The sequence below is a fragment of the Polynucleobacter sp. JS-Polo-80-F4 genome, assembly GCF_018881965.1.
Classification (GTDB): domain Bacteria; phylum Pseudomonadota; class Gammaproteobacteria; order Burkholderiales; family Burkholderiaceae; genus Polynucleobacter.
On record NZ_JACVPI010000001.1, the window covers coordinates 192,018 to 421,531 of the forward strand.

The 229,514-nt window shown below is 45.5% G+C and carries 229 protein-coding genes, 2 tRNA genes, 2 other RNA genes, 4 pseudogenes and 1 riboswitch (1 of these 238 only partly in view); of the genes and pseudogenes, 86 read left to right on the top strand and 151 right to left on the bottom strand.

Annotated elements, in window-relative coordinates:
• Positions 1-2,194 (top strand): annotated as a pseudogene (locus ICN20_RS00920) (hypothetical protein); the annotation flags it as partial.
• An 89-nt stretch (positions 2,195-2,283) separates the two neighbouring features.
• Here ICN20_RS00920 and ICN20_RS00925 read toward each other — a convergent pair.
• From ICN20_RS00925 to ICN20_RS00940, 4 genes are read right to left on the bottom strand one after another with little or no spacing between them, the layout of a single operon-like run.
• The gene (locus ICN20_RS00925; RefSeq protein WP_216237571.1) at positions 2,284-4,551 is read right to left on the bottom strand and encodes an arginine/lysine/ornithine decarboxylase; all 2,268 of its coding nucleotides are present in this window, start codon (positions 4,549-4,551) and stop codon (positions 2,284-2,286) included.
• On the bottom strand, positions 4,548-5,462 hold the full coding sequence (locus ICN20_RS00930) for an ion channel (RefSeq protein WP_216237573.1): 915 nt from the start codon (positions 5,460-5,462) through the stop codon (positions 4,548-4,550). Before ICN20_RS00930 ends, ICN20_RS00925 begins: the two co-directional genes overlap by 4 nt.
• A 12-nt stretch (positions 5,463-5,474) precedes the next feature.
• Complete coding sequence (gene dcd / locus ICN20_RS00935; protein ID WP_071464932.1) at positions 5,475-6,041, bottom strand: dCTP deaminase; 567 nt, start codon at positions 6,039-6,041, stop codon at positions 5,475-5,477.
• 40 nt (positions 6,042-6,081) lie between these two features.
• Positions 6,082-6,924: a formate dehydrogenase accessory sulfurtransferase FdhD gene (locus ICN20_RS00940; protein WP_216237576.1), complete on the bottom strand. Its 843-nt coding sequence runs from the start codon at positions 6,922-6,924 to the stop codon at positions 6,082-6,084.
• A 161-nt stretch (positions 6,925-7,085) separates the two neighbouring features.
• On the opposite strand from ICN20_RS00940, the gene metG reads away from it, so the two are divergent.
• The 4 genes from metG to panC all read left to right on the top strand — a co-directional run bounded on the left by metG (position 7,086) and on the right by panC (position 10,752).
• Positions 7,086-8,756 carry a methionine--tRNA ligase gene (gene metG / locus ICN20_RS00945; protein ID WP_216237580.1) on the top strand — a complete coding sequence of 557 codons (1,671 nt, stop codon included), beginning with the start codon at positions 7,086-7,088 and terminating at the stop codon, positions 8,754-8,756.
• Between the two features lie 103 nt (positions 8,757-8,859).
• Positions 8,860-9,048, top strand: a complete 189-nt coding sequence (locus ICN20_RS00950) for a DUF3460 family protein (RefSeq protein ID WP_216237582.1) — start codon at positions 8,860-8,862, stop codon at positions 9,046-9,048.
• The gene (locus ICN20_RS00955) at positions 9,041-9,904 is read left to right on the top strand and encodes a ScpA family protein (RefSeq protein ID WP_216233293.1); all 864 of its coding nucleotides are present in this window, start codon (positions 9,041-9,043) and stop codon (positions 9,902-9,904) included. Before ICN20_RS00950 ends, ICN20_RS00955 begins: the two co-directional genes overlap by 8 nt.
• The gene (panC, locus tag ICN20_RS00960) at positions 9,901-10,752 is read left to right on the top strand and encodes a pantoate--beta-alanine ligase (protein WP_216237585.1); all 852 of its coding nucleotides are present in this window, start codon (positions 9,901-9,903) and stop codon (positions 10,750-10,752) included. Before ICN20_RS00955 ends, panC begins: the two co-directional genes overlap by 4 nt.
• 19 nt (positions 10,753-10,771) lie before the next feature.
• Here panC and ICN20_RS00965 read toward each other — a convergent pair whose 3' ends face one another.
• From ICN20_RS00965 to ICN20_RS00995, 7 genes are all read right to left on the bottom strand, one after another.
• The gene (locus tag ICN20_RS00965; RefSeq protein ID WP_216237587.1) at positions 10,772-10,954 is read right to left on the bottom strand and encodes a hypothetical protein; all 183 of its coding nucleotides are present in this window, start codon (positions 10,952-10,954) and stop codon (positions 10,772-10,774) included.
• Positions 10,955-10,986: 32 nt separating this feature from the next.
• Positions 10,987-11,919: a methionyl-tRNA formyltransferase gene (locus tag ICN20_RS00970; RefSeq protein WP_216237589.1), complete on the bottom strand. Its 933-nt coding sequence runs from the start codon at positions 11,917-11,919 to the stop codon at positions 10,987-10,989.
• A 1-nt stretch (position 11,920) separates the two neighbouring features.
• On the bottom strand, positions 11,921-13,168 hold the full coding sequence (gene frc / locus ICN20_RS00975) for a formyl-CoA transferase (protein WP_216237591.1): 1,248 nt from the start codon (positions 13,166-13,168) through the stop codon (positions 11,921-11,923).
• Between the two features lie 139 nt (positions 13,169-13,307).
• Positions 13,308-13,736: a PAS domain S-box protein gene (locus ICN20_RS00980; RefSeq protein ID WP_216237602.1), complete on the bottom strand. Its 429-nt coding sequence runs from the start codon at positions 13,734-13,736 to the stop codon at positions 13,308-13,310.
• A gap of 82 nt (positions 13,737-13,818) precedes the next feature.
• Positions 13,819-15,069, bottom strand: coding sequence for a formyl-CoA transferase (gene frc, locus ICN20_RS00985; protein ID WP_215391251.1), 1,251 nt, complete (start codon positions 15,067-15,069; stop codon positions 13,819-13,821).
• 49 nt (positions 15,070-15,118) lie between these two features.
• Positions 15,119-16,828, bottom strand: coding sequence for an oxalyl-CoA decarboxylase (gene oxc, locus ICN20_RS00990; RefSeq protein ID WP_216237605.1), 1,710 nt, complete (start codon positions 16,826-16,828; stop codon positions 15,119-15,121).
• Positions 16,829-17,032: 204 nt separating this feature from the next.
• Positions 17,033-17,650, bottom strand: a complete 618-nt coding sequence (locus tag ICN20_RS00995; RefSeq protein ID WP_216237609.1) for a Crp/Fnr family transcriptional regulator — start codon at positions 17,648-17,650, stop codon at positions 17,033-17,035.
• A gap of 82 nt (positions 17,651-17,732) precedes the next feature.
• Positions 17,733-17,949: riboswitch (cobalamin riboswitch) on the top strand.
• A 143-nt stretch (positions 17,950-18,092) separates the two neighbouring features.
• Here ICN20_RS00995 and ICN20_RS01000 point away from each other — a divergent pair.
• From ICN20_RS01000 to ICN20_RS01020, 5 genes and pseudogenes are all read left to right on the top strand, one after another.
• On the top strand, positions 18,093-20,060 hold the full coding sequence (locus ICN20_RS01000; RefSeq protein ID WP_216237610.1) for a TonB-dependent receptor domain-containing protein: 1,968 nt from the start codon (positions 18,093-18,095) through the stop codon (positions 20,058-20,060).
• A 27-nt stretch (positions 20,061-20,087) separates the two neighbouring features.
• Positions 20,088-20,375, top strand: coding sequence for a hypothetical protein (locus tag ICN20_RS01005; RefSeq protein ID WP_216237613.1), 288 nt, complete (start codon positions 20,088-20,090; stop codon positions 20,373-20,375).
• Positions 20,356-20,571 (top strand): annotated as a pseudogene (locus tag ICN20_RS10330) (cell division protein ZapA); the annotation flags it as partial. The gene ICN20_RS01005 and the pseudogene ICN20_RS10330, both read left to right, overlap by 20 nt.
• Positions 20,572-20,670: 99 nt before the next feature.
• A non-coding RNA gene (gene ssrS / locus ICN20_RS01015) (6S RNA) lies at positions 20,671-20,889 on the top strand.
• Positions 20,890-21,708 (top strand): sulfite exporter TauE/SafE family protein, encoded by an 819-nt coding sequence (locus ICN20_RS01020; RefSeq protein ID WP_216237622.1) that lies wholly within the window; start codon positions 20,890-20,892, stop codon positions 21,706-21,708. It begins immediately after the preceding RNA gene.
• Here ICN20_RS01020 and ICN20_RS01025 read toward each other — a convergent pair whose 3' ends face one another.
• The 7 genes from ICN20_RS01025 to ICN20_RS01055 all read right to left on the bottom strand — a co-directional run bounded on the left by ICN20_RS01025 (position 21,709) and on the right by ICN20_RS01055 (position 29,669).
• Complete coding sequence (locus ICN20_RS01025; RefSeq protein ID WP_216237623.1) at positions 21,709-23,232, bottom strand: malonyl-CoA synthase; 1,524 nt, start codon at positions 23,230-23,232, stop codon at positions 21,709-21,711. It lies immediately after the preceding gene.
• Positions 23,233-23,273: 41 nt separating this feature from the next.
• On the bottom strand, positions 23,274-24,257 hold the full coding sequence (locus ICN20_RS01030; protein WP_216237626.1) for a tripartite tricarboxylate transporter substrate binding protein: 984 nt from the start codon (positions 24,255-24,257) through the stop codon (positions 23,274-23,276).
• A 159-nt stretch (positions 24,258-24,416) separates the two neighbouring features.
• Positions 24,417-25,721 (bottom strand): malonyl-CoA decarboxylase, encoded by a 1,305-nt coding sequence (locus ICN20_RS01035; RefSeq protein WP_216237628.1) that lies wholly within the window; start codon positions 25,719-25,721, stop codon positions 24,417-24,419.
• Between the two features lie 135 nt (positions 25,722-25,856).
• Positions 25,857-26,765 carry a LysR substrate-binding domain-containing protein gene (locus ICN20_RS01040; RefSeq protein WP_216237631.1) on the bottom strand — a complete coding sequence of 303 codons (909 nt, stop codon included), beginning with the start codon at positions 26,763-26,765 and terminating at the stop codon, positions 25,857-25,859.
• A gap of 7 nt (positions 26,766-26,772) precedes the next feature.
• On the bottom strand, positions 26,773-27,561 hold the full coding sequence (lgt, locus tag ICN20_RS01045) for a prolipoprotein diacylglyceryl transferase (RefSeq protein WP_216237633.1): 789 nt from the start codon (positions 27,559-27,561) through the stop codon (positions 26,773-26,775).
• Positions 27,562-27,566: 5 nt separating this feature from the next.
• Positions 27,567-28,031 (bottom strand): DNA polymerase III subunit chi, encoded by a 465-nt coding sequence (locus ICN20_RS01050; protein ID WP_216237635.1) that lies wholly within the window; start codon positions 28,029-28,031, stop codon positions 27,567-27,569.
• A 27-nt stretch (positions 28,032-28,058) separates the two neighbouring features.
• On the bottom strand, positions 28,059-29,669 hold the full coding sequence (locus ICN20_RS01055) for a leucyl aminopeptidase (protein ID WP_216237636.1): 1,611 nt from the start codon (positions 29,667-29,669) through the stop codon (positions 28,059-28,061).
• Positions 29,670-29,824: 155 nt separating this feature from the next.
• On the opposite strand from ICN20_RS01055, the gene lptF reads away from it, so the two are divergent.
• From lptF to ICN20_RS01070, 3 genes are all read left to right on the top strand, one after another.
• The gene (gene lptF / locus ICN20_RS01060) at positions 29,825-30,940 is read left to right on the top strand and encodes an LPS export ABC transporter permease LptF (protein ID WP_216237638.1); all 1,116 of its coding nucleotides are present in this window, start codon (positions 29,825-29,827) and stop codon (positions 30,938-30,940) included.
• Complete coding sequence (gene lptG / locus ICN20_RS01065; RefSeq protein WP_216237639.1) at positions 30,937-32,091, top strand: LPS export ABC transporter permease LptG; 1,155 nt, start codon at positions 30,937-30,939, stop codon at positions 32,089-32,091. The genes lptF and lptG overlap by 4 nt, the downstream gene beginning before the upstream one ends.
• A gap of 62 nt (positions 32,092-32,153) precedes the next feature.
• Positions 32,154-33,095, top strand: coding sequence for a CysB family HTH-type transcriptional regulator (locus ICN20_RS01070; protein ID WP_216237641.1), 942 nt, complete (start codon positions 32,154-32,156; stop codon positions 33,093-33,095).
• 50 nt (positions 33,096-33,145) lie between these two features.
• Here ICN20_RS01070 and ICN20_RS01075 read toward each other — a convergent pair.
• A tRNA-Leu gene (locus ICN20_RS01075) sits at positions 33,146-33,230 on the bottom strand.
• Between the two features lie 152 nt (positions 33,231-33,382).
• Between ICN20_RS01075 and ICN20_RS01080 the strand changes: the two genes are divergently transcribed.
• From ICN20_RS01080 to rng, 8 genes and pseudogenes are all read left to right on the top strand, one after another.
• Positions 33,383-34,102: a YebC/PmpR family DNA-binding transcriptional regulator gene (locus ICN20_RS01080; RefSeq protein ID WP_216237644.1), complete on the top strand. Its 720-nt coding sequence runs from the start codon at positions 33,383-33,385 to the stop codon at positions 34,100-34,102.
• A 31-nt stretch (positions 34,103-34,133) separates the two neighbouring features.
• Positions 34,134-35,411: a phosphoribosylamine--glycine ligase gene (purD, locus tag ICN20_RS01085; RefSeq protein WP_216237649.1), complete on the top strand. Its 1,278-nt coding sequence runs from the start codon at positions 34,134-34,136 to the stop codon at positions 35,409-35,411.
• A 41-nt stretch (positions 35,412-35,452) separates the two neighbouring features.
• Entirely contained in the window at positions 35,453-36,364 is a 912-nt protein-coding gene (gene hemF, locus ICN20_RS01090; protein ID WP_216240109.1) for an oxygen-dependent coproporphyrinogen oxidase, read from the top strand.
• 11 nt (positions 36,365-36,375) lie between these two features.
• Complete coding sequence (locus ICN20_RS01095) at positions 36,376-37,077, top strand: nicotinate-nucleotide adenylyltransferase (RefSeq protein WP_255534591.1); 702 nt, start codon at positions 36,376-36,378, stop codon at positions 37,075-37,077.
• 44 nt (positions 37,078-37,121) lie between these two features.
• Positions 37,122-37,508 (top strand): annotated as a pseudogene (gene rsfS, locus ICN20_RS01100) (ribosome silencing factor); the annotation flags it as partial.
• A 23-nt stretch (positions 37,509-37,531) separates the two neighbouring features.
• On the top strand, positions 37,532-37,975 hold the full coding sequence (rlmH, locus tag ICN20_RS01105; RefSeq protein ID WP_216237656.1) for a 23S rRNA (pseudouridine(1915)-N(3))-methyltransferase RlmH: 444 nt from the start codon (positions 37,532-37,534) through the stop codon (positions 37,973-37,975).
• 13 nt (positions 37,976-37,988) lie between these two features.
• Entirely contained in the window at positions 37,989-38,612 is a 624-nt protein-coding gene (locus ICN20_RS01110; RefSeq protein WP_216237658.1) for a Maf family nucleotide pyrophosphatase, read from the top strand.
• Entirely contained in the window at positions 38,609-40,072 is a 1,464-nt protein-coding gene (rng, locus tag ICN20_RS01115) for a ribonuclease G (protein WP_216237661.1), read from the top strand. The genes ICN20_RS01110 and rng overlap by 4 nt, the downstream gene beginning before the upstream one ends.
• A 25-nt stretch (positions 40,073-40,097) precedes the next feature.
• Here the strand turns inward: rng and msbA are convergent, their stop codons facing one another.
• Positions 40,098-41,861 (bottom strand): lipid A export permease/ATP-binding protein MsbA, encoded by a 1,764-nt coding sequence (msbA, locus tag ICN20_RS01120; RefSeq protein ID WP_216237663.1) that lies wholly within the window; start codon positions 41,859-41,861, stop codon positions 40,098-40,100.
• A 10-nt stretch (positions 41,862-41,871) separates the two neighbouring features.
• Here msbA and ICN20_RS01125 point away from each other — a divergent pair, with 10 nt between their 5' ends.
• Genes ICN20_RS01125 through ICN20_RS01135 form a run of 3 tightly spaced genes read left to right on the top strand, consistent with a single transcriptional unit; the run spans position 41,872 to position 44,581 of the window.
• The gene (locus ICN20_RS01125; RefSeq protein WP_216237666.1) at positions 41,872-42,633 is read left to right on the top strand and encodes a glycosyltransferase family 2 protein; all 762 of its coding nucleotides are present in this window, start codon (positions 41,872-41,874) and stop codon (positions 42,631-42,633) included.
• On the top strand, positions 42,630-43,409 hold the full coding sequence (locus tag ICN20_RS01130; RefSeq protein WP_216237668.1) for a glycosyltransferase family 2 protein: 780 nt from the start codon (positions 42,630-42,632) through the stop codon (positions 43,407-43,409). The genes ICN20_RS01125 and ICN20_RS01130 overlap by 4 nt, the downstream gene beginning before the upstream one ends.
• Before the next feature lie 14 nt (positions 43,410-43,423).
• Positions 43,424-44,581, top strand: coding sequence for a glycosyltransferase family 9 protein (locus ICN20_RS01135; protein ID WP_216237674.1), 1,158 nt, complete (start codon positions 43,424-43,426; stop codon positions 44,579-44,581).
• Between the two features lie 27 nt (positions 44,582-44,608).
• Here the strand turns inward: ICN20_RS01135 and dnaE are convergent, their stop codons facing one another.
• The gene (gene dnaE / locus ICN20_RS01140; RefSeq protein ID WP_216237675.1) at positions 44,609-48,226 is read right to left on the bottom strand and encodes a DNA polymerase III subunit alpha; all 3,618 of its coding nucleotides are present in this window, start codon (positions 48,224-48,226) and stop codon (positions 44,609-44,611) included.
• A gap of 3 nt (positions 48,227-48,229) precedes the next feature.
• On the opposite strand from dnaE, the gene gluQRS reads away from it, so the two are divergent.
• Positions 48,230-49,180 (top strand): tRNA glutamyl-Q(34) synthetase GluQRS, encoded by a 951-nt coding sequence (gene gluQRS, locus ICN20_RS01145; protein ID WP_216237678.1) that lies wholly within the window; start codon positions 48,230-48,232, stop codon positions 49,178-49,180.
• A 28-nt stretch (positions 49,181-49,208) separates the two neighbouring features.
• On the opposite strand, the gene ICN20_RS01150 is transcribed toward gluQRS, so the two are convergent.
• The 3 genes from ICN20_RS01150 to ICN20_RS01160 form a co-directional block, all read right to left on the bottom strand.
• A complete protein-coding gene (locus tag ICN20_RS01150; protein ID WP_216237680.1) occupies positions 49,209-50,711 on the bottom strand; it encodes a DEAD/DEAH box helicase in 1,503 nt (500 codons plus the stop codon).
• A 6-nt stretch (positions 50,712-50,717) separates the two neighbouring features.
• Positions 50,718-51,125: a heme-binding protein gene (locus tag ICN20_RS01155; protein ID WP_216237682.1), complete on the bottom strand. Its 408-nt coding sequence runs from the start codon at positions 51,123-51,125 to the stop codon at positions 50,718-50,720.
• 145 nt (positions 51,126-51,270) lie between these two features.
• The gene (locus ICN20_RS01160) at positions 51,271-52,455 is read right to left on the bottom strand and encodes an alanine--glyoxylate aminotransferase family protein (RefSeq protein WP_216237683.1); all 1,185 of its coding nucleotides are present in this window, start codon (positions 52,453-52,455) and stop codon (positions 51,271-51,273) included.
• A gap of 205 nt (positions 52,456-52,660) precedes the next feature.
• On the opposite strand from ICN20_RS01160, the gene ICN20_RS01165 reads away from it, so the two are divergent.
• Both ICN20_RS01165 and ICN20_RS01170 read left to right on the top strand, forming a co-directional pair.
• On the top strand, positions 52,661-53,347 hold the full coding sequence (locus ICN20_RS01165) for a GntR family transcriptional regulator (protein ID WP_216237684.1): 687 nt from the start codon (positions 52,661-52,663) through the stop codon (positions 53,345-53,347).
• Complete coding sequence (locus ICN20_RS01170) at positions 53,344-56,430, top strand: FAD-binding and (Fe-S)-binding domain-containing protein (protein ID WP_216237685.1); 3,087 nt, start codon at positions 53,344-53,346, stop codon at positions 56,428-56,430. Before ICN20_RS01165 ends, ICN20_RS01170 begins: the two co-directional genes overlap by 4 nt.
• A 4-nt stretch (positions 56,431-56,434) precedes the next feature.
• Here ICN20_RS01170 and ICN20_RS01175 read toward each other — a convergent pair whose 3' ends face one another.
• The 3 genes from ICN20_RS01175 to queG are packed head-to-tail and all read right to left on the bottom strand — an operon-like array spanning position 56,435 to position 58,705.
• Positions 56,435-56,794, bottom strand: coding sequence for an AzlD domain-containing protein (locus tag ICN20_RS01175; protein WP_216237686.1), 360 nt, complete (start codon positions 56,792-56,794; stop codon positions 56,435-56,437).
• Complete coding sequence (locus ICN20_RS01180) at positions 56,791-57,576, bottom strand: AzlC family ABC transporter permease (RefSeq protein WP_216237688.1); 786 nt, start codon at positions 57,574-57,576, stop codon at positions 56,791-56,793. Before ICN20_RS01180 ends, ICN20_RS01175 begins: the two co-directional genes overlap by 4 nt.
• A gap of 25 nt (positions 57,577-57,601) precedes the next feature.
• On the bottom strand, positions 57,602-58,705 hold the full coding sequence (gene queG / locus ICN20_RS01185) for a tRNA epoxyqueuosine(34) reductase QueG (protein ID WP_216237690.1): 1,104 nt from the start codon (positions 58,703-58,705) through the stop codon (positions 57,602-57,604).
• A 43-nt stretch (positions 58,706-58,748) separates the two neighbouring features.
• On the opposite strand from queG, the gene tsaE reads away from it, so the two are divergent.
• From tsaE to ICN20_RS01205, 4 genes are all read left to right on the top strand, one after another.
• On the top strand, positions 58,749-59,291 hold the full coding sequence (gene tsaE / locus ICN20_RS01190) for a tRNA (adenosine(37)-N6)-threonylcarbamoyltransferase complex ATPase subunit type 1 TsaE (protein WP_216237692.1): 543 nt from the start codon (positions 58,749-58,751) through the stop codon (positions 59,289-59,291).
• 6 nt (positions 59,292-59,297) lie between these two features.
• Positions 59,298-60,656 carry an N-acetylmuramoyl-L-alanine amidase gene (locus ICN20_RS01195; protein ID WP_216237693.1) on the top strand — a complete coding sequence of 453 codons (1,359 nt, stop codon included), beginning with the start codon at positions 59,298-59,300 and terminating at the stop codon, positions 60,654-60,656.
• An 86-nt stretch (positions 60,657-60,742) separates the two neighbouring features.
• Positions 60,743-60,818, top strand: a tRNA-Lys gene (locus ICN20_RS01200).
• Positions 60,819-61,032: 214 nt separating this feature from the next.
• Positions 61,033-62,001, top strand: a complete 969-nt coding sequence (locus tag ICN20_RS01205; protein ID WP_216237694.1) for a tripartite tricarboxylate transporter substrate binding protein — start codon at positions 61,033-61,035, stop codon at positions 61,999-62,001.
• Positions 62,002-62,137: 136 nt separating this feature from the next.
• Here ICN20_RS01205 and ICN20_RS01210 read toward each other — a convergent pair whose 3' ends face one another.
• Positions 62,138-63,109, bottom strand: a complete 972-nt coding sequence (locus ICN20_RS01210; protein WP_216237695.1) for a tripartite tricarboxylate transporter substrate binding protein — start codon at positions 63,107-63,109, stop codon at positions 62,138-62,140.
• 254 nt (positions 63,110-63,363) lie between these two features.
• Between ICN20_RS01210 and ICN20_RS01215 the strand changes: the two genes are divergently transcribed.
• Both ICN20_RS01215 and ICN20_RS01220 read left to right on the top strand, forming a co-directional pair.
• Positions 63,364-64,317, top strand: coding sequence for a dihydrodipicolinate synthase family protein (locus tag ICN20_RS01215; RefSeq protein WP_216237696.1), 954 nt, complete (start codon positions 63,364-63,366; stop codon positions 64,315-64,317).
• Between the two features lie 396 nt (positions 64,318-64,713).
• Positions 64,714-65,181, top strand: a complete 468-nt coding sequence (locus ICN20_RS01220; protein WP_216237703.1) for a hypothetical protein — start codon at positions 64,714-64,716, stop codon at positions 65,179-65,181.
• A 160-nt stretch (positions 65,182-65,341) separates the two neighbouring features.
• Here ICN20_RS01220 and infA read toward each other — a convergent pair whose 3' ends face one another.
• From infA to ICN20_RS01235, 3 genes are all read right to left on the bottom strand, one after another.
• Complete coding sequence (gene infA, locus ICN20_RS01225; protein ID WP_216237705.1) at positions 65,342-65,602, bottom strand: translation initiation factor IF-1; 261 nt, start codon at positions 65,600-65,602, stop codon at positions 65,342-65,344.
• A gap of 85 nt (positions 65,603-65,687) precedes the next feature.
• A complete protein-coding gene (locus ICN20_RS01230) occupies positions 65,688-65,891 on the bottom strand; it encodes a cold-shock protein (protein ID WP_215391300.1) in 204 nt (67 codons plus the stop codon).
• 433 nt (positions 65,892-66,324) lie between these two features.
• Positions 66,325-71,478 (bottom strand): AAA family ATPase, encoded by a 5,154-nt coding sequence (locus tag ICN20_RS01235; RefSeq protein ID WP_216237706.1) that lies wholly within the window; start codon positions 71,476-71,478, stop codon positions 66,325-66,327.
• A gap of 877 nt (positions 71,479-72,355) precedes the next feature.
• On the opposite strand from ICN20_RS01235, the gene ICN20_RS01240 reads away from it, so the two are divergent.
• The 3 genes from ICN20_RS01240 to ICN20_RS01250 are packed head-to-tail and all read left to right on the top strand — an operon-like array spanning position 72,356 to position 74,300.
• Positions 72,356-73,093, top strand: a complete 738-nt coding sequence (locus tag ICN20_RS01240; protein WP_216237708.1) for an SDR family oxidoreductase — start codon at positions 72,356-72,358, stop codon at positions 73,091-73,093.
• A gap of 16 nt (positions 73,094-73,109) precedes the next feature.
• Complete coding sequence (locus tag ICN20_RS01245; RefSeq protein WP_216237710.1) at positions 73,110-73,484, top strand: dihydroneopterin aldolase; 375 nt, start codon at positions 73,110-73,112, stop codon at positions 73,482-73,484.
• 9 nt (positions 73,485-73,493) lie between these two features.
• A complete protein-coding gene (locus tag ICN20_RS01250; RefSeq protein ID WP_216237714.1) occupies positions 73,494-74,300 on the top strand; it encodes a glycosyltransferase family 2 protein in 807 nt (268 codons plus the stop codon).
• Between the two features lie 21 nt (positions 74,301-74,321).
• On the opposite strand, the gene ICN20_RS01255 is transcribed toward ICN20_RS01250, so the two are convergent.
• The 9 genes from ICN20_RS01255 to ICN20_RS01295 form a co-directional block, all read right to left on the bottom strand.
• A complete protein-coding gene (locus ICN20_RS01255; RefSeq protein ID WP_216237718.1) occupies positions 74,322-77,219 on the bottom strand; it encodes a tetratricopeptide repeat protein in 2,898 nt (965 codons plus the stop codon).
• A 14-nt stretch (positions 77,220-77,233) separates the two neighbouring features.
• A complete protein-coding gene (locus tag ICN20_RS01260) occupies positions 77,234-79,150 on the bottom strand; it encodes a hypothetical protein (protein ID WP_216237720.1) in 1,917 nt (638 codons plus the stop codon).
• 16 nt (positions 79,151-79,166) lie between these two features.
• Complete coding sequence (locus ICN20_RS01265; protein WP_216237725.1) at positions 79,167-80,189, bottom strand: toll/interleukin-1 receptor domain-containing protein; 1,023 nt, start codon at positions 80,187-80,189, stop codon at positions 79,167-79,169.
• 90 nt (positions 80,190-80,279) lie between these two features.
• Positions 80,280-81,086, bottom strand: coding sequence for an alpha/beta fold hydrolase (locus ICN20_RS01270; RefSeq protein WP_216237726.1), 807 nt, complete (start codon positions 81,084-81,086; stop codon positions 80,280-80,282).
• Positions 81,087-81,091: 5 nt separating this feature from the next.
• Complete coding sequence (locus tag ICN20_RS01275; RefSeq protein ID WP_255534599.1) at positions 81,092-81,811, bottom strand: ABC transporter ATP-binding protein; 720 nt, start codon at positions 81,809-81,811, stop codon at positions 81,092-81,094.
• Positions 81,801-82,541, bottom strand: a complete 741-nt coding sequence (locus ICN20_RS01280; protein WP_216237727.1) for an ABC transporter ATP-binding protein — start codon at positions 82,539-82,541, stop codon at positions 81,801-81,803. The genes ICN20_RS01275 and ICN20_RS01280 overlap by 11 nt, the downstream gene beginning before the upstream one ends.
• A gap of 3 nt (positions 82,542-82,544) precedes the next feature.
• Complete coding sequence (locus ICN20_RS01285; protein ID WP_255534600.1) at positions 82,545-83,480, bottom strand: branched-chain amino acid ABC transporter permease; 936 nt, start codon at positions 83,478-83,480, stop codon at positions 82,545-82,547.
• A complete protein-coding gene (locus tag ICN20_RS01290) occupies positions 83,477-84,337 on the bottom strand; it encodes a branched-chain amino acid ABC transporter permease (RefSeq protein WP_216237728.1) in 861 nt (286 codons plus the stop codon). The genes ICN20_RS01285 and ICN20_RS01290 overlap by 4 nt, the downstream gene beginning before the upstream one ends.
• A gap of 10 nt (positions 84,338-84,347) precedes the next feature.
• A complete protein-coding gene (locus ICN20_RS01295) occupies positions 84,348-85,595 on the bottom strand; it encodes an ABC transporter substrate-binding protein (RefSeq protein ID WP_216237731.1) in 1,248 nt (415 codons plus the stop codon).
• 173 nt (positions 85,596-85,768) lie between these two features.
• On the opposite strand from ICN20_RS01295, the gene ICN20_RS01300 reads away from it, so the two are divergent.
• The 5 genes from ICN20_RS01300 (at position 85,769) to ICN20_RS01320 (ending at position 90,372) form a co-directional block, all read left to right on the top strand.
• Positions 85,769-86,485: a GntR family transcriptional regulator gene (locus ICN20_RS01300; RefSeq protein ID WP_255534601.1), complete on the top strand. Its 717-nt coding sequence runs from the start codon at positions 85,769-85,771 to the stop codon at positions 86,483-86,485.
• Between the two features lie 28 nt (positions 86,486-86,513).
• Positions 86,514-88,034 carry an aldehyde dehydrogenase gene (locus ICN20_RS01305; RefSeq protein WP_216237734.1) on the top strand — a complete coding sequence of 507 codons (1,521 nt, stop codon included), beginning with the start codon at positions 86,514-86,516 and terminating at the stop codon, positions 88,032-88,034.
• Positions 88,035-88,074: 40 nt separating this feature from the next.
• Entirely contained in the window at positions 88,075-88,860 is a 786-nt protein-coding gene (locus tag ICN20_RS01310) for an alpha/beta fold hydrolase (protein WP_216237742.1), read from the top strand.
• A gap of 14 nt (positions 88,861-88,874) precedes the next feature.
• Entirely contained in the window at positions 88,875-89,528 is a 654-nt protein-coding gene (gene maiA, locus ICN20_RS01315) for a maleylacetoacetate isomerase (protein WP_216237744.1), read from the top strand.
• A gap of 130 nt (positions 89,529-89,658) precedes the next feature.
• A complete protein-coding gene (locus tag ICN20_RS01320; RefSeq protein ID WP_216237746.1) occupies positions 89,659-90,372 on the top strand; it encodes a S1/P1 nuclease in 714 nt (237 codons plus the stop codon).
• Positions 90,373-90,396: 24 nt separating this feature from the next.
• Here the strand turns inward: ICN20_RS01320 and ICN20_RS01325 are convergent, their stop codons facing one another.
• The 5 genes from ICN20_RS01325 to ICN20_RS01345 all read right to left on the bottom strand — a co-directional run bounded on the left by ICN20_RS01325 (position 90,397) and on the right by ICN20_RS01345 (position 93,501).
• On the bottom strand, positions 90,397-91,710 hold the full coding sequence (locus tag ICN20_RS01325; protein WP_216237748.1) for a ClC family H(+)/Cl(-) exchange transporter: 1,314 nt from the start codon (positions 91,708-91,710) through the stop codon (positions 90,397-90,399).
• A 13-nt stretch (positions 91,711-91,723) separates the two neighbouring features.
• The gene (locus ICN20_RS01330; RefSeq protein ID WP_216237749.1) at positions 91,724-92,125 is read right to left on the bottom strand and encodes a hypothetical protein; all 402 of its coding nucleotides are present in this window, start codon (positions 92,123-92,125) and stop codon (positions 91,724-91,726) included.
• 147 nt (positions 92,126-92,272) lie between these two features.
• Entirely contained in the window at positions 92,273-92,614 is a 342-nt protein-coding gene (locus ICN20_RS01335; protein WP_216237751.1) for a hypothetical protein, read from the bottom strand.
• A gap of 186 nt (positions 92,615-92,800) precedes the next feature.
• On the bottom strand, positions 92,801-93,133 hold the full coding sequence (locus ICN20_RS01340) for a winged helix-turn-helix domain-containing protein (protein WP_216237752.1): 333 nt from the start codon (positions 93,131-93,133) through the stop codon (positions 92,801-92,803).
• Between the two features lie 41 nt (positions 93,134-93,174).
• Entirely contained in the window at positions 93,175-93,501 is a 327-nt protein-coding gene (locus tag ICN20_RS01345; protein WP_216237753.1) for a hypothetical protein, read from the bottom strand.
• Between the two features lie 285 nt (positions 93,502-93,786).
• Between ICN20_RS01345 and ICN20_RS01350 the strand changes: the two genes are divergently transcribed.
• The 3 genes from ICN20_RS01350 to ICN20_RS01360 all read left to right on the top strand — a co-directional run bounded on the left by ICN20_RS01350 (position 93,787) and on the right by ICN20_RS01360 (position 96,864).
• Positions 93,787-94,380 (top strand): response regulator transcription factor, encoded by a 594-nt coding sequence (locus tag ICN20_RS01350; RefSeq protein WP_216237754.1) that lies wholly within the window; start codon positions 93,787-93,789, stop codon positions 94,378-94,380.
• Positions 94,381-94,743: 363 nt separating this feature from the next.
• Positions 94,744-96,141 (top strand): hybrid sensor histidine kinase/response regulator, encoded by a 1,398-nt coding sequence (locus ICN20_RS01355; protein ID WP_216237755.1) that lies wholly within the window; start codon positions 94,744-94,746, stop codon positions 96,139-96,141.
• A 21-nt stretch (positions 96,142-96,162) separates the two neighbouring features.
• Positions 96,163-96,864, top strand: a complete 702-nt coding sequence (locus ICN20_RS01360; RefSeq protein WP_216237756.1) for an outer membrane protein — start codon at positions 96,163-96,165, stop codon at positions 96,862-96,864.
• 168 nt (positions 96,865-97,032) lie between these two features.
• On the opposite strand, the gene ICN20_RS01365 is transcribed toward ICN20_RS01360, so the two are convergent.
• Complete coding sequence (locus tag ICN20_RS01365) at positions 97,033-97,194, bottom strand: hypothetical protein (RefSeq protein ID WP_216237757.1); 162 nt, start codon at positions 97,192-97,194, stop codon at positions 97,033-97,035.
• A gap of 212 nt (positions 97,195-97,406) precedes the next feature.
• Here ICN20_RS01365 and ICN20_RS01370 point away from each other — a divergent pair, with 212 nt between their 5' ends.
• Positions 97,407-97,751, top strand: a complete 345-nt coding sequence (locus tag ICN20_RS01370) for a hypothetical protein (RefSeq protein ID WP_216237758.1) — start codon at positions 97,407-97,409, stop codon at positions 97,749-97,751.
• 93 nt (positions 97,752-97,844) lie between these two features.
• On the opposite strand, the gene ICN20_RS01375 is transcribed toward ICN20_RS01370, so the two are convergent.
• Positions 97,845-98,780, bottom strand: a complete 936-nt coding sequence (locus ICN20_RS01375; protein WP_216237759.1) for a hydroxymethylglutaryl-CoA lyase — start codon at positions 98,778-98,780, stop codon at positions 97,845-97,847.
• Between the two features lie 15 nt (positions 98,781-98,795).
• Positions 98,796-99,989, bottom strand: a complete 1,194-nt coding sequence (locus ICN20_RS01380; protein ID WP_216237760.1) for a CaiB/BaiF CoA-transferase family protein — start codon at positions 99,987-99,989, stop codon at positions 98,796-98,798.
• A gap of 179 nt (positions 99,990-100,168) precedes the next feature.
• On the opposite strand from ICN20_RS01380, the gene ICN20_RS01385 reads away from it, so the two are divergent.
• Together ICN20_RS01385 and ICN20_RS01390 are read left to right on the top strand one after the other, a co-directional pair.
• Positions 100,169-101,137 (top strand): sodium-dependent bicarbonate transport family permease, encoded by a 969-nt coding sequence (locus tag ICN20_RS01385; RefSeq protein WP_216237761.1) that lies wholly within the window; start codon positions 100,169-100,171, stop codon positions 101,135-101,137.
• A gap of 53 nt (positions 101,138-101,190) precedes the next feature.
• The gene (locus tag ICN20_RS01390) at positions 101,191-102,009 is read left to right on the top strand and encodes a DUF6671 family protein (RefSeq protein ID WP_216237762.1); all 819 of its coding nucleotides are present in this window, start codon (positions 101,191-101,193) and stop codon (positions 102,007-102,009) included.
• A gap of 6 nt (positions 102,010-102,015) precedes the next feature.
• Here ICN20_RS01390 and ICN20_RS01395 read toward each other — a convergent pair whose 3' ends face one another.
• From ICN20_RS01395 to ICN20_RS01415, 5 genes are all read right to left on the bottom strand, one after another.
• Positions 102,016-102,648: a glutathione S-transferase gene (locus ICN20_RS01395; protein WP_370624515.1), complete on the bottom strand. Its 633-nt coding sequence runs from the start codon at positions 102,646-102,648 to the stop codon at positions 102,016-102,018.
• Positions 102,649-102,972 carry a hypothetical protein gene (locus ICN20_RS01400; protein ID WP_216237763.1) on the bottom strand — a complete coding sequence of 108 codons (324 nt, stop codon included), beginning with the start codon at positions 102,970-102,972 and terminating at the stop codon, positions 102,649-102,651.
• 93 nt (positions 102,973-103,065) lie between these two features.
• Positions 103,066-103,224: a DUF2256 domain-containing protein gene (locus tag ICN20_RS01405; protein WP_216237764.1), complete on the bottom strand. Its 159-nt coding sequence runs from the start codon at positions 103,222-103,224 to the stop codon at positions 103,066-103,068.
• A 5-nt stretch (positions 103,225-103,229) separates the two neighbouring features.
• A complete protein-coding gene (locus ICN20_RS01410; RefSeq protein ID WP_216237765.1) occupies positions 103,230-104,777 on the bottom strand; it encodes a cryptochrome/photolyase family protein in 1,548 nt (515 codons plus the stop codon).
• Positions 104,774-105,043, bottom strand: a complete 270-nt coding sequence (locus ICN20_RS01415) for a TIGR03643 family protein (protein WP_216237766.1) — start codon at positions 105,041-105,043, stop codon at positions 104,774-104,776. Before ICN20_RS01415 ends, ICN20_RS01410 begins: the two co-directional genes overlap by 4 nt.
• A 41-nt stretch (positions 105,044-105,084) precedes the next feature.
• On the opposite strand from ICN20_RS01415, the gene ICN20_RS01420 reads away from it, so the two are divergent.
• Positions 105,085-105,435 (top strand): HNH endonuclease, encoded by a 351-nt coding sequence (locus tag ICN20_RS01420; protein WP_216237767.1) that lies wholly within the window; start codon positions 105,085-105,087, stop codon positions 105,433-105,435.
• A gap of 192 nt (positions 105,436-105,627) precedes the next feature.
• Positions 105,628-105,846, top strand: a complete 219-nt coding sequence (locus tag ICN20_RS01425) for a hypothetical protein (RefSeq protein WP_216237768.1) — start codon at positions 105,628-105,630, stop codon at positions 105,844-105,846.
• Between the two features lie 8 nt (positions 105,847-105,854).
• Here ICN20_RS01425 and ICN20_RS01430 read toward each other — a convergent pair whose 3' ends face one another.
• Entirely contained in the window at positions 105,855-106,232 is a 378-nt protein-coding gene (locus ICN20_RS01430; protein WP_216237769.1) for a hypothetical protein, read from the bottom strand.
• A gap of 142 nt (positions 106,233-106,374) precedes the next feature.
• Complete coding sequence (locus tag ICN20_RS01435) at positions 106,375-107,604, bottom strand: dicarboxylate/amino acid:cation symporter (RefSeq protein WP_216237770.1); 1,230 nt, start codon at positions 107,602-107,604, stop codon at positions 106,375-106,377.
• Positions 107,605-107,735: 131 nt separating this feature from the next.
• Between ICN20_RS01435 and ICN20_RS01440 the strand changes: the two genes are divergently transcribed.
• Complete coding sequence (locus ICN20_RS01440) at positions 107,736-108,401, top strand: alpha/beta hydrolase (RefSeq protein WP_216240117.1); 666 nt, start codon at positions 107,736-107,738, stop codon at positions 108,399-108,401.
• Here the strand turns inward: ICN20_RS01440 and ICN20_RS01445 are convergent.
• From ICN20_RS01445 to pmbA, 4 genes are all read right to left on the bottom strand, one after another.
• The gene (locus tag ICN20_RS01445) at positions 108,394-109,179 is read right to left on the bottom strand and encodes a sulfite exporter TauE/SafE family protein (protein WP_216237771.1); all 786 of its coding nucleotides are present in this window, start codon (positions 109,177-109,179) and stop codon (positions 108,394-108,396) included. The two genes, ICN20_RS01440 and ICN20_RS01445, sit on opposite strands and share 8 nt — an antisense overlap.
• 9 nt (positions 109,180-109,188) lie before the next feature.
• Complete coding sequence (locus ICN20_RS01450) at positions 109,189-110,466, bottom strand: NRAMP family divalent metal transporter (RefSeq protein ID WP_216237772.1); 1,278 nt, start codon at positions 110,464-110,466, stop codon at positions 109,189-109,191.
• A gap of 116 nt (positions 110,467-110,582) precedes the next feature.
• A complete protein-coding gene (locus tag ICN20_RS01455; RefSeq protein ID WP_216237773.1) occupies positions 110,583-111,665 on the bottom strand; it encodes a TRAP transporter substrate-binding protein in 1,083 nt (360 codons plus the stop codon).
• Positions 111,666-111,709: 44 nt separating this feature from the next.
• Positions 111,710-113,056, bottom strand: a complete 1,347-nt coding sequence (gene pmbA, locus ICN20_RS01460) for a metalloprotease PmbA (RefSeq protein ID WP_216237774.1) — start codon at positions 113,054-113,056, stop codon at positions 111,710-111,712.
• A 26-nt stretch (positions 113,057-113,082) separates the two neighbouring features.
• On the opposite strand from pmbA, the gene mog reads away from it, so the two are divergent.
• Positions 113,083-113,715, top strand: a complete 633-nt coding sequence (gene mog, locus ICN20_RS01465) for a molybdopterin adenylyltransferase (RefSeq protein ID WP_216237775.1) — start codon at positions 113,083-113,085, stop codon at positions 113,713-113,715.
• A gap of 77 nt (positions 113,716-113,792) precedes the next feature.
• Here the strand turns inward: mog and orn are convergent, their stop codons facing one another.
• Complete coding sequence (orn, locus tag ICN20_RS01470) at positions 113,793-114,398, bottom strand: oligoribonuclease (RefSeq protein ID WP_216237776.1); 606 nt, start codon at positions 114,396-114,398, stop codon at positions 113,793-113,795.
• 15 nt (positions 114,399-114,413) lie between these two features.
• On the opposite strand from orn, the gene ICN20_RS01475 reads away from it, so the two are divergent.
• A complete protein-coding gene (locus ICN20_RS01475) occupies positions 114,414-115,667 on the top strand; it encodes a M48 family metallopeptidase (RefSeq protein WP_216237777.1) in 1,254 nt (417 codons plus the stop codon).
• 2 nt (positions 115,668-115,669) lie between these two features.
• A complete protein-coding gene (rsgA, locus tag ICN20_RS01480; RefSeq protein WP_216237778.1) occupies positions 115,670-116,683 on the top strand; it encodes a ribosome small subunit-dependent GTPase A in 1,014 nt (337 codons plus the stop codon).
• Here the strand turns inward: rsgA and ICN20_RS01485 are convergent.
• From ICN20_RS01485 to rpsP, 6 genes are all read right to left on the bottom strand, one after another.
• Complete coding sequence (locus ICN20_RS01485) at positions 116,628-117,587, bottom strand: CobD/CbiB family protein (RefSeq protein ID WP_216237779.1); 960 nt, start codon at positions 117,585-117,587, stop codon at positions 116,628-116,630. The two genes, rsgA and ICN20_RS01485, sit on opposite strands and share 56 nt — an antisense overlap.
• Positions 117,584-118,321 (bottom strand): CoA pyrophosphatase, encoded by a 738-nt coding sequence (locus ICN20_RS01490; RefSeq protein WP_216237780.1) that lies wholly within the window; start codon positions 118,319-118,321, stop codon positions 117,584-117,586. Before ICN20_RS01490 ends, ICN20_RS01485 begins: the two co-directional genes overlap by 4 nt.
• Positions 118,322-118,383: 62 nt before the next feature.
• Entirely contained in the window at positions 118,384-118,779 is a 396-nt protein-coding gene (gene rplS / locus ICN20_RS01495) for a 50S ribosomal protein L19 (protein ID WP_216153913.1), read from the bottom strand.
• 135 nt (positions 118,780-118,914) lie between these two features.
• Positions 118,915-119,661 (bottom strand): tRNA (guanosine(37)-N1)-methyltransferase TrmD, encoded by a 747-nt coding sequence (gene trmD / locus ICN20_RS01500; protein ID WP_216237781.1) that lies wholly within the window; start codon positions 119,659-119,661, stop codon positions 118,915-118,917.
• A gap of 46 nt (positions 119,662-119,707) precedes the next feature.
• Positions 119,708-120,274: a ribosome maturation factor RimM gene (gene rimM, locus ICN20_RS01505; protein ID WP_216237782.1), complete on the bottom strand. Its 567-nt coding sequence runs from the start codon at positions 120,272-120,274 to the stop codon at positions 119,708-119,710.
• Positions 120,275-120,366: 92 nt separating this feature from the next.
• Positions 120,367-120,612, bottom strand: coding sequence for a 30S ribosomal protein S16 (rpsP, locus tag ICN20_RS01510; protein ID WP_216237783.1), 246 nt, complete (start codon positions 120,610-120,612; stop codon positions 120,367-120,369).
• A 260-nt stretch (positions 120,613-120,872) separates the two neighbouring features.
• Here rpsP and ICN20_RS01515 point away from each other — a divergent pair, with 260 nt between their 5' ends.
• The gene (locus tag ICN20_RS01515; RefSeq protein ID WP_216237784.1) at positions 120,873-121,361 is read left to right on the top strand and encodes an META domain-containing protein; all 489 of its coding nucleotides are present in this window, start codon (positions 120,873-120,875) and stop codon (positions 121,359-121,361) included.
• Between the two features lie 26 nt (positions 121,362-121,387).
• Positions 121,388-121,834, top strand: coding sequence for a hypothetical protein (locus ICN20_RS01520; protein ID WP_216237785.1), 447 nt, complete (start codon positions 121,388-121,390; stop codon positions 121,832-121,834).
• A 66-nt stretch (positions 121,835-121,900) separates the two neighbouring features.
• Here the strand turns inward: ICN20_RS01520 and ICN20_RS01525 are convergent, their stop codons facing one another.
• From ICN20_RS01525 to ICN20_RS01545, 5 genes are all read right to left on the bottom strand, one after another.
• Entirely contained in the window at positions 121,901-123,688 is a 1,788-nt protein-coding gene (locus ICN20_RS01525) for an acyl-CoA dehydrogenase (RefSeq protein ID WP_216237786.1), read from the bottom strand.
• 61 nt (positions 123,689-123,749) lie between these two features.
• A complete protein-coding gene (locus ICN20_RS01530; protein ID WP_216237787.1) occupies positions 123,750-124,685 on the bottom strand; it encodes an electron transfer flavoprotein subunit alpha/FixB family protein in 936 nt (311 codons plus the stop codon).
• Positions 124,686-125,435: an electron transfer flavoprotein subunit beta/FixA family protein gene (locus ICN20_RS01535; protein ID WP_216237788.1), complete on the bottom strand. Its 750-nt coding sequence runs from the start codon at positions 125,433-125,435 to the stop codon at positions 124,686-124,688. It lies immediately after the preceding gene.
• Between the two features lie 55 nt (positions 125,436-125,490).
• The gene (locus tag ICN20_RS01540; protein ID WP_216237789.1) at positions 125,491-127,143 is read right to left on the bottom strand and encodes an acyl-CoA synthetase; all 1,653 of its coding nucleotides are present in this window, start codon (positions 127,141-127,143) and stop codon (positions 125,491-125,493) included.
• 46 nt (positions 127,144-127,189) lie between these two features.
• Entirely contained in the window at positions 127,190-128,110 is a 921-nt protein-coding gene (locus tag ICN20_RS01545) for a histone deacetylase family protein (RefSeq protein ID WP_216237790.1), read from the bottom strand.
• A 50-nt stretch (positions 128,111-128,160) separates the two neighbouring features.
• Between ICN20_RS01545 and ICN20_RS01550 the strand changes: the two genes are divergently transcribed.
• Entirely contained in the window at positions 128,161-129,459 is a 1,299-nt protein-coding gene (locus tag ICN20_RS01550; RefSeq protein WP_370624516.1) for a lytic transglycosylase domain-containing protein, read from the top strand.
• Here ICN20_RS01550 and cysM read toward each other — a convergent pair.
• From cysM to gyrA, 15 genes and pseudogenes are all read right to left on the bottom strand, one after another.
• Positions 129,456-130,367: a cysteine synthase CysM gene (gene cysM, locus ICN20_RS01555; RefSeq protein WP_216237791.1), complete on the bottom strand. Its 912-nt coding sequence runs from the start codon at positions 130,365-130,367 to the stop codon at positions 129,456-129,458. The genes ICN20_RS01550 and cysM overlap by 4 nt on opposite strands.
• Before the next feature lie 41 nt (positions 130,368-130,408).
• Positions 130,409-130,843, bottom strand: a complete 435-nt coding sequence (locus tag ICN20_RS01560; RefSeq protein WP_216237792.1) for a helix-hairpin-helix domain-containing protein — start codon at positions 130,841-130,843, stop codon at positions 130,409-130,411.
• An 88-nt stretch (positions 130,844-130,931) separates the two neighbouring features.
• Positions 130,932-131,951, bottom strand: coding sequence for an ADP-glyceromanno-heptose 6-epimerase (rfaD, locus tag ICN20_RS01565; RefSeq protein WP_216237793.1), 1,020 nt, complete (start codon positions 131,949-131,951; stop codon positions 130,932-130,934).
• Entirely contained in the window at positions 131,948-132,877 is a 930-nt protein-coding gene (gene rfaE1 / locus ICN20_RS01570; RefSeq protein WP_216237794.1) for a D-glycero-beta-D-manno-heptose-7-phosphate kinase, read from the bottom strand. The genes rfaD and rfaE1 overlap by 4 nt, the downstream gene beginning before the upstream one ends.
• Before the next feature lie 41 nt (positions 132,878-132,918).
• Positions 132,919-134,283: a UDP-glucose/GDP-mannose dehydrogenase family protein gene (locus ICN20_RS01575; RefSeq protein WP_216237795.1), complete on the bottom strand. Its 1,365-nt coding sequence runs from the start codon at positions 134,281-134,283 to the stop codon at positions 132,919-132,921.
• 17 nt (positions 134,284-134,300) lie between these two features.
• The gene (lapB, locus tag ICN20_RS01580) at positions 134,301-135,512 is read right to left on the bottom strand and encodes a lipopolysaccharide assembly protein LapB (protein ID WP_216237796.1); all 1,212 of its coding nucleotides are present in this window, start codon (positions 135,510-135,512) and stop codon (positions 134,301-134,303) included.
• A gap of 66 nt (positions 135,513-135,578) precedes the next feature.
• Positions 135,579-135,917 (bottom strand): annotated as a pseudogene (locus tag ICN20_RS01585) (integration host factor subunit beta); the annotation flags it as partial.
• 52 nt (positions 135,918-135,969) lie between these two features.
• Positions 135,970-137,643, bottom strand: coding sequence for a 30S ribosomal protein S1 (gene rpsA, locus ICN20_RS01590; RefSeq protein ID WP_216237797.1), 1,674 nt, complete (start codon positions 137,641-137,643; stop codon positions 135,970-135,972).
• Between the two features lie 145 nt (positions 137,644-137,788).
• On the bottom strand, positions 137,789-138,451 hold the full coding sequence (gene cmk / locus ICN20_RS01595; RefSeq protein ID WP_216237798.1) for a (d)CMP kinase: 663 nt from the start codon (positions 138,449-138,451) through the stop codon (positions 137,789-137,791).
• A 4-nt stretch (positions 138,452-138,455) separates the two neighbouring features.
• Positions 138,456-139,784 carry a 3-phosphoshikimate 1-carboxyvinyltransferase gene (gene aroA / locus ICN20_RS01600; RefSeq protein ID WP_216237799.1) on the bottom strand — a complete coding sequence of 443 codons (1,329 nt, stop codon included), beginning with the start codon at positions 139,782-139,784 and terminating at the stop codon, positions 138,456-138,458.
• Complete coding sequence (locus ICN20_RS01605; RefSeq protein ID WP_216237800.1) at positions 139,784-140,665, bottom strand: prephenate dehydrogenase/arogenate dehydrogenase family protein; 882 nt, start codon at positions 140,663-140,665, stop codon at positions 139,784-139,786. Before ICN20_RS01605 ends, aroA begins: the two co-directional genes overlap by 1 nt.
• The gene (hisC, locus tag ICN20_RS01610) at positions 140,665-141,795 is read right to left on the bottom strand and encodes a histidinol-phosphate transaminase (protein WP_216237801.1); all 1,131 of its coding nucleotides are present in this window, start codon (positions 141,793-141,795) and stop codon (positions 140,665-140,667) included. Before hisC ends, ICN20_RS01605 begins: the two co-directional genes overlap by 1 nt.
• Before the next feature lie 48 nt (positions 141,796-141,843).
• Positions 141,844-142,923 (bottom strand): prephenate dehydratase, encoded by a 1,080-nt coding sequence (gene pheA, locus ICN20_RS01615; RefSeq protein WP_216237802.1) that lies wholly within the window; start codon positions 142,921-142,923, stop codon positions 141,844-141,846.
• Positions 142,923-144,020, bottom strand: a complete 1,098-nt coding sequence (gene serC, locus ICN20_RS01620) for a 3-phosphoserine/phosphohydroxythreonine transaminase (protein ID WP_216237803.1) — start codon at positions 144,018-144,020, stop codon at positions 142,923-142,925. Before serC ends, pheA begins: the two co-directional genes overlap by 1 nt.
• Before the next feature lie 27 nt (positions 144,021-144,047).
• Positions 144,048-146,762, bottom strand: a complete 2,715-nt coding sequence (gyrA, locus tag ICN20_RS01625) for a DNA gyrase subunit A (protein WP_216237804.1) — start codon at positions 146,760-146,762, stop codon at positions 144,048-144,050.
• 159 nt (positions 146,763-146,921) lie between these two features.
• Here gyrA and ompA point away from each other — a divergent pair, with 159 nt between their 5' ends.
• The 4 genes from ompA (at position 146,922) to ssrA (ending at position 149,388) form a co-directional block, all read left to right on the top strand.
• Positions 146,922-147,491, top strand: a complete 570-nt coding sequence (gene ompA / locus ICN20_RS01630; protein ID WP_216237805.1) for an outer membrane protein OmpA — start codon at positions 146,922-146,924, stop codon at positions 147,489-147,491.
• 96 nt (positions 147,492-147,587) lie between these two features.
• Positions 147,588-148,277, top strand: a complete 690-nt coding sequence (gene ubiG / locus ICN20_RS01635) for a bifunctional 2-polyprenyl-6-hydroxyphenol methylase/3-demethylubiquinol 3-O-methyltransferase UbiG (RefSeq protein WP_216237806.1) — start codon at positions 147,588-147,590, stop codon at positions 148,275-148,277.
• 7 nt (positions 148,278-148,284) lie between these two features.
• On the top strand, positions 148,285-148,965 hold the full coding sequence (locus tag ICN20_RS01640; protein ID WP_216237807.1) for an HAD-IA family hydrolase: 681 nt from the start codon (positions 148,285-148,287) through the stop codon (positions 148,963-148,965).
• Positions 148,966-149,029: 64 nt separating this feature from the next.
• Positions 149,030-149,388: a transfer-messenger RNA gene (gene ssrA, locus ICN20_RS01645) on the top strand.
• Positions 149,389-149,442: 54 nt separating this feature from the next.
• Here ssrA and ICN20_RS01650 read toward each other — a convergent pair.
• The 7 genes from ICN20_RS01650 to ICN20_RS01680 form a co-directional block, all read right to left on the bottom strand.
• Positions 149,443-151,521, bottom strand: a complete 2,079-nt coding sequence (locus tag ICN20_RS01650; protein ID WP_216237808.1) for a TonB-dependent receptor domain-containing protein — start codon at positions 151,519-151,521, stop codon at positions 149,443-149,445.
• An 84-nt stretch (positions 151,522-151,605) separates the two neighbouring features.
• Positions 151,606-151,785, bottom strand: coding sequence for a hemin uptake protein HemP (gene hemP / locus ICN20_RS10255; RefSeq protein WP_255534607.1), 180 nt, complete (start codon positions 151,783-151,785; stop codon positions 151,606-151,608).
• Positions 151,786-151,788: 3 nt separating this feature from the next.
• Positions 151,789-152,355: an energy transducer TonB gene (locus tag ICN20_RS01660; protein WP_216237809.1), complete on the bottom strand. Its 567-nt coding sequence runs from the start codon at positions 152,353-152,355 to the stop codon at positions 151,789-151,791.
• 159 nt (positions 152,356-152,514) lie between these two features.
• Positions 152,515-153,687, bottom strand: a complete 1,173-nt coding sequence (locus ICN20_RS01665) for a methyltransferase (protein WP_216237810.1) — start codon at positions 153,685-153,687, stop codon at positions 152,515-152,517.
• Positions 153,688-154,542, bottom strand: a complete 855-nt coding sequence (locus ICN20_RS01670) for a pirin family protein (protein WP_216237811.1) — start codon at positions 154,540-154,542, stop codon at positions 153,688-153,690.
• 46 nt (positions 154,543-154,588) lie between these two features.
• The gene (locus ICN20_RS01675; protein ID WP_216237812.1) at positions 154,589-155,140 is read right to left on the bottom strand and encodes a carboxymuconolactone decarboxylase family protein; all 552 of its coding nucleotides are present in this window, start codon (positions 155,138-155,140) and stop codon (positions 154,589-154,591) included.
• A gap of 9 nt (positions 155,141-155,149) precedes the next feature.
• Positions 155,150-156,163: a tripartite tricarboxylate transporter substrate binding protein gene (locus ICN20_RS01680; RefSeq protein WP_216237813.1), complete on the bottom strand. Its 1,014-nt coding sequence runs from the start codon at positions 156,161-156,163 to the stop codon at positions 155,150-155,152.
• An 88-nt stretch (positions 156,164-156,251) separates the two neighbouring features.
• Here ICN20_RS01680 and ICN20_RS01685 point away from each other — a divergent pair, with 88 nt between their 5' ends.
• The 7 genes from ICN20_RS01685 to ICN20_RS01715 all read left to right on the top strand — a co-directional run bounded on the left by ICN20_RS01685 (position 156,252) and on the right by ICN20_RS01715 (position 162,639).
• Positions 156,252-157,028 carry a sulfurtransferase gene (locus tag ICN20_RS01685; protein WP_216237814.1) on the top strand — a complete coding sequence of 259 codons (777 nt, stop codon included), beginning with the start codon at positions 156,252-156,254 and terminating at the stop codon, positions 157,026-157,028.
• A 74-nt stretch (positions 157,029-157,102) separates the two neighbouring features.
• Complete coding sequence (locus tag ICN20_RS01690; protein WP_255534610.1) at positions 157,103-158,107, top strand: tripartite tricarboxylate transporter substrate binding protein; 1,005 nt, start codon at positions 157,103-157,105, stop codon at positions 158,105-158,107.
• A gap of 54 nt (positions 158,108-158,161) precedes the next feature.
• The gene (locus ICN20_RS01695; protein ID WP_216237815.1) at positions 158,162-159,535 is read left to right on the top strand and encodes an MmgE/PrpD family protein; all 1,374 of its coding nucleotides are present in this window, start codon (positions 158,162-158,164) and stop codon (positions 159,533-159,535) included.
• 24 nt (positions 159,536-159,559) lie between these two features.
• Positions 159,560-160,537, top strand: a complete 978-nt coding sequence (locus tag ICN20_RS01700) for a D-2-hydroxyacid dehydrogenase family protein (protein ID WP_216237816.1) — start codon at positions 159,560-159,562, stop codon at positions 160,535-160,537.
• A 28-nt stretch (positions 160,538-160,565) separates the two neighbouring features.
• Positions 160,566-161,111: a chromate transporter gene (locus ICN20_RS01705; RefSeq protein ID WP_216237817.1), complete on the top strand. Its 546-nt coding sequence runs from the start codon at positions 160,566-160,568 to the stop codon at positions 161,109-161,111.
• Positions 161,108-161,629: a chromate transporter gene (locus tag ICN20_RS01710; protein ID WP_216237818.1), complete on the top strand. Its 522-nt coding sequence runs from the start codon at positions 161,108-161,110 to the stop codon at positions 161,627-161,629. The genes ICN20_RS01705 and ICN20_RS01710 overlap by 4 nt, the downstream gene beginning before the upstream one ends.
• A 32-nt stretch (positions 161,630-161,661) precedes the next feature.
• Positions 161,662-162,639, top strand: a complete 978-nt coding sequence (locus ICN20_RS01715) for a tripartite tricarboxylate transporter substrate binding protein (RefSeq protein WP_216237819.1) — start codon at positions 161,662-161,664, stop codon at positions 162,637-162,639.
• A 54-nt stretch (positions 162,640-162,693) separates the two neighbouring features.
• Here the strand turns inward: ICN20_RS01715 and crcB are convergent, their stop codons facing one another.
• Genes crcB through ICN20_RS01735 form a run of 4 tightly spaced genes read right to left on the bottom strand, consistent with a single transcriptional unit; the run spans position 162,694 to position 164,221 of the window.
• Positions 162,694-163,071 (bottom strand): fluoride efflux transporter CrcB, encoded by a 378-nt coding sequence (gene crcB / locus ICN20_RS01720; protein WP_216237820.1) that lies wholly within the window; start codon positions 163,069-163,071, stop codon positions 162,694-162,696.
• Between the two features lie 10 nt (positions 163,072-163,081).
• On the bottom strand, positions 163,082-163,861 hold the full coding sequence (gene ygiD / locus ICN20_RS01725; RefSeq protein ID WP_216237821.1) for a 4,5-DOPA dioxygenase extradiol: 780 nt from the start codon (positions 163,859-163,861) through the stop codon (positions 163,082-163,084).
• 9 nt (positions 163,862-163,870) lie between these two features.
• Positions 163,871-164,008, bottom strand: coding sequence for a hypothetical protein (locus ICN20_RS01730; protein WP_169709848.1), 138 nt, complete (start codon positions 164,006-164,008; stop codon positions 163,871-163,873).
• Positions 164,009-164,053: 45 nt separating this feature from the next.
• Complete coding sequence (locus tag ICN20_RS01735; RefSeq protein WP_216237822.1) at positions 164,054-164,221, bottom strand: hypothetical protein; 168 nt, start codon at positions 164,219-164,221, stop codon at positions 164,054-164,056.
• Between the two features lie 28 nt (positions 164,222-164,249).
• Between ICN20_RS01735 and ICN20_RS01740 the strand changes: the two genes are divergently transcribed.
• Positions 164,250-164,912 carry a site-2 protease family protein gene (locus ICN20_RS01740; RefSeq protein WP_216237823.1) on the top strand — a complete coding sequence of 221 codons (663 nt, stop codon included), beginning with the start codon at positions 164,250-164,252 and terminating at the stop codon, positions 164,910-164,912.
• Positions 164,913-164,976: 64 nt separating this feature from the next.
• Positions 164,977-165,429 carry a cytochrome c gene (locus tag ICN20_RS01745; protein ID WP_216237824.1) on the top strand — a complete coding sequence of 151 codons (453 nt, stop codon included), beginning with the start codon at positions 164,977-164,979 and terminating at the stop codon, positions 165,427-165,429.
• A gap of 17 nt (positions 165,430-165,446) precedes the next feature.
• Here the strand turns inward: ICN20_RS01745 and ICN20_RS01750 are convergent, their stop codons facing one another.
• Positions 165,447-166,127 (bottom strand): cytochrome b/b6 domain-containing protein, encoded by a 681-nt coding sequence (locus ICN20_RS01750; protein WP_216237825.1) that lies wholly within the window; start codon positions 166,125-166,127, stop codon positions 165,447-165,449.
• Positions 166,128-166,170: 43 nt separating this feature from the next.
• Here ICN20_RS01750 and ICN20_RS01755 point away from each other — a divergent pair, with 43 nt between their 5' ends.
• The gene (locus ICN20_RS01755; RefSeq protein ID WP_216237826.1) at positions 166,171-167,376 is read left to right on the top strand and encodes an MFS transporter; all 1,206 of its coding nucleotides are present in this window, start codon (positions 166,171-166,173) and stop codon (positions 167,374-167,376) included.
• A 49-nt stretch (positions 167,377-167,425) separates the two neighbouring features.
• Here the strand turns inward: ICN20_RS01755 and ICN20_RS01760 are convergent, their stop codons facing one another.
• Positions 167,426-168,367: a 3-hydroxyacyl-CoA dehydrogenase family protein gene (locus ICN20_RS01760; RefSeq protein ID WP_216237827.1), complete on the bottom strand. Its 942-nt coding sequence runs from the start codon at positions 168,365-168,367 to the stop codon at positions 167,426-167,428.
• A gap of 85 nt (positions 168,368-168,452) precedes the next feature.
• On the opposite strand from ICN20_RS01760, the gene ICN20_RS01765 reads away from it, so the two are divergent.
• The 4 genes from ICN20_RS01765 to ICN20_RS01780 all read left to right on the top strand — a co-directional run bounded on the left by ICN20_RS01765 (position 168,453) and on the right by ICN20_RS01780 (position 173,422).
• Positions 168,453-169,382: a 2-hydroxyacid dehydrogenase gene (locus ICN20_RS01765; protein ID WP_216237828.1), complete on the top strand. Its 930-nt coding sequence runs from the start codon at positions 168,453-168,455 to the stop codon at positions 169,380-169,382.
• Positions 169,383-169,397: 15 nt separating this feature from the next.
• Positions 169,398-170,324 carry a dihydrodipicolinate synthase family protein gene (locus ICN20_RS01770; RefSeq protein WP_216237829.1) on the top strand — a complete coding sequence of 309 codons (927 nt, stop codon included), beginning with the start codon at positions 169,398-169,400 and terminating at the stop codon, positions 170,322-170,324.
• 35 nt (positions 170,325-170,359) lie between these two features.
• Positions 170,360-171,310: a TAXI family TRAP transporter solute-binding subunit gene (locus tag ICN20_RS01775; RefSeq protein WP_216237830.1), complete on the top strand. Its 951-nt coding sequence runs from the start codon at positions 170,360-170,362 to the stop codon at positions 171,308-171,310.
• Between the two features lie 99 nt (positions 171,311-171,409).
• Positions 171,410-173,422 carry a TRAP transporter fused permease subunit gene (locus tag ICN20_RS01780; protein WP_216237831.1) on the top strand — a complete coding sequence of 671 codons (2,013 nt, stop codon included), beginning with the start codon at positions 171,410-171,412 and terminating at the stop codon, positions 173,420-173,422.
• Positions 173,423-173,499: 77 nt separating this feature from the next.
• Here the strand turns inward: ICN20_RS01780 and ICN20_RS01785 are convergent, their stop codons facing one another.
• The gene (locus ICN20_RS01785; protein WP_216237832.1) at positions 173,500-174,633 is read right to left on the bottom strand and encodes a mandelate racemase/muconate lactonizing enzyme family protein; all 1,134 of its coding nucleotides are present in this window, start codon (positions 174,631-174,633) and stop codon (positions 173,500-173,502) included.
• A 298-nt stretch (positions 174,634-174,931) separates the two neighbouring features.
• Here ICN20_RS01785 and ICN20_RS01790 point away from each other — a divergent pair, with 298 nt between their 5' ends.
• Positions 174,932-176,380 (top strand): M23 family metallopeptidase, encoded by a 1,449-nt coding sequence (locus ICN20_RS01790; RefSeq protein WP_370624517.1) that lies wholly within the window; start codon positions 174,932-174,934, stop codon positions 176,378-176,380.
• A gap of 83 nt (positions 176,381-176,463) precedes the next feature.
• On the opposite strand, the gene ICN20_RS01795 is transcribed toward ICN20_RS01790, so the two are convergent.
• Positions 176,464-176,904 carry a universal stress protein gene (locus ICN20_RS01795; RefSeq protein ID WP_216237833.1) on the bottom strand — a complete coding sequence of 147 codons (441 nt, stop codon included), beginning with the start codon at positions 176,902-176,904 and terminating at the stop codon, positions 176,464-176,466.
• An 86-nt stretch (positions 176,905-176,990) separates the two neighbouring features.
• Here ICN20_RS01795 and ICN20_RS01800 point away from each other — a divergent pair, with 86 nt between their 5' ends.
• A complete protein-coding gene (locus ICN20_RS01800; RefSeq protein WP_216237834.1) occupies positions 176,991-177,392 on the top strand; it encodes a DUF2177 family protein in 402 nt (133 codons plus the stop codon).
• 53 nt (positions 177,393-177,445) lie between these two features.
• A complete protein-coding gene (locus ICN20_RS01805; RefSeq protein WP_216237835.1) occupies positions 177,446-179,071 on the top strand; it encodes a SulP family inorganic anion transporter in 1,626 nt (541 codons plus the stop codon).
• A gap of 16 nt (positions 179,072-179,087) precedes the next feature.
• On the opposite strand, the gene ICN20_RS01810 is transcribed toward ICN20_RS01805, so the two are convergent.
• Positions 179,088-179,807: a sulfite exporter TauE/SafE family protein gene (locus ICN20_RS01810; RefSeq protein WP_216237836.1), complete on the bottom strand. Its 720-nt coding sequence runs from the start codon at positions 179,805-179,807 to the stop codon at positions 179,088-179,090.
• 76 nt (positions 179,808-179,883) lie between these two features.
• On the opposite strand from ICN20_RS01810, the gene fnr reads away from it, so the two are divergent.
• Positions 179,884-180,654: a fumarate/nitrate reduction transcriptional regulator Fnr gene (gene fnr / locus ICN20_RS01815; protein ID WP_216237837.1), complete on the top strand. Its 771-nt coding sequence runs from the start codon at positions 179,884-179,886 to the stop codon at positions 180,652-180,654.
• Here fnr and ICN20_RS01820 read toward each other — a convergent pair.
• The 10 genes from ICN20_RS01820 to ICN20_RS01865 all read right to left on the bottom strand — a co-directional run bounded on the left by ICN20_RS01820 (position 180,651) and on the right by ICN20_RS01865 (position 189,885).
• A complete protein-coding gene (locus ICN20_RS01820; RefSeq protein ID WP_216237838.1) occupies positions 180,651-180,911 on the bottom strand; it encodes a hypothetical protein in 261 nt (86 codons plus the stop codon). The two genes, fnr and ICN20_RS01820, sit on opposite strands and share 4 nt — an antisense overlap.
• Positions 180,908-181,123 (bottom strand): FixH family protein, encoded by a 216-nt coding sequence (locus tag ICN20_RS01825; RefSeq protein WP_216237839.1) that lies wholly within the window; start codon positions 181,121-181,123, stop codon positions 180,908-180,910. Before ICN20_RS01825 ends, ICN20_RS01820 begins: the two co-directional genes overlap by 4 nt.
• A gap of 24 nt (positions 181,124-181,147) precedes the next feature.
• On the bottom strand, positions 181,148-182,605 hold the full coding sequence (ccoG, locus tag ICN20_RS01830) for a cytochrome c oxidase accessory protein CcoG (protein WP_216237840.1): 1,458 nt from the start codon (positions 182,603-182,605) through the stop codon (positions 181,148-181,150).
• Between the two features lie 12 nt (positions 182,606-182,617).
• Positions 182,618-183,544, bottom strand: a complete 927-nt coding sequence (ccoP, locus tag ICN20_RS01835) for a cytochrome-c oxidase, cbb3-type subunit III (RefSeq protein ID WP_216237841.1) — start codon at positions 183,542-183,544, stop codon at positions 182,618-182,620.
• Complete coding sequence (locus ICN20_RS01840; RefSeq protein ID WP_216237842.1) at positions 183,541-183,708, bottom strand: cbb3-type cytochrome c oxidase subunit 3; 168 nt, start codon at positions 183,706-183,708, stop codon at positions 183,541-183,543. Before ICN20_RS01840 ends, ccoP begins: the two co-directional genes overlap by 4 nt.
• 34 nt (positions 183,709-183,742) lie before the next feature.
• On the bottom strand, positions 183,743-184,393 hold the full coding sequence (gene ccoO, locus ICN20_RS01845; RefSeq protein ID WP_216237843.1) for a cytochrome-c oxidase, cbb3-type subunit II: 651 nt from the start codon (positions 184,391-184,393) through the stop codon (positions 183,743-183,745).
• 12 nt (positions 184,394-184,405) lie between these two features.
• Positions 184,406-185,845 (bottom strand): cytochrome-c oxidase, cbb3-type subunit I, encoded by a 1,440-nt coding sequence (gene ccoN / locus ICN20_RS01850; protein WP_216237844.1) that lies wholly within the window; start codon positions 185,843-185,845, stop codon positions 184,406-184,408.
• A gap of 189 nt (positions 185,846-186,034) precedes the next feature.
• Positions 186,035-186,190 (bottom strand): cbb3-type cytochrome oxidase assembly protein CcoS, encoded by a 156-nt coding sequence (gene ccoS / locus ICN20_RS01855; protein WP_216237845.1) that lies wholly within the window; start codon positions 186,188-186,190, stop codon positions 186,035-186,037.
• 9 nt (positions 186,191-186,199) lie between these two features.
• Positions 186,200-188,641, bottom strand: coding sequence for a heavy metal translocating P-type ATPase (locus ICN20_RS01860; RefSeq protein WP_255534612.1), 2,442 nt, complete (start codon positions 188,639-188,641; stop codon positions 186,200-186,202).
• Between the two features lie 8 nt (positions 188,642-188,649).
• Complete coding sequence (locus ICN20_RS01865; RefSeq protein WP_216237846.1) at positions 188,650-189,885, bottom strand: MFS transporter; 1,236 nt, start codon at positions 189,883-189,885, stop codon at positions 188,650-188,652.
• A gap of 86 nt (positions 189,886-189,971) precedes the next feature.
• On the opposite strand from ICN20_RS01865, the gene ICN20_RS01870 reads away from it, so the two are divergent.
• On the top strand, positions 189,972-190,955 hold the full coding sequence (locus ICN20_RS01870; RefSeq protein ID WP_216237847.1) for a tripartite tricarboxylate transporter substrate binding protein: 984 nt from the start codon (positions 189,972-189,974) through the stop codon (positions 190,953-190,955).
• Between the two features lie 11 nt (positions 190,956-190,966).
• Here the strand turns inward: ICN20_RS01870 and ICN20_RS01875 are convergent, their stop codons facing one another.
• The 3 genes from ICN20_RS01875 to ICN20_RS01885 are packed head-to-tail and all read right to left on the bottom strand — an operon-like array spanning position 190,967 to position 194,045.
• Positions 190,967-191,722, bottom strand: a complete 756-nt coding sequence (locus ICN20_RS01875; protein ID WP_216237848.1) for a 2OG-Fe dioxygenase family protein — start codon at positions 191,720-191,722, stop codon at positions 190,967-190,969.
• Between the two features lie 46 nt (positions 191,723-191,768).
• Positions 191,769-192,734, bottom strand: a complete 966-nt coding sequence (locus ICN20_RS01880) for a tripartite tricarboxylate transporter substrate binding protein (RefSeq protein ID WP_216237849.1) — start codon at positions 192,732-192,734, stop codon at positions 191,769-191,771.
• A gap of 9 nt (positions 192,735-192,743) precedes the next feature.
• Entirely contained in the window at positions 192,744-194,045 is a 1,302-nt protein-coding gene (locus tag ICN20_RS01885) for a TAXI family TRAP transporter solute-binding subunit (protein ID WP_216237850.1), read from the bottom strand.
• Between the two features lie 115 nt (positions 194,046-194,160).
• Between ICN20_RS01885 and ICN20_RS01890 the strand changes: the two genes are divergently transcribed.
• Positions 194,161-194,922, top strand: coding sequence for an SDR family oxidoreductase (locus tag ICN20_RS01890; protein ID WP_370624549.1), 762 nt, complete (start codon positions 194,161-194,163; stop codon positions 194,920-194,922).
• 3 nt (positions 194,923-194,925) lie between these two features.
• On the opposite strand, the gene ccmI is transcribed toward ICN20_RS01890, so the two are convergent.
• From ccmI to ICN20_RS01990, 20 genes are all read right to left on the bottom strand, one after another.
• Positions 194,926-196,137, bottom strand: a complete 1,212-nt coding sequence (gene ccmI, locus ICN20_RS01895; protein WP_216237852.1) for a c-type cytochrome biogenesis protein CcmI — start codon at positions 196,135-196,137, stop codon at positions 194,926-194,928.
• Positions 196,134-196,604: a cytochrome c-type biogenesis protein gene (locus ICN20_RS01900; protein ID WP_216237853.1), complete on the bottom strand. Its 471-nt coding sequence runs from the start codon at positions 196,602-196,604 to the stop codon at positions 196,134-196,136. Before ICN20_RS01900 ends, ccmI begins: the two co-directional genes overlap by 4 nt.
• A complete protein-coding gene (locus ICN20_RS01905; protein ID WP_216237854.1) occupies positions 196,601-197,131 on the bottom strand; it encodes a DsbE family thiol:disulfide interchange protein in 531 nt (176 codons plus the stop codon). Before ICN20_RS01905 ends, ICN20_RS01900 begins: the two co-directional genes overlap by 4 nt.
• Positions 197,128-199,047 (bottom strand): heme lyase CcmF/NrfE family subunit, encoded by a 1,920-nt coding sequence (locus ICN20_RS01910; RefSeq protein ID WP_216237855.1) that lies wholly within the window; start codon positions 199,045-199,047, stop codon positions 197,128-197,130. The genes ICN20_RS01905 and ICN20_RS01910 overlap by 4 nt, the downstream gene beginning before the upstream one ends.
• Positions 199,044-199,490, bottom strand: a complete 447-nt coding sequence (gene ccmE / locus ICN20_RS01915; protein ID WP_216237856.1) for a cytochrome c maturation protein CcmE — start codon at positions 199,488-199,490, stop codon at positions 199,044-199,046. Before ccmE ends, ICN20_RS01910 begins: the two co-directional genes overlap by 4 nt.
• Positions 199,487-199,675 (bottom strand): heme exporter protein CcmD, encoded by a 189-nt coding sequence (gene ccmD / locus ICN20_RS01920; protein WP_216237857.1) that lies wholly within the window; start codon positions 199,673-199,675, stop codon positions 199,487-199,489. Before ccmD ends, ccmE begins: the two co-directional genes overlap by 4 nt.
• On the bottom strand, positions 199,675-200,445 hold the full coding sequence (locus ICN20_RS01925; protein WP_216237858.1) for a heme ABC transporter permease: 771 nt from the start codon (positions 200,443-200,445) through the stop codon (positions 199,675-199,677). Before ICN20_RS01925 ends, ccmD begins: the two co-directional genes overlap by 1 nt.
• On the bottom strand, positions 200,442-201,107 hold the full coding sequence (gene ccmB / locus ICN20_RS01930) for a heme exporter protein CcmB (RefSeq protein ID WP_216237859.1): 666 nt from the start codon (positions 201,105-201,107) through the stop codon (positions 200,442-200,444). Before ccmB ends, ICN20_RS01925 begins: the two co-directional genes overlap by 4 nt.
• The gene (gene ccmA, locus ICN20_RS01935; RefSeq protein ID WP_255534613.1) at positions 201,104-201,751 is read right to left on the bottom strand and encodes a cytochrome c biogenesis heme-transporting ATPase CcmA; all 648 of its coding nucleotides are present in this window, start codon (positions 201,749-201,751) and stop codon (positions 201,104-201,106) included. The genes ccmB and ccmA overlap by 4 nt, the downstream gene beginning before the upstream one ends.
• Before the next feature lie 210 nt (positions 201,752-201,961).
• Positions 201,962-202,513 (bottom strand): flavodoxin family protein, encoded by a 552-nt coding sequence (locus ICN20_RS01940; RefSeq protein WP_216237860.1) that lies wholly within the window; start codon positions 202,511-202,513, stop codon positions 201,962-201,964.
• Between the two features lie 22 nt (positions 202,514-202,535).
• A complete protein-coding gene (locus ICN20_RS01945) occupies positions 202,536-203,507 on the bottom strand; it encodes a tripartite tricarboxylate transporter substrate binding protein (RefSeq protein WP_216237861.1) in 972 nt (323 codons plus the stop codon).
• A gap of 1 nt (position 203,508) precedes the next feature.
• Positions 203,509-204,261 carry a transporter substrate-binding domain-containing protein gene (locus tag ICN20_RS01950; protein ID WP_216237862.1) on the bottom strand — a complete coding sequence of 251 codons (753 nt, stop codon included), beginning with the start codon at positions 204,259-204,261 and terminating at the stop codon, positions 203,509-203,511.
• 34 nt (positions 204,262-204,295) lie between these two features.
• Positions 204,296-205,150: a metal-dependent hydrolase gene (locus ICN20_RS01955; protein WP_216237863.1), complete on the bottom strand. Its 855-nt coding sequence runs from the start codon at positions 205,148-205,150 to the stop codon at positions 204,296-204,298.
• A gap of 92 nt (positions 205,151-205,242) precedes the next feature.
• Positions 205,243-205,653 carry a carboxypeptidase regulatory-like domain-containing protein gene (locus ICN20_RS01960; protein ID WP_216237864.1) on the bottom strand — a complete coding sequence of 137 codons (411 nt, stop codon included), beginning with the start codon at positions 205,651-205,653 and terminating at the stop codon, positions 205,243-205,245.
• 83 nt (positions 205,654-205,736) lie between these two features.
• Complete coding sequence (locus tag ICN20_RS01965; protein WP_216237865.1) at positions 205,737-206,717, bottom strand: zinc-binding dehydrogenase; 981 nt, start codon at positions 206,715-206,717, stop codon at positions 205,737-205,739.
• 28 nt (positions 206,718-206,745) lie between these two features.
• Positions 206,746-207,186, bottom strand: a complete 441-nt coding sequence (locus tag ICN20_RS01970) for a DUF2452 domain-containing protein (RefSeq protein ID WP_216237866.1) — start codon at positions 207,184-207,186, stop codon at positions 206,746-206,748.
• A gap of 43 nt (positions 207,187-207,229) precedes the next feature.
• On the bottom strand, positions 207,230-207,763 hold the full coding sequence (locus ICN20_RS01975; protein WP_255534615.1) for a superoxide dismutase family protein: 534 nt from the start codon (positions 207,761-207,763) through the stop codon (positions 207,230-207,232).
• 70 nt (positions 207,764-207,833) lie between these two features.
• A complete protein-coding gene (locus ICN20_RS01980) occupies positions 207,834-208,382 on the bottom strand; it encodes a DUF3833 domain-containing protein (protein WP_216237867.1) in 549 nt (182 codons plus the stop codon).
• A 3-nt stretch (positions 208,383-208,385) separates the two neighbouring features.
• Positions 208,386-208,934, bottom strand: a complete 549-nt coding sequence (locus ICN20_RS01985) for a chalcone isomerase family protein (protein ID WP_216237868.1) — start codon at positions 208,932-208,934, stop codon at positions 208,386-208,388.
• Positions 208,931-209,335, bottom strand: a complete 405-nt coding sequence (locus tag ICN20_RS01990) for a thiol-disulfide oxidoreductase DCC family protein (protein ID WP_216237869.1) — start codon at positions 209,333-209,335, stop codon at positions 208,931-208,933. The genes ICN20_RS01985 and ICN20_RS01990 overlap by 4 nt, the downstream gene beginning before the upstream one ends.
• 60 nt (positions 209,336-209,395) lie before the next feature.
• Here ICN20_RS01990 and ICN20_RS01995 point away from each other — a divergent pair, with 60 nt between their 5' ends.
• Together ICN20_RS01995 and ICN20_RS02000 are read left to right on the top strand one after the other, a co-directional pair.
• Positions 209,396-209,770 carry a DUF2237 family protein gene (locus tag ICN20_RS01995; RefSeq protein ID WP_216237870.1) on the top strand — a complete coding sequence of 125 codons (375 nt, stop codon included), beginning with the start codon at positions 209,396-209,398 and terminating at the stop codon, positions 209,768-209,770.
• Positions 209,771-209,788: 18 nt separating this feature from the next.
• Positions 209,789-210,688: a histone deacetylase gene (locus ICN20_RS02000; RefSeq protein ID WP_216237871.1), complete on the top strand. Its 900-nt coding sequence runs from the start codon at positions 209,789-209,791 to the stop codon at positions 210,686-210,688.
• A 12-nt stretch (positions 210,689-210,700) separates the two neighbouring features.
• On the opposite strand, the gene ICN20_RS02005 is transcribed toward ICN20_RS02000, so the two are convergent.
• The 3 genes from ICN20_RS02005 to ICN20_RS02015 all read right to left on the bottom strand — a co-directional run bounded on the left by ICN20_RS02005 (position 210,701) and on the right by ICN20_RS02015 (position 212,164).
• Positions 210,701-211,252 (bottom strand): phasin family protein, encoded by a 552-nt coding sequence (locus tag ICN20_RS02005; protein ID WP_216237872.1) that lies wholly within the window; start codon positions 211,250-211,252, stop codon positions 210,701-210,703.
• 84 nt (positions 211,253-211,336) lie between these two features.
• Complete coding sequence (locus tag ICN20_RS02010) at positions 211,337-211,978, bottom strand: hypothetical protein (protein ID WP_216237873.1); 642 nt, start codon at positions 211,976-211,978, stop codon at positions 211,337-211,339.
• Between the two features lie 33 nt (positions 211,979-212,011).
• Positions 212,012-212,164 (bottom strand): hypothetical protein, encoded by a 153-nt coding sequence (locus ICN20_RS02015; protein WP_216237874.1) that lies wholly within the window; start codon positions 212,162-212,164, stop codon positions 212,012-212,014.
• Positions 212,165-212,275: 111 nt separating this feature from the next.
• Here ICN20_RS02015 and ICN20_RS02020 point away from each other — a divergent pair, with 111 nt between their 5' ends.
• A complete protein-coding gene (locus tag ICN20_RS02020; protein WP_216237875.1) occupies positions 212,276-212,959 on the top strand; it encodes a DUF1345 domain-containing protein in 684 nt (227 codons plus the stop codon).
• Positions 212,960-213,053: 94 nt separating this feature from the next.
• On the opposite strand, the gene ICN20_RS02025 is transcribed toward ICN20_RS02020, so the two are convergent.
• The 7 genes from ICN20_RS02025 to ICN20_RS02055 form a co-directional block, all read right to left on the bottom strand.
• Positions 213,054-214,847: an amidohydrolase family protein gene (locus tag ICN20_RS02025; protein WP_216237876.1), complete on the bottom strand. Its 1,794-nt coding sequence runs from the start codon at positions 214,845-214,847 to the stop codon at positions 213,054-213,056.
• Between the two features lie 126 nt (positions 214,848-214,973).
• Complete coding sequence (locus tag ICN20_RS02030) at positions 214,974-216,083, bottom strand: linear amide C-N hydrolase (protein WP_216237877.1); 1,110 nt, start codon at positions 216,081-216,083, stop codon at positions 214,974-214,976.
• A gap of 43 nt (positions 216,084-216,126) precedes the next feature.
• Positions 216,127-217,011, bottom strand: coding sequence for a hypothetical protein (locus tag ICN20_RS02035; protein ID WP_216237878.1), 885 nt, complete (start codon positions 217,009-217,011; stop codon positions 216,127-216,129).
• A 21-nt stretch (positions 217,012-217,032) separates the two neighbouring features.
• A complete protein-coding gene (locus ICN20_RS02040) occupies positions 217,033-217,818 on the bottom strand; it encodes a hypothetical protein (protein ID WP_370624518.1) in 786 nt (261 codons plus the stop codon).
• A 126-nt stretch (positions 217,819-217,944) separates the two neighbouring features.
• Positions 217,945-218,748 (bottom strand): hypothetical protein, encoded by an 804-nt coding sequence (locus ICN20_RS02045; RefSeq protein WP_216237880.1) that lies wholly within the window; start codon positions 218,746-218,748, stop codon positions 217,945-217,947.
• Positions 218,749-218,810: 62 nt separating this feature from the next.
• Positions 218,811-219,206 (bottom strand): hypothetical protein, encoded by a 396-nt coding sequence (locus ICN20_RS02050; RefSeq protein WP_216237881.1) that lies wholly within the window; start codon positions 219,204-219,206, stop codon positions 218,811-218,813.
• 26 nt (positions 219,207-219,232) lie between these two features.
• A complete protein-coding gene (locus ICN20_RS02055; protein ID WP_304608946.1) occupies positions 219,233-219,772 on the bottom strand; it encodes an OmpA family protein in 540 nt (179 codons plus the stop codon).
• 287 nt (positions 219,773-220,059) lie between these two features.
• Here ICN20_RS02055 and ahpC point away from each other — a divergent pair, with 287 nt between their 5' ends.
• Complete coding sequence (gene ahpC / locus ICN20_RS02060; RefSeq protein ID WP_215391466.1) at positions 220,060-220,623, top strand: alkyl hydroperoxide reductase subunit C; 564 nt, start codon at positions 220,060-220,062, stop codon at positions 220,621-220,623.
• Positions 220,624-220,730: 107 nt separating this feature from the next.
• Positions 220,731-222,308: an alkyl hydroperoxide reductase subunit F gene (ahpF, locus tag ICN20_RS02065; RefSeq protein WP_216237882.1), complete on the top strand. Its 1,578-nt coding sequence runs from the start codon at positions 220,731-220,733 to the stop codon at positions 222,306-222,308.
• 70 nt (positions 222,309-222,378) lie between these two features.
• On the opposite strand, the gene ICN20_RS02070 is transcribed toward ahpF, so the two are convergent.
• A complete protein-coding gene (locus tag ICN20_RS02070; protein WP_215361887.1) occupies positions 222,379-222,735 on the bottom strand; it encodes a DUF1622 domain-containing protein in 357 nt (118 codons plus the stop codon).
• A gap of 109 nt (positions 222,736-222,844) precedes the next feature.
• Between ICN20_RS02070 and ICN20_RS02075 the strand changes: the two genes are divergently transcribed.
• The gene (locus tag ICN20_RS02075; protein ID WP_216237883.1) at positions 222,845-223,480 is read left to right on the top strand and encodes an NAD(P)H-dependent oxidoreductase; all 636 of its coding nucleotides are present in this window, start codon (positions 222,845-222,847) and stop codon (positions 223,478-223,480) included.
• Between the two features lie 87 nt (positions 223,481-223,567).
• On the opposite strand, the gene ICN20_RS02080 is transcribed toward ICN20_RS02075, so the two are convergent.
• The 5 genes from ICN20_RS02080 to ICN20_RS02100 all read right to left on the bottom strand — a co-directional run.
• Complete coding sequence (locus ICN20_RS02080) at positions 223,568-224,140, bottom strand: phasin family protein (protein ID WP_216237884.1); 573 nt, start codon at positions 224,138-224,140, stop codon at positions 223,568-223,570.
• A gap of 233 nt (positions 224,141-224,373) precedes the next feature.
• Positions 224,374-225,069 (bottom strand): nitroreductase, encoded by a 696-nt coding sequence (locus ICN20_RS02085; protein WP_216237885.1) that lies wholly within the window; start codon positions 225,067-225,069, stop codon positions 224,374-224,376.
• Positions 225,070-225,086: 17 nt separating this feature from the next.
• A complete protein-coding gene (locus tag ICN20_RS02090; protein WP_216240143.1) occupies positions 225,087-227,297 on the bottom strand; it encodes an OsmC domain/YcaO domain-containing protein in 2,211 nt (736 codons plus the stop codon).
• A gap of 81 nt (positions 227,298-227,378) precedes the next feature.
• Entirely contained in the window at positions 227,379-228,632 is a 1,254-nt protein-coding gene (locus ICN20_RS02095; protein WP_216237886.1) for a DASH family cryptochrome, read from the bottom strand.
• Positions 228,633-229,514, bottom strand: partial view of an exonuclease domain-containing protein gene (locus tag ICN20_RS02100; RefSeq protein ID WP_216237887.1) — the 3' portion only. The gene runs 519 nt beyond the window's last position; 882 of the gene's 1,401 nt are visible here — the last part of the coding sequence; the start codon falls outside the window, past its right edge — the gene reads right to left on this strand; its stop codon occupies positions 228,633-228,635. It abuts the gene before it with no gap.

Here is a 229,514-nt window from a genome sequence, read left to right on the forward strand (position 1 = left end):
GGCTGCCTCTAGCTCAGCAGCATTACCTGCGCCACCCGGAACTTATGCCCCAAATACCGGGATGACCAACACACTTCAAGCCCCGGCAGGAACATATATTCCAGTAGCAGGCGCATCGTCTTCTAGTGCCGAGTTATTGGCTCCAGCTGGAACTTATATTCCAGTTGCAGGCGCTTCTTCTTCTACGGCTGCCATACTGACTCCTGCAGGAACTTATATTCCAGCTGCAGGCGCTGCATCTTCAACGGCTGCTGTACCAACGATAGCTGGAACTTACATCCCAGTTGCAGGCGCTTCATCCTCTACAGCTGCTATTCCGGCTCCAGCTGGAACATACATTCCAACCCCTGGGGCTGCCTCTAGCTCAGCAGCATTACCTGCGCCACCCGGAACTTATGCCCCAAATACCGGGATGACCAACACACTTCAAGCCCCGGCAGGAACATATATTCCAGTAGCAGGCGCATCGTCTTCTAGTGCTGGAATACTGGCTCCTGCAGGAACTTATATTCCTGTATCGGGCGCATCATCTTCTAGTGTTGAGGTATTAGCTCCTGCAGGAACATATATACCAGTTGCAGGCGCTTCTTCTTCTACAGCTGCCATACTGGCTCCAGTTGGAACATACATTCCAACCCCTGGAGCTGCCTCTAGCTCAGCAGCATTACCTGCGCCACCCGGAACTTATGCCCCAAATACCGGGATGACCAGCGCCTTTCTGGCCCCAGCAGGAACATATATACCAGTTGCCGGCGCTTCTTCTTCTACAGCTGCCATACTGGCTCCTGCAGGAACTTATATTCCTGTATCGGGCGCATCATCTTCTAGTGTTGAGGTATTAGCTCCTGCAGGAACTTATATTCCTGTATCGGGCGCATCATCTTCTAGCGCCGGAATACTTGCACCAGCGGGAACGTATATTCCAGTAACAGGTGCTTCATCAAGTACGGCAGCGCTACCTGCGCCAGTAGGCTCGTATGTGCCAGCGCCTGGAGCGTCTGCGGCTACCCTAGCTCCTCTTGGTTATTACGTTGCTACATCGGGAGCGACTGCGGCGACTGCTGCTAGTCCAGGAACGTTTGTTCCAACTATAGGGGCTAGTCTTGCGACGCTTGCAACTCCGGGTAGTTACGTTCCGGGAACTGGTGCGGCCGCTGCTATTGCAGCATCTTCAGGCTATTACGCGCCAATAGCAGGGGCGATTAACCAGATTCCGGCGGGTGGTATTGCTGCGCCAATGACCACAGCCCTCCAATCCAATAACTTACTAACCAATCTTGCTTACGAACTCATAGACTCGGATCAAGCAAGCCAAGTAAAGCTAGCAGTAAGTTATCAAAATGCAAACGTCAATCAAATTGGAATTAATACTGGATCATTACATTCAACGATCTCTGGCCTAAGCGCAGCAACAGACGCCGATACAGATTATTTTGGCAAGATAGGTATAGTTGCAGGTCTAACCCGAAATTCCATGAACGGAGGTAGTGAAGTCAGCAATAGCGGCACAAGCTACCAGGTTGGAATCTTTAAATCAGGTAATTGGGATCAAGCAAAATACTCCGTCATGGCCGTTAGTGGAGGCTCCCAAAATAAATTACAAAGAAATGTAACCGCCGGCTATAACCTCAATGGCGCAATTCTTAGCAATTCAGAATCGCTAACAAGTAACCCGAATGTTTTATGGAATGGTCTACAGGGTAAAGTAAGTTATCCATTTTTAGTAGTAAATACACCAATAAGTGTATTTACTCAACTTGGCGTGCTTGCATTTAAGTCCTCGGCATTTAATGAAACTGGTACAGCCACTAATTCTGGGGCGGCGAGTCAATCGATCGCTGGCCTCAATGTTGGAAGCGTTAACTACACCTCCCTACCCCTAGCCATGGGTATTGCATACGACATCCTCCCAAAAGCTCCAGAGAAAAAATCAGCCCCATTAACACTTTCAGTTGGGGTGGTTGGAAACCTTACATCTAAGCAGAACTTAACAGCAACATCTCAAAATATAGCAAGCTATAGTTTTGATATGCCAATTACTCAAACTGGGGTTACAGCTGGATTAGTCAGACTTAAATTGAATGAGGTAGAAATTGGCGGAGGATTTAAAGCTGTAGGAGTGCTTGAAGGGTTCTCTGGTAATAGCGGATACAACGCTTTTCAAGCGAATCTCATCTTAATAAAGCCCTTATAAGTAGTTTGATTACAACTACACAAGCTCTCAACTAATATTGGTCCTCTGTGTACCCCGCCTTTCGGCAGGATGCATTATTACTAACGGCATTACAAAGTAATATCCGGCTCTTGCCTCACGCAATCTACGTAATACTCACTGCGCCCATCAACATCGGTTTTCACCAGGCCATGAATATCGGTCTCAAAACCAGGGAACTTCTCGTTGAAGTCTCTCGCAAAATAGAGATAGTCGACAATCCGTTTGTTGAAGCGCTCACCAGGAATTAATAGCGGGATACCTGGAGGGTAAGGTGTTACCAACATGGCTGTTACACGGCCATCCAACCGGTCAAGGGGAACACGATCCACTTCCTTGTGCGCCATCTTTGCCCAAGCCTCAGAAGGCATCATGGCTGGCTCCATATCGGAGGTATACATCTCAGTAGTCATACGTGCCACATCACGACTCTTATAAAACTCATGAATCTGCTGGCAGATATCCTTAAGGCCAACGCGCTCGTAACGTGGATGCTTGGCGACAAACTCTGGCAAGACTTTCCATAGCGGTGCGTTCTTGTCAAAATGATCTTTGAACTGTTGCAATTCAGTTACAAGCGTATTCCAACGGCCTTTAGTAATGCCAATGGTGAACATGATGAAGAAGGAGTACAGACCGCATTTCTCAACGATCACCCCATGCTCAGCAAGGTACTTGGTCACGATGCTGGCCGGGATACCCATAGAACCGAAATTACCTTCGATATCCAAACCAGGTGTAACTACTGTCGCCTTAATTGGGTCGAGCATATTGAAGTCTTGAGCCAACTTACCAAAGTCGTGCCAAGCAGCAGATGGCTCCAAGATCCAATCCGAACGCTCGCCAATACCCTCTTCAGCCAAATGATCTGGGCCCCAAACCTTAAACCACCAGTCAGCCCCAAACTTATCATCTACTTCACGCATCGCACGACGGAAGTCCATTGCCTCAGCAATAGACTCTTCAACTAGGGTTGTACCGCCAGGTGACTCCATCATGGCTGCTGAAACGTCACATGAAGCGATGATGGCGTACTGAGGACTAGTAGAGGTATGCATCAAATAGGCTTCATTGAAGCAATCCCGGTCGAGCTTAGTATCTTCTGCATCCTGCACCAATACTTGTGAAGCCTGGGATAGGCCAGCCAACAACTTATGGGTTGACTGGGTAGCAAACATCAAACTCTTCTTGGTACGCTTACGATCCGAACCAATCGCATGCATGTCTTTATAGAAAGGATGGAAGGCAGCATGTGGCAACCAAGCTTCATCAAAATGCAATGAATCTACTTTGCCATCCAACATCTCTTTAATCATTTCGACGTTGTACACGATACCGTCATAAGTGCTTTGAGTCAGCGTCATGACGCGTGGCACTACGTTCTTATCCTTAATGAACGGATTGGCATCAATTTTCTTTTTGATGTTTTTCCACTCAAACTCTTCTTTTGGGATTGGTCCAATAATGCCCAAGTGATTTCGGGTCGGCATTAAGAAAATCGGGATCGCGCCCATCATAGTAATGGAATGAATCACGGACTTATGACAGTTACGGTCAACCAAGACAACGTCGCCAGGAGCAACTGTGGAGTGCCAAACAATCTTATTGGAAGTAGAGGTGCCGTTAGTGACGAAGAACAAATGGTCGGCATTAAAGATGCGTGCAGCATTGCGCTCGCTCTGCAACACTGGCCCAGTATGGTCCAGGAGTTGACCTAACTCTTCAACAGCATTGCAAACGTCGGCACGAAGCATATTCTCACCAAAGAACTGATGGAACATACGCCCTACTGGGCTCTTTAAGAAAGCAACGCCACCAGAGTGACCTGGGCAATGCCAAGAGTAAGAGCCCTCAGAGGCGTAATTAGTTAAGGCGCGGAAGAATGGAGGAGCCAAAGAATCCAAATACACCTTAGCTTCACGAATAATGTGACGGGCTACAAATTCTGGAGTGTCTTCATTCATATGAATGAAGCCATGCAACTCGCGCAAGATGTCATTTGGCATATGACGCGATGTACGAGTCTCGCCATATAAGAAGATCGGAATATCTTCGTTACGCTTACGCACTTCAGTAATAAAGGCACGCAAGTTATTTAATGCTGGAAGATCATTATCTTCAGAATCAGAGTCAAACTCTTCATCATCAATTGAGACGATGAACGAGGATGCGCGAGAAGCTTGCTGAGCAAACGAAGTCAGGTCACCATAGCTTGTTAAGCCAATAACCTCCATACCTTCATTCTCGATCGCCTCGGCGAGGTCACGAATTCCCGAACCCGAAATATTTTCGGAGCGGAAGTCTTCATCAATAATGATGATTGGAAAACGAAATTTCATAAAAACTCCCCTACTAATTTATCCGAGACATTCGGAACCCACTTCTCAAAGTTGGCTAAATCAATGATCCGGCTGCCGTCTGGCGAAACCGTGACTATATCGACAAAAGTCGCATTTTGCTGCACATCTCTTGGTAAGTAAACATGGCGAGCGTAGACTTGGTTGGCCAAGCTCTCGTGATAACCCGTAAAGGTAATTAAAAGATGCCAATTTCCATTCAATTCCGCTTTACCCAAGAAATCTTTTAGAGGGCTTACCTCATCCACGCTATGCATCGCCGTCCAGGTCATAGAAAAGACCGGGCTCTCAGAACGGTGCAGCTGTAGCTCGACTGATCGACGATAGCGCTCGCCTTCACTAGTCATGCTTTCTGCGATTAGCCATAGTCGTAGCTGGGCCTCCACAATATGAGAGCTACGATCATTGGCTACTCGAAACTTTAACGTTTTGATGCCGTCATGATTACCAACCACAGCTACTTTAGAGAAACGTATGCCTGCGGTGGGTCTAGTAAAACGCGCAAAAGCCAAACCAGTAGTCAAGGCCGAATAGACGATTCCGAAGAATGCTTCAAAAGTTACAATTGCATTTGGCCAACTTCCAACAGGCGTCATACGACCATACCCAATAGTTGCCATCGTTTGAACGCTGAAGAAAAAGACATCTAGCAAAGAGCCTGGTCGTGCATTGGTAATGGCGCCATCTCCACATGCCATATAAGCAAAAGCAAATAAAAGGTTGGTGCCAAGATATACAAAAACAACTAGCAACATAAAGCTAGTCCAGGTGGTACCTAGCAGCCAATGGTAGAAGTTATTCTCTGGGCGCGCCATTTCTGAGCGCGAGAGTGTGGCGCGATATTCCTCTAAATTAATCCGCGTTGGACGGCGATTAAAAAGAAATTTTCGCACTGCCGTAATGGCTTAGGTCTTAGGCAGGGTAACGCCCCGCTGACCTTGATACTTACCACCACGATCTTTATAAGATGTGCCGCAAACTTCATCACTCTCAAAGAAGAGTACTTGAGCGCAACCCTCACCCGCATAAATCTTGGCAGGTAATGGCGTAGTGTTTGAAAACTCTAAAGTGACATAACCTTCCCACTCAGGCTCAAATGGGGTGACGTTCACAATAATGCCGCAACGCGCATAAGTACTCTTACCAACGCAAACCGTTAATACGCTGCGCGGAATTTTGAAGTACTCGACCGTTCTTGCTAACGCAAATGAATTTGGAGGAATGATGCAAACATCACCTTTGAAATCAACGAAGGATTGCTCGTCAAAATTCTTCGGGTCTACGATAGTGCTATTGATATTAGTAAAGATCTTGAATTCGTCTGCACAACGAATGTCATAGCCATAGCTTGAAGTGCCGTAACTTACGATTTTATTGCCGGCGGCGTCTTGGCGAACTTGCCCAGGTTCGAATGGGCTGATCATGCCTTGCTCGCCCATGCGGCGGATCCAGTGGTCTGATTTAATAGTCATGGCCGAATTGTAAAACCTTCGCCCTCACCTGCCCACGAAATTATTGGGGTTTTTGGGTAAAAACGACCCTCTCCGGGGCGTTATAGATCTCAAAGTGTTTACCTGAGCAGCGGGAGAGGATGGTTAGGTTGGTTTTGCGGGCCAGCTCAAGACCCATCAAGGTGACTCCTGAGCGGGTCAGCAGAAAGGGGATCCCCATCTGAGCGCCCTTAATAACCATCTCCGAGGTCAAGCGACCAGTGGTAAAGAAAATCAGATCCTTACCCGGCTTATCTACCAGCCACATCAAACCCGAAATCGAGTCGACTGCATTATGGCGGCCGACATCCTCGATGAAGTGCAGTAGACGCACCCCATCCTTGCCGTCCCGCTCGTAAACCGCACAGGCATGGACTGAACCAGATTTCTTGTAAATCGAATCATGTACCCGAATGGAGTCAATCAAGGCAACTATTGCCTCTTGGGATAGTGCCGGACCTTCGGGAAGCCGAATCGCATCCATCTCTTCAATCAAGCCACCAAACATCGTGCCTTGACCACAACCAGTCGTCACTACCCGCTTGCTTGTCAGGGCGTCAATATCGACCGTACTGCGACGGGTTTTAACGGCAGCTGAATCCGTCTCCCAATCCACCTGAATACTCTCGATATCGTCAGGCGACTCTACTAGACGCTGATTGCGCAAATAACCCAACACCAAGGCCTCTGGGGCACTCCCTAAGGTCATGAGGGTGACGACTTCACGCTTGTCCAAATAAATGGTTAAGGGGCGTTCTCCTGGGATGTGGGTGGTTTTGAGGCGCCCCAGCTCATCCATGACTTCAACCTCATGCACTAGGGGCACGGAGGCACAAGACATCTGAATGGTCGGTTTTGCTGCCATAAAATACTCTCTAAGGTGGGGCTGTACTAAATTTTATCGGGGTTTAGGAAGACTCCGCGGAGCTTTACTTTAACCGCAGACTAAAATCACTGCATTAGCCAGCATAATTGAGTGCTACACCCTATTTGACCGTCTAACCTTCTTATTTAAGTCCGCATTACATGAGTAGTTCTGATCGCCGCCTTCTTGTTACCTCCGCCTTACCGTACGCTAATGGTCAGATCCATATCGGCCATTTGGTGGAGTATGTACAAACTGATATTTGGGTTCGTTTCCAAAGAATGCGCGGCCATGAAGTGCATTACGTTGGGGCCGACGATACACATGGCACCCCCATCATGTTGCGCGCTGAAAAAGAAGGCATCACGCCGAAAGAACTCATCGCCAATGTCTGGAAAGAACATAAGCGTGACTTTGATAACTTTCTCATTTCGTTTGATAACTACTACACGACAGATAGTCCTGAGAATGAGAAGCTGGCCCAAAGTATTTATCTCAAGCTGCGTGATGCAGGGCTGATTGAAAAGCGTGCGATTGAGCAAGCTTACGATCCCGTTAAAGAAATGTTCTTACCGGATCGTTTTATCAAAGGCGAGTGTCCGAAGTGCGGCGCTAAAGATCAATATGGAGATAACTGTGAAAAATGTGGTGCAACGTATGCGCCAACGGATCTGAAGAATCCTTTTTCAGTTGTCAGCGGTGCAACACCGATTAAAAAGATTTCGGATCACTATTTCTTTAAGTTATCAGATCCTCGTTGTGAAGAGTTTTTACGCGACTGGACTCAAGTCAAAACACCTTTGCAGCCTGAGGCTCGCAATAAGATGAAAGAATGGGTTGGTCAGCCAGGAGAAAGCAAGCTGGGCGACTGGGATATCTCCCGCGACGCCCCGTATTTCGGGTTCGAGATCCCTGATGCTCCAGGCAAATACTTCTATGTATGGCTTGACGCTCCGATTGGTTATTACGCCAGCTTCCTCAACTATTGCCAATCTAAAGGCCTTAATTTTGATGAATGGGTTCAGCCAGACACCACGACCGAGCAATACCACTTCATTGGTAAAGATATTTTGTATTTCCATACATTGTTCTGGCCCGCGACCTTAAAGTTTGCCGGGTATCGCACACCAACCAATGTATTTGCGCATGGCTTCTTAACCGTTGATGGCGAGAAGATGAGTAAATCACGGGGGACACTCATCTCCGCAAACAGTGTGATCGAGTGTGGATTTAATCCAGAGTGGTTCCGTTATTACTTTGCCACTAAGCTCAACGACAGCATGGAAGATTTAGATTTAAATCTTCAAGACTTTGTTGCGCGTGTTAATAGCGACTTACTCGGTAAGTACATCAATATTGCAAGCCGCAGTGCTGGCTTCTTGGTAAAGCGATTTGGTGGCGTGGTTTCAGATGAAGCGATGAGCAATCCCCTCCTCAAAGAAATTGCATCATCAAGCGACAAAATCGCAGAACTCTATGAGGGGCGTGAATTCGCAAAAGCATTGCGTACTGTTATGGAGCTCGCCGATAAGGTAAATGGTTTTGTAGATGAGAACAAGCCATGGGAAATTGCCAAAGATCCAGAACGCGAAGCTGATTTACAAAGAGTCTGCAGCATTACCCTGGAAGCATTCCGGATGCTCAGCCTCTACCTCAAGCCCGTCATTCCTCAGGTGGCAACTGGAGTAGAAGAGTTTTTATCTCTCCCATCCCTTTCCTGGTCAGACATCAATACGCCTCTTTCCAGCAAAAACCCAGTTAAGCCTTACAAGCACCTCATGACCCGCGTGGAAGCCCCTCAAATTGAGGCTTTGCTAGCTGCAAACTTGTAAAAAGCCCCCTAAAAAGCACCTATAATGGCGTTTGTAGTCCCTAGATAACTTTTCGAATTAATTTCATAAGTTATTGTATTTATTGAGTATTTTAGGAAATACCATGGCAAGATATCAATCTGAAATCACCCAGTTCTTAACTGAACTCAAATCCGAGCATCCAAACCTCGAGGCAGAGCAGCAAGCTGGTCGCGCCCTCCTTTGGGATAAAGAGCCATTGAGCGTTGAAGACCAACGCCGCGCAAAAGCTGCAAAACTTAAGCAACGCGCCTACGTGTACTCGAATGACTGAGCCTAGCGCACAGCCGATGTCCGATTTGCTAGACAGCACTCCATCGGTAACCGATGGCATGTCGGCTGCTTTCGCCAAGCTTTATGGCGAACCACTATTTAAGCTTCCTACTGATCTTTATATTCCACCAGATGCACTCGAAGTTTTTCTAGAGGCATTTGAAGGCCCGTTAGATCTATTGCTTTACCTCATTCGCAAACAGAACTTCAATGTTCTCGATATTCCAATGGCGCAGGTTACTCAACAGTACTTGAGCTATGTCGATCAAATCCGCCATCACAATTTAGAACTTGCTGCTGAATACCTACTCATGGCCGCAATGTTGATTGAAATTAAATCACGCATGCTCCTGCCAATGAAGAAGGCAGACAGCGAAGAAGAAGTAGAAGATCCACGCGCAGAATTAGTGCGTCGTCTCTTGGAATACGAACGCATGAAGCTTGCTGCCCAAGAGCTCGATCAAATTCCACAGCAAGGTCGCGACTTTCAGGTGGCGCATGGCTATGTGGACACTACAGTTGCCATTGCTTGGCCAGACGTCAATGTAGAAGATTTACAAATGGCATGGCGTGATGTTTTGCACCGCGCCAAACTCACTCAGCACCACACTATTACTCGCGAAGAATTATCAGTGCGTGACTTTATGACGCGCATCTTGCGTCGCCTACAAAGCACTAAATTTGTAGAGTTCAGTGAGTTATTTGAAGAGGCAATTAACTCTGGTAAAGGCATACCCGTAGTCATCGTGAACTTCATTGCTATGCTTGAGCTCTCACGCGAAGCCTTAGTTGAAATTACTCAAGCGGAGCCCTATGCGCCGATTTATGTGCGTCTGGCGTATACCCCTGTTGCATGAAAATCATTAGCGACATACAAGAGTTACGTGACCACTTAAGAGGTCAAAACCGCGCTTCATTTGTACCAACGATGGGTAACCTCCATGAGGGTCATCTCTCATTGATGCGCCTGGCAAGACAACATGGTGATCCAGTGGTAGCCAGTATCTTTGTTAACCGCCTCCAGTTTGGACCTAACGAGGACTTTGATAGCTACCCTCGCACCATGCAGGCAGACATCGACAAGCTGGAAAAAGAAGGTGTGTATATCCTATTTGCACCTACCGAACGAGATCTCTATCCACAGCCTCAAGAATATCGAGTTGATCCGCCACAACAGTTAGGCGACATCCTCGAAGGTGAATTCCGCCCTGGCTTCTTTAAAGGGGTTTGCACAGTTGTTCTTAAACTTTTTTCTTGTGTGCAGCCCAAGGTTGCTGTGTTTGGTAAAAAAGACTACCAACAACTGATGATCATCCGTCAGATGGCTAAGCAATTTGCTTTGCCAGTAGAAATCATTCCTGGTGAAACTATTCGCTCAGAAGATGGCCTAGCCCTCTCCTCACGCAATGGCTATCTCTCAGTTGAAGAACGTGCTGAAGCACCCGAGTTAATGAAGGCACTCAAAGAAGCACGTGAGCGCGTCCTCCAGCTGAAAGATCGAAATAGCCAATCTATCTCTGAGATCGAAAAGACTGCGGTTGCCTCCTTAGCGAAACGTGGTTGGCATCCTGATTACATCGCTATTCGTCAACAGAGTGATTTAGCGCCAGCATCGAATGAACAATTACAGGCTGGTGAGCCTCTCGTCATCCTGACGGCGGCTAAGCTTGGCAAAACACGCTTGATTGATAATCTAGAGATCTAGCACCAGAATCTCCCGAGACCTACTCGTCCCAAGGAAACCTTTGACGAGATAACTCTTCCATCATTTCACGCTTACTGGGCCCACCCCTTCTTGGATTGTGGGCCTTAGGATCAGCAGCAGATTCATGATTAATGACTTCTTCTTGCTCTTTTTTTACATCTTCCGCCGGGGAAGATGGCGCTTGAGGATTTACTTCGGTCATAGCTTGATTTAGTGGGCACTCAAGAATCAGATCTATAGAACAAAGAACTGGCCTACCTCTAGACTTAACTCTTTTGCCAATTCAGCACCAGTAACCTTACCCGCCGCTCCTTTAGCCTTGAGGACTTCGATCTGTCCGCCATGGCAGGCAACAAAGAATGAATCAAGCGTTATCTGAGTGACTTCGCCAGGCTTGCCTTTGACAGCGCCAAATGTTGCGACAACATGCTTATGGCAATCATAAATCTGCACTTTTTGTTCGCCAAACTTTGTCCAGGCACCCGGCGCTGGATTGCATGCACGAATCAAGTTATAAATTTGGCTGATGTGAGTTGCCCAATGAATCTGTGCCACATTGGTATCAAACCAACCTTCATAATTAGCCTGGGATTCATCTTGAACAACTTCTTGATGCTTACCGGCAACTACTAAGTCAGCTGCTTCAAGGAGAGCTTTAACGCCAACCGGGAATAAGTGATCGAAGTAGATCTTGCCTAAGGTGTCATTAGGTCCTATGGCTACTTCTTTTTGCAAAATCACTTCGCCTTCATCTAAACCATCAGATGGACGGAAGATGGTTAAACCAGTCTTCTCCTCACCTAATGCGATCGCCCAATTAATAGCGCTCGGGCCACGATACTTTGGAAGGAGCGATGGGTGATATTGAATGGTTCCGTGTTTAGGAATCTTACAGAGCTCTTGTGGCACGAACTGAAGCACATAAGCCATTACGCAAATATCTGCATTGGCATCAATCATTGCTTGAGCAGCTTCAGGGCCCTTCAAAGAAGAAAACTGCAAGGGAGTTAAGCCCCTTGCCAGTGCAGCCTCTTTTAAGACTTCGGGTTTGCTTGATTTAGGATTGTCAGGTGGGCAGAAAACAGCGACCACTTCATCGCCGCGATCTAAAAAAGCATCTAAAGCTGCTTTACCAAAATCCGCACTCCCAATTAAAGCAACCCGCATCTTAGATCACCTTATCGTGACGTAATGCAATTAGCTCATCAGTTGAGTAGCCCAACTCGCTAAGGATCTCGTCAGTATGTTCACCTAACAATGGTGATCGAGTCACATCTGTTGGGCTATCAGACATCTTGATTGGGTTACCAACAGTGAGGTACTTTCCACGAATTGGGTGATCCACTTCAACCACGGTACCTGTAGCGCGCAGTGCGGGCTCTTCAGCAATTTCTTTCATGGACAAAATTGGGCCGCATGGAACGTCGTATTTATTCAATATATCCATCACCTCAAACTTTGTCTTGGTCATGGTCCATTTTTCGATCTCACCGAAAATTTCCATCAAGTGCGGTAAGCGTGCCATTGGTGATGCAAAACGCACATCGGTAATCCAATCTTCATGGCCAATGACTTTGCAAATCGCCTCCCAAACTGGAGCCTGTACCACCACATATATATATGAGTTAGGGTCTGTCTCCCAACCTTTACATTTCACAATCCAACCAGGCTGACCACCACCAGAGGCATTACCGGCACGAGGTACGGAGTCCCCAAACTCGCCGTTCGGGAACTGTGGGTACTCTTGCATCAAGCCATTACGCTCCAAGCGTTGTTGATCGCGTAACTTCACGCGGCACAAGTTCAAAACAGCGTCTTGCATTGCTGCCAATACCTTCTGACCACGGCCAGAGTGAGTACGTTGGTAGAGCGCTGTGACGATACCTAAAGCCAAATGCAAACCTGTTCCACTGTCGCCGATTTGAGCGCCAGTCACCATTGGAGGACCATTATCAAAACCAGTTGTAGAAGCGGATCCGCCAGCACATTGCGCTACGTTCTCATACACTTTGCAATCTTCGTATGGACCAGGACCGAAGCCTTTTACAGAAGCCATGATCATCATTGGATTGAGTTCTTGAATACGTTCCCAGGAAAATCCCATGCGATCGAGCGCGCCTGGTGCAAAGTTTTCCACCAATACGTCACACTCTTTAATGAGACGCTCCAGAATTTCTTTACCCTTCTGGGTTTTGGTGTTCACCGTAATAGAACGCTTGTTATGGTTCAACATTGTGAAATACAAGCTATCTGCATCAGGAATATCACGCAATTGACCGCGGGTGGCATCGCCCTCACCTGATTTTTCTACCTTGATGACGTCTGCGCCAAACCAAGCTAACAACTGCGTACAAGTCGGCCCAGATTGAACGTGCGTAAAGTCGAGGATTTTGACCCCTTCTAGTGCTTTTGCCATGATTTAAGTCCTAATAAGAATGAAATTTTGAATTAAGGCAATTTTACCAGTGGGAAATAGGGAAAATTCAGGCCTGCCCGTTTTTTGGGCATGAATTCCATCTAAACCTGTAATTACTCTTGTTAAGGCCTATATGAGTCTATATCTGGGGGTTTTCAAGATCAGAGAGGCGTTTTTTAAGAGCTCTTTCCTCGGCAAAACGCTCGCTTTCATCTCGAATGATGGCAACTACCCCGTTGGCCTTCCCGGCAGCATCAAAAAGCATTCCAACACTAAAGGCAATCGATAAAGTGCTGCCATCCTTATGCTTAGCTGGCACTTTCAATAAGGAGGCACCGTAACGGGTTGTGCCAGTCTCCATTGAATGGCTATAGCCTTCGTTGTGTCTCTGGCGTTGACGTTCAGGAACAATAAGGTCCAAAGTATTTCCTAAGGCCTCTTCTTCGGAATATCCAAAGATGCGAGTAGCAGCTGGATTCCAGAGCACAATCTTTTCATGAGCATCAGCAACAATAATCGCATCGCCTACGCACTCTACTAGCTGGTGTAAATCAACATTGGTATTCATATCATCAGTCTATAGAGTTTTGAAGAAATAAAAAAGGCGCTCACTAAGAGCGCCTTCAAATTAATGCCAGTGTTACTTGTTATTAAACTGCTTTAGCTGTGTGCAACTTAGCGATGTCATCAGCGCTATAGCCAAGGTCAGCCAATACTTCGTCAGTGTGCTCACCCAATACTGGTGATGGACCAACTTCGATTTCCAAATCAGAGAACTTGATTGGGCTACCGATAGTCAAATACTTACCACGTACTTTGTGGTCGACTTCAACGATAGAACCGCTCTTACGCAAGTCTGGTGAAGCAGCCAATTCTTTCATGGAGAGAACTGGAGCACATGGAATATCGAACTTGCGGAGGATGTCCACAGCTTCGTACTTAGTCTTGTCTTTGAGCCAGTCTTCGATAGTTGCGAAGATGTCAAAAATCTTGTCTTGACGAGCTTCAGCAGTCATGTACGCTGGATCAGTTGCCCACTCTGGTTTGCCCAAAGCTTTAGTAATTGGCTCCCAAGCGTGACCTTGAATAGTGAAGTAGATGTATGCGTTTGGATCTGTTTCCCAACCCTTACACTTCAATACCCAACCTGGCTGACCGCCACCACCAGCGTTACCGCCACGTGGAACTACATCAGTGAATGAACCGTGTGGGTACTGTGGGTACTCTTCCAAGTAACCAATTTTGTCCAAACGTTGTTGATCGCGCAATTTCACACGGCACAAGTTCAATACAGCGTCTTGCATTGAGCAAGATACTTTTTGACCTTTGCCAGTTTTTTGACGCTGCATCAAAGCAGTCAAAATACCAATTGCCAAATGCATACCAGTATTGGAGTCGCCCAAAGCAGCAGCAGAAACTGTAGGAGGACCATCCCAGAAACCAGTTGTGGAAGCAGCACCACCAGCACACTGAGCAACGTTCTCATACACTTTTAAGTCTTCGTATGAGTGGCCATCGCTAAAACCTTTAACAGAAGCCATGATCATTTTTGGGTTCAATTCTTGAATACGCTTCCAAGAGAATCCCATGCGATCTAAAGCGCCTGGACCAAAGTTCTCAACCATAACGTCAGAAGTTTTGATCATCTTCTCTAAAACTTCTTTACCTTCTTGAGTCTTAGTATCCAAAGTCAAAGAACGCTTGTTACCGTTCAACATAGTGAAGTACAGAGCATCTGCACCTGGAATATCGCGCAATTGGCTACGAGTTACGTCACCAGAACCTGGACGCTCAACTTTGATTACGTCAGCGCCATACCAAGCCAACAACTGAGTACATGCAGGACCTGCTTGTACGTGTGTGAAGTCAATAATGCGAATACCGTCTAATGGTTTAGTCATGTGTGTTTCTCCTTAAGTCTTTCTTGTTTGCTTCTAAATTTGTCTTGAATTACTTCTTAGCAGCTGCTGTAGATGGGTTTAAGTTCGTTAAACGTCCACTCTCAGTACCTGCTGTTTCATCAATAACAGCATTGATGAGGGCTGGTTTACCGGCAGCAATCGCTTCTGTTAACGCTGCTTCTAATTCTGCTGGAGTAGTTACGTAGTAACCAACACCACCAAACGCTTCAATCATTTTGTCGTAACGAGCATCTTTAACGAATACTGTTGGAGCAACATCAGCACCGCCAGTTGGATTTACGTCAGTACCGCGATACACACCGTTGTTATTGAAAATAACAGTTGTGATTGGCAAGTTATAACGGCAAACTGTTTCCAATTCCATACCGCTAAAACCAAATGCGCTATCGCCTTCTACGGCAACTGTTGGCAAGCCACTAGTTACGGAAGCACCAATCGCATAACCCATGCCGATACCCATAATGCCCCAAGTACCAGAGTCAAAACGCTTACGTGGCTTATACATATCCACAATTGCGCGGCAATAGTCGAGTGTGTTTGCGCCTTCGTTAACCAAGTTCACATCTGGGTTCTTCTTGATCACATCACGAATCACACGCAACGCGCCATGGAAGTTCATTGGGTTTGCTTCTTTAGCCAATGTCTCTGCCATCTTGGCTAAGTTCTTATCCTTCTTCTCGGTGATCGCAGCAATCCACTCAGCACTTGGCTTAGGAACAGCAGAGATACCCTTCAAGAGTTCACCAACGCATGAACCAATATCACCAATCAATGGAGCAGCGATTTGTACGTTGCTATCCACTTCGTTTGCTTGAATATCGATTTGGATAAATTTCTTAGGCTCTTTGCCCCAAGTTTTACCTTTACCGTGCGCCAACAACCAGTTCAAACGCGCACCAACCAATAACACTGCATCAGCTTCAGCCAATACAAATGAGCGCGCTGCAGAAGCAGACTGCGGGTGATTGTCTGGCAACAAACCTTTAGCCATAGACATGGGCAAGTAAGGGATGCCTGATTTTTCAACCAAATCACGAATCTCTTTATCAGCTTGAGCATAAGCAGCGCCTTTGCCCAAGAGAATCAATGGACGCTTAGCACCCTTCAACACATCTAAAGCACGAGCAACTGCATCCGCTGCTGGGATTTGACGTGGAACTGGATCGATTACTTTGAAGATGGATTTCTTAGCTTCGTCAGCAGGCATAGTTTGCGCAAGCAACTGAGCTGGCAAGTCCAAATACACGCCGCCTGGACGACCAGAAACTGCTGCACGGATTGCGCGAGCAAAACCAATGCCGATATCTTCAATGTGATTAATACGATAAGCTGCTTTGCAATATGGCTTAGCAGCGTTGAGCTGGTCCATCTCTTCGTAGTCACCCTGTTGCAAGTCAACGATTTCACGCTCACTTGAACCGGAGATCAAAATCATTGGGAAGCAGTTCACAGTAGCGTTTGCTAATGCTGTTAAACCGTTCAAGAAGCCCGGAGCAGAAACTGTCATGCAGATACCTGGCTTTTGCGTCATGTAACCAGCAATAGCGGCAGCATTACCTGCGTGTTGTTCGTGACGGAAGCCGATAAAACGCAAACCTTCTGCTTGCGCTAAACGACATAAGTCAGTAATTGGAATACCAACGAGACCGAAAATCGTATCGAGATCGTTTGCTTTCAAAGCGTCAATGACGAGATGAAAGCCATCGGTTAATTGTGTGTTTTGATTATCTGTTGTCATAGAAATTTATATAAAAATTGCGGGTCGGCTCTGGTAGAGCTAATGCAATTTAGCTTTCGCTAACGTCTCCAATGTAGTTATAAATCGCATAACGGGTTTTGTATCCCGCTTAGGCTGATCTGAATATTAGGCTTGGGGAGGGGGTTCATCATTGACTTCGGTCAATTTCCCCCTAAATCCTGTAATTACGGGCGGTTTTGGCCCCTAAACAAAGAGCTCTTTATGCTTCGTTTTGAGGCGACTTAAAGTCTCTGGGGAGAGGTTCAAGTAGGCTGCCAACTCTTTTTTAGGAAGCAGCTCAAACAAATCCTCATATTTACGCAAGAAACGCTCTACCCGGCCCGGGGCATCCAACATATGCAGAGTAATAGTGTGCGCCATGATTTCGCTCATCAGGCGCATCACCTCAAATTCAAAGCTCTCTTTAAGGGGCTTGTGCTCCTCAAGGAATTCAGCCCACTTCTTCAGAGGCATGCGAGCCACGCGAGCCTTAGTGACGCAGGCAATACTGTATGGGGCTGCCGTTTTCAGGCGCCAAGCGGCATAGCTAGTTTCAATATCTTTTTCAATGGCAAACCGCAAAATCATCTCTTTTGCATCTGCACTGGAAACAATCCGCTTGAGGATGCCATCTAGAACAAAGTACTGCTCCATCTGATGGTCCCCCTGGTGAAGCAATATTTCAGATTTCTTTAGATCGGAAATCTCTAAATGGCGCTCTAAATCAGCCATTGCAGCTGGATCCAAGCTTTTTAAGACCGAGTTTTGACTCAACTGCAGGCGAATCAGGTTTTTTTCGGGGTGCTTATCTAATGCGGTCATAAATCCTTGTTCCTAGACCGTCTATTGTAGGCTTTTTTACCCTTCAAAGCCCTTATCCCCTGCTTAGAGTGGTGCGAATCCGCTAGAATGGAGGGGTCGTGGTGCTTTATTGCAGTGCAATAAAGTTAAACGGGAAACACTAAACGTGTGCTGCCCCCGCAACGGTAGGTAAATGCGTCCTTTTTAGCTTTTCTGGGACGTCAGGAATCTGACAAAGCCACTGTGCGCGTCAATCGCATGGGAAGGCCAGATTCTGATATTTACTAGCCCGGATACCGGCCAAGACAGGTGGAATTTTGCGGACGGGGACCTTCGCGCGCCGATGAATGCGTTCGATCCTACGATCTGATGCCACATTGACGCCTGAACTCCTGCACGGGAAATTCTGTTCGACCCAGCTAACGGGGAAGTTAGCTAGGCAATCGATAGCAGAAAGTGAATCATGAAGCAGCAGTCCAGCAAGACAAAGGTCGCCTTTATATTGGGCACCCTCATCAGCATGAATGTCGTTGCACAAAACAACGCACCATTTGTTTTGGCAAGCACAAACAATTCCGTTAATCCCATCATCGTCACCGCAACGCGAACACCAACCAAAGCCAGTGATGTATTGGCTGACAATGTTTATATCGGACCAGAAGAAATTGAACAGGCCGGACAGACTAGCTTAGTTGAATTACTTCAACGCCAAAAAGGTGTCACGATTTCTAGTTATGGGACGGGGGGCTCCAATGCTAGTGTTTTCTTAAGAGGCACTACTAACAATCAGACGCTCGTATTAGTCGATGGAGTTCGCATTGATGATGCTATTAATGGTGGCACTAACTGGTCGGTGATTCCCCTCACTATCATCGACCATATTGAAATCGTATTCGGACCCCAAAGCAGTCTCTATGGATCGGATGCCATCGGCGGTGTAGTACAAATCTTTACTAAAAAAGGAGATGGTCCTGCCAAGGTAGGCGCCTCTTTTGGATATGGCAGCTACGGCACCAGCATTAGTGAAGTCAGCATTAACGGATCTACGCAAGGCGATCAAAAAATTCGTTACTCGCTCGCAGCCAGTCAAACTCTTTCTATGGGCTTTAATACCGTTGCCCCAAACAATAAGGACGGTCTGACTGCTTCAGGCAGAACGGGTTACGTGCAAGACAGTATTACAGGCAAGCTTTCACAAGAATGGAGCAAAGGACAAGAGCTTGGATTGCAATTTCTTAATAGCCGCCTCAATAATCAGCTGCCGCAGTACGACCCACAAGAGTTTTTATATCAACAAATCCAAAATCAAGTTTCTCAATTAGGAACTTATTCTCTGTACTCTAAAAATCAGGTGATGGAAAACTGGCGCAGCCTTTTGCAAGTCTCGGCGCAAACAGGAACGGCATTAACACATGCTCCGAACACTCCAGATAACCCTGCATATGACAGCACTCTGAATCAAAGACAAAATACCTACACTTGGCAAAATGATTTCGCCATTGGTTCCGATATTTTGCAAGTATTGGCAGAACGTAAAACCCAAAAGGTATCGAGCTATCAGCTTGACTACAACAACGGTGACTTCAATAACCCGACGGCGCCCTATCCATTTCTAGGCTTTAGTCAAACCCGTAACACCAATTCAGGTGCGATTGCCTATCAACTCAAAAGAGAGGCGCACATAGCCAACTTCTCATTGCGCAATGACAGCATCACTGGATACGGACCACAAACTACAGGCGCAGCGGCTTATGGTTATTTCTTTACCAAAGAGTGGCGCGCAAATATTAACTACGGTACCGGCTTTAGAGCGCCCACATTTAATGACCTCTACTACCCTGGATATGGGAATACAGCGATTCTTCCTGAGAAAAGCAAGAACACAGAGGCGGGACTGCATTTTGAAAAACCAGGTCTCGATGGACATGTCGTGGTCTTTAGTAACTCTATCTCAAACTTGATTCAAGTAAGCAATTCAGATACTTGCCCAGTAGGGACTGGTATTTTTGGCTGCGCATCCAATGTTGCCAGCGCCAAAATTACCGGGGGTACTTTAAGCGGGTCTACTCAAATTGCTTCGCTCAACCTAAAGGGCTCTTTCACACAGCAAAACCCAGTAAATGAAAGCAGCAATAGCACCCTGATTAAACAAGCCAAGCAGTATGGCAATTTAGCCGCTGAATACCTTTACCTTAAGTTAACTGGCGGTGTTGGTGCGACTTTTTCCGGGCGAAGAGATGATTTTCAGGGTGCGAACACCGGTATGGGCGGCTACACCATCTTTAATCTCTATGCTAATTACGATTTAGAAAAAGACCTTAGCGTATTTGCACGCTGGAATAATGCCTTAAATAAGACCTACCAATTAAGCTATGGCTATAACACCCCGGGCTCAAACCTATTTGTAGGCCTACGTTACGCCATGAAATAAGCTCTTTTTTCGGACTACAATGCCAGTATGAATGAGTACCAACCTCTTTCCTCTGGCAACCTCGCCTCAAATATGGATACGCTATGCGCATCCATTAATCGCGTGGCCGAGAAAATTCAGGCAATCTCTCAAGCGGTACAAAAACTGAATCAAAATAATGTGCAACTTGAGGGCAAAATTGATGATGCTCACAAACGTGTTCAACGCATTTTGAGTCGCCTGCCGGAACAAAGTGATGGTCGCCAGCTCAATCTACTTGGCGAAGTAGTTCCACCCAATAATTCAGAGGATGATAATGAGCCAACAACGCATTGAAGTCAGTCTCGCTGGCCAAAAAATCACCTTAGCAACCAGTGCTGAGCACGAACCATTATTACGTGCAGCATGTGTCTTGGTGGATGAACAGATTCAACTTGCTATCAGCGGCGGTAATCGCAGCATTGAACGTGCCAGCATGATGGCGGCACTCAAAATTGCTGGCGACCTTATTACCCTGCAAAAAAATCAATCGCAGCAAGGCAATTCTTCCAATGTGAGCTCCGATGAAGTCACTCGCCTTCAGGGTGAAATTCGCGCACTTGAAGATCAAGTAGATGCTTTGATGCAAACCCTTTCCCTGCCTGGTTCGCCAAGGCCAATAGTTCCTTGAACCGATGCGCAAGCATCCGGAACGATCTTTACCTTGTGGGCGTGAGCGTTTTGCAAGTTCACAGTGCCAACTTAGACTTGGTTACTCCCTGAGCCTCTTAATGCACCCGAAGCAGAGTAGCCGTTCCACCTTGAACCTTAGGGTTCAGGATGACGGCCTAGCGGCTAAGGCGGGGAATTCATGTTACTAAGTGATATCTTGATGCTGATGCTGTGTGGCGGCATCTCCGGCTACTTGGCTGGCCTCTTAGGAATCGGTGGCGGGATGATTCTGGTTCCCTTCATGATTCTGGTATTTAACCATCTCGGCTTTAGTCAGGAAGTTATCGTCCATATGGCGATTGCTACCGGCATGGCCACTATTTTATTTACTACAACCTCCGCAATTTGGGCGCATCACAAACACGGCTCAATTGATTGGAGGCTGGTTGCATCCTTAAGTCCTGGAATGGTTTTTGGCGGACTGATTGGTGGAAGTGAATTATTCGAAGCATTAAAAACCTCTTGGCTTTCATTCTTCTTTGCTCTTTTTGTTGTCTACACCTCTATCCAGATGTTACTCAATAAGAAACCTAAGGCAGGCAGAGAGTTGCCAAGCGCAGTAGGATTATTTTCTTTTGGGACATTTGCAGGAGGACTTGCAAGTCTAGTGGGGGCCGGTGGTGCCTTCATCACAGTGCCATTTATGCTCTGGTGCAATGTGAAGCCGCATACAGCAATGGCGACCTCATCAGGCTTAGGCTTCCCAATTGCAGCTGCCGCAACGATTGGCTATATGTATGGCAGTTGGGGCAACCCCAACCTACCGGCGGGATCTCTAGGTTTTGTTTATTTACCAGCAGTGGCGTGCATTGTGGTGGTGAGCATCTTTACAGCACCCCTGGGCGCCAAGATGGCCAGAAAACTCGATATTGCTCAACTCAAACGCGTCTTTGGCATCCTGCTTTTTTTCCTTGCAGCCTTCATGTTTAATGAAAGCCGCAAGGCATTTGGCTTTTAATTAAGCAGTGTATTGCTGACGCAAAATATTCTTTTGCACCTTACCCATAGCGTTACGAGGTAAATCAGCAACAATCTCAATACGCTTAGGAATCTTGAAGTTCGCAATTTGCGTTTTCAAGGTAGCGATCATCGCTTCAGCATTTAACTTTGCCCCAGCCTTTGGCACAACAACCGCCATCACTGCCTCACCAAAATCTGGATGCGGAATACCGATCACAGCGCTCTCATCAACACCAGGCATGTCATCAATAAAACTCTCAATTTCTTTTGGATAGACGTTATAGCCACCAGAGATAATTAAATCCTTGCTACGACCGACGATACATAAGTAGTCCTTAGGCGCCTTGCCACCATTGGCATCACCACCCCAACGACCAACGTCACCAGTTTTAAACCAGCCGTCTTTTGTAAATTCTTCAGCCGTCTTCTCAGGCATGCGCCAGTAGCCCTTAAATATATTTGGACCCTTTACCTGAATGCCACCAATTTCATCAACCTTGCAAGGCTTGCTGTCTTCGTTGACAACGCGCACCTTTACGCCAGGCAGAGGCAGGCCAACTGAACCGCCGACTCGCTTACCTTTGTAAGGATTAGAAACCAACATCACCGTCTCACTCATGCCATAACGCTCAAGGATAGGCTGGCCAATGACTTCTTTAAAGGTGTTAAATGTTTCTGTTAGCAAAGGTGCCGAGCCAGAGATGAACAAACGCATATTGCGCGCTACATTCTTATTGAAGCCTTTGTCAGCCAATAAGCGCACATAGAATGTTGGCACACCCATCATTACTGTAGATTGCGGCATATGCTTAATGAGTTGTGCGGTATCTAAACGCGGCAACCAAATCATTTTGCTACCATTAATCAAGGCGCCATGCGCTGCGACAAACAAGCCATGAACGTGGAAGATAGGCAAAGCGTGTAGCAATACATCACCTTTTTTCCAGCCCCAGAACTTTTGCAACACTTGCGCATTACTTCCTAGGTTTTTATGCGTCAACATTGCACCTTTGCTGCGACCCGTTGTACCAGAGGTATACAGAATGGCAGCAAGATCATCATCTTTTGCTGGAACAGTCTTGAATTTATCACTCAGGTTTGCAGCGCGCTCTAATAAAGTACCTGTCCGGTTCTCATCCAAAGTAAGAACATGCTTAGTGCCGGCCTTAGAAGCTACTTTGGATACCCATGAAAGATTCTTGCTGCTGCAAACAACTACAGCGGGCTCTGCATTCTCTAGGAAGTACTGGATTTCTGCAGATTGATAGGCGGTATTCAGCGGCAAGTACACATAGCCGGCACGAATGGTCGCCAGGTATAGGAAAAGGGCTTCAGGCGATTTTTCAACCTGTACTGCAACCCTCGCCCCTTTTGGCAACTTAAGACTGGTGAGTAAATTGGCAAGCTTTGCTGTTGCCGACTCTAGGTCACCCCATGAGTAATAGAGACCATCATGCGTCTCGAGAGCGCATGCTTTTTTATCTTTTGGAAAACCTTTTTCCAATTGTGAATACAAATTCATTCGAACCTCAAACCCCAGGGGTAATGTTTAATAAAAAATTCTTAATCTAATTTAGCGCCAGAAGCCTTAGCAACAGCAGCCCAACGCTTGATATCGGCATTCACGAACTTACCGAAAGCAGGACCCGTTAAATTAGGCGTATCAGAACCATTGTTAGTCCAAATGGTTTTCAACTCTGGAGTATTAATCGCTTTTTGAACTTCCACGATCATCCTGTCGATAATGGGCTGAGGAGTGCCTTTAGGAGCAAACAATCCATACCAGGTGGAAACTTCGTAACCTACTAAGCCAGATTCAGCAGCGGTAGGCACATCTGGAAATCCAGGAGCGCGCTTTTGAGAAGCTACTGCGATTGCCACGATAGAACCGTTTTTGATTTGCGCAGCAGAGGAACCCAAACCGTCAAACTCGATATCTACTTGGCCAGCGATGAGGTCTTGCATAGCCGGACCAGCGCCACGATACGGAATGTGGGTAATAAATGTTTTTGTCAGCATCTTGAACTGCTCTGCAGCCAAATGATGTGAGGAACCGTTGCCAGCACTTGCGTAATTAAACTTACCTGGATTCTTTTTGAGAAGCTCGATAAATTCTTTTAAATTCTTCACCTGAACATTCTTAGGATTGACAACAATCACCTGGGGTGGATTTGCCACCATTGCTACAGGGATAAAACTTTTCTCAATGTCGTAATCCAGGTTTGGATACATAGCCGGAGCGATTGCATGATGTGCAGCACCCATAAAGAAGGTGTAGCCATCAGGCGCAGCCTTAGCTGCAATAGAGGCGCCCAAGGTACCGCCAGCACCGCCACGGTTATCAATAATGATTTGCTTGCCAAGTTGTTTGGTCAGTTGCGCAGCCAAAGGTCTAGCGAAGGCGTCTGTTCCACCTCCAGCTGGAAATGGCACAACTACCGTGATCGGTTTATTTGGCCATTCTTGCGCCATGACCACCAAAGGTGCAGCAAAAACCAGGAACACGGCTTTCTTGATGATTGCCGATAGGCTTAATTGATTAAACATCGTTGTCTCCTCCACTCGCCACTGTTCATGGCTTAAATTCATTATTAATGCTGCTTATCCATCTAACGACTGTCTGGATCTAAGCGTCCAGCCATACATTAGACCCTAAAGTGAACCTCTTTGGACTCTGCCTTAGGGTACCCCCTACAAAACTATTCGCTAGGGAGCCATTAACTTACCTACTGCCCTTGAATACACGATCTCCCCGTTAGCAAATTTTTCATGGTTTTCTTCTACATTACCCAAGTCGTATAGATAATTCACCATTAAACCGGCCGACTGACGCAAGCCTTTACGAGATAAATCGCCCGCCCAATTCACTAAATGCAGTTTTGCCCCATTACCCAAATGGAATTTGGCTACAGGGTTGCCATTGCGGCCTGTTGAACCAAGGCCTAAATAAATAGAAGCCAGACAAAGCAGAGCTTCTTGCTCTTTTGGAGGGGCTAAATCAGGATGCCATCCAGCACTTAATTTTTCTGTCCAAGACTGTGAATCTAATTTGAGAGTTGCAAGAGCATGATCTCGTGCAGCCCTGAAGTTTGGCTTTAATTTCTCTGCCGGAACATCCTCACCCAAGTTTGCACCAGCAGATACCCAGTCCATAAATCCTGGAATTGGGGACAAGGTGACAAAAGTTTTTAGGCTAGGAAATTCTGCATGCAACTGTTCAGCAACGCGCTTAATTAAAAAGTTGCCCATTGAGACGCCGCGCAGACCTGGCTCACAGTTACTAATGGAATAGAAAACAGCAACTTTGTATTGTGATGGTTGATCAACTGTCTCCGCCTTTTTATCTACCAAAGGAGTAATGACTGTTGGAATTTCCGGCAATAAGGCTACTTCCACAAAGATTAAAGGCTCGCTAGGAAGCTGTGGATGAAAGAAAGCAAAGCAACGGCGATCAGGCTGCAGGCGACGGCGCAAGTCATCCCAGCCATCGATGGCATGCACTGCCTCGTGCTGGATCAATTTCTCCAAAACCTCTGCAGGTGATTTCCAATCGACACGATGCATCTTTAAAAATCCTGGATTAAACCAAGATGTAAGCAGATGACGCATATCAAAATCAACTGCAGCAAGCTCTGGCTTCTTATCTAAAAGCTGCAAAAGGTCGCGACGCATTTGCACTACCGCTGCAGTTCCGTGACCAGCACGATTCAAGCGACGAAATAATTCTTGCCTTGGTGATTCAGAAACCTTTTGCAAGAGAATGTAGTTACGAGCTGTAGCTTCTGCTGCAAAACTTTGCGCAGCTTTTAGTACTGCATCCACTTGAGGATTTAATTTCTCAAACAGGTAGGTAAAAAATGGAATGTGTTGGTCTTTGGCTAACTTGCGATAGTTATTAACGACATCATCTGCCATGCTGACGGCATTCGATTCGCCGCGCTCAGAAATCAAACGCTTAACGGCGTTATTGGCTTTTGACAGGTTGCGAGCTTTTGCTAACTTTTCGAGCATGTAATCTTTTCAAAAAAGAAAAACGACAAAAATCTGGACCAATTCAATTTATTACTCAGAACCCGTGAAATCAATTAAGTTAAATGAATAATTATTAACCTGAAGTTAAATGAAATTGTAGACGCTAAGCAAATTTTAGGGGTTGTTGCGATGCATCATGCGGGCTTCAGCTGCTAGAGCCAAGATATTCGGGTTTGATTCATTAGCCTGAAGATACATTAAGGCTATTCGTTGGGTGACCTGGTATTTGGGTAATAAGGGGGTAAATTCGATGGCATTGCCCATTAAGGCCTTTACCCTGCCGGGCAATAAAGATCTACCAAGGTCGCCAGAGACCATATTCATGAGGGAGAAGATATCTCCGACTTTCATCACCACGTTTGGCTTGAAGCCCGCGAGCTGAAAAGCTTCGTAAAACCCTGAGGTCGTGGCAAAGCCGTCTTGAAGGGTTAGAAATTTCTCATGCTGATATTCGGACAAATCAATATTGGCTGCGGCAGGCTTGCTAGCTTTTGAAGAAGCCAAGAATAGTTGGTCCTCAAAAAGAGAGACTACTTGCACGCCATCTGGCAGGTCTTTTGAGGGAACTGCAATGACCACCGCATCCACACTCCCCTCGGATAGTTTCTTCATTAAATCTTCATTCGAGCCCAGATATAAATCGATATCCAAATCAGGCCTGCGAATTTTGGTGCCCATAATCATTCGGGGAATGATGTTGGCAGTTAATGAGTACATAGAGCCCAAGCGGATTTGCCCAATCTCGACCCCTGCTTTAGCCCTGGTCTTTTTAAGGACGCGGTCTATGTCAACCAATAGGTCCGTACTGGCCTCCGCCAAATAAATAGCAGCAGGTAAAGACTTTAATTGCCGCCCTTCTTTAACAAATAAAGGGCAACCAACCCCTGACTCTAATGAATGCAATGCTTTGTGAATGCTCACTGAACTTAAATGCAATTCTTCTGCTGTTTTAGAAAGACTGCCAGTTCGCACGAATGAACAAAGAATTTCTAACTTCCGTAGCGTAATCTCTTCGTTCAGCATAAGTGAGCTACTTACTCTTAGATTGGAATACCGTCATCAGATAGACACCTAGCACCATCATCGGCACACACAACCATTGGCCCATCGACAAGCCTAGCCCTAGAAGACCCAAGAAAGAGTCTGGCTCACGAGCATATTCAGCCAAGAAACGACAAATGCCATAACCCAGCAAGAAGAATCCAGATACTTGACCTACACGTCTTGGCTTGCCCGCATAAATCCACAAAGCGATACCGAGCAATACACCTTCACCAAGCAGTTGGTAAATCTGTGAAGGATGACGTGGCACAGAGTCTACCAATGGAAATACCATCGCCCAAGGCAGATCAGTAGGCCTTCCCCATAACTCGCCATTAATAAAGTTTCCTAATCGACCAAATGCTAATCCAAAGGGAACTAGTGGAGCAACCAAATCACTCACTACAAAAAAACTAGTCTTGCGTTTTTTTGCAAACCAAAAAAGTGCGACTAGAACACCCAGCAAGCCGCCATGAAAAGACATGCCGCCTTCCCATATTTTGAAAATACTCAACGGGTGAGACCAGTAAAAGCCTGGCATATAAAAGAGGATATAGCCCAAGCGTCCACCAAGTACCACTCCTAGAACACCGGCAAAAAGTAGATCCTCAAGATCTTTATAAGTCCAACCCAAGGCCTGATAGCGAGAGGCTCGAATACGTAAACGGCCCAGCAGTAAAAACTGCACAAAAGCCATTAGATACATCAAGCCATACCAGTGAATTGCAAATGAACCAATCCGAATTGCTGCAGGATCAAACTGAGGATGAATCAACATTTGTCTTAGCTTTTGGATTGGTCAAAGTTATGTAGCTCATGGCCTAACTCGCGATAAGCTTTAAAGCGCTCGCGCCCTGCCAAGCGCTCTGCCTCATTAACCGTGACAACCTCAACAATTCTGGGGAAACGCGCCACGAGAGCAGACACATCTGCAGGCATACGCATGCCCAGATGAATCATGACATCAGCATGGGGAATATTGTTTAGGGCAGAAGAAGCAAAATCATCTGTCAAGACAATGGGTGTTTCTGCCGCAGCTTCATCATCTATAAAACAGTGTGGCAAAAAATCCGTGCTACTAAATGACCAAAGCAACTCGTTTAACTTTTGTAGATCAGCTTTCTCACCCACCATTACAATATTGCGTACAGGCTCCCCCTCGGGTGTAGCACTCCAAATTTTGCGTGTGAGGCGACAAGCATATTCCAGCTTGTCACTTACATTGCTATGAAAATCAATGCGTGCCATTCAGTATTTATCCAAAGTCCGGATTGCTTACTTGCGTTCAAGCAAGAAGTTCACCAAAAGCGGTACAGGGCGACCGGTAGAACCCTTAGCTGCCCCACTCTTCCAGGCTGTTCCAGCAATATCTAGGTGAGCCCATTTGTATTTCTCAGTAAAGCGCGATAAGAAGCAAGCCGCTGTCACGCTGCCAGCTGGACGCCCACCAATATTGGCAACATCCGCAAAGTTAGATTTAAGTTGCTCGTGATAAGCAGCATCTAAAGGCAAACGCCACACCGTATCTAATGATGCGTGGCCTGCTTTAGTAAGCTCACTCACCAGACTCTCATCCTCAGAAAACAAACCGCTATGCACATGACCCAAAGCAATGATGCAGGCACCAGTCAAAGTGGCAATATCGATCACCGCCGCTGGTTTAAAGCGTTCTACATAAGTCAGCGCATCACACAGAATGAGTCGACCTTCTGCATCCGTATTGAGAACCTCGATCGTTTGTCCTGACATGCTTTTCACAATATCGCCAGGACGAGTGGCTTGACCTGATGGCATATTTTCACAAGTTGGAATAACACCAATCACATTCTTTTTCAACTTCATCAAAGCAACTGAATACATGGTGCCAATAACTGAAGCGGCGCCACACATGTCGTACTTCATCTCATCCATCGCTTCGCCTGGCTTCAATGAGATGCCGCCGGTGTCAAAGGTAATACCCTTACCAACCAGCACAATCGGTGCTTCGCCTGCTTTACCACCTTGATGCCTCATCACAATAAACTGAGGCGGCGTGTCAGATCCTTTGGCAACCGATAAGAATGAGCCCATACCTAGAGCCTCGATTTGCTTGCGCCCAAGCACTTCAACTTTGAGGCTGGTTTTTTTGCTTAAGCCTTGGGCAGCCTTACCAAGATAGGTTGGTGTGCAGATGTTTGGAGGAAGATTGCCAAGATCCTTTGCCAAGTTCATGCCCTCAACCATGGATATACCCTGGTCAACTGCAGCCTTCAATTCTTTAGAGCAAGCATCGTTGCCGGCAAAGACTAAACTTTTGAAAGCATCGGCCTTGTCTTTAGCCTTAAATTTCATAGCCGGTTGACGCACACCGAAACGGTATGCCTGATCACCAGCATATTGAATAGTCAGGCGCACCTCTTCTGCAATAAAGTCCGCTTTGTGAGCGAGCGCAAAACTGGGAGTGAACCACAAGGCACTTTCAATGGATCCACCGCTGAGCTCTTTCAGAGCCGCCCGGGCAACTTTGGAATACGTAGTTAAGTTACGTTCACTAGCAAGATGCACATCTCCTAAACTCACTAGCAATACTCGTTTAGCTTTAACGCCATTGGTAGACCATGATTTTTCTGCGCGCAGCATGCATACCGATGCCTGCTTGGAATCCAAATCTCCCACAACGTTAGCGTGAGTAACTGAACCTCCAAGCATCAGATCAAGCTCTGGCAAAAATCCCGTTTTGACTTTGGCGCCCTTGCTGCCTGAGAAACTATCCAAGTCCCCCTTGGAATAAGCCAACACCAAACAGTCAGCGCTTAGGCTGAGCAAGGTTTTGAGGCTAGTTTTCTGGAGTTTTGGGCTCTGAAGGTCTGCTTGAGGGAAAATCTTGGTACTAAATTGAATTGTCATAATCTATTACGGTATTTTGGTCGATTCAAAAGGGAGGTAATTGCTAATTTGGGACGTTTATCCATTATCCTCCGACATGAGATTAACTTCCCTTATCAACAATATAAGCCATTTGTAATCCCCAATAACCTCACCAATCCAGACCCTTATCTCACATGATTTTTAAACAGGCCCTTCGCCGCGAACTCAGTTTTACGACTGGCGGGGTCTTTTTGGTCTTAGTCACCATTATGGTGACTACCTTGGTAATTCGAATTTTGGGTTTTGCGGCCAATGGCGCAGTCAATCCTGAAGACGCACTAGTTTTGATTGCCTTGGCTACCTTAGGTTATCTTGCCGTTCTTTTGACGGTTTCTCTATTTGTTGCCACCCTAATCGTTTTAGTTCGCTGGTATAAAGATTCAGAAATGATTGTTTGGTTTGCTAGCGGCTTAAGCGTTACAAATCTTATTCGCCCCATCCTGCAATTTGCTACGCCTCTCATCATCATCATTGCCTTACTTGCTCTTTTTGTCTGGCCCTGGGCAAATCGTGAGTCCACTTTAATTAGTCAGCGCTTTCAGCAACGTGATGATGTATCTATGGTGAGCGCGGGTCAATTTAAAGAATCTGCAAAAGCAGAACGCGTCTTTTTTATTGAAGAGCTTGATATTGACAAGAGTGAGGTAAAGAATATCTTCGTAGCTGACTCTAAGAATGGTCGCCTGAGTATTGCAGTCTCCTCAACTGGCTTTATCCAAAATTCCGCAGGTGGCGAGAAATCCATCGTGCTACATAACGGCAGACGCTATGAGGGACAGCCCACCCAGCCCGATTTTAGGATTCTTGAATTTAATGAATACAGCACCAAGATCCGCAGTAAGGAATCATTAGCACCAGCGCCGCGAGACCGAGAAAAGACGATTACCGAACTCTTAAATGATCCGAATCCTGCATCCACCAATCCTAATCGCGCCGAGTTGCTCTGGCGTATCGGCCTACCGTTGATGGCATTAGGCCTGGTACTAATTGCGATACCGCTTGCTTATGTGAATCCTCGTCTTGGTAATTACACTGCGATGTTCTATGCGGTCTTAATTTACTTAATCTATAGCAACCTTCTTAACCTGACGCAAAATTTTGTCTCACAAGGCAAGGTCGGCGTTTTTGTTGCAATCTGGCCTATTCATTTGCTTGCGCTCTTGATTGCAACGGCTTTAATTCGTAATCGTATTAATCCTTCTTTGAAGTGGTGGCGTCGTCAGCTACCTGCTTCTATGGCAACCAAATGAAGCTGCTCTTTCCTTATATTTATGAGCGCTATCTAGCCAAGCAGATCTATGCTGCTTTTGGTTTTATCTTATTTGCCTTGGTGACTTTATTTTTGTTCTTTGATATCTTGAGCGAGCTCGGCTCCGTCCAGGGCGCCTACACCCTTCCCTTGGCGCTACTGCATGTGCTGTTAAAGGCTCCGAGTCGCATCTCAGAAATCATTCCGATTGCAGGTTTGATTGGCAGTATCTACGTATTTGCCATGCTAGCTAGTCAGTCTGAGTTCACAATTTTGCGCATCGCTGGTCTAGACGTTAAGCGCGGCCTCATCACCCTGACTAAGATTTCCTTGCCATTGATTGCCCTTACTCTCATCATGAGTGAATGGGTCGGCCCTTACACCGAAGCGAAATCTGATCAGATTCGCATGAAAGCTATGGGCTCTGCCTACTCATCCCAATTTAGAACCGGCGTTTGGGTAAAAGATCGCTTGCGTGATGAAGATGGTAGCGGCCCGGTTCGCCCCGGGGTGCGCTATGTCAACGTAGGCAAGGTCGACAAAGATAATGAAATCAGAAATATCCGCATGTATGAGTTTGATGACAGCTATCACCTCCTATCGATTCGGAGCGCGGTGTCAGGGCAATTCGATGAAACTGGTATCTGGGTTTTAAATGACGTCACTGAAACGCGTTTTAAAGAAACAAAGCAATCAGATCCACTAAATCCTGTTTTTTCTGCGCAAACGTTTACGCACCCCATAGTGACGTTGGAATCAGAAGTCACCCCACAAATTTTGAGCGTGCTATTAATTAGCCCCGAAAAAATGTCGATTGTGAGCTTAGGTCGTTTTATTTCTCATCTGCGTGATAACAAGCAGGATGCGCAGCGACATTCAATCGCGTTCTGGAAAAAGGTGATTTATCCATTTACTATTTTTGTGATGCTGACACTAGCGCTACCCTTCGCCTATTTGAAGGTGCGTGCCGGCAGTGTTGGCATTAAGGTATTCGGTGGAATCATGCTTGGCATGAGCTTTCAGCTATTTAACTCGCTGTTCTCTAATGTGGGACTCCTGGGCTCATGGCCAGCGCTGCTCACAGCCCTAATCCCGCCAATGCTGTACTTCCTCTTAGCACTCATTGGACTGCGCTGGGTTTCCAAGGCTTAATACCCAAAAATCATTTAGAATTTGATTCCTATATCGTTGTAGATATATAGATAGGAATCCACATGAACCTGCACCAATTTCGTTTTGTTCGGGAAGCCGTTCGGCAAAACTTCAATTTAACGACCGCTGCAAAGGCGCTCTTTACTTCTCAGCCCGGGGTATCTAAGGCGATTATCGAATTAGAAGATGAATTAGGCGTGGAGATCTTTCGCCGGCATGGCAAACGCATTCGCTCCCTGACTGAACCTGGCAAACGCATTTTGAGTTCAATTGAGCGCATCCTCGATGAGGTTGAAACTCTGAAAAGAGTCGGCAAGGATTTCGCTAGTCAAGATCAAGGAAGCTTTGTGATTGCAACAACGCATACACAAGCGCGCTACGCACTACCAAAGGTGCTTACTGAATTTACTAAACGCTTTCCAAAAGTGAAGGTCAGTATTCAACAGGGTAGTCCCGGTCAAATTGCTGAATTACTCACACACGATCGCGCTGACATTGCCATTGCAACTGAGGGAATTGCCAATACCCCAGGCGTCCTAGCCCTGCCAGGCTATCAATGGCAGCACGTACTCATGGTGCCATTAAGCCATCCACTCCTGAATCAAGCCACTCTGACGCTTGAAGAGATTGCCAAGTACCCCATCATTACCTATGACAAAGCATTTGCAGGCCGTAGCAAGATTGATGCAGCCTTTGCACAAAGAAATATCAAGCCAGATATTATTTTGGAAGCGATCGATGCTGACGTGATTAAGACCTATGTAGAAACAGGCATGGGTATCGGCATTGTTGCGGGTCATGCTTATGATCCAGATCGAGATCGCAATCTCAAAGTCATTCCTGCAGGACACTTGTTTGGAAACAATGTGACGCATCTAGGCGTAAAACAAGGCGCCTATCTCAGGTCTTTTGTGTACACCTTCATTGAGCTCTTCTCACCAACGCTCACCAAGAAGATTGTTGAGCAGGCAATGAATAACGAGTCAGAGACTTACGAAATTTAGTCTGATTAAGAATTAACTTGAGAAATCTCAAAGACAGAACAGTCTTTGAGTGGTGCCTCGGGGCGGACTCGAACCGCCACGCCTTGCGGCACCGGATTTTGAGTCCGGCACGTCTACCAATTCCATCACCGAGGCAGGTGTTTGCAGTGGAAATTCTGCTTACTTTGCTACTTTGTTACTGCTAAGACAAGAGAGTGTAACAAAAAATGGTCAGATACCCCCTACTCTGGGTCTAGAACCCCTTAAAATGAGGTCTTCTAGCCAAATTATTAAAAGGACTTACCCGTATGGCCGGCCATTCGAAATGGGCCAATATTCAGCACCGCAAAGGTCGTCAGGACGAGAAACGCGGCAAGATTTGGACCAAACTCATTAAAGAAATTACTGTAGCCGCTAAATTAGGCGGCGGCGACATTGCTACAAACCCACGTTTACGTCTGGCTATTGATAAAGCTAAAGACTCCAATATGCCGAACGATAACGTACAAAGAGCGATTCAGCGTGGTACCGGCTCACTCGAGGGCGTGAACTACGAAGAGATTCGTTACGAAGGCTACGGCATTAATGGTGCAGCGATCATTGTTGATTGCTTAACCGATAACCGCACTCGTACTGTTGCAGAAGTTCGCCACGCTTTTAATAAGAATGGCGGCAATATGGGTGCAGAAGGTTCAGTTGCATTCTTATTCAAACATTGCGGACAGATGTTGTTTGCACCGGGCACTAGCGAAGATCAACTAATGGAAGTGGCATTAGATGCTGGCGCTGAAGATGTCATCACTCATGATGATGGATCTTTAGAAGTGCTCTCCCCTGTACCTGATTTTTCTAAAGTGCAAGATGCCATTAGCAAAGCAGGCCTCAAGCCTGAGTTAGCAACTGTTGCCATGCGTCCCGAGACCGAGATTGCCTTGGAAGGTGATCAAGCAGAAAGTATGCAGAAGTTATTGGATGCACTTGAGAACTTAGATGACGTTCAAGAAGTATTTACGAACGCCGCACTTTAATTTTTTGGTTACTTACTACAGATAGCTTGTTATGAAAATTCTACTTATTGGATCTGGCGGACGTGAACACGCCCTAGCTTGGAAGTTAGCCCAATCCCCCCAAGTGCAAACGGTTTATGTTGCCCCAGGCAATGGTGGCACAGCCACTGCTAAGCAAACTGCTGCAGGTATTGAGAACTTACCTATCACTGGATTGCAAGAGCTAGCTGACTTTGCTAAGCGTGAGAAGATTCATTTAACAGTTGTCGGCCCAGAGGCTCCACTTGCTGCTGGCATCGTTGATGTATTCCGCAACAATGGCTTGCGTATTTTTGGTCCAACGCAATTAGCAGCGCAACTAGAGTCTTCCAAAGACTTTTCTAAAGCGTTTATGAAGCGTCATGGCATTCCAACGGCGGATTACCAAACCTTTTCTAACGCACTCGAGGCTCATGCCTACATTGATGCCAAAGGTGCGCCGATTGTGATTAAAGCCGATGGTCTGGCAGCTGGCAAGGGTGTTGTAGTAGCAATGAGCCTGGAAGAAGCGCACGCTGCCGTTGACATGATGTTGGCAGATAACAAATTAGGCAATGCCGGTGCCCGCGTAGTGATAGAAGAATTCCTGACTGGTGAAGAGGCGAGTTTTATTGTTCTCGTAGATGGAAAGAATGTTTTAGCTTTGGCAACCAGCCAAGATCACAAGCGTTTGTTAGATGCCGATCAAGGGCCTAATACTGGCGGTATGGGTGCTTACTCTCCTGCTCCAGTAGTGACGCCGGAAATTCATGCGCGTGCATTACGTGAAGTGATCATGCCAACGGTTAAAGGCATGAAGGCGGACGGGATTCCCTATACCGGTTTCCTGTATGCGGGCTTAATGATCACGCCTGACGGTAAGATCAAGACCCTTGAATTTAATTGCCGCATGGGTGACCCAGAAACACAGCCTATCATGACCCGCTTACGGAGTGATCTCGTCAATGCGCTTGATCATGCAGTCGATGGCACGCTCGATGAAGTTGAGCTGGAATGGGATCGTCGCACTGCCTTAGGTGTTGTGCTGGCTGCCCATAACTACCCTGACACTCCGCGCGCTGGCGATGTCATTACCGGTATCCCAGCTGATACCGAAGATCAAATTACTTTCCATGCTGGTACGAAACTACAAGATGGCAAAGTGGTGACATCGGGTGGACGAGTGATGTGTGTGGTTGGTCTTGCTGACACTGTGCGTGGCGCTCAACAAAAAGCATACGAAGCGATCGATCACATCAAGTTCGACGGCATGCAATATCGTAAAGATATTGGCTACCGCGCAATTAAGTAAATCCATAAAGTTAAAACGCCTTGTCAGATCAACATACCCAAATTGATATCAACGCCTTAAAAGAATATTTTTTAGGCTTGCAAGATCGCATCACCATTGCAATGAGCGCTTTGGATGGCAAGGTCTTTGTTGCTGATGAATGGCACAAGCCTGAAGACAGCAAACTCAAGGGATATGGCCGCACCTGTATTTTGGATGGCGGCAATATCCTAGAAAAAGGTGGTGTAGGTTTCTCGCACGTACGCGGCGATCAAATGCCGCCTTCAGCATCGCATCACCGCCCAGAGGTAGCAGGCCGTAGCTTTGAAGCAATGGGTGTCTCATTAGTGTTCCATCCGAATAATCCCAAAGTACCCACCACCCATATGAATGTGCGCTGCTTTATTGCGCAAGCACCTGACAAAGAGCCGGTATGGTGGTTTGGCGGCGGCTTTGACCTTACCCCTTATTACGGCGTTGATGAAGACTGCAAGCACTTTCATCAAACTGCTAAAGATGCTTTAGATCCCTTTGGCGAAGAACTCTATCCTCGCTTTAAAAAATGGTGTGACGAATACTTCTACTTAAAGCATCGTGAAGAGCCTCGCGGTATTGGTGGTGTTTTCTTTGATGACTTTAATGAGCTCGGTTTTGAGAAAAGCTTTGCGATGACTCGTGCGGTCGGTGATGCATTTATCGATGCATACCTCCCAATCGTGCAGCGCCGCTATCAAGATGGCTTTACCCCTGAAGAAAAGTCTTTCCAAGAATATCGTCGCGGCCGTTATGTTGAGTACAACCTCATTTTTGATAGAGGGACCATCTTTGGCCTCCACTCGGGTGGTCGCACTGAGTCCATTCTGATGTCAATGCCACCAGTGGTGCAATGGTGGTACAACTGGCAGCCAACACCTGGTACACAAGAGGCTAAGTTATACGACTATTACCTCAAGCCACGCGATTGGCTAGCTTGAGCGCCCTACCTTTGAATACTGCAAAAAAAATTGGCATTCTTGGGGGCACCTTTGATCCCCCTCATGTTGGTCACCTGAAACTAGCAACGCATTTTGCCAAGCTGTTGCACTTGGACGCGCTGCTACTGATTCCGAGTGGTGAGCCATGGCAAAAGGGAACTGGCATCACTCCTGCAGAAATGCGTTTTAAGTTAACTGAAGCTGCCGGCATAGATTTGGCAAGAGCATTCTTGTATCTCAAGATCGCTACTCAAGTAGGTATCGACCGCATGGAGATCGATCGTGCTGGACCAAGCTATGCAATCGATACAGTTAAAGCCTTACGAGAGCGATTTGGAGCAAATGCTAGCCTAACTTGGTTGATGGGGACAGATTCCTTAGTGGCATTACCCAGCTGGAACTCCTGGGAAAAGCTGAGTCAATATGTCAATTTTGCCGTTGCAACTAGACCGCATCATGATTTGAGGGCACAAATTAACCCCGAACTCAGTACCGAGGTGAGTGGCTTCTTAAAAGAACATCAAACATCGGACGCTACCGCTCTTGAAAATAGCCCCTCAGGCCTCATATACATCGATGAAAGCCTGAATGTTGATCTATCCTCTACCGAGTTACGAGATCGCCTCAAATCCAGCTTCAGAAGCGCTGTAGCGTCTGAGCAAATCCCAACCCACACCCTAGAAATCATTACAAATCTGGGCTTGTATCAGTAATCAAGCTAAGATCACCCTAATTAGAAAATTATTGTCGAGAAAATATGGACTTACGTAAATTACAACGCGTCGTGATTGATGCCCTAGAAGATGTCAAAGCACAGGATATCCGTGTGTATGACACCACTAAATTAAGCGAATTATTCGATCGTGTGATCATCGCCACCGGTTCAAGCAATCGTCAAACCCGTTCTTTGGCAATGTCTGTCAAAGAAGAGGTGAACGCCAAAGGCGGCGAAGTGATCTCTATTGAAGGTTTAGAAACTGGCGAATGGGTATTAGTAGACTGCGGCGATATCGTTGTGCATATTCTGCAACCGATGCTGCGCTCTTACTACCAGCTTGAAGGCATGTGGGGCGCCAAACCCGTACGCGTCAAATTAGCTGGTGAAAAAGGTCTAGTTAAGGCCAGCGAATCTGAAGACGACGAGTAATTTCGTCATCACTTGCAGCAATGCGACTCACCATAGTTTCAGTTGGTCATAAGATGCCCGAGTGGGTTGCAACCGCAACCCATGACTACATCAAAAGAATGCCTGCAGATTGCAGCATTGAAATAAAAGAAATCAAGCCTGACCTTACGCCTGCTAAAGAGGCTATCAAAATTGCTGCAGCTATTCCCAAAGGCTCCAGGGTAATTGCTTTGGATGAACGCGGCAAAGATCAAACTACACAGAACTTAGCTACCCAACTTGCCAGCTGGCGCCAAGAGGGCTTTGATATTACCTTCCTAATCGGTGGTGCAGATGGCTTGGACGCAAGCTTAAAGACTGCTTCCCAAGCGATGTGGCGCCTGTCTAGCCTTACCCTTCCCCATGCGATGGCCAGAGTATTGTTGGTGGAACAACTCTATCGAGCCTGGACCATTCTCCAAGGCCACCCATACCATCGTGAATAAGTAAATAAATCCTGTGCATTCTTTTATATATCTCGCCTCGCAGAGTCCTCGTCGCCAAGAGCTCTTAAAGCAAATCGGTATTTGCTTTGAAATGCTTCTACCCAATCCCGATGAAGATAGTGAAAGTATTGAAACTCCCTTGCCGAATGAAAAAGCGCGCGCCTATGTAGAGCGCGTTACCTTGGCAAAAAGTGCTGCGGCACTTTCTAGATGGCAAAACAGTGGTTTACCTTGGGCCCCCATACTCTGCGCCGATACTACCGTTAGCTTACCGAATAGTGCGGATGGAGAAATTCTGGGCAAGCCAGTTGATGCAGCCGATGCTGCGCGTATTTTGAACATGCTGAGCGGCAAAGCACATGAAGTGCTCAGCTCAGTAGCTATTACCGTTAACCCAAATGAAAAACCCATACAACTTGTACAGGTATCTGAAGTTCAGTTTGCTCACTTATCTTCTGAACAAATTAACACTTATATCGCTAGCGGCGAACCCTATGGTAAGGCCGGGGCCTATGGCATTCAGGGTCTAGGAGGCGCTTTTATTCCCTCAATTCGGGGGAGTTATAGCGGTATCATGGGTCTACCTATTTATGAAACCCAGCTTTTACTAGACCGCGCCCAAGTCCGCAGCATATGAACGAAGAAATACTGATCAATATCACCCCGCAAGAAACGCGAGTTGCTTTAATTCAGCAGGGCGCAGTTCAAGAGTTGCAGATTGAGCGCACTCGTCAACGAGGCATTGTCGGCAACATCTATTTAGCTAAAGTAGCGCGTGTATTGCCAGGTATGCAATCTGCATTTATCGAAATTGGCCTTGAACGCACCGCATTTATGCACGTTGCAGATATCACCCAAAATAATCCTCAGGCACAAATTGAAAAATTATTGTTTGAGGGGCAAACACTGCTGGTACAAGTATTAAAAGATCCTTTGGGCACCAAAGGCGCTCGCCTGACAACCCAGCTAAGTATTGCTGGTCGTAATTTAGTTTATTTGCCACCCGCAGGCAGCGACACTGCAACTGAAAAATATATCGGCGTCTCTCAGCGCATTGATCAACCTGAAGAGCGTGAGGCGATTAAAGCTCGCCTTGCTAGCCTCATGGCTGCTGATGAAAAAGGCGGGATTATTGTCCGCACCAGTGCTCAAGACGCATCTGACACTGAACTTCAGCATGACATGCTTTACCTACGCACCACCTGGGAAAACATTCATGCAGCAATGAAAAACAACCCAGCCCCCACCCTACTCTATCAAGACCTCAGTCTTGCTGAGCGAGTATTGCGTGATGTTGCCGGGGAAGAGACCACCCAAATTCGGGTGGATTCTGCTGAAAATTTCGAGAAGCTCAAAGCCTTCACTAATGCCTACATGCCCAATCTCTTAGGCAAGCTCACACTCCATCGTGGCGAGCGTGCGTTGTTTGACTTATTTGACGTGGATGCTGAGATCAATAAGGCTCTCGGTCGCCGAGTAGATTTAAAGTCCGGCGGATATCTCATGATTGATCAAACGGAGTCTATGACAACGATTGATGTCAATACTGGCAGTTATGTTGGCGCACGCAATCTTGATGACACCGTCTTTAAAACCAATCTAGAAGCTGCCCAAGCGATTGCTCGCCAACTCCGCTTACGCAATCTAGGTGGGATCATCATCATCGATTTCATTGATATGGTTGGCAAAGACCATCAAGAATCAGTTTTGCATGAACTCAAGCGTAACCTAGAGCGTGATCATGCACGTACCTCAGTCAGCGATTTTTCTGCTTTGGGTTTAGTAGAAATGACTCGCAAACGCACTCGTGAGTCGTTAGCCCATATCACCTGTGAGCCATGCGCTACCTGCCTTGGCAAGGGTGAGATTAAAACTGCACAGACAATTTGTTACGAGATTTTGCGAGAAATCGTGCGAGAGCACCGCCAATTTAATCCACGAGAATTTAGAATTGTGGCCGCACCCGATGTGATTGATTTATTTCTGGAAGAAGAAAATCAATTCTTGGCACAGCTCGGTGACTTCATTGGTAAGCCGATTACCCTCCAAGCTGAGGGTAGCTTCCGTCAAGAACAATACGATATTGTTCTCAGTTAAATTTTCTGAATTTTCCTGAACTTTATTAAGCGTTAGAGAACTGAATGCGATGCAAATTCGCATACAAGCCGTCTTGCTTAATTAATTCTGCGTGGGAACCATTTTCAACAATCTTGCCATGCTCAAGCACCACAATTCGGTCGGCATGTTCAATTGTTGATAAACGGTGAGCAATCACCAAAGTGGTTCTGTTGGCCATTAATCTATCCAAAGCTTCCTGCACCTGACGCTCAGACTCAGAATCCAATGCTGAAGTTGCTTCATCCAAAATCAAAATAGGGGCATCTTTATAGATTGCCCTTGCAATAGCCATACGCTGACGCTGTCCACCAGACAAGCGATTGCCGTTATCGCCCACTACCGAATCAATACCTTCAGGCAACTCTTTAATCAGTGAGCTCAGATTGGCTGCTTCCAAAGCCTCCATGACGCGCCCACGATCAACACCATTTTGATCGTTGGCACCATAGGCGACGTTAGCAGCAATCGTATCGTTAAAGAGAATAACATCCTGGCTCACAAAAGAAATCTGGCGTCGTACATCTGCCAACACAATATTTTCTAAAGGCATGTCATCTAAATAAATGTGGCCGCTAGTTGGTCTATAGAAACGCGGCAGTAAATTGACGAGCGTAGATTTACCACCACCCGAGGGGCCGACGAAAGCTACAACTTCACCTGGCTTGATGTTGAGATTGATATTGCGCAAAGCATCTTTTCGCCCTGCCTCTTGTTGATAGGAGAAGCCAACATCATCAAAACGAATGGCGCCTTTTGCCTTATTGAGCGACTTCATATTTTGCTTGCGCTCATCATCCTCTTCAAAAGGCTGATCCATCAATCCAAAAATCATTTCGGCAGCAGTCAATCCACGCTGCAAGGGTTGGTTGATATCAGCCAAATGCTTTAAGGGAGAGATCACCAACATCATTGCAGTAATAAATGCCGCAAAACCCCCGACAGTAGTGCCTTCAGTGGCAGATTGCATCAATGCGATGACTAGCACTACAGATAAAGCCATAGAGGCAATCAACTGAGTAATTGGCTGGTTTAAACCACCCGCCACTGCTGACTTCAAAGCAAACTGACGCGCACGCTCAGCCTTTTGCTTAAAGCGATTCATTTCGTACTCTTCTGCGCCGTGGACCTTAACTATCTTATATCCCGCAGCTGCCTCTTCCACAATATAAGCAAGCTCACTGGTGAGCGTTTGCTGCTCTCTATTCAGCGATCTTAGGCGGCGATTAATTTTGCTCATGATGAATGCAATCACGGGGAAAATAAACAAGACAACCAATGTCAATTGCCAGTTTAAATAGATGAGGTAACCCATTAAACCGATTACAGTGAGCGAATCACGCACCAAACTAATTAACATTCCACCCATGATGGAAAGAACATTATTTACTTCAAAGACAACTGCATTTATGAGATTGGATGCAGAGTTCTGCTGAAAAAAAGTGGTCTTTGCATGCAATAGTGTTTGAAACATTTGCTCACGTAATTTCAATAAAACCGCATTAATTACGCGAGTTAATAGATAGTTGGATAAAAATTGGGCCAAACTGCGAACCAAGGCCAGGCCAACTAAAAAAACGGGGACTTGCCAGAGCTTGCTATTGAGCTGTCCAGTAAAGCCACGGTCTAGCAAAGGCTTCATCAGGGCCGGAATGGAGGTTTCGGCGCCAGCCACTAATGCCATGGCCAAAAGCGACCCAATAATCAAGCCGTAATGGGGCTTGAGATAGGTAATTAAGCGATTTAGGGCAGTACGGTCTTGAGCATTCATATAATGAATTATGCCCACCTTATCAGTCATACTCATCACCCGCAATGAAGAGGCCAATTTGGACGATTGTCTAGCCTCCTTAGAGGGAATCGCCCAACAGATCGTGGTGGTCGATACCAATAGCTCTGATCGCACCCTAGAAATAGCCAAAAATCATGGGGCAACCATATCCCAGCCTGCGGATTGGCCTGGTTTTGGCCCCCAAAAGAATCGCGCCCTAGACCTCGCTACCGGTGAGTGGGTTCTATCTTTGGATGCTGATGAACGACTGACCCCTGCCCTCAAGTCAGAGATTCTGACGGCGATTCATCATAGTGCCCATGTGGATTGTTTTGCGATTCCCAGGTTATCTTGGTATTGCGGTCGCTTTATCCGCCACTCTGGGTGGAGCCCCGATTATGTAGATCGCCTCTTTAAGCGTGGCACCGCTCGCTTCTCGGATGATCTCGTTCATGAGCGCCTCGTCCCTAACGGTCGGGTTGCAAAACTAGAGAACCCCATGTTGCATTACAGCTTCATGAACTATTCACAAGTTCTGCAAAAGCTAGATCGATATTCCACAGCATCAGCAGAGCAAGCCTTTGCCAAAGGTAAAACCAGCAGCCCTCTTAAGGCGGTTTTGCATGGTGTCTGGGCGTTTATCCGCACTTACATTATTCGTGCAGGCTTTTTGGATGGTGCACAAGGATTTGCTTTAGCAGTATCGAATGGCCAAGGCACATATTACCGATACATTAAGCTGTGGCATCTGAATCAGGAAGCCTGTAAATGATTTCTGTTTTATTGGCCACATACAACTGGCCACAAGCACTCAAGCTTTGTCTGGAATCGCTGTCCACTCAAACCGATCAAGACTTTGAAATCATTATTGCCGATGATGGTTCCGCTGAGAGTACACAGCGCCTCATTGAAACAATCAAAGCCACACATCCGATCTCAATCACACATCTCTGGCAAGAAGATCAGGGCTTTCGAAAAACCAAGATTTTGAACCAAGCAATAGCTGCTGCCCATGGAGACTATTTGGTTTTCCTGGATGGTGACTGCATCGTACAACCAGACTTTATAGCTCGTCATCGTCAATTGGCTCAAAAGGGGTGTCTTGTTACCGGCAGTAGAGTCTTGCTTAATGAAAGCCTCACCCAAGAATTACTCACTTTGCCCCATTGGAGTTTTCAGTCGTTTTGCGCAGGTCTATTCAGTAAGCGCCTTGCTGGTGGCATCAACAAATACTGGCCCCTAAAGATAAAGTTGGGCAATGGCTCTTGGCGAGATTACCAAAAATTTGTCTGGCGTCGTATTAAGGGATGCAATATGGCCTGCTGGAAGGCTGATGCCGAAGCAATTGCAGGTTTTGATGAAACCATGACAGGCTGGGGTCACGAAGACGCAGACTTTATCTTCCGCTTGCAACACCATGGTATTCGCCGTAAATCTGGCTCATGGTCGACAGAAGTACTACACCTCTTTCATAAGATTCATGATCAAAGCAATGCTGCCGAGAATGCTCGTCGTGTGCGTGAGAAGATTTTAGCTAAGGTGCTTTAAGCATCCCAATAACGATGACTACTTACTCCAAGCTCAAGCCTAAAAAAGTACTCTTTATTGCCACCAGGCAAATTGGAGACGTGCTAGTAACAACACCTCTGATTAGCAAAGCTAGAGAGTTGTGGCCTGATGCGGAGTTTCATTTCTTGGGATACCGCGGCAAGCTGGAGATGCTGCATGGCAATCCCGATATTGCTGAGGTGATTGAAACCTCTGATCGACCTGGTTTTGGTGAATATCTCTCTCTTTTTAATCGCCTGTTTCAGCGTTATGACTTGGCTGTTGTGACGCAACCCAGTGATCGTGCCTACCTTTATGGTTTAGTGGCAGGCTTTAGAAGAGTGGGCGTGCTTGGTGGCCACCCTCAAGGTAAAGATGCGCAAGATCAACAAAAAAGAAGTAAGAGCGAGAAGCAAAATGCTTGGAAGAAATTCATCTGCATGCATACGGTAGATGTTGACTACTTTAATCAGCATGTCATTACAGAAAAACTGCGCCTACTAGAGCCCTTCTTTCAAAATCACTCTGAACTTTTTGCTAAGCCGATTTCAGTTACTCCACCTGCTGGAGAACCCTTAACACCTGTCATTGCCAACGAACTCAAGCAACCTTATGTTGTTGTACACCCAGGGCCGCTCACTGCCTACAAACGTTGGCCGCTCGCTTATTGGCAGGTACTCATTACTTGGCTGGTAAAGCAAGGCTTCCAGGTGGTGTTAAGTGCGTCCCCAGCAAAGCAAGATGTGCAACTCAATCACGACATCATTTCTTTACTGGATGATGAAAGTAAAAAACAGGTCGTCAACGCGGCAGGTAAATTATCGATTCCGCAGGCAGGCACCCTTATTCGCAGCGCTGCTTTGTATATTGGAGTGGATACCTCGATTACCCATTTGGCCGCGGCGTGCAATATCCCAACGATTACCCTATTCGGCGCTACTCCACCTACGAACTTTGGCCCTTGGCCAAATGGGTTTATTGGTGAGCAGCCCTATCAGTTGCGCGCCCGCTCCCAAACTGTTGGTAATGTCACTATCTTGCAGGGCCCCGGTGAATGCGTTCCCTGCCGTAAGGCGGGATGCTTAGATAAGGCAGATAGTTACAGTGAGTGTTTAGATTTACTAGAGCCTGGGCAAGTCATCGAGGCTATTGGGAAAGTATTGGCGAACTAAATCAAACATCAATACTGAAATACACGACTAAAGGTACTGAATCTGTACAGGATCTTTTTGCTTCGAGGCTAAGATTTGATTAAGCCCATGCAAGCAGGCATCGTCTGGGTAAATCCGCAGCTCTTCAGGGAACTGCATCAAGCAAGCACCACCACTGGTAGTAACAGCAGCTGTGAGCATTAAGCCCTTCATGCCATCATTTGATCCCGGCCCAGCGGGTGCAGATGCACCCAACTTAGGATCACGCACACGATTGGCCATGAGGTAGGGGTTGATTTGGCTGCGGAGCATCTTGATATCGATCGCATTATCGATGCAAACATGAACGTTACGAGCAAAGCGCATGCGTGCGCCAGTAATATCCATTACTGCCTCAGAGACAATACGAACACCGCCCGAGAACTTATCTGGCGTTACGTTTACTTTTGCAACCAAGAGCTCATCTTCTTTTAACCAAGAACGATTAGGCTCGTAGACTTCGCTATACAAAGTTACTTCTAGCGCAGCACTACCATCATCAATAGTAGCAATCATCATGCGGCCACGTTGACCAGTCAGCATGCGTGCAGAAGTAATAATGCCGGCAATGAGCTGATCCTTACCCTCAGTGACCTTAGATAAGGGCTGACGAATAAAGTGGGAGGTCTCGTCACGATAAGCATCAAACATATGACCCGTTAAGCAAAGGCCTAAAGCATTCTTCTCTTCTTGTAGTCGCTTCTTCTCAGACCAGATAGGCTCACGCACCAACTCTGGGAGATGACGATCCTCTTCACCAGCAACTTCAAACAGACTGACTTGATGTATCGATGCCTCAGCTTGTTCTGCAGCCTCAATTGCTCTGGCTAGAGAGGCCAGTAAGGTTGAACGGATGTCATAGAGATTGCCGCCCGCAGGGACAGAGTCACGATACAAACTATCGAAAGCACCAGCACGCATTAAAGCTTCGATGGCACGACGGTTCACCTGGCGACGATCAACACGTGCGCAGAAATCAAAGAGATCTTTAAATGGGCCACCAGTCTCACGTGCCTTAACAATCGATTCGATTGCCGCTTCGCCAGTACCACGCACGGCACCTAAGCCATAACGAATATGACTAATTGGCGAGTCAGGAGTGGCATCGGGCGCACGCAATGGCGTGAACTCATAAACACCGGTGTTGATGTCCGGTGAAAACACCCGAATGTTATTCACCAAACAATCGTCATATAGAATCTTCACCTTATCGGTGTCATCCATCGCGAGCGATAAGTTGGCCGCCATAAATTCAGCAGGGTAATACGCTTTGAGCCAAGCAGTTTGGTAAGCTAAGAGTGCATATGCAGCAGCATGGGACTTATTAAAACCGTAGCCTGCAAAACGCTCCATCAAGTCATAGATCTCGTTTGCTTTTGCCTCTGTAATACCGCCTGCTTTTGCGCCATCACTAAAAATCTTGCGATGCTGAGCCATTTCTTCTGGCTTTTTCTTACCCATCGCACGACGCAACATGTCAGCGCCACCCAATGAGTAGCCGCCAATCATCTGCGCCATTTGCATCACCTGCTCTTGATAGACCATGATGCCGTAGGTCTCACGAAGAACTGGCTCAATACGAGGATCCGGATACTCGACTTTTTGGCGACCATGCTTACGCTCAATAAAGTCTGGGATCAAATCCATTGGGCCCGGGCGGTACAAAGCCACCAAGGCAATAATGTCCTCAAAGCGGTCTGGCTTTGCTTCACGAAGCATGCCTTGCATGCCGCGGCTTTCCAGCTGGAACACTGCAACGGTGTTAGCGCGCTTAAGAACATCAAAGGCTTTTTCATCATCCAGTGCAATCTCGCCGATATTCCAATCTCTGCGATCTGCATGGAGCGCTTTAATCCAACGCTCTGCTGCTGCCAAAATGGTTAAGGTGGTCAAGCCCAAGAAGTCGAACTTCACCAAGCCAATTGCTTCTACGTCATCTTTATCGAATTGACTAATGACGGAGCTACTGTCTTGATCTTTACTTTCTTGGGTGTAAAGCGGACAAAAATCCGTGAGGCGCCCTGGAGCAATTAATACACCACCGGCATGCATACCAACGTTACGGGTCATACCCTCTAACTGCTGCGCCAAGGAAAGCAATTGACGCACTTCATCTTCATTCTTCTCGCGCTCGGCTAATTGCTTCTCTTCTTTCTTGGCCATTTCAATCGTCATGTATTGACCTGGCTTATTCGGTACCAACTTAGCAATACCGTCTACGAAGTTATAGCCCTGCTCCAAAACGCGCCCAACGTCACGAATCGCCGCCCTAGCGGCCATCGTTCCAAAGGTAGCAATCTGACTCACCGCATCTTTACCGTACTTATCCTTCACGTACTGAATCACACGGTCGCGACCGTGCTGACAGAAATCGATATCAAAGTCAGGCATCGATACCCGCTCTGGATTGAGGAAGCGCTCAAAGAGTAAGTTGTAACGCAGTGGATCCAAATCGGTAATACCCAATGAGTAAGCTACTAAAGAGCCCGCACCAGATCCGCGACCAGGGCCAACTGGAACACCATTGTTCTTAGCCCAGTTAATAAAGTCCGCCACGATCAAGAAGTAACCCGGGAAACCCATTTGAGAAATCGTCTTCACTTCAAAAACGAGACGCTCTTGGTAGCGCGTCATTTCTTTTGCGCGCTCTTCTGCATCCGGGAAGTTGCGCTCCATGTGGCGCTTCAAACCGACCTCGGACTGCTGCAACAAATAGTCTTCTAAAGTGATACCAGGCGGTATTGGAAAATCTGGCAAACGTGGTTGACCTAAAACCAAAGAGAGGTTGCAACGCTTCGCAATTTCAACTGAGTTCGTTAATGCCGCTGGCAAATCAGCGAACCTTTTTTCCATCTCCTCTTGGGTCAGGAAATACTGTTCATCATTAAACTTTTTAGTACGCCGCGGGTTGCCGAGTAACTCGCCTTCAGCAATACAGACGCGGGCCTCATGCGCAGTGAAGTCGCTTTTCTGCATGAACTGCACAGGATGGGTTGCCACCACCGGTAAATCCAGCTCACTGGCTAAATGACAAGCAAGCTGCAGTTGTTTTTCATCTTGAGGATTGCCGCCGCGCTGAACTTCAATGTAGAAAGACTTTGGAAAGAGTTTTTCGTAGCGTCTGGCAACAATCTTGGCATGATCTTCTTGCCCGCCTAATAGTGCTGTACCTATTTCGCCCATACGTGCGCCAGAGAGTGCAATCAAGCCATAAGACAGCGTCCGCTTTGCTGCCTTGTCTTCTGCTTTAGCGGCAGGCTCACTAAACCAAGCAGAATCCACTTCAGCGCGACCACGCGATTGATTATCTAAAGATGCCCTGCTGAGCAGCTCGCATAAATTCAGATAACCCGAATGGTTTTGTACCAGTAGCAATAAACGATGGGGTTGATCTGGATCCTGAGGATTGCTAATCCAAACATCCGCTCCGGCAATCGGCTTAATGCCGCCGGAACGGGCAGCGGTATAGAACCGCACTAAACCAAATAAATTACTTAAATCCGTGATGGCCAACGCGCCCATCTCATCTTTAACGGCAGCCGCCACCGCATCATCAATGCGCACGACTCCATCCGTAATCGAAAACTCGGAATGGACGCGAAGATGTACAAAACGGGGTGAAGCCATGAGATGATTTTAGCTGTGTCCAAACTCAAAAACCCTTCATCCCCAGCCGGCGGCTATCGCGGGCGATTTGCCCCCTCGCCCACTGGTCCGCTCCACGCTGGATCCCTGGTTGCTGCCCTTGGAAGCTGGTTGGATGCCCGTAAAAATGGGGGTAAATGGCTACTCAGAATCGAGGATTTGGATACCCCCCGCTGTATACCCGAGGCAAGTCAGCAAATTCAGTCTCAATTGCTCGCCTGCGGCCTTTCCTGGGACGAGGAAGTAATCCATCAATCACAGCGCAATGAGGCCTATCTGAGGGCCTTAGAGCGCTTAAATGGGCTTGAATGCCTGTATTCCTGCACCTGTTCCCGACAAATGATTGCCAATACCCTAGCAAGCCTCGGAATTGAGACGCCCCGTAATCAAGAAATGGTCTATCCGGGCACTTGCCGTCCTACCAATCTAAGCAGGAAATCCCCTGAATCTTTTGGGGAATTACAACAAGCTTGGCGTATTGCTCTTCCCTCAAATTGCCATATTGAATTCGAGGATTTAGCGCTGGGACCACAAAGCCAAAACCTCAGCGAGGAGGTGGGTGATTTTGTCCTACGTAGAAGTGATGGTTTGTTTACCTACCAGCTTGCTGTGGTGGTTGATGATGCCGAGCAGAAAATTACACACGTTGTGCGTGGTCAAGACCTATTGAGCAACACCGCAAGACAAATCTATCTTCAAGAAGTTTTGGGATATAAACGACCAGAATATCTCCATCTACCACTGGTGCTCGATGAGCATGGTGAAAAACTCAGTAAGCAAACTTTAGCAACTCAAATTAATACGCAAGATGAGAAGTGCTCACTGATGGAGTTGCGCAAGGCGGCAAAACACTTAGGATTGAAGAATTTGCCTGATGGCGAGAATGTCACGATTGCAGAGTGGCTATTGGCAGCCACCCATGCATGGCGAAGTTAATTACTCGAAGTGAATTACTCGAGGTGAATTATTTTTTCTTAAAGCCACCAAGCAAAGCGCCAACAGCTGGCTTAGCAGGAGTAATGCCAGCCTTCTTCTCTTCTGGCTTGCTAGCGTCTGTAGTAGATGCTACGGATGCAGATGGCTCATAGGGCTTATAGAAAAAGGGGTCTGACATTTTGGCTGGTGCGCTGTAAGAGCTTCTGGATCCACTTGAGCTGCTAGAGCTACCATAGCTACTGGATGATGGACGGCTTTGTGAAGGCGCTCCTTCAGGTAGAGGCTGTACATCCAATTTGCGCTTCATGAGCTTTTCGATATCGTCAAGCAAACGCTTTTCACTGGCATCTACCAAAGCGATCGCGTCACCTTTGCTACCAGCACGGCCTGTACGACCAATGCGGTGAATAAAGTCTTCTGCGTTGTAAGGTAGTTCGTGATTGATCACGCAAGGCATATCTGGAATATCTAGACCACGAGCAGCAACATCGGTTGCCACCAATGCTTCAATTGCGCCAGATTTAAATGCATCTAAAGTTAAAGTGCGCTCACCCTGACTCTTATCACCATGAATCGCGCCCGCTTTAATACCGTCGCGCTCTAAAGCACGAGATAGCTTTGCACAACCCAAACGGCTATTGGTAAAGATGATGCATTGACGTGATAAGCCAGCACGGGTACGTGCCTCTAAAACTTTGACAATCGCTCGTTGCTTATCAGCTGATGACACCATATGAACTACTTGCTTCACCGTATCTGCGGCGGCGTTTTGACGAGCCACCTCAACCGTTACGGGAGTGCGCAAATAACTTTGCGCCAGCTTCTTGATCTCTGGTGAGAAAGTCGCAGAGAACAATAAGGTTTGTCTTTGTGCAGGAATCAAATCAATGATGCGCTGTAAGTCAGGCAAGAAACCCATATCGAGCATGCGATCGGCTTCGTCTAATACCAAAATCTCTACTTGGGAGAGGTTGGCAACTTTAGAGCCGATATGATCAAGCAAACGTCCGGGAGTGGCGATCAAAATTTCCACGCCATTGCGCAAAGTAGCTACTTGCTCTTTCATATCCACACCACCGTAAACAACGGCAGCACGTAAATCAGTATGCTTGGAGTAACTGGCGGCATTCTCAGATACTTGTACGGCCAACTCGCGAGTAGGAGTCAGAACCAACGCACGAATTGGGTGACGTGCAGGTGACGCACTGTTGCTAGCGTGACGCAAAATCTTTTGAATGATCGGCAATACAAATGCGGCTGTTTTACCAGTACCGGTTTGTGCTGCACCCATCAAGTCACTTCCCGCTAATACGTGCGGTATTGATTGCGCTTGAATCGGGGTGGGAATGGTGTAACCCTGTTCCAGAACCGCTTTTTGAATTTTCGGGTCTAAACCAAAGTCAGCAAAAGTGATTGTTGCCGGGGTTGGTGCAGTAGCAGCAGCGGCAGCAGTGTCAGTATTAGTAACACTAGGGGTAGCGGCTTCGCTAACCCCTGTAGATGAATTTATTTCAGTAGCAGTATTTGTCAAGGTAACTTACATGATGGCGGCAATGCCGGCCTTAGCGGTATCAGCATCTTCCGCAGATTTAACGCCGGAAACGCCGACTGCGCCGATGGTAAACCCATTTACCTCGATATTGACGCCACCTTCCAACATACCCGATACGTGTGGGGCAGATAAGAAAGCATGGCGACCGTTATTAATAATTTCTTCGTAAACACGAGTCTCGCGTTTACCCATTGCAGCAGTGCGCGCTTTTTCTTGAGCAATATAAGAAGACAAAGGAGCACAACCATCGCGACGGATTAAACCCAGCATATGACCACCATCATCACAAACGGCAATCGTTACTGCGAAATTATTTTTAGCAGCATGCTTGTCTGCTGCGTCCAAAATCTTTTGAACATCAGCCTGAGTTAAGTAAGGTTTAGTAGCTAACATGTTTAATCTTTCTGTCTCGAATATGGTGTATTTACTGCATGCACTTCTATATAAGTACTTGAATTATAAGGGGTGTAGCACGATTCTTCATACGGAACCAGGCTCCACCCCACTGAATGCGCTTCTGTGTTGCTCTAAGTCCTTCTTATTTAAGGAACTCTTGGGCTGCAACGACTCCGCTGGCCTTAGGTTTGTAACCCATAGAACCCAGACTCATTTCCACTCCGCTTAAGGCAGCCATCAAGCTCAGCTCATTGCAATCGCCCAAATGACCGATGCGGAATGCCTTGCCTTTGATCTTGCCCAAACCTGTTCCTAGGGAGAGGTTGAATTTCTCCAGCGCATGTTTACGCAATACATCCGCATCCATACCTTCTGGTGTCGCGATGCAAGTGAGCACTGGGGAATAGCAATCTTGATCTTGACACTGAATCTCCAGACCCCACGCATTGACTGCTGCACGGCAAGCGGCAGCTAAACGTTGGTGACGTGCAAAGATCGTATCCAATCCTTCGGCCATCATCATATCCATTGCTTCATGTAAACCGTACATCAAATTGGTACTTGGAGTTGTTGGCCAGTAACCATTTTTATTCGACTCAAGAATCTCATCCCAAGCCCAATATGATTTATGTATTTTGTTGCTATTACTAACTTCAATGGCGCGCGGAGACAAAGCATTAAAGCCAATGCCTGGTGGCAACATCAAGCCTTTTTGTGAACCAGAGATGGTGACATCCGCACCCCACTTGTCATGCTCATAGTCCGCTGAACCCAAGCCAGATACGCTGTCTACGAGCAATAAGGATGGATGCTTTAAAGAATCAATCGCCTTACGAACAGCAGCAATATTGGAAGTAACGCCGGTGGAAGTTTCGTTATGTACCACGCACACTGCTTTGATCTCATGACCAGTATCTTTGCGTAAACGCTCTTCGATCACAGATGCGTCAACACCCCAACGCCAAGAATCTTGTCCTGCCTTACCAACCACTTCAACATCTAAACCAAGACGCTTACCAAGCGCACGCCACAAGTTTGCAAATTGACCTGTTTCATAAAACAACACTTTATCGCCAGGATTAAGAACGTTCACTAACGCGCCTTCCCAAGCACCAGTTCCAGATGCGGAATAAATAATGACCGGTTGCTCCGTTTTGAAAATCTTTTTGATGCCATCCAATACTTTCAAACCAAAAGCACCAAACTCAGGACCACGATGGTCAATCGTTTGATAGCTAATAGCACGTAGTACGCGCGGGGGAACGGGACTTGGGCCAGGAATATGTAAAAAATGGCGTCCTGATGCGTGGTTATCAAGTTTCAACATGCTGTGTCTCACTTTTAAAGTGTTTATAGGTAGTTATTTCTGCTGCTAGTGTATGACAATTTTTGGAGAATTTCCATTTTGTATACAATTTATTTTCAATAGATCCCAAAATAAAGCCTTATTTAAGCATTTAAAGGCTGTATTTATGCCTTAAGATCGTTTATTCTTATTTTGTATACAAATTATTTAGGCCAGAGGTTGATCCATGACAGTACTAGAACAGCCAAATTCACAAAATTTGCATGAAGCGACTTTCGAGAAGCTCAGATCCCTTTTGGTTGAAGGCAAGATTGCTCCTGGCAGCAAACTCAATGAACGCGAATTGGCTGAGAGTCTCAATGTCTCGCGTACCCCCATTCGTGAAGCCATTCGCCGGCTAGCTGCTGAAGGTCTGGTGGAGTTAATCGCCAATCGAGGCGCCATCGCCGTGCAACTCAGCCTTGAAGATGTATTAAATACGTTTGATGTGATTGCAGATCTCGAGGGGTTCTCTGGAGAATTAGCAGCCAACAATATTAGTGATGCCACTCTCTCTGAATTAGAAGCCCTCCAATATGAAATGATGGCTTCCTATGCGCGTCGTGATTTATCGAGTTACTACAAACTCAATTTACGCATTCATCATCTGATTAATCAGGCGGCAAACAATCCTGTTTTATCTAAGCTGTTTACTCAAGTCAATGCACGCATTGAAGCCTTGCGCTTTCGCTCCAATCAGGATGGTGTGAAATGGGAGAAGGCGGTAGAAGAACACCAGGAGATGCTTGATGCTCTTAAAGCGCGCGACAGTGTTCGTATGCGAAAAATCATGATCCAGCACGTCAGAAATAAACGCGATGTGGTTGCGCAATTACTCCAATCAGAATCCAAGATAGAAACTACAAAAGCATGAATAAGCCCGTAGAAATGAATGTGCTTAAAGACCTAATGGTTGACCAAGCACTGCTAGCTAAGCGCCTGCGCCAAGAGACTTCTGGCGAAGTGATGACTGATAGCGCGAGTCGTGGGCGCTATGCGACTGATGCTTCTATTTATCAAGCGATGCCGGTTGCGGTTTTTGTACCAAAAACTGCACAAGATATTGCGAGCGCTATACAGATTGCAGCAGAGATGGGCGTGCCGGTTCTACCGCGTGGAGGAGGCACTAGTCAGTGCGGCCAAACTACTGGTACAGCACTTGTTATTGATAACACTAAATATTTCAGAAACGTTTTAGATCTCAATCTGGACAAAGGTTATGTAGAAGTTGAACCTGGTATCGTTTTAGATCACCTCAATGGCTCACTCAAGCAACATGGTCTTTGGTATCCAGTGGATGTGTCTACTGCTGGACAAGCAACCATTGGTGGTATGGCAGGCAATAACTCCTGTGGCAGCCGCTCGATTGCTTACGGCAATATGGTGCACAACGTTTTAGGCATAGATGCCTGGCTAGCGGATGGCAGAATTGCCAACTTCAGTGATTACGCAAGCAGCACTGGAGCCGCAAAGCAACTAGGTGATTTTGTTAAAAACCTAGCTACTACCCTCCAACCAGAAATCGAAGCACGCTTTCCGAAAGTACTTAGACGGGTAGCTGGCTATAACCTGGATATCTTTCATCCGCAGAGTGAGTTGCCTTATACGCAAGATGGCAGCGTTAACCTCTCCCATCTCTTAGTTGGTAGTGAAGGTACTCTTGGGTACTTTAAATCGCTCAAGCTCAAGCTAGCTCCTTTGCCACAACACAAAGTGTTAGGCATTGTGAACTTCGCCAGCTTCTACAAAGCAATGGACAGCGCACAACATATTGTGAAGTTAGGTCCTACCGCTGTTGAGTTAGTCGATCGCACCATGATTGATCTGGCTCGCAGCAACCCTAGCTTTAAGAAAACCATTGAAACCGCCTTAATAGATCACACAGCTCAGACTCCAGAAGCGATCTTGTTAGTGGAGTTTTCAGGCGAAGCCCATGCGCCACTATTAGATAAGCTCAAAGCATTACAAGAACTCATGAGTGATCTCGGTTTACCAGGATCTGTTGTACCGATGCCTGATGCATCCCTGCAAAAGAATTTATGGGAAGTGCGTAAGGCTGGTCTAAACATCATGATGAGCCTTAAAGGTGATGGCAAACCAGTGAGTTTTATTGAAGACTGTGCAGTTCCTCTGGAAAGCTTGGCTGAATATACCCAGGCTTTAACGGATGTATTTTCTAAATATGGGTCACGTGGCACTTGGTATGCCCACGCTTCTGTAGGTACATTGCATGTGCGCCCTATTTTAGATATGCGCAGAGATGGTGCTCAGAAGATGCGTGCGGTTGCTGAAGAAGCTTCTGCCCTGGTGCGCAAGTACAAAGGCGCTTATAGCGGTGAGCATGGCGACGGCCTTTGCCGAGGCGAGTGGATCTCTTGGCAGTTTGGTCCAAAGATCACAGAAGCCCTCGCAGAAATCAAGCACGCATTCGATCCTAAAGGATTGTTTAATCCCGGCAAGATTATTGATCCACCAAAGATGGATGACGCAAGTAACTTTAGATTTCCACCAAGCTACAAAGTGATCCCTTTACAACCGGCATTGGATTGGTCTGCTTGGAACGTGCAAAACGATGCTGTCACAGAAGCAACTACTGCACCAGGCACAGGCGGTGATCCTGCTATGGGATTAGCTAAAGCAGTGGAGATGTGCAACAACAACGGCCACTGCCGTAAGTTTGATGCGGAAGTGATGTGTCCAAGCTATCGCGTCACGCGTGATGAGAAGCACCTGACTCGCGGTAGAGCAAACACTCTGCGTCTGGCGCTCTCCAATCAACTCGACATCAAAGATGAATCCTCTCCATTAGGAAGCGATGCCATTAAAGAAGTGATGGAACTTTGTGTGAGCTGTAAGGCTTGCCGCCGTGAGTGCCCTACTGGCGTGGATATGGCCAAGATGAAGATTGAGTTCTTGTCTGCCTATAAGAAGCGTGTTGGTCATTCTTTGCGGGATTTAGCAGTTGCTTACCTTCCTAAATACGCAAATACGATTAGCGCTATCCCATTCTTGCCAGCCATATTGAACTTACGCAATCACATCAAACCCATTGCAACACTCCAAGAGTGGATCATGGGCATTTCTGCGCAAAGAAGTTTACCGACCTGGAAGACCAAGACTTTCTGGAACCAGAAAACAGCTAACTCTTATCAGTACACACCAGAGCAACTGGCTAGCAATGCTAATGGCAAAGGCGTTGTTTTATTGGCCGATACCTTTAATGCCTTCTTCGAAGATGAAAACCTGCAAGCTGCATTAAAGGTGCTCAATGCTGCAGGCTATCGCGTGCATATACCCAATAAGAGAGAAAGCAAAAGCCAAAGTAAAGCAGCAAGCCAAGCCAATACTTGCTCCAAAGAGTTTTGCTGTGGCAGAACCTATCTTGCAGCTGGTATGGTTGATAAAGCCAAGGCTACTTTGGGTGAACTGGTTGATCATCTTGCACCCTATGCCGACAAGAACATTCCGATTATTGGCTTAGAGCCTTCTTGCCTCTTCACTTTAAAAGATGAAGCCTTAGTGATGGGTTTTGGTGAACGCGCCGTGACTGTTTCTAAGCAAGCGCAATTACTGGAAGAGTTCTTGGCTGGCGAAGTAAGGGCAGGTAAGCTTAAATTGAATTTCAAGGCAGCCGATAAGTCAGTGTTATTTCATGGTCACTGTCATCAGAAAGCATTTGCTGCAGTAACTCCAGCAATGGAATTACTCAAGCTTATTCCCAATGCAGAACCCAAGCTGATTGAATCTTCTTGCTGCGGTATGGCTGGTAGCTTTGGTTATGAGGCCGAGCATATTGAAGTGTCTAAGCAAATGGCTGAAGCCAGTCTATTGCCAAGTATTCGCAAATCACCCGATAGCTGGGTGGTAGCAGATGGTACGAGTTGTCGCCATCAAATTGCCGATGGCACTCAACGAGAAGCTGTTCATATCGCCAGAATTTTGGCGGCACATCTATAGCGTATTAACGTATTACGCCATAACCCACCATCAACAAGGTTCCAGTCAACAAGGCTGGAACCAAACGGCGAGTTGGCTTAGAGATCATCACGCCAATTGCCAAGGCGCAGATCAAAATGCGGATCCACAAAGGCACTGTTGCCATCAAGCCCAAGGGCATCACAATCAAGCGAATGGTTAAAGCAGCAACCATTGCGTAGGTCACAGCAGCCAACCAACGGAAGATCTCACTATCTTGATTAATGCTTTGCGATAGCAATACGCCGATTGCGCGACAAAAGTAAGTGCCAAGGCAAGCACCTATCAAGGCTATCCAAAGGCCCCAGCCTGAAAGCGCGTTAGCCATAGTATCTATAGCGCTCATCCAACTACCCCAGATTTATTTCGCAAGAGCTTACGATCAATAAAGTAAGCCAGGGTACCTGCGACTAAGCCAGCCGTTAATAAACTGGTGTCGCGATCAACTACAAAGAAGATAGGGCCAAAGATGCAGCCCAAGAAAATCGCAATGCGATTAATCCAGGGCTTTACTTCAGTAAAGGTCAGCAAGAAGAACAGTGGATTAATAAAGACCAGACCTAGAGTGACAGCGGGCGGCACCATACCAGCCAAGTAGTAACCTAAAATAGTTCCCGGAATCGAGATTAGCCAACACAGCAACCCCAAGCCAACGAAATAGCTCAAGCGATGTTTCACCTCAATCGCATGAAACTCGCGCATGGAGATGGCCCATGCTGTCATTGCTAGCAAATGTACCGAAGCATAAAGACTGCGATTGCGATCTTTTTGATGAAACTGAGGGAAGAGTGTCACCGTCATGGTGATAAAGCGTGTTGATGTGAGCGTGACTGCCAACGCGATTGCAACAACAGATGATCCAGTAATCGCCATCTCGAGCAAGACAACCTGTCCTGGTAACGCAAACATGAAGAATGAAGTGAAGGTGGTGAACCAAACATCAAAGCCATTGGTTTTACCCATGGCCCCAAAGCCCACCATGCCGGCAAAGAGCACCATTGCAGGAGCGCCTGCTGCATCCCGAATGCCAGACCAAAAGGCATCGCCTGGATTTTTAAACCGTTGTGCCGCAGGCTCTTCTAGCGCGATTTCGCTAGGATCAATATAGGACTGGTCTGCGGATGACATAGATTAATTGTAAGCCTAGTAACTTTTAAGCCTTGCAATCCCCTAGGGCCCATTCAATATGCTCAGCCACTAAACCATCAGCATCTGAAAGCGCCTTAGTTAAAGCCAAACGTATTGCTGCCTTATCACCATCCACTACAGCAGAGCTTGCCAGCGCATTGCCCATTGCTACCGCTAGATTACGACGCCAGCGGCTATAACCAATTCTGCGAATGGCGCTACCTTCATGACGATGCTCAAACTCCGCTTCAGTCCAGGACCATAGATGCAAGAGGCTTGCCTGCCCTAAGCCATGACGCCTTGCAAAGTCAGGGAGTTCTGTACGTTTAGCAAATTTATTCCAAGGGCAAATGAGTTGGCAGTCATCACAGCCATACACCCGATTGCCCATAGCTTTTCTGAACTCTACTGGGATGGCGTCAGGATTCTCAATCGTGAGGTAAGAAATACATCTTCTGGCATCTAATTGATAAGGCGCAGTAATAGCTTGCGTTGGACACACATCAATACAAGAGGTGCAAGTACCGCAATGCTCTTCAGTCTCTGCATCAATCGGTAATGGCACATCTACTAAGATCTCGCCTAAGAAAAACGTGGAGCCAGATTCTCGATTCAGTAAGAGCGTGTGTTTTCCACGCCAACCTAAGCCCGCCTTGCGAGCCAACTCAACCTCCATTAACGGAGCTGAATCTGTGAAGACGCGATAGCCCAATTTACCAATACGTTCTTCTATGAGTTGGGCAAATTCTTGCAAGCGATTACGAAGTACTTTGTGATAGTCGCGCCCTCTCGCATACATTGAAACTACTGCTTGAGTAGGATCCTCTAGTCTCTGCCACTCATTATCGAAATCGGTTTCAGGTGGGAGGTAGCTCATGGATACGCAGATCACACGTACGGTGCCGGGTACTAAGAGCTCAGGATTAGAGCGTAAATCAGCGTGGCGCTGCATGTATTCCATTTGGCCGTGACGACCCTGCTCAAGCCATTCTTTTAGCCGATCAGTCGCAGACCCTAAATGGGTGTCAGTAATCCGCAATCCATCAAACCCAAGCTTTGTCGCTTGGGCATTAAGCCAATCACGCAGATTGGGCTCATCTAAGGATTGAGGGCTAGTAGATAAAGGCATATGGAATACAGAATGTAGCGCAAATATTGAATAAACTAGGGGAATGGCTCAAACACCGGCAACAACAACAAAGGCAACCCCGCTTACAGCAATAGAACTCTATTGTAGGCAGGAAGCCGACACCGCTTCTCTTGCCAAGCATCTGGCAGCCAGTTTTGAGCACTTTCTGACTAAGCAGCCAGATTCACACTTAAATATCTCCTTAGAGGGTGATCTTGGCGCCGGCAAGACTACTTTTGCGAGGTATCTGATTCAGGCTTTGGGTCATGATGGCAAGGTAAAGAGTCCTACCTATACTTTGTGCGAACCCTACCCGCTGCAATTAAAAGAGCAAGCAATCACTGTTCACCATTTTGATTTGTATCGCATGCGTGATCCTTTGGAATGGCAAGAAGCAGGATTTGCAGAGCATTTTGATGTTCCGGGTATTTGCTTAATCGAGTGGCCAGAAAAAGCAGAAGGCACTCTACCCGCTTTTGATATTCAGATTCAGCTGTCTGCCGGTACGGATGAGAATGATCGCACCATTAAGATCAACAGCGTGAGTTCATCTGGAGCAAGTGCATTGCAAGAGATTAAGCCCTAGTAATACATGAGTACTATAAAGATCAAACCTAAGATCAACCTCTCGAAAAGACAAACACTCAAGACTTCAGCGAAGTTCTTAAGCTTTGCACTCTTGCTGACAGAGCTAGATATTGCCTGGGGCGCCAAAATATTGGGTGTACGTGTCTGGCCATCCGAGGACTACACCCGCGTCACACTGGAATCCGATACACCGCTACCGATTACGCAACAGATACTGACTAATCCAGATCGTTTGGTGGTTGATGTGCAGGGGTTGGAATTGAATCCGACTCTCAAAGATTTAGTGGCCAAGGTAAAGCCAAACGATCCCTATATCTCACAGGTTCGGGTTGGGCAATTTCAGCCAGGTATTGTGCGTTTGGTGTTTGACTTAAAAGAACCAATCAAGCCACAACTGTTTACCCTAGAGCCGATTGGTGAGTACAACTACCGCATGGTCTTTGACCTCTACCCTACTACTCCACCAGACCCATTGATGGCCTTGGTTAGAAGCAGCGCCAAGAAAGAGAGCGCTCTTGAAAAATCTAATGAGGAAGTCGATCTCATTGCACAGTTCGCCACGAAGAAAGAAAAAGAACTCGCTAAAGTTCCAGCGGCACCAGTTGCGCAAGCTATTCCAGGTCCCAAGGAGTTGCCAGCCTCAGCCAAATATAAGCGCTTGATCACTATTGCAATTGATCCAGGCCATGGCGGTGAAGATCCAGGCGCTATTGGCGCTGCGGGCTCTAGAGAAAAGAATGTCGTACTCGCCATTGCAAAGAGATTGAAAGACAAGATTGAAGGCGAAGCGTATATGCGCCCTTTCTTAACCAGAGATGGTGATTACTTTGTGCCTCTGCATGTCAGGGTACAAAAAGCACGCCGAGTGGAAGCGGATTTATTTGTCTCGATTCATGCGGATGCCTTCATTGAAAGAAATGCTAAGGGCGCTTCGGTATTTGCACTCTCTCAGATGGGAGCAAGTAGTACGACAGCAAGATGGATGGCCAATAAAGAAAATGCATCCGATCTGATTGGCGGCATCAATATCAAAACGCAAGATAGGCAAGTTGCTAACTTGCTATTAGATATGTCAACTACTGCCCAAATCAAAGACTCCTTGCAGGTTGGCAACTCCATCTTGAAGCAAATCGGTGGATTTGCACCTCTACATAAACCCAAGGTAGAACAGGCTAGCTTTGCAGTATTAAAGGCCCCGGATATCCCATCAATCCTGGTTGAGACCGCTTTTATTAGCAATCCCCAGGAAGAAGCCAGATTGAATGATGATGGCTACCAAGATCGGATTGCGGAGGCGATTTTGAGAGGAATTAAGGACTATTTTTCCAAAAATCCACCGGTCGCCAGGCGGGTCAACTCCTAGGAACTTGTAACTACAAGGGCTGAGGGGCAGACCCCATAGACCTGAGGAGCACCTACAAACTTCTTGCTATAATTTATGGCTTAACTGGGTCGGTAGCTCAGTCGGTAGAGCAGCGGACTTTTAATCCGTTGGTCGCGAGTTCGAATCTCGCCCGACCCACCAGTTATACAAAAGCCACCTTCGGGTGGCTTTTTCTTTTTGGAAATTTATCTCTGGTTTTTATTGGGGAAATACCACTTTCCATTTCTGATGGGCAAGAAACTGCCGTCATCAATACCCACTTCCTGCGCAGTGAGTCTATTTTTAATATCTAGTTATTTAGCTAACACATTGCTTATTAAACTTGATACCATATTAAAAAATTTTGGAGATATGAATGATGATTAGGCAACTTCTTTACGCTCTCATAACCTTACTGGCATTTCATTATTCATCAGTAGCAGCACAAGAATATCCAAATAAGCCAATTAAAGTTGTCATTCCATATGCACCAGGTGGTCCATCAGATATTTTTGGACGTTTACTATTCCAAAAAATTAATGAAAATACTGGTTACACATTTGTTATCGAGAACAAGCCTGGGGCGAGCGCTAACATTGGAATCCAATATGTAGCTAAATCCAATCCAGATGGATATACTTTACTTCTGAGTAGTAGCGCATTTGTAATTAATCCATCTTTAATTACAAATTCTGGTTACGATGCAATTCGTGACTTTGCGGCAATTTCATTACCAGCAAGCTCTCCAAATATCATTGTAGTTAACCCCACATTTCAAGCTAAAAATTTCAAAGAATTTTTAAGCTTAATCAAAAAAAATCCTGGGAGATATGATTATTCGTCGCCTGGATCCGGAACAAGTCCGCAACTGACTGCAGAATTACTAAAGCTAAAAGCCAATTTAGACATTAAACATATTTCCTACAACGGTGGTGGGCCTGCCCTGCAAGCGGTATTGAGTAATGATGTACCTATTGGCTTCGCAGTATTGCCACCAACCGTTCAACAAATCGTAGGCGGAAAAGTTCTTGGTTTAGCAGTAACTAGTGGGGTCAGATATCCTTCGCTCCCCGATATCCCGACAGTAGCAGAATCTGGATTTCCTGAATTTGAAGGTGAGACAATCCAGTTTTTAATGGCACCCGCAGGTACGCCAAAGCCCATAATTCAAAAACTTAATCAAGAAGTCATTAAGGTATTTGGAAATCAAGAGATACGCAGTAAGTTATCCAGCATGGGCTTTATTGTCAGCCTCAGAACTCCAGAGCAATCAGAGCAAAAGATTAAACTCGAAGTTGAAAAATGGGCGCAGGTCATTAAAGCAAATAAAATTCAGGCTGATTAAATTGATCTACCCTAGTAATCGCCAGCAAGAAAACCTGCGATTCTTCCTAATGTAAACATCCTAATCAAGAAGTGCAGCTCTCTAACTAAAAGCTGAATAAACATGTCTTCCAAGAATAAAATTATAGAAAAGATTATTAATTAGATGTAATAGCCGCCGTCTTAACGATCACTTCATTCTTTTTAAGCTCAACAGTCATAAAGTTTTTAAACTGCCCAGGCGTCCCCCCCAAGATTACCGAACCCTCCGTAGAAAAAACCTCAATAATCTCTTTATTCGTTAATCCATTATTCACGACCTGATTCAGTTTTTGAACAATCTTTTGATTTGTACCGGCAGGAGCAAGAAGGCCATACCAAGTACCCGCCTCTACCCCACTCAAACCAGCTTGCGCAAGAGTTGGAACATCTGGCAGTAGTGCCGATCTATTTTTTGAGCTTACTGCTAAGGCTCTTAATTTTCCCGATTTAATAAGCGGGGTAGAAGTACTAACAGTATCAAATAAAACATCTATTTCTCCGCCAAGCAAAGCAGTTAATGCCGGATTAGTCCCCTTAAATGGGATATGCGTCATATCCATTTTGGTTGCCATTTTGAATGACTCTCCAGCAAGATGGGCGGCACTCCCATTACCAAAGGATCCATAATTGATTCTTCCTTTTGCATCCACCCCAGCCCGTAGCAAATCAGCAACGGAATATATTTTTGAATCTGCATTAACTACTAGCACTAAGGGTTGTGACGAAATTAATATCACTGGCTCAAAACCCTTTACCGGGTCATAAGGCAGATTGGGATAGGTAAATGGGGATATCGTCAAAGGTCCAGCAGCGCTGAAAAGTAAAGTGTAGCCATCGGGTAATGCTTTAGAAACAAAATCCTGACCAATCGTACCGCCAGCCCCCGCCTTATTCTCGACAAGAACGGACTGATTTAGGCCAGTGGAGATTAGTTTCGCAATTAATCTCGCAGTAATATCGGTCCCTCCGCCGGGAGCATAGGGTACGATTAATTTAATTGGCCTGTTAGGATAGGGCTGAGCATATGTTGCGCCTATACCAAGAGCAATGAAAGCTACCAGAGCAATATATGTCTTAAATTTATTCATCTTCGCAACTCTCATCCTCATTGGGAGGTTTATAAAGTTATGCCGACCAGAGGCGAACTTAAATATATTTAAGCATCGCTTTTCAGCAGTATTTTTAAAGCAAACTGTATCCGCTAATCGCTCACACATCGGTCAAGATCAAATTTTATTAAATCTTAGTGAATGTAAATTAACTTTACTATAGAATTTGTGCAGAACACACCTAAACCAAGCAATATTAATCCGCCCTAACCTATAAATCTTAAAGGTCAATCATGCCTGAAAATCAAAAATCCCTAGTGCTTCGAGGTTTATATCCTGCAACGATTACACCTTTTAAGGATGATCTCAGCATTGACTATGATGCCCTGGCCCGACACCTTAAAGAAACTGCTCACACAGAGGGCGTTAAAGGACTTGCCGTAAATGCTGGCCTTGCTGAAATTCTGCAACTTTCTGATGATGAAAAAAGAAAAGTGTTGCAATTAGCTCGTGAGATTTTGCTACCCGGACAAATTTTAATTAGCGGAATAGAAGGAAGAGGTCCTTCTGCTGTCAAAGACGGTCTTCTTGCGAAAGAAGCTGGAGCTGATGCTCTCTTAGTACTCAATCCCTTTGATGCTCGTCCATATCGTAGGCTGGCTCAAAACCCAGCATCAGCATATCAATTCTATAAAATGCTCGATGAGCAAGTTGACTTGCCTATGATTGTGTTTCAATACCCAGATTCTTCTGGATGCGCTTACTCAATAGAGTCATTAGTCAAGATTTCCTCAATCAAAAATGTTGTAGCAGTGAAAGCAGCTTGCGGAACTGTAACTCGCTATGTACAGATTTGGGAGGCCTTGCACGATAAAGTTACTGTTTTAGCTGCTCTGGATTCGCCTCCGCTTTTAGGAATGTTACTTCATGGTGTGCATGGAGCTCTAATTGGTATCAGCGTTATTCATACGCCAAAATGGGTTGAATTAATTGATGCCGCAATTAATGGCGATGCTGTGAAAGCGCAAAGTATTCACCGTGATTTTTGCATCCCAATTATGGATGGGGTCTTTGAAAACCAAGAGCCGAGTTCACCCACCAGTGAGGTTGCTTGCGTGAAGGAAGCTTTAGTTCAGCTCGGGCAAATCCCAAACTCCCTTGTTAGACCCCCGGCTGTGAACGTAACAGCAGATCACCAAGTACATGTAAAGCATGCATTAATTACATCTGGGCTAATAAAGGGCTAATCAGACTTCACTTATAGACTGGTTGATTTGGAAGAAATCCAGGCAAGTAACATTTAAGCTTATCGACGAGTGGATTATTGCTTTAATCGCGAAAGAGCTTTGTTTAGTCATGCGACCCAATAAATAGGTGTGGTCCCGTTGAGATCTACATTAACGGGAACCAAGTCAATCAATCAGCAGTTTAAGCCACACCCGTTTCCGGGTAGGTTTTAACTACTGTCGACCACACTTCTTAAGTCTTTTAATCCGTTAGTCGCGAGTTCAAATCTCGCCCGACCCACCAGTTATACAAAAGCCACCTTCGGGTGGCTTTTTCTTTGGAATCTAGATGCTTAGATTACGGAAGCTAATTTAGGGTAACGTATACCTAATATTGCTTAATTTGGAGATGCAATAGTGCCATTCAATAAATTACTGAGCATTGCCTTGCTCACGCTCTTAGTTGGCTGTCAGGGAATGGGGTATGAAGGTGCCGCCCCCGTCAACCCCGGTGGAGATGTGACGCTTATCTTTAATCGCACAAGCACGGTTTGGTTTGGGCTTGTGAAAAGTGCTCAAGTTTATGTGGATGGCCTTAAAGTCTGCGTCATCCCCAATGCAGGTAATTGCACCGTGAATATACCTTCCGGAAAACATATTCTTAAGGTAGATAGCACAATGTCTGGCTCTTTTGGTTCGTTTTCTCAAAACTATGACTTTTCAAGTCGCAGCACATATCGATTTGTTATTACGCCCAATAGATCTGAAATGGTTGCTGACGCCGATAATCCTATTGCCTTCATCACCTCGCCCGCATACTATGAGCTCAATAAAACCGCGACTAGTAGCGATAACGGTGATTTCACCATGAGACCCACCAACTAGCGGATTTTGGCTTGGCGAATCTATCAAGCCTAAACCAGCGCAAATGAAAAAACCACCCGAAGGTGGCTCTAATGTTTCTTGCTTGCCTGAGTCGGCATCGCCCAGGACCTGTGATTCTTTGCAATTATTAATTTAACTTGCGGTTTTAAGCTTCAAGATATCAATATCGTCTATGCGGCGCACTACCAAAAGATTGCTTCTTCTCAATATGTCTAAATGTGATTCGGCCTTTGCTTAAGTCATAGGGAGAGACCTCTAAAGAAACCTTATCTCCAGCCAATATACGGATGTGATTTTTTTTGACTCTTCCTGCTGTATAGGCAATAAGCTTATGGCCATTGTCTAAAGTTACCCGATAACGAGAATCCGGCAGAATTTCATCAACAAGACCGTCCATTTCAAGCAAGGCTTCTTTTGCCATTTAACATCCTTAATAAAAATAAAAAGCCCAGTCATGCTGGGCTTTGGACCAGGAAAATAATTTCCGCCTGGCATTTGCTGCTGATTTAAACAGGTTGAATATTGGATGCCAACTTGCCTTTAGGGCCAGTAGTAATATCAAAAGTAACCTTTTGACCTTCAGCTAATGACTTAAATCCGCTGCTATTAATTGCTGAAAAATGGGCAAATAAATCTTCGCCGCCGAGTTCAGGGGTAATAAAGCCGAAGCCTTTAGCGTCGTTAAACCATTTAACAGTTCCGTTTGCCATATCTGACTATTCCTTAAAAAAATATAAAAGGGGCAATGCCCCGAATGAGGCGAAAGTCAAGAATGGCGAGGGAGATGCTAAGAAGAACTATCGCAGAACTGCGGTATTAATTACTAGTACAACAACACTATAAGCTTGAAAATCGCTAAATGTATTTTACTCTACTTTAGTCATAAAAGGTGACTTACTAACAAATCACCTCTATAACAGCCATAGTCACAGATAAAAGTGCTTTGGCAATAACGCCCCACTCTAGCCCAGAACTGTCGTTTTACACGAAATGGGAGCCTGCAGCCCTCCACCAGTTATACAAAAGTCACCCTCAGGCGACTCTTTTTCAATACTGAGGTTTGCCTGAGCTGGCATCAGCCCATTGGTCACACCCGAAGCTACGAAAAGATTGAAGATGGAGGGATGCGTATGGAGCGATTCATTAAATCTCTTCTATTGGGACCGCTCCATCCATAAATTTTAAGAATACGAGGTTCCTTCCCGTCTGAAGAAAATGGGAGGAACCGCTGTAATCTGGAGACTTAACATCAATTCCGTTCCACATCGAATACCCATTCTGTTTTGGGTTAACAAAAAGAATAGATTCTCGCGAAGGAAACGTCCACACGCCTCCTTTTCGACTGGCTTTATCGAACTTTAAGCGAGGCAATACCGATTCCCATTCTGCTGGAATGACAGTGTCTTTTAACCATGGAGCTCTGCATGACATCATGCATTTGCCGCTATCAAGATCCCATGAGTTCAGTGTCCCATTTTTTGAAGAGCTTAAAACCTTGCCATCAAGCAATAAAGTTACATCGTGAATAGGTGACTTCTCATCCAAAAGAGTTGTCAGTAGTTCGCCGGTAAGACCATCCCAAATGCAAGCCGCACCATCACTTGAAAGAGATAAAACTTTGCCATCAGGGAGCATGCTGGCGCTAAGAACCATTTTTTTATGCCCAGCCATTTCAACTAGCGCGGCTCCAGTCATGCCATCCCAAAGTCGAATCGTGGAATCCTCTGACCATGACAAAATTCTGCTGTCAGGAAGCACTGCAAATCCTTTAATCGAATCCTGATGACCTTCCAATGTTGCAACGAGCATTCCAGTGTGAGTATCCCAAAGCTTTAAAGCAAAGTCTTTGGACTTCGTAAATAAACCCGAAGCCGTAGAAACAACTCGATCTTTATTGATGATTCGGACTTCATCCATCGACCCTGCTTTATGATCTCCGTTCATCATTGCGAGCTGTTGTCCATCATGGCAGCTCCAAATACGAATGGTGTTATCTCCCGACCAAGATAAAAAATTACCATCCGGAAGAATATCAACCTGTGCCACATAGGATGTATGACCTTGCAGAAGAAGCAACTGCTCTGCAGTGCTTTCATCCCAAATGCGGATGGTGCCATCAATAGACCATGACATCAATCGGCCATTGGGTAAAAGTCTGGCACCTCTTACATCTTTGGTGTGACCCGTAAAAGTTTGTATTAACTTGCCAGTTAAGCTATCCCACATTCGTAGATTGCCATCTCCGGACCATGACAACAAATGGCCAGAAGGTAAATATTTGGCGCCCCAAATGTAATCGTGATGCCCTTCTATGAACACTAAAGGGGTACCATTTTGTCCGTCCCAAAGCATTAAGGTGCCATCACGAGCCCATGACAACACACGGCCGTCTTCAAGCACTTTATGTCCCCCTATATTGGCTGAGTGGCCCATGACTGTGGTTGATGATTGACTCAATTCAATGTCCCAAAGACGCAAAGTCCGATCGTAAGACCACGACACAATACGACTTCGATCCAAAGAAGCAGCACCAAGAACGGATTCAGTATGGCCATCAAGCAAGCCTATTAATTGACCGGTGGTCGAATCCCAGAGTCGAAGAGGTCCATCGGTTGTCCAGGACAGCACTAAACCATCGGAAAGCAAGCGAGCATTTAAGGCAGCTCCTTTATGCCCCTTCATGATCTGAATCTGGTCGCCGTTTTCACCATTCCACAGACGCAAAGTATTGTCGTCAGACCAAGTTAACAAGCGATTTCCTGCTAGCTCAAAGATACCATTTACCCAATCCGCATGCCCCTCTAATACAAACAAACAATTCCCTGTTTGTACATTCCAAAGTCTAGCTGTCCCATCCCTAGACCACGAAATCATTCGGCCATCAGAAAGGAGTTGCACACCACTGACCGCTTTAGTATGACCAAGCATGACCACAATCTCAATGCCTGTATTTAAATCCCAAACTCGAAGAGAACCATCCTCCGACCAAGACAACAAATGTCCATCCGCAAGAACTAATACACCTACAATGGATTTTGTATGCCCTGAGAAAACCATACTTTCAATCCCAGTCTTAGCATCCCATAGCCTCAATGTGCAATCTTTAGACCAAGACAAAAGCCGACCATCTGGAAGCACCTCAACACCAGTCACTGATTTTTGATGGCCAATCAGAATATTTTCCAACTCACCAGAGATACCATTCCAAATACGAAGTGTGGCATCTTCTGACCATGACAAAATTCGACCATCAGAAAGCTGTTGAGCGCCACTAATAGATTGCGTATGACCCGACAATACCTTCACCTCAACGTCGTGGAAATAACTCCATAGTCTCAACGTTTTATCATCAGACCAAGAGAGCACGCGATGATTGGGCATTGCAATTGCACCATTCAGCCGATCAGAATGTCCCTCTAAGATCGCTACCGGGCTGCCAGTCTTCAGATCCCAAATGCGAAGAGCATCATCGCGCTCATCACTAGAGCCAAAATCAGATAAGAATTCCTGCGATAGCGAGGAGCACCAAGATAAAAGCATGTCATCAGGCAATAACTCAATCCCATCAATGCCATCTAGATGTCCTTCCATGATGTAAAGCTGCTTACCAGTCTGAGAATCCCAGATTCGCAAGGTACGATCAGCAGACCAGGAGAGAATGCGCCCATCAGATAGAGGCAAGACACCTCTAATTTGACCTGAATGCCCCGCCATTACACCCAACATCGGGCTGGGATAAAAAGTGTTGGGTCGATTTCGATTACGTGCCCATGCCCAGTTACATGCTCCAGACTCTAGCCAGTCCTGAGCGGCAAGCGTGATAGCACTATTGTCAGCATGCTCATTCGCAAGCTGTAAAAGTATTTTATGAGCTGGCCAGATTGAATCTCCTCGAGCCAACAGATGATTTTGCGACAGAATAATTTCACGCCAAGCCACAGTTGATAGAGATAGATCTTTCTGAGCGGCTGAAATATTTAAATAATCAGCCGCTAGATCACCAGACCTATTTGCAGCGCACTTAGCCATACAAAAACCAAAACTTGTAAGAAGTTCAATAAGCTGATTCTGTTGCTTTGCTTTAGCTAGCTGCCACGGTTCTTCCATCAACCTTCTCAAGGCCGCACTCTGCTGTAGTCCGCTTGCATCAGCTTGCTTAAATAGCAGGTCAATATTTTGTCCGCCCATTTGGGAGAATCTATTGGCCAACTTAGAATGAATTAACTCACCTGCCTGACCATTTAATAACTCGCCTTCAATGACCTTCTTAAATTCTCGATGGAAAAATCTAAAGAGTACAGAACCGTCAATTTGAACGCTGCTCAGGTAGGGAGCTAGATCAAAATAGAGTCTTGACCACAATATAGGAGGCAATACATTTCTATCTAAGGGCCATTTTTTATCGGTTTTTTCGGCTGCCTGAAATTCCCTCTTAACATCTTCATCAACCCCTAAGGTGTTTGCAAGCTCATCTTCGGATAATCCAAATCGACCTGCAGCAATATATGCCAAAGCACGTCGCGTGAAGATCGGCAGATGCTTATCATCTTTGAATAATCGATCATTGATGAGCTCGCTGACAATACCTTTAATTTCATTTGGAAATATTATTGGCTGATCCCAAGAACGCCAATTACGCACCTGTTCGTAAACGAGCTTTAACCACAACGGTTTCGGACAGGCCCTAAATTGCTCAAGCACGCTTTGTCTTTGGGAGACGGTAAGTGCCCTACCCATAGCCGGTGCAATGCCGGCATTAAAACGAGCCTCCCTGTATGACGACAACCAAGCATCCAGCATTTTTTCCCCATCCGAATGGCTCATGGGAGGAATAGGATTTAATGATGAAGGAATTCTGCGCTTAATGTTATCAAAAGTGATGCCATCTCTAGTCGTTAAAATCAATCGCGTATTGGTATTAAGCTGCTTTGGCAACCACTCCATTAACCAAGCGCTGTCAGCATTGCTGAGCTGATCAATCGCATCTAAGAAAATAATTAACGGATTTTCTTGGGAGCTGAGCTGTAAAACACTATTAAAAGCTTCATAGAGTTCATTATTCTCAATCATTGCTTGTGGCACGGGTGATTGATAGTAGCGACAGATATCTTCTATTAAATCACGCAATATAGGGCCAATATCTTCGGTACCCGGTACGCCCCCAATAAATCGTGCAAGCACTAGCGCATTCGGGAATTCATTTTTAATGCCCTGATAAGCGAAAGCTATGATGGCCGACTTACCAGTACCTCCTTCCCCATGCAGGCTCAATGGAGCAAATGCACCACTAGATTTTGAGTAAATCGATTCAACATAGGCCTTGATTAATGCAAGTACTGATTCGCGTCCAACGAAATTCTGGCAGCGATCTCTTGCAAAATCGTCATGAAGCTTTTCTCTAATCTCATAGCTTTCAATATTGCTAATTTTTGTAAGTTCTAGATTAATGAGCTTTATTTGATCCTGATAAAACTGCTCACAAAAATTATCGAGGTAATCGTCAGAAATTAAATTGAGATCATTGTGACCAAGCCACTGGGATTTATAGTCCCTGACCATTCCCGGCAGCCTATTTCTTAGCTCAATTTCAAGTCCTGCAAGACGCTCTTTAGCGCCCGCAACAAGTTGACCTGCTTTAGCATCCCAGTCAATAAAAGCCTTGGCATCCTCAGAAAAAGGCAGCTCATCAATCGCTCTAATATACACATGAACATGCTCTTTCGCATCTGCAGTTTGCAAAGCGCCTAGAACAATTTCCTGGTGAGTTGCTGAAGAAAAATAAGGGAGGCGGTCCTCCCCGCTAAAAGCACTTGCACCACTATGCAATACATTACGAACTGCAAGCTCATTTGCCTCATTAGCAGCCCAATCACCTTCTCGAGGTTTGAGTAAATAAGTTGGAGGAATTGCATTGGTATCAGGCTCAGCGTAATAAGCTGATCGAATAATTTTTTGGTCTACCGCACTCAAATTTTCCAGTAATCGACTCCAATGGGACTCAGGAATTCGGGCGGGAATAGGCTCCCAACCGTAGCGATTACCAAGCAGGACCGCAAAGTTAGGTCGCGGAGATAATTCTTGACTTCTCCGGATCTCATCCAGGCAAATTCTCAGAGTATCGTGCTCAACCTGAGCCGCCTCTGTTATCCCCCAACGAAGATCTATCGCTAAAAATTTAGCACCCCTACTATTGCAGTATTCCTCAAGCCTAGGAAAGACTCTTGCCTGAAGCGCCTCGCGCTCGAGCATAAAGTCTGAAAAAGTAGAGCTAATAAAAAGGCGGAAGGTGCGGTTCATGTTGGCTTAAGGGGGCCCGATCAGATTATTCTGAATCTTCTCATCAATTATCGATATTTGCAATTTCGCATTACATTGAATCTGTCGTGCAACTCTTTATTTGCTTAAAGAGAATCAGCAATAAGACATTAAATAGTGGTCACTTTTACGATCTATATTACCCACCCCCCATTGCCTCTGATGTATTTCTTTACTGTGATGTAAGTAAGTTTTGGTTATTTGACTATTTATTATAATTTTGATAATGTTTTAACGTTCTTAACTACTGCATCTACAGCCCCCATGACTACATACAAGTGCCCCGCCTGCGATCAGCAAGGAGATTTATCCAATTACGTTTGCCTTAACTGCAATAAATATGGGGCAATGTCAGTTGATGAAGACAATTCCTACCCCTTTCTATGCGGCAACTGCGACTTAAGGTGGGACACTCTTACATGCCCCAATTGCAGTGCCAGAATTACCAAAAAATTTGTTACAGAAGACGTAGGCATTGTCGGCATTGTTATTGGCGTCTTAGTTTTGATATTCGTGTTTTACCTCTTCATCAAATAGCCTCAAATCTACTGATACATAAGCCACCTTCGGGTGGCTTTTTCTTTTCTGGAGTCCTGGGCTTGGGTGAGCCTAATATATCTCCCCGCACCTGCCCCCCGTAAAGTAGATCGGCGATGTATGTTCGAAAACGAACAGATAGCCGTTGGCGAACGGAAGATGAGCACCCTAAATTAAAGAATTACCTCCTAGAGTGAGCTCGAGCTCGTATTGCCAGTTTTTTGTCTATTGATTGAATTCAGCCATCAAGGCCAGCCGCCATTAGGGCAATCAAGCCTATATTGCCTTATTCCTTTAATATAAGTAATACATAGGAATTTCAATGAAGATAGATCAAGCAAAAAGAGCCAATGTAGTCGTGACTGGAGGCGCTAAACGAGGTGGCGCAGCTATCTGCCATGCAATACATGATCGTGGCTATAGTGTGATTATTCAGTGCAGAGAATCATCGTTAGAGGCGGCCAAAGAGCTTGCAGCCAAATTAAATAGCATGCGTCTTGATAGTGCAAGCGTTTGGTGCGTCGATCTTTCTCAAATTGGAATCTCCCCTCCCCCGAACTCAGAAAATACCATTGGCATAGTTGCCAATGCCTCTGAATACAGAAAGTCTCATCTCGGTGACTTCTCCAACTCCCTTGATCAAGATCTACAGACCCATTTAACCAATCACTTAAGTCTTATCCAATTGCTTAAGACTCCACTGATGGCAAACAGAGGTTCTGTTGTTGCCATTACGGATATCCGAACGAATCGCCCTAAGAAAGGCTACCTAAGCTACCAAGTATCCAAAGGTGCTTTAGATGCTGCCGTTAGGTCTCTTGCGGTAGATCTAGCGCCTGAAATACGCGTCAATGCAGTTGCTCCAGGCCCTCTGCAATGGCCTACTAATCCAGAGTATTCGGAAGAACGAAAGCGTCAAATTATCGATGCTACGCCAATGGGTCGAGTTGGAGAGTTTAGTGAATTAGCCTCTGCTGTTTGCTTTCTGCTATTTGATGCTACATACACCACTGGCGCCACCATACCCGTTGATGGCGGCCGCACAATTTACCTTGTCTAAAGACTTGGCAGACCTTATGAGTAAAGATACACCACAATTAGCCCACATCACACTAGAGCAAATTGCCATAGATATGGAGTTTGGAATCGCGCCACATGAACTCGGAAAACTTCAAAGGGTTTTAGTTGATGTCACGGTGGGTATTGATGATCAGAACGTATATATAGATGATTCCGCCGAAGGACTGAAAAACGGCTTTGACTATTCAGTGGTTTATGAAGAAGTCATGAATGTTGCAAGACAAAACCCCAAGCTGATGGAGACCTTCGCCAATTTAATTGGGAATGCACTTATAAAGTTACCGAAGGTTTTAGAGTGCGAAGTGAAGATTAGCAAAACGAGGATTTGGGAAAATGTTCCAACCACATCGCTCAGGATTTATCGAAAATAATTGAGTGAGATGTTATCAATCATTATCCCTACATACAATGAACCAACATTGTTGTACAGAGCAATCAGCTCTGTACTAAAACAAAGCTCCGGCAATTGGGAATTGATTGTTTGCCCAGACGACGGCAAAGACTACAGCTACGTCACTGAAATTGATAAGCGAATCACGCTCGCAACTTCTGACCAAAAGAAAACGGGTCCTGGACCCTCCAGAAATAGAGGTATCGAATACGTTAAAGGCTCGGCTATTGCATATTTAGACGATGACGATCAAATCACCGAAAGGTACGTAGAGCTTGCTCTTGAAGGACTCAAGAATGAGCCCGCAATGATTTTCTCTACGAGCTATATCAATGGCGACGACTCCATCATTAGAACCATTGGTAGCAAAAGCGGCGAAATGACCATTGATGGTTTTGCTTATGAGCTAGGGTCTCTTCACACGGTATGTAGAAAAGAGATTTTTACAAAGTGGCGCAATTGCTTTGCTGAGGATGTGGTTCATACCTGCGAGATCCTTGACAAAATTGGTGGTGCCGTAAAGGTCTCTACCGATGCTCAATATTTAGCAACAGTCAGGTCTGGAAGTCTTTGCACATCTTCTGATGATATCAATGCATCCTATCAAAAGATCATCGCCTCAAAGCTAGAGTCGATGTCCACAACCGGGCAGGTCAAGATGTCAAACCTATTTACATTCAGAAAGCTCATTAACTCCCTGTATATCAGCTCCAATAACGGACAGGGATATCATGATTTTGTTAAATCAATAGATGAAACCCTGAAGCAAAAAATCTTTAAAGAAGCCTTCGCTTAATTCGGTATCCAAGCGCCCGCTTTAATGTAAGTCGTAGCTATACACAGGGTCATTTGGACCCATTCTAAATATTTTTCGACTTTGAATGGCTTCATATAAGGCGACAGCCTCTTCAGAGCGATTCATGTTTTCCAGTAAATTTGCAAGGCGATACATTGTGTTGTTGGTGGAATAGCTCTCATCACCCAAAAGACTGAGACGAATCTCTAGTGCCTTTCTATATAGGGCCTCTGCGGTACCGTATTCATCAAATAGGCAATGGATATTTGCCATATTGTGATAACTTTCAGCCGTATCTGGATGATCTCTGCCCAACACTTTTATCCTAATATCCATTGCCTCTTTAAATAAAGCATGAGCCTCTTCATGACGACCCTCTTCGCTTACGAGGGAAGCGTAATTGTTTAAAGCCCTTGCAAAGTTCGGATGCTGTCTTCCGTAGTGTTTTTCAAAGATCTCAAGAGCTGGAAGGTAATATTTTTCCGCCTCCTCAAGCCGCTCTAGATCACTTAGCAAAATCGCATAACGGTTATAGCTAATTGCCGTATCCGGGTGGTCTTTTCCTAGCAAAGTTTCCCGAATCAATAGTGACTTTTTAATCAGGTCCTCTGACTCCACATTTTCAGCTTTTGCATTTAAAAGGCCTGCGAGTCTGTCCAGTAAGTTGGCCTTCTCAATACTATCGGCAGCATGAGAAGCCTCATAAATCGCTAAACCCTCGCGATATAGCCCCTCACCCTTTTCATACTCACTCTTTTTGTAATGAATATCCGCCAAATACATCAGCGACATTGCAATCTCCACTCCAGACAGTCCAGAGATAGATTTTTTTAAATCCAACGCAGAGCCTAATAATTCCTCGCATTCCTTGTATTTACCCATTGCAAATAGCAACAATGCAGATTTATCTAGAACCCGAACAAATTCTTCGTTTTTTCCAGCGCTAGCTTCTAATATGTGTAACTGCTGATTTCTGATCTCGTAAGCAGTGGAGTACTTAAGGTTTTTTTCATAGTAGATAGCCAAATCTTCTAGCTTCTTGTGGTCTTGCCATACTGGCGTTTCAATCACGAGTGTATTTAACCAATGGAGTATTTGATCACCCCACTTGGATGATGACTGATTTTGAAATTCGCCCCAAAGAAACTCACCAATTCTCTTTTTACCTAGATCATTTACGCAATAAATCAAACTTCTCTTTTGGTCGATAAGCCAGTCGGATATCGATTTATGGAAAAAGGCAGTTCCACCATCTTTTTCTTGTATCAAACTTCCAAGAGGCGCCATCACCTTGGTGGATAAAAATCTTTTCTCACAGCCTAATATCTCCTGGGCCATTTGAACCGGCAAAGGACCAGGCGAGGCAACGAGCAACCTTAAATACGGCTCAATATTTTCTTCGTAACTCTGTTCGCTTGGAAAATACCTTTTGAAGTCCCTCATAAACATATCATCTATACCAGAAGGGAGCTCATCTGGCTTAGTCAAATCGTAACTATCCTGCACTCGCTTGATGTACAAGAAGGTTCCACCACTTTTTTCAGCTATTGCCTCAACTAAATGAGCCCTTCTTTCCGGCGTGATGTCGGTAGAATATTTTTGCTCCAGAAATTCAGATAAATAGTTTTTGATATCTTCTATGTTTTCTCTAGCTTGCCCTTCAATCGTCGTCTTCTCAAAGGCGCTAAGTTGAATATCTAAGTATGGCTCTGGTCTAGAGGTCACCACCAATCCTAGCCAACTAGGTAATTTATCGACATTTTTTTGGATCAGATCAGCTAAAGCATTTGAGCCATCACTTCTTCCAGCTTCATCTAATGCATCAATAATCAGAACCAGCCTTGATGCTTCCGGAATCTTTCCCGAGGTATTTAAGGGCTCTGAAATAAGGTAGGCGAATAGATCATCGGCAGTCTTCTTGCCGACCTTTTCCTTATCAATCAACTGCTGGTACATCAATTTTTGCCTATAGTCTGGCAATCTCGTAGCCAGTTGATAGGCAAGGGTTCGAATACATTCACTTGCAGAGTCCTCAAGGCTCTTAGCGCCTTGAAATTCGCACTTAAAAAAACCCACCACTGCTGAGTTTGCGTTATGGACTAGCTTTGCCGCAAAGGAGCTCTTACCAATGCCAGGTCCACCCTTAATCCAAAATAGTCGATTGGATGACTTCTCCAACCATTGGTCAAAAGAATCAAATAACCACTTACGACCATAGAAACCATCCACATTTTTAATAATGTCAGCCTCAAAGGTCTTGGGCTCCAAAATGTCCTTCAGCCTTTGAAGATCTCCTGAGGTCTTCACTCTCTGAATATTGGAGAGGTTGGCTTTAATTTCAGACATCCGCTCAGCGAACCAGATATCCCAACCCTCCCCATTTGGTCCAGCGCTTTTACCATCCTTAATTTGACGCCAATCCTGAAATTTATGCCATTGAATATGGCTTATGGTTAAAGGCTGACGAATGCTTTCTTCACTTTCAGTCAATATTGTCTGTATGACCTTATTGTTTTGAATAGCTAGAGCAATTTCATTAAGACAAACACCGGGATCTCTTACTGACCTTCTGGAAAGAAAAGATAAGAAGTGCTGATGCCCAAGGATGGCCGTTGTAATTCTTTCCCGCCACTGGGTTCCTGATTTGATGCCCTCATGATCAATCCAAACTTGATGGCCATCGCGCTCCAATTCAGCCTTAATCAGCCATACCAAATCTTCAGAAAGATCAAAATCCTCCTCTCGCTCACTCTTATGGGCGTAACTTAAGAAGATCGTTTGAGGCTCAAAACCAGAATCTAAAGATGTCTGAGTATCAGGGAAACGCTCTTCGCAGTCATTGCACTCCCATACCTGAGCCTTTGACTTAAAGGAAGTATTGGTGGATGAGCAATGTGGGCAGGTAAGGTTTACGGTCATAGGAGAATAGGCGCTTAAAAACTATTCTTGAGTGGCTTCCAGCCCTTTTTAGCGACCTTGCTAGACTGATTTTGATAACCGCACTTCTGGATCTGGTTAGATAGCTCATCGTTTCCAGATCGGCCTTTTGGCCAACGATAGGTACCAATAAAATCTTTTGCCTGAAAATTGACCTTACGACCATTTCCGTCTGTGTAGGAAACACGACTCAGACACCCCGTCTTTAGCCACTCTTGTGGAGAGAATGTGATGTCTCCATTTGGCATTTGATAAAAAGTCGTATTCATGACATTGCTAACAGCAGAAAAGCACTTGTAACGCTCAGAGTTCATATGCATGCCACTAAATTTATTGCAGCTTTTGCTGGCATCTAATAGATTAATACAAGTCTCACTGCCACCATTCTTAGAGCATACCTGTACTGGAGCCTTCATATCTATGGATGGATCCCATATCGATAATCTGACAAGTCCGTTTTCACGCTTTGGAGCATCTCTATCCCTCATCCACAGAAAGTATTGGTCGTCATGGGAGTACGAAAAGGCTGGCTGCTCATTGAAATACGTGTAGTCAATCACAATGGGGCTCTTTTCCATATCGACAAGTCGATACTCGCCAATTAACTTATCTCCATTTGCCGATTTTTTGATCTGATCAAAATCCTGTTGATATAAAGGCATCCCACTGTTGGGAAGGGCAAAGACAAACAAATCATCAAAAAATGGGCCCATACCCATTTGGCTATAAGCATCAATCTGGTTACCACCGCGCAATTGATCCACGAAGTAAGCTAAAAATTCTCCGTTTGAAACGGATTTGTCCAATATGCGATATAGGTTGAAATAGTATTTCCATTCAGACCAAGTGAGCTGGCGATAATCCAACTTCTGCGGTTGTTCCATTTTTAGGATTTGAAATGCCAGTGGTGGAAATTGACCGGCTGCAGATAGCCACTCTGCCTCAGTTGCAATCGCATCGTAATCAAAATCATTCTCGCGACCAGGATCAATCATGAGTAGTTGCGCATAAAGGTAGGAACCCTTTGGCATTTTTGACTTCATCTTTTGATCAATAAAATTACGTGCCCCCTTAACTCCATAGAGTCTTCTAGAGAGGGTTACTAGATCAATGATTGGATCAGCCATTTGCAAATTAGTGTCAAATAGCTTTTGGTATAGCTGGATCGCTTGATCGAATTCGCCACGTTGAGCCAAAATGCGCGCATTGTGATAGATCTCGGCATATGTTTTAGGTTGAGCCACCATGCCGCCTTGATTGCCAAGTGCGCGTATTTCAGTAGCGATATTACGAAGGGCCTCAATTGATTGGGTTTGCATGCGCGCCATATCTTGACGAATAGCCGTAGTGTCTTGACGCACATCAGATATCCCCTGCTCAATCGCTTTTAAGCGTGATTGAATATCGTCCAACTGAGATTCAGCGCTACTGAACTCCAGTTTTGAAATGGAAGCGCCAAGTTCAGCATTCATTGCATTACTGATTTCTTTTGCGCCCTTCGGTGTAGCGGAAAGCTTGGCAATCATGCCATTGAGCTCATCAACCCGATAAACCGTAGTCTCAAAATCCCGCTTATTAATAGACTCACCACGCTTAGATGAGCGTTCCAGCTCTTTCGCAAGATTTGTTAAAAGCTGTGATTGGCGCTCTTCGCTCAAATCACGACTAACACCATTCAGGCCCTTAACCAAACGGGTTAATTCTGCTATTTGCTGCTGTTGATTTCCTAAAAGCTTCGAGACATCCGTTATTTGTTTAGATAACTGAGGAACCTTGGCTGCTAACGAAGAACAAATCACAATGGTGCCATTGCGATCAGGCATTCGAATGACGCCTTCATCGCATCCAGCGTTTTGTGCAAACGCACTACCAGTCCAGAGCATTGCAGAAAATATCAAGACTATAGTTTTCATGCCTTTGGCCATTCTTTTAATCACACTCATGTCCTTGCTTTGATTGAGAGTCGACCAATACCGGGGCACCCTCCTTAAAAAGAGTGAATTGCTTCCCCTCAACCACAATTTGATAAGACCAAATGGCACTTACTCGCTCTTTAGATTCTGGATGGGGGGCAGTAAGGCAAAAAAGGACTTGCCTACTATTTTTAGGAACCTTGAATTCTATGATTTGCGCATCTCGAATGGTTGCATTGGGCAGCAAGCTTTTTAGATTCACTACACCACGCTCTCCAGAATCAGTCTTAACCACAGCCACAGCATTGATCTCTGAATTGGCAGTGTTCTTTAGGTTGTTATATAAGGATACATCTATAGTAATGTCGCCTGGGATACTGGTATTTAAAGGGCCTTCTCCCTTCGCACTCATCAATCCAATAATGCTTGGGTCTTGATTAATTAAACGCCGCTCTTCGTCTATTGCATGATTCACTTTGTAGATGCCGAAATAACTCATCAAACTGATTGCCACTAAAAAGATGGCCAAACTTACAGCAGTCAGCATCTTGTAGCGAAGGCACTGCTCTAGACTCTTCTCCAGCTGACCAATGAAAGTCTTTTTTTCTGGGGTGGGGTTTGGTATTGCAGTGTGTCGCTCTACCGCCAAAACCACTGCAACTATATCCCGGACCCTCTGCTTCAAGGGGGTATAAAAGGCATCAACCCATTGGGCATTTGAAACAAAGAATTCAATTTGCTTTGATGGCTTGATATTTTTTAGCCTGAGAGGAATGATGACCTTCTCTTTTGCAAATGAAAGCTCAAGCTCATTGGCTACCGCCCGAGAAATATTGGCGTCATCCGTCAAAACCAATACCGTGACAGAACATGCCTCAATAGCGGAAGCGATCTCTTGGCCATAAGAACTACTGGGAGGGATGTCTCGAGGGGCAATCCAACAACTAATGCCCTGCTTTTCTAATAAAACCCTTAATTCATCGGCAATAGCAAAGTTCTTACTAGCGTGACTAATAAAAACAGATTTTTTAGGGCTCATAAGCTAATTAACTTCGGATCGGGATCTTTATAATATCTAATATTAACGAATCACAATTTCCCTTGGGTTATTAGCCGTTTTGGCCCTTCTTTAATGGGTATTGAGCCACCCTTGAAGGTGCTGGTTGAATTTATCAGGTTGCTCCATCAAGAAAAAATGGCTCGCATTGTCAAACAGGATCGTTTCTGAGCCGGCAATGCCTTTACTCATAATCTCGGTAGCAGTCAAAGAGCAGATTGGATCATTCTTTCCGGCCATGATCAGGGTTGGTTGCTTTATTAGGGCTAGCTGATCACTAGTGTCATGATTTTGGCATGCTTCATTCTGACGACTGTAGCAGGCAGGCAATCTAGTCTCACCACCAATGAGAGCCTCAATCTTTTTGACTTGCTCTTGTTTATTGTTAAAAAATTCTGCTGAGACAAAGTTTTGTACAGAATGTCTTGCATGGTCAGCCCAACTCATGCGCCACTCAAGTGCTTCTCTCATATTCAATAGCACCCGACGACCCAGAGGATCTAGCACTGCAAAGGATGCACATAGCACCAAGGACTTTACTCGCTCTGGTGACATTAAAGCCATGTGCTGAGCAACCGCTCCACCCATAGATCTACCAACTACATGTGCGGATTGAATGTTCAAAAAGTCCATTAATCCTAGGGTATCTTTTGCAAGATCTTGGGTGCTAATCGGCTCGTCAACCTGAGTACTCTTACCTGCCCCACGGTTATCGAATGCAATGACTCTGAAATGATCTTTGAGAAGCTGTATCTGGGCTGCCCAAGCGCTATAGTCACCAGCCAGGCCATGTATTAAAACCACTGGAACACCTTGACCAACATCGATGTATTGAATGTCGTAATGACCGATCTTCGCCGTCTTTAATAAATCCTGCATCTTGATTACTCCACGCTCAGGTGAGCTTGTAGCTCTTGCTGCTTCTCAGTGAACAGGGTTTTGCTACCAGCAAAAACGACTTTGCCACCATTTAGAAGCACTACGTCATCCGCAACACTGAGTGCAAGGTTGAGGTTTTGCTCGACCAGCACGATAGAGATGAATGGCTTGAGAGTAGCAATAATATTGCCGACCTCCTTAACAATTTGCGGAGCCAAACCTTCAGAGGGCTCATCCAAAAGCAGCACCTTAGGGTTGGTCATCAAAGCCCTACCGATGGCCAGCATCTGCTGCTCACCACCCGATAAGCTCCCTGCAATCTGATTCTTGCGCTCATTCAAACGAGGGAAAAACTGAAACACATCTTCAAGATTCCACTGGCGAGAACTGCCTGATCGTGGCGCTTGATACGCTACATCTAAATTTTCTTTTACGGTCAGGCTTGGAAAAATGCGACGTCCTTGCGGAACAATGCCGATACCAGCCTGACAAATTTTCTCGGGCGACAGGTTTTGTAGCTCTACGCCATCCAACTCGATCAAACCGCTTCTGCCAGACAGAAATCCAATGATGGAGCTAATGCAAGTAGTCTTGCCTGCGCCGTTTCTACCCAATAGAGCTAAAACAGTATCTTTCTTTAACTCGAATGAGACGTCATACAGAATATGGCTATCACCATAAAAGGCATTTAAGCCTTCAATTTTTAATATGGAATTAGTGGCCAAGATAAATCTCCTTGGTACGCGGATCATTTACGACCTCTTGACGTGTGCCACTGGTAATCACTTCACCGTAATGCAAGAGCGTGACTCGGTCAGCAAATGCTAAAGCAACTGCCATGTCATGCTCAATCATCAAGATAGTAATGTTGCGATCGATTTGCTGAAGCAATGCGGTTATGGTTTCACGCTCTTCTGTAGACAGGCCAGCCAACGGCTCGTCGAGCAATAAGATTTTAGGGTTTTGAGCTAAGGCCATGGCGATTTCTAGGCGACGCTTCTCTCCATAAGAGGTCTGCTCTAAAGGCAGATAAGCTTTAGCACCAAGCCCTACCTTTTCTAGAACAGCTAATGCTTTTTGATCAAGGTCCGCCTCGGATAAAAAAGATCCCCAGCATTTCCAGCGCAATGACATTTTTCCTAATAACGCTAACTTCACGTTAGAAATTAAATTGTCCTTACCAAAGAGCGTCAGAATTTGATAGGTTCTAGCCAAATCAAGCTGTGCACGTTTCGCAGTTGGTAACTTAGTGACATTTTTTCCAGCAAGAACAATGGAGCCAGAGTCCGAAGGAAGGTCACCGGAGATGAGATTAAACAGTGTTGTCTTGCCGGCACCATTTGGACCAATCAATAGATGTCTCTCTCCTGCATTCACAGTCAAATTAACACCTTTGGTTACTTTTAGGCCACCAAAGGATTTGCTTAAATCGGAAACTTGAAGAAGGGGACTCATCTTTTACTTGTTTGAGTTGAGTGCATTTTTAATACGATCAAAACCAGCAACAATGCCACCTGGAATGAACATCACAATGAAAATAAATACCAAGCCCAATAAGGTCACCCAGTGATCAACATATTGGCTTGCTACGTTCTTGAGCAACATCACTAATGCAGCACCAATAACTGGACCCATCAAGGTACCGGCACCACCAGCAATCACCATCAAGAGCATCTCGGCAGAGTTTGCTAATGAAAGGCTATGTGGGCTAATAAATTGATGGTAGTAGACATACATAATTCCACCGATAGAGCCAAAGAAGCCACAAGCAGTGAAGGTTACCCAGCGAATCAACCAGACATTAAATCCAAGCGCGCTCATGCGACGAGGTTGATCTTTGGTTCCACGAATAGTGGCACCAAAAGGAGAGCGCACTAAGACTGCAATCGCAATCCAAACCAGCAAAAATACAAAAAGGGTGAAGTAGTAAAAGTAACTTGCCTCCCCTAAATCTAATCCGAAAATATGTGGTCTGGTAATGCCAGAGATGCCGTTATCACCACCAGTAACGCTAGCCCAGCGATACGCTAGACCCCAAAGAATTTGTCCGAAGGCCAGCATGATCATCAAGAAGCTAATTCCTGTAGCGCGCAAGGCGATAAGGCCAAAGATACCGGCGATGGCAGTAGTGCTCACAATCGCAATCGCTGCAGTACTTGCATGACTCCAGCCTAGCTTTACCGTTAACCAACTACTAATGTATGCCGCTAAGCCCAAGTAACCTGCATGACCCAATGAAGTGAGGCCGGCATAACCGACAAGTAAGTTGAGACTCATGGCAAAAATGCCCGCAATCAGAACTTGGCTTGCAAGATTGGTGTAGTACGTGCCCCCAAGAATGATTGGGAGCGCAAGCAATACAGCCAGCATGACGATGTAAAAAATGCGGTTCAAGCGCTAATCTTTCCAAACAAACCACGTGGGCGAACAGCCAAAATAATCAGCATCGGCAAAAACAAAATGATGTAAGCCAAATCTGGAAACAGGGCTTGGCCAAAGCTATAGATAAAGCCAATCAAGAAGCTGCCAATAAAGGCACCCAACAAACTCCCAAGGCCGCCCAGAATCACGACGACTAAAGCGATAGGCAACATGTCTGCGTCTAAGCCTGGATAAACCGACAAAATCGGAGCAGCAGCAATACCCCCCACTCCAGCCAAGGCCGCGCCCAAGCAGAAAACAATGGAGAATAATTTGGTAGCGGGCACACCAATACCCTGCGCCATTTGGCGATCGTCCACACTTGCGCGAATCATGACACCCAGTTTGGTTTTATCAAGCAAGAGCCATAAGCCAAGGGCAACAAAAATACTGAAAACAACTAAAGCGATTCGGTAAAGGGGGAAGGTTTGACCCAGGATCTGAACACCACCAGCAAGAAAGCTTGGTGCCGCTACAGGACGGGGATCCCCACCCCAAAACCAAAGACTGCAATCAGCGATGACAAAGGCAACACCCAAGGTAGCCAATACTTGAGACAAGCTATTACCCGCTAGGCGGCGCAAGATCACTCTTTCTACTGCGATACCTAATAAGCCAATAGCAATTGCGGCTGCTAATACGGCCAAGAAGAATGAATGCCCTGCCTCAATCACACTTAAGCCAACATAAGCGCCCAGCATGAAGTAAGCGCCGTGAGAGAGGTTGGCAATGCGCATTAATCCGAAAATTAATGAAAAGCCTGCCGCTAGGGTGAAAAGAACTCCCCCTAGGGCAAGGCTATTAAGACTCTGAATTAACCAAAAAGACATGTGCAGCGAATCAGTTTTCTAAATTGTTCGCAGGTGGATAATCTCTAGAATAAACAGGGTTAGCCAAGAAGTCTTTTGCCTTATAAGTCCAGAACTGACTAACCGCTGGGTAAGTTTTAATCACAACGTTAGAAAGCTTGCCGTCTTTTTTCTCAACCTTACGGATATAGATATCCATAATTGGGTTGCCCAATGCATCTAATGTCACCTTACCTCTTGGGTCATTTGGCAATTGCACTGCACGCAATGCAGCCATGAATGCATTCTTATCTTCAATATTGCCTTTGACATCTTTTAATGCCTGCTCAAGCATCAATGCAGCGCCATAAGCACCCATGGAATAGTAGCCAGGATCCTTTTTATATGTTGCGTTGAAATCTTTTACAAACTTTGCATTAGCAGCGTTATTGAGGTTTGCTGAATACCAACCAGTAGAAATCACGCCCAGTGCATCATCACCCATGAAAGGCAAGATACCTTCGTCGACTGTAGTCATTGCGCCGAGCAAGGGAATTTTTCCTTTTAAACCGTACTCACTGTATTGCTTCACAAACTTCACACCGTTACCACCAGCAAAGGCTGCAAATACAGCGTCAACGTTTGGCTTGATCTGACCGATATAGGTTCCGTAGTCTGCAACGTTCAAAGGAGTCCACAGCTTTTGTACTACCTTGCCGCCGTTTTCTTCAAATGTTCTCTGGAAGCCGGCTGCAATCTCGTGACCAAAAGCAAAGTCATCGGCAATGATGGCAATACGCTTGTACTTGAGGTCTTTAGCAGCGTATTCACCAAGTGCATGACTTGGTTGAGCTGAGCTTCCAACGCCACGAACAAACCATGGGTTTGGCTTACGCTGTGTCAAATCTTCAGCACCAGCGGATGGTGAGATCACAGGCACGCCTACTTTTTTGATGTAGTCGTCAACCGCAATCGCTTCAAAAGCAGCTAAAGGTCCAATAATGACTTGAACCTTATCTTTTTCTACTAGCTCTTGTGTTTTAGTTTTAGTAACGGCTGGCTGACCAGAAGTATCGGCCACAAAAAGCTCCACCTTTCTGCCGGCAATCGTGTTGTTACGCTCTTTCATAAAGAGGTTGATTGCCTCTTCCATCTGCTTGCCGCCGGCAGCAAGAGCGCCAGATTTGATAGTCAGAAAGCCAACCCGAATTGGCGCTTTATCGGCCGCAAAGGCTGCGGGAGTCAATAGCGCACCTGTTACTGCTAGTGCTACTGCCCTTAGGTGGATCTTCTTCAACATAACTGTCTCCTCACGGTGTTTTGTACTTTTTAATAATTGTTTTAATGTCTTAGTTGATATACTACAATAAATTTAAATTTAAGCAATATTTTTCTGTAATTATTATTTATCCATATAAATCAATTACTTATAAAATTACCTGGTACTCTATTAAAGCCTTGTGATATATTACGATGAATATTTATAGAGAGCCTAATATCTCTGAAACCATGGCATCCACGATTACAGAACCCGTAGAAATTGACGGTCGACTACTCCGCGAAAGAGTGTACGAAGAGCTTCGTCACGACATTTTGTCGTGTCAATTGATGCCTGGCGCCGAGATTCGAGAGGCTGAATTAGCTGCACGCTTTGAAGTCAGTAAATCTCCTGTACGTGATGCACTTATTAGTTTGGAGCGTGAGGGTTTAGTCATCACTATCCCTCGCCAAGGCTATCGCGTAGCTCCGGTCTCTATCTCCGACATGCTCGATATGTTTCATTTGCGTGCTGCCCTCGAGCGAGCCAATATTGAGCGTGTGATTCGTCATGCGAGTGATGAGCAGTTACAAGCCTTAGATCAATACAAACACTTTGATGAAAGCCAATGGGAAGATGGATTTGTGGGATACAACAAATCCTTTCACAGAAAAATGGCTGAGCTAGGCGGCAACCCCCGCATGCGCGATCAACTCATTGACCTCATCGATTTAATGGAAAGAGCTGTGCAGATTAGCGTGAGCAATATGAATCATGGCAAGCCAGAAGCACTTGTAGAAGAGCATCGCGAAATCATCGATATCGTCCAGGCCAGATCTATTAAAGCTGCCCAGCGTTTAGCTGAGCAGCATGTGCTTGCCGCCGGTAAGCGCGTCAGTAATGCAGTATCACGCGGAATGATTGTTAATTAATTCAAATTATTTTTATACAAGGATCATCATGTCAACATCTAATAAGCAAGTCCCCATTCGTGGATTATTCATTGATGGCAAAGAAGTACCTGCATCCCAACCTGAATTGCTGGATGTATTAAATCCAGCAACCGGTGAAATGCTTGCACAAATCTCCCATGCGACAGACGCAGACGTTGATAAGGCTGTGAAGAGCTCTGCTAAAGCCTTTGCTAGCTCCGAATGGAGTGCCATGTCCAATCGCACAAGAGCAAAACTCATTAATAAGCTTGCTGATGTTTTTGAAGCAAACTTAGAAGAAATCTACACACTAGAAACTGCTAATAACGGACGCTCACTAAACGAGACTCGCGCCCAAGTGTCTCGCTTGCCAGATTTCTTCCGCTACAACGCTGGTCTTGCAATTGCGCGTCGCGATTCAGTAATTCCAGTAGACGGTAACTACCTGAACTACACACTGCGCACTCCAATTGGTGTAGTCGGCAACTCCACTCCATTCAATCACCCATTGATGATTATGGTGAAGAGCTTGGCTCCTACCCTCGCATCTGGTTGCACTACCGTTGTTAAGCCTTCCGAATACACTCCTTTAACTACATTGCGTCTCGCACAGTTGTTTGTTGATGCCGGTTTACCTCCAGGAGTATTTAATGTGATTACTGGTCTTGGACCATCCACTGGCAAAGCGCTTGCTGAGCATCCTGGTTTGGCTAAGTGGGTTCTGACTGGTGGCACAGAAGCTGGACGTATTACTGGTGCATTGGCTGGCAGCAACTTTGCCCATCAAACTTTAGAGCTCGGTGGCAAAACACCAGTGCTCGTATTTGATGATTTCAATGTAGATCAAGCAGTGAACTATGCTGCGTTTGGCGCCTTCATTGGGGCAGGACAAACCTGTATTTGCGGCAGCCGTCAAATTGTTCAGGCAAAAATCTATGATGAGTTTGTTGAAAAGCTTGCAGCAAAAGCAAAATCCATTCGCATCGGCAACCCAATTGACGCTTCTGTGCAACTAGGGCCTGTGGTGTCCGCACGTCAACAGCAGCGCGTTCTGAAGTACATCGATATTGGCTTGAATGAAGACAAAGCCCGTTTAGTTGCCGGTGGAAAAGTACCTACTGATCCAAGCCTGCAGAACGGCTTCTTTGTTGAACCAACCGTATTTGCTGACGTCACTAGAAATATGCGCATTTTCCAAGAGGAAGTATTTGGACCATTCGTATCGGTAACTAAATTTACTACCGAAGAAGAAGGCTTGGAATTGGCTAATGACTCTCCATTTGGTCTTGCAGGCGCTATTCGTACAAACGACGTTACTAGAGCTCACCGCGTTGCTGCCAAACTCAAATGTGGCATTGTTTGGGTAAATGATCATCACCGTTTAGACCCTGCATCACCTTGGGGTGGTATTAAGGACTCTGGCATTGGTCGAGAGTGCGGTACCGAATCTTTTGACCAACACTTTGAGACTAAGAGCGTCATGATTCGCTTGGATGATGCTCCATTTGACTGGTACAAAGATACCGCTAGCCAACCACGTCTTAACTAATTACTCGTCTTCCATTAGAGAGCAAGGAAAATACATTCATATGACAAATAAAACGTTAACCATCGACAATAAAAAATTGAGCTTGGATATTTCAGGCTCTGGCAAACCTATTATTTTGTTTCACTCTCTATTGGCTGACAGCAGTTCTTTTGCGCCTCTTGCAACGGACTTGGTCAAAACCCATGAAGTGATCTCACTCAACCTGCCTGGCTTTGAAGGCTCTGACTTTGTAGGTGGTGATCTCAACACGATTGCCGACCACATTGCTAAAGCCATTGAATCTCTGCACCTTTCTGAAAAACCCATCTTCTTAGGTAATGGTTACGGCGGCTTCATCGCTTTAATTACCAGTATTCGTCACCCACAACTGGCCTCACGCTTGGTGTTGGCGGATTGTGGTGCCATGTTCTCTGAGCCAGGTCGCGCGGCTTTCAAGGGAATGTCTGGTGCCGCCAAAGAAAAAGGTTTGGAAGCTATTGCGGATGTAGCAATGCGCCGCTTATTTGCTCCAGAGTTCCAAGAGCAGAACCCAACTCTCGTTGCAGAAAGAAAGAAACGTTTCTTAGCCCTTGATACTGAAACTTTCCATGGTGCATGTGCCGCCCTCTCTACTCTCGATATTAGAGATCAGTTATCTACAGTAAGTCAGCCAGTATTAGTTCTGGTTGGCGAACTGGATGAGGCCACACCTTCAGCAATGTCAGTAGAGCTTCATGCTGGCTTGCCAAATGCCACATTAAATATCTTGCCAGGCTTGGCACACGTTCCTCAGTTACAGGCTCCAGCAGTCTTTATGAACGCTATTCGCGACTTCATTAACGCCTAAATGAGTCTTACTGCATGAGCGTCACCCTTTACGGATTCTGGCGGTCCCTAGCGGCTTATCGCGTGAGGGTTGCCCTAAACCTCAAAGGAATTCCTTTTGAAGAGATATCCATCAACTTGGCTGGTGGTGAGCAATTTGGAGAAGCATATAGCTCACTCAATCCACAGCATGTGGTTCCTCTTCTCAAGCATGATGATCATGAAATCGTTCAGTCTCTGGCTATTCTGGAGTACATAGAAGATATTTGGCCCAGCCCAAAACTCATTCCTAGCAAACCTATCGATAAGGCCGAAGTTAAGGCCCTAGCTTTAATCACTATCGCTGATACCCACCCGCTCATTATTCCCAGAGTCAGAAACTTTCTGAACCAAGAATGGGGCCTTGACGAGGCAGCTCAAACAAAGTGGGCACAACATTGGTTTACTAAAGGCAATGAGGCAATTGAAAACACGCTCATTAAGTTAGGCAAGTCGAATACCTACTCATTTGGCAATGAAGTAACGATTGCTGATATCGCTTTAGCCTCACATGTCATTGGCGCAAAGCTATTTAATGTGGATATGAGGACCGCCCCCACCCTGAATGGCATCTTTGAAAACTGCATGAAGATTTCTAGCTTCGCAGATGCACATCCCCTCAAGCAGCCAGGCGCACCAAAATTAAACTAAGCAAAACCAGCGCATACTTCTAATCCCAGAAGCAGAAAAGTAGTCGAGATGCTACATTAGATCCATGCGGAAAATAGTCCCTCTAATTAAAGCAATCCTTGTCGTCTCCCTTCAGTGCATTTTTCTAAAGATGGCATTTGCATGGGGAGTTGAAGGGCATCAGGTAGTGGCTCAAATTGCCCAATCTCAACTATCACCCAAAGCAAAAGCTGAAATTAGTAAATTATTAAGCCTAGAGCCCGGCTCTTCTTTAGTAAGCATCTCTACTTGGCCAGATGAGCATGCAACCAAGATTACCGCTCGCTGGCATTACGTCAATTTCCCCAAAGACTCTTGTTTATATGTACCTGAGCGAGACTGCCCCAATGGAGATTGTGTGATTGCAGCTTTGCAGCAACAGACACAAGTTTTGGGATCAAAGGAGTCGGATGAAAAAAGACTGCTTGCCCTGAAATATGTTGTGCACTTTATGGGCGATATCCACCAACCCCTACATGCAGGATACAGGGGAGATAAAGGTGGCAATACATACCAAGTTCAAGCCTTTGGAAAAAGCACCAATTTGCATGCACTGTGGGATTCTGGTCTGATTAAGCACTTCAATGCCCCAACGAATGTACTTGCTATAGATTTAATGTCAAATAAGGCGAATCCTAGAAATGACTTCAATATAGAGCCGCTTACTGCAGCTGCAGAGTCTTGCAATATCGCTCATGAAAACAACTTCTATCCAACGCGAGTTGTTGATCAGCAGTACATAAACCACTACACCCCAGTTCTGAAGGATAGGTTGAAGCTTGCGGGTGAGCGCCTGGCGCGTTTGCTAAATACTACTTTTCAGTAGGCCAAAATGATTGCGACGAAGGCATTAAGCTGTCCTATCCCTTAGCGCATCGTAGATCGGCTCTTGTTTTAGCAAGACAGGAATGATGGTGCAGATAACGCTAGCTATCAACAAGGGAATCATTAAGCCAACTTTGCCGCTCATTTCTATAGCTAGCAAAATTCCGGTAAGGGGCGCCCTGACTACTACCGTAAAAAATGCAGCCATACCTACCAAGGCAAATGAAATAGGGTCTAGTTGGCCTAATGCCATATGGCTCAACAAGGGATTGATAGCCAGCACAAACAACACTCCAATACCCGAGCCCATCAATAGGATTGGTGAAAAAATTCCGCCTGGAACCCCAGTGGAATAGCTGATCGGGCCAAGAAAGAAGCGCCCGATCATCAGCAACATCAGAGGTAGTAAAAAATATTCTTCGCTCAAGAGTGATTGAACTTGCAAGTCTCCCCCGCCCACCAACTTTGGATAAAAATAAGCGAGTGTACCGACCCCAAAACCGATGATCGTTGCCTTATTCACTGGAGAAATGGCAGTAAATGCATCGGAGATATTTAAAGCGCCAATAATTGTTCGGCTATATAGAGTGGCTAGGAAACTGAGCAATACCGAAAAGATAATATAAAAATATAGGCTGATGCTTGAGTCTGGCAATAGATCCCCAACCACAAATTCAGTTGAATTTCCAAAGTAACTACGGAAAACAATCATTCCTGAAGTTACCGCAGCAAATGACACCATTAGTCTCTTAATGGAGATTTTTTTAGATATTTCTTCAAATGAGAATGCAATTCCAGAGAGTGGTGCATTAAAAGCAACTGATAATCCTGCACCAGCAACGGCTGTATACAGCAGCGATTGCTCAACGACTTTAAGGCGGGTTAATTTCCCACATTCAGAACCAATAATGGCAGCCATTTGCACCGTTGGACCCTCCCTACCCAGGGCCATGCCTGATCCAATCGACAGCAAACCACCAAAGAATTTAATTGGTAAAGCCCTGAAGGGGCTGGGTTTGGCTACTCCATGCATCACTGCCTCTACGTGCTGGATACCACTGCCGATTGTTGTGGGTTCGAGCTTAACCATCATCCGAGCAATTCCCACGCAGATACTAGTAATCAGTCCGATCACGATAAAGCCGGGAACGAACCATTCACCATCGATACGGTGAAGATAGGCAGAAAAAGAGAGAAAGTGGCCGGTGATGAAATTGAGCGCAGCTCTAAAAGCACCCCCTACTATTCCAACCAAGGCCCCTGCGACAGCAGCCACCACCAACACCCTCAAGGTGTCGAGTGGTAACTCACCGGAGTCTTCAGATTGGATGCGATTCACTCTTGACCAGTCACTATTCACAAATTCCAGTTAGAAGCAAGCTGCCTGAAAAGAAACCAAAGGGCTTCTGCATTCCCTTTACAAATTCATCGATATTTAAGTAATCAACATATAGCCTACTTTTATCTGAAGACTTCTGCTGCCAAAGTACTTTATAGGAATTTTTCTCACTACCCGCTGAAAGTATTTTAGGATTTTTAAGGGAATCCATAACATCCCCAATCACATCGCCAGTTTTCTTCATGACAGTAAATTTCTGCCCGATTCTTGGGCTATCTTGCAAAACGTCCAGAGATCCATCGGCTTTAATAAAAGCATCACTCATCACTTGGCACTGATAAATAAAGGGGTCAGCATAGACTGGTAATGGACCGAGTAATAGGGCTGCGGAAACTAGAGTTAACAAATACTTCATAGCTTTATCTTTTTGTAGTGAGTTCGAAAACGAAATATCAGTTTAACCAATCTCAAGCGACGCAAACGATCTGCTTGATATACAAAAGCCACCCTTAGGTGGCTTGAATGATTTCAGAGCTATATGTTGCATGCTGTATATGAAAATTTATTCCTTAACGACAAAAGAATAGAGCACACATAAAATTGCTGCAGCCACCCCTGTTACAAGTGCTTCCCCTGTGAAGGAGGCTGTATGCGTAATATAGTCAGCAGCTACTGTAGCTAAACCAGTTAAAGCTCCAGTTGTGTAGCGATTATGTAGCCACTTCCTGCTTTCAAAAAAGGATAGCGCAACCATAACGCTGGCTGTTAATAAGCCCGTCCTCAAGGCTATTTCCCAATGACCAAGGGTCAGGACACTCAGATCACCCTTGACCATTACAAACAAACAAGCCGGAAATGACTCAGACAGTCTGCGACCAAAAATAATGCTTTTTTCTTTAAACATTGATCAGCCTAATTTAAAAAAATAGTTAAAAGCGCTACACAGGAGATAGCCCATCCCCTGGTTGCATAAACATCATAACGTTAAGCGAAGCTGATCCTGAGATCTTGATGTCTTTATAAGCCCCAAGGTCATTCTTGAGGTCTTTTGGGTCCAGTGCTCTCGGCTCTGAAACCGAGCTAGCAGACTCTAATGAAGCAACCCGGACTTGGGGATAGAGGAGGAAAATTCACCCGCTAATAGCGCGTGATTAACGTTGCTGGATTCAAAGGCCTGAGCTAGCCACTGAGGAATGTTGTCACAAACGCAGTAAACACCCCTGCGACCACCCTCTTTCAAGCAAATCAACTTGGCAGCAACCAGTTTTTTTAAATGAAAGTCCAACGTTCCTGAGTCAAATCCAAATTCATCAATTATATTTTTAGGTCTAATCCCCACTTTTCCAGAGCGATAGATAGACTCAAAAACTTTGAATCTTGTCTCATGACCGAGCGATTCAAATATTGATAAGGAAGCATTCATAAATTAATCTAGGAAAAAAATTTAGTGATGCGTATATAACTTTAGTTTGATGTGCCAGTTGTGTAATCAAGTGTAGGTTGTGATTGCCCACGTAGATCTCGCATCGCGACACTATGGATTGACTCTTCAACCTCAGCTATCACTTCGTTAACCTCATATTTAATGAGTCGAATCTCATCTGCCAGACTTTCTGACTTAGGATCCATGTGCGCAGGAATCTGATGGGGATTCTTGGAATTTGCCTGAACTGAGTCATCAACACTTAACTGAATCCTTGTTCCTGCAAGAGCGGCTGAACCGCAAACTAAGAGGGAGAAGGTCAACAGAGTGGCTAGGGGATGACGACCGCAAAATGAAGTAAAGGACATAACAGACCTCCAAAAAATGAACTTAGCCCATCCTAAGTACATCCTTATTTGAGAGCCATAGCACTTTAGCTCTAGTCACGTATCTGTCATGAATTTCTCGAGGATCTCGATAGTGCGCATTTATCGAAACCCCTTAAATAGACCCTTTAATTGAAGGTTGAAACCAAATTATTGATCTTGGTCAATATTAGCCCTAGAGCTAAAGTACTAGTAGAAATCGTGATACAAATGACATAATAATTCCTCCCAATATAAGCATTAAATAAAGTAAAAATAAGGACTTACATGCATCCCGTGTCATTGTTGATCGTCGACGATCATCCGGTCTACAGGGATGCATTACATCAGTTTCTTACACGAAAATTCTTTTCCTGCGGAACTCAAGTATTTTCAGCAAACTCGATTAAAGAGGGCCTCAATATAGTCCGCTCTAAAAAGTCGAGATGGATCATTCTTTTAGACCTACTAATCCCGGATTCAGAAAACCAGCTCTTTGGTATTCAAGAGTTTAAAAAGTGCGAGGACATTGTCGCCATTGCCGCAATTTCAGGACTTGAAAAAGAAAGCTTGGCACAAGAGTGTATTGATGCGGGTTGCAGCATCTTCATACCAAAGAGTAGCGATACATCGTTCATTTATCAAAGTCTGTGCGATTTGATGGGAGTTAGCTCTAATGAGTCCGAGCCCACTCAACTCACCGATAGACAAAAACAAATTCTGAGCCATATCTCCAATGGTGACTCCAATAAGATGATTGCGTACTCCCTCAATATCAGCGAACAGACAGTAAAGGTTCATTTAGGCGAGATCTTTAAGAAGATAAAGGTATTTAATAGGACGCAAGCTGTTATCAAAGCCAAAGAAAACGGCTGGGTATAGAGCATGGATACCTTCTCTATACAAGACAACAATGAATTGTTGTTAGAAGAAAAGTATAAGTTTCTTGAAACAGCCTCGCGGACCAATACCGCAGGCACAATCATTGGCCCACTATTTACGGCAATTCTGATTTTTCAGGAGACGCCCCAGCTCAATCTTGCCATCTGGTTAGCGGCAATGATCACATGCGTAATATTTAGAGCCTACATGATCTTTACAAGGAATAAAGATCCAAAACTTACAACCAAAACAAAAATATTAAACCTAAATCTGGGTGTCGTTTCAGTAACCGCTTGCTGGGGACTTGGGTGGCTAATAATTGCTACTGCTTTACCTTTTAGTTTGCAATGCATCTATTTATTAATGAGCTCAACAGCGGTGTTCGTAGGCTTATATGGCTACTCCGTTAATCGCTCATCGGTTCTATGCTTTGCACTTCCGATCTTCAGCTGCCAATTTCTTGCATCTATTCTTCCTCCGGTGATGTTCCCTTGGCCTATTCAATTAGGCAATTTCGCATTCTTTCTTTACACCATTAAGATGGCTTCCTATTTTTCAAAGTCTTGGGTACAAACAGTCAGCCTACAAATTCAGAACCAGTCCTTAAATAAGGAACTTGAATACGAGCGCAATACTGCAATTGAAGCAAATCTTGCCAAATCGAAGTTTATTGCTACTGCCAGCCACGACTTAAGGCAGCCGCTCCATGCTGTCAATATCTACCTAGATTTATTCGAGCCCAATAAACTCAGTCAGAAAGAAAAGATTAATTTCCTTCAGATCAGAAAAAGCATACAGACCCTTAACTCCATGTTTAAGTCCCTATTGGATTTAAGCAAACTCGATGCAGGCTCATCAAGCAAGCTCGAAAAGTCATTTGAGCTCATCGAGGTGGTTGGCTTCTTATCCAATACCTTTACTCCAATTGCAGCTAGCAAGAATTTAATACTCCAGTTTGATTTTATGAATATAGGCGTCAATGGGGATAAGTTTTTGCTACAGCAACTGCTTGGCAACTTAATATCCAATGCAATTCAATACACCGCATCAGGGGCTGTTCGAGTTAATCTGGTCTCGAAAAACGATTGTTTGCACGTGACGATTGAAGATACAGGTTGTGGAATCGACTCAACCCTACTAGATAAAATTTTTGATGAATTCTTTAGGGTAGATAGCACTCGTAATATGCATGATGGACTTGGGCTAGGTCTTTCAATTGTCAAAAGACTCTGCAAAATTTCAAATACAGAACTTTCCGTGCAATCTACACTCGGGTCAGGCACTACCTTTAGCCTTCAAACGCCCTATGCGACCTCTACCCTGCCAGACCATATTGAAATACTAGTTGATGATTCTTCTCAACATAGCTTTGGATCTCAAGACGTTCTTTTGGAAGCAAAAACGATCGCAGTCTTTGAAGATGATCACACCATTTTTAATGCTTATAAACATGCCTTGACTCAAAATGGATTCAATGTTCTTTCTCTCTCTGAAAATAGTCAGGAGCTAATGAGTCAGCTGGCAAACATTAATCGTATTGATTGTATTTTGAGTGATTACCGTCTTGAAACCACCACAGGGGATCTCATTATTCAGCAGCTCCGTGATAGCTTTGGCATAGAAATTCCTGCCATCATTATTACTGCTGATACATCCCCTCAGCACATTCAATTATTTAGAGAATTAAGCATTGACATGCTCTATAAGCCAATTGGCTATAGCGAAATTGTTGACGCAATCAAAAAACTTTTAAAAAAATAATATTAAATCTAGGAGATACCCATGCAAAGCATTAAATTTCGCTATATTGCGGCTCTACTGCTCTCATTATTTTCATTCAATGCTGATGCTGACTCTCAGCTGAATCCATGGGTAGGTGCCTATGGTCAGATAGGTCTCCTTGGCTATGCGAGCTATATTCCGAAAAGCGCTAGTGGCACAACGTCTATTGGCAATAACACGCTCCCCAATACAGCAACTGCAAATCATGCAAATGGTCCTGCTGCCAATATAGGATTAGGCTATAACTTTGGAATTACCGAAAACTATATTTTAGGAATAGGAGCATCTTTATACCCTGGTCACTCAAGATCAGTGGGCTCAACGCTAGTTACAAATACACCTTACGGCCCATCCGTCAAATATGGCACATACGATGTTTCCAATATTTTTAGCTTCTCCCTACTCCCTGGGTATGTCATTAATAAATCTCATTTAGTCTACGCAAAGATAGGTTACGCAGGATCCACACTGAATGCCAGCTCCCCAGACTATCCTCAACAATCCACCCGGGTCAACGGAACTGTTTATGGGCTAGGGTATAAGCAATTAATTACCGAATCCATCTACTTTTTTGGAGAGGGTAATTACGCAGTCAATAGAGCAAAAGCAGTCACCGTGGTTACGGATAGCGGTGCTATCGTTAAATCTACTGCCGATGCAACTGGATATGACTTTATCTTTGGTGTTGGCTACCATTTCTAAAGGCCGCACCCTCTAGCGAAGATAAAAAAAATACCACCCCTAGGGGTGGTATGAATATTCAAAGATCTGTCATGGAAATTTGAATAGTTAGGAATCTACTTTATAACCCATTAAATTTGGCAGTGGCTAAATTTGAATCAGAATTATCTGGGATCTAGAGCTAAAGTATTAGTCTTGCATCGATCTCACATTACCCATCGCATCAGAATGTACGCTTTGCATTGCATGGGCTTGATCATCTGTGTTGAATTTATTAAAAGCTGAAGCGCTTGCCAAGCCGATCAAGAACGCAAATACAGCCACGATTAAATTTGTACTAATTTTTCCCACGTTACTTCCCCATATGAATTAAAAATGAAAGCTAATTTTTTAGCCGAGAGAATAGTAATTCATAAATCCCCATAAAAATATAGAAATTGACTCTCTTAGAGCTAAAGTACTAGTCGAAATTATTACGGCAATAGAGCTAAAGTTTTATATCTCTAAATCATCTCTGAACGTATTCTTCATAACATTCACAACTCATTGAGGAGGCTTGGTTTATGAAGAAGATATTTTTAGTGCTCGCCCTATTTGCTCTCATGAATCAAGCTCAGGCTTATGAACCAAGTGAATGCGATGGCATCTCAATCTGGAAAAAATCTATAAAAAACTCTCCAGACATCATGACGCGCACTTGTAATCTATTCGGGATGAATTATGTGGAGATTAAGAGTCAACTGAAAGAAAACCGCTGCATCGTGGTAACGAATACCAAAACTGGTGATACATGGAAGCATTTTTTCTTACACAAGCAATCAATCAAGGCTTTAGGAAGCCCCTATCTTGATCCAAATAATTTCACAGTTGCTTCCAACAATATTAAAGATGGTCGTTGCAGTTCATAAATAGACCGCATCTCTCGAATATATTGCATTAGTCAAAAGCTACCCTGGGGGTGGCTTTTAAGCTTGAGGAAGTCACCACTAATCACCCCTCACTCATTGAGCGCGACGTAATTCATCTACGTAGTTTGGCTCTGGATGCAGTGTGTAGGTGCTACCTGCCTTAGCTACCTGACCCGGCACTTCATGCCCAACTATTGCCGGCAGCTCCCTTGCTAACTGCAATAGCTTTGGAATATTCATGCCGGTGTCATAACCCATAGCATCGAGCATATGGATCGCATCTTCACTGGATATATTGCCGCTTGCTCCAGGAGCGTATGGACAACCACCTAAGCCGCCCAATGAACCATCAAAGCGCACAATGCCAGATTGCACTGCGGCCAGTACATTAGCTAAACCCATTCCTCTGGTGTTATGAAAGTGCATAGTGAGCTGTAGGCTTGGAAAGCGTTTTTGTAAGACCTCACTCATCTTTTTCACTTGATCTGGATTTGCCATGCCTGTTGTATCGCAAATCGTTAGACCTCTTACACCCAGATCAGCAAAGCGCTGTGCGAATCCCTCTACCACTGCTTGCGGAACCTCACCCTCCATAGGGCAGCCAAAGCATGTAGATAAGGAAACATTGATAGGCGTTCTGCCATCAACAAACTGAATGACTTCAGCCAATCCTGCGAAGCTCTTTTCTCTACCCATTCTCAGGTTGGCTAAGTTATGGGTCTCTGAGGTGGACATCACGAGGTTGAATTCATCAGCTTTAGACTCAAAGGCGCGCTCGGCGCCTCTTAAATTGGGAACCAGTACGGTATATTCCACTCCAGGAACTCGCTTAATGCGCCCCATGACTTCTTCGGCATCCCACAGCATTGGAATCGCTTTAGGGGAGGTAAAGGAGGTCACCTCAATTTTGGCAAAACCACATTGACTAAGCTCATCAACCAACTTCACCTTATCGTCCGTTGGTACAAAATTGGCTTCAATCTGAAAGCCATCCCTCATCACTACATCATTGAAATAAATTCTGCTCATAGGGTTCTCTATTATTTATCTAGTAAATGCAATTCCACGCTCTTTTAAAGAGGCGACCTGATCATCACTTAAGCCAATGCTCTTTAAGATCTCATCGGTGTTCTGGCCAATATCTGGAGCCAGCGTCTTAATGGAACCTGGAGTACGTGACAGCTTGGGGATCACACCAGGTACATCTACCTTGCTGCCATCTTGCATCTGAATAGTCTGAATGTTTTCTCTAGCCTTATAGTGTGGATCGCTAGCGATATCAGCAACGGTATAAATACGGCCTGCTGGTACAGCAGCTGCATCCAACATCTCTACAGCCTTTGTAGTGCTAACTGTTTTAGTCCACTCACCAATCGCTTGATCAAGCTCTACTACTCGCTTAACCCGACCATCGTTATTCTCTAATTGAGGATCATTCCCTAAATCATCGCGCCCAATCACTGTCATGAGACGCTTGAAAATACTGTCGCCATTGCCTGCAACTAGTACATATCCACCATCAGCACACTGGTAGGCATTCGTTGGTGCAATCCCTGGTAAGGCGCTGCCTGCTGCTTGGCGCACTTCACCAAATGCACTGTATTCAGGAAGTAAGCTTTCCATACAGTTAAAGACAGCTTCATACAAAGCAATATCAATGATTTGGCCCTTGCCACTATTGTGTCGCTCTTGCAGAGCTAGCAGGATACCAATCACACCATGCAAAGAGGCTAAGGTGTCACCAATACTGATACCCACACGCACTGGCACTCTGCCAGGTTCCGCAGTGAGATGACGTAAGCCACCCATGGCTTCAGCAACGACTCCAAATCCAGGTTTATCTCTGTATGGACCAGTCTGACCATAACCACTGATACGCAGAACAATTAACTTTGGATTGAGCTCCAGTAATTTTTCTGGATCAAGGCCCCAGCCCTCTAAAGTTCCAGGGCGGAAGTTTTCAATTAATACGTCTGCTTCCTTTACTAAGGTTCTGACAATCTCTTGAGCTTCAGCTTCTCTTAAGTCTAATGAGAGGGATCGTTTGTTGCGTGATTGCACTTGCCACCAAATGGATGTGCCATCTTTTAATAGTCTCCATTTGCGCAGGGCATCACCAACCTTAGGCGGCTCGATCTTGATAACATCCGCTCCAAAATCAGCCAATGTTTTAGCGGCAAATGGTCCAGCAATGAGTTGCCCCATTTCCACAACTTTTAGCTTAGCCAAAGGCTCCATTGCTTCCCCCAAATATGCATTGATGCCCCGTTAACCTAATTTATTAGGGCTTTAGTTGCCATTTTAAGACCTATCCCACTTATTCTGTGGGGGCGGGCAATCGCTCAGCAATGGAGGGTTCATTTACCCATAAACCGTGGGGATAAGAATAAATCCTTAGCAAGACATAGAATGATCTTATGACCAATTTCCTTGACCCCGCCATACTATTTTTTATCTTTGGGGTATTTTCAGGATTAGTTAAATCCAATCTAGAAATTCCTCCACAAATTTCTCGGTTTCTATCGCTCTATTTATTGATGGCTTTAGGACTGAAAGGTGGTTTTGCACTTCATAAATCTGGGTTCACTAGTGAAATTGCATTCTCCCTGGGATTGGCAGTCTTCCTTGCCACCATCATTCCCATTATTGGGTACTGGATCTTACGAAGAAAATTGAGCGCTTTTGATGCCGCAGCAATTGCAGCAACCTATGGTTCAGTGAGTGCCGTTACCTTTATTACCGCCACTCAGTACTTAGATCAATTCAATATCACCTATGGTGGCCACATGGCAGCTGCCATGGCACTCATGGAATCGCCTGCAATCATTCTGGCAATAGTTCTGGCCAATAAGGCAAGAGCATCTATGGCAACGGATTCAACATCTAAGCAAGAGCCAGCAGGTATTACCAAAATATTGCATGAGTCTTTTACCGATGGTGCGCAATTACTATTGCTGGGATCTATGGCAGTTGCACTCATTAGCGGCGACTCAGGGCAAAAACTCATGGCGCCATTCTCTATTGATTTATTTAAAGGGATGCTGGCCTTTTTCTTGCTAGACATGGGACTGATGGCCGCCAGAAACTTCAAAGGTTTAAAGGGCAAGCCGCCCATTACTTTGCTATACGCTATTGGATCGCCGCTGTCACATGCACTGTTAGCGCTTGTGCTTTGCAAATTGATTGGACTTCCATTAGGCAATACTATTTTGTTGATGGTGCTTGCCTCTAGCGCATCATATATTGCGGTGCCAGCAGTACTGCGTCATGCGCTACCTGAGGTAAATCCTGCTCTGTATATGGGCATGTCCTTAGGAATTACATTCCCATTCAACATTATTTTGGGCATTCCGCTGTACACCCTGATAGCAAAACAATTTCTGTAGAAATTCAACCTCTATAAGTTCTTCAGAAAATGGGCATCTTTTCCAATCGATCAGTGAGCTTGTTGACCAAGCATGGCAAGGAAAAGGTTATTGCTGAAGTGCTCAATACGCAAGTTGGATGTCGCTTACATCAAACAGATGCATACGACACCGATCTTTTGGGCACCTTTACACAAGAGACCCCTCGATATGGCTCTCAATTAGACGCCGTACGCAAGAAAGCTTCAATTGGGATGGATCTTCTGAAGCTTGACTTGGGCATCGCTAACGAAGGTGCATTTGTAAATGACCCTCATTCTGGAATGATTCCCTGGAATAATGAATTACTAGTGTTAATCGACCAAAAGCATCAATTAGAAATCACTGGGTTTGCTAGTGGTCCAGCACAAAACGACAATACATATATTAGTCACTGGGAAGAGCTAGAAAAATTTGCTGATAGCGCACTCTTTCCGTCACACTATTTAGTGATTAAACCTACTGATGAGTATCATCCCCAGTCTAGAAAAGGCATCAAAGATCTTTCTGAACTAAAGGAAGCTTTTGAATGGGCAAAAGGCTTGTCCTCAAAAGGTATTATTTATGTAGAGAATGATTTAAGAGCATTTGCAAACCCCACTAGAATGGAAAATATTCGTAGGGCTGCGATTGATCTTGCCAGCAAGATGAATTCTTTATGCCCTCAATGTCAAACACCTGGCTTTTGGGTTAAAGATGTAAAGCGCGGTCTACCGTGCAACGCCTGCGGACTAGCAACTGATCAAGAGATTGCCAAAATCTGGGGTTGCCTCAAATGTGACCATGAACTTACTGAGGGAATGAAAGTGTTCAAGCTTGCAGATCCATCAAAGTGTCATCACTGCAATCCCTAGGGAACTCTAATCCAACCAAACTGGATGCTTCTGCATTACGGTATTAAATAATTCAGAGTCTAGATGCTGAGTAAGCCATTTGTTTACTGCAGGAATGGGAAACTCCTCAAACCTTTTTGCGTCAACCATTGAAAACTGCCTAATAAATGGAAAGATGGCGACATCCACCCAGCTTATTTTTTCTCCCAGCAAGTATTGAGAATGTTGCAAGGCAGTTTCCATAGGCATCAGCATCATTTGCAACGCCTCATCGAGAACTGCTTCTGGCTCCATCTCCGGAAATCGATTGGGATATTTATATTGATCTAATAAGGTTTTAAATCGACCGTCATTTTTATCAATCCAAGCTTGAGCAATTTCATCATCCACATTTTTCCAGCCATATGGATCAGATTGCTTGATAGCCCAATGCATGATGTCTAGACTTTGATCTAGCACCACATCATCAAGACAAAGCACTGGAACAGTTCCCTTGGGTGATGCCTGCAACATCGATTGCGGCTTGTTGCGCAACTCAATCTCACGATGTTCAATAACAATGCCGGCATACTTCAGGGCCATACGCGCCCTCATTGCATAGGGACACCGGCGATAAGAATACAAAATAGGTTTCAAATGACTGCTGATCTTCAATGGCAATTAATAGCTCACTCTTTGCCAGCCGCTAGGACAAGCTTGAGTCTGTGGATAGTAAAGCCCATTCTCTGGACAATAAGCAGCCGTTTGAGGTTGCGGCGGATAGGCATACTGTGGCGCGTAATAAACATGGGCAGGCCTGTAATACGCATTAGCTACAGCAACTCCAGCAACTGCGCCTACTGCAAAGGGGGCCCAGCCGCCTCGCCAACCACCACCATGACCACCGTAATAGTAGTAACCGCCTCTACCGCCATGAGCACTGGCTGATGTAGCCAGTCCAGCAAGCATTACCCCTGTTAGCAAGCAAACCAGAATCTTCTTCATACAGACCTCCCAGTCATAAAGGAACACTGTCCTTTCTTACATAACGGGTTAGGCTTACAGCGGGTTGACGTCATCCAATTAAATACTTTTTAGCTAATCCTTAGGGGTCTTTTTAGCCCTACAAGCATCCGAACAGTATTTAATAGATTCCCAATTTTTTTCCCAGGATTTTCTCCAAGTCATTTCTTTTTTGCAGACCACGCAAATCTTGCTTGGTAGAAAACTTTTATTTCCCTTAAATGATGTTTTCATTTCTTCTAGAGATCATCCAATTGATTCAGAATATGTTTAGCATGGAGCGTTATTTCTCGTTGATCTTCATCACTGATTCTTTTGAGGTTGGCAGTCATTAACCTGGTTCTCGGGCTGCCCTCAAATTGCTCGCGATGCTTAATCAGAAAATTCCAATACAAAGTAGTCATAGGGCAAGCCTCATCTCCATAACGCACCTCAGGCTTATATTTACAAGAGCCGCAATAATTGCTCATCCTCTTAATATAGGCGCCACTGGCTATATAGGGCTTACTGGTAAATCGACCGCCATTCGCAAATAAAGCCATGCCTGCAGTGTTGGGCAGCTCAACCCACTCAATCGCGTCTACGTAGATTGCCAAATACCACTCACACACTTCCTGAGGCAGAATTTCCGCTAAGAGTGCAAAGTTTCCTGTCACCATTAAGCGCTGGATGTGATGTGCATAGCCATATTGCAGTGTTTGGCCAATCGCATCTTTCATACAGGCCATCTGAGTTTGACCAGTCCAATACCATTTGGGTAATCGATTCTGGTGTTCGTAATAATTATCCTGCGCCATCTGAGGCATATCGAGGTAATACATGCCACGCACAAACTCACGCCATCCCAAAATTTGCCGGATGAAGCCTTCAACGGTCGAAAGATCTAAAGAATACTTTTTCCAAGCAACGATGACTGCATCGACTACCTCGCGGGGATTTAACAATTTGAGGTTCAGAGCACTAGACAAAATAGAATGCCATCCAAATGGAGTCTCGGTCCACATAGCATCTTGATATACGCCAAAGTTTCTCAAGCGATACTCAACAAAGTACTCGAGCGCTTGCACGGCTTGCTCTCTAGTCACTGGCCAATGAAATGACTCCAGTGATCCAGGGTGATCTGGATAAGTTGTAGCTACAAATGTCAGCACCTCTTGCGTAATTGCATCGGCCTCAAATGCAGCGGGAGCGTCAATAATGCCCGGCCCTTTTTTGGGATAAGGCTTGCGATTATCTTGGTCAAAGTTCCATTGACCACCCACAGGGTTACCTTCGCCATCTACTAAGATATTGTGCCGCTTGCGCATCAAGCGGTAGAAATACTCAAGCCGAAGCTCTTTTTTATTAGCAACCCACTCAACAAACTCTTGGCGAGAGCAATAGAAATGGTCATCCTCAAGCATCTCCAGCTCAATGTTGAGCTCAGTAGCCAATGTTTCAATTGCCTGTTTTAAACGCCATTCACCTGGTTCGATACAAACTAAGCGCTTTACATTCTTCTTCAGCATGCGCTCTTTAAGAGTCTCAACAATCGATAGTGGAGAGTCTTTAATGTAAGTCAGTGGGTAGCCTAGCTTTTCAATCGCCTTTGCAAAGTGACGCATGGCCGAGAGAAATAAGGCAATTTTTGCTTTATGAGTCCAAACGTACTGCGCCTCATTGGCGGATTCAATCATGATGATTTCATCAACCTTGGGGTCAATACCTCGCAATGCTGCGCTGTTTAAATCTAGCTGATCCCCCAAAATCAGAACCAAACGTCCAGAAGACTTCAATTGCTGCTTCATTTATTTTTATATTGGGTGGGGCAATAAGCCCTGGTGACATCTTCGCTACGTAAGGCGCTATGCTTAGTGGCGCGGCCAGTTACCCTCTTGCGCCAAAGTTCAAAGGAACTTCGCTTAAGCTCTTTACGCATAATCGCAATCACTTGGGGCTCACCCAGGCCGAAGGTTTTCTCAATGGCATCAAATGGCGTGCGATCCTCCCAGGCCATTTCAATAAGGCGAGATAAATCTGGTTCAGCGAGGGTTTTGGGGCTAAGTTTTGGCACTCTGCAAGTTTAAGACTTATTTAATAAACTAGCTTGAGCCCATGATTGGAAAAATTCGCCAAAAACTGATTGAATTGGATCAGCCTGTATCCAAACCGGCTAAGGCGCTCATCTGTCCGATTTGTGATCGAGTAATACCAAACTCGCAAAAGGATGCCCACCATCTCATACCAAAATCAAAGGGTGGGAAGACGACTGAATATCTTCACCGTATTTGCCACAAGCAAATTCATGCCCTCTTTACCGAAACAGAACTGGCCCAGAAATATCATGATGCTCAACTTTTGAGAGAGCATTCGGAAATGAAGAAATTTATTCAATGGGTATCTTCAAAACCGGATGCATTTTATGAAAAGACTCGAAAAAGCGCTCTTTTAAGATCGGGCAAATAAAAGGTTCAAGGCCGCAATATTTCCTGGCACCGCTTCAGTGCACGAATATGGCCTCAGGCTTGAATGCTTGCCTTAAAGGTCTCTAACTGAAGGCCTATGAAGATTTTCCAATAAAACCCCTAATTGGTGCATAGGATTTTGAGCTTGTGCAAAACACAATATCGTTCTAATTATTAAAACTTAAGATAAGTCATGCGCATCAAAATTACCAAAAGCCTGGTTTTACCAGCTCAAATACTGGAGACAGAAAGCGTTCCTGAGGCCCTTTTTCCAGAGGGAGACTATCTTGCCAATCTCACACCAGATGGCAAGATTGAAGTGATTAATACTCGGAAGATAAAGGCCCTTTTTTCCTTCTCGCAATTTAGAGAAAGAGTATCGCTAGGCGAGTTTATTGTGATGGAGGCTTAGGCCAGAATTTAATGTGCTAAATCTAGACTCACTACTACGGCAGCCAATCCGGAAACAGATGTGAATGCTTTTGCATTCTCACCAACCGTATCAACATCCTCCCAGTTGAACTCTAAAGAGAAATGCGCGGACTCAACGATGAGCTCATAGCTTGTCGTGGGTTTGGTGCGTTCGCCGCTTTTGGGCTCCTCGCTAACAGGCACTCTTAATGATTCAATCGCAGCAATGAGCGTGCTGACCTCGTTACCTGTTAGCTCTCGCGTACGCAGCACGTCATCCGTGCGTTTGATAGAAATTTTGGAGACCCCATCGATCGTCACTTCATATTGATTAAGGCCAAGATCCTCCCAAACAGTTAATTCCAGGGCAATCGGATATGTCTTCATTAATTCACCTCGTCGATATGGGGTTCATCAAAGTGCGTTGGGGATTCAAGCCTTACCGCTAAATGACCCCATCTCACTCAAGCACCTGAAAATCATCTTACACCCGAGCCTCACTAAAGTGTGATTCATTGAAGGGGTCTATCTAACCCTCAAGCTCACCTTCCCATTTGGAGATCACAGCTGTTGCTAAGCCGTTGCCCAATACATTGGTCGCAGAACGCGCCATATCCAAGAAGTGATCTACCCCCAGAATTAACAAGACACCTGCTTCCGGCAAGTTGAATTGCGATAAGGTCGCAGCAATCACCACCAATGAAGCACGTGGGACGCCCGCAATACCCTTTGAGGTAATCATTAGTACCAGCAACATTAAGAGCTGTTGGCTAAGAGCCATCTCAATACCATAGACCTGCGCAATAAAGATTGCAGCAAATGTGCAATACATCATTGATCCATCTAAATTAAACGAATACCCCACAGGCAATACAAAAGAGGCAATTTTGTTTTTACAACCAAAACGCTCTACTCTTTCTAATGTCATAGGATAGGCTGCTTCAGAACTAGCAGTCGTGAAAGCAAGCAAAGCGGGTTCACGCAAGAGCTTTACTAAAGTCCAAGTACGATTTTTTAGCACCAAGGAACTAATTAGAATAATCACGATCCATAGAGTGAAAATAGCAGCATAAAAGCTGAGCATAAACTTGCCATAGGTCATCAATATGCTGACACCATTTTCGGCAATAACAGATGAAACAGCTGAGAAAACAGCTATAGGAGCAAGCTTCATCACTGCAGTGGTTATCTTGAGCATGATGTGCGAGAGCATATCCAAATTGCGAATGAACTCATCTGCCCGCGAGCCCATACCCGCTGCGCCAACACCAAAGAAAACCGCGAAGACCACAATCTGCAAGATCTCATTCTTAGCCATTGCATCAAAGATGCTGACGGGGAATATATGACGCACAAACTCAGGAAGATTCAGGCTAGCTTTATTGAGGCCAGTGCTTGCCTCGATCGCAGGTAGCGTCAATTCCACACCAATACCAGGCTTCAGAATATTGACCATCACCAAACCAAGCAATAAAGAAACTAGTGACATGGAAATAAACCAAGAGAAAGTTTTTAGACCTACTCGCCCAATAGTCGAGGCATCTCCCATTTTTGCTATACCAACCACCAAAGTGGCAAATACCAAGGGAGCAATGATCATCTTGATCAATCGCAAAAATACATCCGTCAGTATCGAGATATAGATTACATATTGATCAGGGAAGGCAGTTCCTGCACCATATAGATTGACAAGATAGCCGACCAATACGCCCAAGGCCATCGCCCCCAGAATGAAGTTGGTTAGCTTTTTAGAGTTCATGGATGGCCTGTATAAATTGGGGGTATTTGGAGATTCTAACCATCTTTAGACCCCGCTAGACATCAACCCATAAGGGGTAAGCCCGGATGAGTCGATAATGCAGAAATGACATACTCCAGAGGAAAATGAATATGCTCCCTTGTATTGAATTAGAAACCGCCCCGAATCCAACAGCTGCCGTCATTTGGTTGCATGGTCTTGGGGCTGACGGCAACGACTTTGTACCTATCGTTCCTGAACTCAAACTGTCGGGATGCCCTGGAATTCGCTTTGTATTTCCGAGCGCGCCAAGCATGCCAGTAACGGTCAATGGTGGCTACGTCATGCCAGCTTGGTATGACATCATCGGCAGAAATTTGATGGATCAAGAAGATGCTGCGGGTATTCAAAAATCAGCTGCATCTATTATTGAGTTGATTGAAAAAGAAGCTAGCCGCGGTATTACCTATGACAAGATTGTCTTGGCAGGATTTTCACAGGGCTGTGCAATGGCTTTGCATATCGGGCTACGCTTTCCCCACAAGCTCGCCGGCATCATGGCTCTCTCTGGCTACCTACCATTGGCAATGACCGCCAATATTGAAAAGCATGCAGCCAACTCTAATACGCCTATCCTTATGGCGCATGGTACCTATGATCCAGTGGTGACACTTGATCGCGCCCAAGCATCGTATGCCTTGTTAGAACAAATGGGTTATCAAGTGGATTGGAATGAATACCCTATGGAGCATTCTGTTAATCATGAAGAGCTCGTGGATATCTCACACTTTTTGCAAGAAGTATTAGCCACTAAATAAGACCATCCGAAATTAACTTAATACTGGCAATTAGCAAAAAGAATCTCACTGTACGGTAATACCATTTCATTGAGATTCTTTTGGCCAGATAAAAGCCAAAGTAGACCCCCACTGGCACACAAGGCAACAGGATGATTGAGGTTGCTAGCTGCTGGTAATTGAGTAGGTCTAAATAAGCATAAGGGCCTAGCTTCCCAAAATTAATCATTGTGAAAAAGACTCCTAGGGTCGAGGTGTAAACCATCGGCAAAAGTTTTTCTCTGAGCATATACACCGTAATCGGAGGCCCGCCAATATGCGCAACAAAGGAAGTAAACCCAGATGTCAGACCCATCGCACGCCCAAGCCAGGGATATGACTTGGTTTCCTTTATATCCATTGTCGACATTGCAAGATTCTGGATCAAAAAGAGCAAGGTAAAAATACCAATTGAAAGCGTGAGCACCTGGGGAGTGATGGCAGTAAAGAAAATCGCTCCCAATAGAAGACCCAGTAATGCTGGTGGGGTAATGATCTTCAAAATACGCCAATTCGCATTACGAATGAAGCGGCTTAAACCCACTAAATCAATTGCAATTAACAGCGGCAATAAGATCGCTAAGGCTTCATTAATGCTGGACTGGCTTGCCATAACGGGCAAAGAGAGAACGCCAAGGCCTGCTCCAAAGCCACTCTTAGAAATGCCAACAATAATGACGCTAATCACTGCGCACACAAAAAATATCAATGAATGCGTATGAAAAGACTGGGCTAGCGAAGTAATAGCAAAATCAAACATCGGATGATCTTACCAAGCAATGAACAAATAGGCAGCAGCCAGCGCCATAAAGCCTGTCGCCAGCCAACCTAAAATTTTCATACTCAAAGAGGCCACATGCATACCCATCACCGATTGTTTAGAAGACAAAATCATAATCGCCACCATCAAGGGCACAGCAACAATCCCATTGATCACCGCGCTCCAGAACAAGGCTTTCATAGGGCTAATAGGTGAGTATTGAATAGCCAGAGCAACCAATACGCTAAAAGCAATGATCGCGTAGAACTTACTTGCTTGAGCAGCTGAATCCTCCAGGCTTGAGCGCCAGCCAAACACTTCAGACAAAGCATATGCGGCTGAGCCTGCAAGGACGGGAACCCCCATCAGACCAACACCCAATATCCCAAGGGCAAAAAGAAGAAAGGTAAATTCACCTGCGAGGGGTCTTAAGGCTGAGGCAGCTTGAGCGGCAGTATTAATGTCACGTATGCCAGCAGCATGCAGCGTGACTGCTGTGGCAAGAATAATGCAGTAGGCAGCTACATTTGAGTACAACATACCACTCCAAGTATCCCAATGAATTCTTCGAAGTTCAGCGTTTACCTCTTCAGGATTCTTTTGTTCAAGTAGACTTGGCTGACTATGCAAGTTCATATCCTCTACCTCTTGAGAGGATTGCCAAAAAAATAAATAAGGACTGATAGTGGTTCCAAAGATGCCCACTACTACCGCAGCTGAATCTGCTCCCCACGAGATTTGAGGAAAGAAAGTACTCCAAATAACATCGCCCCAAGGAATGTGAACGGTAAAGAGAACTGCACCATAGGCTAACAAAGAGAGGGATAGCCATTTCAAAAAGAACACATAGTGTCGATATGGAATAAGGATCTGCAAAACTAGTGTCAACAAGACAAAGAGGCTCGTCATGATGTGCCAATTTATTCCTGTCACTAACTGCGCAACCTCACCCATCGCAGCAATATCAGCAGCAATGTTCAGGACATTTGCAATGAATAGAAGCAATACAAGGGTTACAAGTACCACCCGGGGAAAGGCGAGCTTCATATTGGCAGATAAGCCTCGCCCTGTTACCCGACCCATACGTGCGCACAAGATCTGAATCGTCGACATTAAAGGATATGCAAATGGCATAGTCCACAGCATATTTAAGCCAAACTGCGCGCCCGCTTGAGAATAGGTAACGATCCCACTGGGATCATCATCTGCAACACCCGTTATTAACCCTGGGCCTACGCGAGACAAGGGATGCCGTTTAATACGAAGCCAAATATTAGCAAGGCTCATTTGGTTCGCAAGTATGGAGAAATCATCATTTGAGTGTAGTCTTTAATAGAGATCACAGGATCATCTATGTAAAAGAAAAAGGCTCACTAGGAGCCCTTTTGCTGAGAATGTTTATCTCACAGTTTTTTCGCAAAACTGTATTGAGCAAATGCTTGCTCAGCTACGTTAAACCACTGTGCCTCCATATTTCTGAAAGCGCGATAGTCATCAAAAATCTTTTTGAATTGCGGATTCTTTGCGGACTCTTCGGCATAAGTCTCTTGACTTGCTTTAAAGCAGGCATCCAAGACTGAAGTATTGAACTTACGCAGTACGGCGCCATTTTGCAAAAGACGTTGCAATGCAGGTGGATTCAGTGCATCGTACTTTGCACACATATCGGTATGTGCTTCAAAACAAGCTGCTTCCCATGCAGCCTGGTAGGAAGGTGGCAATGAATCCCATTGCTTCTTATTGACTAAGAAAGAAAGTCCGGCAGCGCCTTCCCAAAATGCAGGGTAGTAGTAATTCTTGGCCACCTTAGCCAGGCCCAACTTCTCATCATCGTATGGCCCAACAAATTCAGCGGCATCGATCGTGCCTTTTTCTAAGGCAGAGTAAATTTCACCGGCAGGAAGCTGTTGCGGAACAACGCCTAGTTTTGCCAGTACTTGTCCGGCAAAACCTGCGATACGGAATTTCAGACCCTTAAGGTCTTCTGGCGATTTAATTTCTTTGCGAAACCAGCCACCCATTTGCGTACCAGTTTGACCACCTAGAAAATTAACAATGTTGTAACTGGCATAAAGTTCACGCATCAACTTCATACCATTACCGTGTAGCATCCATGCAGATTGCTGGCGAGCCGTCATGCCAAATGGTGCGGCAGTATCAAAGATAAATGCGCTGTTTTTACCTAGGTAGTAATAACTGGCAGTATGTCCACATTCCACTGTGCCGTTTTGTACCGCATCCAATACCTGAAGCGCTGGCACCACCTCCCCAGCCGCAAACACTTTGACATTAAATTTGCCATCAGTAGCCTTACGTAAGGCACTAGCAAATACTTCAGGAGTGCCAAATAGAGTGTCTAATGACTTAGGAAAGCTAGATACCAAACGCCAATTTAGAGTGGGCAAGCTTTGTGCAATAGATGGTGCAGCTAAGGCTGCAGCGCCCGCCCCAATGGTGGCTTTCTTTAAAAATGAACGTCTTTGCATTACCATCTCCCTTTAAAAATCATCGGTCTATATGAATTTTTTATTTATTTCCCGCCAACCGTCATTGAACCCAGCAAGATAGATCCCGTTTCCTTGGTGCCACGAATTAATGTATCGCTACCAATTAACTGAATATCCATCAGCATATCGCGCAAGTTGCCAGCGATCGTGACCTCTTCCACAGGATATTGAATTTCTCCATTCTCAACCCAGTAGCCAAATGCGCCACGTGAATAATCACCTGTCACATAATTAACGCCCTGCCCCATTAACTCAGTTACCAACAATCCAGTGCCCATTTCTTTTAGCAATGCCGGCAAACCACCTTTTGGAGTTTTCTTACTTTGCAAAGTAAGGTGATGTGATCCACCAGCATTTCCAGTAGTCTTCATACCCAACTTACGCGCAGAATAGGTTGATAAAAAGTATCCTTCGAGTATTCCTTGATTCACTACTGTGCGAGCAGATGTTTTTACACCCTCCTCATCAAATGGTGCACTACCAGTCATGGCCTTCAGATGTGGATCCTCAAATAAGCTAATGTGTTTTGGTAGCACCTGCTTGCCTAAACTATCGAGCAAAAAGCTAGAGCGGCGATAGAGTGCGCCACCTGATACTGCCTGTACCAAGCCGCCCAATAAGCCTGCAGCCAAAGGGGCTTCAAAGATGACTGGACAACGCCGAGTAGTTAAAGATCTTGCTTTGAGACGGGATAAAGCTCTTTGAGCAGCATAAACACCAATTGCCGCAGGATCAGCCAACTCCTCAGGAATGCGTGAGCTGGAATACCAATCGTCACGCTGCATGTGCGCCTTCTTGCCACCTTCACTCGCAATCGGTGCGCAAGAAATATAGTGACGAGAAAATGGATAGCCTCCCATAAAACCATGGGAAGTGCCCATCATGAAATGGGCATGATGTGCCGACACTGATGCGCCATCACTATTCTGAATTTGTTTGCTGACGGCAAACGCAGCGCCTTCAGCAATACGAGCAATTTCAACAGCGCTGGCTGCATCTAAGTTCCATGGATGAAACAAATCGAGATCCAGCGGATTTTTTTCTAGGAGCTCTGCTTCTGCCGGTCCCGCACAAAGATCTTCTGCGGTATGTTGTGCGATGTGATAAGCAGCATCTACCGTTGCCTTTAGGGATTCTTTAGAAAAATCACTCGTGCTGGCATTGCCGCGATGGTGGCCCAAAAATACTGTAACCCCGACTTGCTTATCCAAGCTTTGCTCGATAGTCTCAACCTCCCCTTTGCGAACAGTAACGGAGAGACCTTGTCCCTCGGAAACTTCAGCAACAGCATCTGAGGCACCCCTTCTTTTGGCCTCTTTGAGCATGAAATCGATGATTTCTTGAAACTGGTTGGATGTGTATGTAAACATGCCCTAATAATAGCTAGAATAGAAACATGAAGCATACAGAAGCCCTAAAACGAAATAGCCCAAATGAGGTCAAAATCGGCCTGATTTCCATCTCGGATCGCGCCAGCAAGGGTGTTTATCAGGATGAAGGTATTCCTGCCCTCCAGACTTGGCTGATGAAGGTCATCCAGAATCCCTGCGTTTTTCATGAACGCCTGATTGCCGATGAATCCGAAATCATCACCGAGACGATCGTAGAGTTAGTGGATGAGCTAGGCTGCGATTTGGTTCTCACCACAGGCGGCACAGGCCCCTCTAGAAGGGATGTCACCCCCGAGGCTACTCGCGATGCGGGAACCCGTGAGATGCCTGGATTTGGCGAGCAAATGCGGCAAATTAGCCTGAATTTTGTACCCACCGCAATTCTCTCCCGACAAACTGCTGTCCTCAGAGAGATTGAGGATCATGCCGCTCTGGTGATCAATCTACCAGGACAACCTAAAGCGATTGCAGAAACCTTGGAAGGTCTTAAGGATGAGAATGGCAAATCGATTGTTCCTGGAATCTTTGCTGCCGTACCCTATTGCGTTGATTTGATCGGCGGCCCCTATATCGAAACCGATGAAACGATCGTTAAAGTCTTTAGACCCAAAAGCGCCATTAAGAAATCTGCGGTTTGATTCTTTTGAACCCATAAAGAAAAGGCCCACACTGTGGGCCTTTTTATTCCGACTACTACATCTTGTCTTCAGTCCGCTTACTGCGGTAAGGGCACAATAAACTTCTCGCGGTAGTACTTAAGCTCCTCAATAGATTCTTCGATATCCGCTAAGGCTGTATGCGCCTGGTTCTTAGTAAAACCTTTAACCAATTCAGGATGCCAACGCTTGCAAAGCTCTTTCAAAGTCGACACATCAATATTTCGATAATGAAAATAGGCCTCTAGTTTTGGCATGTACTTTGCCATAAAACGCCTGTCTTGCCCAATCGTATTTCCGCACATCGGGGCAATGCCTGCCTTAATGTATTTTTTCAAAAAGGCGATACATTCAGCCTCAACAGTTGCCTCATCCAAAGTGGATGCCTTCACCTTTTCAATCAAGCCCGAACGACCATGGGTGCCCTTATTCCAGGCATCCATCGCATCTAACACCGCATCATCTTGATGCACCACCCAAACAGGCGCTGTGGCGATGGTGTTGAGATGGGCGTCAGTCACAATGATGGCAATTTCCAGAATCCGCTCGGTTTCTGGGTTTAGGCCCGACATTTCCATATCCACCCATATCAGGTGCTCATTGGCTGGTGCCGTCTTGGTTGCCGTAGTTGCTGCAGTTGCTGTAATGTTAGTTTGCTCGCTCATATCTATAATGATCTCATGACATTCACAATTGTTTTTCTAATCGCCTTTATTGCTAGTTTTGGCTTGCGCCACTGGCTATCCCAACGTCAAATTCGCTACGTAGCACAGCATCGCGATGCTGTGCCTGCAGATTTCGCTGAAAAAGTGACTCTCGTCGAACATCAAAAAGCGGCTGACTACACCATTGCTAAATTACGCCTAGGTATTTTAGAGAATGGGCTCAGCGCCATCATTTTAATTGGCTTCACCTTATTGGGCGGTCTGCAGATTCTCAATCTGGCATTGCTCCAATTACTTGGTGAAGGTATTGCCCAGCAAATGGCTCTACTCATTTCAATCGTCATCATCTCCGGCATTATTGATATCCCCTTCTCTTGGTGCAAACAGTTCCATCTGGAAGAGCGCTTTGGCTTTAATCGCATGGACAAGAAACTATTTTTCTCTGACATGTTCAAAGGTCTAGGTGTAGGCGGCGCGATTGGGGTTCCGCTACTCTGGGTGATTTTGACCTTGATGGCTAAAGCAGGAGACTTATGGTGGTTGTGGGCGTGGTTAGTACTAACCGTCTTTAGCTTACTCATGCAGTGGATCTTCCCAACCTTCATTGCGCCCCTTTTTAATAAGTTTCAAGCTTTAGATGAAGGCCCCTTAAAGACGCAGATTGAAGCATTGCTAAAGCGCTGTGACTTTGCAAGCCAGGGACTCTTTGTCATGGATGGCAGCAAGCGCAGTGCGCATGGCAATGCATTCTTTGCCGGCATGGGCAAGGCTAAGCGCATTGTATTTTTTGACACCTTAATCGAGAAGCTCAATCCAGGCGAAGTAGAAGCGGTATTGGCGCACGAGCTTGGTCACTTTAAATGTAAACATATTCGTAAGCGTCTCTTGGTCTCATTTGCCTTAAGCTTTGCGATGCTTGCCCTCTTAGGCTGGGTTAGCACCAAGGCTTGGTTCTATACAGATTTAGGCGTCATGCCTAACCTAAATGGCTATAACGGCGGTTTAGCTTTGGCACTCTTCATGCTGGTCTCACCAGTCTTTAGCTTCTTCTTTACGCCGCTTTCTAGTTTGGCATCACGCAAACATGAATATGAGGCTGACGGATTTGCTGCTGAAAAATCTTCAGCAAAAGATTTAATTACTGCACTAGTGAAGCTATATCAAGATAATGCATCGACACTAACGCCTGATCCGATTTATACGGCGTTTTACAGCTCGCATCCGCCCGCCCCTTTACGCATTGCTAACTTGCAACGGTTTAGCTCATAACGATGGAACAGTTTCATGCGCTACTCATTGCCTCCTACGGAAGGCATTATTTAGCGCAGCGTTTGGTAGCAGATGCTGATGACTGTGAATCACCCACTGGCCCATTAATTCAAGTCAGTACGCCAGCCAAGCAACATATTGGCGCGGTTGGTGATCGCATGTTGCTTGAAATGACTTCAGCTGATCAAGCCCGCATTATTCAAATTGAACCCCGAGAAAATCTGCTCTATCGCTCCGATGCTTTTAAGAGCAAACTGATTGCATCTAATGTTGACCAGATCTTAGTAGTACTTGCAACGCAACCCGCTTTTTCCCCAGATCTCTTAGGTAGAGCTGTAGTAGCTGCTGAAGCAAATCAAATTGGTCTGCATATCTTGCTCAATAAATGTGACCTCAAAGATAACTTAGAGCACGCTCGCAAAATCATCGCGCCTTATGCGCGCATGGGCTATCAGGTGAGTGAAGTTTCTGCCAAGTTTGATCCATCTTCAATTGATGCCTTGCGCACTGCCTTGCAAGGGAAGGTCTCAGTCTTTGTAGGTCAATCCGGTATGGGCAAGTCCAGTCTATTAAACGCATGGATTCCGAATGCTGCAGCTTTGACTCAAGAGTATTCGGTGCGCTTAGATACCGGCAAACATACGACTACTGCTTGTCGTTACTTTGAACTGCCGGAGTCATGGGGAAGGGATGAGACGGGCAAGCTTGGTGCTCTGATTGATTCACCGGGCTTTCAGGAGTTTGGTTTGGCCCATATGTCGGTAAGTGAACTACAACATGCCTTTAGGGAATTTAAAGACCTGCTAGGAAAGTGTCGCTTTCATAATTGCGCGCATTTATCTGAACCAGACTGCGCTGTTCGTGAAGCGGTAGACAGAAATGAAATAGCGCCAGAAAGACTGACGCTATTTAGACAGCTGCACTCAGATTCGAAAACAGCGGATGTACAAATTCAGGGAATTAGCCAAGCCAAAGAGCGATGGTCAGCATTAGCAACAAAGCCATCCAAGCGATAACCAAGCGCCATACCAATCCTACTGCAGAGCGCATCGTACGCTCATTCGGCTCAAGACCTACTTCATAGACTACCGGCTCACCAGCTTCAGCCATACGCAAGGCCTCATCGCTATCAGGCTCACTCATCGGCTCGCCCAAACGAACGCCTAAAGCACCACTACCCGCAGCCAAGATCACTGCCGACAAAGAGTCAGACCATTTTTGCGTGAGGTAACGCCAGCCGTATACAGCGCCTTCGAAGTTACCGACAATAGCAAAGCCCATTGCAGTAATGCGTGCAGGAACCCAATCCAAGACATAGAAGAAATGACGAGCTGACTCGCTGAGATTAAAGTCACCACGCTCTGACCAACGTTGGGAAGCAATATCCGCCAGACGATACAGCACAACGCCCGCAGGACCCATCGGCATCATGAACCAGAACAACACACCAAAGACATGGTGATGTGAGCCAATGATGGCGCGCTCTAAGGCTAAAGAAATCACTTCTGTCTCAGTCAGATTAGAGATATCTAACTCTGAGCCATACCACTCACCCAAGGCAGCGCGAGCCGCCGGTAGGTCATGCGCTTCGATAGCTTCATGAACCGCAGTAAAGGAATGACTGAACTGTCGAAAGCCAAAGAATAAATAGGCAATGACGATATTCCAAATGAAGCCCAAAATTGGATACGTCACCATACAAGTGACGTACACCATAAAGACTAAAAAGGTAGGCAGTATGAATGCTACTAGACAGGCCATACGAGCGCCTACAGGACTTGCACCTTCATCAGTCTTGCCGCCAAACTCGGCAGCAACCCAATCTAACCAGCGAGAGCAGACACGTGCAATCCAATGGCTTGATGTAACTGGGCGATATTGCTCAGCAATGAGGGCGAAGAGAATAGAAAAGAAAGTCATACTTTTAATAAATGATAAAGGTTACGCAACATTCCCGCAGTGGCACCCCAAATAAAGCGGTTCTCATAAGGCATTGAATAAAAACGTCGTCCGCCCTGCTCACTTTGCCACAATCTCACCTGATGATTGGCGGGATCCAGCAAAAAACTCAGGGGCACTTCAAATACATCGGCTACCTCAAACTCATCTAAGACATATTCTGCCTGAGCTTGGACCAATCCTACTACTGGAGTGACGCTATAGCCAGAAACCGTTAAATACTGAGGTAAGTGCCCAATAATTTCAACTCGATCTGGATGAAGTCCGATCTCTTCCTGACTCTCACGCAAAGCAGTGTCATTTGGACCTTGATCCTCTGGGTCCATTCGGCCACCTGGAAAACTGATCTGCCCTGCATGATCACGCAAATGATTGGTTCTTTGCGTCAGTAACACTGATAAACCCTCTTCCTTTAATAGAAGTGGAATAAGCACTGCTGCTTTAGTAACTTTGCCAACAGCTTGTCGCTTAGCAATAATGTCAGATGCAATCACATGACGGTTTTCATCCGTAATTTCTGGTTGCCATTGCGGCGGTGATTGCAGGCGAGCCCTTAAACCGGCCGGCTCCAAAAATTCTTTTGCTACTTTTTTTTCGTGAGCACACACCTGATGAATCGGAATCGCTTGCGCATCAAATCCTGGCGGCGCGGCAACATTGATTGCATTGTCTTCAGGGCTTGAGTTCTTAGGCATGTTCATATTCTAAGGCAACAAAAAAGGCGACCTAAGCCGCCTTTTTTACTTCTAGCCGGAATTTACTCTGCGGCTGGAGCTGCCACTGCTACCTTACGTGCAGGAAGCTTCTCTTTAATACGTGCAGACTTACCTGAACGATCGCGCAAGTAGTACAACTTAGCACGACGTACATCACCGCGACGCTTAACTTCAATGCTAGCGATCAATGGTGAGTAAGTTTGGAATGTACGCTCTACACCTTCGCCAGATGAAATCTTGCGAACGATAAAGCTAGAATTAAGTCCGCGATTGCGCTTAGCAATCACAACGCCTTCAAACGCCTGAGTACGCTTACGCGCACCTTCAACAACGTTTACGCCAACAACTACTGTGTCGCCAGGAGCAAAACTTGGCAATACTTTGTTAGCACTTAAGCGAGCAATTTCTTCTTGCTCAATTTTTTCAATTAAATTCATTTTTAATCCTTAAACATCGTATTAGCGTTTAATCCCGAGATATAAATCAGCGGACCTAATAGAGGATGCAGTTAAAACAATTTCACTAAACCAAAAACTAAACACCTAATCACTACTGCACACTACTAAAAGTATTTACAGCGAGCGAAGAAATTGTTCATCTTCTCGGGTTAGCAACCCTTTGGCTCTAGCCGAATCAATTAAGTCCGGCCTTAACCTGAACGTCAGCTCTAAAGACTTCTGCCGACGCCAATCTGCTATTTTAGCGTGATGTCCGCCTAAAAGCACGTCCGGGACGGATAAATTTTCATATATTTCAGGGCGAGTGTAGTGTGGATAGTCCAAAAGACCGTTCATAAAGCTATCCTGGGTAGCAGATTCGCCATCCCCCAGGGCTCCTGGAATCAATCTAATGACCGCATCCATCATGGCCATCGCAGGAATTTCACCCCCAGAAAGCACAAAATCACCGATAGAAAGCTGTAAATCCACGTTTCGGTCGACAAAACGCTGGTCTACGGCCTCATATCGACCACAAATAAAGCTTAAATTACCGTAACTGAGGATATCTGTCGCTATCTTCTGAGAAAAACGCTCACCCTGAGGTGCTAATAAGCAAATTGGGCCACTTTTTATGCCTGCCGCCTGGTGGGACGACTTAATTCCAGCAACAGTATCTTCCAGGGGCTTGGCCATCATGACCATACCGGGGCCACCGCCATAAGCACGGTCATCTACCGTTTTACGGGGATCGGTACAAAAGTCTCGGGGATTCCAAAGGTGAACACTGGCTAGTGATTGCTCGCAAGCGCGACCGGTAATGCCCCACTTTGTTAAAGCAGAGAACATTTCCGGAAACAAGGTCACAACATCAAAGCGCATATCAGTAATTAAGTTTGAACTTTATCTTTGCGTTCTTATTCACTCTTTATTGCCAGTCAGACTGCCAATCGAGGGTAATCGTTTTGTTTGGTAGATCGACGTTTTGCACCACTTCTTTTACGAATGGCACTAGATACTTGATCGTCTTTGTTTGAGCATCACCGATAGCAATGACACCATGTGCGCCATTCTCAGTGACATCAATAACTTCACCAAGTGCCTCGCCTTGTAAATTCATTGCACTGCAGCCAATGAGGTCTACCCAGTAATACGAATCACTTTCCACCTTTGGAAAAGCATCGCGCGCCACTAAGATGCGCGAACCTTTTAATGCCAAGGCTTGATCACGATCATTCACGCCATCAAGCGCCATCACCACATTACCGCTGTGCATCTTGGCGCTTTTGACTTTGTACTGCGTCAATGAGGCCTGCTCTAAAGACGCAGAAACGCCTGCATCCCTACGAGGGATAAGCGATAACCAAACCGATTTAGAAGAAAGAAGTGCTACAGGCTCAGATGAGTGAGGCCTCACCTTTACTTGACCCTGCAAACCTTGTGCCTCAGATATGGCACCAAGTTCAATCAATTCATCTATGGAAGGCGTACTCATTTGTAAGACACCTTATTTTTCCAAGATAGAACTACTAGAAATTCCGTCACTAAAAGCTTCATCACAACGATGAAGCTTTTAGTAATTGAATATTAAACAGCTGGATTGTTTTTGATCAAACGAGTTACTGTTGGAGAGATTTGCGCGCCAACACCAGTCCAATAAGTCAAACGGTCTTGAGCAATACGCATTGCTTGCTCAGTAGCCGCTGCTTGTGGATTGAAGTAACCAATACGCTCGATAAAGTTCGAGTCACGACGGTTGCGCTTATCAGTAGCAACGATGCTGTAAAAAGGGCGCTTCTTAGAACCGCCGCGTGCCAGTCGAATGACGACCATACTTATTCCTTAAAATCTAAAATGAAAACAGGTTGATTACAACCCAATGAAATTTCTACAAAAAACCTTGGGCTCCAGCTCACCAAATAAAGATAAGGTAGAGCGGAAAACCTCATATTCTAGACGAAAACCCCTACTTCTTCCACCTATTTCAGCACCTAAGACAGTAGAATAGAACACGCACTTTATTAAAAATTATATTAAAAACAATAACTTAGGTAAATATGGTCCTTAAATATAGCCCTTCAGACTGGATCGGAATGTCCTTAAATAGGCTCTTTCTGACACTTTCTTGCCTAAGTCTTGGGTTTTTAGTCGGCTGCGCCAATGTCATTCCCCCTTGCAGTGCCAAAATCAGCCCTCCCAGCAGCGAGCTCAAAAATACCAAATGGGAGCTCACCCGCTGGAACTTACCCCCTAATAGCAATGGCGAGGTGCGCACACGCCAGATTCCGCAGGGCGATGCCAGCAACCCCATACAAATCATTTTTGATGCCAATGGGCAACGCCTCAGTGGCTCCACAGGATGCAATCGGTTTACCGCAACAATCGATGAAGACGCTCGTGGCTTTTCTCTTAAGCAAATTGCAAGCACTAAGATGGCTTGCAATCCACAACGCATGGAACTAGAGAATGACTTTCTCTACGAGCTAAATGACTATCGCAGCATCGTGCGCAACGGCGATCAGTTACTCATGATTGGCACCGATCGTGAAGTACTTAGCTTTACTCAAAAAACAAATAAATAACCATTAGTAACTCTATAGAAATACTCATGAAAAAATCCAAACTTCTTTTTTGCGCACTCGGATTATTTTTTCCAGGAAGCGGACTCAATTGTCTCTATTTGCAAGGACTGAAATCTTTTTGGGCATGGGTACAGTTGTTTGCCCTCATTGGAGGTGCAGCTGGCTGGATCATCCTGAAAGATGCTCACTTTCATTCTGCGCCGGGATGGGTACTCATTACTTTTGGCTTTATTGCTATTGAAGCAAGCTGGTTAACTACCATTGCATTCGGACTGCGTCTTGATGAGAAATGGGATGCCCAATTTAATCCTGGAATTGAAGAACATCGTCGCAGTCGGTCTGGATGGCTGGTGATATTGACAGTGATTTTCTCTTTAGTCTTCGGCGCTGGAGTGATGATGACTTTTTTAGCAATCTCTTTTGAGCAATTCTTTATCTCGCAAATCCACGAGGCAAAAAAGCTATCCCAATAATTGCAGATAGCTTTTCTTATGCAAGAGCCGCTCTTTGGAGCGGTTTTTTTGTTCTCTGCAACTCTTTTAGAACTGCTCCACTTCTAAAGCATTGGTGGAATAGCCGCTTTCCACAATGGAGGTAGCAAGGGCCTGAGCCTGAGGCATAAGATTCTCTGCAAAGAATCGCGCCGTTGCGATCTTTGCATCATAGAATTTGGGGTCGCCATCACGTAAGCGTTCTGCAGCTAGCAATGCCCTAGCCATTTGCCAGCCACCCAATACGAGACCTGACAAACGCAGATAAGCAAAACTGCCTGCATAGACGGCCTTGATATCTGTTTTGGCGTTAGCTACGACATAAGCAACCGCTTGCTCAAATGCAGCACGCGCTAAGGTGAGCTGTTTGAGTACTGCTTTAGCGTCATCACTACCGCTGGCAGCTAAATCTTTTTCAATAGCACTGATTCTTTGGGAAAGTTCTTTCGCAATGGCGCCACCATCGCGCACCGTTTTTCTGCCAACCAAGTCGTTTGCCTGAATAGCAGTAGTGCCCTCGTAAATAGTCAAGATACGAGCATCGCGATAGTGCTGAGCAGCGCCAGTTTCTTCAATAAAGCCCATGCCACCATGCACTTGAACTCCCAAGCTAGCAACTTCAATTGACATCTCAGTCGAAAAACCCTTAACGATTGGGACTAAGAATTCATAAATCGCTTGATTTGCTTTGCGTATGGATTCATCAGGAGCGGCATGTTGTGCGTCATAAGCAGAAGCAGCGTAGTAAGCCAAAGCACGTGATGCCTCTGTATAGGCCCGCATTGTCATCAGCATGCGCTTCACATCGGGCTGATGGATGATTGCTACAGGACCAGGTGAACCAGCTAAATCACGGCTTTGCACACGATCTTTGGCATATTGAACCGCCTTTTGATAAGCGCGCTCTGCTACCGCAACACCTTGCATACCTACTGCAAAGCGAGCAGCATTCATCATCACGAACATGTATTCAAGACCACGATTTTCCTCACCAACCAGGTAGCCAACTGCGCCACCATGATCGCCAAACTGTAGAACCGCTGTTGGACTCGCTTTGATGCCGAGTTTATGTTCAATCGATACACAGTGAACGTCGTTACGCTCACCTAATGAACCATCTTTATTCACCATGAACTTTGGCACTACAAATAATGAAATACCCTTAACACCCTCTGGCGCATCAGGTGTTCTCGCTAACACCAAATGGATAATATTCTTAGCCATATCGTGTTCACCATAGGTGATATAAATTTTGGTACCAAAAATCTTATAAGTGCCATCACCCTCCGGAACGGCACGGGAACGCACCATCGATAGATCAGAGCCTGCTTGTGGCTCAGTGAGATTCATTGTCCCGGTCCACTCACCAGAGATCATCTTCGGGACATATTGCTCCTGCAGTTCTGGGCTTGCAGCAGTTAACAGCGCTTCAATAGCACCATCCGTTAGCAATGGGCAAAGAGCAAAAGAAAGATTGGCTGCATTCACCATTTCCAAGCAAGCAGTGGAGATTAGTTTAGGCAAACCTTGGCCACCAAACTCCGCCGGATGAATCACGCCCTGCCAACCAGCAGCAGCGTATTGCTCAAAAGCTTCTTTAAAACCAGGCGTAGTTGTTACAACACCGTCTTTTATAGAGCTTGGATTTTGATCTCCCACCCAGTTGAGTGGTGCAACAACATCTTGATTAAATTTAGCAGACTCTTCCAAAATAGCAGGCGCTAGATCAACGTCAGCACCTACTTCCGCATATGAAGGATAGGCAACAACATCCGATAGTCCAGCTAGTTCATTCATGACAAACAACATATCTTTCACTGGGGCTACGTATGGCATTACAACTCCTCTTTATTCGGTTTGATTCTCAGTTCATCGACTAATTTTTCAACTAATTGAGTCAACTAAGTGCTTTGGTTAGCTCAGGCACTGCAGTATTTAAATCAGCTACTAGACCATAGTCAGCAACGCTAAAGATCGGCGCTTCTGGATCTTTATTAATCGCAACAATCACCTTGGAATCTTTCATACCAGCTAAATGTTGGATGGCGCCTGAAATGCCAACAGCGATATACAGCTGCGGAGCCACAATCTTGCCCGTCTGACCTACTTGATAGTCATTTGGAACATAACCCGCATCAACGGCAGCACGTGATGCGCCTAAAGCAGCGCCCAATTTGTCAGCCAATGGGGCAATGATCTCTTGATACTTCTCACCAGAACCTAATCCACGGCCACCAGACACAATAATCTTGGCAGCAGTTAACTCGGGACGGTCAGACTTCGTAAGCTCACGCCCCACAAAGGAAGATTGAGCTTTGCTATCAGCGGCAGTGGCCTTTTCTACAGCAGCCGAACCCCCAGTAGCAGCAACCGGATCAAAACCAGTGGTACGTACAGTAATGACTTTTACCGGATCGCTTGACTGCACGGTAGCAATAGCATTTCCTGCATAGATTGGGCGCTCAAAAGTATCAGCGGAGATTACTTTAGTGATATCGGATAACTGCGCTACATCGAGCTTAGCCGCAACGCGTGGCAATACATTCTTGCCGTTAGCAGTTGCAGGAGCGAGGATATGGCTATAACCGCCAGCGATCGACAGAATTTGCGCCGCTACAGGTTCAGCCAATTGATCAGCTAAACCGGCCGCATCAATTTGAATCACTTTGCGCACACCAGCAACTTGAGCCGCTGCAGCAGAGGCTGCATCAGCGCCGCTACCAGCAACTAAAACATCTACTTCCGGAGAGCACTGCAAAGCAGCTGCTACCGCATTAAGAGTTGCTGCTTTTAAAGATTGATTGTCGTGTTCGGCAATAACAAGTGCGGCCATTTAGATCACCTTCGCTTCATTTTTGAGTTTTTCTACAAGGGCTGCTACATCAGCAACCATCACGCCTGCGCTACGCTTAGGGGGTTCTTCTACCTTAAGTGTTTTAAGACGCGGGGCAATATCGACGCCCAAATCTTCAGGCTTGACGATATCAATCGTTTTCTTCTTAGCTTTCATGATGTTTGGCAAAGTCACATAACGTGGCTCATTCAAACGCAAGTCAGTCGTAATAACGGCAGGCAATGTGAGTGCAATGGTTTCTAAACCACCGTCAACTTCACGCGTCACAGTAGCCTTGCCATCTGCAACCACCACTTTGGAAGCAAAGGTTGCTTGTGGGATATCCAACAGGCTAGCTAACATCTGACCCGTTTGATTGCTATCGTCATCAATCGCTTGCTTACCAAGAATGATGATTTGCGCTTGTTCTTTTTCAGAGAGCGCCTTCAGAATCTTCGCCACTGCTAAAGGCTGTAGCTCTGCCTCTGTCTCAACCAGGATTGCACGATCAGCGCCAATGGCCAATGCGGTACGCAACGTTTCTTGACATTGAGTCGCACCAGCGCTTACCACAACAACTTCGGTTGCTACGCCAGCCTCTTTAAGACGTACCGCTTCTTCAACAGCTATTTCATCAAAGGGATTCATGCTCATTTTGACGTTAGCTAAATCGACACCAGAATTATCTGATTTCACCCGAATTTTGACGTTGTAATCCACAACGCGTTTTACAGCTACTAAGATTTTCATTTGGAATTCTCAATAATGGTTAATGATCTATTTTATCCGCCCTGAAGACCTGGCCCTAGACATCAATAGCGGTCGCAGACCCAGCCTGCTTGCGTAATTCAAACTTCTGAATCTTGCCAGTCGAGGTCTTGGGCAACTCACAGAACACAATCGCCCTAGGAACCTTAAAACCAGCCAAATGCTGCTTGCAATGGGCAATGATTTCCTCAGCAGTCACCTCTGAACCGGGCTTAATCTCCAGGAAGGCACAAGGGGTTTCACCCCACTTAGGATCGGGTTTGGCAACTACTGCAGCGGCGTTCACTGCTGGGTGACGATAGAGAACATCCTCAACTTCAACTGAGGAGATATTCTCCCCTCCAGAAATAATGATGTCTTTACTGCGATCCTTCATCTTCACATAGCCATCCGGGTTCATTACCGCCAAATCCCCCGAGTGAAACCAGCCACCCTCAAATGCTTCTTGAGTTGCTTTTTCATTCTTCAGGTAACCCTTCATGGCGATATTGCCCTTGAACATAATTTCGCCCATGGTTTCACCATCGGCTGGAACTGGCTGCATTGTTTCTGTATCAAGAACCGCTATAGCCTGCTGCATGTGATAACGCACTCCTTGACGTGCATTTAAACGAGCACGTTCACCGATATCTACAGCATTCCATTCATCTTGTTTAACGCAGACAGCTGCCGGTCCATATGTTTCTGTCAGGCCATATACATGGGTTAAATCAAAACCCAGCTTTTCCATGCCTTCGATAATCGACGCAGGTGGGGCTGCGCCTGCAATCAAACCTTTGACACCCGCAGGAACGCCTGCCTTCATCTCATCTGGCGCGTTCACCAACAAGTTATGCACGATAGGCGCTGCGCAATAGTGAGTCACACCATGATCTTTAATAGCCGCAAAAATATGTTGTGCATCAACACGACGTAAGCACACATTGACACCAGCACGTGCAGCAATCGTCCATGGGAAGCACCAGCCATTGCAATGAAACATCGGGAGGGTCCAGAGGTATACCGGATGCTTATTAATATCCCAGTCCAACACGTTCGATACGGCGTTAATTGCAGCACCGCGATGGTGGTATACGACGCCCTTAGGATTACCAGTTGTACCTGAAGTGTAGTTCAGGCAAATAGCTTGCCACTCGTCCCCGGGCACTTGCCATGCAAAGTTAGGGTCACCTTCAGAAAGAAATTTTTCATAAGTAAGACTCCCCAGTTTTTCGCCAGGAACATCAAACTCTTTTTCTTCAACGTCGATTACCAAGAACTCACGACCTGAATCCTTTTTGGCGATCTCAAGGGCTCTTTTCATTACTCCTGAAAACTCAGGATCCACAATCACTACCTTTGCTTCACCATGATTGAGCATAAATGCGATGGTCTCTGCATCTAAGCGGGTATTCAAGGCATTCAAAACTGCGCCTGCCATCGGAATACCAAAGTGAGCCTCCACCATTGGCGGGGTGTTTGGCAACATCACCGCTACCGTGTCACCCAATCCAATGCCGCGCTTTTGTAGAGCACTCGCCATGCGACGGCAACGCTCATAAGTTTGACTCCAAGTCTGACGCAACTTCCCATGAATAACGGCAGTTTTATTGGGATAAATTTGTGCCGAGCGCTCTAAAAATAAGAGTGGGGTAATTGGGGTGTGATTGGCTGAATTGCGATCCAGGCCTTGTTCGTAAATATTTGGCATCTTCAGCTTTCGATTTCCGTTTTACTAAATAACTAATTTCAATTCTTTAAATTTCTGCTAATGCCTTAATGTGGGCCACTACACTGCGACCCAATGCGGAAAGGTTATAGCCACCTTCTAAGCAACTCACAATGCGGCCTTGCGCATAGTCATTTGCAATATCTTTTAGGCGCTTCGTAATCCAAGCATAGTCATCCTCCACCAAACCCATTTGACCCAAATCATCTTCGCGATGTGCATCAAACCCCGCCGAAATGATGATGAGCTCAGGCTCAAAATTGCGCAAGGCAGGCAACCATTGCTCTTCCACGATAGAGCGCACTACATCGCCACGTGTGGCTGCAGGCAAAGGCACGTTAACCATATTATTGGCGTGATCAAGGCCGCTATAGGGATAGAAAGGATGCTGGAAGAAGCTACACATTAAAACATTGGGATCATTAAAAAAAGCGGCTTCAGTCCCATTGCCATGATGAACATCAAAATCAATAATGGCGACACGCTCAATGCCGTAAGTCTCCATGGCATATCTTGCTGCAATAGCCACGTTGTCAAAAAAACAAAATCCCATCGAGCGGGTTGGCTCTGCATGATGTCCTGGGGGTCTTACTGCGCAAAATACATTCTCAACCTCGCCCTTCATCACGGCATCAACACCGGCAATAGCTGCACCAGCAGCTCTGAGCGCTACTCTGTAGGTATGGGGATTCATGATGGTGTCACCATCCAACATGAAATACCCGCTCTCTGGAGCGCGATCTCGCACAAAAGAAACGTGATCTGGACTATGGACCAACTCGAGTTGATCCTCAGTTGCTAAAGGTGCATCCAAATGATGTAAAAATTGATCAATGCCGCTGCGTATCAGCTGATCATTAATCGCCTGAATTCGTTCTGGACACTCTGGATGATGGCTTCCCATCTCATGTTTCAGAAAGTCTGGATGAGTTATGTATCCTGTTGTCATTACCCAAAATCCTTAATAGCAAATTTGTAATTTTTATAATCTAATAAAACGTGCTTAACACTCAAAAATCCAATATCAATACAAATACCTTAGGCATGAACTTTCGCATCTCCTACCTACTGATTGCTCTAGCTCTAGCAGGGTGCTCCAGCACCCCTACACAGCCAACCCAATCGCAACAGTCCATCGTAAACCAGACCGATGATGCAGTCACGGAGGCACGTGTTAGCCAAAACCTCAGTGAACTCCTAGGGCAAGTATCCCAAACCCAAGAAATCCCCCTCCAAGCCTTAGAAATGGGCCTCCTAGATGCTAAAACGATTCCCTCGATTCGCAAATTGGTATTACCCCCATCGGGCACTTTCAAGAAAAATTGGCTGGCATACCGTAAACGCTTTATTGAGCCTGTTCGTCTGAAGGCTGGCAGGGCTTTTTGGGAGCAAAACCAGGCCTATTTGAGCCAAGTTGAGCAAGATTCTGGGGTGCCGGCAGAAATTATTGTGGCCATTATTGGCATTGAAACAATTTACGGGCGCCAAACCGGTAATTTCAGGGTTAAGGACGTTTTATCTACCTTAGCCTTTAGTTATCCCGACACCCCCAATAAGTCGGCTCGTGAGCAGCTCTTTAAGGATCAACTTAAAGAGCTCATTCTGATGTGCTGGACCGAAGCAGGTGGCAAGCTGCCCTCTAAAAATAGTAGTCAAGGCGTCAATAGCGCACGCTTTAGTGCCTGCCTTAATCAGAACAGCTCCTATGCCGGTGCCATAGGCCTACCGCAGTTTATGCCGAGCAGTATTCGAAGTTTTGCGGTTGATGGGGATGGAGATGGACATATCGATCTCAAACAAAGCCCCAAAGATGCCATAGCCAGCGTTGCTAACTTCATGAAAAAACATGGCTGGCAAACAGGCATGCCAATTTCTTTTCCAGTTCAGGCTAACGGTATTGCTCAGGCAAAAGCATTGGCAGATGGTGAGCCCCAACTCAAATTCACGGTTCAGGATCTCATTGAAAAAGGCATTCTTACCAAACAACAAGGTGATCTTCAAAGTGGTGGCGTAGAACCTCAAAGCAAAGCTTTTATTGTTGACCTACCCTATCCCGATAAAGATGGCTCAGACCAAGTGCAATATTTTGTAGGCTTAAATAATTTTCTGACAATTGTTCAGTACAACCGCAGTTACTTTTATGCGCAAAGTGTTGCTGAGTTTGCCGAAGCTTTGGGATATAAGAACCAAAGCGTAGTGCCAGTAGAAAGCCCAAGCAAAGCCAGCGTGCCTAAGACAGCGACTGAAAAATCAAAACCCAAGAAAACTAACGCAAAAAAGAAAGTGAAATCTTCTTAAGCTGGAAATACTCCAGTAGACAAGTAACGGTCGCCACGGTCGCAGACAATAAAGACGATCGTTGCGTTTTCAACTTGACGCGCTATGCGCAAAGCCACAACCAAGGCGCCTCCAGCAGAGATACCGCAGAAGATACCCTCTTCAGCAGCTAAGCGACGAGCCATCTCTTCTGCATCCGCTTGGGAGACATATTCAATCGCATCCACACGATCGCCTTGATAAATCTTTGGCAGGTATTCAGGGGCCCACTTTCGAATACCGGGAATTTGCGAACCTTCCTCAGGTTGTGCTCCAATAATCTGAATCGCTGGATTCATGGACTTGAGATAGGTTGAGACACCAGTAATTGTTCCAGTAGTACCCATTGCAGAAACAAAATGGGTAACCTGTCCATCTGTGTCGCGCCAGATTTCTGGACCTGTTGTTTCGATATGCGCCCGAGGATTATCGGGATTAGCAAATTGATCGAGCAATCTGCCGCGACCTTCCCTCTGCAGCTGTAAGGCGTAATCCCTTGCAAACTCCATGCCACCCGAAGCTGCAGTCAAAATAAGTTCAGCGCCATACGCCGCCATACTTTGACGACGCTCAATACTTTGATTTTCTGGCATCACCAAAATCATTTTGTAACCAAGCATCGCTGCAGTCATTGCCAAAGCAATACCTGTATTACCGCTAGTTGCTTCAATCAAAGTATCGCCAGGTTTAATTTCACCGCGTTCTTGTGCACGCGCAATCATCGACAGCGCAGGTCGGTCCTTCACCGACCCGGCCGGATTATTTCCTTCTAACTTACCCAAAATCACATTATTGCGATTTTCATTCTCCAGACCAGGAATACGCTGCAGGCGCACCAAAGGCGTATTGCCTACGGTCTGTGAAATAGTCAGGTAAGAAGGTTTGCTCATATGGCCATTTTAGCCATAAGCAAGCCTACACACGATAGGGTTTAATTTCTGCGACCTGCTCCCGAACGCTCCGACTGAGGGCGAGGACTAGCTTGATTACGAGCACTACGTCGGCCAGAGGCCCCGCCCTCTTTCTTGGTGCGGCCGTTCGGCTCCCGAAAGGAGCTGGGCGCTTCAATCGTTAGACCGTTATCCACCATTTTTTCTACCGATTTCATACCAATTCCACGGACTCGCTTCTGTAAGTCATTCGCATCCTGGAAATGCCCACCATCCAAGCGCTCGGCAATGATGGTTTTGGCTTTGGAAGGGCCGATGCCTTTGATGCTCTCTAGCTCTGTTTGAGTCGCAGTATTGACGTTAATGGGTGAGGCATATGCGGCCCCCGCCCCCACACTCGCAATACATACTGCCAACGCTACAGTCGCCGCTCGAATCAAACTCCAACATCTATCTACTCGTAAATTACCTGTCATGCTATCTCCTGTGGTTAATAAAAAATCCACGGGCACCAAGTGCGCGTGGATCGTTTACAACGAAGAGAAGTTAATTCTGTTGACTAGATTACAAAGGGTTAGCCAGGAAACCAGAGTTGGCCTCTAACCACTCAATATATCTTCCTACGCCTTGCTCAACATTCAAGAAAGGCTCGGTATAGCCTGCAGCTCTGAGCTTAGTCAAATCTGCTTGAGTAAAGCATTGATACTTTCCTTTGAGGGCATCTGGAAATGGAATGTACTCAATCGCTTTTTCTTTAACTAATTCTTGCAAGCTTGCGGGCGCTGCTTTATCCAGCTTACGCATTGCGTTAGCCACCGCATGAGCCACATCATTAAAGGGTTGAGCGCGACCGCTACCTAAATTGAATATACCGCTGATGTCTGGATGATCCAGGAAGAAGAGGTTTACTTTCACTACATCTTCAACCGAAACAAAGTCACGGCTTTGTTCACCAGAAGCATAGCCACCATATTCACCAAAGAGCTTTACATGGCCATTGGCTTTGTATTGATGGTATTGATGAAAAGCCACGGATGCCATACGGCCCTTATGGGATTCGCGTGGACCATACACATTGAAATAACGAAAACCAACCACTTGCGCTGTATTGGCTTTCTCAGCAAAACGCTTACGCATCACTTGATCAAATAAGAACTTAGAGTAGCCATAAATATTGAGAGGCTTCTCATGTTCACGGCTTTCCACAAAAACATCCGAGCCGCCATAAGTAGCAGCTGATGAAGCGTAGAGGAGTTGAACCTTTTGATCTGTACAGATATCGAGCAAGTCCATGGTGTAGCGATAGTTATTCGCCATCATGAAGATCCCATCCGTTTCCATGGTGTCAGAGCAAGCGCCCTCATGGAATACTGCCCTCACCTTACCTAAACGACCGCTTCTAAAGGCTTCTAGAAACTCATCCTTATCAAGATAATCAATGATGTCTAAATCAGCGAGATTGCGATATTTATCGGCAGGGCGAAGGTCATCAACCGCAATGATATTTTTCTCGCCACGCGCATTGAGCGCTTGAACAATGTTAGCGCCAATAAATCCAGCTGCGCCGGTTACGATAATAGTCACTGTAATTCCTCTGAAGTAACGGTTGCAGTTCCTAGCTTACCAACTACGATACCGCCAGCACGATTTGCTAGGGCCATCGCTTTTTCTAAAGGCCACTTCGCAGCCAATGCAACGGCTAATGTTGCAATCACGGTATCGCCAGCACCAGAAACATCAAACACCTCACGTGCTTGGGCTTTGACATGACTCACGCCTGACTCGGTATACAGACTCATCCCGTCCTCAGAACGCGTTAAGAGCAAGGCCTGCAGATCCAAAGACTTTCTCAGATCCTGAGCTTTCTGAGTTAAATCTTCTTCGCTCGTCCACTGACCAACCACCTGGCGCAACTCACTACGGTTAGGCGTTAAAACAGTGGCACCACGATACTTTTCGTAATCCTCGCCCTTAGGGTCAACCAAAATCATTTTGTTTTGCGCCCTAGCTTGCTCAATCATATGAGCGACCTGACCTAAGGCACCTTTGCCATAATCTGACAGAATCACCACATCAGCATCGCCAACCAATTTTTCAAAGCGCTCTAACTTGTGGGCAAGTGCTTTTGCACTGGGAGCCTCTTCAAAATCCAAGCGAATGAGCTGTTGCTGACGTGCAATCACGCGCAATTTCACAATCGTTGGAACATCAGCATCAACTTCTAATTGACTATCAACACCGCCTGCTTTTAATAACTCAGCCACACGCTTACCGGACTCGTCGTTACCAACAATACCCAAAATAGTCGCTTGTGCATCGAGCGCTGCAACGTTACGAGCTACGTTAGCAGCTCCGCCCAGACGCTCATCAATCTTGCCTACCTGTACAACGGGTACAGGCGCTTCTGGAGAAATGCGATTCGTATCGCCAAACCAATAACGATCTAGCATGACATCGCCCACTACTAGAAGGCGGGCTTTAGAGAACTGCTCTCGATTGGCTTTTTCCATTTGAAGGCTTTTTATTTTTCTATTGCTGTTTCGATATTGACTTAATTATGTCGCCCAATGCCGTGGTACTCAATACCCAATTCTTGCATAGACTGGGGTTCATACAGGTTACGGCCATCAAAAATAATGGCGCGCTTGAGTTTTTGCATCAATTGATCAAAATCTGGACTTCTAAAAGCCTTCCACTCGGTCACAATGATGAGGGCATCAGCACCATCTAGTGCGCTCATTGGATCATCGACCATCGAGACTTGCTGGAGGCCTTTTGGATTGCTTTCAAAGTCGAGCTCTAAGGCATGCTTTGCTTCTGGCATCGATACTGGATCGTGAGCCACTATCGTAGCGCCACGCTTTACGAGCTCAGCAATGATGACGCGACTCGGTGCCTCACGCATATCGTCGGTATTTGGCTTGAAAGCAAGCCCCCACAATGCAAACTTCATTCCGGTGAGATCCACACCAAAACGCTTTTCAATCTTTTCAACCAAGATATATTTTTGCAATTCATTGACGGCTTCTACAGCATCTAGAATCTTGAGATCTCGGCCATGTTCTTTTGCAGTCTTTGATAAAGCAGACACGTCCTTAGGGAAGCATGAGCCACCGTAACCAGTACCGGAGTACAAAAAGCCGTAACCAATTCGAGAATCTGAACCAATACCTTGACGCACGGCTTCAATATCGGCACCGACGAGATCTGCCAAATTGGCTAACTCGTTCATAAAAGAGATGCGGGTTGCTAACATCGCATTTGCTGCGTACTTGGTTAGCTCAGCACTTTTCACATCCATGTAGTACGTACGCTCATGATGGCGATTAAATGGGGCGTAGAGCTTACGCATCTGCTCTTTAGCACGCAGCCCTGCTGGAGTAGCTTCTGTACCAATCACAATTCGATCAGGGCGCATAAAGTCTTCTACTGCAGCGCCTTCCTTAAGGAACTCGGGGTTAGAAACTACCGAGCAAAGTTCTGCTGAGAGGTTTCTTTTTTCCAGCTCTTCCGCAATCGCCGCAGATACTTTATCGGCAGTACCTACTGGCACAGTCGATTTATCCACAATTACTTTAGGTGTGGTCATATGAAGACCAATATTGCGGGCAGCAGCTACAACGTATTGCAAATCAGCTGAACCATCTTCATCCGGAGGAGTACCAACAGCAATAAATTGAATATCTCCATGGGCAACTGATGCCGCAATGTCGGTAGAAAATTGCAGACGTCCAGCAGCGCGATTGCGCTCAATCATCTCTTTGAGGCCTGGCTCATAAATAGGTACGCCACCAGAATTGAGAATCTCAATCTTCCTAGGATCAACGTCCACGCAAAAGACGTTATTGCCCTGCTCAGCCAGACATGCGCCTGTCACTAGACCTACATAACCACTGCCGATGATGGTAACTTTCAATCTATCTCCAAAGTTCTTTACATTGAAGGGCCGCTAGGAGCAGCACCTTCACTTCGTCTTGGGGAGTATGCCTCCCAATGATTACAACCAGGACATTGCCAATAAAATCTTCTTGCCCTAAAGCCACAGTTACCGCAAGTGTAGCGAGCTAGACTGGTAGTGCGTTGGCGCAAGAGATTCAAAATTGACTGCAACTCCAATAGTCTTTCTGGAGTGGCGCTGCCCTCTTCTAATGCCAAACGCGTTTCCGCCATCTTAGATAAAGCAATCAAAGTCGGTGAATGCTGCATCACATCAGACAACATCGCATTGGCTGCTTGCGGGCCCCGAATTTTCATCAGATGTTTATGCACAATATCGAGCAACTCACCGGTAGCTTGGGTTTTTAGCAACTCGCAGAGGCGATCTAAACCCTCGCTCTCTTTGTTAATTGCTGTGTGAGCAAGCATCCAACGATCGGCCAATAAATGCATGTAAGCAGGGTGAGAACTGGCAATCAAACTCCAAGCCTCAATCGCTTGGGCAGGACGATCCATTGCCATCAAATAGTCGCCTTGCAAGATCAAAGCCCGCGCATGATTCGGCACGGCCTGAAGGGCCCGCTGAATGGATTGCTCCGCGTCAACCAAGTCTTTGCGTCGCAAAGCCTCTTGACCAAGTTCACAGTGAAATTGTGCGATTTCAGTATGGTGCGATTTACCCTGTAAACCCTCAAGCTCAGTTGCAGCAATGATGGCTTTTTTCCAATCATGCTCAATTTGATACATCTCCAACAAACTTTCTTTGGCGGGCTCAGCATATTTACCATTGCCCACACGATTTAATGAAGCCTCTGCTCGATCAAGTAATCCTGCCCGCAGGAAGTCACGGCCCAATTCGTAGGCAGCATGATCACGATCGCGAGGCTTTAAATCATCACGATTAGCCAAGTGTTGATGAATGCGAATAGCGCGCTCTGTTTCCCCGCGACGGCGAAATAAATTACCCAATGAGAAATGAAGCTCAATTGTCTCTGGATCTAACTGCGCAATTTTGACTAAGGTTTCGATCGCTTGATCAGGCTCCTCATTTAGCAGCAAACTCAAACCTTTAAAAGTTGAACGTTGCTGACGCATACGCTCGCGCTCATCCATGCGATTCTCAAGACGCAAGTCCCAGCGCGCCGCTAACCAACCAATACCAAACATGACTGGTAGTAGCAGTAACCAAGCGGTAGCTATCTGAATCATGGCGTGCAGAATTTAAATAAAAAAATGGCCCGAAAGGACCACTGAGGTTGAGCCTGAATCTTAGGCACCAGAACCCTCTTTGGGGCCCGCCTGCTTCAACGGCTTGTAATCTACTCGCTCGCGCAACTCTTTGCCAGGCTTAAAGTGCGGAACGCGTTTTTCTGGGATCAATACTTTCTCGCCAGACTTTGGATTGCGACCTGTACGCGCAGGACGATGGTGAAGTACAAAACTTCCCACACCGCGCAGTTCAATACGCTTACCCTCAGCCAAAGCATGAGTCATTGTGTCCAGCAAAGTTTTTACCGCCAACTCCACGTCCCTAGGCAAAAGCTGCGGAAACTGTTCCGCGAGACTCTCTACTAGTTCGGAGCGGGTAATTGCTTGTTGCTCTTGATCTGTCATGATCTATCAATAAAAAATCGCCGCTCTCCTAATGGAAAGCGGCGATATTGATTTAGCCTTGATTATCCAATTTTGCTTTTAACAAAGCGCCCAAATTGGTTGTGCCGGACTGCGCATCACCTTGGAGCTTGGTCATAGCATCTTGTTGATCAGAGCTGTCTTTTGCTTTGATTGAAAGATTGATAACACGTGACTTGCGATCAATGTTGATGATCATTGCAGTTACGCTGTCGCCTTCTTTCAATACATTACGTGCATCTTCAACGCGATCTGTTGAGATCTCAGAAGCACGTAAGTAAGCTTCAACTTCATCAGCCAAGTGAATCGTTGCACCCTTAGCATCAACAGCCTTCACAGTACCAGTAACGAGGCTACCCTTGTCGCTGACAGATGTGTAGTTGTTGAATGGGTCGCCAGACAATTGCTTGATACCAAGAGAGATACGCTCTTTCTCAACATCAATTGCCAATACAGTGGCTTCAACTTCATCACCTTTTTTGTATTTCTTAACAGCTTCTTCGCCTGGCTCATTCCATGAAAGGTCTGAGAGGTGAACTAAACCGTCGATACCACCAGGCAAGCCAATGAACACACCAAAGTCAGTAATAGACTTGATTGCGCCAGTCAACTTATCGCCTTTTTGTTGGGCACGTGAGAACTCTTCCCATGGATTTGCTTTGCACTGCTTGATGCCCAAGCTAATACGACGCTTGTCTTCATCAATATCCAGAACCATTACTTCAACTTCGGTTCCTAATGCAGTAGCTTTGCTTGGAGCAACGTTCTTGTTAGTCCAGTCCATTTCAGAAACGTGTACCAAACCTTCGATACCAGATTCGATTTCAACGAATGCACCGTAGTCAGTCAGGTTAGTTACCTTGCCGAATAAACGGGTGTTTGGTGGGTAACGACGAGCGATACCAACCCATGGATCATCACCAAGCTGTTTCACGCCGAGTGAAACACGGTTCTTCTCTTGATCGAACTTCAAAATCTTAGCGGTAACTTCTTGACCAACAGTCAACATCTCGCTTGGGTGACGCACACGACGCCATGCCAAGTCAGTGATGTGCAAGAGGCCATCGATACCACCGAGGTCAACGAACGCGCCGTAATCAGTGATGTTCTTAACAAGGCCAGTAACAACAGCGCCTTCTTTAAGGTTAGACATCAACTTAGCACGCTCTTCACCTTGGCTAGCTTCAACAACAGCACGACGTGACAACACTACGTTGTTACGTTTACGGTCAAGCTTGATAACCTTGAACTCCATTGTCTTACCTTCGTAAGGGCTGGTGTCTTTGATTGGGCGTGTATCAACGAGTGATCCAGGCAAGAATGCGCGGATACCGTTAACCATTACAGTCAAGCCGCCTTTAACCTTACCAGTAACAGTACCGGTAACGATCTCAGCTTGCTCGAGAGCTTTTTCCAAGTTCATCCATGATGCCAAGCGCTTAGCTTTGTCACGGGAAAGGATTGTGTCGCCATAGCCGTTCTCAAGAGCGTCAATAGCAACAGAAACGAAATCGCCAGGAGCTACTTCAATCTCGCCAGCGTCGTTATGGAATTCTTCAACAGGAATAAACGCTTCAGACTTTAAGCCAGCGTTAACAACGACGAAGTTATGGTCGATGCGAAGAACTTCAGCCGAAATAACTTGGCCGGTCTTCATATTCGATCGGGTTAATGATTCTTCAAATAATTCTGCAAATGATTCAGACATGTGTATTCACTTTGTGCCGCCAGAAGGCCTGACGGGTTAGGTTAAAAAAGTCTTCAAGAAACACGCTAATGAAAAGTCGCGTTGTGGAGTTTCTTAAGACACCAAAACTACTACGTACAACTTACTACTGTTACCACTTACAAAACTAGGCAATTACAGATTGATACCAATCTAAAACTGTCTTAACTGCTTGATCTATAGATAAATCTGATGTTTCAAGCACTTTTGCACCGTCTGCAACTATTAAGGGTGCGGCACCTCGACTACTGTCTCTGGCATCGCGCTCCTGCAAATCTTGCAGCAAGTCCTCAAGTTTAGCAGAAATTCCCTTAGCTATCAATTGCTTATAGCGACGTTCAGCTCTGGCAGCAGCTGTTGCGGTCAAGAAAACCTTCAAAACAGCATCCGGGAATATGACGCTGGCCATATCCCTACCATCGGCTACCAGGCCTGGGGATTGCCGAAAACTACGCTGCAGGCCCACTAAGTTAGCTCTTACTTCGGGGTGAACCGCTAGAGCAGAGGCTCTTAAACCGATATGTTCCTTGCGAATAGCCTCAGTTACGTCGTCACCATTGAGAAAAATTTGCCCATTTTTGAATGAAATCAATAACTTAGGAACCAAAAGGCCTAATTCTGGGCCATTTTTGACATCAATTCCCTGCTTTTCGCTAGCTAAAGCAACCAAACGATAGAGAGCGCCGCTATCCAAGTAATGGAATCCCAACTTTTCTGCCACCAAGGAAGCAACCGTACCCTTGCCAGAAGCAGTTGGCCCATCAATGGCGATGACCGGAAAAGAACTCATGAACTTAATTCACGACCTTTGCAAATTCTGCAAAGTAAGTTGGGAAAGTTTTTGCTACGCAATTGGGATCATTAATCTTCAATGTATTTGGGCCAAATGCAGCGAGCGAGAAACACATCGCCATACGATGGTCATCGTAAGTGTCAACACCTTCAGTCGGTGACTTCCAATCACTTTGTGAAGCAGGTGCTTGAACAACGATGTAATCGGCACCCTCTTCTACAATTGCGCCAACCTTCTTTAATTCTTTTGCCATCGCCGCAATACGATCCGTTTCTTTAACGCGCCAGCTAGCAATATTATTTAAACGCGTTGGGCCTTCAGCAAATATAGCAGCCACTGCTAGCGTCATCGCCGCATCCGGAATTTCTGTGCAATCAATCGTGATGCCATTGAGTTTGCCGCTAGCATTCTTCACACCAGATACTTCAATCCAATCTTCTCCGGCATTAATATTTGCACCCATGAGTGCAAGCGCATCAGCAAATGCCACATCACCCTGAATACTGTCATTACCAACACCCAATACTCTTACAGGGCCACCACCAATAGCGCCAAGAGCCAGGAAATAAGAGGCAGAAGAAGCATCACCCTCTACAGATAATTGACCCGGACTCCTGTAAACGGCATCTGAAGCTTTTGCCGGAATGATGAATGATTGCATATCAGGGCAAGCAACTGTGACGCCAAAACGTGCCATCAATTTCAAAGTGATATCGATATAGGGGCGTGAAATGAGTTCGCCAATCACCTCAATACGCACAGACTCATTTGCCACTAACGGTAAAGCCATAAGTAATGCAGTTAAGAACTGGCTCGATACATCGCCACGCACTTTAACGACATCTTTAATCTGAATATCTGCCGCCAAAATCTTGATTGGCGGATAACCTTCGACTAATTCGTATTCAATCTTCGCGCCCACTTGACGCAATCCATCAACTAAATCGCGGATAGGTCTTTCATGCATGCGAGCAACACCAGATAAACGGTAGTTGCCACCTTGCATTGCAAGCGCTGCAGTTAAAGGACGAATCGCGGTGCCGGCATTACCCATAAAAAGGTCTGCATCCTGCACAGGAAACTTGCCACCACAACCCTCAACGACACAAACCCTGTCAGCCTTATCGGTTACAGATAAACCCAGTTGACGCAATGCATTACGCATCACTTGTGTGTCATCCGCATCCAGCAAGTTCGTGAGAGTAGTTGTGCCGGAAGAAAGAGCTGCAAGCAACAGCGCACGATTAGAGATGCTTTTGGAGCCTGGCAATACGATCGAGCCTTGCGCTCGCTGAAATGGCCCAATACTAATATCTGGTAAACCACTCATTAAAGATCATCCAAGTCTTGACGTGCTTTACTCGCCTTATTGAATAATTTTTCCAAACCAGCGCCATCGCTTTCAGCGACGAGTTTGCGCATATGGTTCACGATCAAAAGATATTGATCCAACTCCTTCAAAATAGCAGTGCGATTACCCAAGCAAATATCACGCCACATTTCTGGACTAGAAGCCGCAATACGAGTGAAGTCTTTAAAGCCAGCACCCACATGACTCAACTTTTGATCAGCATCTTCCGAATTCACCACGCTTGCCATTAAAGCGTAAGACAAGAGGTGCGGAAGATGAGACACAGCGGCATAAATCGCATCGTGCTGCACGACACCAATCTTCTTTACTTCGGAGCCAACGCTCTCCCAGAAGCCAGTAATCAAAGCCGTATCTTCTGGGGAGTTCTCCTGTAAGGGACAAATAATGGTTTGCTTGCCTTGGAACAAATCCGCCTTTGCAGCGCTCGCGCCATGCTGAGCACCGCCCGCAATCGGATGCGCTGGTACGAATTGACAGGCTTTTTTACCCAACACTTCTTTGGCAGCCAAGATCACATCGCCTTTGGTGCTACCCGCATCAGTAATCATGGTGCGAGGCTCAAGATGAGGCTCCATCACCTCAAAGGCAGCTCGCATTTGAGCTACTGGCATGCAAAGCACGATCACATCAGATTGTTTTGTTGCCTCAACTAAATTAACTATCCCATCAATCGCACCCATCTTTTGCGCTTGATCTAAATTTTCTTTGCTGCGACCCACACCCAATACCTTAGTAACCACGCCAGCTTTTTTAAGTGCCAAACCTAAAGAGGCGCCAATCAAACCAACGCCAACAATGGTGACAGTGCCGTAATTGCTTACCGGATTGATGATGGTCATTAGGAGGGCATTTCCGAAGTGATTTCTTTTAGGGCCACAATGAATGCCGCATTCTCTTCTGGCAACCCAATCGATATACGCAGCCACTGTGGCAAACCATAGTTACCCACAGGACGAACAATAATGCCGCGCTTGAGCAATTCCAAATTGATGCGAACGCCAGCTTGATCATCATCACCGACTTTGACAAGAACAAAGTTGCCTGCAGATGGCAGATAGCGCAAACCTAATTCATCAAAGGCTTTAGTAAGTTGGGCATAGCCTGCGCGATTGAGCTCAAAACCTTGCTGCAAAAATTCTGTATCTTGAAACGCTGCAATTGCTGCAGCCTGCGCCAAGCTATTGACATTGAATGGCTGACGAATACGATTCAAAAGATCCGTTAAGTGCGGCTGAGCTACCCCGTATCCAATACGCAAACCAGCCAAGCCATATGCCTTAGAGAAGCTACGCGACAAAATCATATTTGGGAAACGCTTCACCCAAGCGATCGCATCATAGCGCTGCTCTGGAGTAAGGTATTCGTTGTAAGCTTCATCGAGCACCACAACGACATTTGATGGCACTGCAACCAGAAAATCTTCAATTTCTTTGACTGTTAAGTAGCTACCAGTAGGATTGTTGGGGTTTGCCACGAACACTAGCTTGGCCTTATCACCAGAGGCTTTAATGGCGGCCAACATTGCCGGTAAATCATGGCCATAGATATCCGTAGCAGCAACTTCAATTGCTTTAGCGCCCACCGCCTGGGTAGCCAGGGGATAAACAGCAAATGCATGTTTCGAGAAAATGACTTCATCGCCCGCCTGCGCTACTGCGCGTGCAGCCAATTCCAAAATATCGTTACTGCCATTACCTAAGGTAATCCAATCTGTTGGCACACCCAAACGGCTAGCCAAAACATTCTTCAACTCAAAACCATTGGAATCTGGATAGCGACCTAAATCACTTGCGGCCTTCAGCATCGCATCTTGTGCAGACTTGGGCATACCTAATGGATTTTCATTAGAAGCTAGCTTCACAATCTTGCTTTCATCCAAACCGTATTCGCGAGCAACCTCGCTAATAGGACGACCGCCAACATAGGGGGCAATCGCGTGAATATGTTTTAGACCAATCTTGGATGTCATTCGAATCTACTAATTTATGTTCTAAGTTTTAAATAAAGCCGGTTTTTATTAAGCGGAGTGCGGATAGGAGCCTAAATTCTTATAGAAGGCTGCAACGCCTTTAAGTTCTTCAAGCGCTTTTACAACCTTGTCATCATCCGAATGGCCAGCAATATCAATGTAGAAGTGATATTCCCAAGTGCCCTTACGTGCAGGACGAGACTCAAAGCGATTCATAGAAACACCGTGCTTTGCCAATGGCGCAAGTAAACGGTGCACAGCGCCTGGCTGGTTATCCACTGAAAGCACTAAAGAAGTTTGATCTTTTCCGGTTGACTGACAAGCGTAGTTACCAACCACAACAAAACGTGTGCGGTTATGAGGATCATCCTGAATCTGCGCAGCTACTGCTTGCAAGCCATAAGCCTCTTGGGCGGGATCGCCAGCGATTGCAGCCAGAGTAGGATCGGCAGCAGCCATACGAGCTGCTTCTGCATTACTACTCACCGCTTGGCGCTTTAATTGTGGGACGTGAACACTTAACCATTGTTGACACTGTGCCAATGCTTGAGCATGAGCGCAAACTGTAGTGACACCATCTAAGCTACCGCTCTTAGTCAATAAGTGATGGCGAATTGGCAACACCACTTCGCCACTAATACGCATTGATGAATCAAGCAACAAATCCAATGTGCGCGAGATAGCACCCTCACTAGAGTTTTCTACCGGCACAACACCAAATTGCGCCGCGCCTTTCTCTACCGCCTTGAAGACCTCATCCAAACTTGAGCACGGCAAACCAGCAATCGAGTGGCCGAAATAAGTTTGCGCCGCTTGCTCTGAAAATGTTCCTACGGGACCAAGGTAAGCAATCGTTTGGCGAGCCTCTAAGGCTCTGCACGCGGACATTACTTCACGCCAAATTGCGGCAATGCCATCTGGAAGCAATGGGCCGGCGTTGATATCTTGCAAGCGGGCAACCACCTGACGCTCGCGCTCAGGACGGAACACCGGTGAGGCAAAGCCACCTTTAACATGACCCACCTCTTGCGCCGCTTTCGCACGCTGAGTAAGCAAGTCCAAAATCTGCGCATCAAGTGCGTCAATTTTTTCCCTTAAGGGAGCTAAGCGCTGCTCTTCAGTACTCATTAAGCCCGCCTTTCAAAGTCGCGCATAAATTCAATCAAGGCTTTGACGCCTTCAATCGGCATGGCGTTATAAATACTGGCGCGCATACCGCCTGCAGCTTTGTGCCCACGCAATGCAACCAAACCAGCCGCATTTGATTGAGCCAAAAACTCTGCGTTTAGGTTCTCATCTTTTAAGAAGAAAGTCACGTTCATACGTGAACGATATTCTTTAGTGACGCGATTCTCATACAAACTGCTTTGATCTAAGAAGTTGTAGAGCAAATCCGCTTTTTCTTGATTGCGCTTTTCAATAGCTTTGACGCCACCTTGCTTCAGCAACCACTTAAAGCCTAAGCCGGCCATGTAGATTGAAAATGTGGGGGGAGTATTAATCATGGATTGGGTATTGGCCTGAATAGCCCAATCCCAGATCGTTGGAGTAATGCCCATACTGTGACCAATGAGGTCCTTACGCACAATCACAATCGTTACACCGGATGGACCGATATTCTTTTGAGCACCACCGAACCAAACGGCGCACTTGCTGACGTCCATTTCTTTAGAAAGGATGTTGCTAGAAATATCTGCAACGAGTGGGGTACTACCAACATCAGGCACATCTGGAAACTCCACACCACCAATGGTTTCATTGGCGCAGTAAAGAACATAAGCAGCATCGTTCGACAACTTCCAATCACTTCTTGAAGGAATCGTATTGAATTTTTCCGCAGCAGAAGAGGCGGCTAGATTTGCAATGCCATACTTCTGTGCTTCTTTATAGGATTTGTCTGACCATACGCCAGTAACGATGTAATCCGCCTTCGGCCCATTCTTGGCTAAAGGCATCAAGTTCATAGGAATGGCTGCATTTTGTCCAAGGCCACCGCCTTGCAAAAGCAAAATTTCATAACCGTCAGGAATATTCATGAGGGTACGCAAATCTTGTACTACCTCTTCATACACTTCCATGAACTCTTTACTGCGATGACTAATCTCCATCACGCTAGTGCCGAGTCCACGCCAATTTAGCATTTCATCGGCAGCCTGCTTCAATACCTCTTCAGGCAAAGTAGCAGGCCCCGCAGCGAAATTAAAAATGCGGCGGTCAAAAGTCATGATGTTAGTTGCTCGTGTGGCGACGCTTTACGCGTCACCTGCCGTATCAGAATTAGAGTCCGTTGTTGGGTCGGCAGTCACATCACCTTCTTCTGCATCCTCAACATCACCTTCGTCATCAGAATCGCTCTCGGCAATACGCTGTAAACCAGACAAGCGCGTACCTTCATCAACGTTAATCAAAGTAACGCCTTGAGTAGCGCGACCCATTTCACGAATTTCAGATACACGAGTGCGAACCAAAATACCACCAGTAGTAATCAACATGATTTGATCTTCAGGTGACACCAGTGCAGCAGCAACAACCTTACCGTTACGCTCGGAAGTTTGAATCGCAATCATGCCCTTAGTACCGCGGCCATGACGAGTGTATTCACCAATAGGCGTACGTTTACCGTAACCATTCTCTGTCGCGGTCAACACACTACTTGGAATCGTAACTCCATTGGCATCAACCACGGCCGCCTCGGCACCTTCTGCAGCTTCAGCAGGGGCAACCAACATTGCGATCACTTGATGGCCATCACCCAAGTTCATGCCGCGTACACCGCGTGCTGTACGACCCATTGGGCGAACGTCGTTCTCGTCAAAGCGCACCGCTTTACCAGCATCCGAGAACAACATCACATCGTGCTGACCATCAGTAATTGCTGCGCCGACCAAGAAGTCGTTTTCGTTCAAGTCAACCGCAATAATGCCGGCCTTACGTGGGTTAGAGAAGTCTGACAAGCGAGTCTTCTTCACAGTACCCAGGCTAGTTGCCATAAAGACGTAATGATCGTCTTGATAACCCTTGATCGGGAGAATCACAGTGATCTTCTCGCCTTCAATTAACGGGAACATATTGACGATTGGCTTGCCACGAGAGGTACGACTTCCCTGCGGAACTTCCCACACCTTGAGCCAATACATACGACCGCGATCGGAGAAGCACAAAATAATGTCATGCGTGTTCGCAACAAAAAGTGTGTCAATCCAATCTTCGTTCTTAGTAGCTGCAGCTTGTTTGCCACGTCCACCTCGTTTTTGCGCACGGTATTCACTCAGCGGCTGACTCTTCATGTAACCGGTGTTAGAAAGCGTTACCACCATATCTTGCGGCGTAATCAAATCTTCTGTGAAGAGTTCGGTTGCATTCATTTCAATAAATGAACGACGACCGGTGTCGCCACCAGCAATACCAAACTCTGCTTGAACTTCTTTCAACTCAGATTCGATTACTTGAGTTACACGCTCTGGCTTGGCCAACAAATCCAGTAAGTCAGAAATCTCAGACATGACTTCTTTGTATTCATTAACGATCTTATCTTGCTCAAGACCAGTCAAGCGTTGTAAACGCATCTGCAAAATTTCTTGCGCTTGACTATCAGAGAGGCGATACAAGCCAGTAGTTTGCATGCCGTACTCAGGCAACAATCCCTCTGGGCGGTAAGCATTGCGGCCTCCTGGCGTATCAGTCTCAGCACGCGCCAACATCTCACGCACCATTGATGAATCCCAAGCTTTACCCATCAACTCTTGTTTCGCAATAACTGGGTTCGCTGCAGCTTTAATAATCGCAATGAACTCATCAATGTTCGCTAACGCAACAGCTAAACCCTCTAAAACGTGCCCACGATCACGAGCTTTACGCAACTCAAAAATCGTGCGACGTGTAACTACTTCACGACGATGCTGCAAGAAGTACTCAAGCATTTGCTTCAAGTTCAACAGGCGTGGTTGGTTATCTACCAACGCCACCATGTTCATACCGAAGTTATCTTGAAGCTGTGTGCTCTTATACAAATTATTGAGAACGACTTCAGGCACTTCACCGCGCTTGAGTTCAATCACAACGCGCATACCGGACTTATCTGATTCATCACGCAAATCAGAAATGCCTTCCACTTTCTTCTCATTCACCAACTCAGCAATTCGCTCGAGCAAGTTCTTTTTATTCACTTGGTATGGCAACTCATCAACGATGATGGCTTGACGCGCGCCCTTATCCAAATCTTCAAAGTGAGTCTTTGCACGCATAACAACACGGCCTCGACCAGTGCGATAACCCTCGCGAACGCCTTGAACGCCATAAATAATGCCGGCGGTCGGGAAATCTGGGGCTGGAATGATCTCAATGAGCTCATCAATCGTGCATTCTGGGTTGTGAAGCACGTGCAAACAGGCTGTAACCACCTCATCCAGGTTGTGGGGAGGAATGTTGGTTGCCATACCTACAGCAATGCCAGAACTGCCATTTATGAGCAAATTAGGCACTTTGGCAGGCAGAATCAGGGGTTCTTTCTCGCTGCCGTCGTAATTTGGCCCGAAATCGACCGTTTCCTTGTCCAAATCGGCCAAAAGCTCATGAGCGATCTTGCGGAGGCGGATCTCGGTATATCGCATCGCAGCAGCGTTATCGCCGTCTACGGAGCCAAAGTTACCCTGCCCGTCAACCAGCATATAGCGCAGAGAGAAGTCCTGGGCCATCCGAACGATCGTGTCATACACCGCAGAATCACCGTGCGGATGGTATTTACCGATTACGTCGCCAACTATACGGGCAGATTTTTTGTAAGCTCTGTTCCAATCGTTGTTTAATTCATACATAGCGAATAAGACCCGGCGGTGAACCGGTTTGAGGCCGTCACGCACGTCTGGCAGGGCTCTGCCGACTATGACGCTCATTGCGTAGTCCAAATAGGACCGCCGCATTTCGTCTTCGAGGGATATTGGTAGTGTTTCTTTAGCGGCTTGTTCCATCTAGAAATAATATCATTTTGATGACAGGTAGGCCCTATGCTAAGATTCTGTCAGTTTGTACGAAATTGAGATGTGTCGCTTTGCAGTTTTTGCATCAAGGTAGGGCGAATTACATTTAAGTTTGACTTTAATTAAAAAAGAGATTTTTGAGGACTAAAAATGAACAAAACCCTAAAAGTGTTGCTGGCTTCTGTTATCACTGTTTCTGCTACTGCAGCAATTGCTTCTGATAACTGGGAAAACAGCTCTGGCTTGAATTGGAAAAACGGCGATGGCACATTGTGCTGGCGCGATAACAACTGGACTCCTGCTACTGCAGCTAAAGGTTGTGACGGTGCTTTAGTTGCTGCTCCTGCAGCTGCTGGTGTTAGCCAAAGCAAAATCACTTTGCAAGCAGATACACTTTATGACTTCAACAAGTCTGACTTGAAACCAGAAGGTAAAGCTACTTTGGACAAGATCGCTGCTGACTTAAGCAAGATCAAGTTAGAAGTAATCATCGCTGTTGGTAACACTGACAGCGTTGGTACAGATGCTTACAACATGGCCCTCGGTCAGCGTCGTGCTCAGTCAGTTAAGACTTACCTGACAAGCAAAGGTGTTGACGGTAGCCGTATATACACAGAATCAAAAGGCAAGAGCAATCCAGTTGCATCAAATGCAACTGCTGAAGGCCGCGCTAAGAACCGCCGTACTGACATCGAAGTTGTTGGTACAGCAGCTAAGTAATTCACTTTACTTGTAAAAAAGCCCGCTTCTAGCGGGCTTTTTTATTTCCGCTATATTCATAGACTTCTCTAATAGCCTCACCAATAGCCAACTCATATGAACGTCGACCAGTCAGAAATCGCCAAATTTAGCGCCCTAGCCCATCGCTGGTGGGATCCTAATAGCGAATTTAAACCTCTGCACGCTATCAATCCACTACGCCTCAATTGGATTAAATCCTTCGTAAATTTAGAGGGTAAAAAAGTGGTTGATATCGGCTGTGGTGGTGGCATCTTGGCTGAATCCATGTCTCAATCAGGCGCAGACACTACTGGTATCGATTTGTCTGAAAAAGCGCTCAAGGTTGCTGAATTGCATGCATTAGAAGTAGGGGCCAATCTTACTTACCGCTCTATTTCAGCAGAGGCACTCGCCGATGAACAGCCCGAACAATATGACGTAGTCACTTGTATGGAGATGCTGGAGCACGTCCCCGACCCTGCATCTGTAGTACGCGCCTGTGCAAAACTGTGCAAACCTGGCGGAACTTTATTTTTCAGCACCCTCAATCGCAATCCTAAGTCCTACTTATTTGCCATTATTGGCGCCGAATACATCCTGAAATTACTCCCTAAAGGCACTCACGAATACGCCAAATTCATCAAACCTTCTGAGTTAGTAGCCTTTACTCGTCATGCAGGCTTAGAGATGCTCGGTATGAAAGGTATGAGTTACAACCCACTCACACAGGTATATAGCCTCGGTGAAGATGTGGATGTGAATTACATGATTGCCGTTCGAAAGTAATTTAACCGTGACCAATCTTTTAAGTCCTTATGCCGGCATCTTTTTCGACCTAGACGGCACGCTAGCAGATACCGCACCAGATTTAGTGGCAGCAACCAATAAATTGCTGATTGCACGCAATCTAGCACCTAAGCCTTATGAGTTTTTGCGCCCCTATGCATCAGCTGGCGCCCGAGGACTGCTCGAAGGAGCCTTTGGTATCGCCCCTGATCATGCAGATTTCATTCCATTGCGCGATGAGTTTTTCAGCAATTATGAAAAAGCACTGCTAGTGGACAGCAAATTATTTGATGGAATAGACCATTTACTTGATGAAATGGATAAAGCACAGCTGCCTTGGGGAATTATTACCAATAAAAGTGAGCGCTTTACCAACCCTTTGACAGACCTAATGGGCTTACGCCAGCGAGCTGTTTCTACCGTTTCCGGTGACACCACGCCTTATTCAAAGCCACACCCTGAACCTATTCTGCACGCCGCAAGATCGACGAATATTGATCCCACGAGATCAATCTACGTTGGAGATGACATTAGAGACGTTCTCGCAGGCAAAGCAGCCGGGATGAAGACTGTGGCTGCCGCTTATGGATACTGCGGCTGCAAAGAGCCTCCTGAGGCCTGGGGGGCGGATTACATCGTCCATTCACCACTCGATTTGTTGCAAATCATCTTTCCCAACAGGGAATAAGCCAAAGATATTCAACAATTTAAGGTCGACGGCCTTAAAATAGGGTTTCCTATGCATGAACTCCGGGGTCGACATGGTTTCGACGTGGATTACAAAGCATCAAGGGCATACCGAGGACCCGTTATCTCGTAAATCAATGGGAATGTTTTAACTGCAAACGACGAACGTTTCGCACTAGCCGCTTAATTGCGGTTGCCCCTGAACTGATTCTCTCTTGGGTCAGCTAGCGAAAGCTAGGTCAGGGTCATTTACAAGAGATAAGATCATTTCATGTCACGGGGAATGATTCGAAAACTTAGTGAATCGTCAGCGTGAAACATGTCAATCTGTGCCTAGCTGGCTAAATTAAATGATATGACTAAGTATGTAGAACTTGTTGTGGAGGATTTGCGGACGCGGGTTCGATTCCCGCCGACTCCACCATTTTGAAGTATGTAAGAGTCAAACGCCACCTACGAAGGTGGCGTTTTTCTTTCATCAGTTAAATTGATAACTCATGCCTGCCTGAAAATTCAGTGGCGCACCAGCAAATATTCCATCTGGACTGCGGCCAGAAATGTATCGCTTATCAAAGAGATTATTAATCACTCCAAATACTTTCCAATCCTTATTGATAGCATAGTTAGCACTCCAATTGACCGTTGCAAACGCAGGGACCTCACCTAGAGTGCCAATGGTATTTTCTACAACCGTATTGGCTGAATCAGCATATTGAGCCGAAACATAATTGAGGCTGACTAAAGAATTGAAGCCATTCTTTTCGTAGCTAACACCTAAGTTAGAAGTTAACTTAGGCGTGTAAGGAATACGATTGCCATCCCTGCCCAAGGAGTTAGTGCCTACAAATTTTGCTACTGGGATATAGGTTGCATTGCCGTTAATACCCCAGCCATAACCAAGCGTATAGGCCAAGGCTAATTCAGCGCCTTGGTGCAAACTTTTGCCGCCATTGGCTTTAGAAATTCCAGCAGCCAAACTTTGGTTCACAATTTGATTGCTAAAGTTCATGCTAAAAACTGCAGAGTCGTATGAGAAAGCACCTGAGCGACCACGTAAACCCAGCTCCATATTGGTAGAGCGCTCTGGAGCTAGCTGCTGATCTACCCCTTTGTCATCAATCGCTGTGGCCAATTGCGCCGGGGCAAATCCCTTGTAAATACTGCCGTATGCCTGAGCCTGAGGTATCAACTGCCATGTCACACCAATCTGCGGAACGGTTTCTACATTCTTAGCGTTGCCTGCCTTACCAGTCATCACATTCGAGCGAGTCTGGTTGTAACTTTCAACACGCACGCCAGGTATTACAGCAAAATCTTTTGTTAACAAGAAGCGATTCTGGGCATACATTGCCAGTGAGTTCGCCTTGTTATCTTCATGATAAGAAACGCGGCCAGAGTAAGCTGTGGTTTTAGAGTTTGAGAGCTGATTAATTTGAGATTCAGTGTGCAGACGAATACCAAACTCTGCTTCATTGGCAATACCAAATGCCTTATATGCATGGCTTAGTCGTGTGTCTAAACCCAGCATTTGAAACTCACGATTGCGGCCAACCAAACAATCAGCGCCAACATTACAAGGTTTAAACGCTGTTTTATCTTGGGTTCGATTCAGAATACTTTGTCGCCAATAATCCCGGTTTAACTTACTCCAATACATCAAGGTATTCACCTTGGTATCGGAATTAATTTCAATAGAGTGATTCAAATCTACGGCATTTCGTTGAGTAATAAAACGATCATTAGGCGCCGGGTTATCTGACATGCGGTTGGCGTACTGATTAGGGCGTAGACCTACATAAGATGTATTGATATTGTTATCGTAGTGAGTGTATTTCAAGCTTAGCCATTGATTCTGGGCAATTTCGATTCCACCCTTCATGAGGATGTCGTACATCTTAAAACCATTGCCCTGATATCCGTTGGATTCAGATTGAATCAGGTTGATTCCGCCAATTGCACCATTTGTAGATGACCTTCCCCCTGCTTCAATCTCTGCCAAACGATAGCCATAGTTACCGACTTTGCCTGTTAGCTTGAAACCTTGTGATGGTGTTTTGCTGAGGTAATTAACAACCCCGCCGATGTTGGATGGCCCATACTTTAGGCCCGAAGCTCCTTTTAAAACTTCAATTCCACTAATACGCTCAACGGGCGGACTGTAGTAAGAAGCATTTGAAATAAAGAGGCTAGGCTGGATTGGAGCTCCATCTTCTAGTAGTAACACTTTTGAGCTACGACTTGGATTTAAACCCCGAATACCAATATTGGGTATGGACCCCAATCCACCCTCATCCCCACGTACATTCACACCAGGAACGGTCTTTAATACATCTTGCAATGACTGAGGCTGTAGCTCCTCCATCTTTTTTTGATTAATCACATCGACCGTTCCCGGAATTTTGCTCAGGGCATTCTCCTCGCGGCCAACAATATCAATTCTGGGTAAGTCAATGTCTTGAGCCTTAACCCAACTTGAAAACGAGCTTCCGTATAAAAACGCTAGTGATGAAATCCAGGCGAGCCTATTGCGAGAACAAAATAATTCTTGATGCTTCATATACTATCTCCAGTGATAACAACAAAAAATCGCTGGCTATATGCATATGAGAATGCTCTTGCTGGCTAGTAAATTATTAAATTTTTATTTAGTCAAAATGAGCTTGCCTAATTTAGTGATGCGTAACTGATATGAGCGCCCTTCATGAAGAATGAAAATTTGCTTCATCTCGCCCAATAGAGCCTCGCTAGAAATAGTCTTTGGTAAAACATCGGCAGATCGAACAAAAGTCGATAGCGGGTTCAAGGTATTTTTCTCGCTCAAGCACTATCCCTCTAATGTAAATTGAACGGGAGTCTGAAAGCACTGTGCAGAATGGTTGGTAGAATTTAATGCGATTGGGTCAAATCTCCACTTTGCTAGGGCCTTGAGGGCCGAATGATCTAAATTCTGGAAACCCGAGCTTTTGGAGACCCCAATCTCACCCACAATCCCCTGCTGATCGACACAGAGCCGCACTACAACTAAACCCTCCTCCCGAAGCTGCCTACTTGCCAATGGGTAATGAGGCTTAGGATTATGTATAGCCTTTCTAGCAATAGCTCCCGCCAAACGGCTGGCACCCTCAACACCAGCTGCAGCTGAAGATTCATCAGCCTGAATTGGGCTTGAACTTTTTGTACTTGGGAGTGAAGCTGTCTGCTGTGATGCAAACGATTGGTTACTTTTGGGTGAGTTTGCGCGTTCGCCCATCAGGTTCACCATGAGAGCGCCGTGCGCAGATGATGCATCTCTGCCAAGAGATCCATATAGAAGCCCCATCAAAACCAATGCATGAGAGATCACTACACCTGAAATAAGAAAACCATTTCGAGCAAACAAACTACAGAGCAAATGACTTCCTTAAAAGATAAAAAGAGAAAAGCTCAAGTACGCTTACTGACGAAACTTACAGTAATGAACTATTGCTCTTCATGATTTTAAGGAGGATGTCTTTGATAAACAACCATGACCCCAATGGGGACGGGACTTGTAGGGCTATTTAATGTGCTACTACTTTGCAGCCAAGCGCCAAAGTGATGTTACTTCTTTAGATCGTGCTGCATGCAAGGCATCAGCTTTATCAAATGCTTTTTGATGTGTTGGCTTCGTATCCAAACGAGCGATCACTTTCAGACCCGCTTGCTCAATCCAATTGAGAAGCTCTGCTCTTGTTCTTAAACCTAGATATTCAGCCAAGTCAGAAAGAATGAGCCAGCCCTCGCCATTTGTAAGTAGATGCTCCTTTAATCCAACTAAGAAACCCCTCAGCATCTGGCTCTCAGGATCATAGACCGCATGCTCTAGCAAAGAACTTGGTCTAGCAGGCAGCCATGGCGGATTGCAAACGATCAGTGCAGCTTTGCCTTCGGGGAATAGATTGACCTTCTGAATTTCAATTTGAGAATTCAAGCCCAAATGATTCATATTTTCTTGCGCACAAACTATAGCTCGCTCATTCAAATCAGTCGCAACAATCTTATGAATATCTCGCAGAGCTAAAACAACAGCCAAAACACCAGTTCCCGTGCCAATATCAAAGGCTAGAGAGCTTTGCTTTATTGCACTTGGCAAAGGCGCTTTCAGCACTAAATCAATGTATTCACTGCGCACTGGTGAAAAAACACCATAGTGTGGATGAATTCGAACCTCTTCATCATCCCTGGTCAGAACTTGAACACCTGTCTTGCGCCACTCATGTGCACTAATGACACCGAGTAGTTCACGCAGCGAGATGACGTAAGACCCAGACTGCTCTCCATAGGCTTGAGAACAAGCCCTAGCAACATCTGGTGCGCGCCTTAATGAAATACTGTGATCAGCGTTTACCTGTATCAAAATCATCCCCAAAATACGGGCGCGCTGTGATTGAGCAAGGCGATGAAGATTAAATGTATCGAGCGGGCTTTTGGTTTTCTCTTTAGAAACTCTATCGACTCTGGTGGATTTTTTGGAGGGCTTATCTACCCTTCGGACCAAAGCCTGCAAGAGTTGTCGCGCATTCTGAAAGTCACCCTTGTAAAGCATGGCCGTGCCTTCACAAGCCAAACGATAGGCAATATCAGCAGTTAGCGTGTCATCAGCGACCTGAATCTTTTTGTGAGGAGCAATACCATTTTCAGAATGCCATTTAGCACTATGGGTTTGCCCCCCATCTTCCCATTGAAGGATTGCCGGTTGAATCACCTAGGAAACCACAAAGCGATTATTTTGATAATCATCAATAGCCTGTTCAATCTCTGTACGTGTATTCATTACGAAGGGGCCATACTGCACGATAGGCTCATGTAGTGGCAATGCTGCAAGAACAATAAATTGCACTCCCGCAGATCCCGCTTTAGCTTTGAGGCGATCACCATCCCCAAGCACGATGGCAGCTTGCTTTGGTACTTCGCGCATAGGGCCACCTACCTCAAGATGACCCTCATATACATAAACGAAAGCATTGAGCTCTTTAGGAATGCGATGCTCGAAATCAGCATTAGGGGGCAAGTGCACATCTAAAAATAAAGGTGCGGTGGTAATCCCCTGAATAGGACCTTGCACTTCTTGACCATCTTGGTCGTACGTGCCAGCAATCACCTTAACTGAACCGCCGTTGACTAAGGTAATTTTGGGAATATCTTCAACTTGAATATCCTTATAGCCAGCCGCCTTCATCTTTTCTTTCGCGGGCAAGTTGATCCACAACTGAAAGCCGCGCATAGCGCCGCTCACCTGCTGAGGCATCTCAGAGTGAATAATGCCGCGCCCTGCCGTCATCCACTGCACGCCACCTGTTTTGAGGTGCCCTTGATTACCTAAATGATCTTCATGCAACATATGACCTTCGAGCATATAGGTCACAGTCTCAAAACCCCGGTGAGGATGCGCAGGAAAACCCGCCACATAATCATTCGGATCGTTTGAAGAAAATTCGTCAAGCATCAAAAAAGGATCTAGCCTGACTTGATTTTGACCACCAAGACTACGACGCAATTTGACGCCAGCACCATCGGAAGTAGCAATGCCAGGAATGATGGTTTGAATATTGCGGATCATATTGATGAATGCTTTGACTTTACTTGGCTTTGACTGAGTTTTGTCTTTAAGCCGGGGGGTGATCTTCAGGATTCACATCAAGCGCAATCAAGAAACGGGAAACCATGTTGTAAGCAGCAACCACGGTTACCAACTCAACGGTATCTGTACTGCCCAACTCTTTTTGCAAGCGCTTCATCAACTCAGGATCCACTTTGATGTTGCGCGTCATCTGAAAAGTCAATTCAGCAGCATCATTCTCCACCGAAGAGTACAAATCTTTTGGAAAATTTGGCTGGCCGATAAGACGTAAGCCTTGAACCTGTTCCTCAGTGCCACCCGCCTTCTTAAATGGGGGTGCATGGTGAAAGAATTCATACTCAGCGCCATTAAGAACAGCTACCCCACACATCGCCAACTCACGCAACTTAGGGTCTAAAGAGAGGTTATTGCGAATCTCACCAATGAAATGGTTCCAACCCTCTGCGATAGGAACGCTATGCAAGAGCATACGATCCAAATTAATGAACTGACCCCCACGTCTCTGGCGAATAGCTGCAACTAACTCAGCTGGCTCAGCCAAATCCATGGGTTGATACGGAATTAAACGTTCTGACATGATAGCCTTTTACTGAGCAGTTTCTTTAATGTTGTTTTCAATGACAAACTTGCCCCAGATACCAATCTGCTTGCCAATAAACTCTTGGGCAGCTGCAGGAGTACCGCCAACAATTTGAATACCTTGTGCTTTAAATTTCTCAGCAACCGCTGGTGTTTTCAAAGCTTTATTCAAAGCCTTGTTCATCGCATCTACAACTGCCGGAGGAGTTTTTCCTGGGGCCAATACTGCCCACCATGCTGGGGCGCTAAAGCCTGGGAAGCCACTTTCAGAAATCGTTGGCACATTCGGCAGAGATGGTGATCTCTTGGCCGTAGTAATAACCAATGGAATTACACCGCCACTATCGACGTGTGGCTTAACCAAAAATTCTGACCCCACAGCCAACTCAACTTGTCCGCCCAATGCATCTTGCATCAAAGGTCCACCGCCACGATAAGGAATGTGATTCCAATCAAAGCCAGCCTGTTTCGCAAGGCGAGCCATTGCCAAGTGCCCAAGACTTCCAATACCGATAGAGCCATAGCTAAATTGCTTACCCGTTTTAGAAAGATCCACCAACTGTTTGAAGCTAGTGATGCCAGATTTCTTACTCGCAACTAAAACCATCGGTGATGTGCCCACCAAAATTACAGGCGCAATATCTTTAATAGTGTCGTAGGGGAGCTTATCTTTGAGACTCGGATTAACGCCATGGGTATCAAATACCACTGCAAAGGTGTATCCATCTGGATCTGAGCGAGTCATTGCAGAAGTACCAATCACACCGGAGGCGCCACCTACGTTCTCAACAATCACGTTTTGCTTGAGTTCTGACTGCAAGGCTGGTGCCAATACACGGGCAACCTGGTCAACTGAGCCGCCCGGCGGAAACACCGCAATTAAACGAATCGGCTTTTGGGTGGGCCATGCGCCAACACCCGCGTTTTGCGCCAAAGCAAAACTGCTTATGCCTAAGACCGCCAAAGCAGCTAAGATCATGTTTTTAATGGCTTTTTTAGCCGTTATCGCTAAATCCTGCATGGATTTGTCTCCTATGAATAAGAACTCAAGATTAACACTCCCACAGCCTATTTGCTCGATAATGCTGCTGTAGCCCAGTGAGAGAAAAATGAAGTCGATTCTAAATATTGCCGCCTATTTATTTGTCAGCCTAGATGGCTTACCAGAGCTGCGCGCCAAAATGCTGGATGAATGTAACGCTCGCCAACTCAAGGGCACCATCCTATTGACTGGCGAAGGTATCAACATGTTTCTTGCCGGCAAAACAGAGGAGCTGCGCGGATTTCTAGATTGGCTTCGCACTGACCACCGTTTTGCCCCGCTTCAAGCAAAAGAAAGCTGGTCTGAAGAGCAGCCTTTCAAGAAAATGCTGATCAAACTGAAAAATGAAATTATCCGCATGAACCATCCAGCAATTCGTCCAGAAGAAGGTCGAGCAAATTTCATTAGCCCGAAAAAATTACAGGAGTGGTTGGATCGAGGTACGGATGATTTAGGTCGCCCAGTGGTGATGGTGGATACACGCAATGCATTTGAAGTTGACTACGGCACCTTTGAAAATGCTTTGCATTTCAATATCGAAAAGTTCACCGAGTTTCCAGAGGCAATATCTGCTCATAAAGATGAGCTAGCAGACAAGACACTGGTTAGTTTTTGTACAGGTGGAATTCGCTGTGAAAAATCTGGCTTATACATGCGTGAGATTGGCATGCAACATAGCTACCAGTTAGAGGGCGGCATTTTGAAATACTTTGAGGAAGTTGGTGCCGCACATTACCAAGGCAGTTGTTTTGTCTTTGATGAGCGCGAGGCGCTGGAGCCCAATCTGGACTCCATTCCCTTAGAACACTCTATTCGCAGAAAACTCAAAGCCAGCTCAACCTGATTAGGGCTGCGGTTATCAATAGTAGAATTACCAAGCTGTAAAAACTTAATAAAACAATCATACGGACTCGAGACATGTCTACAGTTACTAATCGGCAAAAGCCGATTTTTTTATCTTCCATCCTCTTTGCATTCCTGGGAATGGCAATCCACTTCAATACACAAGCACAAAGTGCGGCGCCAGCTTATCCGGTTAAGCCAATCAAGTTGATTGCGCCAGTAGCGGCTGGTGGTGGACTAGATAATATTGCGCGTGCTGTCGCAGAAAAACTCTCGCGCTCAATTGGCCAAACGGTTGTGGTTGAAAATATGGGTGGTGGTGGTGGATCTATCGCATCGCAAGCTACCGCCAAAGCAGCGCCAGATGGATACACCTTGATGGTGGCTTATGTGGGAACACACGGTACCAATCCAGCAGTGCGTAAATTGCCATATGACGCTATTAAAGATTTCACGCCAATTGGCATGATTGGCGCAACACCAAATGTACTCATCATTAATCCTGATTTACCAATCAAGAGCTTGAAAGAGTTTGTCGATTATGCAAAAAAGAACCCTGCAAAATTAAGTTACGGTTCCGCCGGTCCTGGCACGCTAACCCATCTTGGCATGGAGCAATTTAAGCTAGCATCCGGAATATTTATGGTGCATGTACCTTATCGTGGCGTTGGTCCTGCGTATACGGACTTATTGGCAGGCCAAACCCAAGCAATGTTCCCCACCCTATTTGCAGCGATTCCTTATATCAATACGAATCGCGTTCGCGGCCTAGCAGTCACCGGCTCTAAGCGCAGCTCAGCAGCCCCGAATATTCCAACCTTCAAAGAGTTAGGCTATAACGGCTTTGATGGTCAGCAATGGTACGGATTAGTTGGTCCCGCCAACTTACCGCCCGCTATTGTTGCAAAGCTTAATGCAGAGCTGAATAAGGTCTTAGCATTACCTGAGTTTTCTGAAAAGATGACTAGCGAAGCCATGACGCTGATGCCCATGACACCACCTCAATTTACCAATTACATCAAAGAAGATATTGCGCGTTGGGCAAAGGTAGCCAAAGACCGCAATATTGAAATTGAATAATTCATTTACAAAAAATACTTAACTTAAATTTACTAAATTAATAGGAACTTTGATATGTCACACGCAATTGCCGCAGCAGCTGATTTAAATGCGCCACCAGTAACTAAGATTCTGGCTGAATTTGTTAACGCCCATCCAAGCCAAGGCTGGACCCCAGAAGTCGAGCATGAGGCTCATCGCACATTTTTAAATTGGCTTGGCTGCGCTATTGGTGCGGCAAATCATGAGAGTGTGGAATCTTCATTAGCTGCTATCCGTGAATTTCAGCCAGCGCCACAAGCTAGCATTCTTGGCCGCAAAGACAAAGTCGATATGGGTGGAGCTGCGCTCATCAACGGTATCAGCTCCCATACCTTTGACTTTGATGACACTCACTTAAAGACAGTCATCCATCCCGCAGGTCCAGTAGCATCAGCAATCCTAGCCTTAGGTGAGCACATTGGTGCCAATGGTCGTCAAATGATTGACTCTCTCGTTCTCGGAATTGATGTTGCCTGCCGTGTTGGTAATGCAATGTATCCAGATCACTACCATCGTGGCTGGCATATCACTGGCTCTACCGGCATGCTCGGTTCTGCAGCCGCATGTTCACGCTTGATGGGGCTCGATCTACAAAAAACAACGATGGCTTTGGGCATTGCCGCCTCACAACCCGTTGGTATGCGTGAACAATTCGGCACGATGACTAAACCCTTTCATCCAGGTGGCGCTGCACGTGCAGGCCAACTTTCTGCATTGCTGGCAAAGCATGGCTTTACTGCTAGCCCTAAAGCGCTTGAGGCTGGACGTGGTTATATGCAAACCGTATCCACCAAATGCGACTGGTCAGAAATTGATCGCGCCCTTGGAAAGTCTTTTGAGATTTCCTTAAATACATATAAGCCGTTTGCTTGTGGCATTGTGATTCACCCAGCCATTGATGCCTGCGCTCAATTGCGCGCCCAAGGCGTTAATGCAGATGATGTAGAGCGCATTGAGCTACGTGCTCACCCGCTGGTACTTGAGTTAACTGGCAAGAAAACACCTAAAGATGGTCTTGAAGGCAAATTCAGCGTGTATCACGGCTGCGCCGTTGGCTTGATTTTTGGTCAAGCCGGTGAAGGCGAATATGCCGATGACATCGTGAACCGTCCTGATGTTGTAGCCTTGCGCGCGAAAGTCAATGCCACCACCGACACTTCCATTAGCGAAGCATCTGTGGATGTAAAGGCCTTCCTGAAGAATGGTAAAGAAGTGCACATCTTCGTCAAGAATGCGATTGGCTCAGTAGAGAACCCAATGAGCGATGCTAACTTGGAACAAAAGTTCACAAGCTTGGCAGAGCCAGTGATTGGCAAAGAGAAAACGATTCAGTTGATTTCTGCACTCTGGAAATTGGGTCAGGCGCCTGATCTCAAACACATCCTAAACCTTTGCACACCAGATTAACTTTCAACTGAAAACATTTCATATATGGCCTCACTACCTAATATCGTCATTCTCGGAGACTATGAGCGTGCACTGCGCCGTTTTTCTAATTGGGAAAAATTAGATCAACAAGCTAAGCTCACCATTCATCATGAGCCACTCCGTGACGAGGCTTTATATGAAGCAGTAAAAGATGCTGACGCAATTGCCATCGTGAGAGATCGCTCGCCTTTTAATGAAGCGATGATTGCGCGCTTACCCAAACTGAAGTTCCTCATGTTTACTGGTGAGCGCAATGGCACCCTTGAAGCATCAGCTTTAGTTTCCAGAAATATCCCAATGGCCTGCACTCCTGGCGGGCCTTCCAAAGAAACCACTGCGGAACTTACTTGGGCTTTGATTCTGGGTGCCTCCAAGCGCCTCATCGAAGAAAATAAACTGATTGCCTCTGGCGGCTGGCGTGATGCCATGTCTTTACTGCCGATGTTATCTGGTGAACGCTTAGGCATTATGGGTTTGGGTGCTATTGGTAGTCGTGTTGCACGTGTTGGCGCGGCTTTTGGGATGGAAGTAGTGGCCTGGAGTCCTCGCATGACGCCTGAACGCGCCGCCGCAGAAAATGCAAAGGCAGTCAGCCTTGATGAACTCCTTAAAACCTCCAAAGTTGTCTCCATGCACTTAGTAGCCGGCCCTGGAACTAAAGGTTTAATTAGCGCCGATCAATTAGCTCTCATGCGCCCTGACTCCATTCTCATCAATACCTCACGAGCTGCTCTGATCAATATGCCTGATCTGCAAAAGGCCTTGACTGCGGGTAGACCGGGGCAAGCAGCGGTCGATGTTTTTGACGTAGAACCACTTCCAGAAAAAGATGTGCTTCGCAATACTCCAAATCTTTTGGTAACACCGCATCTTGGATTTATTGCAGAACCTATTTTTGCGACTTTCTCAAAAGGCATTACCGAAACACTCGAAGCCTGGCTAGAAAATAAACCTGTGCCACATCCTTTTAAGCCACAGTAATATTTCAAAGCCCTATTTTCATATGCCCATGCAACCCAAGGTACTTACACCCAAGCAGCTCTTTATTGGGTTTAGCAAAATTGGGATGTCTGGATTTGGTGGCGTACTGCCATGGGCACGACGCACGATTGTTGAGAAAGAGAAATGGCTCACCTCGGAAGAATTTAGCGCCATCCTCGGCATTTGCCAAATCGTTCCAGGCCCTAATATTGTGAATCTCGCCGTTTGTGTTGGCTCTCGCTTTGCGGGAGCTAGAGGCGCTGTTGCAGCTGTTCTTGGTCTTACGCTCGGCCCAATTGCGATAGTGCTTTTACTGGCCATGCTCTATCAGCATTACGGCTATCTAGATACGATCAAGGGACTTTTACGAGGCATATCTGCAGTAGGTATTGGCCTCATTGCTTCAACTGGCTTCAAGATGCTGCGCGACGAGTTTCGCTTTCCGATCATGCTGTTAGTGGTTGCCATCACTATTAGTGCCGTCACCTATTTCCATCTCGGACTAGGGTGGGTTGTGCTCACAGTTTTGCCGCTAGCACTCTTCTTAGCCAACAAAAAGGCAAGAAAATTATGAGCATGCTTTTAAGCGTCTTCTTAAAACTATCAGCCTTCTCTTTAGTTGCTTTCGGTGGCGTTAATGCTTTGCTGCCCGAGCTTTTGAATTTAGCTGTCTACCAAGAGCATTGGATTGATCTTCAAACTTTTTCAGATTATTTTGCAATAGCACAAGCAGCTCCCGGCCCCAACTTTATGACAGTCACGCTATTGGGCTGGCATATTTATGGCATCCTGGGCGCTTTACTTGCCACAATGGCAATTTCGCTACCCTCATCTATCTTGATTTATTTTTTACAACGTCTTATTTTGGGGATTAAAGATCCTGTTAAAAGAAAATCTATCCAATATGCAGCAGCAGCCCTGGCTATTGGACTTGTTCTGTCTTCTGCATGGCAAATTGCCACTCAAATTAATCACAGCGCTGCAGCATATTCCTTGACCCTTACTACTATTGGATTTACATTATTTACACGCTGGCACCCACTCTATCTGATTGCAATCGGCGGAGCGTTAGGCGTCCTAGGATTTATTTAAATGCTTAACGGATAACAGATAACGGAAAAGATATGAAACTTATTCAAACACTTTCAGCCTCCCTACTTTGCCTGATCGGTATTTTTTCATCTACAGCTTTCGCTCAAAGTAATTACCCCAATAAACCAATCAACTTTATCGTGCCATACGGTGCCGGAGGTAGCGCTGATTCTAGAAGTCGTCAAATTGCGCAAAAGATGAGTGTTCTTCTTAAGCAACCAATCGTTGTGGATAACAAACCAGGCGCCGGTGGGAATATTGGCACTGAAGCGATTGTTCGGGCTGCGCCTGATGGCTATACGATTGGCATGGGAAACTTTGCGCCGATGGCAGTGAACAAAACACTCTTTGGCAATTTACGTTACGACCCAGAGACTGATTTAACGCCGATCATCTTGGTTGAAAAAGGCCCTCTCGTGTTGGTAGTGAATCCCAACTCTCCTTACAAAACTGTGCAAGACATTGTTGTAGCAGCTAAGGCAAAACCTGGTGTTCTGACATTTTCTTCAGGCGGCATTGGTGGCAGCCATCAACTCTCAGCCGAACTATTTGAGCTCAATGCTGGCATTCAAATGATTCATGTACCTTATAAGAGTGGTTCTGCAGCACTAACCGACCTCATGGGCGGCAATGTGGATCTCATGTTCGACCAAATGTATTCTGCCGTACCCAGCATTCAAGCGGGCAAGATTCGTCCGCTTGCTATCACCAGCAAAAAGCGCTCCCCTCTTCTGCCTAATGTTCCCAGCTTTGCAGAGTTAGGCTATCCAAAAGTAGAAGTTCTTAATTGGCAAGGTTTAATCGCCCCCAAAGGAACACCCAAGGCGATTATTGATAAATTAAATGCTGCTGCAAATGAGGCGCTCAAAGATCCTCAGTTACGCGAACTGATGCTTTCACAGGGAAATGAAATTGGTGGTGGAAGCCCTGCTGAATTTGCCACTTTGATTAAATCCGAGGCTGCTAAATGGAGCGCAGTCGTAAAGAGCGCAAACATCAAGCCTGAATAAAACATTGATATAGGCAGTACTAATCAGGGGCTTATCGAATTATCGCCCCTGATTTTATTTGAATGCTTGGTAAGTCAAGATACCCAAGAAGGTTAAGACGAGGGAGCCTACTAGATTCAGTAGCGCCGTACCTAAAGCCCAAGTAAATTCACCGCGCTGCATAAATCCAACCACTTCGGCTGAAAAGCTTGAAAAAGTAGTTAGACCTCCCAAGAAACCGGTAACCACTAAGAGCTTCCACTCAGGAGAGAGATGTGGATTATTGCCAAAGAATGCCACAGCAATACCGATCAAATATCCACCAACCATATTCGATATAAAAGTGCCTAAAGGTAGCGATGAAGCAATACTTACAGAGGCGAAATTAAAGCCCGCCCTTAACAAAGCGCCAAAGCCTGCGCCGAAAAAGATTGCGAAGATAGGTAGCCACATAATCTACTCTTTATTGAATTGAAAAACCCAGCATGCTAATAGAGCTCATCTCTATTCCATCTGTATAGACCTTTACTTGCTCACCCTCTTCTTGCAAAGCTAAGGTATACAAAGCGGGCCAATAATGTTCAGCAGTAGGAACTGAGAGATGTGCCGCATCACCATAACTCTCCCAATGAATCAAAGGATCATGATGATTGGCGCGCATTTCTGAAGCAAAAAAGTCATTGAATTTTTTTGCCCAAGGGTAAGGCTCAGACTCTGCTTGCCAATGAATAGTGCGCAAGTTATGCACGACATTACCACTTGAAAGGATCAAGACATTCTCGTCACGCAAAGGTCTTAGCTGCTTGGCAAGCTCATAGTGCTCGCCCGCCGTCAAAGACCCATCCAGACTCAATTGCACTACGGGCACATCAGCGTCTGGGTACATGTATTTGAGAACTGACCAAGCACCATGATCGATGCCCCACTCATTTTCTTCGAGTACTACTGGAATGTTTAATAATTCCTGCACGCGATCAGCCAGCGCAGGACTGCCAGGTGCTGGATATTGAATCTCAAAGAGTGCTTGTGGGAACCCGCCAAAGTCGTGAATCGTTTTGGGATTAGACATTGCGGTGACCCAAGTACCTCGAGTTACCCAATGCGCTGAGATTACCAAGATGGCATCAGGGCGCTTTAAAGATTTTCCAAGAGCAGACCAAGCCGCTGTGTAGCGGTTGGGCTCTATGGCATACATTGGACTGCCATGGCCAGCAAATATTGCAGGTTGGCGATGGCTAGTCATTAATGCAGATTAACCGAATACGTAACCTGTGTGAGCCGCAACCAATGCAAACAAAATAGCCAAGCTTGTAGCTGCTGCCAACATCACGACCAATGTAATGATCTTTTTGTTGATTTCTTCTTTAGATTCGTTATGCCATTCGTTCATTGCTAAATCCTCTGTAAACACATTAATGAATAAGGTAATTATCCACTATCGACCGCGTCCAGCCTTGCGCATCATGCCTTTTCCCCCGCCAAAGCCTGCCTGAGGCCTTCCAGCTGGTCCAGATGGTCCTTTTGGAACGGGTGGGCGTGCTGGCGGCTTAGCTGCTAGCGCTTTTGCTGGGGTTTTTGAATCGGGTTTCTTTTCTTCAGTCACTTTGAGCTCCTATGGATATCATATTGCCATGATTACTGACTATTCTATCCAAGCTGTCGCCATTAATGCGATTCCCTTGATTTTTGCCATCACTATCCATGAGGCGGCCCATGGTTATGCAGCCCGCAAATTTGGTGATAACACCGCCTATATGCTTGGTCGAGTTAGCCTGAACCCAGCTAAACATATAGACCCTGTTGGCACTATCTTGATCCCGCTGGTTTTGATTCTGACCGGATCACCCTTTTTAGTGGGGTATGCCAAGCCTGTACCCGTTAATTTTGGACGCCTCAGAAATCCAAGAATCGACTCCATTTGGGTCGCCCTGGCTGGACCGGGATCTAATTTTATTCAGGCAATTATTTGGGCAATCTTTTGGGTGCTGGTCCAAGGTGTTGGCATAGACGAACCTTTTCTGACCTCCATGGCAAAAGCAGGCGTGATGTGGAATATTGGCCTATTGGTTTTTAACCTCTTCCCACTACCTCCACTAGATGGCGGCAGAATTTTGGCTGGCCTACTACCGGCTCGTCAATCGATAGCACTTGGACGGCTCGAGCCATGGGGATTTTTCATCGTGCTTGGCCTGGTGTTTACAGGAATCATTGGCTCCTTATGGATGGAGCCACTAAGCAACCTCTTCTTAGGGATCATTAATCTTCTAATGACGCCCTTAAGGATGATTTTTTAAGCGAAAAATGCTGTTCTGAGATATGCTGAAACTACGCAGCTCACCTGATTAACGGAGAACCATCATGAAATTACAGAAATTAATCCTAGCAAGCACCGCAACTGTTTTGACAATTGGCGCAGGACTCGCATTTGCTCAGTTCCAAAAACCAGAAGATGCTATCAAATATCGTCAAAGCGTATTTACAGTAATGGCAAACTCTTTTGGAAAAATTGGCGCTGTTGTGAAGGGTGAAGCCCCTTACAACAAAGATGAAGTTGCCAAGAATGCAGCAGTTGTTGCCATGATGTCCACTTTGCCATGGCAAGCATTTGGTCCTGGCACTGAAGGTGGAAAAGCTCAATCAGATGTTTGGTCTGATAACGCGAAGTTCAAAGCTGCTGGCGACAAGATGCAGTTAGCCGTAGCAGATCTAAATAAGGCCGCTCAGTCTAGCGATCAAGAAAGTATTAAGAAAGCATTTGGCGCAGCGGGAGCAACCTGCAAAGGCTGCCATGATGATTTTAAAAAGAAATAAGTACTCTTTATTGATCGTTATTTCGTAATCAGGTAACCCACCGCTACCGCGATCACGCTCAATAGCAGTAAAGCAAAACCGCGCTGTAGCACTCCATCCTTGGAGGCCCGACCCAAGTCAGCTGGCAAATATTTTGCCTCCTCGCTTGGGTCAATTTCTTTATCGCCACTAATCATTGGCTTAATAAGATCTTCACCTTTAAATTTCTTATAGAAAATAATAGCGGCGATATGAATGGCAATCAAAGTCAGTATTACCACTTGATTGCCTTCGTGAATCTCAGACAAAAATGAAGATATCGAACCAGAGACATACTTCTCTAAAGGTCCCTTAAAGGACACTTCATCGTCAACAAATAATCCAGTAAACACCTGAACGCTTAAGGTAAAGAGTAGGACGAATACAGAAAGTGCGCCTATTGGATTGTGACCAAGAACATGAGGTGAGCGTCCCTGCAAGTAATCGAAAATTGCTTGCTTGCTTGGAATGAATGATAAGAATCGTGCGTGGGTAGACCCAACAAAGCCCCAGATGATTCTGAAAATCAATAAAGTCAAAATACTGTAGCCAAAATAGGCGTGCCATTGAATGAATTCATCACCCAAATTGATTGTGACAAAGCTGCCGGCGATGCAAACCACCAATAGCCAATGAAATAAACGAATTGGCAAGTCCCACACGCGAATAATTTTGTTCATCCCTTAAGGATAATCCTCTTCTCCTCTAAAATGGAGGGAATTCATGAATACCGGCAAAGCCTTTAGAACCCTACTGCTGTATCGCATCGGTGCAACCCTCAGCTATCAAATTACGATGGTAGCGGTAGGCTGGCATCTATACGAAATCACCAATAGCGTGGTTTCTCTTGGGCTTATAGGACTAGCAGAGCTTGTTCCCTACTTTGCCTTAGCACTCTATTCTGGGCATGCTGTCGATCATCACTCTCGCAAATGGATTGCTGCAATAGCTTGCATGATTCATATTGCAGTAGGATTGTTTTTGACAGTCATTGCGCTGGGCTGGCTTTCTCCTCCAGTACCTTTGATTTACACAGCAGTGGCTTTCATTGGTGTTGGTCGCGCCTTACTAAGACCGTCCTATCAAGCGCTTTTTGGGCAAGTTATCCCAAGAGACCAACTGCCGCGTTACACGGCATATGCATCTTCCGCCTTTCAGATTTGTGTAGTAGCTGGCCCAGGCTTGGGTGGACTCATGATTGGCTTTGCTGGTCTTGAATGGACCTACTTGCTAGCTGCCTTCTGTGGGGCAATCGGTTTATATGGCATCACCTTCATCAATGCCGTGCAAGAAAAGTCGAGTAATTTATCTGGTCACTTCCTCAAGAGTTTTTTAGAGGGCTTTCATTACGTCAGAAAGCATGAGCTCATTTTAGGAATCATGGCACTCGATATGTTTGCCGTACTTTTCGGCGGCGCGGTTTCCATTCTTCCCGCATTTGTTAAAGAGGTGCTCAACGCAGGACCTGAGACACTTGGTATTTTGCGTGCTGCGCCTGCAGCTGGCGCCGTCATTACCGGCATTTACCTGGCAAGGCGCCCAATACTTACGGACTCCGGAAAACATCTCCTGATCTCGGTTGCGGGATTTGGCGCAGCGATTATTGCCTTTGGTATCTCCAGCAATTTATGGATATGCGCTTTTTTCTTATTTGCCTCTGGATGCTTTGACTCCATATCTGTAGTGATTCGAGGCAGCATCATGCAGCTCACAACTCCAGATCACATGCGCGGCAGAATTAGCGCCATCAATGGCATTTTCATTGGCTCGTCAAATGAATTAGGTGCACTTGAGTCCGGCATCGCTGCCAGCATGATGGGCTTGGTACCTTCCATCGTATTTGGTGGGGCCGCGACGATTGCGATCGTTCTGATCACTTATCGACTCGCCCCACACCTTGCCAAACTACATTTGAAAGATATTTCTTAAGGCTGGTTTCCTGATTACCTGATTATCTTATTGCCTTAACATCTTTCCACTATTTAATTTCAGGAAGATCTTTCTGAATAATCTTTAAACCAGCACGTAAAGCCTCTTGATAACGCTCACGTTCTGCCTTAATAGTTTCAGCGGTCCATGTAAAAAAGCCTTCACCAGTTTTCATGCCAAACTTGCCGCTAGCAATGCGATCACTTAAGCATTTGGCTATCGTTGGTGAATTATTTAAGGTCGGATAAATAGTCGCCCCTCCTGCACCATGCACCTCCAGGCCAGCGTGATCTCGCTGCATGGCTGGTCCTGCTGCGATATAGCGAAAGCCAAAACCAAAACGAACCGCTTTATCAATGTCTTCTGGCGTGCAGATGCCTTCATCAACCATGGAAAATGCTTCGCGTGATAAAGCGTGCTGCAAGCGATTGGCTAAAAATCCTGGAAGATCTTTTTTAACAGTAACGGGCACCATACCGCACGCAGTCATCAATCGTGAGAGGCTTTCGCCAACCATGGGAGACGTCTTCGCACCATAAACAACTTCTACACAAGGCACTAAATGTGCGGGCATAAAGAAATGCAAACCAATCATTCGTGCAGCAGTTTTGAGCCCACTTGCAATTTCACTAATGGGGAAGCTCGTGCTATTACTCGCCAAAACAGCTTCAGGCTTTGCATATTTTTCCAGTTTGGTAAATAACTCACGCTTAATATCCAAACGCTCTGGCACACACTCAATTACCAAATCGATATCAGACCAATCTACCTCTTCAAGCGTGCCAGCAACTGAAAGTAAATGAATGCGACTCTCATAACCGAGCTCAGTCATGGTGTTTGCAAAATAATCGGGTAGAAGAGCTCGTCGTTCTGTTGTCGGCTCAACCACTTGGACAGCGCAACCACCGCGCGCGCAAACGGCTGCTACGTCGGCGCCCATCGTGCCACCACCGACTATCACTACCTTGGTTTCGGCTGGGGTAAATAACATGAATACTCTCCTAAATGGGGGCGGACTTTTTCTAAAAAATCCTCTTACAATGGGGACATTATTTCAATAAAAAAGTAAGTGAGACATGATCCCCGTCAATTCGGTGCTGCAGGTCGGCCATTTCCCTGAAATTATGCAGGCAGAGATAGATCGGCGTTTTACCCCTTTTCATCATCCCGATCCAAAAGCACCTGCTCCAGCTGGCGACTTTCAGGCTATCTTGATTCGCTCTAACACCAAACTTCCCGAAGAGCTCGTTAAGCAGATCCCCAGTATTCGTATGGTGGCTACTTGTGGGGTTGGGTACGACAACCTTCCTTTGACTTATTTGAAAGAAAAGGGCATCAAAGCAAGCAATACTCCCGGCGTCTTAAACGATGCCGTATGCGAACTGGCTATTGGCATGATGTTGGCCCTGCTTCGCCAGCTACCGGAGGCTCAGGAATACGTTAAAAGCACTGCTTGGTCAAAGGCACCGTTTAGACTCACTACCACTCTAGCTGGCAAGCGTGTAGGCATCGCTGGGATGGGTCGTATTGGGCAGGATTTGGCTCAGCGACTAGAGCCTTTTAAGGTAAATATTGCATATTCTGGACCCAATCAAAAGACCTTGCCTTACACCTACTATCCAAATGTTCAAGAATTGGCTAAGGTTTGTGACATCTTATTTTTAGCCTGCCCCGCAACATCAGATACCGACAAAATGATTAACGCTAAGGTGCTTGAGGCCTTAGGACCGTCCGGATACTTAATCAATATTGCCCGTGGAAGTGTGGTTGATGAGGATGCCCTTTTATATGCACTGCAGCATAAAAAGATTGCTGGTGCGGCTTTAGATGTTTTTGAGAACGAACCTAACCCAAGTCATGAATTTTTAACACTTGATAATGTATTGTTAACACCGCATATTGGGAGCGCTACCTCGGAAACGCGGATAGCCATGACCAACCTAGCCGTAGATAATTTAGAAGCCTTTTTTAACCAACAAACCCTTCCATCGGAAGTAAATAACTAAAACAACGGAGCCAGCATGACGATTTCTCTGCACCCTTCCACCTTACCTGCGGTGTTATCCCCTGTACTCACACCATTTAAGGCGGACGGTAGTCCTGATGCTCCTAAATTACTAAAGCAATGCCAATGGCTAGAAGCCAATGGCGTTGGCCAAGCTATCTTTGGAACCAACTCAGAAGCAAACTCAATGTCTGCTCCCCAGAAGATGAGCACATTAACTTCATTGATTGAAGGCGGATTAAATCCAGAGCACTTGATGCCAGGTACCGGCGCAACATCCATCGATGCTACTGTGAACATGACTCGTCATGCAGTGAACCATCAATGTGCAGGCGTATTAATGTTGCCGCCTTTCTATTACAAAGACGTTACTGATGACGGCCTATTTGCTTATTTTTCCGAAGTGATTCAAAAAGTCGGGAGTGCCGCATTGCAGGTTTACATCTACAACATTCCGCCTGTCACCAAAGTCACCTTAAGTCTCTCTTTGCTCGAGCGTTTGGTTAAAGAATATCCAAAGACCGTTGTGGGCATGAAAGACAGCTCCGGCGATTGGGCGTATACAGAGTCTGTTATTAAGCTCTTAGCCCCATCAGGCTTCCGCGTATATGCAGGTAGCGAAGTATTCCTCATGCGTGCCCTACGCGCTGGTGGCGTTGGTTGTATCTCCGCTACCGCCAACGTGAACCCTAAGGCCATTGCTGATTTAGCAAGTCACTGGACAGAATCCAATGCCGATGAACGTCAAGCAGGCTTGGATCAAGTGCGAGGAATTTTCGCCAAGTATCAAATGATTGCGGGAATGAAGACTGCCGTTGCGCATTACAGCAAAGATCCTGAGTGGCTCAGAGTGCGCCCACCATTGATGCAGTTAAGTGCCGAGCAACAAGCTCAGCTACTCGGTGAGCTGAAAGCAATTAATTTCAGCATGCCAGGTTTGTAATTTAAAAAAGCTAAAAAGATCATTAGGAGACAACTATGAAACTACTTAAGGTAATTGCTTTATCGCTAAGCTTCCTTTGTGCAAGTGTGAGCGCTCAAAATATTTCTATTGCAACGGGCGGTACAGGCGGTGTTTACTACCCTATGGGTGGTGGCTTAGCTTCCGTACTCTCTAGCAAGGTTCCAGGAATGTCTGCTACAGCAGAAGTTACTGGCGGCTCAGTAGACAACTTGAACCTCATTGGCACAGGAAAACCTTATGTTGGCTTTTCAATGGCTGATGCTGCTAAAGATGCGCAGATTGGCGAAGGGAAATTTTCTGGCAAAAAAGTGGATCTGCGTACTTTGGTGGTTCTCTATCCAAACTTAATGCACGTAGTAACAGTTGACTCCACCGGCATCAAATCCATGAAGGATTTAAAAGGCAAGCGCATTAGTACTGGTGCCCCCGGTAGTGCAACAGAAGTGATGGCCTTTCGCTTACTTGAGGCTGCAGGCATTGATAAAGACAAAGACGTCAAACGCGAGCGCTTAAGTGTTGCCGAATCCGTGAATGCTGTAAAAGACCGTAAGATCGATGCCTTCTTCTGGGTTGGCGGCTTGCCAACTGCTGCTGTTACTGATTTAGCCAATAGCCCTGGCATGAAGATTGTTATGGTGGACACCTCCGATGAGGTACCTATCATGAATAAGAAATATGGCAATCTGTATTTCACGACCGTTATCCCTAAGGCTATGTATAGCGGTATGGCTAAAGACAATAAGGTTGCAGCCGTTGCCAATATCTTAGTGGTCAATGCCAATATGCCCGATGATCAAGCTTATAAGATTGTCAAAACTATGTTTGATAACAAGCTCGATCTAGTCCGTACACATCAGGAATATATGAACGTCAGCTTGGAAAATCAAAAAACGAAATCAACTCCAGTGGAATTCCATCCAGGCGCCCTAAAGTACTTCAAAGAAAAGAACGTCAAACTAAATTAAGCTTATGTTTGCATCAGGGGGTGAGTGAATCTCACCCCTTTCGTTTTACGGCAGTGAATAAATAAAATAGCACATAAAAATAATTACAGAGGTTGAGACATGAATCAAAACGTTATCGATAACGAAACCCAAGAAAAACTAGACGCCTTTATCAAGCAAGAGGAAGGTGACTCTAATGACTACAAGGGCCTACTAGCCAAGTTCATTACCCTAGTGGCTGTAGGCATGTCACTCTTTCACTTATATGCCGCTTATTCGATTGTTCCAACACAAGAGTTACGAGTCATTCACGTTGCTCTGGTTTTGTTTTTAGTATTTCTAAGCTTCCCGGTTGCCGATCGCTTCAAAAATCGCTTAATGCCCTGGGATATCATTTTTGCGGTTGTATCCGTTGGAATTGCCTATTACATTCTGAGTGGTGGTGATGACTTTATGGATCGCAATACCGCACCCAATTCCACCGATGTCATAGTGGGCATTGTATTAATTCTGCTGATTCTCGAAAGCGTTCGAAGAACTAATGGCTTGATCCTGGTCTCGGTAACCGTCCTGTTTCTGCTCTATGCTTTGTTTGGTAACTACTTACCAGCACCTTGGACTCATAAGGGTTATGGCCTCGATCGTTTAGTGGGTTATATGTATATGACGCTTGAAGGTATCTACGGTACCGCTGTGGATGTTTCAGCAACCCTTATTATTCTCTTCACTATTTTTGGCGCCTTCTTGCAGTTCACTGGGGCAGGTAAATTCTTTATCGACTTCTCCTTTGCAGCCATGGGCGGCAAATCTTCTGGTGTCGGCAGAACCATTGTGATGTCCTCATTCCTACTAGGTGGGCCATCAGGCTCAGGTGTGGCTACTACAGTTACCGTTGGCTCAGTCGCAGCTCCTATGTTAGATAAAGTGGGTTACGAGAAAAATGCTGCCGGTGGACTTTTGGCAGCGGGTGGTCTTGGCGCTATCATTTCACCACCAGTATTGGGTGCTGCTGCGTTCTTGATTGCAGATTTTCTGAAGATTTCGTATTTGGATGTTTTGCTGATGGCAACCATTCCAACCATTCTTTTCTACTTGGGCTTATTTGTCATGGTAGAAATTGATGTACGTAAATATGGCATGAAGAGCATTCAGTTTGCATCGGCTGAAACAGCTTGGCAGCTCACTAAGAAGTACTGGTTCCACTTCTTCTCACTCATCTCCATTGTCGTATTCATGATGATGGGCTTCTCACCTGTCATGTCAGTGTTTTGGGCAACGGTAGTTTCTGCCCTATCGAGCATGTTGCGTGAAGATACTGCCATCATTCCTTGGGCATGGTTTAAAGGCAAAGAACCCATCCTCTCTGGTCTATACAACTCCAACCTAACCAAGGCACTTGCTTCTGGCTCTACCGGCGTTTTAGCCATTGCCGCCACCTGTGCTGGTGCCGGCTTGATTGTGGGTACCGTTACCCTCACAGGTCTTGGTCTGAAATTTAGCTCGATTGTGATTCAGTATGCAGGCGGCTCACTCCTGCTCACTACTATTTTTACTGCCTTAGTAGTGTGGGTGGTTGGTTTGGCAGTGCCAGTTACCGCCTCTTACATTATTTGCGCGGTAATAGCAGCACCAGCATTGATTAACTTAGGCGTACCTGCTTTTGCTGCGCATATGTTCATCTTCTATTACGCAGTCCTTTCTGAAGTATCGCCTCCAACTGCACTCTCGCCATTTGCGGCGGCCGCTATTTGTAAAGGCAACCCCTATAAAACGACTTTACAGACCTGGAAGTATGTCGCTCCAGCCATTCTGGTTCCGTTCATGTTTGTGCTGGATAAATCGGGCGTGAGCTTGCTTTTGATGGGCTCTACCAGCGCATTGGAGCAAGCTGACTGGATGCAAATCGCTTGGGTTTCCTTTACTGCTGTTGTTGGCATCATCTGCTTGGCTGGAGGACTGCAGGGCTGGTTCATTGAGAAAACCAAAATCTTTGAGCGCATCATTATGGTGGTCTCCGGTGTTGCTCTTGCCTACCCTTCCACAGAAGCAGATTTGATTGGCTTTATTGGCTTTGGTTTAGTGCTAGTGACACAATCCATTACGCATTTCAAGTTAAATCCTAGATCTTCTTAAGAAGAATTACTTCTTAAAAGCAATAAAGCCCGCAATAGCGGGCTTTATTTTTAGTTAGATACCTAAGCTAACGCGACTCAGGAGATTTTGCTCCAAGCGGCCTTACCTGCATACTTCTTCACAGCAGCCTCATCAAACTCAAATCCTAAACCAGGGGTTTTATGCAAAATCAAATCCCCATTCTTAAAGGTGAGTTGTTTATTGATTAATCTGCGGAAGTTAAGCACTTGGTCATCTAAGAAGAACTCAACAAAGCGAGCATTAGGGGTTGCTGCAACTAGGGGCGCATGTAAATCATGCATCCAGTGTGGGCAAACAATGACACCCTTCAAGTCTGCATACGCAGAAATTCTTCGCCATTCGGTAATGCCGCCACAGACTGCAGCATCTGATTGCAAAATAGCGGCGCCACCAGCATCAATTAACTCTCTAAAACGCCAGCGCCCTGCTTCCATTTCGCCAGTAGCCACATTGATTTTGGTTTGACGCGCCAACGCCGCATGTAAATCAATCGCATCTGGCGAGAATGGCTCTTCAATCCAGTAAGGGTTATAAGCCTCAAAGCGACGCACATACTCAAGAGCAGTCGGCAAATCGCGCCAAGCATTATTAGCATCTAAAGTAAGCAATACATCGTCGCCTACCGCTTTGCGAGCCGCCTTCACGCGTGCCTCTTCTTCAGACGGGGATAGGCGCCCTACTTTCATTTTGACTGCCTTAAAGCCTTGCTTTACGTAAGACTCCATCTCTTGGCCAAGCTTGGCGGGGGTTTTACCCTCTAAATAATATCCACCACTTGCATAAGCGGGTACACGATCCTCTACAACGGATCCTAAGTATTGGTGCAAGGGTAGGCCAACTGAACGCGCATTTAAATCCCATAAGGCAGTATCCAAAATCGAGATGCCTCGCATTACCGCGCCTGCACGGCCTTGAAGAATGGATTCGTTGTACATCTCCATCCAGAGACCTTCACTGCGGTGGCTATTCTGACCAATCAATTTTGGAGCCAGCAATTGTTCCACAGCAAGCTTGGCAATATCTCCACCAGCACTGCCGACATAGCAAAAGCCGATACCCTCATTGCCATCCTTACCACGCACCTTGACAAGACAATAATGACGCTCAGAAACGGTGCGGGTAGAAAATGAAGTAACTTTATCCAAAGGCACTGCTACTGAGGCAACTTGGATGGATTCAATAATCGGCATCTACACTCCTTAATTAAAAAATAATTGTATCGATAATTTACCCTTCTATACCCAAGATCAGCACACCTGTAAGTTGCGAGATAAATTTAGTGAAAAGTGGCAAAACTGATATCGCTGAAGATATTGGGTTTGCGACCTGTTCCACCAATAGGGTAGTCATCAGGAAGCAGAATGGCGAAGAAAAACCAAAAGAAGTGTTTGTAGTTATTAAATGAGACCCAGACCAAGGTTAAATTGATTTTGCTGCAGCACAACATATTTATTCGGGTGCGCCCTCACATTATTAGATAATTGGGGGGTGAATAAAAAAGCATCTCTTAGCTCCCTTTTCACCAGGGGAGTAATCATCCTGTCTGGCTGCGCCTTTCTGAGCTCAACTCCGGGCTTGGCTTATGCAGCCCAAGCCCAAAATGCCAACCAAAGCCGTCAGAAGGTCATCGTTCAAACTTCTAAGCAGGTTGGCTTCAAAGATAAGTCAGGGGGCGCAAGCTCAAAAACGAGCAGCATGAGCTTAAATCCCTCACTTTTCCAGCGCAAAGCCCCAGATGAGCTCATGCTCGATAGCGATGCCAATTTAGATTACCGAGTTTCTCAAGGTTGCTTACGACGCAACTTTAATGAAGATAATTTACCTGCCAGCGTTGGGATCGATAACCGACAGTTTTCTGAATTTTTCAAAAATCAAACCAAAACTTTTTTTGAACGTATGCGTGGAGAGTGCATTCCTTACGCAGTTGCTTTTGGTAGCCGAAATCGCTTTGATTCATTGAGCATCATGAATGGCCCCATTCAAGATAGCAAAACAGAGGTGTGGACATTTATACCTTCAGCGGTTGGCGGGTTCCTCATTCAGCAAGATTATCTTAAGGATGAGTCTAAACGCTTGACGGAGATTCGCATTCCCTTAAGGGATGTTTTATATGACCCCCGCAAAGTAAGCGATCAATTGCCCGTTGAACTTGTCTGGGAATTAAATTCTCTTATCAAACAAATTTATCCAGAAGAAAATAATTCACTCGAGAATACAAACAGTGTTGTACGAATGATTGTAGATTTTGGGGATCGTGAAAAGTGGGCGCAAATTTGGGCGGTAGAAATTATTGATCCCAATACTAAAGAGGTTTATGCAAATGCTTTTTGGATGGAGCGCAATGACATCCCTGGGGGCTTCTTTACAGGAACCGGTGAATCTCTTGAGCGCTCCTTCTGGACCAATCCACTGAGCTATCGCCGCATCTCTCGCGGTGTTGGCATGGTGAGGGCCTCATCGAGCAAACGCAGCAAGAGTCCTGCGCCGGCTGCTAAATCCATAACCCCAACCCAAGCGCCAGCAACCAAGCAACGGTATCGCGCCCATATGGGCATTGATTACTCAGCACCAATTGGCACACCGGTCTTCAGCGTTGCCAATGGCAGAGTGGCTCATATTGGTTACAGCGGCGCATTTGGCAACTTGATTATTTTGGAGCACCCAGGCAATTACCACACCTACTATGCTCACTTAAGTAATTACAACGTCGAACTTGAGTTAGGAAATGAAGTGCGGCGCGGCCTAGAAATTGGCTACGTAGGATCAACCGGTCGATCAACCGGTCCACACCTTCATTTTGAGTTACGAAAAAATGGGATTTATGTAGATCCCTATGGCTCTAAGACACAGCTTGATTTGTGGTCTATGCGTGATAACGAAAGTGGACAACTAACTAGAGAAATACTCCTGTTAGGTAGCCCGACTAAACATAACTAGGCAATCAAGCGCCTTTAATCGTATGAATTGAGTTGAAATAAAAAAGGGTCCAATCGGACCCTTTTTGTTTAGCGCTGATTAAATTAACCCAGGACTAAAACTGGCAATGTTGAATGGACGATCACTTCATGAGTCTCGCTACCCAACAAAATACCTTTAATACCAGTACGCTTATGGGATGCCATTACGATCACATCCGCTTTTGCTTTTTTAGCACCAGCCAAAATGCCTTCGGATAGATTGCTATTTTCAATGTGAAGACTTTTCACTTTGGCGCCAAGCCCCAAAGCAGTTATCGACTTCTTAAATACGTCCGCTGCATAAGCTTGGCAAGCTTCTGTATGCTGTTTCTTCGAAATTCCATAGCCCATAGTGCTATCTGAATAAACCATCGGAGGCGTTGGATCAGAAACATAGACTAAAGTTACCGCAGCACCGTCAGCCTTAGCAAGTGCAGCGACTTTCTTCAAGGATTTTTTGCTGACATCTGAACCGTCTACCGGTACTAATAAATGCTTAAACATATTGACTCCTCTTAAATTGAACTACTAATCTACTCTTTCCATCATAATGCTTATTATTAGTCTATAAAAGAATAAAGGTAACTTAATTGCTCAAGAATTTTGCTATTTACCTCTCATTTTTAGTTGCCCTAATCGCAATCGATTTGGTATGGCTTCTGGGTGTCGCAAAAAACCTCTATCGCAATGAGATGGGTGACTTGATGGCCAGTGAACCCAAACTGCTTGCTGGACTAGCGTTCTACCTCCTATATGCACTAGGCGTCTGTATCTTTGTGATTGTTCCAGCGCTTTCAAAACAGTCATGGATATATGCACTGCAATATGGAGCCTTGTTTGGTCTATTTTGTTACATGACCTATGACCTCACTAACCTGGCGGTTGTCAGAAACTTTCCAACGCAATTAGCATTCATTGATATTGCCTGGGGTAGCTTTGTTACGGCTTTGTGCGCTAGCTTTGCCTACTGGGTTGGCAGCCGCATCTCTTGAATAAGCTTCTCGCGAATAAACATCTCTTGCATTTTTAAGACACAACAAAAACAATGTTTTTTCGTCCTCGGCTACTAGACTCTTTTGCAGGCTATAACCGCACCCTTTTCACAAAGGATGTTTTTGCAGGGCTAACAGTTGGTGTTGTAGCCCTTCCCTTGGCGATGGCCTTTGCTATTGCTAGCGGACTAAAGCCCGAAGCAGGCATCTTCACCGCCATCATTGCTGGTGGCCTGATTTCCCTGCTCGGTGGTAGCCGCGTTCAAATTGGTGGGCCAGCCGGAGCCTTCATTGTTATTGTCTACGGCATTGTCGAGCGCTATGGTGTCCCCAATTTATTGCTAGCAACAGCCATGTCAGGAGTATTTTTATTTCTGATGGGAGTATTCCGACTTGGAACACTCGTTCGCTTTATTCCGATCGCAGTCATTATTGGTTTTACTAACGGCATTGCCTTATTGATTGGCTTATCCCAAATCAAAGATTTCTTTGGTCTCCAGATTGAAAAAATGCCGGCTCAGTTTTTTCAATCCGTTCATACGCTCTACTTGGCGGCTGACACCTACAACCCTATTGCACTTGGCATAGCTTGTGGCACTGTAGCCTTATTAGTTCTCTGGAAATTATTTCAGAGTCGTCTAGGCTGGCTATCCCACCTACCCGGCACAGTGATCGCTATGGTGCTAGCAACAATCATTACCAGCGTGCTCAACTTGCCTATAGATACTATCGGCAGTCGTTTTGGTGGCATCCCATCCGGACTGCCTTCTTTTACATGGATTCCGGTGAGCTGGGATAGCGCTCAATATATGGTTGCGCCAGCCTTAACGCTTGCCTTATTAGGCGCAATAGAATCCTTACTTTGCGCACGCATTGCTGATGGCCTTATTCATGATCGTCATGAATCCAATCAAGAGCTCATGGCTCAAGGGATTGCCAATTTCACAGTTCCATTTTTTGGTGGCATGCCTGCAACCGGCACGATTGCTCGCACAGTGACTAATGTAGAAAGTGGAGCGTCAACGCCAATAGCAGGCCTCGTGCATGCGGTCACCTTACTGATCATTGTCTTGTTTGCAGCGCCACTCGCTAAAAATATTCCCTTAGCTAGCCTGGCTGCAATCTTGATGTATGTAGCCTGGAATATGGGTGAGTGGAAAAAGTTTATTGAACTCAAACAGTTCCGTCTGCCATATCGCGTCACTATCTTGAGCGTCTTTATTCTTACTGTTGTTTTGGATTTGACTATCGCAGTAGAAGTAGGTTTACTGCTCGCCTTTATTACCTTTATTTATCGCATCTCCAGCCTATCGCGTTGTGAACCTGCTCTTGCTAGTGATTACCCAGGACTGAGCAATCAGCATGGCAGAATTGATGCCTACCGCATTCATGGTGCCATCTTTTTTGGAGCAGTAAAGCTGCTAGAAAAGATTGAGGCAAACCTTCCATCCCAAACACTCTTACTCGATTTAAAGAATGTGATCTATATTGATACATCGGGCATGGATACGATCATGGAGCTTGCGCATCTATGTAAGATTCGCAACATTCGGTTAATCGTTTGTGGTTTGGCTCATCAACCCTTAGAGATGGCAGAGCGAAGTGACTTTATTTCTTCGCTAGCGCAAGACTCTTTATATCCAGATCTCACCTCAGGAATAGAAGCGGCATTAACTTAAGAGCGGATTGTGTGGCTTAAGAAATACAGAAGCCGCCTTTTAGCAAAGCTTCAGGCAATACCCAGGCTCGATACAAACCAAACCCACCCGCAATGAATAGTAGCGAGGCCGCCAAATAACGCACCCAAAGATATTGTCCAAACTGTGTGAGTGCCGCAGAAAATTTAGAGATCAACAATAAGTTAGGTAATGTACCCAAACCAAATGCCAACATCAGAGCTGCACCGGTAAGTACATCACCAGATAAAAATGCGAGTGGTAAAACGCTATAAACCAATCCGCAAGGCACCAAACCCCACAACATGCCACTAAACCAACGCGAGGGGCCGCTGGCCATACGACCTAAGTACTTAGCCCAGTAAGCCGCAATTTTGGAGCTTAGCCATTTACCCCCAAGTAATCCCTCTGACTTACCTATTCTCAGTAAGCGAATACCCATGAAGATCAAGATTAAGGAGGTCAGTGCAAATAGGGGTCGCTGAATAGGAATGATGCTTTGTTGCCAAACCACAACCCCTACAGCAGCAGCTAAAGCACCCAATAAGACATAAGTCGTTACGCGCCCTAAATGCATAATCAACTGCAGGTAAAACAGCTCAGATTTACGCCGTAAAGGGGTCTCCAGGCTTACAGGCCGCTCAATGGCAGCCGCTATGCCACCGCACATCAAAGCGCAGTGCCAGCCGCTAATTAGGGCGCCCAGAAATACAGCCAGTAGCAGACTAGTTGTCAGCATGAAATTGGTAAAAAGTAGGTGAAAGCGCTAATTTGCATATTAATAGAATAAACTCCCCTTATAGACAAGCTCAAATATGAATTACAAACCTACCGATAGCCCAGCCAGCAAATGCTCAGTCTGCGTACTGGGTCAATTTTGCCTTCCGGTCGGCCTCAATAGTAGTGAAGTTTCAAAAATTGATACCCTTGTAAAAGAACGCGTTCACTTACAAAAAGGCGAAAGTCTCTATCGTCATGGTGACCCACTCAGCTCCGTATACAGCGTTCGCTTTGGTACCCTCAAAACAGAATTTAGCCTGCAAGATGGTCGACAACAAGTGATCGGCTTTCATATTCCTGGCGAGATTTTAGGTCTCGATGGCATTGGTGAAGGCCATTATCAGTCTGATGCAATCGCCCTTGAAGAAAGCGAAGTTTGCATCATTCGTTACGAAGCCTTTGAAGATCTAGCACGCCAGATCCCGGTTCTACAAAATCAGTTTCATAAAATCATGAGTCGCGAATTGACTCAAGATCAGCGTCATCTACTTTCTCTTGGCACAATGCGCGCAGAAGAAAGATTGGCAGCTTTTCTATTGAGTCTTTCACAGCGCTTAGCAGCCCGCGGCTATCTCAATAATGAATTTGATCTACGCATGAGCCGAAACGATATTGGCAGCTATCTCGGCATTCAAATTGAAACTGTTAGTCGCATGCTTTCACGCTTCGCCGAATCAGGTCTTATTCAAATCAAACAACGTCACATCAAACTGATTGACATGAATGGCTTATACGAACTAGCCGGCATCCCCAATCCAGATAGATCTACCTGCGTCAGCGCAGACATCCCCGTAAAACACGCTTAAAGTAAACCGCGGTCGATTTCTTTACTATCGGGCGCTTCAATACCAGGCAGGATATAAGCGGTAAGCGCACTGGAAGCGGCGCAAAAGATCCAAATCACAAAGAATCCAATGGTATAGATCCCCTCATCGGAAATATCCGGATGATGTCCAAAGAATAAAAGATCTTGCGGATGAATCACCGTAAACAACAAGCCCTCTGCCATGCCAGCCACCAAAAAGGAAGGCCACAATATCCAGATCAGCAGGCGGTACTTCATTTTTGCGCCTGCGCATCTGATTGTGCGTCTTTCAGCTGCTCCACCTTCAAGCCCTGCTTCACTAGACCTTCGCGTAATGGTTTATCGGCATATAAATTTACTGCTAAGTAAATAGTGATGATGCAACCAATCATTGCAACAGCAGGACCGCTGATTAATAACCATGGCCATAACTGCTTAAACCAAGGTTTAGTAGTTTGCTCTTCTGTCATATGCTTCCTCTCCATTGCTTTAACTTAACGGGGAATAATAAAAGTGGATTTTTCATCGCGCGTTCTAATAATCATCTCATTTCCAGACATTTCCTGAGCGACTACATCAAAATGAATGGGGTAATTTCCAGATTCATTTTGACCCATAGTAGTGCTAACCTTAATTGGGAATAACTGATTACTTGCTGGCGCAACTTCTATTTCTTGAATTTCTCTGCCCTGTGAATTCAGAATCTTTAAATCATCTAGGCCGGTCGCCTTTACTTGCACCTTCATTGGATGCTCAGAAGCATTCATGATCTGAATGCGATAAATATTCTCGATACGGACGCCCTCAACCTCACGGGCCAAAGCACCACGATCACGCATGACATCCACTCTTAAGGGGTTACGTGTTGCCAAGGAAACAAGAAAGGCCGAGGTCAAAACCGTGATGAAAGCTGTGTAAATTAATACGCGCGGACGCAGAATATGACGAATCGCGCTTTGATTTGATTCCTTGTCTTCAATTGCACGCTCTGTTGTATAGCGAATCAATCCCTTTGGATAATCCACCTTCTCCATCACTTGATCGCATGCATCAATACAGGCGCCACAACCAATACACATATATTGCAAACCATCACGAATATCAATGCCAGTAGGACAAACCTGAACACAAATGCTGCAATCAACGCAATCGCCTAAACCTAAAGAAGCTTGGTCTGCAGATTTACTGCGACTACCCCTGGGTTCGCCACGTACTTTGTCGTAAGTCACCAAGAAGGTATCTTTATCGACCATGACGCTTTGGAAGCGTGCATACGGGCACATGTATTTACAAACTTGCTCACGCATAAAGCCAGCGTTACCCCAAGTGGCAAAACTATAGAAGCAGAGCCAGAAGGTTTGCCATGGCCCAAGAGAGAGATGGATTAACGATGTGCCTAAAGTTTCGATTGGGGTGAAATAGCCAATAAAGGTGAAGCCAGTCCAGAAAGCAATCAACAACCAAAGGAAATGCTTAGTAATCTTTAAGCGCCATTTACGGAAGCCCCAAGGCCACTCCTCACCATCCAAACGAATACGCGCAAAGCGGTCACCCTCGACCTTACGCTCGATCCACATAAAGATCTCGGTATAAACCGTTTGAGGACAGGCATAACCGCAAAACAAGCGCCCTGCAACCGCCGTAAAGAGAAACAAGGCTAACGCAGAAAGAATTAATAAGAGCGTGAGATAAATCACGTCTTGTGGCCAAAGCACTAGGCCAAAAATATAGAACTTACGCTGAATTAAATCAAAGAGAACAGCCTGACGACCATTCCAGCTCACCCATGGCAACCCATAAAATAGTAACTGGGTTGCAAATACCAAGATGAAGCGCCAGCGGGCAAAAAGCCCTGATACTGAACGCGGATAAATCTTTCGCCGGACCTCATAAAGAGACTCCTCGATAACCTCTATCGGAATAGGCTTCCCACCCGGCGAACGATCTGACACTAAATACTTTACTTACTTAGCTGCTGCTGGCTGCTTGTTGTTAGACAAGCCCCATACATAGGCAGTTAGTAAATGAATTTTCTCAGGGCTCAACACCTTATCTTGAGCAGGCATCATTGCCATACGACCTTTGGTTACAGTCTCAACAATAGTTGCCTCAGAACCACCATATAACCAAACTTTATCAGTTAGATTTGGTGCACCTAAAGCGATATTGCCTTTGGCATCCGGACCATGGCAGGCTACACAGTTTGCTTGGAATACTTGTGCTCCACGAGCAGCTTTAGCTTCATCGACTGGCAAACCTGAGAGGCTACGTACATAGTTGGCAACATCCACAATTTGATTGCTATCTAGCTGTGGGAATGGAGGCATCACGCCGCCACGACCATTAACGATAGTAGCTTTGATATTTTCTGGTGAGCCGCCGTATAGCCAGTCGCCATCAGTTAAATTCGGGAAGCCCTTAGCGCCACCAGCATCAGAGCCATGACATTGCGCGCAAGAGTTCAAGAATAAACGTTGACCCATTTCACGTGCTTTTGGATCAGCGGCAACTTGCTCAATGTCCATCGTGACGTATTTTGCATAGACGGGCTTTAGCTCGTCATTAGCAGTTGTCATGGATTTCATGAGCGAGCCATCTGTACTGTATCCCAATACGCCAGGGAATGATCCAAGGCCAGGAAATAAGACCAAATAAACTAATCCAAAGATGCATGACAACAAGAACATCCACATCCACCAGCGTGGCAGTGGATTATTTAGCTCACGCAAATCACCGTCCCAAACGTGGCCAGTATCTGCAACCGCCCCATCAGCCGTATGTACTACCTTAGCTTTACGCTGTGAAAATAACAGCCAAATACACCAAACAATACCTACCAATGAAACTAAGGCGATATAGGCGCTCCAACCGCTGCTAAAAAAGTCACTCATGATTTGTCCTTACTAAATTCATCCGGAAGATCAAATGGAAGTTCTGCTGATTCCTGATTCGCTTGCTTTCTACCAGGAGACCACGCCCACAAAACAATTCCCACAAAGAAAAGAAGCCCAATTACTGTAGAAAAAGCTGAGAGATAAGGTGTAATCTGTTCCATTTGATTTATATCGTTCTAATTAAAATCCTAGCCTTTACTTGGCAACAACTTCATCAACAATGATGTAGCGACGGTTAACACCTAAACCTTGTAGATATGCAATCAAAGCATCTTCTTCGGTTTTTCCTTCCAACTCTTTAGGTGCATTTGCAATCATTTCCTCGGTATAAGGAACACCTAAGCGAGTCATCGCAACCATGTGCGATTGAATTGAAGAGGCATCAGCCGCATTTTTCTGTAACCAAGGATAAGCAGGCATATTTGACTCAGGAACCACATCGCGCGGATTACGCAAGTGGATACGATGCCAATCATCTGAATAACGTGCACCTACGCGAGCCAAATCTGGACCGGTACGCTTACTACCCCAGAGAAATGGATGATCAAAAACAGACTCACCAGCTAAAGAGTAAGGGCCATAACGCTCCACTTCAGAACGTAGTGTACGAATCTGTTGTGAATGACAGCCAACACATCCTTCGCGCTGATAGATATCGCGACCAGCTAAACGCAAAGCTGTGTATGGAACAACGCCAGGACTAGGTTCAGTCGTAGTGTGTTGGAAAAAGAGTGGAACGATTTGAACCAAACCTGCAATCGACACAACTACGATCGTTGCAATAATTAACCAGCCAACGTTTTTCTCAAGCGTTCCGTGGGAAAAGAATTTATTTTCGCTAGACATTTTCTTCTCCTTTTAATGTTCAGCAACGGCCATTGGAATAGGCGCGTTTACAAAAGTTTTGCCTTGCACGGTTTTGAAGACGTTATACGCCATCAAGAACATGCCGCTCAGGTAGCACAAGCCACCCAACAAACGAATTACATAGAAAGGGAATGTTGCTTTAACGGACTCAACGAAACTGTAGGTCAAAGTACCATCTGGCTCAAATGCTCTCCACATTAAACCTTGCATTACACCGGCAATCCACATTGCAGCGATATACAAAACAACGCCGATAGTAGCAATCCAGAAATGCAACTCGATCCACTTAGTGCTGTACATCTCTTTTTGACCGACCAAACGTGGGATCAAGTAATAGAGAGAGCCAATAGTAATCATGGCAACCCAACCCAAAGCGCCAGAGTGAACGTGTCCAATGGTCCAGTCAGTGTAGTGAGACAAGCTATTCACTGTCTTAATGGACATCATTGAACCTTCAAAGGTAGACATACCGTAGAAGGACAATGCCACTACCAAGAATTTCAAGATTGGGTCACGACGCAGCTTGTACCAAGCGCCAGACAAAGTCATGATGCCGTTGATCATGCCGCCCCATGAAGGCGCTAACAAGATTAAAGAAAATACAGTTCCCAAGGACTGAGTCCAGTCTGGCAATGAAGTGTGTTGCAAGTGGTGAGGCCCCGCCCACATATAAGTAAAGTTCAAAGCCCAGAAGTGAACAATAGACAAACGATATGAATAAATTGGGCGCTCAGCTTGCTTTGGAATGAAGTAGTACATCATGCCTAAGAAGCTAGTAGTCAAGAAGAAGCCTACTGCGTTATGGCCATACCACCACTGCACCATCGCATCTTGCACACCAGCGTATGCAGAGTAAGACTTCCACATTGATGCAGGCATTTCCAAGTTATTGAAAATATGCAGAATGGCAATTGTCAGAATATATGCGCCAAAGAACCAATTAGAAACATAAATATGTTTCGTTTTACGCTTCATGATGGTTCCGAAGAACACCACTGCATAAGCTACCCAAACTACAGTAATCAACAAATCGATTGGCCACTCTAGCTCGGCGTACTCTTTAGAAGTTGAGATGCCTAATGGCAAAGTCACAGCCGCCAAAACAATTACTGCTTGCCAACCCCAAAAGGTAAAGGCTGCTAGCTTGTCACAAAATAAACGTGCTTGACATGTGCGCTGCACAATGTAGTAGGAAGTCGCAAATAGCGCAGATCCGCCAAAAGCAAAAATCACCGCATTGGTATGCAAAGGACGCAAACGACCATAGCTCAACCAAGGAATATTAAAAGTGATTTCAGGCCAGATCAGCTGGGCTGCGAGGATAACTCCCACGAGCATGCCGACAATTCCCCAAAGCACAGTAACGATGGCAAATTGGCTGACAACCTTGTAATTGAAGGTATCTTGATTACTCCCCACGGTAAGTCCCATGGTTTCTCCTTTTTTGTGACCAAACAGCGACATAATCCAAATAGACTGGATTGATTATCAAAGTAAGGACGGAGAGGCGGTTTGATCTATATCAAAAAGGGTGGGGCATATTCAGGCCGCCCCATCAGATTCTGTGTAGAAATCCTAAATCCAAGATAGATATGGACTTTTTAGATAGTAATCACTAACTTATTTAGGCTCTGGGGTGTCATCATCCATCAAAATGGCATGACCTGGACCATCTAAATCGTCAAACTGCCCACTTTTAATGGACCAGCGCAAAATCCAGACTAAAAGGCCTACCAGAACCAGCGATAAAGGGATGAGCAGAAATAAACTTTCCATCCCTATAGTCTAAGCTTTTCGCAAACGCCAAGCATTTAAAGTTACAGCTAGCGAGGAAAGTGACATTCCAATTCCGGCAATCCAAGGATTCACCAAACCCATCATTGCAGCGGGAATAGCTATCAAGTTGTAGGCTAAGGCCCACCACAGATTTTCTTTAATAATGATTTGAGTCTTATCAGCCAACTGCAAAGTTTTGGCCAGGGACTCTAGCGAGATAGCAGTCAGAATTGCATCAGCCCCTGCTGCAGCTAATGGTGCACCGGCACCAACCGCAATCGAGATATCAGCACGAGCAAGTAAAGGTGCGTCATTAACACCATCGCCAATTGCCCAGACAAAACGATTTTCTTTTTGCAAGCGCTCGATATAGTCGTACTTATCTTCAGGAGTACACCCGCCTTGATAGTGATCGATACCGACATGCTCGGCCCACCATGCAACGGTGGCACGATCATCCCCAGAAACTAAATGCACAGTAATATTTCTAGACTTCACTACTTTTAAAAATTGTTCCAAACCAGGTCTGGGTGTATCTAAGAAAACAAAGCTAGCAATCAAACCTTGAGCATCGGCTAAATGCACTTGACCGTATTGACCAAGTTGGGCACCCTGCTCTACGTCCACCCACAAAGCGCTTCCCAGACGATAAGCGCCCGAACTCAAGCCTTTTCCTAGCTGATTAATCACTGGGTCAACTAATACAGGTAGAGATAATTTCTGAAGTTCGGCAGCACGTATCAAAGAAAGCGCAAGGGGATGTCTTTGACCAGCCTCCATGGCTGCAGCTAAAGCTAATGCATCTTCACTGCGATAGCCCGCACGTAAATGAATAATCTCTTGTAACTCTGGTTGGCCCATGGTTAAGGTGCCAGTTTTATCTAGCACTAAGTCGGTAGCTTTAACCAAGCCCTCCATCACATGACCACGCACGATGAGTAAACCCAATTTAGTTACAGCACCTTGGGCAGCTGCCATTGCGGTAGGTACCGCTAGAGATAAAGCACAAGGACAGCTGGCAACCAAAACAGAAACTAAAACAGTCCAGGCTCGACTAGGGTCAAAGTACAACCATGTAGCTGAAGAAACAAATGCTCCAAGCAATAAGAATGCTACAAAATAAGCTGTCCACTTTTCTGCAAGACTGATCATCACCGGCTTAGCAAGTAATGCCTGATCCAACAAAGAAGCAATACCCGCAATACGCGTTGACTGTCCTACCGCCTCGATTCTCATGAACAATGGATTGAGAATATTATGGGTTCCGGCGTATACGCGATCACCAATCTTTTTCTCAACGGGTTTGGATTCGCCAGTTAACAAAGATTCATCTAAAGCACTGGGGTTTTCAATCAAGACACCATCCGCCGGCAATACCTCACCAGGGGAAACGCGCAATACCTCGCCGGGATGGCAATTAACAACTGGAACCACTTCAATCTCTTGTGATGCTGGGTAATTCAAAGCACGCTCACACGTTGCAGGCAATTGCTTTGCTAAGGCCTCAGCCCCACCCTGCGCATCTTGCCTTGCCAATAACTCGACATATCTTGCCGCCAAGATAAAGGCAACAAACATGGTTATAGAATCAAAATAGCTATGGCCTGCACCGGTGACTAAATTAATGGTGCCTGCTGTAAATGCTAGGGCCAAGGCCAGTGCAATAGGCACATCCATACCCAACATATGGGTTTGCTTGAATGATTGGATGCTATGCCAGGCTGCTTGGAATATTGGCCCTGCCGAATAGACCATCACCGGTACTGTCAAAGCCCAACTAGTCCAACCCAGAAGAATCTCAAACTCAGGGGTGATGTCAGCACCAACATAGGTGGGCCATGCATACATCATGACCTGCATCATGCCTAGCATCGCTACGCCAAGACGCAGAAGAAGGCTACGTCGTTCTTTTTTTGCCCTGTCTAAAGATTGAGAAGGCTCAAATGGCCAAGCTTCATAACCAATTCGCTCAATTTCAAAAAGCAACCTTGCTAGGCTCGTTTTATCCGGTGAAAAACGCACCATCACTTTTTGCGTAACGTAATTAATTTGCACATCCTGAACGCCGGCATTACGACGCAAGTGTTGCTCACACAACCAAACGCAAGCAGCACAACGAATTTTCTCTAAGCGTAGTGTTGTCTGAAGATCGCCTATGTCTCCATAGGGGCGAGTAAAGCGACCTCTCAATGAAGGATCGTCGTACGGCTTGAGTTTTTCCGGAATCTCATTGTTAGCCAGATAAGCAGCAGGTTTTTCGCCAGACTGAGAACGTCTGGCATAAAAAACTTCTAGACCTTCGCCATGAATCGTTTGCGCAATCGCCATACAGCCTGGACAACAAAATGCTCGGGGCTCACCCCCTAATTCTGCCTCGATTAATTCACCAGGAAGAATCTGGCTTGCACAGTGATAGCAAACCAAAGCATGTTTCTGATTCATCTGATTCATCTAATCACTCATGTGCGCACAGAACTACCCCAGCCCCTACGACGCTCGTAAATTACAAATAGAACGCCCCACATGACGACAGCAACGTATGCCCACACCCAAGAAATCTGTGAAGCACGAGAGCCAGAGATATCCAAAACGAAACCAAAAATTGCTGGGCCCAATAAGCCGCCACCAAAACCCATCAAGGAGTGCAGACCCATTGCCGCACCCTTAATGTTTTCTTGCGCACTTATCACTAAGCCCGCTGTAAGTGTTGAAGAATCTGCCATGATGAAAATTGCATGTCCAATCGCTAGAGCAACAATCAACCACCATGACTGGCCTGTAGAACATGCAAATGCAATGCCCAAAACAGCACTAGCAAGCATCACAAAACATACCCACTTTTGACGGCCAACCCTTAAGGCAATCTCATTCCCCATGATAGAAGCAGGTACGCCAAAGAAATTAATCACACCCGCTAAGGTAGTAGCCGTCAAAAAGAATGCCTCTCCAGAGGCGACTGCGCAAAAAGCAAAGAAAGCAACAATCCAACTTCTAGAGGCAAAGAGTTCTAGCGTATGGGCGGTATACCCAAAAATATAGCCAGATGCATTCTTGTCTTGCAAAACCAATTTCCATTTGTCTACAGGAAAAATATCGTGCAAACGAATGTTAATCGGGCCCTTCCATTTCTCATGCTGTAGAGCTGGAATAAGTAGAAAAACAATCAGAAAAGCGCTAAATGGACCTAAGGCAATCAAGCTAAATACGTAGTGCCAACCTAGCGCACTCAGAATCCAGCCTGAGCATAAATACGAAAATCCCGTACCGATGCCGAAGAAGGCGGTGTAAAAAGCAATATGCCGCGTTAATTCTCCAGACTGAATCCGATCTGACAAAATTTTGAGACCTGGCATATAGGTGCCTGCAAGACCGGCGCCGTTCAAAGCCATAAAAATGAATGCAGTCCAAAAGTTATTGGCCAACAAGCCCATACCTAAAAGTCCGCAAGTAGCAGTGAGGCCACCCACAAGATATACCTTGCGGGCATCAACCCGGTCAGTTAACGCAGTAGCCAAAGGAACTGCCAGCATATAGCCAAAGAAGAAGGCGCTGGCAATTAAACCTGACTGCAAATTGCTGAGGCTCCACTCATCTTGCAAAGCAGTTAATACTACGGCGTAGCAAGCAAAGCCCAATAAGGCACAGGTTTGTGCCATGAGCATAAGGGGGGTATAACCAGCTGAACGAAAGCGCATAAATAGTCAGTAGAAACGTGAACCCATTCTACTCGCCCAGAAGGAGTCAGACCCGCTACACTATTAAAAAATAAGATGGAGACAGCATGAACAGTAAATTCTTTACCGGCAGCCTACTGCGGATCAGCATCAGCCTTTTTATAGGCTTTATAAGCCCGCTAGCAATGGCCGATAACTACCCTTCAAAACCTATAAAAGCAATTGTTCCTTTTGCTGCTGGTAGCACTACAGATCAAATTGGCCGCGCTTTTGCTGCAAAGATGTCTGAGACATTGGGTCAGCCCGTCGTTATTGAAAATCGACCCGGAGCAAATGGACTCATTGGTGCAGATTTTGTAGCCAAAGCGCCCGCAGATGGATACACGATATTGTTTGGCACCAACAGCACCAATGCCGCCCTGAAAAGTCTTGTTAAGAATCTACCTTACAACCAAGATACCGCCTTTACCCCTATTGGATACTTTGGATCAGCGCCACTCATCATTGCTGTTAATAATGATGTACCCGTCAAATCCCTTAACGGATTTGTATCGCTTGCTAAAGCGAATCCGGGAAAAATCACATTTGCTTATGCAAGCACATCGCAGCGTGTTTCCTCAGAAATGTTAGCGAGCTTTGCGGATATCAAAATGACTGGCGTGTCATACAAAAGCGGCCCCAATGCAATGACTGATTTAATTGGCGGTCAGGTCAACATGTTCACATCTGACTTTGGGGTATCTTTGCCGCAGGTGCAAGCAGGAAAGATTCGTGGTCTAGCCGTTACTTCATTGAAGCGCTCACCAGTCATTCCGGAGCTCCCTACCGTAAATGAAGCACTAGGCACCAAAGGCTATGAACTGATTGCCTTCTTTGCAGCATTTGGGCCAGCAGGCATGCCAAAGGAAGCGGTTCTCAAACTCAATCAAGCAATCAACAATGCCGCTAAATCAAAAGACCTGGTTGAAAGACTTTCTGCAAATGGGTTTGAAACCCAACCCGGCACACCTGAGGCTCTCGGACAAAAAATTAAACTAGAAACTGCGAAATGGGCAAAGGCTATTAAAGAAGCTGGCATGGAGCCAGAGTAAACCCAAAAGGTTTATTGCTGACTACGATTCGGTGAGTCCTGGAAACCGTTAGAACGGTAAGTAAGGACTAAGGTATCTCGATAGCCGTAATTTCCCAATGGCTGTATGGGCGTAGATTCATGAATCATGCGTTGGTCATTCATTAACAATACAGACCAGGGTTGCGAAAGTGTAAAACGCAAGCCTGCAGAACCAGAGGTATCAAATATTCTGGTCTCACCGCCCTTGATGCCTGAACGATCTAACAAAAAGACTGCTACAAAATCGACACCATCACGATGAGCGCCCTCTGGAGTGGGGCGCCCGATTCCATCGGCGGTATCAATCCGAAATTGATGCGCCTCAACAAACCAAGTATTTACAGGCTTTAGGCCATTCAGGATATGAGCAAGACCAAGCAATACGGCCTGCCAAGCGGGATTGTTTAACAACTCACTTTGAATAGGCTCAAACCAACGCTCAATCCCGCCATGCAATGCGTTGTAGTCAAGTGACTGCCAATGCGCACGGTGCGGAACCAAGGCAAGATCATTACCCTTAATCTGATAACTAGCATGACGACGAAAGCGATAGCGACCGCCATCCTTCAGATAGGGGTCACGAGGTAAATCTTCCCAAAACTGTGTGAGATTTTGCAGACTAGATAAAGCAACATGACTAAATTCAGCAACAGTCTCGGCCGATACGACTGCATAGCCGTCATTACGCAATGCCTGATCAATCTGCTTTAAAGGGGTTAACGTAGGCGCAAGGCCAGTAATTGTCATGTGTCTATTTTAGGTCAAGCGGCAGAACTTAGTGTGTTCAACTGCCTTAATCCAACTGAGCGCCAGAGGCTTTCACAATCTTTGCCCACTTTGCCAACTCATCTTTGAGTAAAGCGCTCAACTTTGAAGTGGGTACGGGGGCAAGATCCAAGCCTTGCGCAGTTAACTTTTCGCGCACTTCTGGTTTAGCCATGGTCTTCTCCATTGCTACTTGAACTTTCTTTACAACATCTGCACTGATACCGATTGGCGCAAAGATCGCCACCCAAACCTCACCCACACAATCAGGATAAGTTTCGGCAATCGTCGGAATTTCTGGTGCTGCGCTTGATCGCTTTGCAGAACTAATCGCAATCGCCTGTAATTTTCCCGCTTTGATGTAATTTAATGCAGATGGCAAACTTGCAAACGCCAAAGGTACTTGTCCGCCCAGTACATCATTGATGGCAGGAGCCACTCCTTTATATGGAATATGCTGCATCTCAATGCCAGCGCTAGCATTGAGCATCGCACCCAATAAATGACTAATGGTGCCATTGCCAGCGGAGGCATAAGAAAGCTCACCAGGCTTCTTCTTGGCAGCAGCAACAACATCGGCCAAAGTTTTGTATGGTGATCCTGGTGGTGATACCAGTACATATGGAGTAGCACCTATGTAATACAAGGGCACAAAATCATTGATGGGATCAAAACCAGGATTCTTATACAGAGAGGGATTAATAGCTTGTGCACTATTAATAGTGAGCAATAAGGTATAGCCATCCTTTGCTGAGCGAGCAACGCTTTGAGTGCCAATATTGCCGCCAGCACCAGGCCTGTTTTCAACCACAATGGAAGCGCCAATAGATTCGCCAAATGTAGGCGCAATCAAGCGCGCCACAATATCGTTAGTGCCGCCCGCTGTCTGAGGAACCACCATGGATATAGGCTTATTGGGGTAACTTTGCGCCTGGACACCAAAAGAACTGGCAATACCCAATACCAACAACACTTTTTGAATTGTTTTATACATGTAATCCCCTCAGTGAACCAAATTCAAGCGTACACGCACTTCACCCACATGACCCTTAAGGTCATATAACTCTTTAGCATCCAACATGGATACCTTGATATTGCCAACACGTCTTTCAATATCCTCGAGATCCTTAAAATTCTTTTCTTTAAGCGCTGGATTTTGGGCATTCCGCTCAATGACTTTAAGCTCTTCATACACTTGAGCTAACTTCAAGCGCAATAAGAAGTTTTTAGTTGTTGGAATGTAAGTAAATAATGGAATCAAAATGACCAGCAATGGAATAACAATCTTGACAAAACGCCCAGCCCAAACTGCAGTCCAGAATGGCAAGTGGCGATGCAAGAATGAAGGTCCATCCTTTAAATAAATCTCGGCATCCGCATGCAAAGGAAAATCTAAGCCAGAACTAGAAGGAAACTCGCCCGTTTTTTGTAAGCGAGAATATGATTTCAAAATATCGTAAGAAGCACTAAGCAGGAGTGACACCAATGCTGGGCTGACATTGTCATGAGCCACCAAAGTAGCAGTGGCAGCCATAACCTGAATATCCTGACGCGGCTGGTCATACTGAATACTCAATAATCCCCTTGGCACTGTTACCTTAGATAAGTAAGGAAGATTGCGAGTATATGCATCCGCCTGGTCAAAGCTCATCAAACGGATACCCGGGATGGAGTAAAACTTTCTCAAGATCGGCGCTTCTGCTGCGGCCACAATAAATACTGCGTCCAGCTCGCCCTTACTTAACTTGGCTATAGCTTCATCAGGGGTTAACTTCTGCGTATTAAATTCTTTTTCAGAAATACCGCTAGCCTGCAATATATCTTTTGTTAGCGCTAAAGTACCACTCCCCTCATTACCTATCGAGACATTCTTGCCTTTTAACTGACTCAATATCTTCAGTTGACCGCCATCAGCTTTAAAAGCACCCTCGCGATACCAAACCCAAATTGGCTCATAAAACATTCCTGCTATGGACACCAAATTGGGATATTCACTGATCTTGGCAACACCACCTTGTACCATCGCAAAATCTACTCCAGATTTTTGATCATTTAAGAGGCGTAAGTTATCTAACGTTCCACCAGTTGAGCGAACCTTCAGATCTACACCATCATTAGAGAGCTCCGCCTTCAGTCGCTCTCCAAACTGGTAATAGAGTCCAGTAGGAAAGCCCGTAGCCATTTCAATCGACTTTGGTGGTGGCGGGACTAAGATCCACAACACGCCAAAAATGATAATTAGCAGTACAAAAAAGCTAGCTGCTAGAGCCAGGGGGTTATAAATTTGTCTTCTGATTAAATTCATTAAAACCTCTTATGTTTTTTGCATTATGCCCCGACCATGGCATTCGGAAAAGGTTTCAAAACTGAACATCTAAATCGAGATAAGATGAGGCTTTTTAGACGTCCCAAAGAACATGATGAATTCAGCTAAAACCAAGGTAGCCCTAGTCACCGGCGCAGGAACTGGCATTGGCAAGGCAGCAGCCAAAGCCCTTCTTAAAGGTGGGTATCAAGTGGTTCTAACCGGGCGTAATTTAGACAAATTACAGAAAGCGATCACCGATATCGGCGGCAATGAGAATAATTGCCTTGCCGTCTCTTGCGACGTTGGTAAGCCCGATGAAGTCAAAAAACTGTTTGCAGCCCTTAGCAATAAATTTGGTCGCATAGATGTCCTATTCAATAATGCCGGAATGGGTGCTCCTGCCATTCCTATGGAAGACTTGAGTTACGAACAGTGGATGAATGTAGTCAATGCGAATCTGTGTGGCGCATTCTTGTGTTCACAAGAAGCAATTCGCATGATGAAAGCCCAATCCCCTCAAGGCGGCAGAATTATCAATAACGGCTCAATCTCCGCGCATGCACCGCGTCCTATGTCAGCTCCCTACACCGCTACAAAACATGCCATTAGCGGTTTGACAAAAACCATTGCCTTAGATGGGCGCCCATTCAATATTGCTTGCGGTCAAATTGATATCGGTAATGCTGCTACCGAGATGACTGAACGCATGGCCGCTGGAATTATGCAGGCTGATCAATCTATCAAGGTGGAGCCGCGCATGGACGTTGATCATGTCGGAGAAGCTGTACTACATATGGCCCAACTGCCACTAGAAAGCAATATTCTCTCGATGACTATTATGGCAACGAATATGCCCTTTGTTGGCAGGGGCTAGAGCTTACTGACGTACCTGATCTATCTGGAGCTGTAAGTCTTTAGTGCCAACCTTAACGATTTTCGCATTAGAGATTAAATCCCCAGCTTCCGGCTTAGCCATTCCTGTCTTAGAGACCCGCACTTCAATACTAGCTTCTGTTAACTGTGAAAGAGGTGCGCTTGGATTCATAGCCAAGGCATCATTCAAAGTAAAGCTCATCGGAAAATCCGTTGCAGGCACTTTTAAGACTGCAACTGGCATACGCTCACCCGGCTTACGTGCAATCACCATCACAATATCCCCAGGCTTCATTTTAGATTTGAGGTCTGCAGATATTTCAATCTTGCCGCTGATCTCTTTTCCACCATTGCCAACCTGGACTGGAGAAGCAATGGTGGCAGCTAAACCACCTTTAGAGCGTGCCTCCGCAATGGATCCCTGTATAGCACGCGCCTCATCAGTATCGGGTGGTATTTGTTTTGCCAGCTTTTCCCAAGTCTGTACTGCTGCCTTGTAATTACTCGCGTTATAAGAAGCAGTTCCAGAAAGCCAAAGCGCCATTAAATTATTAGGATCTAGCTTAAGAGCTTGATTAATCAACTGCAAAGGCTTACCAGAAAAATTACCGTTGGCATTTGTAGCCAATACGTCCGCGTAATCCGCTAATAATTGCGGATCAGAATCTATAAAGTTACCAGCACGTGCATAAGCATTAGCAGCATCCTCGTTACGCCCCAAAATACGATAGGAGCGCGCCAACATTGCCCAGCCCTTGAGATTCGTAGGATCCTTTTCCATCTTGACGGCAAACTCGTCCACCATTTTTTCAACACCCTCTTGAGTAACCGGCTGCTCAGAATTTCTTTGGGCTATGCGAACAACGTCGCCTAAGGAAAAGTAGAGTGCTGATGAAATTAATATGATGAAAATACATAGTCCGACAGCAGTTTTCTTGGTAGAGCCCGGAACCTCTCGGTCATCTTCTTCAATAGTGTCTTGAAAAAGACGTTGACGCATTTCTGCATGGGCAATTTCATAATCAACCGAGTTAATTACACCGGATTGATGTTCTGCTTCTAATTTATCCAACTCCTCGCGATAAATAGTGGCATTCATCTGACGACGTGAAGTTGCCTTGCTCTTTGCAGGAAATATAAAAGGTCTCAGTAGCAATACCAATACCAATACCAGGAGCAGAAATGCCGGAATCAAGAAGCTAGTCACTAAATTCATCCTTCTTTCTTATCAGCCGCATTGAGCATGGCATCGATTTTCTGATTATCCGCATCAGTCAGAGCGACTATAGGCACAAAGCCGTTTCTGCGTCGCAAGTACATTAATAAACCAGCAATACCGATAACCAATATAACGAATGGACCAATCCAGAGCAGCCATGTCACTGGTTTAACTGGAGGGCGGTATAAGACAAAATCACCGTAACGCTCAACCATAAAGGTGCGAATTTGATCGTCGCTCTTGCCTTCTTTAATTAAGGTGCGGATTTCACGACGCAAATCATTTGCCAAGTCAGAGCGTGAGCCAGCTAAGGATTCGTTCTGGCAAACCAGGCAGCGCATTTCTTCAGAAATACTAATGAGACGCTGTTCTGTCAAAGGATCATCCGCTAGGGGCGCAGCTTCATTAGCAATGGCGCTACCCAGACTTAATACACAAACGGCGATTAAGAAAATGTTTTTCATGATTTCTTAAGCTCAGTCAGCATCGGATAAATTTTCTGATTCAATAAATCCATCGTTAATGGGCCGATATGCTTAAAGCGAATCACGCCCGCCTTATCAATAATGTAAGTCTCAGGAACGCCGTAGACACCATAATCAATACCAACACGACCATTGCCATCAAAAGCGGAGAGGGTATAGGGATTGCCTTGCTTTGCCAACATCGCCATAGCATCTTCTCGCTTGTCTTTGTAATCCAGACCAATAACTGGTGCCATTTGAGATTTAGCCAGCTCCACCAAAACAGGATGTTCTTCACGACATGCCACACACCACGATGCCCAGACATTCAATATCCACACCTGGCCCTTCATGCTAGCAGGTGAGAATGTTTTATTGGAATCAGCCAATTGAGCAATCTCAAATGCAGGTGCTGCCTTATTAATTAACGGAGACGGAACCTCATGTGGATCACGATTTAATCCAATAGCCAAAAAGACTACCAACGCAACAAACAGTACGAGTGGAATTAAAAACTTAGCCTTCATGAGAACTTGCTCTTTAGCTTCAAGCGATAGCGCTTATCCGACATGGCCAGTACGCCGCCCAAAGCCATTAACAAGCAACCGCCCCAAATCCAGTCAACAAAAGGTTTGTAATACACGCGTACTGCCCAAGACTGATCTCCAAGCTCTTCGCCTAGAGACACATAGACATCACGAGTAAGCCCAGCATCAATCGCTGCCTCTGTCATTGGCATCGTCGATGAGAAGTAACTTCTCTTCTCAGGATAAAGACTGATCTGACCACTGCCATTTTTTGACAAAATGAATGTACCGCGCATTGCCTGGTAATTTGGTCCACGAACTGCATTGACGCCCTGCAGCTGAATTTGATAACCACCAACCGTTACTGTGTCGCCTGCTGACATGCGCACATCTTTTTCTTCTTGATAAGCGCCCACCATCGTGACACCAATGACAAAAACCGCAATACCTAAATGCGCCACTTGCATACCAATAAAAGAGCGTGTGGGCTTACCAGCTTTTGCTTGGCGAACAATTTGCATACAACCAGAAGCAATCACCCAAAAGGCGAGCATGAAGCCCATACCTGCAAGCCAGGTAAATTGGCCCATGATCAATGGGATCGATATACCTGCGATCAGAGCAACCAACCCAGCAAGCCACAAACGTTTAATGATGGCGAGTAAGTTGCTTTGCTTCCAGCTTGACCAAGGACCAATGCCCATCAATACCAATAATGGAACCATGATAGGCACGAAGACACTATTGAAATAAGGGGGGCCAACAGAAATCTTGCCAAGATGCAGAGCATCAATCAGCAATGGATATAACGTTCCCAGCAATACAGATCCTGCAGAAACTACCAAGAAGACATTACCGAGCAAGATAAATGTTTCTCTAGAACTTAGATTAAATTTGCCACCCATAGTGCTTTTAGGTGCACGCCAGGCATATAGCAATAGAGATGATCCAACCACCAGTGACAAAAAGATGAGGATGAAAATACCGCGACGTGGGTCAGTTGCAAATGCATGAACCGAAGTTAATACCCCCGAACGCACTAGAAAGGTACCCAATAACGACAACGAGAATGCGGTAATTGCCAAGAGCACGGTCCAACTCTTAAAGCCGCCACGCTTTTCAGTAACCGCTAAAGAATGTAATAAGGCGGTGCCTACGAGCCAAGGAATAAATGAAGCATTTTCAACAGGGTCCCAAAACCACCAGCCACCCCAACCTAATTCGTAATAAGCCCACCATGAACCAAGCGCAATACCCAGAGTCAGAAAAACCCAAGCAGCTGTAGTCCAAGGACGTGACCAGCGCGCCCATGCAGCATCTAATCTACCCGACAATAAAGACGCAATCGCAAATGCAAAGGCTACCGAGAAACCAACATAGCCCATGTAGAGCATTGGTGGATGAAACACCAAACCCGGGTCTTGTAAGAGCGGGTTTAAGGAACGGCCATCTTGAGCGGCAGGTAATAAACGCTCAAAAGGATTTGAGGTTGTTAAAACAAATAACAACAAACCACTAGTCACGAGACCCAATACGCCAATGACGCGTGCCACCATGAAGTCATCTAATGCATTGGAGAGTTGCGCAACCAAAATCGTCCAAGTAGATAGCAAGAAGATCCACAACAACAGCGAGCCTTCATGACCTCCCCATACCGCACCTAATCGATAGATAATCGGCAGCTGTGAATTAGAGTGCTCAGCAACATAAAGCACGGAAAAATCATTAACGTAAAAACTCCAAGCTAATATTCCAAAGGCAATGGCAAGCAACAGGAAAACGGTTTGTGCAGCAGGTCTTGCCAACACCAACCAGTCACGGCGGCCAAAATGCGCACCCAATAAAGGCAAGACCCCTTGAATCAAGGCAATACAAAGCGCTAGAACTAAAGCGTAATGCCCAAACTCAGGAATCATTTAGCGCTTCCATTATTGTTGCCATTTTTTTGAGCCTGCTCTAAGGCATGCTTAGCCTCAGGTGGCATGTAATTCTCATCGTGTTTAGCTAGTACTTCGCTGGCAATAAATTCACCATCTGCATTCAAACGACCTTGAATGACTGCGCCCTTGCCCTCTTTAAATAAATCAGGAAGGATGCCGGTATACGCCACTGGAATGTCTTTAACGAGGTCAGTGATGACAAAGTGCACTGTTAGCCCATCGCGCTTTAGCGACCCATCTTTCACCATGCCACCAATTCGGAAAGCCTGACCTTGGGGAGCTTTACCAGCCACCACATCACTTGGAGTGACATACAAAGCGATATTGCTATTAAGTGCATTCAAGATTAAAAGTGCTGCTACTCCAATAACAACGAGAGCGGCAACAATCATCAACGCACGTTTATATCTAGGCTTCACTTACTTGTCTCTTTATCAAACTGCTCTGCTAGTTGTTCTTGCCTTAACCTGCGCACTATTGACCTGAAACGAGCACGCACAAATAGCGGCTCCAATATCAACACTAGTGCACAAACACCAAAACTGCTCCATACATATAGAGCGTAGCCACCCATGGCAAAAAACTCGGAAGGGCTATTCCACATCAGCTTTTCACCTCAATTGATTGTCTCACCCAATCGGCATGGGCTTCACGCTCCAAAATGATTGCCCTCACTCGCATTAAGGTAACTGCAATGGTGTACATCCAAAGACATAAAGCCATCAATAGCATTCCCCACAGCATGGTTTGAGCCATGGCCGGCGCTTTTGTTAAAGAAACAGATGCCCCTTGATGCAAGGTATTCCACCATTTCACAGAAAAATAAATAATGGGTACGTTGACTACCCCTACCAAAGCCAAAATAGCGCTAGCCTTGTCGGCACGACGAGGATCATCGATAGATGCTCGTAAGGCAATAAAGCCCAAGTAAAGAAATAAGAGAATCAACTCTGAGGTGAGGCGGGCATCCCAAACCCACCAAGTGCCCCACATTGGCTTACCCCAAAAAGCACCCGTCCATAAGGATAGAAATGCCATCCAGGCGCCTATTGGAGCAAGTGCCTGCGCCATCATGGCAGACAAGCGGGTATTAAAAACTAGACCCAATCCTGCCCATGCAGCCATCACTAAATAGATAAACATCGACATCCAAGAGGCGGGCACATGGATAAAAATAATCCGATAGCCCTGACCCTGCACAGCGTCCACCGGGGCCACAAAAAAACTCACCCATAAACCAGCAGCGCCAAATAGAAAAGTCAGAACCCAAAAGAATGGAATGAGCTTACCCGCCACCGGATAAAAGGTACTAGGGCTGGATAACTTAAACCAGTTAACCAAGCGGTGGTTAGAAAAATTATTTAATTGAGTCATTCAATCGCAATCTTGACGGCGGCACTACTTACCCAAGGAACAAATGCTAAAGCCAAAATCAATAATGCGCCTAGCAATGAAAAATGACCTGATGTACCTAAGCCCACGCTATTTGCATATACGGCGCCAGCACCAAAAATAAGCACCGGAATATATAAAGGCAGTATTAATAAGCTTAATAAGATACCGCCACCCCTTACCCCCAAGGTCAGTGCTGCGCCAATGGAGCCCAGCAAGGATAGCACTGGCGTACCCAATAAGAGGGTGCCCATCAACACATATAAAGAGCTAGCATCCAGATCAAACTGAATGCCAATCACTGGGGCCAAGAGTACGAGTGGCAAACCACACACAAACCAGTGAGCAATAATTTTTCCGGTTATCAGTAGCACCATAGGTTGGGGCGATAAAGCGAGCTGCTCTAAAGAGCCATCTTGATAGTCTGCTGCAAACATACGATGCAGGCCCAACAAGGTCGACAACAGGGCCGCGACCCATAGAACGCCAGGGGCAATTTTGCGTAGTAACGCCATATCTGCGCCAATGCCCAATGGAAACAAACTCGTAACCACTACAAAAAAGAATAGTGCTGTGAGCACCTCACTCTTACGGCGCATTACCAAAAGTAAATCGCGATGGATGATCGCTAATAAGGCATTCATAGCTCAAGCACCCTCAGAGATGGAAGGCTTACTTCTTGATGGCTGGTGAATATCACCAGACCGCTCTGCTCTATATGCTCACCAATCAAGCCTTGCAAAGCTTGCATAGCATGTATATCAAGCGCATTAAAAGGCTCATCCAATATCCATAATTTGGCTTGACGTGTCAGCATGCGAGCCATTAAGACACGGCGCTTTTGTCCAGCCGACAAACAGTTGACTGTTAAATGCTCACGTCCACGTAAACCAAAACGCCATAGAGCAGACAATGCTTTTTCATCAGAAAGCGCAACACCATCAAGAGCTGCATATAGCTGCACATTTTCTAGCGCCGTAAGATCTTCCTTCAGGGCATCTCGATGTCCCAGAAATAAAAGCTCACGATGATAGGTAGATGCGTCTTTAGAAATCGATTGCCCGCCCCATAGAATTTCTCCAGCCTCTGGCTTGGATAAACCCGTCAACAGTCTTAACAGACTCGTTTTTCCAACGCCGTTCTCACCACGAACATGCAGACACTCCCCGGCTGAGACTGTTAAATTCAGATCCTGAAATAAGCGTCTTTCACCACGAACACAGCACAGTGCGCGAGCTTCGAGCATGAGATGTGGCGCAATGGAGGAGAAGGAGGTATTGGCTGTCATGTAAGGCAATGGCTTGATTCAAACCACCCCAAGCATTGTCCAAGAGCCCATAGGGGCTGTCAAACCGGCAAAAGTGGAATTAAGGGAATAATCCCTTTCAATTCAATTACTTATGAAATTATAAACCTAGTCGAACAAGAAAGAAAAAACCACCCGCAGGTGGTTTTCTTTGTCAAATCAAGCACTTAGCAAACAGCAAGCTTACCAAAGTTACTTAAAGCGCTTAGTAATTTCTGCAATACGCTGGCCATAGAGTCTGGCAGTCTCTAAGTCCCCAACATTCACCTCATCCGCACTGGCATCTGAAGGAGTTTGCATCATTGCTCCAGCAAAGGAACCAACATAGTTAACGTCGTCACGCTTAGCAGCTTTAGAGTTGGAAGGCATTAGACCAGTACCAACCCATAAGCCGGAGTGTTGCATGGCCAGGGTAAAGAAATAATGCAATGTGGAATGCTTATCACCATTCATAGTGGCTGAATTAGTAAATCCGCCGAATACTTTATCTTTCCACTGCTGAGAAAACCACTGCTTAGAACTCGCATCAGCAAACTTTTTAAATTGCCAGCTGACAGTACCCATATAAGTTGGTGAACCAAAAATGATGGCATCAGCTTCGTTCACAGTCGTCCACTGTGCATCAGTCAAATTTCCTTCGGCATCAATTGCAACCAATGTAGCGTTAGCACCTTTTGCAACTGCCTCTGCTTGTTTTACTGTGTGGCCATAGCCACTGTGAAATACCACTGCAATTTTAGTCATCTCTTTGTCCTTAAAAAATTAGTTATTCCGGCTTAATGCCAGCACTTTTGATGATCTTGCCCCAGCGGACAGATTCTTTCTTTTGAAACGCCCCAAATACTTCTGGAGTCATTGCGTAGTACTTTGCCCCCTCTGACTCAAGCTTCTTTTGCACTGCTGGCTGTTGCATGATTTTAGCAACTTCATCATGCAATTTTTTAACAATCGCTGGTGGTGTTCCCACTGGTGCAAATAGACCAATCCAATTCTTCACATCAAATCCTGGCAAGGTCTCACTAATGCTTGGCAAATCTGGCATCGATGGATCCCTGCTTGCGCCAGTAACGGCCAGACCTCTTAACTTATCACTTTTTACATAAGGAAGAATAGTGGGCATCGTTGCAAACATCACTTGAGTTTGTCCACCAATCAAATCCGTAATTGCTAGGGCATTGCCTTTGTAAGGAATGTGCGTCATATCCACTTTAGCCGTCATGACGAATAGCTCTCCCGCTAAGTGGCTAGCAGTGCCAATACCACCTGAACCATAAGACACTTTGCCAGGGTTTGCCTTTAAGTAGGCAATCAACTCAGGCACGTTCTTTACTGGTAGATTTGGATTGACTGCCAACAGCCCTTCAGCATCGAGCACAAAGACCACTGGTACAAAATCTTTCAGTGGGTCATAGGGCATGCTCTTCACCAAATAGGGATTCACTGCATGCGTTCCAATGCTGCCCATAATTAAGGTGTAACCATCTGCTGGCGACTTGGCCACAAAATCTGCGCCGATATTGCCACCGCCACCAGTTTTGTTTTCCACAATCACAGGCTGCCCAAAGGCCTCACTTAATCCCTGCGCAATGATTCTGGAGAATCCATCTGCAATGCCACCAGTAGCAAACGGAGAAATGATTTTGATTTGACGATTGGGATAGGCGCCAGTTTGAGCATTTGCAATATGGGAAGCCAATAACCCCAGCAACAGACTCAATGTGAAAACGATTTTTTTCATATTATTTTTCTAATAAACTTGGATTTAAAGGTGCAGCAGCCAAACCCTGCACTTGATACTGTCGAATCAAATCCGTCACTAAACCACTACGAATGAATTCTTCAACACATGCACTTAAAAATGTGATTGCCTCTAGATTCGATTTCTTGGTGGCGATTGCTTGCTGAATACCAGTGAATTGACCATCTAAGACCCGTGAGCCGGGGACTTTCTTTGAAAATGAAACCAATCCCGTTTTCAGGCCAGCCAATGCATCCAACTTTTCACTAAGGAAAAGCTCATTGCTCGCTTGCAAGCTATCAGCATGCACTAGCGTGCCATGCTTTAGATTGCGTTGCAACCAATGATCGTATGCGCTCTTAAAGAAGGATGCGATGCGAACCCCTGGTTGATCTACCTGGGAAATATCTTGAATAGGTGAGTCCGCCGGCACCAAGTAACTTGCCTCCAGCTCAGCATAAGCAGGCGTAAAAGTGACCTTTTGCGCACGTGCTGGATCAGAACCTACCAAAACAATTCCACATCTTCCACTAGCGGCAGCATCCACTACTTCCTCTTGGGTTTCGTAACCCGTTAAATCAAGCGAAACTTCTAAGCGCTCTGCTACTGCACGACAAATATCTGGCGCTATGCCAGTAGGCTCTCCCGCAGATGTACGTCCGGTAACTAATAAGAAGTTACCAAGATATACGGCAGCAGAAAGAACACCATGAGGGGCAAGCTGCTCCCTCACTTCATTGGAAATTGAAATCAAAAGAAAACTCCGGAATGAATGGAATAAAAACTCATTAGAACTGAACAGTTTCACCTTCAGTCATCGGAATGATTTTGATATTGCTACCCTTCATTGCCGCCTGAAACTCGGCTAATGTGCCTTTAGCCATGGGGTTGGAGTTGTAGTGCATTGGTATAACCATTTTTGGCTTAACCCAAGTGCGCAATGCATATGCAGCATCCTCTGGACCCATTGTGAAATTACCGCCAATGGGAATCATCACTAAATCTGGTTTGTAATACTCGCCGATAAATTTCATATCGCCAAATAATCCTGTGTCGCCCATATCCCAAATCTTGAAGCCATTCTCCAACTCAATGATGTAACCCATTGCTTCGCCTGCATGATGTGCTTCCATTTTGTCTGTCGCAGGATTTTTGTGAACATAGAGAGAGGAATGCTCCGCCTTTACAGCCGTTACCTTAACCCCGGGCAAAGGACTAACGCTGCCACTTTTGTTAAAACGGTGGCCCAAATCTGCAGGCAATACTCCCAAGAAAATGAGTGGCGTCACCATGTCAGCCGGACCATACAACTTGGTATTATTCGCCTTCGCAATTGCAGGTGCATCGCCAATATGATCAACGTGTGCATGTGTCACTAGTAGCAAATCAACCGGCCCAATCGCTGCCAAATCATTTTTATAGATCGACGGTGTCTTAGGTCCACCAGTAATCCAGGGGTCGACCAAAATCACTTTCTTTTGCGGAGTTGTGATTCGAAAGCCGGCCTGTCCAAGCCAAAGTATCTCAGTCTTGCCTTGGGCACCCGCTGCCGCAGAATTCTGGGCGTTACTAATAGAGGAAATCAAAACCAATACTGCAGCAAGCAATATGCCAAAACTATGTTTAGTTGAAAAGCGCTTCATTCATCAGCCTCCTAATTATTTTTATTGATCAGGAAACTATAGACTAAATTCACTGTTTAGGCTTATGACGCATTGCGTCATTTAGTTGGATTCTATTTCCAGAACAGGGAAATCTTTTGAGGCAAGTCAGGCTTGATGGATAGTGCTCTCTTTTGGATTACGTCTTGATAAGTTGCTTCTATAAAGTAGTTACCCGACTCAAGATTGATCAACATATAAGGTCCATCAGCCTGTGCATTAAAAATTGTCTGCTTTGCATTATTCAGAATTTTGATAGATGCCCCAAATATCCAAACACCTCTACCATTTTCGATTTGAGACATTTCCAATAATAAAGGCCACTGCTTTGCTTCAGCAAGAATCGCAACCGTCTCGCCCTCACCTACGCCACCGGTGATATAAGAAACTCCCTGTGATTGTTGCGTCTCTGGAATTTGCGCCAGAGCCCAAGCACTCATCAAAATGAGGTGAGTGGAAATAATAATTTTTAGCAGTGCTTTCATACTTCAATAGTACGACTGATTTAGACATAAAAAAGCCCCACTGGAAAAAACAACGGGGCTTGTGTACGCTAGGACACTTAAGCTTAAGGCATCATCACAATAGCGCCTGAAACTTTTCTTCCTTCAGCAGCACGATGCGCGTCTGCAGCCTGCTCCAAAGAAAACTTAGCACCGATTTGCACTTTGACATGACCTTTAGCAATTGCATCGAATACTGCTTTAGCATTTTCTTTTAACAAAGCTGAAGTTGCGTTATGCGGAAATACAGAAGGTCTTGTCAAAAACAGACAGCCCTTCTTGTTGAGGATTTCTGGCTGAATCTCTGGCGCTGGTCCAGAAGCAGCCCCAAACAAGGCAACTGTACCGAATGGAGCGGTGCAATCCAATGAACCCAAGAAAGTAGTTTTTGCTACTGAGTCGTAGACAACATTGGCCTTTTTTCCGCCAGTAGCCTTTAGAACTTCTTCCACCCAATGGGGTTGGGAGTAATCAACCACCGCATCGCAGCCCGCTTCTTTAGCAGCTGCAAATTTTGCCGGGGATCCAACGGTACCAACAACAAACGCACCCAATGCTTTTGCCCAGCCAGCCAAAATTTGACCAACACCACCGGCAGCAGCATGCACCAGCACCACATCACCAGCCTTAACTTGATAAGTTTTTTGCACGAGATATTGCGCAGTCATCGCTTTAAAGAAAACAGCAGCAGCTACCTCATCAGAAATATTGCTAGGTATCTGAACCAATTTTTCAGCTGCCACGTTTCGTGCACTTGCATATGCGCCAATCCCGGCATTCATATACACAACGTGATCGCCCACTTTAAAGTCAGTAACGCCTTCACCCACCAACTCAACAACACCGGCAGCCTCATGGCCCAGACCGGTAGGCATTTCTAATGGGTAAACGCCAGAGCGCTGATATACGTCAATGAAATTGAATCCAATGGCCGTTTGACGAATCTGTACTTCACCCTTTGCAGGTGGTGGCAACTCTTTGTCAATTACCTTGATTACGTCCGCGCTACCAAGTTCAGTAAGACTAACTACTCTTGCTTTTGTCACATGTCACCTATATATTTTTTATAAAAAATCATAATACCGTAAGGGCGCCTTCTTCTTCAATCACTGCCCAAGTACTATCGCCTAACTTCTTGACTGCCATTGAATATGTCCAGCCTTCTGGAATCCCGCAGCTCCAACCACTTGGGCCATTCTGAATGAGCAGGTTTACATTATTTCTACTGTCGTAGTAGAGATGATAAATTTTTCCATGAATGGGATTAAAGCTAAATTTAGCGCTGTGCACCATTTCAGTAGCGTCTAACCTTGCTTGCAGGGCCTTGGCTTGCTTCATTAAGACTTCAGCCTGCTCCATGATGCGGTCATATTCCAGCTTTGCGTTTTGGCGCGCAACATTGACAGCTTTGTCTTTTTCTTCGGTAACCTTAATAGGCGCAAATACAGGGGCACCCACTTCCATTGGATATTCAATCCCCGCGTGACGTGCTGGATCGGTATCTTCGATTCTCATGAAATGCCCTGTATCTCTTTTAATGTATTTAAATAAATGCTGATTACTTAATCAAACCACATGCAATACGTGGCCCAGAATTTCCAGCGGGTTGAGATTTGTAATCGTCTGGATCGCGATGCACTACAACTGAGCGGCCTACGATGCCAGTTGGTCCAGTGTTTACAGCAAAGCCATGTAACTTCGCTGTATAAGTAGCGTTACCACTCGCATCTGATTTAATGTTTGGCAGATCACCCGCATGATTCATGCCACTGTTAGGCATGCCATGTGATTTTGTCTCAGGATTAAAGTGGCCACCTGCGCTCATTGCATCTGGAGCCGAGCAATCACCCTTTTCATGAACATGAAATCCTTGCTCTGAATTTGGTTTTAAACCAGAGAACTTACCGTTGATGAGGACATCATTACCTTGCCAGGTAAAAGTCACATCACCCTTGGCCTGTGATCCTGATCTTGAATCTAGACTTGCGCTGGCTTTCTGGCCTGTGCCCTGCTCCATCGATTGACAGGCTACTAAAGATAAGATTCCAACCGCTGATAGAACAATCGAAGCTTGCTTTAATTTCATATTCATTTGGATCTCCTTGGGTTAGGTGCTCAACGGCGCCCTCCAAGAAAGTGTGACACAAATCCAGCCCTTTTGCTTAGCGCTTATAGAAGCTGAGGGTGACCTCGCCTAGCTCAATGCCAAACTTACTCATCTTGGCCTTATTAAGCATTACTTTAGGGGTAATGAGGTACATCCAATCGTTAAATTGGACGTTATAAATAGTGCCATCTACGGGTAAGGCAAGGGTATAAGTCCAATTCAGGGCATTTCCAGCCAATTGGCCCTGAGCATCTCCCACTACATCATCCGCCCTGCCAATGAAATTACCCGGGGACTGCTCAGTGAGGGTCCAGATGCGTTTTTGCTTTGTGCCATCAGAATACTCAAAGCTCTCATCTAGTGTACCCACCTTCTTACCATTAACCATAGTCCAATTGGCCTTGATTAATACGGTAAAACGCTTTTTCACTTCGCCACTACGATCCGTAAAGATGCCATAGGCATCAATCGTTCCTGAAAAATACTCACTTAAATCCAGTGCAGGCTTTTCAGAAGCATATTGAGAAACTTGTGGCGTAGAGCAAGAAGCTAAAAATAAACTACAGAGCGCTAACAAGATACATCGTGTAAGAAGTGATTTCATAGATTAGCAAGCCTCAGTAAAAAGTGGTGGTGGACAAGATTGTCCTAGCAGCTCTGTTCGAAGTTTTGGTGCACTTGTTTTTGGATCTAGCCAGATTCCAAAAAATGCTTTCGAGAAATCTGCCCCCGGTATTTGTGCTATTTGCCTGCCATCGAAATAGAAGGTTGTGCCTTGCTTTAGAGAGTAGATCGCAGTCAATGTTTGTCCCGACTCTACATTAGGCAAGAAGGCAGTTAACTCCCTCCCCCAAGCTGCTGCCTGAGCATCTGGTACGCCAATGCGTTTCATCTCCTCAACACTGCGATTAGCAATGGAGGTTCCGGAAAATGATTTTTGATACCGCATGTCTAGCGCAAATTCAGGGGAAGCAAGTGAGCCCACTCGGTAAAAGGAGGCGTCATAAATATGCAAACCCCACCAAGTAAGGCGCCCACTGCCCTGAAGTTTTGCAGAGCTTAAATGGGGCGGCAATTCCAGTGGATCACGAGCAAAGCCACTCGGCACTAATGCACAAAACAAGGAGGCTATCAAAAATAAACGAGCGATCTTCATAGTGATGCTGATTTTGACTTCACTAAACGCAATGCTGCTGGCCCCAATAGACTGGAAATAGCATGTCTATTCTTAGCAAAAAAGAGGTAGCCTAATTTCAAAAATGGTTGCAAAGACTTTCTGGAGAAGAGCCAGGCAAGACGCGGCAAGTTAGCTCGACGATAGGCTTCCGGAAATACAGAAACACCTTGTATTAATTGTCCACTAGCAAACTGACCATACATTGCAGCTAATGCAGCTTCGCACGAGACGCCAACCTTATGTGGATCAAACTGCTCAGAATTAATATCAACAAAATCCAGTAGATTAGCTTGATTTCGTCCAGATAGAAAAAGAATCTCCGCCTGACACAAAGGGCAAGCACCATCGTAAAACAAGGTAAGTTTTTCTAACTGAGTCATTGTTCAGCAAGTTTACGGCTTATTCAATAAACTGGCTGACACATTCATTTTAAGGTTGCTATGCAAAAAGAGATTGCGCTAAATGTATTTGGGGAGCCCCTCATTCCCTGCTCCTTTGATCCCCTAACGGGGTTTTTTAGAGACGGATGCTGCAAAACCAATGAAGAGGATGTGGGCAGTCATTTGGTTTGCGCTATTGTCACAAATGAGTTTTTGCAATTTAGCCTCCACAAGGGGAATGACTTAATTACCCCAAGACCAGAGTATCAGTTTCCGGGATTAGTTTCGGGTGATCAATGGTGTTTATGCATCAATCGCTGGGTAGAAGCATTGAATGCCAATTGCGCTCCATTGATTAAGCTCGAAAGCACTCACATCAAGGCATTGGAGACAGTCTCCTTGGATACCCTAAAGGAATATGCGAGAGAAGTGTGACAGAAGCGTAAGAAAAGCGTGAAGGCCTTTTACACAGATCATTTTGTCTTGCCCCTTCCGGCGGGACATCGCTTCCCAATGGAAAAATACTCTCGCTTGCGCGACTTAGTTGGCACCCAGGAAAATATAGAGCTTGTGGAAGCGCCGCCCGCAACAGATACTCAGATCCTGTATGCCCATGATCCAAGCTACCTCATTAAAGTCATTGAGGGCAAGCTATCTGCACAGGAGCAAAGAGAAATTGGATTTCCGTGGAGCGGGCAAATGGTAGAGCGCTCACGCCGCTCAGCTGGAGCTACAGTAGCTGCAGCCAAAACTGCCTTACGAGAAGGTATTGCTGCCAATCTAGCTGGTGGGACTCATCATGCTTATCGAGATACCGGTAGTGGTTTTTGTGTCTTTAATGACTCAGCTATTGCTGCGCGTACCCTGCAAAAGGAAGTGAGCTCATCTCTCAAAATTGCCGTGATTGATTTAGATGTTCACCAAGGTAATGGCACGGCGTCTATTCTTCAAAACGATGAATCTATCTTTACCCTTTCAATCCATGGCGAGAATAACTTTCCATTCAAAAAAGAAGAGAGTGATCTTGATTTGGGTTTGCCTGATGGCTGTAATGATGAAACCTACTTGCGCTCCCTAGCAGATTGCCTTGATCAACTCGATGGGCGCTTCAAGGCGAACTGCCTTATTTTCTTGGCTGGAGCAGACCCCCATGAGGGCGATCGCCTAGGAAGGTTAAAAGTGAGCAAAGATGGAATGCGCTTACGCGATGAAATGGTTTTTCAGTTCGCACTAGATCGCCAGCTTCCTATTGCATTTTCAATGGCGGGCGGCTATGGCAAAGAAATTGAATCTACGGTAGATATTCATTTCCAAACCATCAAAACCGCCCTGCAATTTCAACAACAGTATTAATTCCCTAAAGTCTTAACCCTTCTTCTTTGAGGCGCCCTTAGGACTTGCAAGATTGCTGACATTTTCTACGCTCTTTTCAAAATTAGTGAACGAGTCCGCCATTGCAGCACGAATCAATTCAAAATTCTGCAAAGCATTGTTAAATGACGTTTTAAATACAGATACATAAGCTTCGCTACCAATTGGCGCGTTATCTGTAGCATCATTTACAAAGTGTATTAAATCCGCCTTGGATTCTTGAATCATGGTTTCAGCAATATCCGCCAATTCTTTATTACCGCTTTTGAGAACCTGAAGTAATTGGTTGTGATATTGAGAAATCTCTTTAGCAGCATCTTGCAATACCTCAGCATGGACATACTCAAATGCAGAGCGAGGATCCTGAGTTTTCATCAACTCAGATACGCGCTTTTGAATCATGCCAGCCAATTCTTGTGTAGCCTGCTGATTAATTTGCGCAATGGCTTGAGCACTCTCAATCGCTACGCGCCCAGCAGCCTTAGTTGCATCCACAGCTCTTTGTTGCCCTGGTATCGCACTCATATCTAATGGTTTTTTGCTCATATCAGCCTTTCAGAGAGATTAAGTTACATACCAATCTACTCTCGTTCAGCTGGGTTTCTATAGAGAAATACCAGTAGATAACGTTTATTGCTTCTTCTTTGGTAAGTTATCTAGGGTTGAAGCGCTATTGAGTTGCTGATCGACCAGGTAGAGAGTGCCTCCGTAATTAGCCTGAAGATCATACCCAGAGAGGCCAACTGTATAAAAGGTAATCTCGGGATTAAACGAGCGAATGGTTCCGCCAGATCCAGCCGAGAAATTGGCATCTACATCAAGACCCCCACGTCGACCATCAATTGAAGTCAATAAAAACTGGTCGATTGCACCAGGAGTCTTAAAGATTGCCACTTGATATTGATCTTGATATCCGGCACCTAGACCTTCACCGGTTTTGAGCGCTTGCATAAAGATAGGGTCCGTACGGCGCTTATCAAACAAAACACCTTCTCCACGTGCTAGCACTATTAAAACAATATTCACATTGGTGGTTGTAAAGACTGCATAGCCAGCAGCCTGATCAATCTCTTTTTGGACATCTGGCTTTTGTTTAATTAAAGCATCGAGACCTGTCTTCGACATTTTGATCGTGGCATCACGCTTTTGCATAATTTCTGCGGGAGTCAGCGGCTTACCATCCTGACCAGTAGACTGGCAACCAGCCAAAAACGAGGCCGCTAGCAAAGCCAAAGCAGCACGCCTTGAAATAGACTTAAAAAAAAGATTCATAGTGAAGTAGGTATTAGAAATAATCCGTAGGATTTATGCAGCCAGGGCGGCAATAGACATCAAGGGCTGGTTTAAGAACGACACATCCGCCTCAGCTGGCTTGGTCAATATATAAGACAAAATACAGGCGGCGACAATAAGAAGCGCGCCCACCACAAGAGTCCAACTTTTATTATTTGATCGCACGCTCAATTTCCTTGATTAATCTTAATATCTATATTTTCTATCATTATCCAACTCAGATTGGGGGTAGGAGCTGGAAAATAGCGTTCATTTTAAGTGCATACTATAGGCAATATGAAAGCATATCACTGGACACAACATTGGCACCATATTAGCGCCACTTCTAGACTCCTGATCGTGGCTGCCACTGGGCTTGGGGCATTTTTTCTACTTCTCCTAAATACAACTGCCGCCGTTAGCATGGCCCTATCCTGGGTATTAGCAGGTAGCCTGTATTTGATCCTGAGTTACAGCATGATGTTCTTTTCAACCCAAGAGAATATCTTGGCTCTTTCAAAGAAGGAGGATGATGGTGCTGCAATGATTTTGCTCATCATTATTCTGGCAGCAGCAGCAAGTTTAATCACCATTGTGATCATCCTCTCGGGCATTAAAACCCTTCCCATCAATTTAGCCATTCGCCATGTCTACCTGGCTTTAGGAACATACGCAATCTCTTGGTTGTTTGTACATACTGCATTTGCCTTGCACTATGCCCATGTCTACTATCAAGAATATGAAAAAAATCAAGAGCCGCCCCTACTTTTTGCCTCTAAATTAAAGCCAAGTTATGTAGACTTCCTTTACTTTTCAATGGTGATTGGACTGACCTGCCAAACGGCCGATGTCAATATTGCCAGCACCAGAATTCGTTTTTTAGTCATGCTACAAGGTATTACTGCATTCATTTTCAATGCCTCTTTACTCACACTGGCAATCAACCTTACCTCAGACTTGGTAGCCTTTTCTCAGACGTAATACATTCCTCTCGAAGAGCGCATTAATAGTTAAAAAGCCAACCCGAAGGTTGGCTTTTATATTGGAACTAAAGGAACTAACTTAATCTAAGGAATTATTCCAAAGGTCTAGGCTTCTTGGTTTCTGATACTGGAATAACCTTGCCCCCTAAAACGGTTGCATATACCCCAACATCTTTAATCTTGATTGCAGGTACGGTTTGCGGATCAGCATTTAACACAGCAAAGTCAGCAAACTTTCCCGCCTCAATGCTTCCGACCTTATCTTCAACACCCAATGTGTAGGCGGCGTTAATCGTCACCATCTTCATAGCGTCAGTTGCAGACAATGCTTCTGCTGGTGCCCATACTTTGCCATCGTTATAAACATCGCGACGAGTAACCACAGTCCACGCCTCTTTTAATGGATCAGGCGCGGCAACTGGAGCATCCGAATGTATAGAGGTCACGATGCCATTACGTACCAATGTACCAACCCGGGTAGCATAAGACGCGCGATCCATACCAAGGGCAGAATATTGCAGTTTTGCACGCTCAGACACATAAGTAATATTTGCACTTACAACTGCATTAAGGGCCTTAATCTTAGCCACCATTGCAGTTGTAGGAATACCAAAGTGATTGACGGTGAAACGATGATCAAAGCGCGGCTTGGAGTCTTGTAGAAGCTGCAAAGCATTAATTGTGTGAGCATTACCTACGTCACCATTGCTATGAACATGGATATGAAAGCCTGCATCCCACCAAGGCTTCATGGCAACCGAGAAATCCTGAGCTGTTTTGTAAGTAGATGTGCCAATAGTTCCATTAACGAAACTTGGATGCTCCATGCGCATCGTCTCTGGCATATATCCTGCATCGCTATAGAATTTAACGCCCTGAAAAATTAACTGGTCGTTATCGTTTTGACTTAGATTTAAGGCTTCCTGTATTGACTGGTCACCATACTTTGCTTTAAATGGATCGGCATAAATAACAGGAACTACTCGAATAGAGCTAGCCGGTGATTTAGAAAACATCGTAGCCATTCTTAATTCTGCTTCCAGATTCAGCGAACCAAAAGCTAAATCACCAGTGGTGGTAATTCCAGCCTGCTGCATCAAATCACTCATATAAAGGTAATCATTCGGAACTTCATTTGGCTTTAGGATGTCCTTGCCAGCCACCTTCATGACATACATTACAGCCGCCAAGTCAATAAATTGGCCATTTAGTTGACCATTTTTATCAATCCCCACCCCTGGAATACCTTTTACTTTGTCAGGAGTAATGCCATAGTGATTGATCATGCCGCTATTGACATACATGTCGTGTCCGGAGCCATTCCACAGAATGATTGGGCGAGTGCTGGAAACTTGATCCAGCAATTGGCGATCAGGAACCTTGCCCATCGCAACTTCATCCCAGCCCCAAGCCAGGAGTGTTTGATTGGGATCTTTAATGTCGTTGGAATACTTCTTCAATGCATCCATAGCTGCTTGCATATTAGGCACGCCTGCGAAAGGAGCGCCCCATGGGTTAGGCATCGGCGAAGGAGTAACCAAAGGCTTGTTAAATAAAATGCCGCCCAATAGGACGTGAGCATGCGGCTCAACAAAGCCTGGATAAATTACTTTATCAGCAAACTGTCGATTGATTTGTGTTGGATATTTACTAGTCCATGGCTTCATATCTTCCAATGAGCCCACCGACAAAATACGGCCATCCGCAACAGCAACAGCAGTCGCATTTGGAATTGCCGGATCCATTGTGACAATTTTCTTGGCCACAAAGACAGTGATGTTGGTGATCTTTGGTGTTGATGGTGGATCAATCAACTGGACTGCTGATGCTAGACCAGAGAAAAGACCTAGTAAGGCTACATTAATAATTTTAGATTTTAGATTCACTGAGGGCCTCTATAAAACTGTCATTTACAAAATACTACTGAGTACATAAATAGCAACTATCGATTTGATAAAAAAGAGGCTCGACAAGCGAGCCTCTTTCAATATTGAGCTACCAAATTCAATTGATTAATTCACTGGAATGATCATTTTTGGCTGAGCTAATTTAACGTACTTCATTTCCTTGGCATTCATGTCCATCTTATTCAGATCAAATGCGTAGGTGTTATTGTTTTCAAACATCTTGACGTTGTAAACCATGGTTTTATTGTTTGCCACAATGCTCCATTCGGTTACTTCATAGCCACCAGTGCCACCACCGTAAGGATTGCTAGCTGGCAAGGTTACGGATCCAGGAGGAATGTCAAAGCTTCCTAAAATATGCCAGGCGGCACCGTCCATCTGAGCGTTAGTAAAAGTTGTTGGTACTGAATTGGATAAAAATAGTGCGCGAATGAAACGGCTTGGGCTCAGGAAGTCCCCAGGAAGGCCATGCAGTCCATTGCCAGAGCTTGGGGCTGCATAAGTTGCGCCATTAATGACTAGTGGTGGCTTTTCTACCTTTGATAGGTTGGCGTAATTTCCAATGCTATTAAGGTGATCCTGGAACGGAGGATCATTTGTCAACACAGTGGTTGGGTTATCGATAATTGATAATCCATTTTTGGAGTACTCAACCACAATACTTTTTCCGTTGCTATCATGAAATGTATAGTGCACTGGTGGAGTCTGATTTCCATAAACAGCTAACTTAGCACCATTCACTTTGATCTTTGGTAGACCAGCCTTCACTTCATCGGCGGTAGCAAAATTTGTTAAAACATAAGTGAGTACCTGTACTGAATTGATACTTGTTGCTGATTCAGCTTGGGTAACCGCCTGGTAAGCAGCGCTATTTGGGTAGTTAAGTACGCCTCCGATGAGACCCTTTTCATTCATACCATCTACTAACTCTGGTAAGCCAAGCGCATTCATGCCAACTACAGCATATTTTGCAGTCCAATTCAGACCTGAGCCATATTTACCATCAACACCAATTCCTTGGTGGTTATAAGCTCTTGGGATAGTAGTGAGCTGCGAATTCAAGGGCAAACCAAACTCCATCGTGCGTCCATATACATAGCCGCCATCGCTACCTTTAAGCAAGAAGCTAGTACAGGCTTCACTCACCAATGGAGCAAATGCCAAGGTAACAGAAACTGAAGTAGCTAGTAATTTTTTAAACATTTTTTGTTTCATGATTAACTTTCTATCTTTTTTAAATTAGCACTTCTACAGCGAATTACTTCAAAATAACCAGGGTTGCTGTTGCACGCGCACCCCAACCAGATGGCCCACCGGGTGTATTGCTGACGTAATACATAGGACCTGCACCAAAGGAGAAAGGCACGCCATCAATTACCACCAATTTGGAAACGCCTACATATAGAGGGTTTGATGTGCGATGCGTATCGAAGTTATATTGCGCTTCCATATTGGCCGTATATGTCCAAGCCTGTTTATCGGTGTAAGCAACAAAAGGCTGTCCATACAAATTATTTTGTGTGCCAAAAGTTGGATTGCCGCCTACGTTCCAGGATTGGTAACCAAGCAAGCCATAAGTCCATGGACCTTCGCGATTCAAGACAACAGCAGTCACGCCGGCACCAGTTTGTTGTGAGCCAAACTTACCGCTATTACCGGATGGTGATTGCGCATACGGGCCAATACCCCAAATCCAAGAGGAGTTGGTATTGGGTGCATAAAAAGATTCAAGAGTTACGCTAGCAATACCGTATCCAGAAAATGATTGGCCAGGCGCAGTTTGCACACTAGTTTCTCTAACACCCGCAACAATAGGGCGAACGATGAATGTGTCGCCGCCACCTAAATTGAATGGCATGACTGGCTGAAATAATAAAGTTTGCTCGGAGCCGCCCTGATTTAGGCCTACACCGCGGCTAAATTGGTATTGCAGCGGCACTGAAATCATATTGGCGATTGGATTTGCTAATTTCTTAGCAATGTCAACGCTGTCCACGGCCGGCTTCGCAGAAACAGTTGCAGCACCTGATTTCTCAGCGGCAACCATACCCGCACGCGCAGGAATTTCTTGTGCAAAAGTTGAGGATGCAAAAACACCTACTGCCGCTAAAGTAGCTGTTATTTTTAGAGTGGGGTTCATCATTTATTTATTGGGAGAAAAGAATTAGAAGTGAAATGTTGCTGATAATTGTGGGCCTTGAAAGGTCGTCTTTTGTAGTAAACCTGCACCGTTTGTCTTTGAGCTGCTCATGTCATAGTAGAGGCCGCGATAAACCAAGGAGACATCAACCCATTTTTCAATAGTCTTACCGACGCCTGCCATTGCCTGCCAAGTAACATTAGTAGTTCCACCTCCGCTGCCGATATCAGCATAAAAAGGAATGTACCAAGTGGAATCTGCGATGCGATAGCGCCCTTTAAAGCCAATAATCGGATCAACGGTACTTACAGTCTTTGAGTCGCTCAATGAATAATTTGTTCCGTCAAGCGCGAGGTTCAACGTGGCGGTCATGCTAATCCAACGTACTCCCAACAAACCATCAACATTAGCATCTTTATTGTTAACAAGGTTATATGTAGCCGCGCCTGTCAACATGGTTTGCTGAAGGGTAGGTTTCATCGCCACCCTAAAGTTGTAACCAGGCGCCGGAGTGACTGATGTAGTACCGCTCTTTTGCAAGGTAGCGCTGACTATATCAGCCATCATTCCCCAACTACCATAATGCGCCTCTCCAGAAATCATTGCCCCAGACTTCAGATTGCTAATAATGTTATTCATGTTCGCATCAGCAGTATTCAGGTATTGACCTTTGTAGTTGAGTGTAGAACTAACATTAGGGAGCCAGACATAAGGCGTTACATCAACAGTCCACTGATTAGAAATCTTAGGAATTGGCGTAAGCTCCTCATCCGCATAAGCCAAACCCATCGAAGTAAATAATGTAGACACTGATAAGAATGCTAGGAGAATTTTCTTATTCATAAAAGGACCGATGTAATTTAAAATTGATGAGGAAATAGTTAATACTAATTTTGTAATCATAGTCTGTAGGCCTAACACTTAAAGGCTTGCGATCTAGAAGTTATAGGAGATCTTCGCGTAGGTAGACCAGTCGTACTGGTGATAACTTTGAACCACTTGCTTGCTAGCCCCCACTGCAAATACCCAGTTCCTTGCGAAACGATGCGTCACCATGGCATCAATTGGCACAAACCACCCTCCACCAGCAGAGTTGTAAACCGCCCCGTTTTCATCCCAAAAACGCAGCATTGTGTTTGGAGATAGCTGAAAGCCAATGGTTGGGAATATTTGCAGGTTTCTGACCAATGCAGGCTGATTGGGGTTAATGGTTTGGCTATTATTTTTAGTATCAAAACCGTACATGTAGCGCAATAAGGGAGAGAAATCAGTCACGCCCAACAAGCTATCGACCTCAGGAATGAATGACCAGCCTAATTGGGGTCCAACCGCCCACTGCCCATTATTGCCAAATGGAAATACAAGGCGGCCACCAATCAAAGCGCCCAATGGCTTTAGAAAAGTTCGGTCCTGCCCCCAGATCGTAACCATGGTGTTTCCCGCACTGTACTGCCCTGAATTATTAGCCGATGAAATAGAGTTGTAATTGGATGCATAAGAACTATCGAGACGTATACGTCCACGCCAGTCACCTGCCGCCAAGGGATTGTAGTAACGGAACTTCAAAATATTTTGATAGTTATCGTTACCGTCGTAATTGTGATAACCCCAAAACTCCAGCACCTTACTGTTTGTTAATTGCTGAGAATCATTATCAAATTTTGAGAGGGGAACTAACAAGTCCTCAGCATTACTTGCTGAGGCAAAAAGACTAATGATGAGTAATAAAAATAATTTCATAAAAAGGCGATGCCACCCTAAGGTGGCATTTATTACATTTAACTCATTAAATATTTTTCAGCTTACGGCGTTACAACATGCCAAATATTGTTGACGTTATCACCTGTCTTGTCACCAGGATTTTTATCCTTAACGAAAAAGTACAGCGGCTTGCCTTTGTATGTCATTTGCTTCTGACCATCGTTACGACTAATGTAGGAAAAGTCACCGGAGAGCTTAATACCAGGCTCTACGTAGACTGGAGGCCAGTTTGTAGCGCAAGTTGCTACGCACTCAGATTTGCCTGAGCCAGCCTGATCTTTATCAAAGGTGTAGACAGTTTTGCCATAGCTGCTGGTCAAAATTCCGTTCGTCACTTTTACAAAGTCTGCTGAGGATGTCTTGATATCCGGTGTGCCGCAAGCCGCTAATGTCATGGCAACCATTGCTGCTGCACAAAGTTTTAATAAATGTTTCATTCTCTATCCTTTAAATGGGTAATGAATTAATTACCTGGACCAACCAAGGTAACTTCAATACGACGATTCTGAGCGCGGCCTTCTGGAGTTGCGTTAGAAGCAATCGGATTGGATTCACCCATGCCTTGCGCAGAAATCAAATTCTGACTTACGCCCTTGCGAATGAGATAGTCAACAACGTTATCTGCACGCTTAGAAGAAAGATCGAGATTGGTTGCGATTCCTTGATTGCGTAACTCAGCTCCGATCGAGACATTGTCTGTGTAGCCACGAACAACCACCTTGGTATTTTTAAAACCAGATAGCGTAGGTGCCATTTTTGCCAAAACTTGTTCAGCCTTAGCGTTTAAACGATAACCACCCTCTGGGAACAAGATTTTGTCGCGAATCGTAATGCGCAATTCACCTTGCAATTGGCGAATCTCCACTTCATCACCTTGGTAGGCTTGTTGAAGTTGGCTATAAGCCTGGTCCAATTGGTTGTATTTGCTTTGGGTTACACAAGCACTTAGAAGGGCAAGTACAGCGATGGATAAAGCGATAAATCCTTGTTTCATGAAACTCATGTCATTTCTCCAAAATCAGTAAAAAATGAGCCTTTTAGGCCATTAAGAGCACTATAGCCCAAAGGCACACCAAAACCTTCCAAAACCTATAAAAAACCAAAAAATTATGGGGAAGAATGTGGCTGAATAGCCTTTCAGAAGCCCGTATGAGGTAAATAGTTAATTATCTATAAAATCGATCATAACTATCAAATTTATTCATTAGACAAATAAACAACTGAGGTTCAAAATTCATCCAGTTGCAGTAGTTACTAAAGAAATTGATTAACCAACACTAGGAGCACAGTATGTCCATTATTAATACAGCAGTACAACCATTCAAAACCGAAGCTTTCCACAACGGAAAGTTCGTAACTGTTACTGACGAAACCCTCAAGGGCCACTGGTCAGTTTTGATTTTCATGCCAGCAGCATTTACATTTAACTGCCCTACAGAAATTGAAGATGCAGCTGAGAACTATGCTGAATTCCAAAAAATGGGTGCTGAGGTTTATATCGTAACAACCGATACTCATTTCTCACACAAAGTTTGGCACGAGACTTCTCCTGCTGTTGGTAAAGCAAAGTTCCCACTCGTTGGCGACCCAACACATACTTTGACAAATGCATTCGGCGTTCATATTCCTGAAGCAGGCTTGGCATTGCGTGGCACATTCATCATCAATCCAGAAGGCATCATTAAGACAGCAGAGATTCATTCAAATGAAATCGCTCGCGATATTTCTGAAACTTTACGTAAGTTGAAGGCCGCTCAGTACACAGCAGCTCACCCAGGTGAAGTATGCCCAGCTAAGTGGAAAGAAGGCGCAGCAACTTTGACTCCATCTTTGGATCTCGTAGGCAAGATCTAAGTTGCTAAGTTAAATAGCTCATCCATAGACTCTCTTTAAGAGAGTCTATTGGGGAGGACCAGATCCTGCCCAATAGACTCACCTAAAAAATACCCAAGGAAATCATCATGCTCGATACCAATATCAAATCTCAGTTAAAGGTATATTTTGAAAAGATTGTTAGCCCAATTGTTTTAGTGGCTAGCGTAGACGGAAGCGATAGCTCCCAGCAAATGCTCGAGCTCTTAAATGAAGTGGCTGAGCAGTCCGATAAGATTACCGTCAAAACAGACGGCAAGAGCGAACATGTTCCAAGTTTTACGGTTAGCAAAACTGATCAAGTAGCTCGTATTACTTTTGCCGGTTTGCCGATGGGTCATGAAATGACTTCCTTTATTTTGGCCATCCTGCAAGCTAGCGGTTACCCAGCCAAAGTTGAGCAAGAGGTAATTGACCGCATTACTAAATTGGACGCAAAACTCAGCTTCCAAACATTCATCTCTTTGTCATGCCACAACTGCCCTGACGTTGTGCAGGCATTGAACTTGATGGCAGCCCTTAATCCAAACGTGACTCATGAAATGATTGACGGGGCGCTATACCAAGGCTTGGTAGATCAATACCAAATCATGGCCGTACCAACCGTGATCTTGAATGGCGAAGCATTTGGCCAGGGTCGTATGAGCGTCGAAGAGATTGTTGCCAAACTCGACACCTCAAGCCCCAAAGAAGAAGCTGCAAAACTCTCGGCTAAAGATCCGTTTGACGTTTTAGTTATTGGTGGTGGCCCCGCTGGTGCAGCTGCTGCTATTTATGCAGCACGTAAGGGCATTCGCACTGGCATTGTTGCCGAGAAATTTGGTGGTCAAGTCATGGACACCATGGGTATTGAAAACTTTATCTCTGTTAAAGAGACTGAAGGACCTAAATTGGTCCAAGCGCTTGAGCAGCACGTGAAAAGTTATGAAGTAGACATCATGAATTTACAGCGCGCTAATGCATTACGAAAAACTGACCATGGCGTTGAAGTGGAATTGGCTAATGGTGCAGTCCTGGCGAGCAAGTCTGTGATTATCAGTACCGGCGCTCGCTGGAGAGAAATGAATGTTCCTGGCGAACAAGAATATCGCGGCAAGGGTGTTGCCTACTGCCCTCACTGTGATGGTCCTTTATTTAAAGGTAAGCGCGTTGCTGTGATTGGTGGGGGTAACTCTGGCGTCGAGGCTGCCATTGATTTGGCGGGTATCGTCAGCCATGTCACCTTAATTGAATTTGATAGCAAGTTGCGTGCAGATGCGATCTTGCAAAAGAAGATGGCTAGCATGCCAAACGTGACAGTCATTATGAGTGCACTGACCAAAGAAGTGCTGGGTGTAGATGGCAAGGTCAGCGGCCTACGCTATCAAGACCGTACCAACAATACTGAACATACGATTGAGCTTGAAGGCATCTTTGTGCAAATTGGATTATTGCCAAATACTGATTGGCTCAAGGGCAGTATTGATTTGTCGAAGCATGGTGAAGTCATCGTTGATGCTAAAGGCGAAACTTCATTACCAGGCGTATTCGCAGCAGGTGACTGCACAACAGTCCCATACAAGCAAATCATTATTGCGATGGGCGAAGGCGCCAAAGCTTCACTCGGAGCATTTGATTACTTGATTCGCTCGTCTGTTGCTGAACCACAAGAAGCAGTTGCAGCGTAAGCAATAGTCAAATAGCAGCAATGCAAAAGGGAGTCGAAAGACTCCCTTTTTTACAAAGAAAAAATACCACTTACTCTGATTGACCAGATCTAGGCGCTTGCCAAGGCCAGCGGCCATCAATCTCTAAAGTCAAAGACCAGCTTAAGAAGCAACGAATTAAGACGATGGCACCCAATACCGCCACGCTAGTCAAAGTTGGACTAATGGCTACAGTACGAATCACATCACCCGCAACCAAGACTTCGAGCCCCAAAATAAGGGATCGAACGATTTGTATGCGAAAGGTTTTGTAAGCAATATCAGCGGTCTGAGTAATGAGGCCTTTTGCAAAACAGAAGAGGCCCCATAAAACGCCAATAGATACAACTGCAACCCCAAGGGCATCCATCACATCACTGACATCTCGAATAATTTCAATTTGATTCATGTTTTAATCTCTGGATTTTGAATGACTCCATATTAGCTTGTTTAGCAGCTTATCTCGTTATAAATTACACTGAACCATCTAGCGCTTTATTAAATCCAAGGAAATCAGAATGAGCTTAATTGAAAAACTACAGTGGCGCTATGCCACTAAAAAAATGGACTCTACAAAGTCCGTACCCCAAGACAAGGTAGAACAAATTCTGGAAGCTATTCGCTTGACTGCTAGCTCTAGTGGATTGCAACCCTATGAAATTCTCGTGGTTACCAATAAAGCTATTCGTGAAAAGATCAAAGCAATCTCCTGGGATCAAACCCAAGTGGTAGATTCCTCTCACTTGCTCGTTTTTGCAGCCTGGGATACCTACACAGCCGATCGCATCAATCAAGCTTTTGATATGACTGAGAAGCTACGCAATTTCAAGAGTGAAGCTGGTGATATCTATCGTCAAAAGCTCTTGAGTGGTTACACCGCAAGAGATGCTGAAACCAACCACACGCATGCTGCTAAGCAAGCCTATATTGGACTCGGTACAGCCCTGATTGCCGCTGCATATGAACAAGTTGATTCCACACCCATGGAAGGCTTTGATGCCGCAGCTCTTGATGAAATCCTTAATCTCAAGGAAAAAGGTTTGCGCAGCGTAGTGATGCTGCCTCTGGGATACAGAAAGACAGATGAGGACTGGTTAGTCAACTTGAAAAAAATCAGAAAGCCCAAGGAAGACTTCGTTACCTGGATTGAGTAATAGATGAAAGCCCAGAAAAAGTAAAAGCCACCCGAGGGTGGCTTTTTTAATAGCAAAATTAACTAATGAGTTAATTAAGCAGCTGAATTAAGCAGCTTTGCGGCTTTTAGCAGCTGGCTTAGCAACAGCGTATTGGCCTTGAATGTTTGCCAAAGCAGCATCAACACTCTTCTCGAAGTTAGCAAATGCATCAGTTGCAGTTGCACGAACTTGGTCGAATTGTTGGAGTGAAGAATCAAATGCAGTTTTGAATGCAGAAACAAATGCCTCAGAACCAGCAGGAGCTGTCTTAGTAGCTTCTTTAACGAACTTAACCAAATCAGCACGTGCGTCATCAATAGAAGCGTCAACTACTTGAGCAACTTCTTTATTGCCGTTACGAACTACTTGGTTTACTTTAGCTTGGTAAGCAGCAGCATATTTAGCAGCTTCTTGAGCAGCTTCTGGCTGAGCTAATTTAGCTAATTGCTGTGGATCCTTGATTGCCAACAATTGTGTGCTTGAATCTTGAGCAGCAACTAAAGCATCTTTAGCAGCAGCTTGATTGATTTCAGCTAATTCTTGAGCGCTTTCAACAGCAACTTGTGCCAAATGCTTAGCAGTTTCGATTGCTTTAGCTTGTGCAGCAGCGAGTTGGTCGTTTAATTGAGTTTGGAACATGATTTATCCTTAATGAGTTAAATAGGTTTTTTTATTGCGATGCACCATTTTAAGAGTCCCATTTTCCAAAAGCAAGATATTTTTGTTGCAAAGCAACATATATTTTTAAAACCTTCATTTTTAGGCTTTAAATGAGGTATTTCAAGGACTTAACTCAGTCTTAAAACTGGAGATATGGCTGCAAATTAGTCCAAAACCCTCCAAAATTGACTGAAATTACACAGGTTGATGGCCTACTTTACCCAGGTGGTAAATTCCTCTGCGCTTACCCTGGGAGTATGAAAACTGTTCACTTTCTCGTTTTTGTCGGCATATCCAAGTGCCATACCGCACACAAGCATCTCGTTCTCTTTGGCACCTATGGAAGGTAGGATGATCTTTGCATAATCATTCCAAGCAGCTTGTGGACAGGTATCCAAGCCCTCACCCCTGGCGGCAACCATCATGTTCTGTAGGAACATTCCGTAGTCGAGCATTGAACCTCTGCCAAGTTCTTTATCGATCGTAAAAAATATAGACACTGGTGCACCAAAGGCTTGGAAGTTTTTTCGATGCTGGGCATGCATCTTGTCTTTATCGCCTTTGGTAATTCCTAATAAGCCATATAAGCCCCAACCATTTTCACGACGCCTATCGATATAAGGACTAAACCACTTACTTGGGTAATAGTCGTATGCCGGTTGATATTCTTTAGCTAACTCAGGATTGACAGCAATGCTGTCATAAGCAGCGCACACTTTTTCGCACAAAGTGTCTAGGGCTTTACCCTCTACAACATATGCTTTCCATGGTTGAGTATTCGTGCCAGAGGGTGCTCGTGCAGATATATCAAGCAACTTGAGGATGGTCTCTTTTGGGACAACATCACTTGTAAATGCACGCACCGACATGCGAGATGTGATGGCTTCCGCTGGAGTTAATGCCTTCATTAGTATCCCCTCTGGCTTTATTTAGTTTTATTAGAGTTAGCGCTATTCGCTCTTGCCTTATGTAGCTTCCGATAACTATCAATCAATCGGCGATGTCTATCAAGGCCGTCAAGATTGAGGTTGGTTGGCGTTAAACCGTAAAAACGAACACTTCCATCAACCGAACCCAATACAGCATCCATCCGGGCATCGCCAAACATACGACGGAAGTTGAACTCATAGTCGGACATCTCTAGTTCATCATCGAGCAGAACCTCAAGAGCAGCGTCTAGGGCCTGATAAAACAATTTGCGTTCGACTGTATTGTCGTTGTACTGAAGAAAGGCGCCCACTAGTTCATGCGCCTCTTCAAATTGTTTTAGCGCCAACTGAATCAACAACTTCAATTCGAGCACAGTGAGTTGACCCCAGACTGTATTCTCATCAAACTCAATGCCAATCAGTGTGGCAATATCTCCATACTCGTCTAGCTCGTTATTCTCCAGGCGATCCAAGAGGGCAACTAAACCAGCATCATCTAGTTGGGATAAATTCAGAATATCTTTCCGAAATAGCAGGGCCTTATTGGTGTTATCCCAGACTAGATCCTCTATTGGATAAACCTCTGAATAGCCGGGCACCAAAATACGACAAGCACTTGCCCCTAGTTCGTCATACACAGCAACGTAAGACTCCTTACCCATATCTTTCAGAATGCCAAACAACGTTTCGGCCTCCTGGGCATTGGAATTCTCACCGTCACCCGAGAAATCCCACTCTACAAATTCATAATCAGACTTTGCGCTAAAGAAACGCCACGACACGATTCCACTGGAATCAATAAAGTGCTCTACAAAGTTATTCGGCTCGGTTAGCGCTTCGCTGGCAAAGGTAGGTGGAGGTAAATCATTCAAGCCCTCTAAGCTACGGCCCTGTAATAACTCAGTCAAACTTCTCTCTAGTGCAACCTCAAGACTTGGATGCGCACCAAAGGAAGCAAAGACACCGCCTGTACGCGGATTCATTAAGGTGACACACATGACTGGATAAACTCCGCCGAGTGATGCATCCTTAACCAGCACTGGGAAGCCTTGCTCCTCCAGACTCTGAATACCAGCCAAAATACCGGGGTACTTCGCCAACACTTCCTGCGGCACATCCGGCAATGCAATTTCACCCTCCAGAATTTCTCTTTTCACTGCTCGCTCAAAAATCTCCGATAAGCACTGAACCTGAGCTTCAGCCAAGGTATTGCCGGCACTCATGCCATTGCTGACGAATAAATTTTCAATCAGGTTAGACGGAAAATAAACTGTTTTGCCATCTGATTGACGTACATAAGGCAATGAACAGATGCCGCGCTCGACATTTCCAGAATTGGTATCTACTAGATGTGAGGCTTTTAGCTCTCCATCAGGGTTGTAAATACCAAGACAGTATTCGTCCAAAATTTCTGCTGGCAAAGCATCTTTCTTGCCAGGCTTGAACCAACACTCATTTGGATAATGTACAAATTCTGCATTGGCAATGTCCTCGCCCCAATAGGCACCCGCATAAAAATGGTTATTACTGAGTCGCTCGATGTACTCGCCCAGAGCAGAAGCTAAAGCGCTCTCTTTAGTGGCACCCTTGCCATTGGTAAAGCACATGGGGGAGTGCGCATCACGAATATGTAAGGACCAGACATTAGGAATGAGATTGCGCCACGAAGCAATTTCAATTTTGATACCTAGGTTCGCCAACAATGCAGACATATTGGCGATCGTCTGCTCTAAGGGAAGATCCTTACCAATAATGTGAGTGCTGGAACCGATATCGGACTTTAGAGTCAATAAGCTCTGCGCATCGGCATCTAGATTGGCCACTTCCTCAATGATGAACTCTGGCCCCGCTTGCACTACCTTTTTAACTGTGCAACGCTCAATAGAGCGCAGAATGCCTTGTCGATCCGCCGCTGAAATATCAGCTGGCAATTCAACTTGAATCTTGAAGATCTGTTGATAACGATTTTCTGGATCAACAATATTATTTTGTGAGAGGCGGATATTCTCTGTAGATAGATTGCGAGTATCACAGTACAACTTTACAAAATAAGCTGCGCACAAAGCGGATGAAGCCAAGAAATAATCAAACGGACCTGGTGCAGATCCATCGCCCTTGTAGCGGATAGGCTGGTCAGCAATGACAGTGAAGTCATCGAACTTTGCTTCTAGACGAAGCTTATCGAGAAAGTTGACCTTAATTTCCATGGGAATGATTCCAAAATAGCGCAAAAAAATGATGTGATCATCATTATCCATCCCAACGCCTATTTACAGAATCTCCAATGACTATGCCAGCCAAATTTGGCGATATATGCCATCCGGATCATGCTCTTGGGTTTGTTTAGCAACATTAAACGGCCTGCCCCCTCTGGGATCCGTACCTTTACCAGCAATGTATAACCAATTTCCTTGATTGCTATAAACGTCATAGTCAATCAATTGAGATTCAAACCAAGCAGAACCTGCTTGCCAATCTCCCTTCATGTCATAAATCCAATAACTTGCCACTATTTGACGCAAGCGATTGGAGAGATAGCCCGTTTTTTTCAATTCACGCATACCAGCGTCTATTAATGATTCACCAGTATTACCGGATGACCATTTGAAGAATTTTTCACTATCAAACTGATTACCAGGCGTCTTACTTAAACCTTTTGAGCGATAAAGCTCATTGCCATACTTAAAATGTAGGAAACGGAAATAGTCTCTCCAAAGCAACTCAAACCAAAGCCAATAGGTTCCATCATTTGCTCCATGGAAAATTTCATAATCCGACAATTGCTTTGCGATGGATCCTGAAGAGCAACAACCCTGCGCTAGCCATGGCGAGAATTTACTGGAGTAATCGATGCCGATCAGCTGATTACGTGTCTGTTTGTAGGTATCAGGAAGGCGTCGCTCAAAATATTGCTGAATATGCCTATGAGCACTATGCTCCCCACCCTGAAACTTGTTACCGCTAGATAGAGTATTTGCATCCAAGACATTCATCGGGGGCATCTCGATAGCAGGTAATGGAGGAATACTCTTGGGAGCGTCTACAGGACAGGAAAATCTTAAGCCCTTCTTTTCAACCTGCTGACGAAATTGGGTAAAGATATCTGGCATTTCTTGTAATCGAAATGGCAAGGACTGAGCATCCAACATACTGGATTGCCACCCTGAATTCATCTTAAAACCACTACTACTTAATTGCGCCACCTGCTCTAACTCTTCAGGCGCTTGAATTTGCTCACAATAAATAAGATCCGCTTGAGTCTGGGCTTTTAATTTCTCAAATACATGCAAGACATCGCCAGTCACCTCATATAAGCCTGATCCAAAGTCTCGTAACTGACTACGGAGCTCATGAATAGATTGCTCCAAAAATACCTTGCGATGCTCGCCTATTCTCGGAAATCCCCATAAAGTATCTTGCTCTAAGCTAGGCTGATGAACATAGACTGGCAGCAGATGATCTACTGACTTGCACGCCTGCAAGAACGATGGGTTATCTTCTAAGCGGAGATCGTTTCTAAACCAATAAAAGGCAGTTGTCATTTATTCTGCACCGATCCGAATCACTTGATTCTTATAAGAACCTGATAGCGCTTTCTTCACTATCTTATAGATATCGAGATCAAACTCCGCCTCACCCGATTCCGCCAACTCATAAAGCTCATCTTGATTAATCGCAGTGCCCAGATAACACCATTTATCGACCACGATCATCTCACCACCCTCTTGAATGGCAATAGCTCCTGAGTATGGCCAAACCTGCAACTTAAAAAGTTCCAAGGCTGTTTTTAACTGTAAGTTGTGCAGGCTAATAGGGGTTTGATTAATACAAGTTCCACTACATTGCTTTACTTGAAAGCCAAAGCAAGATTTACCTTCAACGCGCTTCTCTAGACCAAGCAATGCCTCACATAAATGATATTTTTTTGCTACCGCCTTTAAATAAGAGTGCGCCTCTCTTTTGCTATAAAACAAGCCATAGAGATTATCCTGTAATCCGGGCTCTAAATGATGATGCGTGACCAAGGTTGGGATAAGCGCACCATCAGAATCCGCCTCCAAACTCCACGCACAAAGATCCTTAGATCTCCGTAGCTTAATGTTCATAGAAGGCATGCGCTCTTTTATCAATCTCGACTCAAGTATTAGAGCGCCTAGCTCCCCACTCGTTTCGATCCAATCAATATCGCGAACCTGTAAAGAAAGTTTCATTTCTTTACGCTGCGTTAAAGCACCTTGAAAGTGCCCCATCACCCTATTTCGCAAAGAAATGCTTTTGCCAATATAAAGAGGAATTTTGTTATCCCCATAAAAAATATAGCACCCCGGGCTATCAGGTATCGAGTCGATTAGATTCTGATCTATGTTTGAGGGAAGGCTAGCATTGCCAATCAGTTGATTTATTACTGCATTTAACTTCTCTTG

Excerpts from the sequence above, each read along its gene's own strand:
- ICN20_RS00925 (WP_216237571.1), bottom strand. The coding sequence starts at position 4,551 with ATGAAATTTCGTTTTCCAATCATCATTATTGATGAAGACTTCCGCTCC.
- dcd (WP_071464932.1), bottom strand. The coding sequence starts at position 6,041 with ATGACTATTAAATCAGACCACTGGATCCGCCGCATGGGCGAGCAAGGC.
- ICN20_RS00940 (WP_216237576.1), bottom strand. The coding sequence starts at position 6,924 with ATGGCAGCAAAACCGACCATTCAGATGTCTTGTGCCTCCGTGCCCCTA.
- metG (WP_216237580.1), top strand. The coding sequence starts at position 7,086 with ATGAGTAGTTCTGATCGCCGCCTTCTTGTTACCTCCGCCTTACCGTAC.
- ICN20_RS00950 (WP_216237582.1), top strand. The coding sequence starts at position 8,860 with ATGGCAAGATATCAATCTGAAATCACCCAGTTCTTAACTGAACTCAAA.
- ICN20_RS00955 (WP_216233293.1), top strand. The coding sequence starts at position 9,041 with ATGACTGAGCCTAGCGCACAGCCGATGTCCGATTTGCTAGACAGCACT.
- panC (WP_216237585.1), top strand. The coding sequence starts at position 9,901 with ATGAAAATCATTAGCGACATACAAGAGTTACGTGACCACTTAAGAGGT.
- ICN20_RS00965 (WP_216237587.1), bottom strand. The coding sequence starts at position 10,954 with ATGACCGAAGTAAATCCTCAAGCGCCATCTTCCCCGGCGGAAGATGTA.
- ICN20_RS00970 (WP_216237589.1), bottom strand. The coding sequence starts at position 11,919 with ATGCGGGTTGCTTTAATTGGGAGTGCGGATTTTGGTAAAGCAGCTTTA.
- frc (WP_216237591.1), bottom strand. The coding sequence starts at position 13,168 with ATGGCAAAAGCACTAGAAGGGGTCAAAATCCTCGACTTTACGCACGTT.
- ICN20_RS00980 (WP_216237602.1), bottom strand. The coding sequence starts at position 13,736 with ATGAATACCAATGTTGATTTACACCAGCTAGTAGAGTGCGTAGGCGAT.
- frc (WP_215391251.1), bottom strand. The coding sequence starts at position 15,069 with ATGACTAAACCATTAGACGGTATTCGCATTATTGACTTCACACACGTA.
- oxc (WP_216237605.1), bottom strand. The coding sequence starts at position 16,828 with ATGACAACAGATAATCAAAACACACAATTAACCGATGGCTTTCATCTC.
- ICN20_RS00995 (WP_216237609.1), bottom strand. The coding sequence starts at position 17,650 with ATGACCGCATTAGATAAGCACCCCGAAAAAAACCTGATTCGCCTGCAG.
- ICN20_RS01000 (WP_216237610.1), top strand. The coding sequence starts at position 18,093 with ATGAAGCAGCAGTCCAGCAAGACAAAGGTCGCCTTTATATTGGGCACC.
- ICN20_RS01005 (WP_216237613.1), top strand. The coding sequence starts at position 20,088 with ATGAATGAGTACCAACCTCTTTCCTCTGGCAACCTCGCCTCAAATATG.
- ICN20_RS01020 (WP_216237622.1), top strand. The coding sequence starts at position 20,890 with ATGTTACTAAGTGATATCTTGATGCTGATGCTGTGTGGCGGCATCTCC.
- ICN20_RS01025 (WP_216237623.1), bottom strand. The coding sequence starts at position 23,232 with ATGAATTTGTATTCACAATTGGAAAAAGGTTTTCCAAAAGATAAAAAA.
- ICN20_RS01030 (WP_216237626.1), bottom strand. The coding sequence starts at position 24,257 with ATGTTTAATCAATTAAGCCTATCGGCAATCATCAAGAAAGCCGTGTTC.
- ICN20_RS01035 (WP_216237628.1), bottom strand. The coding sequence starts at position 25,721 with ATGCTCGAAAAGTTAGCAAAAGCTCGCAACCTGTCAAAAGCCAATAAC.
- ICN20_RS01040 (WP_216237631.1), bottom strand. The coding sequence starts at position 26,765 with ATGCTGAACGAAGAGATTACGCTACGGAAGTTAGAAATTCTTTGTTCA.
- lgt (WP_216237633.1), bottom strand. The coding sequence starts at position 27,561 with ATGTTGATTCATCCTCAGTTTGATCCTGCAGCAATTCGGATTGGTTCA.
- ICN20_RS01050 (WP_216237635.1), bottom strand. The coding sequence starts at position 28,031 with ATGGCACGCATTGATTTTCATAGCAATGTAAGTGACAAGCTGGAATAT.
- ICN20_RS01055 (WP_216237636.1), bottom strand. The coding sequence starts at position 29,669 with ATGACAATTCAATTTAGTACCAAGATTTTCCCTCAAGCAGACCTTCAG.
- lptF (WP_216237638.1), top strand. The coding sequence starts at position 29,825 with ATGATTTTTAAACAGGCCCTTCGCCGCGAACTCAGTTTTACGACTGGC.
- lptG (WP_216237639.1), top strand. The coding sequence starts at position 30,937 with ATGAAGCTGCTCTTTCCTTATATTTATGAGCGCTATCTAGCCAAGCAG.
- ICN20_RS01070 (WP_216237641.1), top strand. The coding sequence starts at position 32,154 with ATGAACCTGCACCAATTTCGTTTTGTTCGGGAAGCCGTTCGGCAAAAC.
- ICN20_RS01080 (WP_216237644.1), top strand. The coding sequence starts at position 33,383 with ATGGCCGGCCATTCGAAATGGGCCAATATTCAGCACCGCAAAGGTCGT.
- purD (WP_216237649.1), top strand. The coding sequence starts at position 34,134 with ATGAAAATTCTACTTATTGGATCTGGCGGACGTGAACACGCCCTAGCT.
- rlmH (WP_216237656.1), top strand. The coding sequence starts at position 37,532 with ATGCGACTCACCATAGTTTCAGTTGGTCATAAGATGCCCGAGTGGGTT.
- rng (WP_216237661.1), top strand. The coding sequence starts at position 38,609 with ATGAACGAAGAAATACTGATCAATATCACCCCGCAAGAAACGCGAGTT.
- msbA (WP_216237663.1), bottom strand. The coding sequence starts at position 41,861 with ATGAATGCTCAAGACCGTACTGCCCTAAATCGCTTAATTACCTATCTC.
- ICN20_RS01125 (WP_216237666.1), top strand. The coding sequence starts at position 41,872 with ATGCCCACCTTATCAGTCATACTCATCACCCGCAATGAAGAGGCCAAT.
- ICN20_RS01130 (WP_216237668.1), top strand. The coding sequence starts at position 42,630 with ATGATTTCTGTTTTATTGGCCACATACAACTGGCCACAAGCACTCAAG.
- ICN20_RS01135 (WP_216237674.1), top strand. The coding sequence starts at position 43,424 with ATGACTACTTACTCCAAGCTCAAGCCTAAAAAAGTACTCTTTATTGCC.
- dnaE (WP_216237675.1), bottom strand. The coding sequence starts at position 48,226 with ATGGCTTCACCCCGTTTTGTACATCTTCGCGTCCATTCCGAGTTTTCG.
- gluQRS (WP_216237678.1), top strand. The coding sequence starts at position 48,230 with ATGATTTTAGCTGTGTCCAAACTCAAAAACCCTTCATCCCCAGCCGGC.
- ICN20_RS01155 (WP_216237682.1), bottom strand. The coding sequence starts at position 51,125 with ATGTTAGCTACTAAACCTTACTTAACTCAGGCTGATGTTCAAAAGATT.
- ICN20_RS01160 (WP_216237683.1), bottom strand. The coding sequence starts at position 52,455 with ATGTTGAAACTTGATAACCACGCATCAGGACGCCATTTTTTACATATT.
- ICN20_RS01165 (WP_216237684.1), top strand. The coding sequence starts at position 52,661 with ATGACAGTACTAGAACAGCCAAATTCACAAAATTTGCATGAAGCGACT.
- ICN20_RS01170 (WP_216237685.1), top strand. The coding sequence starts at position 53,344 with ATGAATAAGCCCGTAGAAATGAATGTGCTTAAAGACCTAATGGTTGAC.
- ICN20_RS01175 (WP_216237686.1), bottom strand. The coding sequence starts at position 56,794 with ATGAGCGCTATAGATACTATGGCTAACGCGCTTTCAGGCTGGGGCCTT.
- ICN20_RS01180 (WP_216237688.1), bottom strand. The coding sequence starts at position 57,576 with ATGTCATCCGCAGACCAGTCCTATATTGATCCTAGCGAAATCGCGCTA.
- queG (WP_216237690.1), bottom strand. The coding sequence starts at position 58,705 with ATGCCTTTATCTACTAGCCCTCAATCCTTAGATGAGCCCAATCTGCGT.
- tsaE (WP_216237692.1), top strand. The coding sequence starts at position 58,749 with ATGGCTCAAACACCGGCAACAACAACAAAGGCAACCCCGCTTACAGCA.
- ICN20_RS01195 (WP_216237693.1), top strand. The coding sequence starts at position 59,298 with ATGAGTACTATAAAGATCAAACCTAAGATCAACCTCTCGAAAAGACAA.
- ICN20_RS01205 (WP_216237694.1), top strand. The coding sequence starts at position 61,033 with ATGATGATTAGGCAACTTCTTTACGCTCTCATAACCTTACTGGCATTT.
- ICN20_RS01210 (WP_216237695.1), bottom strand. The coding sequence starts at position 63,109 with ATGAATAAATTTAAGACATATATTGCTCTGGTAGCTTTCATTGCTCTT.
- ICN20_RS01215 (WP_216237696.1), top strand. The coding sequence starts at position 63,364 with ATGCCTGAAAATCAAAAATCCCTAGTGCTTCGAGGTTTATATCCTGCA.
- infA (WP_216237705.1), bottom strand. The coding sequence starts at position 65,602 with ATGGCAAAAGAAGCCTTGCTTGAAATGGACGGTCTTGTTGATGAAATT.
- ICN20_RS01230 (WP_215391300.1), bottom strand. The coding sequence starts at position 65,891 with ATGGCAAACGGAACTGTTAAATGGTTTAACGACGCTAAAGGCTTCGGC.
- ICN20_RS01235 (WP_216237706.1), bottom strand. The coding sequence starts at position 71,478 with ATGAACCGCACCTTCCGCCTTTTTATTAGCTCTACTTTTTCAGACTTT.
- ICN20_RS01240 (WP_216237708.1), top strand. The coding sequence starts at position 72,356 with ATGAAGATAGATCAAGCAAAAAGAGCCAATGTAGTCGTGACTGGAGGC.
- ICN20_RS01245 (WP_216237710.1), top strand. The coding sequence starts at position 73,110 with ATGAGTAAAGATACACCACAATTAGCCCACATCACACTAGAGCAAATT.
- ICN20_RS01250 (WP_216237714.1), top strand. The coding sequence starts at position 73,494 with ATGTTATCAATCATTATCCCTACATACAATGAACCAACATTGTTGTAC.
- ICN20_RS01255 (WP_216237718.1), bottom strand. The coding sequence starts at position 77,219 with ATGACCGTAAACCTTACCTGCCCACATTGCTCATCCACCAATACTTCC.
- ICN20_RS01260 (WP_216237720.1), bottom strand. The coding sequence starts at position 79,150 with ATGAAAACTATAGTCTTGATATTTTCTGCAATGCTCTGGACTGGTAGT.
- ICN20_RS01265 (WP_216237725.1), bottom strand. The coding sequence starts at position 80,189 with ATGAGCCCTAAAAAATCTGTTTTTATTAGTCACGCTAGTAAGAACTTT.
- ICN20_RS01270 (WP_216237726.1), bottom strand. The coding sequence starts at position 81,086 with ATGCAGGATTTATTAAAGACGGCGAAGATCGGTCATTACGACATTCAA.
- ICN20_RS01280 (WP_216237727.1), bottom strand. The coding sequence starts at position 82,541 with ATGAGTCCCCTTCTTCAAGTTTCCGATTTAAGCAAATCCTTTGGTGGC.
- ICN20_RS01290 (WP_216237728.1), bottom strand. The coding sequence starts at position 84,337 with ATGTCTTTTTGGTTAATTCAGAGTCTTAATAGCCTTGCCCTAGGGGGA.
- ICN20_RS01295 (WP_216237731.1), bottom strand. The coding sequence starts at position 85,595 with ATGTTGAAGAAGATCCACCTAAGGGCAGTAGCACTAGCAGTAACAGGT.
- ICN20_RS01300 (WP_255534601.1), top strand. The coding sequence starts at position 85,769 with ATGAATATTTATAGAGAGCCTAATATCTCTGAAACCATGGCATCCACG.
- ICN20_RS01305 (WP_216237734.1), top strand. The coding sequence starts at position 86,514 with ATGTCAACATCTAATAAGCAAGTCCCCATTCGTGGATTATTCATTGAT.
- ICN20_RS01310 (WP_216237742.1), top strand. The coding sequence starts at position 88,075 with ATGACAAATAAAACGTTAACCATCGACAATAAAAAATTGAGCTTGGAT.
- maiA (WP_216237744.1), top strand. The coding sequence starts at position 88,875 with ATGAGCGTCACCCTTTACGGATTCTGGCGGTCCCTAGCGGCTTATCGC.
- ICN20_RS01320 (WP_216237746.1), top strand. The coding sequence starts at position 89,659 with ATGGCATTTGCATGGGGAGTTGAAGGGCATCAGGTAGTGGCTCAAATT.
- ICN20_RS01330 (WP_216237749.1), bottom strand. The coding sequence starts at position 92,125 with ATGAAGTATTTGTTAACTCTAGTTTCCGCAGCCCTATTACTCGGTCCA.
- ICN20_RS01335 (WP_216237751.1), bottom strand. The coding sequence starts at position 92,614 with ATGTTTAAAGAAAAAAGCATTATTTTTGGTCGCAGACTGTCTGAGTCA.
- ICN20_RS01340 (WP_216237752.1), bottom strand. The coding sequence starts at position 93,133 with ATGAATGCTTCCTTATCAATATTTGAATCGCTCGGTCATGAGACAAGA.
- ICN20_RS01345 (WP_216237753.1), bottom strand. The coding sequence starts at position 93,501 with ATGTCCTTTACTTCATTTTGCGGTCGTCATCCCCTAGCCACTCTGTTG.
- ICN20_RS01350 (WP_216237754.1), top strand. The coding sequence starts at position 93,787 with ATGCATCCCGTGTCATTGTTGATCGTCGACGATCATCCGGTCTACAGG.
- ICN20_RS01355 (WP_216237755.1), top strand. The coding sequence starts at position 94,744 with ATGAGCTCAACAGCGGTGTTCGTAGGCTTATATGGCTACTCCGTTAAT.
- ICN20_RS01360 (WP_216237756.1), top strand. The coding sequence starts at position 96,163 with ATGCAAAGCATTAAATTTCGCTATATTGCGGCTCTACTGCTCTCATTA.
- ICN20_RS01370 (WP_216237758.1), top strand. The coding sequence starts at position 97,407 with ATGAAGAAGATATTTTTAGTGCTCGCCCTATTTGCTCTCATGAATCAA.
- ICN20_RS01375 (WP_216237759.1), bottom strand. The coding sequence starts at position 98,780 with ATGAGCAGAATTTATTTCAATGATGTAGTGATGAGGGATGGCTTTCAG.
- ICN20_RS01380 (WP_216237760.1), bottom strand. The coding sequence starts at position 99,989 with ATGGAGCCTTTGGCTAAGCTAAAAGTTGTGGAAATGGGGCAACTCATT.
- ICN20_RS01385 (WP_216237761.1), top strand. The coding sequence starts at position 100,169 with ATGACCAATTTCCTTGACCCCGCCATACTATTTTTTATCTTTGGGGTA.
- ICN20_RS01400 (WP_216237763.1), bottom strand. The coding sequence starts at position 102,972 with ATGAAGAAGATTCTGGTTTGCTTGCTAACAGGGGTAATGCTTGCTGGA.
- ICN20_RS01405 (WP_216237764.1), bottom strand. The coding sequence starts at position 103,224 with ATGAAAACATCATTTAAGGGAAATAAAAGTTTTCTACCAAGCAAGATT.
- ICN20_RS01410 (WP_216237765.1), bottom strand. The coding sequence starts at position 104,777 with ATGAAGCAGCAATTGAAGTCTTCTGGACGTTTGGTTCTGATTTTGGGG.
- ICN20_RS01420 (WP_216237767.1), top strand. The coding sequence starts at position 105,085 with ATGATTGGAAAAATTCGCCAAAAACTGATTGAATTGGATCAGCCTGTA.
- ICN20_RS01425 (WP_216237768.1), top strand. The coding sequence starts at position 105,628 with ATGCGCATCAAAATTACCAAAAGCCTGGTTTTACCAGCTCAAATACTG.
- ICN20_RS01430 (WP_216237769.1), bottom strand. The coding sequence starts at position 106,232 with ATGAAGACATATCCGATTGCCCTGGAATTAACTGTTTGGGAGGATCTT.
- ICN20_RS01435 (WP_216237770.1), bottom strand. The coding sequence starts at position 107,604 with ATGAACTCTAAAAAGCTAACCAACTTCATTCTGGGGGCGATGGCCTTG.
- ICN20_RS01440 (WP_216240117.1), top strand. The coding sequence starts at position 107,736 with ATGCTCCCTTGTATTGAATTAGAAACCGCCCCGAATCCAACAGCTGCC.
- ICN20_RS01445 (WP_216237771.1), bottom strand. The coding sequence starts at position 109,179 with ATGTTTGATTTTGCTATTACTTCGCTAGCCCAGTCTTTTCATACGCAT.
- ICN20_RS01450 (WP_216237772.1), bottom strand. The coding sequence starts at position 110,466 with ATGAGCCTTGCTAATATTTGGCTTCGTATTAAACGGCATCCCTTGTCT.
- ICN20_RS01455 (WP_216237773.1), bottom strand. The coding sequence starts at position 111,665 with ATGCAAAGACGTTCATTTTTAAAGAAAGCCACCATTGGGGCGGGCGCT.
- pmbA (WP_216237774.1), bottom strand. The coding sequence starts at position 113,056 with ATGTTTACATACACATCCAACCAGTTTCAAGAAATCATCGATTTCATG.
- mog (WP_216237775.1), top strand. The coding sequence starts at position 113,083 with ATGAAGCATACAGAAGCCCTAAAACGAAATAGCCCAAATGAGGTCAAA.
- orn (WP_216237776.1), bottom strand. The coding sequence starts at position 114,398 with ATGAGCGAGCAAACTAACATTACAGCAACTGCAGCAACTACGGCAACC.
- ICN20_RS01475 (WP_216237777.1), top strand. The coding sequence starts at position 114,414 with ATGACATTCACAATTGTTTTTCTAATCGCCTTTATTGCTAGTTTTGGC.
- rsgA (WP_216237778.1), top strand. The coding sequence starts at position 115,670 with ATGGAACAGTTTCATGCGCTACTCATTGCCTCCTACGGAAGGCATTAT.
- ICN20_RS01485 (WP_216237779.1), bottom strand. The coding sequence starts at position 117,587 with ATGACTTTCTTTTCTATTCTCTTCGCCCTCATTGCTGAGCAATATCGC.
- ICN20_RS01490 (WP_216237780.1), bottom strand. The coding sequence starts at position 118,321 with ATGCCTAAGAACTCAAGCCCTGAAGACAATGCAATCAATGTTGCCGCG.
- rplS (WP_216153913.1), bottom strand. The coding sequence starts at position 118,779 with ATGAATTTAATTGAAAAAATTGAGCAAGAAGAAATTGCTCGCTTAAGT.
- trmD (WP_216237781.1), bottom strand. The coding sequence starts at position 119,661 with ATGCGCTTTGATGTTGTGACCTTGTTTCCGGAAATGTTCTCTGCTTTA.
- rimM (WP_216237782.1), bottom strand. The coding sequence starts at position 120,274 with ATGAGTACGCCTTCCATAGATGAATTGATTGAACTTGGTGCCATATCT.
- rpsP (WP_216237783.1), bottom strand. The coding sequence starts at position 120,612 with ATGGTCGTCATTCGACTGGCACGCGGCGGTTCTAAGAAGCGCCCTTTT.
- ICN20_RS01515 (WP_216237784.1), top strand. The coding sequence starts at position 120,873 with ATGTCCTTAAATAGGCTCTTTCTGACACTTTCTTGCCTAAGTCTTGGG.
- ICN20_RS01520 (WP_216237785.1), top strand. The coding sequence starts at position 121,388 with ATGAAAAAATCCAAACTTCTTTTTTGCGCACTCGGATTATTTTTTCCA.
- ICN20_RS01525 (WP_216237786.1), bottom strand. The coding sequence starts at position 123,688 with ATGCCATACGTAGCCCCAGTGAAAGATATGTTGTTTGTCATGAATGAA.
- ICN20_RS01530 (WP_216237787.1), bottom strand. The coding sequence starts at position 124,685 with ATGGCCGCACTTGTTATTGCCGAACACGACAATCAATCTTTAAAAGCA.
- ICN20_RS01535 (WP_216237788.1), bottom strand. The coding sequence starts at position 125,435 with ATGAAAATCTTAGTAGCTGTAAAACGCGTTGTGGATTACAACGTCAAA.
- ICN20_RS01540 (WP_216237789.1), bottom strand. The coding sequence starts at position 127,143 with ATGCCAAATATTTACGAACAAGGCCTGGATCGCAATTCAGCCAATCAC.
- ICN20_RS01545 (WP_216237790.1), bottom strand. The coding sequence starts at position 128,110 with ATGACAACAGGATACATAACTCATCCAGACTTTCTGAAACATGAGATG.
- cysM (WP_216237791.1), bottom strand. The coding sequence starts at position 130,367 with ATGAGCAAACCTTCTTACCTGACTATTTCACAGACCGTAGGCAATACG.
- ICN20_RS01560 (WP_216237792.1), bottom strand. The coding sequence starts at position 130,843 with ATGACAGGTAATTTACGAGTAGATAGATGTTGGAGTTTGATTCGAGCG.
- rfaE1 (WP_216237794.1), bottom strand. The coding sequence starts at position 132,877 with ATGGAAAAAGCCAATCGAGAGCAGTTCTCTAAAGCCCGCCTTCTAGTA.
- lapB (WP_216237796.1), bottom strand. The coding sequence starts at position 135,512 with ATGATTCAGATAGCTACCGCTTGGTTACTGCTACTACCAGTCATGTTT.
- rpsA (WP_216237797.1), bottom strand. The coding sequence starts at position 137,643 with ATGTCTGAATCATTTGCAGAATTATTTGAAGAATCATTAACCCGATCG.
- cmk (WP_216237798.1), bottom strand. The coding sequence starts at position 138,451 with ATGAGTTCTTTTCCGGTCATCGCCATTGATGGGCCAACTGCTTCTGGC.
- aroA (WP_216237799.1), bottom strand. The coding sequence starts at position 139,784 with ATGAGTGGTTTACCAGATATTAGTATTGGGCCATTTCAGCGAGCGCAA.
- ICN20_RS01605 (WP_216237800.1), bottom strand. The coding sequence starts at position 140,665 with ATGACCATCATCAATCCGGTAAGCAATTACGGCACTGTCACCATTGTT.
- hisC (WP_216237801.1), bottom strand. The coding sequence starts at position 141,795 with ATGACATCCAAGATTGGTCTAAAACATATTCACGCGATTGCCCCCTAT.
- pheA (WP_216237802.1), bottom strand. The coding sequence starts at position 142,923 with ATGAGTACTGAAGAGCAGCGCTTAGCTCCCTTAAGGGAAAAAATTGAC.
- serC (WP_216237803.1), bottom strand. The coding sequence starts at position 144,020 with ATGACTTTTGACCGCCGCATTTTTAATTTCGCTGCGGGGCCTGCTACT.
- gyrA (WP_216237804.1), bottom strand. The coding sequence starts at position 146,762 with ATGGAACAAGCCGCTAAAGAAACACTACCAATATCCCTCGAAGACGAA.
- ompA (WP_216237805.1), top strand. The coding sequence starts at position 146,922 with ATGAACAAAACCCTAAAAGTGTTGCTGGCTTCTGTTATCACTGTTTCT.
- ubiG (WP_216237806.1), top strand. The coding sequence starts at position 147,588 with ATGAACGTCGACCAGTCAGAAATCGCCAAATTTAGCGCCCTAGCCCAT.
- ICN20_RS01650 (WP_216237808.1), bottom strand. The coding sequence starts at position 151,521 with ATGAAGCATCAAGAATTATTTTGTTCTCGCAATAGGCTCGCCTGGATT.
- ICN20_RS01670 (WP_216237811.1), bottom strand. The coding sequence starts at position 154,542 with ATGATCCGCAATATTCAAACCATCATTCCTGGCATTGCTACTTCCGAT.
- ICN20_RS01675 (WP_216237812.1), bottom strand. The coding sequence starts at position 155,140 with ATGTCAGAACGTTTAATTCCGTATCAACCCATGGATTTGGCTGAGCCA.
- ICN20_RS01680 (WP_216237813.1), bottom strand. The coding sequence starts at position 156,163 with ATGCAGGATTTAGCGATAACGGCTAAAAAAGCCATTAAAAACATGATC.
- ICN20_RS01685 (WP_216237814.1), top strand. The coding sequence starts at position 156,252 with ATGAAGTCGATTCTAAATATTGCCGCCTATTTATTTGTCAGCCTAGAT.
- ICN20_RS01690 (WP_255534610.1), top strand. The coding sequence starts at position 157,103 with ATGTCTACAGTTACTAATCGGCAAAAGCCGATTTTTTTATCTTCCATC.
- ICN20_RS01695 (WP_216237815.1), top strand. The coding sequence starts at position 158,162 with ATGTCACACGCAATTGCCGCAGCAGCTGATTTAAATGCGCCACCAGTA.
- ICN20_RS01700 (WP_216237816.1), top strand. The coding sequence starts at position 159,560 with ATGGCCTCACTACCTAATATCGTCATTCTCGGAGACTATGAGCGTGCA.
- ICN20_RS01705 (WP_216237817.1), top strand. The coding sequence starts at position 160,566 with ATGCAACCCAAGGTACTTACACCCAAGCAGCTCTTTATTGGGTTTAGC.
- ICN20_RS01710 (WP_216237818.1), top strand. The coding sequence starts at position 161,108 with ATGAGCATGCTTTTAAGCGTCTTCTTAAAACTATCAGCCTTCTCTTTA.
- ICN20_RS01715 (WP_216237819.1), top strand. The coding sequence starts at position 161,662 with ATGAAACTTATTCAAACACTTTCAGCCTCCCTACTTTGCCTGATCGGT.
- crcB (WP_216237820.1), bottom strand. The coding sequence starts at position 163,071 with ATGTGGCTACCTATCTTCGCAATCTTTTTCGGCGCAGGCTTTGGCGCT.
- ygiD (WP_216237821.1), bottom strand. The coding sequence starts at position 163,861 with ATGACTAGCCATCGCCAACCTGCAATATTTGCTGGCCATGGCAGTCCA.
- ICN20_RS01730 (WP_169709848.1), bottom strand. The coding sequence starts at position 164,008 with ATGAACGAATGGCATAACGAATCTAAAGAAGAAATCAACAAAAAGATC.
- ICN20_RS01740 (WP_216237823.1), top strand. The coding sequence starts at position 164,250 with ATGATTACTGACTATTCTATCCAAGCTGTCGCCATTAATGCGATTCCC.
- ICN20_RS01745 (WP_216237824.1), top strand. The coding sequence starts at position 164,977 with ATGAAATTACAGAAATTAATCCTAGCAAGCACCGCAACTGTTTTGACA.
- ICN20_RS01750 (WP_216237825.1), bottom strand. The coding sequence starts at position 166,127 with ATGAACAAAATTATTCGCGTGTGGGACTTGCCAATTCGTTTATTTCAT.
- ICN20_RS01755 (WP_216237826.1), top strand. The coding sequence starts at position 166,171 with ATGAATACCGGCAAAGCCTTTAGAACCCTACTGCTGTATCGCATCGGT.
- ICN20_RS01760 (WP_216237827.1), bottom strand. The coding sequence starts at position 168,367 with ATGTTATTTACCCCAGCCGAAACCAAGGTAGTGATAGTCGGTGGTGGC.
- ICN20_RS01765 (WP_216237828.1), top strand. The coding sequence starts at position 168,453 with ATGATCCCCGTCAATTCGGTGCTGCAGGTCGGCCATTTCCCTGAAATT.
- ICN20_RS01770 (WP_216237829.1), top strand. The coding sequence starts at position 169,398 with ATGACGATTTCTCTGCACCCTTCCACCTTACCTGCGGTGTTATCCCCT.
- ICN20_RS01775 (WP_216237830.1), top strand. The coding sequence starts at position 170,360 with ATGAAACTACTTAAGGTAATTGCTTTATCGCTAAGCTTCCTTTGTGCA.
- ICN20_RS01780 (WP_216237831.1), top strand. The coding sequence starts at position 171,410 with ATGAATCAAAACGTTATCGATAACGAAACCCAAGAAAAACTAGACGCC.
- ICN20_RS01785 (WP_216237832.1), bottom strand. The coding sequence starts at position 174,633 with ATGCCGATTATTGAATCCATCCAAGTTGCCTCAGTAGCAGTGCCTTTG.
- ICN20_RS01795 (WP_216237833.1), bottom strand. The coding sequence starts at position 176,904 with ATGTTTAAGCATTTATTAGTACCGGTAGACGGTTCAGATGTCAGCAAA.
- ICN20_RS01805 (WP_216237835.1), top strand. The coding sequence starts at position 177,446 with ATGTTTTTTCGTCCTCGGCTACTAGACTCTTTTGCAGGCTATAACCGC.
- ICN20_RS01810 (WP_216237836.1), bottom strand. The coding sequence starts at position 179,807 with ATGCTGACAACTAGTCTGCTACTGGCTGTATTTCTGGGCGCCCTAATT.
- fnr (WP_216237837.1), top strand. The coding sequence starts at position 179,884 with ATGAATTACAAACCTACCGATAGCCCAGCCAGCAAATGCTCAGTCTGC.
- ICN20_RS01820 (WP_216237838.1), bottom strand. The coding sequence starts at position 180,911 with ATGAAGTACCGCCTGCTGATCTGGATATTGTGGCCTTCCTTTTTGGTG.
- ICN20_RS01825 (WP_216237839.1), bottom strand. The coding sequence starts at position 181,123 with ATGACAGAAGAGCAAACTACTAAACCTTGGTTTAAGCAGTTATGGCCA.
- ccoP (WP_216237841.1), bottom strand. The coding sequence starts at position 183,544 with ATGAGTGACTTTTTTAGCAGCGGTTGGAGCGCCTATATCGCCTTAGTT.
- ICN20_RS01840 (WP_216237842.1), bottom strand. The coding sequence starts at position 183,708 with ATGGAACAGATTACACCTTATCTCTCAGCTTTTTCTACAGTAATTGGG.
- ccoO (WP_216237843.1), bottom strand. The coding sequence starts at position 184,393 with ATGTCTAGCGAAAATAAATTCTTTTCCCACGGAACGCTTGAGAAAAAC.
- ccoN (WP_216237844.1), bottom strand. The coding sequence starts at position 185,845 with ATGGGACTTACCGTGGGGAGTAATCAAGATACCTTCAATTACAAGGTT.
- ccoS (WP_216237845.1), bottom strand. The coding sequence starts at position 186,190 with ATGGAAAGTTTATTTCTGCTCATCCCTTTATCGCTGGTTCTGGTAGGC.
- ICN20_RS01860 (WP_255534612.1), bottom strand. The coding sequence starts at position 188,641 with ATGAATCAGATGAATCAGAAACATGCTTTGGTTTGCTATCACTGTGCA.
- ICN20_RS01865 (WP_216237846.1), bottom strand. The coding sequence starts at position 189,885 with ATGCGCTTTCGTTCAGCTGGTTATACCCCCCTTATGCTCATGGCACAA.
- ICN20_RS01870 (WP_216237847.1), top strand. The coding sequence starts at position 189,972 with ATGAACAGTAAATTCTTTACCGGCAGCCTACTGCGGATCAGCATCAGC.
- ICN20_RS01875 (WP_216237848.1), bottom strand. The coding sequence starts at position 191,722 with ATGACAATTACTGGCCTTGCGCCTACGTTAACCCCTTTAAAGCAGATT.
- ICN20_RS01880 (WP_216237849.1), bottom strand. The coding sequence starts at position 192,734 with ATGTATAAAACAATTCAAAAAGTGTTGTTGGTATTGGGTATTGCCAGT.
- ICN20_RS01885 (WP_216237850.1), bottom strand. The coding sequence starts at position 194,045 with ATGAATTTAATCAGAAGACAAATTTATAACCCCCTGGCTCTAGCAGCT.
- ICN20_RS01890 (WP_370624549.1), top strand. The coding sequence starts at position 194,161 with ATGAATTCAGCTAAAACCAAGGTAGCCCTAGTCACCGGCGCAGGAACT.
- ccmI (WP_216237852.1), bottom strand. The coding sequence starts at position 196,137 with ATGAATTTAGTGACTAGCTTCTTGATTCCGGCATTTCTGCTCCTGGTA.
- ICN20_RS01900 (WP_216237853.1), bottom strand. The coding sequence starts at position 196,604 with ATGAAAAACATTTTCTTAATCGCCGTTTGTGTATTAAGTCTGGGTAGC.
- ICN20_RS01905 (WP_216237854.1), bottom strand. The coding sequence starts at position 197,131 with ATGAAGGCTAAGTTTTTAATTCCACTCGTACTGTTTGTTGCGTTGGTA.
- ICN20_RS01910 (WP_216237855.1), bottom strand. The coding sequence starts at position 199,047 with ATGATTCCTGAGTTTGGGCATTACGCTTTAGTTCTAGCGCTTTGTATT.
- ccmD (WP_216237857.1), bottom strand. The coding sequence starts at position 199,675 with ATGTGGAATAGCCCTTCCGAGTTTTTTGCCATGGGTGGCTACGCTCTA.
- ICN20_RS01925 (WP_216237858.1), bottom strand. The coding sequence starts at position 200,445 with ATGACTCAATTAAATAATTTTTCTAACCACCGCTTGGTTAACTGGTTT.
- ccmB (WP_216237859.1), bottom strand. The coding sequence starts at position 201,107 with ATGAATGCCTTATTAGCGATCATCCATCGCGATTTACTTTTGGTAATG.
- ccmA (WP_255534613.1), bottom strand. The coding sequence starts at position 201,751 with ATGACAGCCAATACCTCCTTCTCCTCCATTGCGCCACATCTCATGCTC.
- ICN20_RS01940 (WP_216237860.1), bottom strand. The coding sequence starts at position 202,513 with ATGACTAAAATTGCAGTGGTATTTCACAGTGGCTATGGCCACACAGTA.
- ICN20_RS01945 (WP_216237861.1), bottom strand. The coding sequence starts at position 203,507 with ATGAAAAAAATCGTTTTCACATTGAGTCTGTTGCTGGGGTTATTGGCT.
- ICN20_RS01955 (WP_216237863.1), bottom strand. The coding sequence starts at position 205,150 with ATGAAGCGCTTTTCAACTAAACATAGTTTTGGCATATTGCTTGCTGCA.
- ICN20_RS01960 (WP_216237864.1), bottom strand. The coding sequence starts at position 205,653 with ATGAAAGCACTGCTAAAAATTATTATTTCCACTCACCTCATTTTGATG.
- ICN20_RS01970 (WP_216237866.1), bottom strand. The coding sequence starts at position 207,186 with ATGAGAATCGAAGATACCGATCCAGCACGTCACGCGGGGATTGAATAT.
- ICN20_RS01975 (WP_255534615.1), bottom strand. The coding sequence starts at position 207,763 with ATGAATATGAAATTAAAGCAAGCTTCGATTGTTCTATCAGCGGTTGGA.
- ICN20_RS01980 (WP_216237867.1), bottom strand. The coding sequence starts at position 208,382 with ATGAAATCACTTCTTACACGATGTATCTTGTTAGCGCTCTGTAGTTTA.
- ICN20_RS01985 (WP_216237868.1), bottom strand. The coding sequence starts at position 208,934 with ATGAAGATCGCTCGTTTATTTTTGATAGCCTCCTTGTTTTGTGCATTA.
- ICN20_RS01990 (WP_216237869.1), bottom strand. The coding sequence starts at position 209,335 with ATGACTCAGTTAGAAAAACTTACCTTGTTTTACGATGGTGCTTGCCCT.
- ICN20_RS01995 (WP_216237870.1), top strand. The coding sequence starts at position 209,396 with ATGCAAAAAGAGATTGCGCTAAATGTATTTGGGGAGCCCCTCATTCCC.
- ICN20_RS02005 (WP_216237872.1), bottom strand. The coding sequence starts at position 211,252 with ATGAGCAAAAAACCATTAGATATGAGTGCGATACCAGGGCAACAAAGA.
- ICN20_RS02010 (WP_216237873.1), bottom strand. The coding sequence starts at position 211,978 with ATGAATCTTTTTTTTAAGTCTATTTCAAGGCGTGCTGCTTTGGCTTTG.
- ICN20_RS02020 (WP_216237875.1), top strand. The coding sequence starts at position 212,276 with ATGAAAGCATATCACTGGACACAACATTGGCACCATATTAGCGCCACT.
- ICN20_RS02030 (WP_216237877.1), bottom strand. The coding sequence starts at position 216,083 with ATGAAACAAAAAATGTTTAAAAAATTACTAGCTACTTCAGTTTCTGTT.
- ICN20_RS02035 (WP_216237878.1), bottom strand. The coding sequence starts at position 217,011 with ATGATGAACCCCACTCTAAAAATAACAGCTACTTTAGCGGCAGTAGGT.
- ICN20_RS02045 (WP_216237880.1), bottom strand. The coding sequence starts at position 218,748 with ATGAAATTATTTTTATTACTCATCATTAGTCTTTTTGCCTCAGCAAGT.
- ICN20_RS02050 (WP_216237881.1), bottom strand. The coding sequence starts at position 219,206 with ATGAAACATTTATTAAAACTTTGTGCAGCAGCAATGGTTGCCATGACA.
- ICN20_RS02055 (WP_304608946.1), bottom strand. The coding sequence starts at position 219,772 with ATGAGTTTCATGAAACAAGGATTTATCGCTTTATCCATCGCTGTACTT.
- ahpC (WP_215391466.1), top strand. The coding sequence starts at position 220,060 with ATGTCCATTATTAATACAGCAGTACAACCATTCAAAACCGAAGCTTTC.
- ahpF (WP_216237882.1), top strand. The coding sequence starts at position 220,731 with ATGCTCGATACCAATATCAAATCTCAGTTAAAGGTATATTTTGAAAAG.
- ICN20_RS02070 (WP_215361887.1), bottom strand. The coding sequence starts at position 222,735 with ATGAATCAAATTGAAATTATTCGAGATGTCAGTGATGTGATGGATGCC.
- ICN20_RS02075 (WP_216237883.1), top strand. The coding sequence starts at position 222,845 with ATGAGCTTAATTGAAAAACTACAGTGGCGCTATGCCACTAAAAAAATG.
- ICN20_RS02080 (WP_216237884.1), bottom strand. The coding sequence starts at position 224,140 with ATGTTCCAAACTCAATTAAACGACCAACTCGCTGCTGCACAAGCTAAA.
- ICN20_RS02085 (WP_216237885.1), bottom strand. The coding sequence starts at position 225,069 with ATGAAGGCATTAACTCCAGCGGAAGCCATCACATCTCGCATGTCGGTG.
- ICN20_RS02090 (WP_216240143.1), bottom strand. The coding sequence starts at position 227,297 with ATGGAAATTAAGGTCAACTTTCTCGATAAGCTTCGTCTAGAAGCAAAG.
- ICN20_RS02095 (WP_216237886.1), bottom strand. The coding sequence starts at position 228,632 with ATGACAACTGCCTTTTATTGGTTTAGAAACGATCTCCGCTTAGAAGAT.